The sequence below is a fragment of the Kitasatospora sp. NBC_01302 genome (genome assembly GCF_035976515.1).
Lineage (GTDB): Bacteria > Actinomycetota > Actinomycetes > Streptomycetales > Streptomycetaceae > Kitasatospora.
This window is the reverse complement of record NZ_CP108404.1, coordinates 337839-566358: the sequence shown is the minus strand read 5'-3', so window position 1 is coordinate 566358 and position 228520 is coordinate 337839. Positions and strand designations below refer to the sequence as shown.

The following is a 228520-nucleotide window of genomic DNA, read 5'->3' as shown; positions in this document are numbered from 1 at the left end:
CCCGAGCCGGAGGGGCCGATGACGCACAGTGTTTCGCCGCGCGGGACGTCGATGTCCACGCCGCGCAGGATCGCGGTGCCGCCCAGCGAGAGCCGCAGGTCGCGGGTGGCCAGGCTGACGGCGGCGAACCGCGCGTCGCCGGAACCGGTGGCGGTCGGTTCGTCAGGCATGCGACGCTCCCTCGGGCGTGGTGTCCGGCGTGGTGTCCGGTGCGGTGTCGGACACGGGTTCGGGTCGGGCGGCAGGGACCGGGGCGCCGTCGGCGACGCCGTCGGCGTCCGTCGGTTCGGCGCTGGTGCGCCCGTTGCGCAGCCGTCGGTCGATCACGTTGACCAGGTGGGTCAGCGGCACGGTCAGCAGCAGGTAGAAGAGGCCGGCCAGGAGCAGGGCCGACTCGTTGCCGGAGGTGGCCGCGGCGTCCTGGCCGATCCGGAACAGGTCGCGCTGATCGGCGGTCAGCCCGAGGAAGTAGATCAGGCTGGAGTCCTTGATCAGCCCGATGAGCTGGTTGACCCAGGCCGGCAGCACCCGCCGGATCCCCAGCGGGATGATCACCAGCCGCATCGCCGAGGCGTGCGAGAAGCCGAGTGCCCGTGCGGCTTCGAGCTGGCCGGCCTCGACGCTCTGGATCCCGGAACGGAAGATCTCGCCGAAGTAGGCGGCCGCGATCAGCGAGAGCGCGAGGATCCCGAGCGGGTAGGGGTTCGGCCCCCAGATCTGGAGTCCCTCGGGGGCCAGGCCGACACCGATCAGCAGGATGGTGACCGCGGACGGCAGCCCGCGGAACAGGTCGGTGTAGACCCGGGCCGGCCAGCGCAGCCACCTCGTCCGGGCGGTGCCCGCCACCGCCAGCGGCAGCCCGACCAGGGTGCCGATGGCGGCGGAGGTCACCGAGAGGATCAGCGTGTTGGGCACGCCGGTGGTGAGCAGGTCGGAGATCGCCGAGCGCATCGATCCCCAGTCGAAGAACGTGTCTGCCAGTGTGCCGAGTTGGTCCACAGCACTCTCCTGTTCGGTCGGGTGCGGCCGTCGTCGCGAAGCGGGTCGCGACGACGGCCGCGGAGTCGGTTCGGCGCGATCAGGAGGTCGCGGAGGCACCCGGCGACGGCGCGGTGCTCGCGGTCGTCACCTTCGGGTAGTCGACGGTGCCGCTGCCGGGCTTGAAGTCGCCCGGCACGGCACGGCCCGGGTAGTACTGCTCCTCCAGGCGGGTCCAGGTGCCGTCCTGGATCACCTCGTCGAGGCCCTTGTTGAGCGCGGCGAGCAGCTTGGGCCGGTCGTGCGCGACGGCGAAGGCGGTGGGCTCCGAGCTCAGCCTGGTCTGGGCGAGCACCACCTTGCCGCCGCTGTCCTTGGCGCTCTGCTCGCCGATCTCGGCGGGCGATATCCAGCCCTGTACCGTCCCGGCCTTGAGCTGGTTGAGCGCGCTGTTGTAGTCGGGGACGCGCACGGGGTTCAGCCCGTTCTTCGTGGCGTAGTCGTCCTGGACGGTGCCCTGCACCACCACGACGCGCTTGCCGGCCAGCTGGTCGAAGCTGGTGACCGAGGAGCCCGCGGGCACGTCGAGCCCGAAGTAGCCGAAGTCGTAGCCGTTGGTGAAGTCCACCGTCTTCCTGCGGGCGTCGGTGATCGTGATGGACGAACTGCCCGCGTCGAACTTGTGGTTGGCCACCTCGGCGAGCAGGGCGGAGAAGTCGGTCGCGGCGAACTCCACCTTGAGGCCGGCCTTGGCCGCGACGGCGGTGAACAGGTCGTTGTCGAAGCCGGTGAACTTGCCGTCCTTGAGGAACACGTTCGGTGGGGCGTCGGAGAGCGTGCCGACCCGGATCGTGCCGGGCACGGCCAGCTGGTACGGGTTGTCGGCCGCGGAGCTCTTGCCGGAGCCGCTGCCGCAGGCGGTGAGCGAGAGCAGGGCGGCGACGGTGCTGACGGTGGCGGCGAGGACGAGACGCGGACGCATGGGAACTCCTGGGCAGGTGAGGGCAGGCCGGGAACGCGCGCCGCGGCTGCCCGGGGTCGGGGGACCACGGACCGGGCGGCGGCGGACGGCCGGAGGACGGATCGGTGCGAGGGAAGGGTCGTGCGGGGCACGGCGTACAGCCGGAAACCACGGGGAACCCGCTCGGCGGCGGGAGGCCTCGGTGGGAAACGGACCGGCGCGGCGAGCGTCAGATGACGTCAGCGGGGCCGGTGGACGGCGTGGAAAAAGGAGTCAGCAGCCGACGCGACAGCTTGTCGCCGTCACGCGGCGCAGGTCGATGTGCCTGCGCGACACCAGATATCCAGCCATGCGGGCACTATGTGTGATGATCGCCAGCGGAGTCAAATCCGGACGGCCGGGACCGCAGCTGGCGCCGGTTCCCCGCTGCGGTGCTGGTCAGAGCTGTGCCGGGCTCCTCTCCCGGGCACTCGACTGCGCCAGGCGGATGAAGAACGGTGCCCGGTCGCGTGGCGCCTCGCGCGGTGATCGGGCTGGGCCGCGGCGTCAACTACCGTGTGTGCCCTGCCCGAAAGCCCACTTCGACCCGGAACGGGGAGTACGTGACCGACGCCACGGCAGCGGCCGGTGCCAGCAGCGATCTGCCCACCCACGCGCAGGTGGTCGAGCGGATCAGACGCCGGCGCGAGGAGCTGGGACTGAGCCGCGAGGAGGTCGCGCACCGCGCCGGCATGTCGCTGGAGTACACCCACCTCCTGCAGCGGCTGGATCTCGACTTCCACCCGGCGGCACTGCGTCGCATCGCGGCGGTGCTCGACCTGAGCTACGACCAACTCATGGGGGAGCGGGAGGAGTCGGGGTCGGTGCCCGCGGATGCCCGGCTGATGATCACCCGCCTGACCGAGCAGGAGTGCTGGGACGCCCTCGGGGTCCGCAACGTCGGCTACCTCGGCTACCTGGACCGCTCGGACGCGTGGGCGATCCCGATGGACTACCTGGTCGACGGGCGCCAGCTGGTCTACCGCATCACGCCGACCGGCCCGCTGGCCACCGCCCCGGGCGTCCCGGCGCTGCTGGAGAGCGAGGGGACCAGCGGTGACCTGAGGCGCTGCTGGAACGTCCTGGCGGCGGGCCTGACCACCAGCCTCGCCGACGCGGACGTGAGCGCCGACCTGCGCACCCGGGTGGCCGCGGAATCGGAGAGGGGCGAGGGCGAGGGCGAGAGGTGGATGTGCCTGGCCGTCACCCGGATCGCGGGCCGCAGGATCGGGCTGCGCCAGGTCTGAGGGGCCGGGCCTTTCGGCTGTTCGTGACGCCTGCTCAGGGCCGGTCCGGCCCGCGGTAGGGCAGCGTCCGGCTGTAGACGACGCTCGTGGTCGTGCTGCCGAAGCCGGCCAGCTCGTCCATGAGCGTCTCCAGGTGCTCCATCGAGGTCGCGGTCACCTTCAGGGTGTAGCAGTCGTCGCCCGTGGTGCGCAGGCACTCCAGGATCTCGCGGCGCTCGGCGAGCAGCCGGCGCAGCGGCTCGTGGCGGTTGCCCGGGTACTTCAGCCGGACGACGGCGAGCACGGGATAGCCGACCTTGGTCAGGTCCACCACGGCGTGGTAGCCGGTGATGACGCCCTGCGACTCCAGGTTCCGCACGCGTTCCGTGGTGGCCGACGGGCTGAGCCGCACCCGCCGGCCCAGTTCGCTGAGGGAGAGGCGGGCCTCCTGCTGCAGGTGCGCGATGATCGCCCAGTCTATGTCGTCAAGGTTCACGGTCACATCGGGAATCTACCGGAAGAACCACGGGAAACACCCGCCGGGACCAGGAACTCTCCGTTCCGTGCGCCATGATCGCCGGGATAGCCTCGAGCCATGCAACTTGGCGTCAACGTACCGAACTTCGGGCCCGGCACCGACCCCGGCGTGCTGCGCGACTGGGCCCGGATCACCGAGGGGCTCGGCTACGACCTCCTCATGGTCTCCGACCACGTGGTCGTCACCCCGGATGTGGCCGAGCGGTATCCGGAGCCGTTCTACGAGCCCTTCACCACACTGGCCTGGCTGGCCGGGGTCACCACCGCCGTGCGACTGGGCACCACCGTGCTGATCCTCCCGTACCGCAATCCGCTGGTGGTGGCGCGGATGGCCACCACGCTCGACCGGCTCAGCGGCGGCCGGTTCGTGCTCGGGGCGGGAGTCGGCTGGGCGCGGCAGGAGTTCGACGCGCTCGGGGTGCCGTTCGCCGAGCGCGGCCGGCTGACCGACGAGTACCTGGCCACCCTGCGGGAGGCCTGGCGTGCCGGGAGCGAGGACGGCCTCGCCCCGGTCCCGCTGTGGATCGGCGGCCACAGTCCGGCGGCGCTGCGGCGCGCCGCGCGGTTCGGGGACGCCTGGCACCCGCTGCGGCTGTCCGTGGCCCGGATGCGTGCGGTCCTGGCGGACCACTCGGTGGGCGGATTCGCGCCCCGCATCGCGCTTCGGCTGACCACCGCCCCGGTCGACGACCCCGAGCGGCCCGCCGGTGTGGGCACCATCGAGCAGATCCTCGACGATCTCCACCAACTCCGGCTACTCGGAGCCGAGACCGTTGTGCTCGACCCCTACCACGGGGATCCACGGGACATCCGTCGACCCCACACGGCCTGGCAGGCACTCACCGAGGTGGCCGGCCGCTGGAGGAGCGCATCATGATCACCGCCGACGACGAAGTCCTCCTGCGACGCGCCATCGCCGTCGCGGCCCGCGCCGTTGCCGTGGGCGACGCCTCGTACGGCTCGCTGCTGGCCGGCAGCGACGGCACGGTCCTGGCCGAAGCCCACAACACGGTGCGGCGCGACAACGACATCACGGCCCACCCGGAGCTGAAGCTCGCACGCTGGGCGGCCCGCGAACTCGATCCGCGCACGGCCGCGCGCACCACCCTGTACACCAGCTGCGAGCCGTGCGGCATGTGTGCCGGCGGCATCGTCCGCTCCGGCCTCGGCCGGGTCGTCCATGCGCTCTCCACCGGACAACTCGTGCAGCTCAACCCGCAGTCGGGAGAGTGGCCGACGGTGGCGCAGGACGGCCCGGCCCTGTTCGACGAGGCGCGCGTGCCCATCGACCGCTACTACCGGCCGAGTTGACGGAGTGTCCGGTCAGAGCGCCGGAACGGGCAGCAGCCGGTAGGCGTCCTGGTGCCTGACCACGCGCCCGGCGGTGGGCGGCGCGAAGTGGGTGCCGAGGACGAGGGCGTCGGTGCCGGCGAGGGAGTCGAGCAGGCCGCGGCGCGAGGCCTCGGACTGCTGGGGGTCGATGTCGACGCAGGCGCCGATGCCGGGGTGGGCGAGCTGGACCGGGTGGTGGATGCAGTCGCCGGTGATCAGCGCCCGCTCGCCCTGGCTGGTCAGTTCGACGGCGACGTGGCCGGGGGTGTGGCCGGGGGTGGGCAGCAGGCGCAGGCCCGGGACGATCTCGGCGCCCTCGGCGGGGATGTCGACGAGGTCCAGCAACCCGGCCTGCTCGACCGGTATCACGGAGTCCTCGAACATCTGCCGGCGTGCGTCCTCCATGGCGTAGCCGGCCCAGAACTCCCGCTCGGTGCGGGAGGTGAGGTAGCGGGCGTTGCGGAAGGTCGGGACCCACTCGCCGTCCATCTGCCGGGTGTTCCAGCCGACGTGGTCGGCGTGCAGGTGGGTGATGACGACCAGGTCGACGGAGTCCGGCGGGTAGCCGGCGGCGGTCAGGCGCTCCAGGTAGTCGGTGCGCAGGTCGTGCCAGGCCGGGTTGGCCCGCTCCTTGCCGTTGCCGATGCCGGTGTCGACGAGGACGCGCAGCCCGCCCACGGTGACGGCGAAGCTGTGGCTGTCGAGGTGCAGGATGCCCTCGTGGTCCGCGAAGTGGGGGTGCAGCCAGTCCTGACCGGTCACCACCTCGGGGGTGGCGTCGGGCAGCAGCCACGGTCCGGTCGCCGGCGGCAGCAGCACCTCGTCGATGCGGTGGACGGTGAGCCCGCCCACGGTCCAGGAGGGGATGGCGGCGGTGCGGGAAGTCGTCATGGTCGGTCGTTTCCTCTGTTCTCGTCTGCTGGTCTGTTCTTGTCAGTGCAGGTGATCGGGTGTGGTGCGGGGTGCCGCGTGCCGTGACCGGGCGAGCGCCGCCAGGGCTGCCACCGCGAGGAGGGCGGCGATCACGGCGTAGGCGTGGGCGGCGGTGCCGAGCCCGTAGCGCTGGGTGGCGGCACCGGCGGCGATGGCGGGCAGGCTCATCGAGAGGTAGCTGAGGACGTAGTAGGCGGCCAGCGAGGCGGCGCGGTCGCGCTCGTCGAGGGAGTCGAGGATCAGGCGCAGCGCCCCCTGGGAGACGGCGCCGAAGGCGATGCCGGCCAGCGCCGCGCCGCCGTAGACGGCGGGCAGTCCGGCGCCGTGCAGACCGCTCAGGGTCAGCAGCGCGGCGGGCAGCACGGACAGGCAGCCGCCGATCGCGGCGGCGAGCGGCGCCGCGCCCCGCAGCGTCCACACGGCGAGGGCCGCGGCGGCGCTGAGGGTGAAGAAGACCAGGCCGCGGGCGGCTTGGGGAGCGTCGGGGGCCACCAGGCGTACCAGGGCCGGCCCGAGGGAGGAGTAGAAGCCGCCCAGCGCCCAGACGGCGACGACCCCGGTGCCGACGGTCGACAGCGCGCGGCGGACGGTGGGCGGGAGGCTGAGCTGCGGGCGCAGTGACCGCAGGGCGCCGGGGTGGCGGTGGGCGGTCTCCGCGGTGGCGGTGACCGCGAGTGCCTGGGCGAGGAACAGGCCCGCCAGGACGGCGTAGACGGTGATGGTGGGGGCGGGGGCGAAGCGGACCAGCAGGGTCGCGGCGAGCACGCCCGCGGCCATGCCCGCGATCGGGGCGATGGTGTTGGCCAGGGCCGAGCGGCCCGGACGTCGGGCGTCCGCCAGGTCGAGCAGGGCCGCGCCCGCCGCGCTGGTGGCCGCGCCGGTGGCCGCGCCCTGCACGACCCGAGCGGCCGTCAGGGAGCCTGCGCCGTGCGCCGTGGCCAGCAGGACCATGGCGCCGGCCTCCGCGAGCAGGGCGCCGACCAGGACGGGGCGCCGTCCCAGGTGGTCGGAGAGGGAACCGGTGGTGAGCAGGGCCAGCAGCAGCGCCAGGGAGTAGGCGCTGAAGACCACGGTGACGGCGAGGGGTGTCAGGCCCCACCGGTCCTGGTAGACGGGATACAGCGGCGTCGGGGCGCTGGATGCCGCCAGCAGGGCCACCAGGATCGAGGAGTTGAGGGCGAAGGAGGTGGTGCGGGCACGGGCGGGCCGGAGGGGACGGTGCGCGGGTGCGTCGGACAGGACGCTGGGCATGGGGCTCCTTTGCGGGTAAACGCAATCTATTTGCTTTAAGGAACCCTAGGCTCTACTGTCGGCTAAAGCAAACCGTTAGCTTTTGGTGTGGGAGTGCTCCGTGTGCCCACCCCGATCAGGAAGAACGCCCATGTCAGCGTCCGCGTCACCATCCGTGTCCACCTCCGCACCAACACCCCTGCCGGCGTCCGTCCCTGACGCCGACCTCACGCCGTCGGAGGCGGCCCGCTGGGCCGCCCGTGGCGGGCTCGTACTGCCCGCCGAGCGTCACGCCGCGGTCGCGGCCACCGTCAACCACATCCATTCCATCGTCGCGATCCTGCGGGAGCTGGACTTCGGGGAGACCCCGCCCGCCGGTGCCTACCGCGCCGGAGAGGAGAAGCACGATGCAGCCGTATGAGCTCTCCCTCGCTGCCGCCGCGGATGCGATCCGGGACCGGCAGCTGTCCCCGGTCGAGCTGGTGGACTCCGTCCTGACCCGCATCGAGCAGGTCGAGCCGCTCCTCGGCGCCTACGTCGCCTTCGATGCGGAGCAGGCGCGCCGGGCGGCGCGCGAGGCCGAGGCTGAGGTGGCGCAGGGCCGCCACCGCGGGCCGTTGCACGGCGTCCCGATGGGGCTCAAGGACCTGATCGACGTCGCCGGCTGGGCCACCACGGCCAGCTCCCAGGTGCGCGCCGACCACCGCGCGCAGGCCGACAGCACGGTCGCCGCGCGCCTGACGGCGGCCGGCGCCGTCCTGCTCGGCAAGACGCACACCCACGAGTTCGCCTACGGCCTGACCACCCCGCAGACCAGGAACGCCTGGGACCGCGGCCGGGTCGCGGGCGGTTCGAGCGGCGGGTCCGCCGTCGCCGTCGCCGCGGGCACGGCGACCTTCGCCCTGGGCACCGACACCGGCGGATCGATCCGGGTGCCCGCCGCGCTCAACGGGGTCGTCGGCCTCAAGCCGACCTACGGCCTCGTTCCCCGGCACGGCGTCACGTCCCTGTCCTGGGCGCTGGACCACGTCGGCCCGATCACCCGGACCGTGGAGGACGCGGCCCTGGTGCTGACCGCGCTGGCCGGACACGACGCGCGTGACCCCGCTTCGCTGCACACCTCCGCCCTGGACTACCGGCCGGGGCAGGACACGGATCTGACGGGGCTGCGGGTCGGCGTGCCGCGCACCTACTACTTCGACCACGTGGACGCCGAGGTGGCGGCTGCCGTCCGGCGCGCCATCGGGCAGTTGGCGGCGCTCGGTGCGCAGCTCGTCGAGATCGACATCCCGATGACCCGCTACGTCCAACCGATCCTGTGGGGACTGCTGGTGCCGGAGGCCACCGCCTACCACGAGCGCACCCTGCGGGCGGCGCCCGAGCTGTACCAGGCGGACGTCCGCATCCTGCTGGAGGCCGGCGAGCTGATGAGCGCGGTGGACCACGTGCGCGCCCAGCGCGCGCGGACCATGATGCGGGAGCAGTGGGCGCGCCTGCTGGAGACGGTCGACGTGATCGCCGCCCCGGCGGTCCCGATGACGGCGGCAGCCTCCGACCAGGAGACGGTCACCTGGTCGGAGGGCACGGTCGAATCCGTCTCCGACGCTCTCGTGCGGCTGTCCGCCCCCGCGAACATCGTCGGGGTGCCCGCCCTGTCCGTCCCGGTCGGCCATGACACGGCGGGCCTGCCGATCGGCATGCAGCTGCTCGGCCGGCCGCTCGGCGAGCGCGCGCTCCTGCGCGTCGGCCACGCCTACGAGCAGACCCGGCCTGCCCGAGCGCTCGCGCCGGTGGCCTGAGCACGGCGCGTGGGTCGGGCCGGACCGGGCCGGGGAGCCGTCGAACGGCACTCGGGCGGTCCGGCCCGCGCACGCCCTAAACGCTAGGATTGTGCTTTAAGGTGGTTGGTATGAGTCGCAAGCAGATGGTGCGCCCGGGCGGGCGCAGCGCCCGGGTCCAGGCATCGGTGCACGCCGCTGTACGTGAACTCCTCGCGGAGGTGGGGCGCGAGGCGCTGACGGTGCCGCTGGTCGCCCAGCGCGCGGAGGTCACGCCGTCGACGATCTACCGCCGCTGGGGCGACCTGCAGGAGCTGCTCTCCGACGTCGCGGTGGAGCGTCTGCGGCCCGACACGGCGCCCGAGGACCACGGTGATCTCCGCTCCGACCTGACGGCCTGGGCCGAACAGTTCCTCGACGAGATGGCCTCGCCCGCGGGCCGCGCCTACACCCGCGACGTCCTGCTCGGCGACCCGGACGGCAGCAACGCCGGCCAGTGCTCGGTCTACGCGGCCGAACAGATCGACCTGGTGCTCGCCCGGGTCCGCGCCCGTGAGCAGGACGCACCCGACGTCGAGACGGTCATGGACCGCGTCGTGGCCCCCCTGATGTACCGCATCCTCTTCCGCCCGGCCGGCCTCGACGCAGCCTACGCACGCCGGCTCGTCACCGACTTCCTCGGCACCGACGGGGAGGCCGGCCCGGGGAGTCGGTGACGGCCGCTGCGGACACCGGGCCGTGGACGGCGTCGGGGCGGCCGGCCGCGGGCGGGTCAGCGTTCCATCATCCGCATCCCGGCCTCGTTGTGCGTGTCCCCGGCCGCCGGGGGGAGACCGGTGAGCCGGGCGAGTTGGTCGTCGGTGAGGTGGACGGCGTCGGCGGCGGTGTTCTCCTCCAGCCGGGCCACGCGCCGGGTGCCGGGGATGGGCGCGATGTCGTCGCCCTGTGCCAGCAGCCAGGCGAGTGCGACCTGGGCCGGGGAGGCGTCGATCTCGCCGGCGATGGCGGCGACCTGGTCGGCCAGGCGGAGGTTGTGCTGGAAGTTCCCCTCGGTGAAGCGGGGGTTGTCGGCGCGGAAGTCGTTGGCGTCGAACTGGTCGGTGGAGCGGATCGTGCCGGTCAGGAAGCCACGGCCCAGGGGGGAGAAGGGCACGAAGCCGATGTTCAACTCGCGCAGCACCGGCAGCACCCGGGCCTCGGGGTCGCGGGTGAACAGCGAGTACTCGGACTGCACGGCGGTGACCGGGTGGACGGCGTGGGCGCGGCGGATGGTCTCGGGCCCGGCCTCGGAGAGGCCGATGTGCCGGATCTTGCCCTGCGCGACCAGCTCGGCCAGGGCCCCGACCGTCTCCTCGATCGGCGTGCCGGGGTCGACGCGGTGCTGGTAGTACAGGTCGATGTGGTCGGTGCCCAGGCGCTTGAGGGAGCCCTCGACGGCGGCGCGGATGCTGGCGGGGCTGCTGTCGGGCCCGCTCGGGCGGCCGGTGTGGGAGATCAGGCCGAACTTCGTGGCGAGCACGACCTTGTCGCGGCGGCCCTGCAGGGCCCGGCCGACGAGCTCCTCGTTGGTGTAGGGGCCGTAGACCTCGGCGGTGTCGAGCAGGGTGACGCCCAGGTCGATGGCGCGGTGGATGGTGCGCACGGACTGTTCGTCGTCGGTTCCGGCGCCGGTGTAGCCGTGGGACATGCCCATGGCGCCGAGGCCGATCCGGGAGACGTCCAGGTCACGCAGCTTGATGTGCTTCACAGCCGTTCCGTTCGCTCGGGGTCTGTGGGGCTGGCTCCATCTCGGACCCTACCGGCCTCGCGCGGAACTCTCCCAGCGCGGCGGCGTGTTGTGTGATCGTCTTCCGATGAATATCCAGCGCCCGCCCCACCCCCTGCGTGCTCCGCGGCTCAGGAGTGGCGTGGGCGGCGTGGACGGCGGAGGGGCGAGCCCGGGAGCCGGTCGCAGGGCGGAGATCGCCGACCGGTAAGATCATCCTGCAACACGACGCGAAGGGGAGCCTCAGTGGCGCGGGTTGCGGTGGTCGGCGGGGGTATCAGCGGGCTGGGAACGGCGCTCATGCTCGGCAGGCGGGGCCACCGGGTCACGCTGTTCGAGCAGGAGGCGCGGGCGGCCGGCGCGGACCTGGACCAGGACTTCTTCCACTGGAACCGGCCCCGGACACCGCAGGCCGTCCAGCCCCACTCGCTCCTCGCGCATGTGCGCACGGTGCTGCGCACCGAGACCCCCGACGTCTACGCGGACGTACTGGCCCGTGGAGCCCGGGAGTACCACGAGTTCGACTGGTTCGGCGAGCACCCGCCGTACCGGGCCGGCGACGAGGACCTGGTGACCCTGCGCACCCGCCGCATCGTGGTGGAGGCCGCTCTGACCGCGGCCGTGCGGCGGGAGGGCACCGTTGACGTCCGGCGAGGCCGCCCGGTGCGCGGCCTCGCGATCGAGACGGGCCGAGCCGCCCGCCCCGCCCGCGTCACCGGCGTGCTGGTGGGTGCGGACACCCACCCGGCGGACCTCGTCGTCGACGCCGGCGGCCGCCGCTCGCCCGTCCCCGCCTGGCTGACCACGGCCGGCTGCCGCCCGCCCGTGGTGGAGAGTCACCGCGTCGGGATCGCCTACCTGTGCCGCTGGTTCCGCCTGCGCGCCGACGGCCCGCGGGACCCCGGGGTGAAGAACGGCTCGGCCGCGGCGTTCGCGCTCGCCGGCGTCTTCCCGTCCGACAACGACACCTTCGCGGTGAACCTGGTGCTCTCCACGGGTGATCCGACCCGCGGCGCGCTCACCGACCCTGCCGTGTTCGAGGCCGCCGCCCGTCGCTTCCCCGCCTGCGCCGCCTGGCTCGGCCTGGCCGCCGAACCGGAGTCGGCCGTCCTGGCGATGGCCGGCCTGGACAACCGCTGGACCTCCCTCGTCGACGATGAGGGGCCCGTCGTCACGGGCCTGGTCAACGCCGGGGACAGCCTCGTCCACACCAACCCCACCATGGGCCACGGCGTGGCCCTCGGCCTGCTCACCGCCCAGCACCTCGCCGCCCACGCCGACGAGATCGCCGCTGACCCCACCGTCCACCACACCTGGACGGCCCAGGCCCTGCGCCCCTGGTTCGACGCCCAGGTGGCGTCCGACCGCGCCAACGCCCAACGCCTCGCCGAGAGTTCACCCGTCCCGGAGCGACGGGCCGCCGCCGTGGCCGCCTGCGCCTTCGAGGACCCCGTCGTCATGCGGGCCCGGGCGAAGGTGCGCCACCTCCTGCAGACCGCCGAGGAGGCCTACGGCACCGACGAGGTGGACCGCCACGTCACCGCCTGGCTGGCCGCCCACCCGGACTTCGTGCCACGGTACGACGGTCCGACCCGGGAGGAGTGGGAGGCCCTCGTCCGGCGTTGAACGTCAGGCGGGCGTCAGCACCGGGTCAGGGCGAGGGTGCATCGTTGTTCTCGACAGGGAACGGGCCGCAGCGAATCGGTGGGCCGGATCCTGGGGGAGAGGTGCCCGGAGTGGTTGATCGGAGACCGGGGCGCTGGTCCCGGTCGGGCTCAGGCCCACGCAGGTTCGAATCCTGCCTTCTCCGCTCGACAGGGGCAGAGTCAGCCGCCTGCCTTGCCGCCCGCGTGCCGGCCCGCGGTGGCGGGTCGGGGGCCGACGGTGTTGGTGAGGGTGCCGATGCCCTCGACGGTCACCGTCACCTGCTGCCCGGGTTGGAGGTAGGCGCCGGTCTCATGGCCGACCCCGGCCGTGGTGCCGGTGAAGAAGAGGTCGCCGCTGTGCAGGCTGGTGCGTGCGTCGGCGTAGGCGAGGAGGTCGCCGGTGCCCCAGATCATGCTCGACGTGCGGTCGCGCTGGCGCTCTTCACCGTCCACCGTGAGGGTGATGGCGAGGTCGGGGGACAGCGGCCGGGACCGGGGCAGGCCCGCGTCGTCGGCGCCCGGGCGCGCGAAGACCCCGGGCGGTGTGGGGCCGCCCGGGGTGGGGTGTCACGGGTGGATCACTTGTCGTACAGGGACCAGATCTGGTTGGGCGCCTTGTTCGCCGGGACCAGCGTCACGGGGGTGTCGACTCCGTTGCCCTGGAGTACCTCGTCGAGGTTCTTGTAGCTGGCGATGGTGGTCTGCTCCTGGCCGAAGTCGACGACCCAGCGCTGCGAGAGCTTGTTCCTGTCGCAGGGCTGCTGCGTCACGGGGGCGCCGGTGCCGGCGTCCTGGATGCAGGTGTTGGGGAAGGTGGTGCTGCTGATGGTGTAGACGCCGGTGCCCTCGGGAGTCGTCTCGACCTGGTTGAAGAGCCACACCTGGTAGCCCAGGCTGGAGTCGCGGGTCCACACCTGATTTCCGTCGTAGGCGTCGAGGTTGGTGTCGTCCGCGAAGTTCTGGACCGACTTGGCGGCGACCAGAGGCGGCGCGGCGTGCGCCGGTACGGCGAACAGCACCAGGCCGGCCAGCGCGCTGGTCGCGGCGGCGAAGGATGCTGCTCTGTGTCCGATGGTCATGGCTGCACTCCTGTTCAACTCTCAACGAGAGTAGGCGGATTGACGACGACGGCTGGTCTCCCCCTTGCGGCAAAGACTACGGACAGTTAGGTCGTGGACGACGCGCTGTGGTCGGCGTGGCTCCGCGAAGATCAGAATCACCCTTTCGCCGTGCTGAGCGGTTATCTGATGGTCCGTCAGATCGGCCTCCTGGTCCGGGCGCTGGTGGCGCCCGGCCCCGGAGCGGGGTGCGGCCGTCAGCGCCTGGAGCCGGTGAGGGCGTACAGCACGGTGCCGGTCGCCAGCAGCACGCACGCGGTCCAGGTCGCCGGTGGCGTGCCGGCGGGTTCGAGCATCCAGTGGCACGCCTTTCCCGCGTCGCCGCTCAGCGGTGGGGTGAAGAAGGAGAGCGCGAGCCAGCCGGTCGGCAGGGTCCACGCGTGCGCCGCCCCGACCACCGCGGCCCCGAGTGCGGCCAGGCCGGCCAGGCCGGCGCTGTCCCGGAGCACGACGGCGGCAGGGGGGAGCGCCGGCCCCGTCACCTGCACCGCCAGCAGCGCCACGGCGGCGACCGCGCCGAGCAGCAGCACGTGCGCCGTGCGGCGGGGCGCCCACCGGATCGCGGCCGTCCGGTCGAGTGCGAGGTCCTGCCCACCGAGCCCGACGGAAGCGGCCGTCACGTTGGTGGTGAGGATCAGGGTCGCGATCCCCAGGTCCATCGGCTCCCTGCCGCCCTGCTCGAAGACACACGCTGCCAGCGTGGTGAGCGCCACCGCGGCGGCCCAGACCGGCACCTGCCGTGAACGCGCGTACAGCATCAGCCACTTCATCATGACGCGCCCCCTGCCAGGGCCTGGAGCTGGTCGTCCCTCGCGCAGGAGAGGGCCGAGGCGTGCACCTCGGCGATCCGCGAGCGCTGGTCGGCCGGTGACAGCGCGGTCAGCTTCTGCCAGGCGGTGTCGGCCTGCGCCCAGATGTCGAGCGAGTAGCGGTCGGTGGCCTTCTGCTCCAGCGGTTCGAGGTGCGGATCGCCGAGGGCCCAGCTCGCGACGATGCTCTGCAGGGCGACGTCCTGGAGCGGGCCGCTCTCCCGGGAGTTGTGCCCGAAGCAGCTCGGGGCCAGGCCCTGCGCGACGAGTGCGCGGGTCAGCGCCGTGCCGGTCGTACCGGCGAACAGGTGCTCGTCGAAGTCGACCAGCACCGCGTCGGCGGAGAGTTGGCGTTGGTCGCCGAGCGCGTGCAGCCTGGTGTCCTCCCGCACCGAGGCCGGCGCCTGGTCGCCCAGGGCGTCGTGCAGCACGCGCAGCGCCTCCTTGCCGCGTGGCGCGAGTGCGGGCAGGTGCGAGCGGTTCGCCTCGGTGACGCAGACCGGGCCGTCGCAGACCAGGGCCGCGGCGGCCTTGTCGACGACGTAGGTGTCGCGCGGGTCGGCCGGGAGGATCAGCAGGGCCAGGGCCGCGCCGGCCAGCACGGGAGCCACCGCGAGCAGCCGGGCGCGGCGCGTGGTGGCGGCCAGCAGGGCGAAGCCGGTGGCGAGCAGGCCGAGCAGCCAGAGCGTCTGGCCCAGGTGCTCGGCGGCGGACAGGGTCAGCAGCATCTCCCGCGGCTCCACGGTGGCGGGCGCCAGTTGGGCGAGCCGGTTCGGCGCGAGGCCCGAGGGCAGCTCCCCGTCCGTGTTCTGCCGCAGGAGCAGGCTCGTCAGCAGGAGGAAGAGCACCAGCAGGGCCGGCGGGGTGAGCGCGGACGGCAGGGCCCGTGCGACGCCCATGCCGAACACGGCCCCCGCGACCAGGGCCAGTGCCGCGACCAACGAGATCGGCAGCCAGCCGAGACTTGTGTAGCTGGTGGCACCGAAGGCCACCTGGACTCCGCCCACCAGGACGAGCAGCCCGAAGCCCGCGGCCAGGACGAGCGCCATCGCGCCGGCGGGCAGCGCGGCCCGGCGCCAGGCCGGGCGTGGTGTGGTCGCCAGCAGCTCGGTCATCCGCGCGCGGGAGTCGCGCAGCCCGTACACCGCCCCCATGCCCACCACCAGCGGCCACCAGAGGGCCAGCCAGTACCGGGTCCACATCGCCATCGAGGTCCACTGGGCCGTCCAGCCGTCCGTGCCGTGCCACCAGATCCCGTCGATCAGGAAGAAGATCGCCAGGCTGCCGGCCAGCACGACCGCGCCGGCCCAGGGGGCGATGGAGCGCCTCAGTTCGGTGCGCAGCACCCGCCCGTTCACCAGGTACCCCGCTGCGGCTCGGAGTTCTGCAGCAGCGCCGAGTAGCCGCGCTCCAGCGGGCTGTCGCCCGGGTGCTCGGCGGTGCCCGCCGCGGCCAGGTCCGCGGGGGTGCCCTGGAAGACGAGGCGGCCCTGGTCGAAGAGGACCACGTCGGTGCAGGCGGCGGCGACGTCCTCGACCAGGTGGGTGGAGACCACCACGCAGGCGTCGCGGCCCAGTTGGTGCAGCAGCTCGCGAAAGCGCAGCCGCTGCGCCGGGTCCAGGCCGACGGTCGGCTCGTCCAGCAGCAGCACGGTGGGGTCGTTGACGATGGCCTGGGCGATGCCGGCGCGGCGCACCATGCCGCCGGAGAGGGTCTTCATCCGCTGGTCGGCCTGGTCGGCCAGGCCCACCCGTTCCACCGCGCGCTGGACGGCGGCGGGGATCTCCGCCTGCGGGACCTCCTTCAGCCAGGCCATGTACTCGACGAACTCGCGCACCGTGAAGCGCGTGTAGTAGCCGAACTCCTGGGGCAGGTAGCCGATCCGGCGGCGTACGGACCGCAGGTCGACCGTCGCGTCCACCCGGGTGCCCAGCAGCTGCAGTTCGCCCTCGGCGGGGCGCAGCACGGTGGACAGGGCCCGGATCAGGGTGGTCTTGCCGGCTCCGTTGGGCCCCAGCAGGCCGTGGGTGCCGGTGCCGAGCGAGAGGTCGAGTCCGTCGACGGCCAGCTTCTTCCCGGCGCGTACCTTCAGGCCGGTGGTCTGGATCTCCCAGGCGTAGGTCTGCGGCGCGATGTCGGCCGGGGCTGTGCTTGTCGCGGGTGTCATGGGGTGCTCCCTTTCGAGGGTCGGGGATGCTTTCACAGCGCCGAGTACGCGTGCCTGCGGGCGATCACGGCGCCGCAGCCGAGCGCCAGGAGCAGTCCCCACAGGGGCAGGTGGTCCGACAGCAGGGCGAGGGGGGCTCGGCTGCTGGCGAGGGCGGGGGTGGCGACGGCGACACCCCACAGGGCCACCACCGCGGTGGCGGCGCGGGTCACGCCGATGACGCTGCCCAGCGCCAGCGCGGTGGAGGTGAAGGCCAGCGAGGGCAGCAGCCACTGGGCGGCCGTCATGGCCCCGGTCAGCCAGCCCTCCAGCAGGAGCCCGGGCAGGACCACCACGAGGACCGCGGCGGTGCGTCGCAGCAGCAGCGGCAGGCCGGCCCGGGCGGTCGAGGCGGTCAGTTCGTACGCCGGGTCCATGGCTCGCGACCACGAGGCGGCCACCGCGCACAGCGGCAGCACGGGTGCGGCCAGCGTCATCAGCGAGGAGCCGTCGAAGGCCACCGACGGCATGAGCGCGCCCAGCAGCAGCGCCAGCAGGCCGACGGCGACGGTCATGGCGAGCCACGGAGCGCCGGCCGGTGTCAGCCAGGCCGACACCCAGCGCGGGCGCCTGCGCCGTGCGGGCGCCTGGACGGCCGCGTCCAGGAGCGGCTCCAGACCGGCCCGGACGGTGTGGACCAGCGCGGCGACACCGGGCGCCTCGTCGGCCACACACGTCGCCAGCCGGCTGCGGCAGGGCGCGCACGTCTCCAGATGGGCCTCCAACGCCCACACCCGGTCCGCGTCCAACTGCATGTCACCGCGCGCGTAGTCCTCGATCAACCGCGTCGAGGCGTGTTCCCCACTCATGTCAGTGCCTTCCGCATCGCGATCCGGGCCCGGCGGGCACGGGTCTTGACCGTGCCCTCGGGCAGTCTCAGCAGGACGGCGGTCTCCCGGACGGACAGCCCGTCGAGGACCATGGCCTGCAGTACCTGCTGCAGTTCCGGCGCCAGCTGCCGCAGGGCGTCGCCCACCTCGCCGCCCACCGTCGCGGCGAGCGCCTCCTCCTCGGCCGCGGGCACGGCTGCCCGCTCGGCGGCGGCGGGCGGTGGCTCGGCGTGGTGGGCGCGCCGCCGGAACGCGTCGACCAGGCGGCGCGCCGCGATCGTCCACAGCCACCCGACGGCCGTGCCGCCGACGGCGCTCCCGGCGAACGCCCCGGCCGCGCGCCACACCGCCAGAAAGGTCTCCTGCATGACCTCGGCGACGATCTGCTCGTCCGCGCAGCGCCGGCGCAGCCGCACCGCCAGCCACGGCGAGGTGCGCCGGTACAACTCGTCGAACGCCGCGCGGTCACCGCGGGCGACCAGCCGGAGGAGGTGTTCCTCGTCCAGCTCATCCAGTGCTTTCCTGCGTGATCTCACACCAGCCAGACGGCCGCTGCGGCCTGCAGGTTCTGTCTGCGGCGTGAGCTGCGTCACAGTGCCCCCGCGTCGGCCTGCCCAGGCGTCGACCGCCGGTGTGCCCGCCGGTGTGCCCGCCGGGCCGGGCCGCCCGGAGCCGCCGCGGTCAGGAGCCGCCCACGGCCGACGCGGCGAGGGCCGCCACCCCGCTGAGCACGAGCACCGCAGCGAGGCCCAGCGCCGCGACTGTGGCCACCCGTCGCACCCGTCGCATCCACCACGCCCGGTCGAGCCGCTGCCCGAGCCGGGGCGAGGCGGCGGTGGCGCCCGAGAGCAGCACGGCCGCGCCGCCCAGGACGGCCAGCAGTGCCGCCGCGAGCCCGCACAGGCGTCCTGCCACCGGGACCACTCCGACGGAGGAGACGTCACCACCGTGGTACTGCACCGGGATGGTGCTGCCCGGCGGCCGCCTGGAGTGCTCGAAGGAGGCGGTGCCGGTGGTCCGGCCGTCGTCCGAGCGGAAGACGCCGTCGCAGGTGGTGGTGTGGCTCCGGCTGCCGCGGCTGCTCGTGGTGGTGTGGTCGAGGCAGAAGGTGACGGTGAGCAGCCCCGGGGTCCCGGCCGCCCGTGCCGCGTATCCGATGGTGTCCGCCGCGGCCAGGCCGCCCTGCACGCCCACGCCGATCATCATCAGCCCTACGAGGAAGCGGAAGGCCGCGGTGCCAGGGCGGCTGCGCTCGGCCCGCGGTCGGCCGGGCTGCGGCGGGCGGCTGCCGGGCCGCGGTGAGCGGCTCGCCGTCGCCCGGGACTTGGTCCGGTCGTGGCCGGGTCCGGCCGCTCCGCCGGCCCGGGCCGCCTTGCCCGCCCTCGCTCCGCCACCGCGCCTGGTCATCCCCACACCCCGTCGTCCCGCCCCGCGGACCTCCGCGCCGCGTCTGCGCCAGCGCATCATGCCAGGTCAGCGGGCAGGGCCCGGCAGGGGGGTGGGGTCGGCAGCGGCCGGATCGCGGTGCTCGCACGCTGCCGCCCCACCGGTGTGGCGCACCGTCACCGCCCGGCGCCGGGAGGGGAGAGGGCGGGCAGGCCCGACCCGGCCTGGCGGCAGCGCGGCGGGCCGCGCGGAACGGGCGTGAATCGGCCTGTTTTTGGTGCTGTCCGAGCGGTTCGAACGGGCTGTCTGCTCGGTATAACCCTTGGGCGAGGTTCAGCTGTTCGTCTCCCGAACTCGAGGACCTCGGGCCGGAGTCCAGGACCACCCGCGGGCTCGACGGCCGAACCACGGGCAGCGGCTGCGCGCCGCGGACCGAGAGGGACCTCAATGAAGCGCCGAAGCTCGATTCCGCATGCCTTCCCCCGTCTCGTCTCCCTCGGGGTGGCACTCTCCCTGGCCGTCGCCGGACTGACCGCGCTGACGGCGTCGCCCGCGCAGGCCGTCACCACGACCGCCACCGGCCACATCGCATCCGCGTCGGCGGGCAAGTGCCTTGAGGACGCCGGAGGTTCCACGGCCAACGGCACGGCGGTCGTGCTGGACGACTGCGCCGGATCGGCCGCGCAGAACGTGCAGATCCAGGACGACGGCACGGTCCTGGTCAACGGGGAGTGCCTGGCCGCAGCCGGCGGCGGCACCACGGACGGCACCGCGCTGGTGGTCGCGGCCTGCGACGGCAGCACGGGCCAGCAGTGGGAGCAGGACGGTGCCGAGCTGCGCAACCCGGCCTCCGGCCGGTGCCTCGACGACCCGAACGCCGCCACCGCCGACGGCACGGCCCAGGTGCTGTGGGACTGCAACGCCACCGGCACCGCAGAGAAGTGGGCGTTCCCGGAACCGGGCGGCGACCTCAGTCTCAGCGTCGGCGTGCCCGACCTCGACCCGGCCGTCCTGCAGACCTTCGTCAACGGGATCAACAGCCAGTACGGCACCGCCCCGTTGAGCACCGACATCAAGAACTACGGTGCCACGTACGAGAAGTACTTCGTCCCGGCGGGCGCCGTCGATCCCGTCGCCGGCTGGCCCGGCTTCACCGGCGGCAGCATGACGGTGGCCTCCACCGGCTCCGGCGCGACCGCCACCAGCGACCTGACGGCCGACATACCCGCCGCGGACGTGCAGGCGAACGCCGAGGTCCCCGGCTGGACCGCGGACACCGTCGCGGGGACCGTCGCGACCCTCACCGGCTTCGCCGCGGGCGCGCTCTGCACGCTGGCGTTCGCTCCGGGCTCCCCGGCCGCGCTCACCGACTGCGGCCCGGTCTTCGCCTTCGTCCAGGGCTTCAGCTGGTCGGTCCTCGACGCGGCCCTCGTCAACGGGGACCTGGGTTCCGGCGACGACTGGGCGAAGATCATCGGGGCCGGCCTGATCGCCGCGACCGGTGCGACCGGTGCGACCGCGGTCGGCGGCTTCCTCGGGTGGGCCTCGGCCGACCTCGCCGGGATCCTCACGACGTCCGGTCAGAGCGCCGGCGGCGGGCTCGCGGGCGCCGCGAAGTGGTTCGGCATGCTCCCGAGCAGAGCGCAGACGCTCAGCACCGGGATCGGCGCGTTCGTCGGCCAGACCGGCGCCGGCGCCTGGAAGTCCCTGGCCCAGGCCTTCCAGCAGGCCTACGGCCGCGCGCCGCAGGTCGGGATCCCGCTGCGGCCACTGGCCTTCGGCGACTCGATCACCTACGGCGTCCAGAGCTCGACCGGTTCGAGCTACCGGTGCGACCTCGAGAACGATCTGAGCACAGTGGGGGACTCCTACCAGTTCACCGGTGCGCTCGAAGCGGGCAGCGGGTGCGCGCAGTTCGCCAACGAGGGCCTCAGCGGCTGGACGATATCCCAGCTCGCGGGCATCGAGCACTGCACCGTCACGGCCTTCCAGCCGAACGTCGTCCTGCTGGACATCGGCACCAACGACATCAACCGCGGCGGTGCCCCGGCCACGGCCGCCGCCGCCCTGGAGAACCTGGTCGACAGCATCCTGGCCGACGATCCCACGACCACCGTCCTGGTCTCCGCGCTGATCCCCACACCCGACCCGACCGTCGCGGCCAACATGGCGGCGTTCAACACCCAGGTGTCCGCGTGGGTGACCCAGCAGCAGGGCGCCGGTGAGCGCATCGGCTGGGTCGACCAGGGCGCGGTGCGGCTGTCCGACCTCGCCGACGGCCTGCACCCCAACGACACCGGCTACGCCAAGATGGCCGTCGACTGGAACCAGGCCATCGCCGCGGCGGACATCGGCCACCACTGGTTCCAGCCCGCACCGTCCGCGAACGGCGCCGTGTGCGGCCAACCGCTCTGGGGCGACCGGGGCGAGGTCGCCGGCGCCTGGGACGCGGGCGCCACCTCCGACCAGCCCGGCGCGAAACCGCTGCCGGCCGGGGCGCACGTCCAGTTCGCCGACCTCGACGGCGACGGCCGGGCCGACTACCTGCAGATCAACGCCGACGGCAGCGTGGACGCCTGGCTGAACGAAGGCTGGAGCGCGTCGGGAAGCATCGCCTGGAAGCCCCTCGGCGAGATCGCCGGTGCCGCCGAGGGCGTCGGCCACGGCGACCCGGGCAGCCGGATCCAGTTCGCGGACCTGACCGGTGACGGCCGGGCCGACTACCTCGACGTCAACCCGGTCACCGGAGAGGTCGACATGTGGCAGAACAACGGTCCGGGCGCCTCCGGCCACTACAGCTGGACCTCGCTGCCGGGTATCGCCACAGGTGTCGGAGCGCCGAGCACCAGCCGCGTCCAGTTCGCCGACCTCAACGGCGACGGCAAGGCGGACTACCTGGTGGTCAACTCCAACGGCTCGGTGCAGGAGTGGCAGAACGGCGGCAACAGCGGCAACGGCTGGATCTGGCAGCCGCAGGGCTCCGTCGCCACCGGCGTCGGCGACCCGGGCAGCCGGATCCAGTTCGCGGACCTGACCGGTGACGGCCGGGCCGACTACCTCGACGTGAACCCCGCCAACGGCTCGGTGCAGGCCTGGCTCAACGCCGGGACCGGCCCCTCGGGCGTCACCTGGAACCAGGCCGGCACGGTCGCCTACGGAGTCGGCAGCCCCGGCACGGACATCGAGTTCGCCCCGGTGACGGCCACGGGCCGGGCCGACTACCTGGACGTCGACCCCGCCGACGGTACGGTGCAGGCCTGGAAGAACAACGGGCCGGCCAACGGCGGCTGGTGGTGGCTGCCACAGGGCGCGGCCGTCGACGGCGTCGCCTCCCAGATCCAGTTCGGCAACCTCTACGGCACCGGCCGTGCGGACTACCTCAAGGTCAACTCCGACGGCTCCGTGCAGGCCTGGGCCAACACCGGGGTGCCCTCGGGAGCCCCGTCCTGGAGCGGCCCCACCACCGTCGCCACCGGCGTCGGCGCCCCCGGCAGCGACATCGTCCTCGCGTCGGTCTTCGGCACCGGCCGGGCGGACTACCTCGCCGTCGACCCGGCCAACGGCGCGGTCACCGCGTGGATGAACGGCGGACCGGACGGCAAGGGCGGCATCGTGTGGATCCCCAAGGGCGAGATCGCCACGGGCGCCGCACCCGGCAGCGAGGTCCGCTTCGCCGACGTCTGGGGCAGCGGACGCGCGGACTACCTCATCCTCGACCCCGCCACCGGCGCGATCACCGACTACATCAACGCCGGCACCGACTCCAGCGGGAACATCGTCTGGATCCCGTACGGTCAGATCGCCACCGGCGTCGGCGCCCCCGGCAGCCAGATCCGCCTCGCGCCGCTCTACGGCAGCGCCCGGGCCGACTACCTGGTCGTCAACCCGGACACCTCGGTGCAGGCCTGGAAGAACGGCGGCGGGACGGCACAGGGCGGCTGGTCCTGGAGCCAGCAGGGCACGGTCGCCTCCGGCGTCGGCCCGGCCAACCGCGTCGAGTTCGCCGATCTCTGGGGCGGCGGCCTGGCCGCGTACCTCGTCGTCGGATCCGACGGCTCGGTCGCCGCCTGGGTCACCAGCGGATTCGCCTGACGGGTGCTGCGCCGGTCCCGGGCGCTCGGGCACCAGCGCTGCACCCACGGTCCGCAGGGAGGTAGCCGGGCGTCACCCTCGCCCGGCTACCGCAGCTCGATGCTGAGCTGCGCCCCCACCTCCTCGAAGCCGCAACCCGCCGCGACGCCGGAACCCGGGCCCGCCACTGCGGCAGCAGGCCGGCCGCGAGCGCGTGTGCGGCCGCCGCCGAGCCCGTCACCCGGGCCAGCCCGCGCCCGCGCCACGCGGGTGCCGTCAGCACGCTGATGTGCGCGGTCCGGCTCGGCCACGACCGGTAGCCGGCCGCGGCGACCACCTCGCCGGCGTCACGCACCACGAACGCGGGCGAGGTGATCTCCCACAGTCCGGCCTCGCGGCTGTCCTCCTCGCCCGCCCGCTCCTCCAGGCCGCGCAGCTCCCGGCGCTCGCCCGGGAGCTGCTCCACCGTCAGGGAGCCTGACGGGACGGAACCGGTCCTCGGGGACATGGGCCAGCGCCCTCAGCCGGACTGCGGGGCATCGAGGGTGCCGGCCAGTGTCCCGGCGTTCCGGGCGAGGAAGTGCAGCAGGTTGGCGAAGCCGCGCGCGTCGTCGATCGCCCGGTGGGTGTGCCGCACATCGCCGAGCCAGTGCGGGGGCAGCGCCGGTGCCGGGAGGTCGGCGACCGGCCGGCCGGTCACGGTGCGCGGCCCTGTGGTCATGCCTGTCGGGGCATGACCACAGGGCCGCGCTCGTGTGCTGCGTCCGTCGTGCTGGGTCAGTCGTGGCGCCGTAGACGGGGGAGGCGCAGCCGCCACCGGCTGCCGCTGCCCGGCGCGGGCCGGACCCCGTGCGGGGAGCCCGCCGCTGCCGCGTGCTGCGACCGGGCGCCGTCCCCGCTGCTGCGGGCCTGCCGCCACTGGGACACGAACGCGTCGATGTCGATCGGTGTGTAGCCGAGCGGCGGGCCGGGCGGCGGCATGCGCAGGTTGGCGGCGATCTTCTCGTTCACCGGCTCCAGGAGTTCACGCACGCGCGACTCGGCCGCGGCTCTCGCGGCCTCGGCCAGGGTGTCGTCGATCTCCTTGCGCAGCGCGAGGGTCGGCTGCAGGATCGCCCCGTGGCCCTCCTGGACCATCTTCTGTTTGAGCCACCACATCTCGTCGTAGGGCACGTTCGCACCGGGCAGCGGCTTTCCCAGGCCGGGCAGCTCGGCGAACTCGCCGCGCTCCTCCGCCTCGCGGATCTGCCGGTCGATCCAGGACTCGAAACTGAGGCCTGCGGGCTTTCGCTCAGTCATGAGGTGATTCTCCCACCCTGGTAGTCCGCCGGGCCAGTGCCTTTGTGGCTGCGCGGTTGTGCGGTTGTGCGGCGGGGGTCAGCCGACCGCACGGCCGTCCCCGAGCCCGTCCCCGTCGATGGCGACCAGGCGGTGCCCCGGAAGCCGGGCGGCATCGAACGCCTCCCAGGCCGGCGCGGCGGTCTCGAAGGTGGCATCGCCGCCGTCGATGCCCAGTTGGTAGATCGCCAGCACCTGCTCGGCGTGCTCGGTGCGCATTGCCGAGACGGTCACGGCGCCGGTGCTCACCCGGCGGCCTCGATGCCGAGCTCGGTCAGCAGGGCGCGGACGCGCTGCTCGATCCGGTCGCGGATCGGGCGGACGGCGTCCACGCCCTGGCCGGCCGGGTCCTCCAACGCCCAGTCCAGGTAGCGCTTGCCGGGGAAGTACGGGCAGGCGTCCCCGCAGCCCATGGTGACCACCACGTCGGAGGCCTGCACCACCTCGACGGTCAGCACCTTGGGCACCTCGGCCGAGAGGTCGATGCCGACCTCGCGCATCGCCTCGACCACGGCCGGGTTCACCGCGTCCGCCGGGGCGGAACCGGCCGAGCGCACCTCGACCCCGTCCCGGCCGAAGTGGGTGAGGAAGGCGGCGGCCATCTGCGAGCGGCCCGCGTTGTGCACGCAGACGAACAGCACGGACGGTACGGACGGCTCGGACACCACGGACAGCTCGGACGCCACGGACGGCTCGGCAGCACTGCTCATGAACGGGTTCCTCCGGGAGGGAAGCGAGGGATCGCGGGGCGGGCGGGGTCAGTGGCCGGAGGCGGCGGGCTGGTCCTCGGCGTGCGGCACGACGGCGTCCTGCGCAGCGGCGGGTGCGGCGGCGGGTGCGGCGCGGCCGAACAGCACGGCGACCAGGGCGACGCCCACCACCAGGCCCACCAATTGGGCGGCGACGAACGGCAGGACGGAGGCGGGGGCGATCCCGGGGGCGGTGTCGGTGAAGGCCCGGCCGATCGTGAGGGCGGGGTTGGCGAAGCTGGTCGAGGAGGTGAACCAGTACGCCGCGCCGATGTAGCAGGCGACGGCGACCGGGGCGAGGTGCGCGCGGCCGGTGCGGGTCAGGCCGAAGGCCAGCAGGACCAGTCCCGCGGTCGCCACGGCCTCACCCAGCCACAGGTGCGGGGCCGACCGGTCGTGGGTCGACCAACGCACCAGCGGCTGCGCGAACATCGCGTTCGCCAGCACCGCGCCGCCGATCGCACCGGCGACCTGCGCCGGGATGTAGGCGGCGGCCTCACGTGCACCCGGCCCCGCGCCTTCGCGGCGACCGTGCCACCAGGCGGCCAGCGTGACGACCGGGTTGAGGTGGGCGCCGGATATCGGCCCGAACAGGGCGAGCAGCACGCCCAGGCCGAAGACCGTGGCCAGGGAGCAGGCGAGCAACTGCACGCCGGCGTCCCGGGAGAGCGCGGTGGCCTGGACGCCGGCGCCGACCGCCACCGCGACCAGCGCGCCGGTCCCGACGCACTCGACGGCGGCCCGGCGCCCCAGCGATGCCGTCTGCGTCATCCGATGCTCCCCGCGGCCGCGGCGGCGGTGCCGGCCGGAGCCTGGAGCAGGGCGGACAGCTGGGCCAGCGCCGCGGGCAGCACCCAGTAGTAGACCCAGGTCCCGCGCCGCTCGGAGTCGACCAGGCCGGCCTCGCGCAGCACCTTCAGGTGGTGCGAGATGGTCGGCTGGGAGACGTCGAACGGGCCGGTCAGGTCACAGACGCACGCCTCGCCGCCCTCGTGCGAGGCGATCAGCGACAGCAGCCGCAGCCGGACCGGGTCCGACAGCGCCTTGAACATCCGGGCCAGGTCGACGGCCGCCTCCTCGCCCAGCGGCTCGCGGACCATCGGCGAGCAGCACGCCACGGCGCCGTCCCGCCGGAGAACAGTCAGCTCTGACTTCGACTTCGACATGCGTCTATGTTGACAGTCGTCAAAGCAGAGGCGCAAGGTGGCTGTATCGACAACTGTCGATACAAGACCCAGGCTCCTGGAGGCCACCATGTCCCGTGTCCAACTCGCCCTGCGCGTCGCCGACCTCGAAGGCTCGATCGCCTTCTACGCCAAGCTCTTCAACACCGAGCCGGCCAAGCGGCGCCCCGGCTACGCGAACTTCGCCATCACCGAGCCCCCGCTCAAGCTCGTCCTCATCGAGGGGGCGAGCGGCGAGGACACCCGCCTGGACCACCTCGGCGTCGAAGTCGCCTCCACCGAACAGGTCGTCGCCGCCACCACCCGCCTGGAGGGCGTCGGCCTGGCCACCGTCGCGGAGAACGACACCTCCTGCTGCTACGCGCTCCAGGACAAGGTCTGGGTCACCGGTCCCGGCCGGGAGCCCTGGGAGGTCTACGTGGTCAAGGCCGACGCCGACACCCTCGGCAAGAGCGCCGTGGCACCGGACGCCGAGTGCGACACCGTTGCCTGCTGTGCCCCGCAGGAGCGGTGCGCCGGCTGACGCGGGCCGGACCGGCGCACCTTCGGGGCGGCAGCGGTGTGTCTACTCCGCCGGCTCCCAGGCGCGGAGCAGGTCGATCAGGCCCCGGTCTCCCTCGACCCGCAGGGAGTCCAGCGGGATGCGGTCGTACATGAACAGGACCAGCTCGCTCGCCGTGCCGTGGACGCAGGCGCCGGCCGGCTCGAGGGTCTCGCCGGCGGCGGGCGTGCTGCCGGGCGCGGGGATGCGGGTGTAGCGTGCGCCGTCACCGTCGACCGTCAGGCGCCAGGAGCGGCCCTCGGCGGCGTGGAAGTCGAAGGCTGTGGGCTCGTGCGGCCAGGCGCTCGGCGTCGCGCAGCAGGTGGACAGGAAGTCCTCGGCGCCGTCGAGCGCCACCTCGGCCGGCAGCGGCTGCGGGGCGCCCACGGTGAGCTGGGCGTCGTAGGTGTGCACCGAGATCTCCTGGAGCTGGTGCCGGGCGACGGCACCACAGGTCGGCGGCGACTGCGAGCCGCCCCACCACGTCCAGCAGCCGCGCTCCGGGCCGGCCTCCCGCAGTGCGTCCACGAGTTGCTGCGTCGATGCGGCCAGCCAGGCCAGCAGCGCCTCGCGCTCCTGGGGCCCGGCCGGAGCGGCGTGCGAGGCGGACCTGACCCGGCCGGCGGCGTCGGGCCCGGCGGCGATGGTGTCGGCCCAGGAGCGACGTCCCCCGCCCAGGTGCTGCACCAGATCGAACAGCGTCCACTCGGGGCAGGTCGGCACCTGCACGTCGAGGCCGGGCGCGGCGGCGATCGCGGCGCGGAAGGCGGTCGATCGCTCGTCGATCAGTCGCAGCAGGTCGGGGAACTCGATGATCTTTTGCACGCCGGATGTCTATCACCGTGCTGCGGGAGCGCGACAGCGATTTTGCGCGCGCCCCTGCAAGCTCGGATCCGAGTAGTAGGATCCGAGTAGAGGTGACCCCGAGCCTGACGTTGGAGTGAGATGACCGTCAAACGACCGGCCAATCCGCTGGCCCTCGCCGTGATGGGCCTGCTGCTGGAGCAGCCCATGCACCCCCACGCGATGGCGACCGCACTGCGGGACCGTCAGCTGGACCGGGCCTTCAAGCTGACCACCGGGTCGCTGTACGACACGGTGCGGGCGCTGGCCCGGGACGGGTGGATCGAGGCGACCGACACCGAGCAGGTGGGCGGCCGACCGGCGCGCACCGTCTACCGGCACACCCGTGAGGGGCAGCGGTGCTTCACCGAGTGGCTGGACGAGATCGTCCGCGAGCCGTCCCGGGAGTACCCCAGGTTCCTGTCCGCCGTCAGCTACCTGGGCGCACTGGGGCGGCAGCGGGCCGCGCAGGCGCTGCGCGAGCGGGCGGCGGCCCTGCAGACCCGGATCGCGGAGGGCGAGCAGGCCTACCGGGCCGCGGTGGAGGAGCACAAGGCGCCACGGCTGTTCGTGATCGAGGCGGAGTACGCCCAGGCGATGCTGCGGGCGGAGACGGAGTGGGTGCTGCGCACCGCCGAGGAGATCGAAGAGGGCACCCTGGCGTGGCCGGAGGCATCCCCCGATGCCTGAGGCCATGGTGTCCGCGCCGGCACAGGTGGACGTCGCGGTGGTGGGAGCCGGGCCCGCCGGGCTGATGCTGGCCTGCGAGTTGGGGCTGCGCAAGGTACGCACGGTGGTGCTGGAGCGCGACCCCGCACCGCCCGGCCACTGCCGTGGCTTCAACCTCAACGCCCGCAGCCTGGAGCTGCTCGACCGCCGCGGCCTCGCCGATCGCTTCCTGGCCGAGGGCCCCACCGTGCCGAGCACCGTCTTCGTCGGGGCGGCCCAGCTCGACCTGGCCGCCATGCGCACCGGACACCCCTACGTGCTGGGGATCGCGCAGACCAGGGTGGCGGAGATCCTCGCCGAGCGGGCCGTCGAGCTGGGCGTGCGCATCCTGCGCGGTCACCGCCTGGCCGGACTGCGCCGGGACGACGGCGGGGTGTGCGCCGAGGTCGACTCCCCGGACGGGCGGACGCTGCTGCGCCCGGGCCGGCTGGTCGGCTGCGACGGAGGCCGCAGCACGGTGCGCAAGCTGGCGGGCATCGGTTTCCCCGGCACGCCCGCGGACCGCTTCACGCTGCTCGGGGACGTGGTCCTGGCGGACCCGCAGGCGATCGCGTTCGGAGTGACGGCCGGTGCGAACGGCACGGTGTTCGCCGTCCCGCGGCCCGGCTACGTGCGGCTGATCACCAACGATCCGCAGCCGCCGGCCGACCGGGACGAGCCGGTGACGCTGCCCGGCTTCCAGGACGTGCTGGACCGGGCGCTGGGGCGGCACGTGGAGATCGCCGAAGCCCGCTGGCTCACCCGGTTCGGCAACGCGGCGCGGCTGGCCGAACGACTGCGGGACGGCCGGGTGCTGCTGGCGGGCGACGCCGCGCACATCCATCCCCCGGCCGGGGCCATCGGCGTCAACGCGGCGATCGACGATGCCATGAACCTCGGCTGGAAGCTCGCCCTGGTGGCACGCGGACAGGCTCCCGAGAGCCTGCTGGACACCTACCACGCCGAGCGGCACGCGGCAGGCGCCAGGCTGCTGCGCAACACCCGGGCGCAGATGCTGGTCGCCGCGGAGGGCGAGCGGCTGGCACCGGTGCGCGAACTGCTCGCCGAGTTGGCGCGGGCTCAGGAGACGGCCGGCTACCTGGCCGAGGAGATCACCGGCGTCGGCACCCGCTACCCGGTTCAGTACGGCTCCGGCCACCCCTGGGAGGGGAGGATGGTGCCGGACGTCCCGCTGGAACGGGGCAGCCTGCTGGCGCTGCTCGCCCGCACCCCAGGCGGCGCGCTGCTGGTGGACGGGAGTACCGGAACGGACGCGCTGCGCGAGGCGGCCGAGCCGTGGGCGGACCGGGTGACGGTGGTGGCGGCGCAGCCGGCGGGCCTGCCGGACGCGGTCGCGGTGCTCGTCCGCCCGGACGGTCACGCCGCCTGGGCGGGAACGCCCTCGGCGCCGCTTGACACCAACGTCCAGCAGGTGCGCGGGGCCCTGCAGCACTGGTTCGGGCCGCCGACGGTGGTTCTGTGACGCACGGACGGCCCGGGCGCCCGGCTCGTTGGTGCCGGCCGCGCCCGGCGGGGCGTGGCCGGCACCGGCCGTTGCGTCGCTCGCAGTCGGTGCTGGGGCCTGTCCGGCAGGATCCGCCGGACAGGCCCTGGGTCAGGACTGCAGGATCCGCCGGACAGGCCCTGGGTCAGGACTGCAGCCAGTTGATGGTGTAACCGCTTCCACTGGGCTGGGAGTTGCTGGTCAGCGGGGTGTCGCCGCGGGACAGGTCGGTCGAGTTGAGGGTGCCGGCGCTCGCCAGCGGGGAGCCGTTGACGGTCACGTTGCTGAACGCGATGGACCCGAAGTCGGCGACGGGGCCGACGCCGTCGCCGAGGTCCTCGACGATCGCCTCGGCCGAGGAGAGCTGGTACGAGCCGGACTCGTGGTAGGTCTTGGTCCAGTGCTGCGTGGTGTCGCTCTCGGTGAGCGTGCACGAGGTGCCCTTCACCGTGACGGAGGCGGTGATCTGGTCCCCGGCCTGGACCGGCTTGTTGAAGTAGATCGAGTCCGCCGGGTACATCTCGACCCACGGGTAGTAGCCCGCGGCGCCGTTGCTGCAGTCCTGGTCGAAGCCGATCTGCTCGACGGTCTGCGAGGTGAAGCCGTCGATGCCGATCCAGGGCGAGACCGAACTGTCCGGGGTGTCCGCGCAGTCGAGCGTCGGGACGGTCCAGCTGCCGCTGACCGAGGTGTAGGTGCCGCCCGTGACGGCGTAGCCGCCCCAGGTCTGGTCGTCGTGCAGGTAGTGGCTGTGGTGCGGGAACGCCCGGGTGGGCGCTGCGGCTGCGGCGGGGGTGCCGGTGGACGCTGCGACCGTGAGCAGGGCAGGGGTGAGCGCGGCCAGAGCGGCGAGCGCGCGGAGCCGGTGGATCGTCACGCGGGGACCTCCGACGGGTGTGGGGGTTCGCGTTGCCATCCGGGCGTGGCGGAGCCGCCATGGGGGCAGTGGCACGGGTGGCGCGGCGAAGGCGGGGGTTGCACCTGAACTGGCGGTTGCGAGCCGCTTCTTGCGGTGACTACGGGACCGGTGGCGCTGATCAGCGACGGTTCGTGTTCCTCGGTGCGCCTCGAAAGCGTAAGGACTGGACCACCGGCCGCACAAGGGTGGCAACCGGACCTCTTTGTCCGTCACCTGTCAGAGAGTTGAACCCTGGCGCGGCGGAGAAAGCGGCCTGCAAACCTGCCTGATGCTCCGTCAGGCAGGCCTGCGGCCGTTCGCTCAGGTGCCGGGTCGGGCGGCCCGGCGCAGGAGGGCGGCGGTGACCAGTCCGCCGGCCAGGACCGCTGCCGCGCCGATGAGTTGGGTGGCCTCGACGGCCCGGCCGAAGGCGTGCAGCGTGTCGGCGCGCAGCGAGTCGGTGGGCGCCTCGGCAAGGGCGCGCGGGAGGGAGTCGGCTCCGGTGAGCGCGGTGAACCGGGTGCTGAGCACGGCGCCCAGCACGGCGACGCCGAGGCTGGAGCCGAGTTCGGCCATCGCCCCGTCCATCCCGGCGCCGACACCCGCCCGTTCCGGTGGGATCGAGCTGAGCACCGCCTCCGCGATGGCGGGGTTGGCCAGTGCGCAGCCGGCGCCCATCAGCAGCAGGCCCGGCAGCAGCGTGCCGTAGCCGTCGTCCGGTCGGCAGGCGATGACCCCGAATCCTGCCGCGAGCAGGCCCATGCCGAGCGCGATGGCCCGCGGGCGGCCGAGGCGGGCCAGCAGCCGGGCGGCGACGCCGGTGAAGTTGAGCAGGACGATGCCGAGCGCGAACGGCGCCATCCGCAGGCCGGCCTCCAGGGCGCTGTAGCCGCGGACGAACTGCAGTTGCTGGGTGAGCAGGAAGAGGCCGCCGCTGCTGCCGAAGGTCATCAGCAGGACTCCGGTGACGGCGCCGACGAACCGGCGGTCGCGGAAGAGCACGGGGTCGAGCATCGGGTGCCGGGTCCGGCGCTCCCAGCGGACGAAGCCGGTGAGGGCCGCCAGGCCCAGGGTGGTCGGCAGCAGGACGGCGGCCGAGGCCCAGGCGTGGCCGGGAGCGGTGGTGATCGCGTAGACCAGGCAGGCCGCGGCGATGGTGGACAGCGCCGCACCGGGCAGGTCGGGTCGGCCCTCGCCCCCGTTGCGTGTCCCGGGCACCAGCGAGCGGACGGCCACCAGACCGATCGCCACCACCGGCAGATTCACCAGGAAGAGCGCGCCCCACCAGAAGTGGGCCAGCAGCAGACCGCCGATCGGCGGTCCGGCCGCGAAGCCGAGCGCGCTCACCGCGGCCCACACCCCGATCGCGCGGGAGCGCTCGGTGGCGTCGAAGACCTGCATGACCACGGCCAGGGTGCTGGTGACCAGCAGTGCGCCGCCCACCCCCATGCCGGCCCGGGCGGCGATCAGCTGCCCGCTGGAGTGCGCGAGGGCGGCTGCCAGCGAACCGGCGCCGAAGAGCGCGAGGCCGGTGAGCAGCAGCCGGCGGCGCCCGTAGCGGTCGGCTGCCGCGCCGGCCGCCAGCAGCAGGCCCACCTGGGCGAGCGAGTAGGCGTTGACCATCCACTGCACGGCGGCGGTGTCGGCGTCCAGCGCGCGGCCCAGGGAGGGGATCGCCACGCCGAGCACGGTGTTGTCGAGCACCACGGCGAACTGCACCAGGCAGACGACGGCGAGGATCGGCCAACGGGCGGGGTGCGGGCCTGCGACCGCCCCCGCCGCGTCGGTGTGCTCGCGCTGAAGGGCCGTCACCGAACCGTCAGCGGTTGTGCCGGGCGCGCCGCCGGGAGTACCGAGGGGGCGAACGGGGCGATCGGGTTGGTCAGTTCGCCGACCAGTTGGAGGGCCCCCGAGGGATCGGCCAGGTCCACCATCTGCTGGTTGTCGCGCAGCTGGAGGCGGTTGAGGCAGGAGAGCGGGAACCCGGTGGCGAACAGGTCGAAGCGGGCGAACTTGTCGGCCAGCTGAGGCACTTGCCGCTGGTAGGCAGTGACGCAGTCGGCCACCGTGCGCCAGAAGTCCTCCTCGTCGAGCGTGCCCGCCCCGTCCAGGGTGGCGGACAGGTAGCGGAAGAAGCAGTCGAAGACATCGGTGAAGATGGACAGCAGCCGCATGTGTTCCGGGACTTCGGCGCGCACCCGCTGGACCTCGGGCGGCAGCTCGGCGGTCGGGTCCATCACCACGATCTCCTCGGCGATGTCCTTGAAGATCGCCCGCCGGACCGTGCCGGCCTCGTCGAGGACCAGGATGACGTTCTCGCCGTGCGGCATGAAGGCCAGGTCGTGGGCGTAGAAGCTGTGCAGCAGCGGGGTGAGGTAGGCGTCCAGGTAGCCGCGCAGCCAGACGGTGGGCGCCAGGCCCGAGCGTTCGATCAGTGCGGCGGCCAGCGAGTGGCCCGCCCGGTCGGTGTGCAGCAGGGCGGCCATGGTGGCCAGCCGTTCGCCGGGGGCGAGCGAGGGCACCGGGCTCTCCCGCCAGAGTGCGGCCAGCATCTTGCGGTAGGGGGAGTGGCGATCGGTGGCGGCCTCGTACTGGCGGTGCCGGTAGCCGATCGCGGCGTGCTCGCGGATGATCGACAGGCCGGTGCCGCGCAGCACCTCGTCACCGGCGATCAGTTCGGCCAGCCAGTCGTTGATGGCCGGGGTGGCCTCCATGTAGGCGGCCGAAAGTCCGCGCATGAAGCCCATGTTGAGCACCGAGACGGCGGTCTTGACGTAGTGCCGTTCGGGGTGGGCGGCGTTGAAGAAGGTCCGGATCGACTGCTGCGGGAGGTAGGCGTCGGTGCCCTCGCCGAGCAGGACCAGGCGCTGGGCGGCGAGTTCGCCGGCGAAGGTCACCGAGAGCCTGTTGGACCACTGCCAGGGGTGCACCGGCAGCAGGTGGTAGTCGGCCGCGTCCAGGCCGCGCGCGGTGAGGGCCGACTCCAGACGGGCGCGCTCGTCCGGTCCCAACTCCCCGGCCAGCAGCTGCTCGTAGTCGGTGTCGGTGCACGCCGTGAAGGTCGAGTGGGCGCGGTGCGCGGCCAGCCAGATCAGCCGGACGGGGTGGCCCGCCTCGGGTGCGTAGCGGTGGTACTCCTCACCGTCGAAGCCGATCCGGCCGTTGTTGGCCACGAAGCCGGGGTGCCCCTCGGTCATGCCGCTCTCGATGGCCTGGAAGTCGGCGCCGGCCAGCTCGGCAGCGGTGACCGCGGGCTTGTCGAGCTTGTAGGCGGTGCCGGCCAGGGTGGAGCTGATCTCCTCCAGGTAGACCGGCAGCACCTGGTCGGACAGGCCCAGGGTGGTGCGCAGCTCCAAGAGGAAGTCGACGGCGTCCAAGGGGAGTTCGCGGCCGTCCCGGTGCCGGGTGATCGAGTCGGCGGGGATCTGCCAGTGGTCGAGGGCCAGCAGCCGGGCGGTGAAGCGGTACTCCACCGACCGGTCGTCGCTGTGCACGGCGTAGTGACCGGTGCCCAGCGGTTCAGGGGCCAGCAGCCGCTCGTGGGCGAACTCGGCGAGGGCCTTGCGGACCAGCAGCCGGTTCGCGGTGGCCCAGGTGTCCGGCCTCAGATGGGCGACGGGGTTCACGCGCGTGCTCCTCGGGTGGCGGCGGCGAACTGCTCGCGGGTGCAGAAGCTGAGCAGTGCCTCCTTCTCGGGCTTGGTGATCGGACCGGCGGGCCGGAAGCCGACGGCGGCGTTGAGCGCGTGCACGGCGGTGTTGCGCACATCGGGTTCGACCACGACGCGTCGCACGGCGGGATCGTCCAGGACGAACGCCATGACGCTGGTGATCACCGCACGGGTGAAGCCGTGCACGGGGGTGTCGGTGGGGGCGCAGAGGAAGTGCATGCCGATGTCGCCCGGCTGCGGCGGGTAGAGGCCGACGAGTTCGACGCGGGCCGGGTCGTAGCGCTCGACCAGGAAGGCCGGCCGGCCCTCGACCGTGCCGATGCAGGCGTCGTGGTGAGGGTGTTCGGCGATCCTCCGGTACTCGGCGACCACCTCGGCCTCGGTCAGTCCCTGCATCATCCAGAAGGCGGCCTTGGGGTGGGTGACCCAGCCGTGCAGCAGCTCGGCGTCGGTGGCCAGGTCCAGCGGACGGACGGCGAACCGGCCGAGGGCCGGGTCGGTGCGGGAGAACAGGACGGTGGTGCGGTCCGGGTGGTGCTCGTTCACGGGGTGCTCTTCTGTGCGGTGGGCGGTCGTGCGGTGCTCTTCTGCGCGGTGGCCGGTCGTCGGGTGGGCGGTCATGCGACGGCGCCTTCGGGTGCGCCGAACTCCTGGAAGGCGATGGCCTTCTCGATCGGGTAGACCTCGCGGCCGGTCAGCTCGCGGATGATCCACGAGTTGCGGTAGGGGCCCATGCCGAGGTCGGGGGAGGTGACGCTGTGGGCGTGGGTGGCGCCGTTCTGCAGGAAGATCCCGCGCCCGGTGGTGTCGATGCTGTAGTTGCGCGCCACCTCGAACCGGCCGCGGCCGTCCCAGCGGATCCGGTCGCGCACGGGTGCGAGGAAGTCCGGGGTGCGGTAGCGGTAGCCGGTGGCGAGCACCAGGCCCTCGGTGGTCAGGGCGAAGTCGCGCTGCTGCTCGGCGTGGTGCAGACCGAGCCGGTAGCTGCCGGTCGTCTCCTCCCAGGAGACGCTGTGCAGTGCGGCGTTGGTGAACAGCCGGGTGTTCACCGGGCCGCTGACGCTCTTCTGGTAGAGCAGGTCGTAGATGTTGTTGATCAGGTCGGCGTCGATGCCCTTGAACAGGCCCTTCTGCTCGCCCTCCAGGCGGTAGCGGGTCTCCTCCGGCAGCGCGTGGAAGTAGTCCACGTACTCCGGCGAGGTCATCTCCAGGGTCAGCTTGGTGTACTCGAGGGGGAAGAACCGCGGGGAGCGGGTGACCCAGTTGAGCTGGTAGCCGTGCGGGTCGGCCCCGGCCAGCAGGTCGTAGTAGATCTCGGCGGCGCTCTGGCCACTGCCGACCACGGTGATGCTCCGCTTGGCCTGCAGCGCCGTCTTGGCTTGCAGGTAGCCGGAGTTGTGCACCAGGTCGCCGCCCAGGCCCCGGCAGGCCTCGGGCAGGTAGGGCGGGGTGCCGGTGCCGAGCACCAGGTGGCGGGCCCGGTGCCGCACGGTCCGCCCGCCGGCCTGGGCGGTGACGGTGTAGAGCCCGTCCGCCTCGTCGTACTCGACCAGCGTGACCTGGTGGCCGAAGCGGATGCTGGAGAGCCGGCCGGCGGCCCAGCGGCAGTAGTCGTTGTACTCGGAGCGCACCGGGTAGAACATCTCGCGGATGTAGAAGGGGTAGAGGCGTCCGCGCTCCTTGAGGTAGCTCAGAAAGGAGTGCGGCGAGGTCGGGTCGGCCAGGGTGACGAGGTCGGCCATGAAGGGGGTCTGCAGGGTGGCGAAATCCAGCAGCATGCCCGGGTGCCAGTCGAACTCCGGCCTGCTTTCGAGGAAGAGGCCGTCGAGGTCCTCGATCGGGTCGGTCAGGCAGGCCAGGCCCAGGTTGTAGGGGCCGAGCCCGATCGCGATGAAGTCATGGGTGGACATGCGGGGTCTCCGGGGTGCGGGGGAGGGGTTGGCGGGGTTCAGCGGCGGACGAGCCGGCGCTCGTCGGCGGCGAGGTGGTGCTCGGCGTGGGCGGCCAGCAGGTCGAGCACCTGGGCGATGTCGGCGAGCGTGGTCTCCGGGTTGAGGAGGGTGAACTTGAGGTAGTGCCGGCCGTCGACCTTGGTGCCGGCCACCACGGCCTCGCCGGATGCGGCCAGCGCCTCGCGGGCGTACAGGTTGGCGCCGTCGGCCCGCTCGTGGTCCTGGCCGGCGGCCGGGAGGTAGCGGAAGACCACGGTGGACAGGTGCGAGCGGGTGACCACCTCGAAGCGCGGGTCGGCGGCGAGCAGGTCGTGGGCGGCGGCGGCCCGGTCGACCACCTCGTCGAAGAGCGCGCCCACCGCGTCGGCGCCCATGATGCGCAGGGTCAGCCAGAGCTTGAGGGCGTCGAAGCGGCGGGTGGTCTGGAGCGACTTGTCCACCTGGTTGGGGATCCGCTGTTCGGCCATCCTGGCCGGGTTGAGGTAGTCGGCGTGGTAGGTCGCGTGCCGCAGCGACGCCGCGTCGGCGACGATCAGGGCACTCGAACTGACCGGCTGGAAGAAGGACTTGTGGTAATCGACGGTCACCGACCGGGCCCGCTCGATGCCCTCCAGCAGGTGCCGGCGGGTCGGCGAGACCAGGAGCCCGCAGCCATAGGCCGCGTCCACGTGGAACCAGGCACCGGCCTGCTCGCACAGGTCGGCGATGGCCGGCAGCGGGTCGATGGTGCCGAAGTCGGTGGTGCCCGCGGTGGCCACCACCGCCATCACCGGCAGGCCCTCGCGCCGGCAGCGGGCCAGCTCGCGCTCCAGGGCCTCGGGGCGCATCCGGCGGTCGGCGCCGGTCTCGACGGTGATCACGGCGTCGGGGGCGAGGCCCAGCAGCTTGGCGGACTTCTGGACGCTGAAGTGGCCGGCCGCGGAGGCGAAAATGCGCAGCTTGGGCAGCAACTCGGTTCGGTCGGAGGGCAGCTGGGAGCCGGCCGGAGCGGCGGTCAGCGCCTCCTCGCGGGCCAGCAGCAGCGCCTGGAGGTTGGACTGGCTGCCGCCGCTGGTGAAGACACCGTCGGCGTCGACGCCGAAGCCGATCCGGCCGGCGGTCCAGTCGATCAGCCGGCGCTCGATCAGCGTGCCGCCGGCGCTCTGGTCCCAGGTGTCCAGCGAGGAGTTGACGGCGCTGAGCACGGCCTCGCCGAGCAGGGCCGGGATCACCACCGGGCAGTTGAGGTGGGCCAGGTAGCGCGGGTGGTGGAAGTAGACGGCGTCGCGCAGGTAGACGGTCTCCAGCTCGTCCAGCGCGGCACTCGGATCGCCCAGCGGCTGGTCCAGGTCGATGGCGGCGATCTCGGGTGCGAGCCGCTGCGGCGACATGCCGGTGAAGGGGCGGTCGGCGCCGGATATCCGCTCGGCCACCCGGTCGACGCCCTCGCTCAGCGAGTGGCGGTAGCGCGCCACCGTCCGGTCGTTGAACAGGTGCCTGCGTGCGCCGTCGGTCATCACCGTGGGGCGGGCCGACCGGGCCGTGACAACGGGTCCTTGCATGCTCATGGGCAGTCCTCAGCTGGGACGGAAGGGGGAGGGGGGAGGAACTTAGGTTAGCCTAACCTAAGCCGCATCGAAGATCGCCACCGCTCGGCCGGCGACCTGCATGAACGCGACACCACGCGACACCACGCGACACCACCACCCGGCGGACTCCGCCGCACACCTGAGGGGCAGACATGAAGCAGCACACCGCACGACCGGTGGGCGGCGGGCGCCCGTGAGCATCGAGGTCTTCCGCGACGCCTGGGGCATCCCGCACCTGCGGGCCGGCGACCCCCTCGAACTCGCCTACGCCCAGGGCCACAACGCTGCCATCGACCGTGCCTGGCAACTGGAGGTCGAGCGTCACCGCGCGCAGGGCACCTCGGCCGCCTTCCTGGGCGCCGACAGCCTCGACTGGGACCGCTTCGCCCGGCAGGCCCGGCTCGCCGACACCGCCCGGCGCTGCTACGCCCGCCTGGACGAACCCACGGCCGCCTGGCTCGACCGGTACGTCGCCGGGGCCGCCGACGGCCTGCGCGAAGGCGCCGACCGCGCACCGCAGTTCGCCGCCACCGGGCTGGCGCCCGGCCGCTGGGAGCCGTGGACACCGATGGCCCTGTGGCTCTCCCACCACATCCTCTTCGCCGGATTCCCGAGCAAGCTGTGGCGCCGGCGCGTCATGGACCTGCTCGGCGAGCGCGCCGTCGCCCTGTTCGCCACCGACGGCATCGCCACCTCCGGCAGCAACGGCTGGCTCCTCGCCCCCGGGCGCACCGCGAACGGTGCCGCGCTGATCGCCGGCGATCCGCACCGGTTCATCGAGGACCCGGGCATCTACCAGCAGATCCACCTGGCCTGCCCCGAGTTCGACGTGGTCGGCCTCGCGGTCCCCGGCGTCCCCGGCATCGCGCACTTCGGGCACACCGGCAGCGTCGCCTGGGCGATCACCAACGCCATGGCGGACTACCAGGACCTCTACCACGAGCGGTTGCGGCGCACCGCCCGCGGCGGCGTCGAGGCGCTCGGGCCCGACGGCTGGCGCAGCGCCGCCGCGCACACCGAGACCATCGAGGTGGCCGGGAGCGAGCCGGTCACCGTCGAGATCGTCGAGACCGACCGCGGACCGGTAGTGATCGGCGGACCCGACGGCACCGACGGCGCGCTCAGCCTGCGCTACCCGCCCAGGGTCCGCGAGGAGTTGGGGTTCGCCGCGCTGCCCGCGCTGCTGCGCGCCCGGACCGTGGCCGACGTCGACCGGGCGCTCGAGAAGTGGGCCGAGCCGGTCAACGTGGTACTGGCCGCCGACACCGCGGGCGGGCTGCTGCACCGCGTGGCCGGCGCCGTGCCACGCCGGGACGCGCGCAACCTGCTGCGCCCGGTGCCCGCCTGGGACGCCGCGCACGCCTGGCGCGGCTGGCACGCCCCGCTGCCGCGCGCCGAGGTGACGGACCACGCGGTGATGGCCAATCAGCGCGGCCTCGCCGCACCGCTGGGCGTCGAGTTCTCCGCACCGCACCGGGCCGACCGGATCGCCGAACTGCTGGCCGGCTCCGGGCGGTGGACGGGCGAGTCCATGGCCGCGGTGCACACCGACACCTACCTGGGGTCCACCGCCACGCTGCTCGGCCTGCTGGCCGGCCTGCCCCGGCTGAGCCCTGCCGCCGACCGGCTGCGAACCCAATTGCTGGGCTGGGACCGGAGAATGGACCGCGACTCGGTGGCGGCCGGTCACTACGCCGCACTGCGCTCGGCAGTCGTCCGCCTGCTGGCCGCCGAGCCCGTGCTCGCCCCGTTGGCGGAACCGTCCGGCCTGCCGGAGCTCTTCGCCCCCTGGCTCTCGCTCACCGCGCGGATCGCCTTCGCCCTGGAGCGCCTGCTGGCCGCCGACCTGCCGGCCGCCGACCTGCCGGCCGCCGACCTGCCGGCCGCCGACCTGCCGGCCGCCGACCTGCCGGCGGACGACCGTGCGGCCGACGACCTTGCGGGCGATGGCCTCCTCCCCGGCCTCCTCACCGGCATCGACCGCGCCGAACTCGTCCGCACCGCCCTCGAACAGCTGGCCGCGACCCAGGCGAGGGACGGCACCGCACCGCCGACCTGGGGCGACACCCACCGGCTCGCCCCCTGGCAGGCGCTGCCGGACCCCGACCCGACCCCCGACCCGCCCCCCGGGCCCGCGCTCGGCGGCGACCATGACTGCGTGCTGGCCACCTCGTGCATCCCCGGCCTCACCGATCTGAGCGCCCGCGCCTCGGCCGCCCGCTACGTCTGGGACCTCGGCCGACGGGAGGACAGCCGCTGGGTGGTTCCGTTCGGCGCGCACGCGGTGCCCGGCCACCCGCACCACCGCGACCAGCTGCCGCTGTGGCTCAGCGGCGCGCTGGTGCCGGTGATCACCGACTGGAACAGGCTCACCAAGGAGACCGGCGATGACCACTGACCACCGCACCCCGACCGGGCGCACCCACACCCAGGACCTCCCCGGCCTCGGCACTCTGTCGATCCGACCGCTGGACCCGGTGGACGACGCCGACACCGTCCACGCCTGGGTGAACCAGGAGCGCGCGAGATTCTGGGGCATGGTCGGCCACAGCCGCGACCAGGTCCGGGAGATCTACGCCTACGTCGACTCGCTGACCACCCACCACGCCTACCTCGCCCTGCACGACGGCACACCGGTCGCGCTGTTCCAGACGTACCAGCCCGAGCACGACCCCCTCGGTGCGCACTACCCGGTCCGGCCCGGCGACCTCGGCATCCACCTGCTGGTCGCCCCCGCGCACGGCCCCGTGCAGCCCGGCCACACCGGGGTGCTCGTCGGCTTCTTCCTGGACTTCGTCCTGTCCGACCCGGCCGTCCGGCGCATCGTGGCCGAACCGGACGCCCGCAACGAGAAGTCGATCGCCCGGCTGCTGCGCAGCGGCTTCACCCTCGGCCCGCAGGTCGACCTGGCCGACAAGCGGGCCCAACTCGTCTTCCTGCACAGGGAGAAGGCCGAACTGGTCCGCCGCTCGATCACCACCGCCGGCGGCCGGGCGTAGTGAGGGGCCTCAGCTGCGCAGGCCGGCCAGCGCCTCGGCCGCGGCCACCCCGGAGGCGGTGGTCGCGCCGTGGGTGACGATGTGCACGGCGCCGGGAGCGGTGTCGCCGGGCAGGCCCATCTCCACCACGACGGCGTCGGGGCGGGCGCCGACCAGCTCGGTCAGCGCGGCGCTCATCCAGTCGTGCCGGGCGGCATCGCGGACGACCACCACCAGCGGGCGGCCCGCGGCCGGCCGCAGCGCCAGCTCGTCCAGGACCGCGGCCCGGTCGCCCAGGTGTCCGGGGTGCAGCCGGACGAAGGTCGTTCCGGGCAGCCGCTCGCGCAGCGGCGCGGCCACACCCCAGGGGGTCTCGGGGCCGATGGCGAGGTTGGTGGTCGGCACCAGCTCGACCACGTGCGGGGCGGCGGCGAGCGGCAGCAGCTCCGCGCCGCGGCCACGGATCCGCACCGCGCGGCGGGCGGCCGCGAAGCCGACGTCGCCACGGATCGGGCTGGTCGGCACGGCGCGGCCGAGCTGCGTCGACCAGGTGGCGAACTCCCGTACCCGGTCCGCGGCTTCGCGCAGTCGCTGCTCCGCCAGCCGGCCCGAGGCGACGGCCGAGACCAGCGCACCCGCGAGCAGGGCGACGGTGCCCTCGTCGGCGCTCTCCCCGCCGACGCACACGGCATCGGCGCCGGCCGCGACCGCGCCGACGGTGGCGCCGTCGATGCCGTAGCGGTCGGCGACCGCGCCCATCTCGATCCCGTCCGTCACCACCAGTCCGTCGAAGCCGAGTTCGGTGCGCAGCAGGTCGTTGATGATGGTGCGGCTCAGGGTCGCCGGGTGTTCCCGGTCGTAGGCGGGCACCAGCAGGTGCCCGGTCATCACGACCCGCACGCCGGCCTCCAGCGCCGCCCGGAACGGCGGAAGGGCGGTGGCGGCGATCTTCTCGGCGGTGGAGTCGTCCGTGGGCAGACCGTGGTGGGAATCGACGGAGGTGTCGCCGTGGCCGGGGAAGTGCTTGGCGCAGGCGGCCACGCCCGCCGCCTGCAGGCCGCGGGTCCAACCGGCGGTGTGACGGGCCACCAGCTCGGTGGTGGTACCGAAGGAGCGCAGCCCGATGACGGGGTTGCGCGGGTTGGAGTTGACGTCGGCGCTCGGCGCGTAGTCGAGGCTCACTCCGGCGGCGTGCAGCTCCCGCCCGATGTCGCGGGCGACCGCCTCGGTGAGCTCGACGTCGTCGACGGCGCCGAGCGCGAAGTTGCCGGGGCGGGTGGAGCCGGTCCAGCCCTCGAGGCGGGTGACGTCGCCCGCCTCCTCGTCGATCGCGATGATCAACTCCGGATTCTCGGCGCGCAGTTGGGCGGAGAGGCGGGTCACCTGCTCGGGCGCGCCGATGTTGCGGGAGAACAGCACCACGGATGACAGACCGTCACCGATGGCCCGCAGCAGCCAGTCCGGCGCCTCGGTGCCGACGAATCCCGGCTGGAGGACCGAGAGGGCGAGGCGCCGCAGCTCGGGGTCGCTCCGGGTGGTCCTGCTGGAGGTCATCGACGGGGCCTTCCGGGATCGGGGCGGCGGTGCCGGTCGCAACGTTCGTCATGCGTGGACGAATGGATGTTGGTATAGACCAACTGGGGTGTCAAGGGTTTCGCAGCCTCGTGGGCCACGGATCGCGAGCCACCCACCCGGGGCCGACGGTGCGGTGACGGGAAGTCAGCGGCCGGTCACCGGCGCGTCAGGGACGGGTGCTTGGGTGGTCCGGTCGGGGGCACCCGCCGCCGGAGCGGCCGGGCGGGTCAGGCATTCATACGCGATGAAGGGGGACGACCATGCCCGGTACAGACTCCGGTGTGCTCGGCTGGCCGCTGGCCCGCGGCTGTCCGATGTCGCCGCCGCCAACACTCGGTGCGGTCCGTGACGACGGCCCGCCGACACTGGTCCGGCTGCCGGCCGGCGCCGGCGAGGAGCAACTGGTCTGGCTGGTCACCCGCTACGAGGACGTGCGGTCCGCCCTCAAGGACCCCAGGCTGAGCGCCGACGAGACCCGGCCCGGCTTTCCGGTGCGCTTCCCCGTGGCCGTCGACGAGCGGCCGAGCGGGTTCCTGCGGATGGACGATCCGCAGCACGGCCGGCTGCGCAGGATGGTCGCCCCGGAGTTCACCGTCCGCCGGGTGCGCGCGCTGCGCCCCCGGGTCCAGGAACTGACCGAACGGGCGGCCGACGACCTGGCAGCCGGACCGCAACCAGCAGACCTGGCAAGGGACTTCGCCACCAAGGTGTCGGCGCTGGTGATCGCCCGGCTGCTGGGCATCCCGGACGAGCAGACCGGGTTCTTCCTGGAGCAGACCCAGACCATGCTGACGGACGGCGACCCGGCCGGCTCACTGGCGGCGCACCACCGGATCATCGCCTTCCTCGACGAGCACGCGCGCGCCAAGCAGCACGACCCGGGCGACGACCTGGTCAGCCGACTGGTGCACAACCACGTGGCCACCGGTGAACTCGACCGCGCCGATCTCCTGGGCATCCTCAAGCTGCTGCTCGTCGCCGGCCACGAGTCGACCGCCACCCAGATCGCGTTCAGCACGCTGAGCCTGCTGACCGACGAGCGGCTGCGCGCCGAGGTCCTGGCCGACGGCGGAGCGCTCCTGCCGCAGTTCGTGGAGGAGTCGATGCGGTTCTGGTCGATCGTCCAGGACGGCGTGGTGCGCCAGGCCACCGAGGACCTGCGGATCGGCGAAACCCCGGTCCGGCAGGGCGAGTCGGTGATGATCAGCCTGCTCGCCGCCAACCACGACCCCGCCGTCTTCCCCGACCCCGAGCGGCTGGACATCCACCGCGACGCCTCCGGCCACCTCCTGTGGGGGCACGGTGCCCACTTCTGCCTCGGCGCGTCGCTGGGCCGACTGGAGGTGACGCTCGCCCTCGGCTCCCTCCTGACCCGGCTGCCGACCCTCCGCCTGGCCTGCGAGCCGTCCCGGCTCCGCCTGCGCGAGCACCCCGTCTTCCACTCCCTGGCCGAGCTGCCCGTCACCTGGTGATCCGGCGCTTCCGCTCAGCCGGGGATCTGATGGCGTGCCACCCAGGCGTCGACCCGGTCCCACTGGGCCAGCAGCCAGGCCTGCCGGGCCTCGTCCCCCGTCGGCACGGCCCGGGCCGGGACTCGCCACCAGTGCGCGCGGACCGGGTGGGTCAGGGGCAGTCCCCGCCAGAGGGAGCCGGCCGAGTCCATGGTGTCGAGCCCGGTGTGGGTCACGAAGACCACGTCCGCGGTCGGTGCGGCTGCCAGCGCGGCCAGGCTGCCGGTCATCCTCGGGGGCAGCACGTGGCGGTCCTGCTCGGCGTGCGCGGCCTGGACCCGCTCACCGCGCCGGCGCAGTCGGCGGATCGCCCGCTCCCGGCGGTGCTCGGTGAAGTTCCCGCCCTCGGGGAAGACCACCAGAGCGTCCCCGTCCCGCAGCCCGGCGGCCAGTTCGGTGATCCGCTCGACGGTCGCGGCGGAGTCGCCGTGGCCCGCGGGGACGAAGCAGGAGGGCAGGCGGGTGAGCAGCACGTCCAGGCAGGGGTCCAGGCGCAGTTGCTGCTTGAGCACGACCCGCGGCCGGTAGTGGGCGACCGAGATCAGCCGCTCGACCAGGAGGAACGAGTCGCCGGGTCCGGCGTGCCGGGCCAGGACGATCAACGGGCCGCCGGGGCCCGCGGGTTCGGGGCTCACCTGCAGCCGCAGATGGAACAGGCGCGCACCCGCGCGGTGGACGAAGCGCAGCAGCCGGCCAAGGAGGCGGTGGTCCAGCTCCGCGCGCCGTGCGCCGCCCTCGCGCCGCCCGAGGCAGCGCAGCCAGTTGGCGGTAGCGGCCAGCAGGCCGCCGAGATCCGCGAGGACGTACAGCAGCAGCAAGGTCGCGAGCCGGACGGGCCGGGCGCGGCGGCGGCCGAGCAGCAGCAGCGGCAACTGGCAGACCAGCGCGAGGGCGAGCAGCAGGACGGCTGCCGGGAGGCCGACGAGCAGCAGCGGGACGGTGACGCACCGTCGCAGCAGGCACCGGAGCCGGGTCATCGCGTCGAGCCCCTCAGGCCTGCGCGGGGCGCAGGCCCGCCAGGTAGCGGGTGGTGGCCCGGTGGGCGCGGTCGATCCGTTCGGCGACCCGGCGGGCGTCGCGGTAGCGCAGCTGGCCCACCGGCCCGGGCGGGGGTTCGTCGGCGGCACCGGTGGGCAGCAGGTGGACGGTGACGCCCGGCGGCAGGTTGCTCATGTCGTGGGCGAAGCGGTGCCGTCGCGCGATCTCGAAGGCGACCAGCGGCACCTCCCACGGCCGCTGGGCCGGCCGCAGCGGCTGCTCGATCCGTCCGACCTGCAGGACGAACACCTCGCGCGCGCCGAGGGCGACGGCCCGGCCCACCGGGATGCTGTTGACCAGGCCGCCGTCCAGGTAGTGGCGCTCGCCGATCCGCGCCGCCGGCAGCAGCCCGGGGACGGCGCAGGAGGCGAGCAGCGCGTCCACCACCGGTCCCTCGGTGAACCAGTGCTCGGCGGCCGTCTCCACCTCCGCGGCCACGCACTGGAACGGCACGGCCAGGTCCTCGATCAGCCGACCGTGCAGCTCGTGCTCCAGCAGCGCCCGCAGCCGTGTGTCGGAGTGCAGGTGGGTGCGGCTGCGCACGGCGGTGCGGGTGCGCTGGAGGACCGAGCCGGAGAAGACCGCCGAGCCGGTCAGGCCCGCCCACACCTCGGCCAGCCGCTGCACGGCGGCGGGCGTGGGGTCGGCGGCCAGCACCGCGCCGTTCAGCGCGCCGACCGAGGTGCCGACGAGCAGATCCGGGCGGATGCCCGCCGCCAGCAGGGCGCGCAGCATGCCGACCTCGTGGGCGCCGAGGTAGCCGCCGCCGCCCAGCACGAAGGCGCATCGGTAGGTGCCCGCGGCAGCACGGGGCGGACCGGTGACTGGTGTCGTCATACCGGGGCGAATGCCCGGGTGAGGCGGCTTCATGCCACCGGGCTCCGGGCGAGGGCCGCCGTGCGGCGAGCCCGCTCGCCCCGGCTATTGCGCGCTGCGCGGCGGCAGCTGCCGGGTGATCCGGTCGAACAGCTCCGCGAGCGGCTCACCGACCTCCCGGCCGAACCCGGTCAGCCCGTAGCTGACCTGGGGCGGCGTGGCCGGCTCGACCTTGCGCCAGATGAGGCCGTCCTCGACCAGCGCGCGCAGGGTCTGGGCGAGCATCTTCTCGCTGATGCCGTGGATGCTCTCGCGCAGCTCGTAGAACCGCAGGTCGTTGCTCCGCAAGGAGATCAGCACCCAGACGCCCCACCGGCTGGTCACGTGGTCGAGCACGTTGCGCGCGGGGCAGTCGGTGTGAAACACGTCATACCGCTGCCCTGCGTCGGCCCTGATGATCTGCGCACCTTCCACCATGTACTGAGCTTACCTCCAGGTATGCCCTTACCAAGAGTTAGTTCCTTCTCCTAGCGTCGGAGACACCAGAGCACATCGCACAAGGAGCTGAAGATGATCGTGGTGACCGGGGCTACCGGGAACGTGGGCCGGCCGTTGACGCAGGCGCTGGCCGAGGCGGGCCGGCAGGTGACGGCGGTGTCGCGGCACGCGGCGGCGGTGCCGCAGGGTGTCCGCCACGTGGTGGCCGATCTGGCCGAGCCGGCCGGCCTGGAGCCCGCGCTGGCCGGGGCGAAGGCGCTGTTCCTGCTGCTCTCCGGCGACCTGCACGCCGCCGGGGCCGATCCGGCCGACATCATCCGCCGGGCCCGGGCCGCCGGGGTCCGCCGGGTCGTGCTGCTCTCCTCGCAGGGCGTGACGACCAGGCCCTTCGGCCCGACGCGGATCGCGATGCGCGAGCTGGAGGACGTGCTGCGGGAGTCCGGGCTGGAGTGGGCCGTCCTGCGGCCGGGCGGCTTCGCCTCCAACGCGCTGTGGTGGGCCGAGTCCGTCCGCACGCAGCGGGCCGTGGCCGCGCCCTTCGGCGACGTCGGGGTGCCGGTCGTCGACCCGGCGGACATCGCCGACGTGGCGGCGGCCTGCCTGCTGGAGGACCGGTACACCGGCGGCGTGTACGACCTGACCGGCCCGGCGGTGATCACGCCGCGCCAGCAGGCGCAGGCCATCGCCGACGCGCTGGGCTCGCCGGTGCGCTTCCACGACCTCACCCGGGACGAGGCCAGGGCCGCGATGGCCCGGAGCATGCCGGTGGAGCTCGCCGAGGACACCCTGGACATCCTCGGCTCCCCGAACGAGGCCGAGCTGCTCGTCAGCCCGGACGTGCAGCGGGTCCTCGGCCGGGCCCCGCGCCCCTTCGCCGACTGGGCCGCGCGCAACATCGCCGCGTTCCGCTGAGACCGCAGACTCTCCGGGAACGCCTGAGGGGCCCGGCGCGCGGGTCGCGTGCTGGGCCCCTCGGGGGTGACCCGCTGGGGGTCGCTGATCGGGGTGATCAGTAGTTGTGGTGGACCTGCCAGTAGGCCCAGGCCTGGTTCGGGCTGCCGTAGCGGCTGTTCATGTAGTCGTACGTCCACTTGATCTGGGTGGACGCGTTGGTCTGCCAGTCGGCGCCGGCGGAGGCCATCTTGTTGCCCGGCAGGGCCTGGCCCAGGCCGTAGGCGCCCGAGGACGGGTTGGTGGCGGTGACGTTCCAGCCGCTCTCGTGCGAGACGATCTGGTCGAAGGAGGCCAGCTGGTCGGCGGGGACGATGCTGGCGGCGATCTGCTGCGGGGTGGCGGCAGAGGCGGCGGTGGGGGCCACGGCGGCGCCGATGGCGACGATGCCGGCGGCGGAGGCGAGAAGGGCGGCGGACTTGCGCATGCGGGTGGAGATCACGGGCACGTGGAGTTCGACCTCACATCAGTTGGGCGCCTCGCCCCCAGAGGGTTCCGCAGGCACGACGAAGCGGCCTCGCGGTCAGGGGTGTCGGCACCGGGGCGGTCTCGCTGTGGAGAGACCACCGTTCGGGAGCTGCGGCGGTGGACGGGCCTCCGCCGCATCTGGCGACTTCGCCATTGTTAGCGGGGTCGGGGGCGCGATCCAAGGGGCCTTGATACGACGGTGGGTCGTAGTCGCGGGCCTCCCCGACCGACGCCCGGCCGGGCCCGGTACCCGTGCCCCAGGGGTTCAAACCACGTACCCGGCTGGGTTTTTCCGCCGAGGATCACCGCGCTGAGCTGCACGGACGCCGACCGGCGGGGTGATCGCGGCGATCGGCGGCGCGGACGGCGAGCACGGCCGCGATCCGCGCGGCGATGCTCCCGAAGCGGGCTACTAGGAAGCGTAGTGGGCTCCCCAGGCGCGTGAGTACCGTCACGGAGTAGCCTGACGTGAAATCCCTCCCCGCCGTCGAAACAGGACCACTCCACCGGGAGTTCATCCCTCCCGGACAGACCCGCAAGGAAGTCGAAAGGGGTCTCGCGCATGCTGACGAAGCGCAATCGCCTGGGTGTCACCGCAGCCGCCGCAGTCACCGTCGCCGCTGCCGTCGTTTCCACCGGACCGGCGATGGCGGCGGCGCCGCCGACCGCTGTGGCCTCCGCCGCCTCCGACCGGTTCCCCGTCGCACCGACGGACTTCGTGAACCTGCCTGCAAGCCCGCTGGCGACCGGCCACCAGACGCTCGGGTACACGGTCACCTACCGCAACACCACGTCGACCGACCAGATCGTCGCGCCGCAGCTGCTCGTGCTGTCGCCGGATGCGGGGCCGTTCCTCCAGCCCTCGGACGTCCAGGTTCAGCAGCTCACCGGCAGTGGCCAGTGGCGGACCGTGCAGCTCGGCACGCAGACCGGGACGTTGTACACGAACCTGACCCGGGCGAAGGAGCGGTTGCACAGCGGCGAGACCCTCGTCCAGCACTACCGGCTCACCGTGATCACGACGGGGGCTGTGGGCACCGTCGCGCCGCGGGTCGCGCTCTACAGCTGAGCGAGCCGAGGGGCCCCGGCGACGGGGCCCCTCGCACGGTCGAACCGACCGGCTGTCGTCAGCGCCCCGCGGTGGCCAGGTCGCCGTGGTGGGCGGGCCTGGCATCGCGCCGCAGGCGGTGCAGGGTGAAGCGGTCGAAGAGCACCGGGGCGGGGACCGGGACCGCCGCCGTGGCGGCGGGCGTGTGGTAGTAGCTGACGGTGATCGTGGTGCGCCCGCCGGCCAGCGCACCGGGGTCGACGTCGAACACCGCGACCCCGTAGGGGAAGGCCGTGTCGGGGTCGCGGACCGCCGACCAGGTGGCCTTCTCCTTCGCGTCCGGGTCCGCCTTGAAGGTCAGGCGCTGGGTGCGCACGAAGGCCTCGGGCACGCCCCCGGCGGTGGGGTCGGTGAGGTAGGTGTCGTCGCTCGACGCGGTGCCGCCGCCGCCCAGGATCAGGTGGACGGTGCCCTGGGAGGTGTCGATGTCGTGGATCTCGTCGCTGACCACGCTCGGGCGCAGCAGGCTGCCGGGGTCGGTGCCGCGCACGGCGTAGGTGCGCTCGTAGTCGTGGTCGTGCCCGCAGAGCACCAGGTCGACCTGGTAGCGGTCGAAGACGGGCAGCAGTTGTTCGCGGATGCCCATGTCGCCGCCGTGGCTGGTGGCGGAGGAGGACATCGCGAACTGGTGCATCGACGCCACGATCCAGTCGATGTCGTGGCCGGCCCGGGCGCGGGACAGGGTGCGCTCGAGCCAGCGCAGCTGGGCGCCCTCGCTGTAGCCGCTGATGTAGATGGACCGGCCGGTGGCCGGGTCGATGCTGGCATCATCCTCGACGGCGAGGTCGTTGCCGTCGAGGGAGAGGAAGAGCACGGAGCCGACCCGGAAGCTGTACCAGTTGCCGCAGTAGTCGCGGCTGTGGTTGTCGGGCAGGTCGAAGCGGGTGTGGTACGAGGCGTAGCCGAGGTCGCCGCCGCCGGCCTCCACCTCGTGGTTGCCGGGGGCGGGCATCCAGGGGCGGTTCGCGGCGGAGACGGACATGTTGTTCATGAACGCGTCCCACGCCTGCGGCTGCACGGTCGGATTGTTGTTGGCGTACGCCAGGTCGCCGTTGAGCAGGTGGAACAGCGGCGCGAACTGCTCGACGTGCCGCACGGCCGCCGCGCCGTGGATGGAGGACTTGCTGAAGGCGGCGGAGCCGGTGCCCAGGTCGCCGAAGCTGGTGAAGCGGAACGCGGTGCGGCCCGGCTCGGGGGCGGTGCGGAAGGTGCCGCGCCGGGGGGTCGCGCCGTCGTGCGACACCTCGTAGACGTACGGGGTGTCGGGCTGCAGGCCGTGCAGGCGGACCCGGTGGGTGTAGGTCTCGACCTTGTTCAGGCCGTCGACGTAGGTGCGGGTCTCCGCATCGAGGACCCGCCCGAACCCGCCCTTCGCCGTGCCCAGGCGCAGCCGGGGACGGCTCACGGAGGCGGCGGTGGCCCAGGAGACGGTCATTTCGCGCGAGGGCTCGTTGCCGAAGCCGAGGTGCACCTGTTCGGGACCGGGGGTGTCCGCGACGGCGGGCCGGCTCCACAGCAGGGTGGAGCCGGGCGCGGCCGCGAGCGACGCGGCCGCGGCCGTGGTGCGGAGAACGGTCCTGCGCGAGGGATGTGCCACTACTGCCTCCTGAGCCGGCGGGGGATCGCCCGGAGGTTCGCAGGCACAGGCCGACCCCGGCCCAGCAGTAGGGGAACAGCCGGCGACGGTGCGGGGAACGACGGCCCGGTATGGGGCAAACCGGCCGACCGCGCGACCGCGGGGCCCGCGCCGGCCCGCCCCGGGGCTACCTCCGGACGGCCTCGATGTCGTGCGGCCACCGCGGGTCGATCTCGTAGTGGTCGTCGAACCGGCTGCTGAAGCCGGTCACCCGGACGGCATCGCCCAGCGCCAGGCGCGAGACGTCGATGCCCGTCTGCACGTTGACGAAGATCAGCACCGCGCCCGAACCGTCGTCGACGGAGAGCATGTACCGTCGCGCGCCGGATCGGTTCGTCGACGCCCGGGTGACGGCGGGGGGCGGTCATGCCAACGGAATTCTCATGCGGGCGACGCAGGATGGGGCCTCGACCCGGGCTTTGCCATGGAACCTCGGACAGGACGCGCATGGTTGACCATCGAATATCCCCCGAGCCGGCCGAGCGCCGGCGCGCCGCACACGGCCGCGACGCCTCCCCGGCGGCCACGGATGCGGCGGCCGGTGGACGGGCCGGGCGGCGCAAGGCGCGCCGGAAGCGGGGACGGGCCAGGCGCGTCGTCCTGCTGTCGCTGGCGGTCGTGCTGGTCCTGCTGGTCGGTGGCGGCAGCTATGTGTACTTCCAGCTCGACGGCAACATCAAGAGCAGCGCGCTGTTCACCGGCACCGGGACCCAGGCCCCTGAGAAGAAGGACGCCGCGGGCAACAGCCCGGAGAACATCCTGGTGATCGGCTCGGACACCCGCTCCTCCGCGACGGACTGCCAGATCGGCGGCGACTGCGGCGGCGGTGGCGCCGGTGCCAATGCGGACGTCGAGATGCTCGTCCACCTGTCCGCCAACCGCACCAATGCCACCGTGCTCAGCATTCCGCGCGACACGGTGACGGACCTGCCCGACTGCAAGGACCCGACGACCGGGGCGGTCCACTCGGGGGACCGGCAGGTGCTGATCAACAGCAGCCTGCAGTACGGTCCGGGCTGCACGGTGGCGGCCGTCCACCAGCTGACCGGGATCACCGTCGACCACTTCATGATGATCGACTTCGGCGGCGTGGTGAACATGTCGGACGCGGTCGGCGGCGTGAACGTCTGCGTCGACAACAACGTCTACGACCCCTACTCGCACCTCAAGCTGACCTCCGGGAGCCACACCCTGCAGGGCCTGTCGGCGCTGGAGTTCCTGCGCACCCGGCACGGCTTCGGCAACGGCAGCGACCTCGGACGCGAGGGGGCCCAGCACCTCTTCCTCTCCGCGATGATCCAGAAGCTCAAGAGCGCCAACACGCTGACCAACCCGGCCGCGCTCTACTCGCTGGCCAACGCCGCGACCAAGGCGCTCACCGTGGACACCGCCCTGGACGGCATCACCAATCTCACCTCGCTGGCCGGCCAGTTGAACGACGTGCCGACCAACAAGATCACCTTCCTGACCACCCCCAACCTGCCGTACCAGGGGCCCGTGGTGGGCCTCAAGGACGACGTGGTGCTGGGCCCCGACGCCCAGCAGGTCTTCACCGCGATCCAGAACGACCAGTCCTTCTCCGGCGGCACCCCCTCCGCCTCGCCCTCGGCGCCCTCGGCCGCCGGCCGGACGGCGCCGGCCCCCGCCACCAGCGCGGCGCCGGCGGCGCCCGCCATTGACACCGCCGCCGTGCACCTGGACGTCTCCAACGCCAGCGCCACCTCCGGGCGCGCGCTCGCGGTGGCCACCGTGTTGCAGCAGAAGGGCTATACGGACGCGGTGGAGAGCGGCAACGCGGCCCCGGTCGAGGCGACCGAACTGGTCTACGCGCCGAGCCACGCCGCCGACGCCCAGGCCGTCGCCAGCACCCTCGGACTGCCGTCCTCGGCGCTGCGCGCGACCGGTACGTCGGCAACCCTGCACCTGTACATCGGTTCTGACTGGCCGAGCGGCACCAGCTTCGGCGGCACCACGACGGCCGCGTCCGGCAGCGCCGCCGGCGCCCAGGCACCCGCGCCCACCGCACCGGTCGCCGCACCGAGCGACGCGAGCGCGGACAACGCCGGCGGATCGCAGAGCTGCGCCCACGTCAGCACCGAGGACACCACGCCGTTCGGCTCCCCGACCAAGGCCTTCGCGGAGAACCCGAAGGTGCCCAACTCGGCGCCGTAGCAGCCGGCCCGAGCCGACGTCAGCAGGTGACCTGCCGCCTCCGCGAGGGAGACGCAGGTCACCTGCCTGGCTGTCACAGACCACCGGAGTGTGCTGTCTCACAGGGGCAGCAGGGACAACGGAGCCCTGCGCATGGACAACCCTGAGAGGAACGGGACCGTGAACCTCGCTCTGTGGACCGTCGCCGGAACCCTGGCCGCCGCCTACCTGCTCGGTGGCGCCTTCAAGGTGATCACGCCGAAGGAGAGGATCGCCGCCGTCGGGCACAGCGGACGCTGGGTCGAGGACTTCAGCGCCGGTGTCGTCAAGGCCATCGGCGCCCTTGAGGTGCTGGCCGCGGCGGGTCTGGTGCTGCCGGCCGTGCTCGGCATCGCGCCGGTCCTGGTGCCGCTGGCCGCCCTCGGCCTGGTGGTGATCATGGCCGGAGCGGCGATCACCCGCATTCGGCGGCACGAGTGGAAGCTCGTGCTGGTGGACCTGACCTACCTCGCCCTGGCCGCCTTCGTGGTGTGGGGCCGCCTCGGCCCCGCATCCTTCGCCGGCTGAACCGCACGGGGCGCCCGGGCCCGCGCGCGGTCGGCGCGGTCAGCACGTGGGAGTCGATCACCGGACGGGTTCCTCGTTCTCGTGCACCGACTTCTCCCGCGCCGACTTCTCCCGCGCCGAGGGGTTCCGCCGGCCGGGGATGCCGGTGCGGTCGTGCTGGAGGTCCCACAACTCCCGAAACCGGCCGCCCTGTTCGGCCACCAGCTCGGGGAAGGTGCCGTGCTGGATCACCCGGCCGCGTTCCATGACGACGATCCGGTCCGCCACCTCCACGTTGGTGAGCCGGTGGGTCACCAGGATCACCGCCTTGTCGCGGGCGAGGCTGCGCAGGTTGGCGAAGATCCGGTGCTCGGCGCGCGGATCGAGGGCGGCGGTGGGCTCGTCCAGGATCAGCAGCCCGGCCGGACGGTGGAAGGCACGGGCGATCGCGAGGCGCTGCCACTGCCCGCCCGAGAGTTCCTCGCCGCCCATCCACTCCACGGCGAGCAGGGTGCCCAGGCCGTTGCGCAGTTGGCCGATCACCTCGTCCGCGCCGGAGGCCTCGGCCGCGCGCCACACCGCGGCCTCGCCTTCGGCCGTGGGCTGGCCCAGGGTGATGTTCTCGCGGGCGGTGAGCATCCAGTGCGCGTAGTCCTGCGGGACGACGGCGACCTGCTGCCACAGGGCGTGCGGGTCCATGGCGCGGGTGTCGGTGCCGTCCCACTCCACCGTGCCCTGGCCGGGTGCGGGCACGTACAGCCCGGCGAGCACCTTGGCCAGGGTGGTCTTGCCGGAGCCGTTCTCGCCGACCAGGGCCACGATCTCCCCGCGCCGCACGGTCAGGCTCACCGAGTCCAGCGCGGTGCGCTCGGAGCTGGGGTAGGCGTAGCTGAGCTCCTGCACCGTGATCCGCTCGGGGGCGGTGGGGGCGATGGCGCCGCGCTGCAGGGCGTAGCCGCCGGCTGTGTCGAGGAAGCCCGCCCAGTCGTCCAGGTACATGCCGGTGCGGAAGAGGTCGGCCCCGTACCCGACGATCCCGGTCATGGCGCTGGAGACCGCGGTGAGGGCGACGACCGCGGCAGAGCCGTGCGACAGGCTCATCCGCCCGCTGACGACCAGCCACAGCATCACCAGCCACACCGTCCCGGACCCGAGACCGGAGGCGAGCGCCCCGAGGACCGACACCCGGGCGGCCTGGGAGGCGGCGCGACGGGCGTTGGCGTCCAGCCGGCGGCCCACCGCGTCGTACTTGTCCATCAGGAAGTCGCCCATGGTGTCGGAGCGCACCTGGTCCGCGTGCCGCTTGAGGTGGATGTACCAGCGCAGGTTGGCCATGATCCGCCGGTCGCCCACCGCGTCCCGGCCGGCCAGGTAGTGCACCCGGGCCGCGCGGACCGAAGCGATGCCCTGCGGCAGCGCGGCGACCACCAGCAGCGGCAGCAGCAGCGGGTGCAGGACGGTCAGCACGCCGGCCGCACCGACCAGCGAGCCGGCCGAGGAGAGGAGGTTCTGCGCCTCGCCGAGGATGTCGGCACAGGTGTCCGCGCCGCGGTCGGCGGCCTCCAGGTCGTCGCTGTAGCCGGCGGTGTCGTAGGCGGCCAGTTCGGTGGCGATCGTGGCGCGCAGCACGGTCGCCTCGGCCTCGCGCCCGATGCGGGGGGACAGGCGCACGGTGATCGTCTGGATGGTGATCCCCAGCAGCCTGCGGACCCCGAGCGCGCAGGCGATCACCGCGATCGACGGCAGCGCCGCGACGACGCGCTGCGACACCTGTCCGGAGGCGAACAGCGAGCCGATCGTGCCGGTCGTGGCGGCCAGTCCGGCCGCGCCGAGGACGGCGGAGGCGACCTGACAGGCCAGCAGCACCGCAACCGAGCGCGGCTCGACGCTCCAGGCCAGCCGGAACGCCCGTACCACCAGCTGGGGCAGGCGCCTGGCCATCGCGCCGACGCTGATCGCGGCGGCGGCCTCGACCTTGCGGGCGTCGGCCTTCCACACGAGTTCCTCGTCCTGGCCCGCGGCGGGCCTCGTGTCGGTACTCATGCCGGGGTGCCTCCGTCCGCCGACCGGAGGAAGTAGGAAGAAAGAACTCTGGCAAGGGAGTTGATCGTCTCCCGGGTCTCGTCCATGGCCGGGGATCCTGCCGGTGTTCGAACGCGTCGATCAAGCGGACACGGTCCGGGCGAGCCCGGGTCGAACGGGGTGTTTTCGAGCAGCCTCCCGGCCTCGGTGAGCGTCCCTCCAGGGGTTCGAGACCGGCGGTCCGGTGGGATTCGCGGTGGCTGCGGACGCCGGTACGGGCGAGGAAGCCGGGCAGTGCGCAGCCGTCGCCGGATTCACTCGTTCGACTGGTCGGCCGAAAGTGAAGGAGTAGGCGCTCAAGCCCGGGGAGAGGGTCACCTGGAGTGAACCCCGTTCGGCTGTCGCGCGGTTGAGCAGGGTGTAGATGTCCGGTGCGCCGGAGACGGGGTGGGTCGTGGTCCGCCCGTCGGCCGTCGCGGTGATGGTGCCGGTGCCGCCGACGTCGAGGTAGATCTCGGCGGCCTTTCCCCTTCGGTCCGGCCACGGTCAGCGGCGCGCGCCCTGCGGGGTGTTCAGCCGCTGGCCGATCCCCGAGATCGCCGGCGCGGCACCGCAGTTCTGCAGCACCCCCGAGCCCGCGCTCTGGGTGCACGCGGCGAGGGCGGCGCTCTGCGCGGGCGGTGCCAGGGCCTTGCCGACGCTGCCCGAGTGGTCCACCACCTGGTCCAGCGCCGCGGTGCAGTCCGGGATGTCGCGTTGGCCCTACTCCTCGCCCGGGCCTCCGGACGGCGTGCCGGTGTCCCGGCCGTCGTGCCGGGCGGTGCGCTGGAGTTCGGCCACGCGGTGGAGGGCGGTCTTGAAGGCGGCGTACTCCTGGGCGCCCAGCGCCTTGGCGTGGCGGTCCTCGATCGCGCGCATGATGGCGGTGGCGGCTGCCATCTGGAGCAGCCCGCGGTCGGTGGGGCAGACCAGCTTGGCGCGGCGGTCCGCCGGGTCGGGCCTGCGCTCGACGTAGCCCAGGCGTTCGAGGTCGTCGACGAGGGTGCCGATGACCTGCTTGTGCTGTCCGGAGACGCGGGCCAGTTCGCTGGCCCGGATGCCGTCGGCCCGCAGGTAGGCGAGGACGGCGCCGGCCCGGGGCTGGATGTCGTCGAAGCCCTGCTCGGCGAGTGCGCCGAACAGTTCGCGCTGCACGGAGAAGAGCACCTGGGCCGCGAGCACGCCGAGGTCCGGTTCCGCGCTCTGGTGCCCGGTCAACGCCGCTCCCGTTCTGGTGGTCGTCGTACTGGTCGTCGTGCTGGTCGTCCGCCGCTCTGCCATCTGACCAGCGAGTTTAGTCGGTGCTTGCGCACCGGGGGGCCGGGGTATAGCGTCAAAAGTAGTCACTGAACTTGACTATCAAGATTGGTGACTAATACGCCCATGGCTCGACCGAAGGAGCGGACGATGACCGAGCGCAGCAAGTTCCTGGAATCGATCACGCGGGAGAACGCCGCCGTGGTGCTCGTCGACCACCAGGTCGGCCTGCTGTCCGGCGTCCGGGACATCCCGCTCGGCGAGCTCAAGCACAACGCGGTGGCGCTGGCCCGGGCGGCGACGGTGCTGGGCATCCCCTTGGTCGTCACCACCACCGCGGCCGACAGCATGTGGGGGCCGACCGCTCCCGAACTGGTCGCGGCCCTGCCGGCCGGCCAGAAGATCATCGACCGCAGCACGGTCAACGCCTGGCACGACGACCGGGTCCGTGAGGCCATCGAGGCGACCGGCCGCCAGAAGCTGATCATCGCCGGCGTGTCGCTGGAGGTGTGCGCGGCGCTGCCCGCGCTCGCCGCGACGGCCGCCGGGTACGACGCGTACGTCGCCGTGGACGCCTCCGGCACCTTCAGCCAGGCCAAGCGGGAGGCCGGACTGCTGCGCATGCAGCAGGCGGGCGTCATCGTCTCCGACTACGCGACCCTCATGGTCGAGGCGCTGGCCGACAACGCCGCCCCCGAGGCCGGCGACCTCTACGCCGCGCTCGACATGCCGTTCGCCGTCCTGGTCGGCCAGATCTCCGCGGCCTACCAGGCCTGACGGGCCACCAGCCGCACGCGGTCATGGCGGCGGGCCGCGCGACCCTGGCAGGATCGCGCGGCCCGACGTGGTGGTGCTGTTCAGCTGTCGCGGCCCCGGCGACGGCTCCTAGTGGTGCGGGCGAGGACGGTCACCTCGGCCAGATAGCGGGCCAGGTCCTCCGTTCGGGGCGGGGCCTGGACGTAGGTCCAGCGGTGGAAGAACTTCTCGGTCTCCTCCTGGAGCCGGCCGGGGTCGGCGGGGCCGTCGACCTGCGGGACGATCCGTCCGTCGTGGACGGTGAGCCGCAGGGGGCGGGCCAGGGCGTCGAAGGCGCCGGCGACGTCCTCGTCGAGGAAGTCCGGTTCGACGAGGCGCTGGAGCTCCTCGTCGGACCGGCAGGAGTCGAGCCACTGGTCGTCGTCGAGGACGATGATCGGATACTGCGGATCGGTCATGGCGCTACCACTTTCCCTGCCACGGACGGTGGTTCTTGATGCCGCCGCTGCCGCGGTGGTGGTAGTGCACGGCCTTCCAGCGGGACATGCCCTTGATCTGGTGGCTGTGGATCCGGAAGTTGTTGCCATACTTCTTGGCGCCGTTGATCGTGGTGTTCCAGTGGAAGTTCGACCCGCGCGCCGAGCTGTTCTTGGTGAAGCTTACGCCGAAGCGCCGCACACCCTTGAAGGCCACGTGCACGCCCTCCTTGCCGGCCCAGCGGGCTGCACCGCCGAAGGCCAGACCGGAGGCGGCGCCGAAGGCCGTGTTGGTCGCCAGCCCCTTCCAGCTCCAGTTGCTGGTACCGGCGTTGCCGACCGTGTAGCTGACGGCTGCCGCGGTGGCCGCGACCGCGACACCGCAGACGATGGAGGCACCGCAGGCCAGCGCCCCGGCGACGGCTCCCACCGTCACGGCGGCCTTGAGCAGCCCGCGCCAGCCCCAGCGTCCGGTCAGGTCGTAGCAGGTGAGCGGATCGCCGCTGCAGTAGTCGTACGGGTTGGCGTTGCCGCCGTAGACCGGGTCGGTGGACAGGAACCGGCCGCTGGCCGGGTTGTAGAGCCGGGCGCCCATCAGGGCCAGCGAGGTCAGGGTCTCGCTGGAGCGCTGCTTGCTGCCGATCCACCCGTAGCGGGTGTTCGGCTGCCCGGCGCGGGCCTGGCCGTACTCGTCGAAGTCGAGCACGGTGGGTGCCACCGCGCCGTCCAGCGGCAGCTGGAGGGTGATGTCGCCGTGCAGGTTGGCGAGTTGGAGCACGGTGTTGCCGGTCCTGGAGGTGGTGGCGGCCAGGCCTCCGTTCAGACCGTCCACGTTGCGGGTGAGGTTGCCGGCGGCGTCCTCGGTGATCCAGCGCGGGTTGTCGCCGTCACCGTCGTAGTGGTTGGTCTTGGCCGCGGTCACGGCCCAGGCCGCGCCCTGGTTGGCCTCCACGGTCCAGGAGCGGAAGCGCATCGCGGAGTCCAGCGCCCAGGTCTGCCGGTTGCCGCCGCTGACCTGCTGCTGCACCAGGTCGGTGCTGTAGTGGCCCAGCGTGCTGCCGGGCAGTGCGGTGGTGCGGCCGAACGCGTCGTAGGCGTAGCCGGCGTTGGTGATCCGGTCCGCGCTGTCGTAGCTGCTGGTCTGGGTGGTGGCCCCGTCGGTGCCGCACTCCTGGCCGCGCGGCGCGGTGGCGGTGGCCAGCGCGGTGCGGTTGCTGTTGCGGTCGAAGGCGTACGAGCGGGTGGTGCAGACGGCGTCCACCGAGGTGTCCTGCACCCGGGTGAGCCGGCCGGCCTGGTCGTAGCCGAACACCTGGGAGGCCGTGATCCCGGGGGTGCCGGTGTGGGTGGCCCACTGGCCCTGGACGGTCTCGGTGATGTGGTCGGCGACCACCACCGCGCCGTCGCTGCCGCGGGTGTAGCTGCGCGAGGTGGGGGTGCCGTTGGGGTCCTGCTGGTCGGTCATGGTGTAACCGCCGGGCAGGGTCTGGGTGACGAGGTCCCCGTCGGCGTCGTAGCGGGCGCCGAAGGTGCCGGCCACCGAGTCGGTCGCCGAGGTCAGCAGGCCGCGCGGGTCCACCGAGGTGTCGTAGCCGAAGGTGGTCGTCGAGGGGCTGCTGTCGGTGACCTTGGTCGGGCGGTCGAGCGCGTCGTACTCGGTGGTGGTGGTGCCGCCGTCCGCGTCGGTGTAGGAGATCAGCCGGCCGAGGCTGTCGTAGCCCTTGGTGATGGTCCCGCCGGTGGCGGACTCCTGACGGGTCACCGTGCCGGTGGCGGGGTGGTAGGTGTTGGTGGTGGTGGGGACGGCGGCGCCGACGCCGCCCGAGACGGTGGTGGTCAGCGGCCGGCCGGCGGCGTCGCTGGTGATGGTGGTGGTGCGGGTGACGCCGTTCGCGCTCTCCTCGCTCTTCGCCAGCTGGCCGAACAGGCCGTACTCGACGGTCTTGGTGGTCTGCTGGGCGGGGTTGGCGCCGCCGCCGGTGATGTCGCCGGCCGGTGCGCTGCGGCACACCAGGTCGGCCCACTCGGGCCGGCCCGCGCAGGGACCGGTGCCGGTGGCGGTGTAGAAGGTGGTGTTGACCGTGCCGGCGTCCGAGCCGTTGGACGCGGGCAGCGAGGTGGAGACGGACCGGCCCTGGCTGTCGTGGCCGACCTTGGTGGTCAGCGCGAGGCCGCCGGCGTCCTTGATCTGCTCGGTCGCCACGCCGAGCGTCCAGTCGAAGACGCTCCGGTCGGTGCGGGTCTCGACGAACAGCTCCGGCCAGGACCGCAGCCAGCCGCCGGAGACGGTGGTGGTGACCTGGTCCTTCACCTTGGCGGAGCCGTCGGTGGGCCGGCCCTCGTCGTAGCTGCGGGCGACGTGCGTGCGGGAGACCACCTGGGTGCCGGCCTTGGCCACCGCGGTGCCGCCCACGACGGCGTCGGCCGTCAGGGTCACCCGGTGCAGCGGGCCGTAGGAGTCGGTCTCGCGCTGCCCGTCGGCGCTGTAGACGGTGCTCTGCGAGAGCAGCTGGGCCCGCTCGCCCGGGGCGAGGCCGTTCAGCCCGAGGTCGGCGAGCTGGGCCTTGGCGGCATCGCTCGCACCGAGCGCGAGCTCGCGGTTGGCGGCGCCGAGCGAACGCGTCTGGTGGCCGTAGCGGTCGTACTCGGAGGTGGTGATCCGGTGGCCGGGGGAGGCCTCGTTGACCAGCAGGCCCGAGGCGTTGAGGTAGCTGACGGTGGCGCGGGCGTAGTCGGCCGCGGTCAGGTCCGCGCCGTTGTTGGAGGCGGGGATCCGGTCGGCGGGGAAGACCGCGGTCGCGTCGGTCGGCAGGTCGCTCTGGCCCCAGGCACCGGCCGCGGCGGCCGACAGGTCCTCAGGTGCCTTGTCCCCGCTGGTGGGGACGTTGTAGACCACGGTGCTGGTGGCCGTGCCGTCGACCTTGTCGGCGCTGCCGGGGGCCAGCGTGTCGTGCCAGACCTTGGTCAGCATGCCGGGCCCGGCCGCCGCGGTGCCGGTGACGGTGCCGTAGGCGAGGTTGCTCGCGATCTGCCCGTTCTTCTGCACGGAGGTGAGCAGGCCCTCCTCGCCGGCCTGCTGGGAGTAGGTGTACTGGGTCTGCGCGGCCTGTCCCAGGCGCGGGTCCCAGGTCTGGCGCAGCCAGCCGTTGGCGTCGTAGCGGTAGGTGGCGACGTCGGTGGCGGTCGCGGCGCCCGCGCCCGGGGCGGTGGCCCAGAGCTTGATGGTGCTCAACTGGCCCGCGTAGTCGCCGAACTGGTCGCCGGTGGCGGTGCCGGTGGCCGTGGTGGCGCCGGCGTAGCCGAACTGCAGGACGCGGCAGCCCTTGGTGCCCGGGTCCGCCGCGCAGGCGGCGGCCGAGACCGCCGAGGTGGGGGCGATCACCAGCTTCGGCCGGGCCAGCGTCCTGCCGCCGGTCGTGACCTTCTCCGAGACCACCGTGGTCGTGGTGTTCGCCAGGCCGTGCAGCAGGCTGGAGGAGACGGTCCAGGTGGCCGCGCTCGGGTCCACCTTGGCGAAGGTGGTCACGGTGCCGTTGGTGTCGGAGAGGGTGAACTCCCCGGCGGCGAAGGCACCGCGCAGGGTGAGTTGCTCGTTGCCGGGCTCGGGGGTCCAGCTGTCGGGCGCGGCGCCGGCGGTGAACGAGACGGCCTCGCCGTCGGAGGAGACCACGTCGAGCGAGCTGGCGGAGGTCTGCCGGACCTCGGTGTAGTCCGACTCGGCGGCGTCGGCGGAGATCCCGGAGACCCAGTGCGGGCCGAAGATCGGTGCCTGGCCCTCCCGGTTCCTGGCCGCGTTCGGATCGCGCGAGGAGTGGGTGCGGCCCACGCTCATCTCGAACATCGAGACGTCGGTGGCGGAGACCGTCAGGTCACCGGTGAGCAGGTTGAGCGTGCCGGGGCCGATGTCCCGGGTGGCCGCACCCTGCGCCTTGCGGTCGACGATCACCTTGACGGCCTCGGAGGAGGTGGCCGCGCCGCCCGGGCCGGTGAAGTCCGCCCGGAGCTGCACCGTGCCGTCGGGGCTGACGGTGGCCGCGGCGTTCCAGCTCAGCGCGGGACTCTTGCCGTTCGTCAGCGGGAGGGGCCAACTGCTCACCGGTGAACCGTTGTTGCTGACGTCAGCGACGGGCAGCGGCGTCCAGGGGTCGGCGTCCGAGCGGCGCCAGGAGTAGCCGACCGCGTTGTACGCGCCCGGGTCGGTCTCGGCGGCGAGCGGGACGCGGGCGGCGGTGCGGGTGCCGTCGTTCGGCACGGTCACCGCGCCGGCGCCGACCTGGAAGGCGTAGCTGATCGGCTCCGACTTGTTCTCCGCCCGGTCGGTGGCCCGCACCCGCAGGGTGTTGCCGCCGCCCTTGGCGGGGGTGACGGTGAGGTTGACCGGCGCGGTCGAGCCGCCGGTCGCGACCTTGGTCCAGGTGGTGCCGTCCAGCGACCACTCCAGGGCGTTCTGGTCGCCCGCCGGAGGTACGACGGTGAAGACCCCGCTCTGACCGGCGCCCTTCACCCAGCGGCTCGACGGGTAGTCGGTGGAGGTGATCGAGGCGGGTGCGGAGGGGGCGGAGGCGTCGACGGTGAACGTCGCCCAGGGGGACCAGGCGTTGTTGTAGTTGGTGCCGTCGTACGGCGAGGTGCGGAACCGGTAGGTCCTGCCGTTGGCCAGCACCCCGGCCGGCACGGTCACCGAGGCCGGCTGGCCGCTGGGCACGTACGGCGAGACCAGCACGTTGCCGACCTGCGTGTCGCTCGCGGCGTCGAAGATCTGGAAGGTGCCGTCGACCTTGTCGTTGTTCGGGTCGATGAAGGTGTCGCGCAGCGTGGGCGTGGTCGAGTTGACCCACCAGGTGCCCTGCTGGTCCTTGTAGAACGGGGAGCCGGCCTGCTGGTCGGTGCCGGTGCGCGGCCGGTAGTTGTAGGTGACCGTCAGCTTGGGCACGTTCGTCGCGGCGTTGGCGGAGTTCACCTCCTTCCAGTACTTCGTGCTGCTCTCGTCCGGGGCCCGCAGGCCCATGCCGGAGGTCGCGTTCTTGGCCGAGGCCCAGGTCTGCACCAGGTTGGTGACGTCGGCGTTGATCCAGCCGTCGCCCCCGCAGGCGTCACGGCCCTTGGTCTCGGTGGAGGTGGCCTTCTTGGCGTTCCAACTCGGCTGCGCCGTCCACCGGGAGGCGGTGGAGGCAAGGCCGGTGTCGTAGATGTCCCAGGGGTAGGCGAGGCAGTCGCTGTTGCCGGAGTGGAAGTTGTAGAGCGACAGGGTCGCCTTGGAGACCAGCGCGTCCGAGATCGGCGCGGTGTTCCAGTTGATGAACGAGCGGGCCTGGCGGGTGGAGCCGTCGGCGTTCTTGGTGCCGGAGTTGCCCCAGTAGAGCTCGGTGTCGGCGGACCAGTCCACCTTCTCGCCCTGCTGCACGCGGGTGTCGAAGACGTTGCCCAGCGCCGCGGTCGAGGGGTCGACGGTCACCGGGTACTGGGTCGCGGGGTCGGCGAGGAAGGCGGTGTCGGGGGTGAAGCGCAGGTCGATCAGGTCGCCGTGCTGGACGACCTTCAGGTCCACCTTCGCCTGGTGCGGGTGCTCGCTGGAGCCCGCCACCGTGCTCGCGTCCCACATCACCGGCGCGGGCAGCACGGCCCGCCCGGCACCGGTGACCGCGTCGGTGAAGAGCACCGAACCGTCCGGCTGGGCCTCGGCCTTGAGCCCCTTGGCCCGCAGCGGCATGGTGTACGCGTAGCCGGTGGCCGCGGGGCGCTGCTTGAGCGTCACGAACTGCTCGAAGCCGGTCCGGGTGGCCTCCACCACCAGGTCGGCCGAGCCGTCACCGATCGCGTCCGGGTAGGTCGCCCTGGTCCCGTCGAGCACGGGCTTGGGCAGGCCGCCCTGCCACTGGAGCTCGACCCGCTGCTCGCCCGAGCCGAGCGTGACCAGCGTGTGCGGCTCGGCCCCGCCCGCCTGCGACTGGGCGAGCGAGCCGGCCAGCACGCCGCCGGGGCCGGCGAGTTTGAGGTCACCGGGGTGCGCCTGCGGTGCCACCGTGCCGTCGGCGGCGGTCTTCAGGTCGAGGTCGACGTCGACCCAGGCGCCGTCGCGCTGGAAGCGGACGGGACCGGCGGCGAAGTCCGTGGTCAGCGAGCCGTCCGGATTCGCCCAGGTGGTGGACGACTCGGTGCGCTCGGACAGGGCCTCGACCCGCTGCTTTCCCAGCCGTGCGGCGATCCTGGCGGACGGCAGGTCGGCGGCGGTGCCGGCCGTCGGCCGGGCCGCGCGGTCGGCGCCCGGCGCGGTCGGTGCGGCGAAGGCGTCCCCGGCCCCCGCGAGCAGCGAGGTCGTCACTGCGAAGGCCAGTACCGCGCCCAGTGGTCGCGCGCCGGTGACCCGGCCCCGGCGGCGGGGCACGGGTATCTGCTCGTGCATTCATACTCCTTGACACATCGCCTGATTGGCGACTGAACGGTTGGAGCCTAAGCAGCACGGGCATGCGACGTAACCTGACAAATGCGGACAAGTGACAGTAAAGAGCTGGTAAAGAGAAGCACTTGGTTACGTTATTGTTATCCCTGGCAATGGTCATGGATCGGGTACGTACACTCCGTTCGGGCGAGGCGAGAACGAGCCCTGCCGCAGGCGGCTGAATACCCGTCCGGACGGTCGGTCAGGGCCCGACGCACCGTCACCGTGGCCGTGGCCGTCGCCGTCACCGGCGTGCGGCACCTACCGCGACGACTCCCGGGGGAGTTCGGCGATGAAGCGGGCGCCGGGGGAGGCGGTGCCGTCGAGACGCAGGGTGCCGCCGTGGCGGTGGGCGATCTCGCGGGCGATGGCCAGGCCGAGACCGGTGCCGCCGTCGTCGCGGGTGCGGGAGGAGTCGAGGCGGGCGAACCGCTCGAAGATCCGCTCGTGCTCTTCGGGCGGCACGCCCATGCCGTCGTCGCGGACCTCCAGCAGGACAGCGGACCCGCGCGCGCCGACGGTCAGGGTGACGCTGCTGCGGGCGTGGCGCACGGCGTTGTCGAGGAGGTTGCGCAGCAGGCGTTCCAACTGCCGCGCATCGCCGTGGACGGCGATGTCCTCGCCCGTGCGGCTGTCGACCCGGACCGCGGCGGGAGCGTGCCGGCGTGCCCGGGTGGCCGCGTTGTGGGCCAGGGCGTTCAGCTCCACGCGTTGAGCGGGCGGTGCGCCGTGGTTGTCGAGCCCGGCGAGCAGCAGCAGGTCCTCGGTGAGCTGCTGGAGGCGTTCGGCGTCGGCGAGGGTGTCGCGGACGACGCTGGGCCAGTCGGTGTGGTCGGGGTAGTGCAGGGCCACTTCGAGATCGGCGCGCAGGGCGGCGAGGGGCGTGCGCAGTTCGTGGGACGCGTCGGCGGTGAACCGCCGTTGCTGTTCGACGGCCTGCTCCAGCCGGTCCAGGGTGTCGTTGGTGGTGGCGGCCAGCCGGGCTATCTCGTCGCGGCGGGGCGGGACGGGCACCCGCAGGCTCAAGTCGCGGGCGGTGATGGCGCGAAGGCGCTGCTGGATGCCCTCCACCGGGCGCAGGGCCCGGGCGGTGGTGGCCCAGACGATCAGGGCGACCAGCAGGACGGCTGCGGGGATGCCGCCGTACAGCACGCGGTCGACGTCCGCGACGGCCTGTTCGGCCTCCCAGGGGGTGACCAGGAGGTGCAGGGTCAGGGTCACGGTGGGGGCGGGGCCGCCGTCGTCCGCCTGGCCGGGGCCCTCGAAGGAGCCGGTGAACAGGGTGAAGTCGTGGCCCGCCAGGCGCCGGCTGCCGGGCGGGGCGCTGTCGGCGACGGGGCCCAGGTGCACGGTCGTCCGTGCGACCGGCGGAGTGTTCGGCAGGGACGGGCACAGGGGATCGGGCACGAAGGGGGTCAGCTCCGGTGCGCCTGCGACGAGGCGTCCCTCGGGGTCGACGATCACCCAGGTCTCGTGGTCCTGGAAGTAGCTGGGGACGCCGCGGCCGCTGTAGCGGGACTCGATCGTGTTCAGGTCCGCCTCCGCCTGGTTGAGGGCAGCGGCCAGCTTCGAGGCGTACAGCTCGTGGCGCAGCCACCACGCGCCGGCGCTGAAGGCCAGCGCGGCGGCGAGGGCTGCGGCCAGGGCGGCGCGCAGCCGGATCGGCAGGCGGCTACTGGTCATCGTCGGCCAGTCGGTACCCGGCGCCGCGTACGGTCTGGATGGTGGACCGGCCGAACGGTGTGTCGATCTTGCGGCGCAGGGCGCTGATGTGGACGTCGACCACGTTGCTGCCGCCCTGCTGATTGGCGTCCCAGACCTGCTCCAGCAACTCGGTGCGGCTCACCACGTCGCCCGCCCGCAGCCCGAGGTGGGCGAGGAGGGCGAACTCCTTGGCCGTCAGCTCGATGTCGCTGCCGCCTCGGCGGCAGCGACGGGTGGCCGGGTCGAGGTGGAGGTCGCCGATCCGGACGGCGGCCTGGCGCACCGGGCCGCCGCGGCGGATCAGGGCCCGCAGCCGGGCCAGCAGGACGACGTACGAGAACGGCTTGGCCAGGAAGTCGTCCGCGCCCGTGTCCAGTGCCTCGGCCTCGTCGTACTCCCCGCTCTTGGCGGTGAGCATCAGGATCGGGGTGCGGTTGTCCTCCCGGCGCAGTTGGTCGCAGACCCGGTAGCCGTCCAGGCCGGGGAGCATGATGTCCAGAATGATCGCCTGATAGGGCTGCTGCCGGGCCATCCACAGACCGTCCCGGCCGTCGTGGCACACGTCGACCGCGTAGCCCTCGGCCTCCAGCCCGCGGCGGAGCACCGCGGAGATCCGCTTGTCGTCCTCGACCACCAGTACGCGCATGCCGGTCATCCTGCCTTGTGGCCGTGGTTCGGCGGATGAAGATCACTTCATCCGGATTCATCATCGCTTAATCCTTCGCGCCCGATGGTGGGCACTCCCTTCGTCCCCGCCCGGCTGGAGTGCCCGTGTCCCTCGTCCTGTCCCGTCCGCGTCCGCACCGGCAGCGGGAACCCGCGCCGTCGAACGCCCCGACGAGTCGCAGGTACCGCAGCGGGGCCCCGTACCTGCTGGCCGCGCTCTTCTTCGCGGCCTACGCCGCGCTGTCCGTCACCAAGCACCTCCAGCTCCGCTCCACCGGCTACGACCTGGGCATCTTCGAGCAGGCCGTGCGGGCCTACAGCGAACTGCGCGCCCCCGTCTCGGAACTGAAGGGTGCGGGCGACAACCTGCTGGGCGACCACTTCCACCCGATCCTGGTCACCCTCGCCCCGTTCTACCGGCTCTTCCCGTCCCCGCTGACCCTGCTCATCGCCCAGGCCGCGCTCTTCGCGGTCTCCGTCGTGCCGGTGACCCGGCTGGCGATCCGCACCACCACACCCCTGCTCGGCGCCGGGATCGGCCTCGCCTACGGGCTGTCCTGGGGACTGCAGAAGGCTGTTGCCTTCGACTTCCACGAAATCGCCTTCGCGGTCCCGCTGCTGGCCTTCTGCCTGGAACGCCTGGCACGACGGCAGTGGCGCGCCGCCACCGCGTACGCGCTCCCGCTGGTCCTGGTCAAGGAGGATCTGCCGCTGACCGTGGTCGCGATCGGCCTGTACATCCTGCTGAACGGCCGCCGCAGGCTGGGGGCGGGGGTGGTGTGCTTCGGGATCCTGTCGGGGCTGCTGATCGTGCTGGTCCTCATCCCGGCCCTCAACCCCCATGGCCGGTACGACTACTTCGGCTCCGCCTCCCCGGACGCGGACGGCCCGCTCGCGCGGCTGCTGCTTCCGCAGGTGAAGGGCGAGACGCTGATCGCCCTGTTCGCCCCGACCGCGTTCCTGGCGCTGCGCTCGCCGCTGGTCCTGCTCGTGCTCCCCACGCTGGCCTGGCGGTTCTGGTCGACCAACCCGGCCTTCTGGGGGCAGGAGTTCCACTACAGCGCGGTCCTGATGCCGATCGTCTTCCTGGCCTTCGCGGACGCGCTGGGCAGGCTGCGCGAGCGCCGGCTGGTGCAGCCGCGGTTGATCGGGAACGCGGTCGCGGTGAGTGTGGCCGTGAGCCTCCTGACGGCCCCGGGCCTGCCGTTGAGCGATCTGACCGGCCCCGCCTGGAAGCCCAGCCCGTGGGCCGCCCCGGCCCGGGAGGTGATGGCCGCCGTCCCCGACGGCGCGCGGATCGCCGTCATCAACTTCCTGGCACCCCAGCTCACCGACCGTGCCACCGTCTACCGGTTCCCGACGGCCCTGGACAGCGGGACCAGGCCCGAGTGGCTGCTGGTCAGCGACCCTGCGCACGGCGGCATCCCCGTCTTCGCCTGGGAGATCTCCCGCCTGCCCCAACTGCCGTCGCTGGGCTACCGCCTGGTCAAGGAGTGCAGCGGCATCCAGCTCTACCGGCTCGCCGACGCCGCCGGACCGGGCCGGTCGGGGCTGGGCACGTGACCGTTGGTCAGGGGCGGGTGTGCACGCCGATGCCGCCGGAGACGGTGAGGTTGTCGCCGGTGATGTAGCCGGCGGCAGTGCGGACGCGAAGGTCCGCGCAGTGATCGCGACGGCCTTCGCCTGCCTGGACGCCGCGTCGATGACCTGGGTCGACCAGGACGGCCAGGGCGACATCATGGACCTGTACGACGAGTGCCTCGCTGCCGTGCGCGGCTGCTGAGGCGTCGAGCCGGTCGGCGGGAGTGGCCGGCGGCGGGTTCGTCCTGGTCGACGAACCCGCCGCCGATGAGCATCGGAGCGGTCGGAGCGGTCGGAGCGGTCGGAGCAGTCGGCGCGGGTTGAGCGGTCAGAGCGGGTTGAGGCGGGCCCTGAGCAGGCAGAACTCATTGCCCTCGGGGTCGACCAGGACGTGCCACTGCTCGTCCCCGGTCTGGCCGATCTCGGCCGGGCGCGCACCGAGCGCCAGGAGGCGTTCGAGCTCGGCGTCCTGGTCGCGGTCGGTGGGGTTGACGTCGATGTGCAGCCGGGACTTCCCCTTCTCCGGCTCGTCCCTGCGGCTGAGGAAGATCGTCGGCTGCGGACCGCCGAACCCTTCGCGCGGGCCGATCTCCATGGAGCCGTCGTCCTCGCGACCGAGGACGACGAAGTCCAGGACCTCGCACCAGAACCGCGCCAGCACCTCGGGTTCGCGGCAACCGAGGACGAGCTCACCGATACGACACGCCATGGAGAAACCTGCTCTCAGCCTGGGAACTGCCGGGCGCACCAACGCGAACTCGCAGGCTCCCCGACACTGAAGACAATCCCTCGACCGTACCGAACGAGGCGAGCACGGGTGAAGCGATTTTCCGGACCGCCCGCCGGAGCGGTGACTCCGCCCGCCGTCGGAGCGGCCGGCCCGCACCTGCGATGGCACGGCGGCCCGGTCGGCAGACGCTATAAGGGTTCCGTGATCTTCCACATCGCTGCTCCGGCCGACTGGGCCGCCATGCCGCCACCGCCCGTGCTGGACGTCGTGCGTGACGACGACGGGCGGCCCCTGCACCTGGTGCCGCGCGCCTGATGCCCTGAAGGAGTGACAGGAGGCCGACGGGCGCCATCGCTCGTCCGAGTGATCACGCGAGTCGGCGTCGTCCGGTCGCGATCGCCGTTCCCTCGAAGAGACCCGAAGAGAGAAGACCCCGCAATGACCGTCGAGGACACGGTCCTCACGTGCCCGGTCCGGCACGACGAGGCCTTGGAGCCCGATCCCTTCCTGGCCCGGATGCGGGAGGAAGCACCTGTCGCGCGAGTCCGGATGCCGTACGGCGAAGGTGTGTGCTGGCTGGTCACCCGCTACGCGGACGTGCAGTTCGTGACCTCCGACCGGCGCTTCAGCCGTGCGGCACTGGTGGGCAGGGACTTCCCGCGGATCACCCCGGCTCCCATCGCCCAGCCCGAGGCCATCAACCTCATGGACCCGCCGCAGCTCAACCGGGTGCGCAAGCTCGCCATCAAGGCGTTCACCACCCGGCAGGTGGAGGCGTTGCGGCCCTGGACCCAGCAGGCGGTGGACGGGCTGCTGGACGCGATGACCGATGCCGCCGCGCCCGATGTCGTCGCGCACCTCGCCGAGCGGATCCCGCTGATGACGATCTGCCAGCTCATGGACGTGCCGGAAGCGGACCGTCCCCAACTGCGGCAGTGGGCGACGGCGATGATGTCGATGCGTCCGGCCGACCGGGTCGGCGCCGTCGACGCGAAGGCGAGCCTGCGGGCCTACTTCAGCGAGCTGACGCAGGAACGGCGACGCGCCCCGGGCAGTGACCTGATCAGCGCCCTGGCCACGGCGCGGGTGGGCGAGGACATGCTCGCGGACGGCGAACTCGCCGTCCTCGCCATGCTGCTGGTCGTCACCGGGCACGACACCACGACGTACGACATCGGCAACGTCGTCTACACCCTGCTGACCCACCCGGCCCAGTTGGACCAGTTGCGTGCCGGTCCGGACCTCCTGCCGCAGGCGCTGGAGGAGCTGCTGCGGTTCATTCCGTTCCGCCAGAGTGTCGGCATCCCCCGGGTGGCGCTGGAGGACGTCGAAGTCGGCGGAACGCTCATCAAGGCCGGCGACACCGTGCACGTCTCCTACCTGACGGCCAACCGTGACGGGCTGGTCTACGACCGCGCCGACGAGCTGGACTTCGACCGGCGTGAGCCGGTGGCCCACATGGCCTTCGGGTACGGCAGCCACCACTGCCTGGGCTCCCACCTCGCCCGCATGGTGCTCCAGCTCTCCGTCGGAACGCTCCTGCGCCGCCTCCCGGGACTGCGGCTGGCCGTCCCCGCCGACCAGGTGCGGTGGAACACCGTGTCGATCTGGCGCCACCCCCTCGCACTGCCTGTCACCTGGTAAGGAACCCGAACGACATGGCCACTCTCTGCCGGCCCGCCATCAGCCTCCCCGAGCACGTGATCACCTTAGAAGAGACCCTGGAGCTGGCACGCAGCCTGCATGCCGGTCACCCCCAACTCGACCTCGCACTCCGGCTCATCTCCCGCACCGGTGTCGCGACCCGGCACCTGGTGCAGCCGATCGACGCCACCCTGAAGCACCCCGGCTTCACCGCTCGCAACGCGGTCTACGAGTCCGAGGCGAAGGCCCGGGTCCCCTCGACGGTGCGCCGGGCCCTGGCTCACGCCGAACTCGGGCCCGAGGACATCGACATGATCATCTATGTGTCGTGCACCGGCTTCATGATGCCCTCCCTCACCGCCTGGCTCATCAACACCATGGGGTTCAGGCCGCAGACCCGGCAGCTTCCGATCGCGCAGCTGGGCTGCGCCGCCGGCGGCGCAGCCGTCAACCGCGCCCACGACTTCTGCACCGCCTACCCGGAGTCGAACGTCCTCATCGTGGCCTGCGAGTTCTGCTCGCTGTGCTACCAGCCCGACGACCTCGCCGTGGGCAACCTGCTCTCGAACGGCCTCTTCGGCGACGCCGTCGCCGCGGTGGTGGTCCGCGCGGACGGAGGCACCGGGGTACGGCTGGAACACAACGGCTCCCACCTCGTCCCGCACACCGAGGAATGGATCTCCTACGCGGTCCGCGACACCGGCTTCCACTTCATGCTCGACAAGCGCGTTCCCCACTCGATGGAACACCTCGCGCCGGCCATGAACGCGATCGGCGCCTCCCACGGATGGGACGTCTCCGCACTGGACTTCTACCTCGTCCATGCAGGCGGCCCCCGCATTCTCGACGACCTGTCCACCCACCTCCGGCTGCCCGCCACGGTGTTCCGCTACAGCAGGGCCACCCTCACCGAACGGGGGAACATCGCCAGCGCGGTCATCTTCGACGCCCTGGACCGGCTCTTCGACGACGGCGGAGCCACGCCCGCCGCGCGCGGCGTCATCGCGGGCTTCGGCCCCGGCATCACGGCCGAGGTCACCCTCGGCAGCTGGACCGGCACCCAGCCCACCGGGCACGACCGGACACCCCGCCGCGAGCCCGCACTCCTGTCGGCGGGCCTCTTCTGAGGGTGCACGGTCTGCGCCGATCGGTGCGGCAGGAGCTCGCGCGGACGGCCCGTCAGGTCAGGTGAAGCGCGAGCTGCGCACCGGGCCCGAGGAGCGGATCCGGTCGCGCGGGCCGCTCGCCCACGACCCGGCGGCGCGGGCGGCGAAGGCGGCCAGGACGTCGTCCGGGTCGGCCGGGGTCTGCCCGTCACCGTCGCCTGGGACCGGCTCGGCCGTCAGGATCGCCTCGGCCAGCTCCTCGGCCGAGCGTTCGTCGGGCTCCGAGCGCTGCGCCTCGCCGTCCCCGGTGATCTGCAGGCCCGGCTCCCAGGGCGCGCTGACGCTCTGCACCAGCAGGGTGGAGACATCGGCGGTCACGCCGGGGGTCTCGGTCCAGCAGGTGGCGTGCTCGTAGAGGAGTTCGTCCGCCGCCCGCTCGCGCAGGTCGGCCACCACGACGGGGTCGCACGCGTTCAGGTCGTAGGCGACCACCAGCGCGCCGCGGCTGCCCGGCTGGTGCGGGGCGGCCGGGATGTCGAACAGGCGGGCCGCAGCCAGGCCGAGGGCCTGGCTGCCCCGGTCCGGCAGCAGGCCGATGGACGCGGGCTTGCGACCGGTGGCCTCCAGCACGGTCCGCAGCCGCTCCAGGCCGTACCGGCAGGAGTCGAAGTCGTCCTGCAGATAGGCCCAGCGACCCGTCATGCCCTGGCTGAAACCGTACGGCGAGAGCGTGGTGAGCAGCCCGCCGGTCAGCACGTAGTGCCAGCCGCGCAGGTCGTGCTCGTCGGCCGGCGGGAGGGCGGCGGCCCGTTCGAGCATCCGCTCGACACGCTGGCCGGGCTCCACCCAGACTCCCTCGGGCGCACAGAGAGCGTCGAACACCTCGCGGGCGAGGGCGATCCGGCCGCTCATCAGGGCGTTGTAGACCGTCAGGTAGCGGTCCGGCCAGTCGCCCAGCAGGGCATCGTGCTCGCGCAGCACGGCCAGGGCCTCGGCGTGCCGTTCGCCGCGCTCCAGCGACGTCACCAGCTCCAGCACCACCTGGCGAGGGGGGACCGTCGGGTCGGGCTGCTGCTTGGACTTGCGACGGAACAGCCCGGTGCGCTGTGGTGCAGGCGCTGCGGGCGGCGCCAGGGTCAGCCGCAGCGCCTCCCGCATGGCGGGCACGGCCAGGGCGGGGACGCCGCGCTCGATGCAGGCGTAGCCGAACCGGTAGAGCCGGTCGGCCTCCCCGGGCCGGGCGACCAGTGCTGTCGAGGCCTCGGCGAGGTCCGTGAAACCGGCGCCCGCGGCCAACCTGGCCACCAGTGGAGCGATTTCGGCGGACGTGTGCTCGTCGGCGGCGAGCCGCAGCGTCCGCATCGACCCTTGCGGGTCGCCGGACTCGAAGAGCGCCAGGGCCTTGGACAGTTCGGTGGTCATGTGTCTCCGGTGATCGGGGGAGGTCGGTTCCTGAGCATGATCGCCGGTGCCCCGGCGACGGGGCAAACCGGTTTTGCCGGGAGCGCCGGTTGATCGGGGACCGGGGCGCCGCCCAGGAGGCAGATCCTGTCGTAACTGTTATGGTTACTTCAAGGAGGTGATGCAGCGCATGGGCGCCAACAGCAGACTGACGATCGCCGTACACGCTCTGACCTGGATCGGGCTCTACCAGCGCCGTGGCCACGAGGTCGCGACCTCGGAGCAGATCGCCACGAGCGTCAACACGAATCCCGTGGTGATCCGTCGTCTGCTGGCCGAACTGCGCAAGGCCGGTCTGGCCGATTCGCGCAGGGGTGCCGGTGCCGGCTGGACGCTGTCGCGGGACCTTTCGGCGATCACTCTGCTCGATGTCTACGAGGCGGTGGAGTCGGGGCCGATCTTCGCCCTGCACCGGTCCGTGCCGGACCCCGAGTGCGTCGTGGGCCACGGCATCGCACCCGCGATGACCGCCGTCTACGACGGGATCGAAGCCACGCTCCGCAGCGAACTGGCCCGAACCACCCTCGAAGACGTGCTGCGGGACGTACTGAGAACCGCCTAGCCCGACCGCTGCACTCCCCGGCCGCGGGGTCCTTCCTGCGGTCATAAATGTAACCAACATGGTTACGTCAAGGATCGGAGAATCCCATGGGACAGCTGGACAGCAAGACCGCCCTGGTGACCGGAGCCTCCACCGGCATCGGTCTGGCCATCGCCCGCCGGTTCGCCGCCGAAGGAGCGACCGTCTACCTGACCGGCCGCCGCAAGGCCGAACTGGACGCAGCCGTCGAGCAGATCGGCGACCGCGCCATCGGCATCCAGAGCGACGCGTCGAAGCTCGACGACCTCGACCGGCTCTTCGCCGAGATCGCCGAGCGCAGCGGCCGTCTCGACATCGTCGTCGCCAACGCCGGCCTCGGGGGCTTCGCCCCGCTCGGCGCGATCACCGAAGAGGAGTACGACCGGACCGCCTCCACCAACTTCAAGGGCACCGTCTTCACCGTCCAGAAGGCGCTCCCGCTGCTGTCGCCCGGAGCCTCGGTGATCCTGCTCTCCTCCAGCGCGGCCCTGCGCGGCGTCCCGGGCCTGGGCGTCTACGCCGCCACCAAGGCCGCGATCCGCAGCCTCGCCCGCACCTGGGCCGCTGAACTCGCCGGCCGCGGCATCCGCGTCAACGCCCTCACGCCTGGCCCTGTCGCCACCCCCGGCGGCGACGAGGTGCGGGCCGCGTTCCCGCAGAGCGATCAGGCCGCAGCACCCGGGGAGTCCACCGGACCGACCCCGCTCGGCCGCATCGGCCACCCCGACGAGGTCGCCGCCACCGCCCTCTACCTGGCCGGGGACCAGAGTTCCTTCACCACCGGCGCGGAACTGCTCGTCGACGGCGGCGCCACCCAGCTGTAGGCGGAGGGAGTGGGCGTCGCGGCGCCCTACGAGCACGTCGCCGACCTCTGAGCGGACCCGGAAGATCACGCGCCAGCCGTTCTTGTCGAAGGTCACCGTCCAGAGGTCGGCGAACGTGCCCAGTTCCTTGTAGCGGCCGGCGGCTGAGCCCCTCTCGGGAACCGTTCCAGCCCGTAGGGCGTTATCGCCGACGCAGACCGATGCACGCGCGAGGGCGCTGGAGGAGGAATTCATGGGCGTGGTCCTGACAAGGGGCGGCAACGTGTCCCTGGGCGAGGTGGCGCCCGGTCTGGGCACCGTGTTCGTGGGGTTGGGGTGGACCGCCCTCGACGGGTGCGAGCTCGATGCCAGCGCGCTGCTCTGCGACCAGGCGGGCAGGGCCAGCGACCAGAACTTCGTCTTCTTCAACAACCGGCGCAGCCCGGACGGTTCGGTGCGCCACCTCGGTGCTGCCCCGGCCGGGTCGGTGGACCGGGAGCAGATCGAGGTCGAGCTGGGTGCCGTCTCCGGCGAGGTGGAGAAGATCGCCTTCGCGGTCGCCATCTATGAGGCGGCGCAGCGTCGGCAGACCTTCGGTCAGGTCCGCAGCGCCCACATCCGGCTGACCGACCCTGCCACCGGCGCGGAGCTCGCCCGCTACGAGCTGCCGCAGGCGGGCTCCGGTGAGAGCGCGATGGTCTTCGGCGAGCTCTACCGCCACCGCGGCGGGTGGAAGTTCCGCGCGGTCGGCCAGGGCTACGCCTCGGGGCTGGCCGGGATCGCGGCCGACTTCGGCGTGCGGGTCCTCCAGCCGGCCGCCGCGCCGAGCACCCCTGCCCCGGCGCCCGCCGCGCCCGCGCCTGCCCCGGCGCCCGCGTACGTGCCTGCGCCCGCGCCCGCTCCGGTCCACGCGTCCGCCGCGGTGGCCTGCTTCTTCGATCCCGTGCACGGCGCCGGCAGCACGCGCGTCGTCTGGTCGCCGCAGTGGGGCGCCGCGCGCGAGGTCCACGCGTGCGGAGCCTGCGCGCAGCGGGTGCTGACCACGGCGCCGCCCTTCTACACCCCGCCCCAGCCGGTCGCAGCCGTCCACCCCCAGCCCGTCTACTCCCAGCCGGTCCAGCCCGCCTACCCGCAGCCCGTGCAGCCCGCCTACCCGCAGTCGGTCCAGCCCGGGTATCCGCCCGCCGGCGGCCACCCCCACCAGACCGGCCCGGACCAGGGCCGCCGGTTCGGCACCGGCGCACTGATCGGCGCGGGCGCGGCCGGCATCCTCGGCGGCATCCTGCTGGACGAGGCGCTGAGCGATGACGAGCCCGACGTGGTGGTCAACAACTACTACGAGGACGACGGCTTCTTCTAAGCGGAGCCGGCACAAGGCTCCGACGCGGCTTGAGGGTGCGCAGGAAGCGCTTGCTGTCGGGCAAGGCGGCCTCCGCCCAACTCGACTACTGTGGCTCGACATGATCGAATCCGAGATCGAGATCAGCGAGGATCTGGTCCGCGACCTGCTTCGGGAACAGCATCCGGACCTGGCCGGGCTGCCCATCCGCGAAGTGGCGGGCGGCTGGGGCAACCAGATGTGGCGCCTCGGGAACGAGTTGGCCGTCCGGATGCAGCGGATGGACAAGACCCCCGATCTGCAACTCAAGGAGCGCCGGTGGCTGCCGACGCTGGCGCCGCACCTGCCGCTGCCGATTCCTGTCCCGCTACGGGACGGTGCGCCGTCCGAGCGCTTTCCCAAGATCTGGACCGTGATGACATGGGTTGACGGCACGCCGCTGGACCACGGCTCGATCACGTGCGGCGACCACGCGGCCGAGACGCTGGCGGGCTTCCTCAGGGCGCTGCACGTGGAGGCGCCCGCCGATGCACCGACCGCTTCGGACTTCGGCGCTCACCCCGAGCACTGCACGGACGGCTTCGAGCACTTCTTCCAGGCCGCTGCCCCTGCCGACCTCGCCGCCGAGATCCGTGCGGTCTGGGGAGAAGCGGTGGCGGCCCCGGGGTGGGAGGGCCCACCGGTGTGGGTGCACGGCGACCTGCATCCCGCGAACGTCGTCGTCGCGGACGGGACACTGGCAGGTGTCGTCGACTTCGGCGCACTCTTCGCCGGTGACCCCGCGTGGGACCTCGCGGCCGCCTGGCTGCTGCTCCCTGCGGGCGGCGCCGCACGGTTCTTCGACAGCTACGCGCAGGCGGACGAGGCGGCGGTGCGACGGGCGCGCGGGCTGGCCGCGATGAAGAGCCTGTTCCTGATGTCGATGGGCTGGGCCGGGGACCGTGGCCTGCCCGGCGGCAAGTCGAACTGGGGACCCGCAGGCCGGTCCGCACTTGATCGTGTCCTGGCGGGCCCTTGACGTCGGCCTGGATCGACCGGGCCTGCTCACCCGTCAGGTGACGACCAAGCGCTGCCTGCCGTCGATGAGTTCGCGCACGGCGTCCAGATGGCCGGCGTGGGTGGCGGTCTCGGTGATCACGTGCAGGACGACCTCGCGCAGGTTGTCGTACCGCCAGTCGCCGAAGAACTCCGGCCACCAGCCCGGGGCCGCGTCCAGGTCGGCGCCGGTCAGGAAGGCGTCCGCGAGCTCGCATTCCCGGCGATAGAGGGCGAAGACCTCCTTGGCCGTCTTCTCCGGGGCGGGCTGCCACGCGTTCTCCTCGGACCCGAGGATCTCCTCGATCGCCGGCTTCTCCCCAGCCGCGACCGCGCGGAACCAGAACTTCTCGTCGTCCAGGGCAAGATGGTGCACCAGTCCGAGGCACGTCCAGCCGGACGGCAGCACCGGGCGCCGCAGCGCCTCCTCGTCCAGTCCCTCCAGGATGCTCAGGACATGCGTGCGCTTGCTGTTCAGGACGCCGAGCAGCGTGGTCAGTTCCGTGTCAGCCATGGGCCGGAACGTATCCTGCCGCACTGACACTGAGGACAGACGCAGCCCTCGGTCCGGTCCCGCGCCCCCGGACCGGCTCGGCTCAGGCCGGTGCGTCCATCAGGGCGGTGACATAGGCGTCCAGCCGCTCCTCCACGACTCGCGTCGTCAGCTCGGTCCTCCCTGCCTCCCGCCATGGCTGCGCCACCAACCGCACCTCCTCGGAGAACACCAGCCCGCTCCGCACCCGCCAGTACCGCCGCTCGTCCGCGGTCGCGGCCAGCACGCCGCCGGCCTCCTCGTACGCCGCGGCGAACCGCAGGCCCCACGCCGGGCCGTGCAGCAGTGCGAGGTTGGTGGAGCAGTGCGCCACATCGAGATCGGCCGGGCCCCAGGAGGTCTGTGCCCAGTCGACGACGCCGGTGATCCGGGCGGCTGCCGGGCTTGGCGGCGCCACGTCGAACAGCACGTTGCCGGGCTGGAAGTCCCGGTGCAGGAACCGTCCTGCACAGGGCGGTGCGGGCTCGCGGATCACCTCGATCGCCCCGGCCCATGCCACCGCATCGGCGCCGCTCGGCGTCACGACGGTGTCGGCGGTCGTCCGCGCCACGTACCGCCGGGGCCGCACGGCGGGTCGCAACGCGTGGATCGCCACGAGTTGACGGGCCAGCAACGGGACGCGCGTCTCCACTCCCTGATCGTCGAGGACGGTCCGGCCCGTCAGGTGGGTCATCAGGAGCGACGGGTACTCGCAGTGCGCGGCGGTCGGATCGGCCGCGACCAGCCCGGGTGCCGGCACGCCGGTGTCCGTGAGCAGGGTCAGGGCGCCGGCCTCCCTGGTCAGCCAGTCCTCGGCGTGCTCCACGGAGAACGGGTCGACGAAGGTCCGCAGCACCAGGTCACGGGTGCCTCCGTCCCGCGTGCCGATGGTCAGCCGCCGCATTTCGGCAGTGATGCCGCCGTGCAGCGCTTCGGTTCTGACGACCCGTTCGCCGGCCTCCAGGTGCCGGTTCACCCAAGCCAGCGTCAACGGTCGGACAGCCGCCGCCTCATCGTGGTTGGTCACCGTGCCACCTCATCATCCGGACGGCAGTACGCGCGACCGCTTTGCCGGGGGAGCGGTGCGCGACCCTACGGTGACCGCGGCGCCCCCCGGCTGGTGGATCAGCAGCGCGCAGGCCGGGCAGGTGGCGGCGTCGGTGACGACGATCCACCGTCAGGTCGGACCGGCGCGGTCGGTGAAGTGCGGCAGCACCATCGCGACCAGGGCGTCGACGTCGGCATCGACCATCGGTGCGCCGGTCATGCCCATCCGGTGGAGCAGGGTGCCGACGACGACGTCGATGAAGAACAGGACCCTGTCCGTCGGCTCGTCGAGCGCGTCCTGGAGGGCGAGGCGGTAGGGGTCCTGCAACCGTGTCGAGAGGATCTCGCGCAGGGCCGGGTCGCTGACGGCGTCGCTGAACACGCCCGCGAACGCGTCACCCACCCCGGGCTCGCCGATCGTCGCTGCGATCCAGCGGATGGTCGACTCCATGAGCTCGGCCTGGTCGGCGCCCTCCTTCAGCGGCACCGGGCCGAACGCGTCGAGGAGGCAGTCCACGATCAGTGCGCCCTTCGACGGCCAGCGGCGGTAGACCGTCGTCTTCGCGATGCCGGCCGCGGCGGCGATCCGCTCGACCGTGGCGCGCGCGTAGCCGAGTTCGCGGACCGTGCTCAGCGTGGCGCTGAAGACCTCGGCGTCGACGCCGGTGCGCGGGCGTCCCGGCGGCCGGGCGGAAGAAGCAGGCGTTCGGGTCATTCCCTCAGCATAGCTAGTTCCGCTACCTTAGGTATCGATACCTGAGGTAGCGAAACCATGCGGGTGAAAACCATGAGGGTGAAATCCGCGCGGGTGAAGGGGAAGACATGAACGGGGACAGCACCACACGGCAGCCGTCGGCGGGCAGCAGCGGGTTGCGGCAGCAGGCGTTGGGGGGCGAGCCGGACTGGCCGGCGATGACCGCCGAGGAACTGGCCGCCTACAGCGCGAGGGAGAACCACCGGCGGGCCTCGCCCGCGATGCGGGCGATCACCGGGATGCCGGATCCCGGCGCCGCGATCGACTGGCAGGTGCTGGCGCTGCCCGGCCGCCGTCTGCCGGTCCGGGTCCACCGGCCGGTGCGCGCACCCGGCGCCGGTGGCGACGGCCGGGCGACGGCCCTGCCCCTCGTGCTCCACGTCCACGGCGGCGGGTTCGTGGGGACGGCGGTGCAGAGCGACTGGGTCAACAGCCGTCTCGCCGCCAGGCTGCCGGCTCTCGTCGTCTCGGTCGAGCACCGCCTGCTCGCCCCGGGCACTGCGTTGTCGGCCGCCGCCGACGACGGCTGGGACGCGCTCGACCACCTGGTGCGACACGCCGCCGACTGGGGCATCGACCCGGCGCGCATCGCCGTCTTCGGCGAGAGCTGCGGCGGGTTGATCACCGCCCTGGCCGCCATCCGCGCCGAACGGGCCGGCCTGCGGCTGCGCGCGCAGGTGCTGGTCAACCCCCTCACCGACGTGACCGGGACGATGTTCGACCACCCCTCGGTCACCCGGCATGCCGACAGCCCGACCTTGACCCTGCCCCAACTGCGGCTGCTCGAACGGCTCGCCGTCCCCGCTGGAACCGATCCGCGTGCGCTGTCGCCGCTGTACGCCGGCGATCTCAGCGGGCTCGCCCCGGCGCTGGTGGTGGTGCCGACCCACGACCCGTTGGCCGATCACGGCCGCCGCTACGCCGAGCGCCTGCGCGGCGCCGGGACGCCCGCGCGGCTGACCGAGTACCCCGAGGCCACGCACGCCTTCCTCAGCATGCCGGCGGTGGTGCCGCAGGCCGAGGTGGCCCGGGCGGAGATCACCGGGTTCCTCCGCGACGCCCTCGCGCTCCCCGGTGGCCACTGACCACGTGCGTGCGACAGGCGGGCCGCGGCGCCCGCGGGCGAGCCGTGGCCCGGACCGGGCTCCCGCTCGTGCCGCCCTCGCGGCACGACCGACCCCGACGGACTACCGGAGCCGACCGCTCAGCCCTTGGGCGAAGGCCTGAGCGGTCGCCAGGTCGCCGGTGTCGGGCCGCGTCCTGTTGATGCCGCCGACGAGCTTGAACGGAAGCCAGGTGTCGAAGCCGCGGCACGAGAAGACGTCACCCACCTCGAAGCCCTTCTGCTCGAGAAGCCGGACGAGGGGGCGGGAGAAGGGCCGCCACCGCGGTTCGGGCAGTCCGCTGGTGGCGAAGACGAACGCCCTGCGTCGTTCCCCCTCCGGGAGTGAGCGGACGAACTGGAGCAGCCGCGGGTGGAACTTCCCCGAGAAGATGCCCGAGCCGAATCCCACCAGGTCACAGGCGGAGAGCTCGGCCGGATCGAGCTGCTCGGGCTCCACGACCGGGGCCGACAGGACCCGGCCCATGACATCGGCGATCCGCTTCGTGTTCCCGTGCGACACGGAGGCGCACACGATGACGGCCTTCATGATGATTCCCCTTCCACCGCAGAACTCCTTCAAGGCGCCGGTGGGATCGGGCCACGCCCCGGACCACTCACCGGAACGCGCCACGCTCACCGGCTGCGGCGCGGCATCGCGCCGCGGTCGCACCTGAGGAGTGGACCGGACACCGCCGACGGATGTGACATCGCCGCCTGTGACACCGGTCACCCCGCCCGGGGTCGGTGCTGATGGACCGTCAGGGGTGCTTCTCCCACGGGGCCGCCCGCGATCGGGTCCGGAAACCGGGCCCGGGTACGTCGCGGACGGGGGCGGGGCGGGGCGGCGGCAGTGGCCGGTGGCGTACCACGCCGTGTCAGGTGCCGTCCGGCAGCTCGTGGTCGGCCCGGACCCGGCGGTCCAGCAGGAGTGCGGCGACCGCCTCCGGGGCCTCGTGCATGGCGTCGTGGCCGGTGGGGAGGTCGTGGACCTGCCACTCGGGATCGGCTTGGAGCCGGGTGCGGAGGTCGGCGAACGGTGTCCGGTCCTCCCAGCCCGAGCAGTAGACGAACTCCCGGCGGGGGACCTGGTCGAACGCGCCGCTGAGCCGGACCGTCTGCAGGAACGCGGCGAGCGGATGGGGACGGCGGCGCGGATCGCCGACGCCCGGCGGTCGCACGGCGTAGCCGGTGGCCGCGGCGCCGGTCGCGAACACCTCCCGGAAGTGCTCGTTCGTCGACGACCAGCACGACTCGCCATCGCGCGGGACGTAGGCGTCGAGGTGCACCAGTCGTGAGATCCGGCCGCCGGCGCGGTCGGCGGCGGCGGTGATCACCATCCCGGCGTAGCTGTGGCCGACCAGTGTCACGTTGTCGAGGTGGTGGCGATCGAGGTGCCGCAGGACGTCCTCGGCGTGTGTGTCGAGATTGGCGGCCGCCACCGCCGCGTTGTCGTCGTCCGGCCGCAGACCGGTCAGGGTCAGGGCGTGAACGGTGTGACCGGCACGCTCCAGCAGCGGGACCACCGCCTCGAACGACCAGGACCCCTTCCAAGCACCGGGCACGAGGACGAACGTCGCCATGGGCCTCTCCTTCTCTCTCGAGCCGCGGCATCGAGGCACGCTGCCTCGATGCCCGGTGGCCCGGTCGGGCGCTCTGCGCGACCGGGAACCACTTCGTATGCAGGTAGTGTCACCGGACCACGGTGTGGCTCGTTACCGATAGGACGCCAACTGATGCCCGTTCACGGCCAACCTCGCCGGACCACTGATGCGACGTCACAGGTGTGGCCGTCCGCCGGGCGCCACCTCTGGCCGTCCGGCGGAACGAGCGCGGTGCAGTCGCACGCACAGGGGCACCTGGTGTACGCGGCCAGCGGCGTCCTGGCGGTCCACACCGAGCGCGGCACGTCGGTCGTTCCCGCCAACCGGGTCGCCTGGACCCCCGCCGCGTTCACGCACCACCACCGCGCCCACGGCGACACCGACATGCGGATCGTCTTCCTCGCGCCGTCCCTCGCCCGGCTCATACCGGCCCATCCCGCCGTGTTCCTGGCCTCCGGCCTCGCCCGCGAGGTCCTGCTCGCCCTGACCAGCCCCGGCAACCACGAGGACGCCGCGCCCGGCCACAGCCGCGCCGCGCGCGCCCGCCTGCTGCGCGTCCTCGTCGATGAACTCCGCGAAGCACCCGAACAGCCGCTGCACCTGCCGGAGCCACAGGACGACCGACTGCGAGCCCTTGCCCGGATCCTGCACGAGACGCCGGCGGAGGGTGCCACGCTGGCCGAGCTCGGGAAGACGATCGGAGCCAGCACCCGCACCCTCAGCCGACTGTTCCGCAGCGAACTCGGCATGACGTTCTACGAGTGGCGCACGCAGCTGCGCATCTGCCACGCGCTCGTGCTCCTCGCCGACGGCCACGACACCACCCGGACCGCCTACGCCTGCGGCTGGGCCAACCCCAGCAGCTTCATCGCAGCGTTCACCGACGTCATCGGAACGACCCCCGGCCGGTACCGCATCGACTCGCGCGGCTACCAGGGAACGGTCCGGCCCTGGTAGTCGAGGAACTGCACGCCGGGCGTGCCGCACTGGGCGAGCATGACGTTCACCAGGCGGGGGATGCTGTCCTCGATGCCGAGCGGGGCCTCGGCGCCTCCCAGGTCCGTGCGGACCCAGCCGGGCGCCATGACCAGCAGCGTGCGGGCCCGTTCGGGCTGGCGGACGGCGAAGCTCCGCATGAACTGGTTCAAGGCCGCCTTGCTGCCGCGGTAGACCTCCCGCAGCCCCGTCGCGTTGTTGGCGATGCTGCCCTGCCCGGACGACATCGCACCGATCAGGCCGGTCGGGGTCACGAGGTCCTGCAGCGCTTCGATGACGCGCATCGGGCTCAGCGCGTTGGTGAGCATGACGTCGTTGAACTCCTCGGTCGTCACCTCGCCGATGGGGATGTGCTCGTCCCGTGTGGTGATTCCCGCGTTGACGAACAGGACGTCCAGCGCACGGCCGTCCAGGCGCCTGCGCAGCGCCGCGACCTGCTCCGGCTCGTTGATGTCCGCCGTCTCGATCTCCACCCTGCCGCCGGCGGTCTCGGCGAGATCGTGGAGCCTGGTTCGCGGGCTGCCCGGTCGGACGGTGCCGATCACCTGCCATCCCTTGGCGAGGAACTGCTCGGCGATGGCATGGCCCAAGCCGCGTCCGGCGGCAACGATCAGGACGGTGGGGGGCGTTTGGTTCGGGGTGGGAGCAGACACAGGCCGGAGTCCTTCACTGGTTCGTCGGTTCGCCGCCGCTCAGCGGGCGGGGGCACCGGAGCCGAGCCTGCTCGGCCCGCGACTCCGGGCTGCTTTCGTCGTACTCCTGCAAGCCTCGGCCACGCGCCGTGCAGAACGGCCTGGAAGCGGTCCTCTCTGTAGCATTGCCACCATGTCGCGTCCCGAAATCGTTGATTCCGACGTTCTGGAACCAGATGACGTGCGAATCCTCCGCAGTCTGCAGATCGATCCACGGGTCGCCTTCGCGACCGTGGCGACGGTCCTCGGGATCTCCGAGCCGACCGTCGCCCGCCGGTACCGCCGCCTGCGGCGCGCGGGGATGATCCGGGTGATCGGCGTCGTCGATCCGGGAGCGCTCGGGCAGAGCCGCTGGATGGTGCGCCTGCGCTGCCGGCCCGGCAGCGCTTCGATGACGCGCATCGGGCTCAGCGCGTTGGTGAGCATGACGTCGTTGAACTCCTCGGTCGTCACCTCGCCGATGGGGATGTGCTCGTCCCGTGTGGTGATTCCCGCGTTGACGAACAGGACGTCCAGCGCACGGCCGTCCAGGCGCCTGCGCAGCGCCGCGACCTGCTCCGGCTCGTTGATGTCCGCCGTCTCGATCTCCACCCTGCCGCCGGCGGTCCCGGCGAGATCGTGGAGCCTGGTTCGCGGGCTGCCCGGTCGGACGGTGCCGATCACCTGCCATCCCTTGGCGAGGAACTGCTCGGCGATGGCATGGCCCAAGCCGCGTCCGGCGGCAACGATCAGGACGGTGGGGGGCGTTTGGTTCGGGGTGGGAGCAGACACAGGCCGGAGTCCTTCACTGGTTCGTCGGTTCGCCGCCGCTCAGCGGGCGGGGGCACCGGAGCCGAGCCTGCTCGGCCCGCGACTCCGGGCTGCTTTCGTCGTACTCCTGCAAGCCTCGGCCACGCGCCGTGCAGAACGGCCTGGAAGCGGTCCTCTCTGTAGCATTGCCACCATGTCGCGTCCCGAAATCGTTGATTCCGACGTTCTGGAACCAGATGACGTGCGAATCCTCCGCAGTCTGCAGATCGATCCACGGGTCGCCTTCGCGACCGTGGCGACGGTCCTCGGGATCTCCGAGCCGACCGTCGCCCGCCGGTACCGCCGCCTGCGGCGCGCGGGGATGATCCGGGTGATCGGCGTCGTCGATCCGGGAGCGCTCGGGCAGAGCCGCTGGATGGTGCGCCTGCGCTGCCGGCCCGGCAGCGCCGCGGCCATCGCCGAGGCACTCGCCCAACGCGACGACGTCAGCTGGGTCGCCCTGAACGCCGCCGGCTCCGAGGTCACCTTCGCCGTGCGCTCGCGATCCCAGGAACAACGCGACGACCTGCTCGGCCGCCGGCTTCCCCGCACCGCCGCGGTGCTCGACCTGCAGGCATCGGTGATCCTCCGTCAGTTCGTCGGCGGACGCGGGCACTACTGGGCCGCACTCGCCGGAGCCCTGACCCCCGAGCAGGAGCGCGCCCTGGGCGCCGGCGGCAACCCGTTCACCGAACGGCCGGTCGTACGCAGTCAGCCGTCGCAGCTCAGCGCCCAGGACGAGAAGCTGCTCACGGCCCTCGCCGCGGACGGCCGGGCCAGCCTCGTCGACCTCGCCGCTGCGGCCGAGCTCACCCCGGGCCGGGTGTCACGACGGCTGCAGGCGCTGGTCGCCGGCGGGGTGGTCCACATCGACGTGGAGATCGCACCGGTCGCGCTGGGATACCGGGCCCGGGCGAACCTGTGGCTGCGAGCCCACCCGGGCAGGATCAAGGAGGTCGGGCGGACGATGGCGCAGATGCCCGAGGTGGGCTTCGCCGCCGCGGTGTCCGGACCGTACAACCTCCACGCCGTCGTCCAGTGCCGCGATCTGGACGAGCTGTTCGAGTTCACCACCGACCGCGTCGGCACGCTGCCCGGTGTCGAAGGCATGGAGATCAGCCCCGTCTTCCGCCAGGTCAAGCAGGCCGGAACCCGCGTCGACGGCGACCGCCTGTCCGACCCGCCGAGCGAGCACGGCCCCCGCTGACCCGCCGGCTCGGCGACTGCGCGTCGACGTCACCCCGAGCGGGCGGCGCCGATACGGTGGCGACGCATCACCACCGCGAGCAGCGAGGAGCGTTACATGCCTGTCGACCCGAGCGACCCGGACGTCTTCCAGGAGGACGACGACGCGGCGGAGCTCCCCCAGGAGACGCCCGAGGCGGATGCCGCCGAGCAGCACACCGACCTCCGCCAGGACAGCGACGACCCACTCACGCGCATCGATCCGGACGCGGCCAACGAGGCCGACGCCGCCGAGCAGGCCCGGGTCGTCGAGCTGGACGAGGACGACTACAGGTAGCCGTCGCCCGGCCCACGGGCGCGACCCGTGGGCCTCGCGCCCGTGCCCGGCGGTTCAAGGCCCGGGGGAGGCCGCGACGGTGCGAGACGCGGTGGCCGCCGAGACGGGGAAGACCAGGCCGTTGGTGCTGCGCGGAGTGTCAACTGCGATGAAGCCCAGGAGCTTTCCGGCGGTGCTGGTGACCCGCCAGGACGTCATCTGCGAGCCCGAGGCCCCGCACGCGGCATGGACCGGATACCGCTCGCCGTGACCTCGGGGACGCCCTTTCGGGGTGCCGTGGTTGCGTTGTTCTCGGGTTCTTCCCCGCGCTCGTGGAAATCGCACTCCGGGGCTCGACAACCAAGCAGAGACCGGCGGTCCTGCGTGCGCCGGCGGTGCCCTTTCGGCCCCTGTTTGCGACGCCGAGGGTACCGGCGGGCAGGGGAATCCATGCCTCGGGCGGCGCTGGTGGCCCAGCCGTCGTCACGCGTGTGACCTGCATGGTTGGCGGCGACCATCGCGAAGTGCCCTGGGATGACCGGCCGTCCGGGCGGTGCGTCAGCGTGACCGTCGGGGTGAGCCGAGCCGCGATCGGTCGTTCAAGGGTCGGTTATCGTGAACGGACCCAGACGCCGATGACGGAAACGATCTGGCCTATCTCAACGGGGTGTCATCGCGGTGCGTGAGTTCGTTCCGAAACGGTGGGCACGGCAGGCAGTTGTGGACGAACGTATCGACACCTCCAGGCCCGCACCCGCCGGATCGGCACCGTGGACCGTGGCAGCGGCCTGCATCGCGGTGGTGTTGCTCGCGGCGTTCGCCGTCGTGCGTCACCTCCACGGCTCGACCATGATCGACATGCTCGTCTACCGGGCCGAGGGCGCCGCAGTCGTGCACGGTGAGGACCTGTACGCCATGCGCGAGTGGGACCTGCCGGCCACCTACCCGCCCTTCGCCGCGATGCTCTTCGTGCCGAGCTTCTGGTTCGACGTGAGCACGCTGCGGGTTCTGGTGGTGCTCCTCAACATCGGCCTGCTCGCCCTGGCCGTCCACCTCTCCCTCCGCCTGATCGGGTGGCCCCGGGCGCGTCACCGTCCGGCCGCCGTCCTTCTCGCGACGGGCCTCGGTGTCTGGCTGGAACCGGTGTACACCACCTTCCAGTACGGCCAGGTCAACCTCGCCATCCTCTGCCTGGTCCTGTGGGACCTGACCCGGCCGGACCGGAACCGGTTCAAGGGTGTGGGCATCGGTCTGGCCACCGCTATCAAGATCACCCCGGGCCTGTTCGCCGTCTACCTCCTCCTCACCGGCCGCACCCGAGCCGCGCTGGTCTCCGCAGGAACGTTCCTGGCGGCCGGTCTGATCGGCTGGCTCGTGCTGCCCGACGCCTCCTTCGGCTTCTGGACCAGGTACCTGTGGGACCCGAGCCGGGTGGGCGTCACGGTCCTGATGGACAACCAGTCCCTCCGGGGCGCCGTCTGCCGCCTCCTCGACGTCAACGACCCGGGCCTGATCGGGCTCGCCACCTGCGCGCTCGTCGGGGCACTCGGCCTCACGGTGGCCGTCCTGGCCGGCCGCTCCACCCGGTTCCTGCGCCGGGCCGACGCATGGGGCGCCGTCTGTACCGCGTTCACCGCGCTGCTGGTCTCGCCGATCAGCTGGACCCACCACTGGGTCTGGTGCATCCCTCTCATCGCGCTGCTGGCCGTGGAGGCCAGGACCACGGCGCGCCGGTTGCTGCTCGGTACCACGCTGGTGGTGTTCTTCTGCCACGCCATGTGGACAGCCCCCCACCGCTGGGGGCGCGGCGTCGCCTGGTACTGGCAGCTGCCCGGCTCGATCTACCCGCCCCTGGGCATCGCCGTCCTCGCCGTCGTGGGGCTGCGCCTGTACCGCGCACAGCGCCCGGGCGACAACGGCGCAGGGGGAGACCGCGGCCTCCTGGCCAGGACCGATCACGATGCCGCCCTGACACACCAGCGCTGATACGACCACCCGAACGGGCCTGCCGAAAAAGTACGTTGAGCCCGTGCTGCCCGGCGGACAGACCTCCTCTTCCGCAGTCCCGCCGACCTGCTCACCGCCCCGCAGCCGACCGACTCGGCTCACTCGATTGGGTGAACCGCTTGCGCGAGGCCTGTTGTACGTGGACGAATCCTGCTCTTCTGATGCTGCTCCCGAAGCAAGGGAGTTCACAGGGAAGGGGAAGTCATGCGTCGGAGCGTGCGGGCGGCAGGGCGTAGGTCGATCGTCGTGGCGGTTCTGAGTGCTGCTGTGCTGACGGTCTCCCAAGGGGCGGCGTCTGCAGACAACATCGGCTGGTCGTTCAGTACTGATTCCCCGGTTGCAGCGGGGAGCAAATTCCTCTTCAAGCCGCAGGCCTTCTGCGATGTGCCGAGTTGCGATTACAGCAGCTCCTGGGGCCTCACCTTCCAGGCGGTGAACGGCAGCCAGTTCCTCAACGATGTCGGGTCGTCCTTCGCGTTGGTGCAGGGCAGCACGGGTGGCGAGGTGGGGACGTGTACGGTGGCCGACGCCACCGACGTCATGTGCCAGCCCAGCGCCGACGGCTCGATCGCCTACAACGACGATCTGACCCTCGACCAAGGCATCGCTGTCCTGGCGGCCGCTGAGTCGTGCACGCCGGTCGTCCAGGGTTCCTGGTACGGCGAGGACAGTCCCGATGCCACTTTGGAGGTCACCACCCTTGGTAACTGCGACAGTTGATGCAGGCTCCTGATGCGCACTCAGCCCCGGCGCAGACCTCTCGGAGCCCGTGCCGGGGCGAAGTGGCTCCGGCTACGAAGAAGGTGCTGACCGGGGGCCTTCTCTCGTTTCAGGACCCGTCCACCCCGGGCTGCTCGTGCCTCTCCTCCTTCGGTCCGGACCGATGGGAGCGATGCAGGCCTCGGGGCGTTGATGGCTGATAATCCTGGGGTGACCCGACCCAGAATCTGTTGAAACAACCGCTGGCCGATGATCAGGATGCCTGGCTGGGCCGTATCGACCCGCGCTGGGCCACCGTCAGGGGTCGGCCGTCGGTCGGGCATGCGAGGGCGTGGGCATGGTGATCGCGATGGCGGGGCTGCCCGGTGCGGGGAAGAGCTCGGTCGCCGAGGCGTTGGGGTGCCTGGCCACCGCGTAGCGGCGGTGAGCACACGCCGTCAGGCGGGAGTCAGCGCCGGGTCAGGGCGGCGGTGCATCGTTGGTGTCACAGGGAACGGGCCGCGGCGAGCGAGGCAGCCGGAGCGGGTCGGTCCCGGGGAGAGGTGCCCGGAGCGGTTGATCGGGGGCCGGGGCTCTGGTCCCGGTCGGGCGCAAGCCCACGCAGGTTCGAATCCTGCCTTCTCCGCCCCCCGCTCGGACCTGCCCGGCGGCGTGCAGGGCGCAAGGACGGGCCGGGCGGACGGCCGCCACCCGCACGGCCCCGTCCGGCTGGTCGCGGTGCTCGGAGCGCCCGACTCCCTCCCCGACGCCGTGGTCGACGAGCAGACCACGGTGGCGGGCGCCTATGCGATGGCGCAGTTCACCGAGGACGGCCGGATCGGCGGCAACCCGATCGGGGTGCGCGACGCCGCCGCCGTCTCGCACAACCTGGCCGACGTCCGCACCGGCGGGGTGGCGCCCCTGCTGGCGGCTGCACCCAACGGGGACCAGACGTCGACCCTGCCGACGTTCAATGCGCTGGCGAATGCCCTGGCCGGCTGCGTCGGCGGCCCGACCTGCGACGAGCTGTTGGCTGCGGCGGCGCGGCCGGGCCGTCCGGCGCCCACCGACACCTTCCAGGCGCTGGTGGAGATCGCCAGGGCACCGGGGGTGAACGTGCCGCAGCTGTTCGCGCTCGCCGGCGTCCGGCCGCTCTTCGCGCCCGCGCTGGGCGCCGCGCCGACGGCCTGGACCCTGGCGCTGCGCTACCAGGGCAACGGCCGTGAGCTGGACGGCCCGGGCAACATCGCCTTCGACGCGCAGGGCGACGCCTGGGTGGTCAACAACTACCGCTTCGACCCGGACCCCCACCAGGCGGTCTGCGGCGGACGTGCGCTGCTGCGCTTCACCCCCGACGGCCGTACGGTGCCCGGCTCCCCGTACCGGGGCGGCGGTGTGTACGGCGCGGGCTTCGGTGTGGCGATCGACCCGACCGGCGACGTGTGGGCCGGCAACTTCGGCTTCCAGGGCCGTGGTTGCCCGCTGGACCCGTCCCCGCTCTACCGCAGCGTCTCGCAGTTCACCCCGGACGGTGCGCCGCTCTCGCCGCGCACCGGTTGGCAGGTGGGCGGGATCGTCCAGCCGCAGGGCATGGCCACCGACCACGACGGCACGGTCTGGGTCGCCAACTGCGGCGGGCGCAGCGTGACCCGCATCCCGTACGGCGACCCGGCCCGCGCGCAGCAGCTCACGGCGGGTGGTGCGCTGGTCAAGCCGTTCGGCATCACGGTGGACGCCGGCGGGCGGGTCTGGGCGAGCGGCAACGGCAGCGACTCCGTGGTCGCGCTGAACCCCGACGGCAGCCCGGACCGGGTGGTCACCGGCGGCGGCCTGGACAAGCCGATGGGCGAGGCCGCCTGCCCGCCGGGCGTGCACACCGGCGAGCCGATCTCACCCGCGGACACCGGCTACACCAGCGACGCCCTGGTGCGGAACACCGGCGTGCAGGTCGACCCCTCCGGCAACGTCTGGCTCACCAACAACTGGCAGACGGTGCCGCTCCAGACCAACCCCGGCGGCCATGAACTCGTGGTCTTCGTCGGCCTCGCCGCCCCAGTGCGCACCCCGCTGATCGGCGCGCCCCAGCGGCCGTGACCCTGGCAACCCGCGGCTCCCGTGGCACCCCGAGGCACTCCGCCATAGGGGACGCCTATACCCGCTGCTGACATTTCGTCTTTGCCGCGCGTTCTCCTCCGGACCTACCGTGGAATCCGTTCGACGAGGTGCTCTCTTTCCGTCGAGCGGACCAATACATCATCGAGGGGAATCAGTGGCATGACCACAAGGGCGAATGCATCGGGAACGCAGGAACTCGCGGGAAAGCGGGCCCTGGTCACGGGCGGTACCCGCGGAATCGGCGCGGCCGTCGTGCGCCAGCTCCTGGCAGCGGGCGCCGAGGTGCTCACCACCGCCAGGTCGGCGACGGGAGCGGTGCCGCAGGGGGCCTCCTTCGTGGCGGCCGACGTGCGGACCCGGGCCGGGGCGCAGGCGCTCGCCACGGCTGCGCAGCAGGTGCTCGGCGGGGTGGACGTGCTGGTCCACAACGCGGGCGGGGCGCGCCCGCACAAGGACGCCTCGGCCATTCCCGACGAGGAGTGGCAGGACGCGCTGGACCTGAACTACCTGGCGTCGGTGCGGCTGGACGCGCTGCTGGCACCGGGGATGCGGGAGCGGCGGTCGGGGGTGATCGTGCACGTCTCCACGGCCGCGGTCGCCACGCCCATCGGACAGTTCCTGCACTACACGGCCGCGAAGGCGGCGCTGGAGAACTACAGCCGGGGACTGGCCCTGGAGCTGGCCCCGTTCGGGGTCCGGGTCAACACCGTGACCCCCGGCAGGGTCGCCACTCCCGGCGGCGAGGCCACCCGGGAGCAGTGGGCGAGCCTGGACGCGGCGCCGAGCCGGACCAACGCCGGTGACACCGCACCGCTGGGGCGCGACGGTCAGCCCGACGACATCGCCAACGCGGTGCTGTTCCTCGCCTCCGACCGGGCGAACTGGCTGACCGGGAGCAAGCTCGTCGTGGACGGCGGTGAATTCCCCAGGGGCTGACGCCGGCGGAATTCCCGAAGCGCCGGTTTCGGCACAAGGAATGCCGGTTTCGGCACAGGGAATTCAGGGGCGCCCGTTCCAGCTCTCCTGCCGCAGGAGTTCGAGCAGGGCCGTCTCCGCCGGGCCCGCGCCCTGCCGGAGCACGGCGATGACGGGCTGGGACACGGCCGGGGAGACCGGGCGCGCCAGGTGCTCGTGATCGTGGGGCACCGCGGAGGCCGGGACGAGCGTCACGCCCAGCCCGTGGGCGGCCCAGCGCACGGCCGTCGCCGTCTGGGAGGCGCGGGCGGCCGTGGCCGGGGCCGGCTCGTCCTCCTGCAGCACGTTCTCCCGCAGCACGTTCAGCAGTACGCCGTCGAGCGCGCTGCCGCGGTCGAACCGCACCCATGGCTCGCCCGCCAACGCGCGCAGCTCGACCCGGTCCGCGGCGAGCCGCCGGTGCCCCTCGCCCAGCACCACGACGAACTCCTCGTCGCCCAGGTGGTGGGCGTCCTCGGGGCTCTCGTCGCACGCCGCCATCAGGGCGAGGTCCAGCAGGCCGCGGCGGCAGAGCCGGTCCAGCTCGGCGGAGCTGGGCTCCTCGAAGACGGTGACCTCCAGCCGCGGGAAGCGGCGCCGCAGCGCACCGAGCGCGCCCGGCAGCTGCCGCGTGCCGAAGCCCAGCTGCACCGCGACCACCAGCTCGCCCGCCACCTCGTCCGCACCGGCCCGCGCCGTTGCCCTCGCCCGCCGTGCCGCGCTCACCGCGACCTCCGCCTCCCGCAGGAACGCGCGGCCGACCGCGGTGGGCACCAGCCCGCTCGGCGTGCGGTCGAACAGCTCCACACCGAGCTCCCGCTCCAGGCCGCGGATCTGCTGGGACACCGACGGTTGAGCCACCCGCAGCAGCTCCGCCGCCGCCGTCACCGAGCCCTCCTCGGCAACGGCCAGGGCGTACTCGAACTGACGCAGACTCATCGGACCCCGTCCCTCCCCGCGGCGGACCGCGGCCCACCCGATGCCATCGTCGTCATGATAGTTGGAAGGAGCAGAGCCGACGGTCGGCCCGATCCCCCCGTCACGTGCGCGCGACCACGAGGAACTCCCCATCTCCCGCACCGACGGCTTCGCGGTTCCAGCCCCCGTAGACGTGCTCGACCGCGTAGCCCGCGTCCCGGAGGGAGGAGCGGAGGGCTGCCTCGGTCCGAAACCGGAGGGTCGCGGTGCTGACCAGTTCCTCGCCGTCGGAGAACTCGTAGTGGTGGGTGAAGCTGACCGCGCCGCCCTGGACGGCGGTCACCTCGGTCCACGCCGTGACGGGACGGCCGTCCGGCAGCACGATCCGGCGTCGCGAGTCGACCGGATTCCACCGCTCCCACCGGCGGGCCCGCGGATCGCGCGCATCGAACACCAGCCGACCACCCGGCACCAGAGAGTGCCTGAGGTCGGCAAGGGCGCCTGCCCAGTGGTCGTCCGCCACGAAGAACTGGGCGACGTGGCTGGTCATGACCGCCACCTCGAACGCTGCCGCAGGAAGGGCCGACGAGGTGCCCTCGATCCAGGTCACCTGCTCGGAGCCGGGCTTGGCGCGAGCCGCGTCCAGTGAGGCCGATGCCGGATCGACCCCGGTCACCATGTGGCCGGCCGCCGCCATGCCGAGGGCGAGTCGGCCCGTGCCACAGCCAAGGTCGAGCACCCGGGCGGCCGGGGTCTCCCGGACGACGGAGAGAAAGAAGTCGTCTTCTCGCGACCACGGGCACTCGGCGTCGTAGACCGCCACGAGGCGGGAGTCGCGGAACTCGGCGTGTCGCACGGGCGGATCGTAGCCCTTGCTCAGCTCGGGTCGCCGGCGGTCAGCTCGGCGCGGAGCATCGAGAAGATCACCTGGTCGTGCCACTGCCCGCCGCGCCACTGCGCGGAGCGCAGCACGCCCTCGTGCACGAAGCCGGCCTTCTCCAGGGCACGCTGCTCGGCGAGGTTGGCGCAGTCGGTCCAGGCCTGGATGCGTTCGGCCCTGGTGTGGTCGAAGAGGTACTCGGCCAGCAGCCGCTGGGCCCGGGTTCCGATGCCACGGCCGTGTGCGGCGGGTATCAGGCCGATCGCCAGGGTCCAGCAGGCGGAGGTGTCGGGCCGCCCCCAGCTGCCGGGGAACCACTCGACCCGGCCCACCGTCACCTCCTTCTCGGCGACGCTGAGCACCCCGCCCTCGGGGCCGAGCAGGCCGGTCTCGGCGAAGCGGCGGCGCAGGCCGGCCGGCGAGTGGAAGCCGAACCACTGGTAGGGGCCGGCACCCTGCGGTCCGCTGAACTCCTGCTCGAACAGATCGAGATCGTCGGCGGTGACGGGGCGCAGCGTGATCTCATCGGGCATGCAACGGCTCCTGATCCTCTGGCCACACGGTTCGATGCCGCATGACCGGTGTGGGCAACGGGCTCTGACCCTCCCACACCTCGAACCGCACCCGGGTGGCCGGGGTGTCGCTGCCCGCTTCCACGGGCGAGCGCTCCGCCCGGCGCCCCCGCACGGAGCGAGGTCGAGGGGCCCGGCCGTACCCGGACCCGGGCCGGGTGCGCGCGCTCGCAGGCTGAGCCTGCGAGCGGCGGCGACCGGGGCCCGGGCGGTGTTCAGTCGGCGAGGGCGCCCATCGGGTCCCACGCGGGCAGCACGATCGGCGGCTGGTCGAGGGCGGCGACCAGCTCCGGGGGCAGCGCGGAGCGGCGCACGGCGATCTCGAAGACGTGCTCGCCGAACCACGAATCGTTCATGGTCCAGAAGCCCTTGTCGGCCTTCTCCTCGCCCCAGCTGTTCTCCACCCGCCAGCGGCGCGGGCTGCCGTCCAGCACGTCGACGCCGGTGAGCAGCATCGCGTGGGTCATGCTCGTCTCGTGGTGGAGCAGCCGGGCGGCCTTGTCCATGGTGAAGGCGGTGTCGTAGACGGCCGCGTAGTCGAAGAGGGCGGCGTCCCAGACGCCGGCGTCCGCGCGCATCATCTTCGTCACGTCGCAGCCGAACCAGACCGGTTCGCCGCCGACGATCGACTCCATGGCCAGCCGCTTCAGCAGCTCCATCCGCACGTTGAGGTAGACCACCGGCGGGGCGTCGACGACGTTGCCCAGGTACTCGACGGTGAAGGTGCGGCCCACCGGGCTCGACTCGCGCGGGTCGTGCACCAGGCAGACGTACTCCTCCAGCGGGAGCTGCACGTACGAGGCGGCGAACTCCGCCGGGGTGAGCCAGCCGTCGCGGTGGAACTCCTTGTCCTTGTCCTCCCACTGCCACAGGAAGCGCTGCGGCGGCGTGCCGAGGTGGATGCTGATCACCCGGTGGACGGCGGCCAGGATCTCCCGCTTGGTCTTGCGCTGCGCCTCGACCCCTTCGCCGGCCTGCCCGCGCAGGTCACGGGCGCCCTGGCGGAGCAGGGTGCGCAGCGCGCGGTTCATCGCCCGGGTCGAGGAGGAGCTGATGCTCTCCGGCATCGCCGACTTGGGCACCAGGCCGTGCTTGGCGACCAGCGCCACGAACATGTTCCACTGGCCCCCGTCGCTGATCGGCTCCTCCAGCAGGTGCGCCACGGTGCGGTCGTCCACGTCGCGGTCCGTGGTCTCGATGACCGCCTCGAGGAAGTGGTTCGCCCGCTCGAACTTGTCCCACCAGAGCAGGTGGTTCTGGGAGAACTCGAAGTCCTTCACGCCCAGCTTCTGCGCGGCCCCGACGCGCAGCAGGTTGAGCCCGGCGAACATCCAGCAGCGCCCGCTCTGCTTCTGGTTGGTGGCCTTCCAGTCGTCCAGGTGGTGGGAGACCGAGTGGTCGATGGCGGTGAGGATCCGCCGGTCCAGCGCCACGTCGTCCACCGGTGTCTGCGTGACGGCGTTCTGCATCAGCCGGTTCGCCGGGCGGCCGGCGAACTCCTCCTCGAACGCGTGGAGCTGAGCGGGCGTCAAACTGCGGTCCATCGCCTCGTGAGAGCGATCGTTTCCTATGGTCACAGCGGTCTTCCTCCGGTTCCCGGTGGTTCGTTCGAGGAGCGCTCCCTCACCGTTGCACGACCGTTCGGCCGTAGTCAACGGAGTTGGACGGGGGCAGTGGGGCTGCCCGTCGACCATGCGGCCGGTGCCTGTCCCCGGCAGCGCACGGAGGTGGTCGCGTCCGCTGCGGACCGTGACGGCGAGCGTCCCGGTCCCCGCGGGGATGGCGGGGCCGGGACGGGGGCGGAGTGTGCCGGCGGGCTCAGCTGTTGCGCAGCACCTCCGCCAGGTACATCCCGCAGCCGGCGTTCTGGATGCCGGTGGCAGCGACCCAGTAGCCGGGCGGGGTGGGCGAGTCGGCGCAGGCGGTGATGCCGTTGTAGACGGTGCTCAGCCGGCCGCCCAGGTACATGCCGCAGGAGCTGATCTGGTAGTTCGCGGTGATCACGTAGCCGGCGGGAACGGGCGAGTTGCCGCAGAACTGCATGCCGTTGGAGGCGGCGTTGATGTTGGCGGCCAGGTAGATGCCGCAGGCCGCGTTCTGGTAGTTCGCGGTGATCGCGTAACCGGCCGGGATGGGCGAGTTGCCGCAGATCTGCATGCCGTTGGAGATGGTGTGCAGCACCTCGGCGTAGTCCTGGGCGCAGGCGCTGTTCGGCCCCTCGCTGGTGATCGCGAAGCCCGTCGGGATGGGCGAGTTGCCGCAGATCTGGATGCCGTTGGTGGCGGTGGTGATCCGTCCGGCCTGGTAGGGGCCGCAGCTGCTGGTGGTGAAGTTGGAGGTGATCACGTAGGGGCTGGGGACCGGGCCGTTCTCGCAGATCTGCAGCCCGTTGGACGGGGGCTGGATGGTCTCGGTCAGGTAGCCGCCGGTACAGCTGCTGGTCAGGGTCTCCGAGACGATCACGTAGCCGGGCGGCACCGGGACGCTGCCGCACACCGAGGCGGCCTGGGCGGCGCCGGCGAAGAAGACCACCCCGCCGGCCAGCAGGGTGAGAGCGGACAGCAGTCGGCCCAGCCACATGCCGATGGATTTCAGGGACTTCACGGACCTTATGGATTGCATGGGAACCCTCGTTCTCGCGTTCGCTTGGCTGTGCGCGACGCTAGCGACGGTGCCCGGGGGCGCGCCGCCACCTGTTCGGGGGGCTTGAGCCGGGCCGGCGCGCCACCGGGCGTTTCGCAGGGCAGAGGCTCAGCGGTGCAGCGCGTCCAGCCCGTCCTCGCGGACCCGGTGGGCCAGGTCGGTCTTGGTGTACGTGGGTCGCCCCGCCTGCTGGTACTTGGCCTTGACCCGGTCCAGGTAGTCCTTGGCGGTGTTGGGGGTGATGCCGGCCCGGCGGGCGGCGGACTTGAGGGTGAGTCCGGAGGCGTAGTCGAGCAGCACCTGGAGTTCGCGCGGGGCGAGCCGGGGGCGGTCGGGGTGGTCGTCGTGGGCGCAGGCGAAGGCGAGCTCGGGGGAGTGGGCGCTGCCGCCGGCGGCGATCTGCTCGATCGCGGCGACCAGGGCGGGCAGGTCGTTGTCCTTGGTCAGGTAGCCGTCGGCGCCGGCGGTGAGGGCGGCCAGGATCCGGTGGCGGTCCGGCACCGTGCTGATCACCAGGACCCGGCTGCCCGCCGCGCGCAGCCGGCGGATGTTCTGAGCCGGCAGCGAGCCGTCCCGCAGCACGAGGTCGAGCAGCACCACGTCGGCGGGAGGCGCCGGCGGCGCCGGTCGCGCCGGGGCCTGGTCCAGCAGCCCGGAGACCGTGGCGGCGACCGCGGCCACCCGCAGGCCCGGCACCTGGCGCAGCCAGCAGCGCATGCCGTCCAGCAGCATCCGGTCGTCGTCCACCACCGCGACCGTGATCACGCGGGCCACCGCAGCTCCACGCAGGTGCCCTCGCCCGGTGCGCTGTCGACGGCGGCCAGGCCGCCGGCCTCGCGCAGCCGGGCGTGCACCGAGCGGCGCAGTCCGAAGCCGGCGCCGGTGCGCGACGGGTCGAAGCCGCTGCCCTGGTCGGCCACGGTGATCCGGACCCCGCCGCCCGTTGCTCCGGTGGCGGTGAGGTAGGCGCGGCGGGTCCCGGCGTGGCGGATCACGTTGGTGAGTGCCTCGCCGGTCGCGGCGGCCAGTGCGGTGGCCACCTCGCCGGGCAGTTCGGGCAGCGCCCGGTACTGGGTGGTGACGGTCAGTCCCAGGTCCTCGGCGGAGCGGACCGTCCGTTCGAGGGCGGCGCCGATCCCGGGGTCCTCCCGGAGGCCGGGCAGCGGGCCCTCGGGCTCCTCGCCGCGCTGGATCAGCCGGCGCAGGTAGGCGGCGTCCCGGGCGCAGCGCTCCCGGACCCCGGTGGCGTTGGCGTCCACCCCGCCGGTGGCGATCACGGTGAGGGTGGCGAGCACGGTGTCGTGCAGGGCGCGGTGGTGGTCCAGGCGCTCGGCGTACCGGGCGCGTTCGGCCTCGGCGGCCAGCGCCCGCCGGGTGGCGGCGTCGAGCAGCCGGCCCTCGCGGCGCAGGTACCACCAGAAGACCAGGGCGAGTGCGGCGGAGGAGGCGAGCGCGTTGAGGTCGCCGCCGAGGATCGCCGGTGTGGAGTGGGCCAGGTGATGCCAGCTCAGGTGAACGAAGCTCAGCAACAGCAGCGCGCCGACCAGTCGGCGCCCCGAACAGGCGACGGCCGCGGTGGCGCCCGCGGAGCCGCCGAGCAGCAGCACCCAGGCGGCCCGGTCGCGTGCGCCGCCCGTGCCGCCCAGCGCGAGCGCCGCGAGCGGGAGCAGGCAGCCGCTGACCACGACGTCCAGCCAGACGAGCCGCTGGTCCAGGGCGCCGGTGCGCAGCGCCCCGCCGTGCACCATAACGGTGCAGGTCACGGCGGTGGCGAGGATGGCCCAGGCGGCGGGCTGGGTCCGCTGGTGCTGGGCCACGAACGAGGAAGCCGCCGGTCAGATGGCTGACCCGGTAGAGGCCGGTGGCCAGGATCATGAACGACCGGGCCCGGTGGAGCCCTGATTCGGAGTAAGGCAACCGCTGCACGTTCATACCTTACGGCGAGCATCAGCCAGAATGAATCGTCTGCGTGCGATCGCCGGCCGGCAGCGATGCCGCCGCGCGCGACCGACCCCGGACCGGTGTGCCGTGGTGCGGATCGGTCCGGGGCCAGTGGTGCGCGGGTCTGTCCGAGGCGGGGGCCGAGGCGGTGCCTCGGACGGTGGCTCAGGCGGTGGCGAGCTGCTGGAGCTTGCTGATGTCGATCACGTTGTCGGCCGGCGGTGCCTGGACGTTGACGGGGACGCCGAAGTTGCTGAAGACCATGTGGTCACCGGAGTCGGAGATCGCCTGGAGCGGGTAGGGCTGGCCCTGGGCGGCGACCCAGACGTCGGTCTTGCTGCCGTCGCTGCTGTCGGTGACGTGCAGGACGAGGGTGGGCTGCCCGTTCAGGGTGTCGGAGCTGCCCTTGGTGACCGAGGAGTTGCCCGTCGTCATCTCACTGGTGAGCTGGGTGAGATCGCAGAAGTCCGCCATGTCCTTGAGGTCGGAGTCGCTCGTCACACCGGTGAGCCAGCGGCCCTTGAAGAGCTCGGCCGCCTGGGCGCCGTGGGCTCCGCCGATGGTGGTCCAGAACTTCGTGTCCGGCTTCATCCAGACCGTCTGCCCGGCACGGACGATGTCGCTGGAGCCCTTGGAGCCCAGGCTGATGTTGCCGGTGCAGTTTCCCTGGGTGTCGAGCGACAGGCTCATGGCGAGGGCCTCGCCGGCGTCGGTGCCCTTCATGTCGATCTTGACCGCCTTGGCCGCCTTCAGGGCCGTGGTGGCCTGCTGGAGGACCTGGGTGCCGGACAACGCCGACAGGTCGGCGGGCCCGGACGGCGACGGCGAAGCGGAAGCGGACGGTGCAGCCGAACTGGCGATCGCAGGTGTCGAGGCCGGTGCCGGCGCGGCGGACTTGGCGGCGCCCTTGTCGGAACCGCAGGCCGTGAGGCCGAGTGTGAGCGCCGTGCAGGCGAGAGCGATCTTGAAGGAGGGGCTGGTACGCACGAGTCTACTTTCAAGCAGGTGGTGGCCGAGGGAGCCACACAAACTGGCTGGAAAGCTACCAGGGCGGGCCGAGGAAATTCTCATCGGACCATCCGTCACGTCGCCGGTAGGCCGACATCACCGGGCCCGGACTCAGCCCCCGGCCAGTGAGCCGGCCGCTGCCTGGGCCACCGACTGCACCAGGGAGATCCCGTCCGACTCGCTCTGATTGCCGTCCGAGAGCGCCGCGATCAGCAGTTCGTGCCCGTTCCGCTGGACCGTCCCGATGCTGTTGATCACCCACAGGCCGGTGTCCGACCGCGGCAGCCAGCCGTTCTTCACCGCGTAGTCGCTGCCGCTCGCCGCCGCGCTCACGCCCCACCGCTGGTCGCTCTCCACCTGGTCGAGCAGCCCCTGGAGGTAGCTGCGCGAGGCGGCCGAGAGGAGGGAGTCGCCGGTGAAGACCTGGCGCAGCAGCCGCACCTGGTCGTCGGCGGTGGTCGAGGTGAGGCCCCAGTAGCCGTCCGTGCCGCCCGAGGTGGCGGTCAGCCCGAACCGGGCGTTCGCCGCGTTCAGGCCGCTGTCCTGGCCGATCTCGTTCCACAGGGCGGTCGCGGAGTCGTTGTCGCTGTTCTCGATCATCGCGGTGGCGAGGCTCTGCTGCGCGGCGGTCAGCGTGGCGCCCTGGTCCTGGGCCTGGAGCAGCAGCGTGGCCAGGATGTCCACCTTGACGATGCTGGCGGTGGCGAAGCCGTGCCCGGGTGCGCCGTAGCTGAGCGACTGTCCGGTGCTCAGGTCGGTGACCGAGACCGAGACGGCGCCGCCGGCCTGGGCGACGGCGCTGCTCAGCGCGGCGTCAGCGACCGGGGCGACCGGGGCGACCGGGGCGGCGGGTGTGGTGGGTGCGGTGGGCGAGGCGGGGGTGGTCGCGCTGACCGGAGCGGTGGGGGCGGTCGGGCCGGCCGGGGCGCTCGTCGAGGGCTGTGCCGACGGTGGCGTCGAGGGCTGCGTCGAGGGCTGCGCCGACGGTGGCGTCGAAGGCCCGGCGGAGGGCTTCGCAGGCACGGACGCGGGCACCGACGGGCGCGCGGAGGCGGGGGAGGAGGTCGAGTCGGCCACGGCGGACATTCTCGGGCGACTCTCGGCAGAACGGAAATGCCCTTGCAACGGCGCGGAGATGAGCGCCGCGGCGGCGAGGACGCTGACCGGGCTCAGCCACCTCGGCAGGGAGACACTTCGCATCGACATGCCCACGACGCTAGGCAGCGCCGCTTTGAGCAGTCTGAGGGCAGCATGGGCATTTCCTCACACTTGGACCTGACCGGCCGCCAGAAGGATCAGGTTCCGGGCCTCCTCGCAACTCCTGGGCGGTATCGCCATAATCGGCTGACCGGATCCTGACGGGACCCGTCGAGCTCCACGACCGCCCGAGGAGGACGGATGACGTTACGCGACGAGCTCGTGGCCCGCGCGGTCGCGCTGCAGCCGCTGCTGCGCGAGCACGCCGCCAGGACCGAGGCCGACCGGCGGGTGCCGCAGGAGGTGGTCGAGGCGATCACCCGGGGGGGCCTGTTCCGGCTCGGCACCCCCCGTCGCTACGGCGGCCACGAGGCCGGGATGCGCACCCTGCTGGAGGTCTCCGCGGCCCTGGCGGAGGGCGACGGGTCCATCTCCTGGGTGGTCAGCCTGGTCAACGCCTGCACCTGGGTGGCCGGCCTGTTCCCGGTCCAGGCCCAGGACGACGTCTTCGGGGCGGATCCGGACGCCCGGGTGACCGGGGTGCTCGCCCCCACCGCCACCGCGCTCGCGGTCGACGGCGGCGGTTGGCGGGTCAGCGGCCGCTGGTACTACAACTCCGGCTCCTGGCAGGCGACCTGGGCCGTGCTCGGGGTCCCGCTTACCGACGCCGCCGGCGAGGTCGTCGACCAGGCCGTGGTCCTGGTGCCGCGCGAGGACCTCCAGGTGGAGGACACCTGGTTCGTCGCGGGCATGAAGGGGACGGCGAGCAACTGCCTGGTGGCGTCCGAGGTCTTCGTTCCGGCGCACCGGGTGCTGTCGGTGCCCGCGGCGGTCGCGGGCGAGTTCGCCACCGAGCAGAAGGACGAGCCGTTCTACCGCTCCGGCTTCGTGCCGGTCCTCGCGCTCACCCTGGTCGGCCCCCAACTGGGCCTGGGCAAGGCGGCACTGGACCACGTGCTGGCGAACGCCGCCCGCAAGCCCGTCGCGAACACGGTCTACGGGACGCAGGCCGAGTCGGTCGCCCTCCAGCTGAAGCTCGCCGAGGCGGCGCTGAAGGTCGAGACCGCGCGGCTGCACGCGGAGCGGACCGCCGACGCGATCGACCGGGCCGCCGCGCAGGGCGGCTACCCGGACCCGGCCGAGCGCGCCCACTTCCGCGCGGCCACCGCCTGGGCGGTGCAGAACACCCTGGAGGCCATCACCATCCTGCTCGACGTCCACGGCGCCGGCGCCTTCGCCGAGACCAGCCCCCTGCAGCGGATCTGGCGCGACGCCAACACCGCGGGCCGCCACGCGCTCGCCGTCCCCACCGTCGGCTACGAGGTCTACGGCAAGTCCCTGCTCGGCATCGACGACACCATCACCCCCCTCGTGTGACCCCACTCTCCTCAGGAGCCCCCGCCATGCGCATCGCCAACCTCGACAACCGCCTGGTCCTGCTGACCGACGACGCCTCGGCCGTCGACGTCGAACGGGCCAGCGAAGGCCGCTTCTCCAGCGACCCGCAGCAGGTCTACGCCCAGTGGGCCGCGTTCCGCGCCTGGGCCGCGCAGGCCCGGTTGCCCGAGGGCACCCCGTTCGACGCCGCCGCGCTGGGCTCCCCGGCCCCGCGTCCCGGACAGCTCCTCGGCATCGGCCTCAACTACCGCGCCCACGCCGACGAGACGGGCTTCACCGTTCCGGACACGCTGCCGCCGGTGTTCACCAAGTTCGTCTCCAGCATCACCGGACCGGTCACCCGGGTCCGGCTGCCCGAGGGCGGCCACACGGACTGGGAGGTCGAACTCGTCGTCGTCATCGGCGCCCAGGCCCGCCAGGTCGGCGCCGAGTCCGCCTGGCAGCACGTCGCGGGCCTGACCGCCGGTCAGGACCTGTCCGAGCGCATTACCCAGATGGCCGGCCCCGTACCGCAGTTCAGCCTCGGGAAGTCCTTCCCCGGCTTCACCCCGATGGGTCCGTGCCTGGTCACCCCGGACGAGTTCGCCGACCCCGACGACCTGGAGCTCGGCTGCGCCGTCAACGGGGAGAGCGTCCAGAAGGGCCGCACCCGGGACCTGATCTTCTCCGTGCCCGCGCTCGTCGCCAAGCTCTCCGCCATCCTCACGCTCCAGCCCGGCGACGTCATCTTCACCGGCACCCCGGCCGGTGTCGGCCTCGGCCGCACCCCGCAGCGGTTCCTGGCCGACGGCGACGAACTCGTCAGCCGGATCAAGGGCATCGGCGAGCTGCGGCAGACCTTCCACCACTGAACGCGGCACCGCACCACCACCGTTACAGGAAGCACCGTTCAGTGAGTACTACGCCGACCTGGACTGCATCCGCGAGGACCAGCTGTGGACGCCGGAGGTCTTCGAGGGGGCCCGGAGCATGTACAGCTGGGGTCCGCCGCCCCCGCCCTCCTTTCTCGCCCCCGAGGACCTGGCCGACCTGATGACCGGCTCGCACACCTGACCCCCGGCCCCGTCCCCGCCCGCAGTCGGCCCCCGACCGGCCTGCGGCGTGCGCGAGTACGCCGAGGAGCATCCCGAGCTGTTCACCGCGTGACGCCTTCCGCACGAGGGGCTCAGCCCGGGAGTTCGCCGCTGGTCCGCCTCGGCCAGATGCTGCCCCACGCGCCGGCCCCGCCCGTGTCCCGGCCCAGGCGCCGGTAGCCGGCGCCCACCGCCAGGGCGGCGGCGACCGACACCAGCCCGCCGACGGCGAGTCCGGCGCGGGCGCCGGAGTGCTGGGAGAGCCAGCCGATGAACGGCGCCACCAGCGGGGTCGTGCCGAGCGAGGCGAGTGCGTAGCCGCTCATCACGCGCCCGCGCATCGCGTCGGCGCTGCCGAGCTGGAGACGGGTCCTGGCGGCGTTCATCAGCAGGAGCATGGTCGCCCCGGTCGGCACGAGCAGGAGCAGGAAGGACGGGTAGGAGGGCATCAGGGCGGTCGCCGTCTCCAGCAGACCGAAGGCGATCCCGAAGGCCACCAGATCGTGCCGGGTGGCCGGCCGTCGCGAGGCCGCGGCCAGCGAACCGGCGACCGCGCCCAGGGCCAGTGCGGTGGGGCCCAGGCCGAAGGTTCCGGCCCGGGCGTGGAACGCCTTGGTCGCCATCAGCGCGGTGGTGATCTGGAAGTTCATGCCGAAGCCGGCGGCGAAGGCGACGAGGAGCAGCGGCAGGCCGAGGTCCGGGCGGTCGCGGACGTAGCGCAGCCCCTCCCGCAGCCCGCCGCCGCCGGCTCCGGGGGCGGTGCGGGTGTGCAGGGTGCCGGCCTTCGTGCGCAGCAGGACGGCGAGGACGACGGCGTAGGACAGGGCGTTGAGGAGGAAGGCGGGGCCGATGCCGAAGAGCCCGATGACCGGCCCGGCCAGCGCCGGGCCGGTCATCCGGGCGAGGTTGAAGGCGGTGCTGTTCAGCGCCAGCGCGTTGGGCAGGTCGTCCGCGCCGACGGCTTCGGCGATGAACACCTGCTGGGTCGGCTGGTCGACGGCCAGGGTCAGGCCCACGGCCAGGGCCAGGGCGTAGACGCTGCCCAGCGTCACGGTGCCGCTGACGGTGAGCAGTCCCAGGGTCAGCGCCAGCGAGCCCAGGGTGGCCTGGGTGATGAGCAGGATCCGGCGTCTGGGGTAGCGGTCGGCGAGGACCCCGCCGTAGGCGCCGAGCAGCAGCAGCGGCAGGAACTGCAGGGCCGTGGTGATGCCGAGGACCGTCCCGTCGCCGTGGGTCAGCTTGAGGACGAGCCAGTCCTGGGCGACCCGCTGTATCCACGTACCGGTGTTCGACACCGCCTGGCCGGTCGCGTAGCGCCGGAAGTTCGGATTGCGCAGGGCTCCGTGCAGCAGTCCGGGCCGTCGCGTGCCGGAGTGCGGTCGTGCTGGTGCGTTGCGGCCGATGGGCCGTCCCCATGTGGGCAAGTCCCCGTCCTCCACTGAGGGCCATGGCGAACACGAGTCTCCCGGCCGGGGCGTGCCTGACCTGGGCAGTGACGTGACGATGGCAGTGGCGGGTGTCCTTCGTCGTCCCGTCGACACCCGGGTCCTCCGTGTTGTATCAGGCCCTCCGGTAGCACCATGGGATCTTCATACTTACGCGGCGTGCCGCTGCGGCACTCGCGACGTCCGACGCCGCGTCGGACGCCGAGCGGCGTGTCGCCCACTGGTGCCGCGCCGGCCCCCGGCTGACACTGGGTCGGCCCGGCGCCGATCGCGCCCCGGGCCCGACCGGCGGATCGACGGACGGCGACGGACAAGCGACGGACAGGTGGTGCACAGTGGCGAGCAGTGTGGCCGAGCAGATGGTCGAGGTGCTCCGGCAGGCGGGCGTGGAACGCGTCTACGGCGTGGTGGGCGACAGCCTGAACCCCGTGGTGGACGCGATCCGCCGCACCGAGGGGATCTCCTGGGTGCACGTGCGCAACGAGGAGGCGGGCGCCTTCGCAGCCGCGGCGGAGGCCGAACTGACCGGGCGGCTCGCCGTCTGCGCCGGATCCTGCGGCCCCGGGAACACGCACCTGATCCAGGGCCTCTACGACGCCCAGCGCAGCGGCCTGCCCGTGCTCGCGCTCGCTTCGCACATCCCGTCCGCGCAGATCGGCACCGGGTTCTTCCAGGAGACCCACCCCGAACGGGTCTTCGTCGACTGCAGCGGGTTCTGCGAGATGGTCTCCAGCCCGGCGCAGCTGCCCCGGATCCTGCGGGTGGCGGTGCAGCACGCGCTCGGCGCGCGCGGCGTCTCCGTCCTGGTCTTCCCCGGCGACGTGGCCGCGCTGCCCGCGGCCCGCCCCACCGGCAGCGGCGCGTTCCTGACCGAGCGCGGCGTGCTGACCCCGCCACCGGCGCAAGTGGCCGAGCTGGCCGGCCTGCTGAACGGCGCCGACAAGGTCGCGCTCTTCGCCGGCGCGGGCGTGCGCGGGGCGCACCCCGAGGTGATGGAGCTGGCCGGCGCCCTGCTCGCCCCGGTGGGGCACTCGCTGCGCGGCAAGGAGTGGATCCAGTTCGACAACCCCTACGACGTCGGGATGAGCGGGCTGCTCGGCTACGGCGCCTGCCACGAGGCGCTGCACGAAGCGGACCTGGTGCTGCTGCTCGGCACCGACTTCCCGTACGACTCCTTCCTGCCGCAGGCCCGCACCGTGCAGATCGACCACGACGCGACCAGGCTCGGACGCCGCACGCCGCTGGAGCTCGCGGTGCACGGCGACGTGGCCGCCACGCTGCGGGCGGTGCTGCCCGCGCTGCGGCCCAGGTCCGACCGGAGCTTCCTGGACGGGCTGCTGGCCAAGCACCTCAAGGCGCTGGAGTCGGTGGTCGGCGCGTACACCAAGGACATCGCCGAACACCTGCCGATCCACCCGGAGTACGTGGCCTCGGTCCTGGACGAAGTGGCTGCCGCGGACGCGGTCTTCACCGTCGACACCGGCATGAACAACGTCTGGGCGGCCCGCTACCTGACCCCGAACGGGCGCCGCCGGGTGATCGGCTCCTTCCTGCACGGCTCGATGGCCAACGCGCTGCCGCACGCCATCGGCGCCCAACTCGCCGAGCCCGGGCGTCAGGTGGTCTCGATGTCCGGCGACGGCGGGATCGGGATGCTGCTGGGCGAGCTGCTGACGCTGAGCAAGTACCAGCTGCCGGTGAAGACCGTGGTCTTCAACAACGGCGCGCTCGGCATGATCAAGCTGGAGATGCTGGTGAGCGGCTACCCCGAGGCGGAGATCGACAACGGCGCGGTCGACTACGCGGCCATCGCCCAGGCGGCCGGGGTGCGCGGCTGGCGGGTCACCGAGCCGCGGCGGGTGCGCGAGGTACTGGCGCAGGCCCTGGCACACCCCGGGCCGGCCCTGGTGGACGTGGTGACCGACCCGAACGCGCTCTCCATCCCGCCGCACATCACAGCCGCCCAGCTGAAGGGATTCGCGCTCGCGGCGGGGCGCACCGTACTGGCGGGCGGGGTGGGCCGGATGGTCGACCTGGCGCGCAGCAACCTGCGCAACATCCCGCGCCCCTGAGCGGGGGTGCCGGGCCGCCTGCCGGGCGGGGGAGGGGCGGTCAACCGCCACGGGGGCCGAACGGTGGACGCCGCCGGGCGGGCGGAGCGCCAGGCTGGGAGTCGACGGAGCTGGTCGTGGTCGCGGACCGCGAACCGGATCCGCCTTCCTCCACCGACTCCGCGCGGTGCTGCCCGCCGCCCCGGGCCCGGCCGTGCCGTGACACGGCCGTCCGGGACGCGGCGCAGCACCGCTCCCCGAGAGGAGTTCACCCATGCGCAACACGCACAGGACGACGCGGTTCGCCGCCGCGGGCGTGGCCGGCGTTGCGGCGGCAGCCACCCTGGGCCTGGCCGGCACCGCGTCCGCGACGACCAGCGCCCGGACCAGGTACGTGCAGACCGCCAACGGGCAGGACCAACCCGCGGGCCAGGCCGGCAGCACCTCCGGGCCCACCAACGCCCAGACCAGGTACGTGCAGCTGCCCGACGGGCGCTACGTGGCCGTGGGCCAGGGCGGCAACCAGGCCCCGGCCACCAACGGGGTGCACTGCGCACCGCGCCCGCACCCCGGCCCGCATGGGCACCCCTGCCCGGGCCCGCACGGCCTGCCGCGGTGGATGCACGGCGCCCCGGCGGTGCCGAAGAGCTCCGCCGCCAAGCCGGCCCCGAAGCCCGCTGCGCACGCCGCCGCCGTCACGCACGCCGCGGTCACGCACGCTGCCATCACGGCCAAGCCGTCCGTGAAGTCGGTCCAGGCCTGGCACCAGTTCCACGTCACCGGGACCACCAGCGGCATCGCACCGGGCAGCACGATCACCCTGCAGCAGAAGCAGCACGGCAGGTTCGTGCCCCTGCCCGCCTCGATGCACACCAACCACCACGGCGCCTACCAGCTGAGGGTGGAGCTGGGCATCAAGGGGCTCAACGACCTGCGCATCGTCAGCGGCCACGTCGCCTCCCCGGTCTTCACCGTGTTCGTGCGCTGACCCCCCCCACCCGACACCCCCGCACGCGGTGTCCGGCCCGCACGGGCCGGACACCGCACGTCGACGGAGGCCTGCGTCCGGGACCCCGACCTTCGCATCGGCGCCGCCGAGTCCCGACGCCCACCGCCCGCCTCTGCCCGACCACCGAGGCAGCCACCTGAGGCCGCCCGTCAGCCCGATGCTGTCAGGTAGCCGCGGGAGAACCCGGCGGCGACGGCGGCCGCCCGGTCGCTGACGCCGAGTTTCGCGTACACGTGCAGCAGGTGCGTCTTGACCGTCGCCTCGCTGATGAACAGCTTCTGCGCCGCCTCGCGGTTCGTCGAGCCCCTGGCGACCAGCCCGAGGACCTCCAGCTCACGCTGCGACAGCGGCGCGGAGGCGGGCCTGCGCAGCTGCCCCATGAGGCGGGTCGCGACAGTGGGGGAGAGCACCGCCCGCCCCTGCGAGGCCGCCTCCACCGCGCGGAACAGCTCCTCCCTCGGCGCGTCCTTCAGCAGGTAGCCGGTGGCGCCCGCCTCGATGGCCGGCACCACATCGCTGTCGGTGTCGTACGTGGTGAGGACCAGCACCCGCGCCGGTACATCGCGTTCTGCCAGTTCCTTGATGGCGGCGACCCCGTCGGTCCTCGGCATCCGCAGATCCATCAGGATCACGTCGGGCCGCAGGCGCTCCCCGGCGGCGACGGCCTCCGCGCCGTCAGCGGCCTCGCCGAGCACCTCGAAGCGGGGGTCGGCACTGAACATGCCCCGCAGCCCGTCCCGTACCACCGGGTGATCATCGACGATCAACAGCCTGATCAATTCCCACCTCCCGCGGGGATGGCCGGTACGGTCGCTGAGATCGCCGTGCCGCCCCCTGGTTCCGACTCGACGGCCAACCGCCCCGCGAGGCGCTGCACCCGCTGCCGCATACCGGCGAGTCCGAAGCCCCCGTTCGTGGAACCGTTGGCCCGCTTGGTGTTCGGCTCGAAGCCCACCCCGTCGTCCCGCACGTCGAGGGTGACCAGGTCCTCCATGTAGGACAGGGTCAGGCCGACCCGGCCGGCTCGCGCGTGCTTGGCCACGTTGGCGAGTGCCTCCTGCGCGGTCCGCAGCAGCGCCACCTCGATGTCGGGGTGCATCGGCCGGGCGTCGCCGGTGGTGGTCAGCACGGCGTCGATCCGGTGGAGCGCCGACCAGCGCCTGGTCACCTCGCCGATCGCGTCCGGGAGCCGGGCCTCGGCGAGCACCGTCGGCTCGACCGCGTGGACCGTCCGGCGGGCCTCGGCGAGGCTCTCGCGGGCCAGGTTCGTCGCGTTCGTCATGTGCCGGTGCAACCTTGACGGCTCGTCCAGCGCCTGCTCGCCGGCCTGCAGCTGGGTGAGGATGCCGGCCAGGCCCTGGGCGAGCGTGTCGTGGATCTCCCGTGCCATCCGCTGCCGCTCGTCCAGCACCCCGGCCTCGCGGGCCCGGACCATCAGCTGGGCGTGCAGGCCGGCGTTCTCCGCCAGTGCGGCCTCCAGCTTGAGGTTGGCCTCGCGCAACTCGACGAGCGCCTGCTTCTGCTTGCCGTTGCGGTGGTCGGCCATCTCGACGAAGTAGGAGAGCACCCCGGCCAGCAGCGAGGAGATCAGGCCGACGGCCAACCACGCCCACCACAGGTGGGCGTGGTCGATCCCGGCCACCCCGCCCATGAAGGCCACCGCCGAGATCATCGCCGTGACGGCGACGCCGACGTAGCGCCGGCGGCCCGTCAGACGCTGGAACGCCTGGGGGTAGCCGACGAAGGCGAACAGGCCGTACCAGGGCGCGATCGCCACCAGGCCTGCGGCCAGCGCCATCAGTCCGGCGTAGTACAGACCCGTCGGTGAACTCACCGAGCCCGGTGAGCGGTTCCGGCGCCACTCCGGGCGGAGCGGGTGGAACCAGAGCATCCAGAGCGCGGCCGCAATCGACAGCCCCAGCACCGTCGAGAAGTGCTCCGGCGTCCTCCGGATCAGCTGCAGCAGCGTGATCGTGACGCTGATCGCCAGCAGGACGTACGGCAGGACCTTGAAGGTCGCCGCCTCCTTGCGCTCCCAGCGGTCGAACTCCTCACGCAGCTCGGCCTCGATGCTCACCAGCTACTCCCAGCGGAAGTATCGTGCAGCCAGCCCGCCGGCCACGATCGTCCACCCCAGCAGGACGGCCAGGTACGGCAGTTGCGGCCAGTGACCAGCGGTGGTGTCCTGCAATGATTGCACGCCGGCGCCGAGCGGCGTCAAGTCGCTGATCGTCCGCAGGGCGTCGTTCATCCTGGCGCGCGGCAGCCAGAGGCCGGCGAAGAACACGAGAGGGAAGAACACGAGGGAACCGATCGCGCCGGCGCTCCTGCCGGTCGGCGCGAGCGAGGCGACGAGCAGACCGATCGCGAACATCGCCAGCGCCACCAGCAGGAAGGTGACCAGGAAGCCCGGCAGTTGCCGGGGCAGGCCCACGTCGAACGCCAGCCGGCCGATGACGAGCATGACGACCGTCGTCACCGTGGACAGGACGGTGGCCATCAGCAGCTGCGCGCCGATCATGACCCCCGGCCTGACCGGAGTGGTCCGCATGCGCCGTAGCACGCCCTTCTCCCGGTAGGTGGCGAACAGCTGGGACAGACCGCTCAGCGCGAACAGCGAGATGCCCATCGCGACGATGACCGGCAGGTACACGTCGATCGGTCGCATGGTGCCGAAGGCCGCGCTGGGTTGCCGCATCGACGGGACGCAACCGAGGACGACGAGCAGGATCGGGGCGAACGCGAGCGCGAAGAACACCACGATCGGCTCGCGGAGGAACAGTCGGGTCTCGGTCGCGGTGAGCCGGAGCAGGGGGGACATGGCGGACTCCTCAGGACTCGATGGGGCGGCCGGTGAGCGCGACGAACGCGTCGTCCAGCGAGGTCTGCTCGACCCGCAGGTCGGCCGCGGTGATCTGGTGGCGGGCTAGCACGCTGGTCACGGCGAGCAGCAGGTCTCCCGTGCCCGTCACGACGAGCTGGCTGCCGGCCCGCTCGACGCAGGTGACCTCGGGCAGCACGGTCAGCAGGGCCTGGTCCAGCGGCCCGGACGGCCGGAACCGGACCCGCTGCCGGTCGTCGACCCTGGAGACCAGCCCGGCCGGGGTGTCGATCGCGACGACGCGGCCGGAGTCGATCACGGCCAGCCGGTCGCAGAGCCGTTCCGCCTCCTCCATGAAGTGTGTGACCAGCAGGATCGTCACGCCCCGGTCGCGGATGTGCTCGATGAGACCCCACACGTCGCGGCGCGCCTGCGGATCGAGGCCGGTGGTGAGCTCGTCGAGCACCGCCACCTTCGGGTTGCCGACCAGCGCGAGCGCGATCGACAGCCGCTGCTTCTGCCCGCCGGACAGCCGCCGGAACTGCGTGCCGAGCTTGCTGGTGAGGTCCAGGACCTCGACCAGCTCCCGCCAGTTCGCCGGGCGCCGGTAGAAGGAGCTGTACAGCTCCAGCGCCTCCCCGACCCTGAGCTTGTCGGGCAGCTCGCTCTCCTGGAGCTGCGCGCCGAGCACCTGCCGCAGCTCGCCGTTGTCGCGCTGCGGGTCGATGCCGCAGACCCGGACGATTCCGCCGTCCGGGCTGCGCAACCCTTCGATGCACTCGACGGTCGTGGTCTTGCCGGCCCCGTTGGGGCCCAGGATGCCGAAGATCTCGCCCGGCTCGACGGCGAAGCCGACCCCGTTCAGCACGGTGCTGTCGCCGTAGCGCTTGACGAGGTTCTCCACCTCGATGATTGCCATACGAGGAGCGTGTCAGTGGGCACGGGTGTGCCGAATCGACTGTACGGCTGGGGTTGGGGCGCAGCCCGGTGGATGCCTGCATCAACCGATCGGTGGATGGGGGGAGTCAGTAGCCGGTCATCGGTCGGTCCCCGCCGTCAGCGGTTGAGGAAGGAGTGGCTGTGGCCGAGCCGGGTGAAGCCGCGGCGGGCGTACCACGCGCGCGGCCAGTCGTTCGCGTCCGCGAGGAGGAAGAGCTGCGGGATCCCGGCAGCGGCGGCCAGCGCCAGGCCGGTGGCGAGCAGGGTGTCACCGTGGCCCTGTCCACGGTGCGGCGTGGCCGTGACCAGGTCCTCCAGCTGGGCCAGCCCGGTGGTCCGGTCGAGGTAGAGGTCGGCCCAGGCCGCGATCTGGCCGTCCGGTGCCCGGGCGGCCAGGAAGAGCACCGTGTCGGCGCCGCGCAGCCGGGCGGTGCGGCGCTCGGTGAGCTGCTGGGCGAGGTCCTCGTCCGGGGTCCACTCCTGCTGCTGGCGGAACACCGCCGCTCGCAGCTCGGCCAGCTCGACCGGGTGCGCGGCGCGTGCGGGCAGCGCGTAGCCGGCCGTCTCCCGGGCCATGACCAGCTCGGTGTCCCGCTCGTAGCCGGCCGCCGCCAGCACCGGGGTGGCTCGCGTGCCGAACACCTCGTCGAGCACGGTGATCCGGTACTGCCGACGCGGCCCGAGGCCCTGCACGGCCAGCCCCGGCAGCGCCGCCGGGTCGGCGTCCGAGGCCTCGACGATCAGTTGGTTGTGCTCCTGAGAGCGGGAGAAGCCAGGGTCGCGAACCGCGAAGGCCCCGGACAGCTCGACGAGTTCAGCGGCCTGACGGCGGGCGAAGGCGGCGCGGAAGGCGGTCACGCGCTCAGGCAGATCCGACACCCCGTCATGGTTCACCCGCCCGCTGCCGCAGGCAACAGCTTTTCGCGGCTGCCGCCGGCCGTCTCCCTGACCGGCGGGAACCCGGTGTGCAGGCCACTCGACCGAGCACGGCCCGGCACCGCCCCGGCGGCGCCGCCGGGGCCTGGCGGCACCCCCCACCGCCGGCCGGGGAATCCCGGCGCCGCCCCGGCCGTGGGGACATGCTCGCGCCCCGAGCGCCCCGAGCGCCCCGAGCGCCCCGAGCGCCCCGAGCGCCCCGAGGGCTGCGGGCGGACCGCGGCCGTCGGGGGTTCCGTCACGTCACCCGGTGGTCGGTAGGCCGATCGGGTTGACCGAGGGGAGTTCGGCCCGGCAGCGGGTGGCGATCGGGCGCAGCGCGGCGGCGAGTTGGTCCAGTTCCCGTCGCTGGAAGCCGGCCCAGATGCGGGAGGCGCAGAGGTCGGTGGCGGCCTCCAGGGTGGCGTGCCGGGCCCGGCCCTGGGCACTGATCGTGCCGTCGGGGTTCAGCCACCCGCGCTCGACCAGCCGTGCCGTGGCGGCCTCCCACTCCTCGTCGCTCCAGCCCCTGATCGGCTGGAGCGTCTCGCGCGGGATGTCGAGCGAACAGCGCACGACCAGGGCCTCGCAGCCGTCGAGGCCCTCGGCCACCAGCGCCGCCACGTGGCCGTCGCCCCGGTGCTCGCGCAGCACCGTGGTGGCGTGCCACAGCCGGGCGAGGTGGCCGTCCGGGCGTGGCAGGGCCGCGTTGGCGGCGGCCAGTACCCGCCCGCCGCAGTCGAGTTGGTCGAGCGCGCGCTCCAGCAGGTCGACCGAGCGCTCGATGGACTCCGGGTCGACCGTCTCCAGGAGCCGCTCCAGCGCCGCCGTCGAGCCCGACAGCCTGGCCTTGAGGGCGGTGTCCGGGTCCGCCGACTCCCAGATCGCGGGCAGTGCCCGTTCGACCATGACCGGGGCGAAGTTGAAGAACGCGGCGATCACCGGTGGCGCGTCCACCGGGCCCAGGGGAGCGGAGCGTCCTGCGAAGTAGCCGCGCCAGAAGCCGCGCAGACCGGCGGACTCGAAGGCCTCGCGGCCCTCGGGCGTGAAGTAGGTCACGGCGTGGATCGGCTCGAACAGCCACCACAGGGCGCGGGCGGGGTGCACAACCTCGGACATCGGAAGCCTTCCGTCGGAGCGGGCCGCGACGGTCACGGCCCCGTGGCGCGGGTGGCCGACGACCGCGCCGCTCGCGCCAAGGGGGTTGATTACCCCGGCCGGCGGCGGACAATCGGCCGCGCCGGCGGTGGCGTGGGCGATGCACCGCCGGCGCGCGCCGGGGCTCGGGCCGGAGCTGGGGCCGGGGCCCGGGCCGGGGTGGCTGGTGCCAGGCCCCGCCACCGTCAAGGAAAGGGGAATTGACGGGTGGTCGGCGCCGGGGAATCCCGGGTCGGAACGCGTTGTCAGTGCCCCACCATAGTGTGGAACCAACGTCGGAGGGGGCGCCGGAAAGGCGTCGAAAAGTGCGTTGGGAAAAGGGGTACAACCATGTCTGCGAAGAGGATCAAGCACAAGGTCAACCACGTTTCGCTCGTGGTCGACAATTCCGGCTCGATGCACCGTCACGAATCGCAGCTCATTCGCGTGGTGGACGAGTTCGTGAAGGGCCTTCAGGAGGAGTCCGACCGGCTCGGCCACGAGACCCGCATCAGCCTCTACGCATTCGACCACGAGGTCAGGAATCTGGTCTGGGACATGGACGTCAAGCACCTGCCGTCGCTGCGCGGCCTTTACGAGGTCAACAATGGTGCGACGGCGCTGATCGAGGCCGCCGTGAAATCCATCGACGACCTGAAGAACATCTGGGAGGAGTACGGGGAGCACTCCTTCCTCCAGGTCGTCGTCACCGACGGCGAGGAGAACGCGTCCGGCTTCTCGGAGAGCGGCCAGATGCACATCCGGATGGCCGGCAACCGGGGCACCAGCGTCCTGCGCACGTGGATAGGCCGCATCAAGGGCGCCATGGACAGTCTCCCCGACCACTGGACCTCGGCGATCCTGGTCCCGAACTCCCTGGCCAAGCGCACCGCTCAGGAGTACGGATTCCCGGCGGGCAACATCGCGATCTGGGACGCGGACTCCAGCAAGGGCGTCGAGGAGGCCATCGGCACCGTCAAGGCGGCGGCCACGAGTTTCCTGCGCGGCCGGGAGAAGGGCGTGCGCGGCACCAAGAACCTGTTCGCCATGGGGCAGGACCTGAGCACGGCCGAGGTGAAGGCCAATCTCGATGCCCTGGACACCGGCACGTACATCCTGATCCCGGTCGACCAGCAGTCGCCGATCCGCGATTTCGTCACCCGCGCCGGGCACACGTACCGGACCGGCTGCGCCTTCTACGAGCTGTCCAAGCGCGAGAAGATCCAGGGCAGCAAGCAACTCGCCGTCGCGGAGAAGGACCTGACCACCGGTCGGATGACCGGCAGGGTGTTCTCGGGCCCGGCCGCCCGCCGGCTCCTCGGCCTGCCGGAGTCGGAGGCCACGGTGAAGCCGGGCGACAATCCGGCGTACACGGTGTTCGTCCAGTCGACCTCCGTCAACCGCAAGCTGGTGCCGGACACCAAGCTGCTCGTCCTCCTGTAGCCGAGAGCTGGTGCTGCCCGCGCGGCCGCCCCCGGAGCTTCCCAAGGGGGCGGTCTTCAGGCGGCGCAGCCTGTGCCGACGCCGGATGCGTTGCTGAAGCGCCGGATCACGCGTCGGGACACGCCAGGCGCGGGCCTACAGCCAGCGGTCGAACCAGGCGCGGATTCGCCGGAGGGCGTCGAGCTGATGGGCGCGCTCGTCGAGCCCATGGCCCTCGCGGGGATAGACGACGAACTCGTGCTCGACCCCGAAGTGGCGCAGGGCGCGATGGAAGTGGATCGCCTGGCCGAGCGGAACAATGGTGTCCTCTTCGCCGTGCAGGATCAGCACCGGGGTGCGGATCCTGGAGGCGTAGGAGATTGGACTGTGCCGGTCGTGGACGTGTGGACCCGGGCCCTCCCACCCGGTGCTGCCGCCGAGGGCCGCGTCGAGGATCCCCCAGTCGCCGGTCCCGGCCTGCATGCCCCAGTCGCTGATGCCCGCACCCATGATGGCGGCCTTGAACCTGTCCGTACGCGCCGTCGCCCAGGCCGCGACAAAGCCCCCGTGGCTCCATCCGGAGATTCCCAGGCGCTCGGGGTCGGCGACTCCCTCTGCCACCAGCAGGTCGATTCCGCTGAGAATGTCGGTCCACTCGTCGCCGCCGACCGCGCCCGCGACCATGGCGGCGAACGCGTGGCCGTGCCCCGAGCCGCCTCGGGGGTTGGGCAGGAAGACCGCGTACCCGGCGGTCGCCAGCCACTGGCCGCAATCGACCGGATTGAGGGTGAATTCGTCGGCATGGCGGAAGTAGGGGCCGCCATGGACCAGGGTGACGAGCGGAAAGGGACCGTTGTCCCTGGTACGGCCGGCCGGCAGGATCAGCAGGCCGTCCAACGGGATTCCGTCGGCGGCCTGGTAGCCGAGGCGCTGCTGGACGCCCCAGCGGATCCTGCGCAGTTCCGGCGCGGTGTCGCTGAGCCGGACCAATGGTCCGCCGGTGGGTCCCGCATGGACGTTCTTGGGCTCGTACGCCGTGCTCGCGAGCAGGGCGACGGTTTCCCCGGAGCGACTCGCGGTGAGCCCGGCGAGCATGCCGGGGGCGGCGGACACCTGGTGGAACCGCAGGGACTCCGGGTCGAGCCGGTACAGCGCGGTGTCCAGCCCGTCGGCGCACAGCGCGAGCGGGGGCCCGTCCGCGACCTGCACCAGCTCGGTCGGGCAGACGGACATGCCGACGGTGAGGTTGCGGTGTTCGACGGCCGGGCCGGTCGGCGGCGGCACGGTGTCGATCACGGCGAGCCCGCCGATCAGGTGCGCAGGAGGCTCTGCCAGGGGCGCAGGAGTCACTGCCAAGTAGGCCAGATGCCAGAGACCGTTCTGGTTCCACCAGGCCGGGGACTGAGCCTCGGCCCCGACCGGACCCAGGTCGCGGACGCCTGCCGAGCCCGGGTCGACCAGGTGCAGTTCCGCCGTCCTGGCGCCCGGGTCGAGCTCAGGGCTGGACCAGCTCAGCACCGCCAGCGGGCCGCCGTCCGGCCGCTGGGCCAGCTCGACCACGTGCCGGTCGCCGAGGCCGTCCACGGTGCGGAGTGCGCCGGTCTCCAGGTCGAGCAGGCGCAGCCGGGTGGCGGGAAGGTGCCGGCCCCAGACCTTGGCGTCGTCGCGCTCGGCCTCCCGGCGTTCGTCCTCGGCGGTGGGTTCGTCCTCGGCGAGCAGGGCGACGGTGCGGCCGTCGAGGAGCGGGCAGTGGTCGGAGATGCCGCCGCGCCAACTGGTCAGGGCCTCGGCCTTGGTGGTGTCCTCGCTGCCATGAAGGCGGATCCGCTGGAGTTGGGCGGTGCCCTGCTCCTCGCGGTCGGAGGTGAAGAAGAGGGCGGCCGAGTCCGGCGCCCACTTCGGGGCGAGGTCGCGGGCCGTGCCGTCGGTCAGCCTGCGCGGGGATGTGCTGCCGTCGGCGGCGGTGACCCGGACGGACCCGTGCGGACGCCCGTCCCGTCCGCCGTTCGCGACCACTGCGTGGGCGACCAGGCGGCCGTCCGGCGAGATGGCCGGTGCCACGGCGGCGGCAACGTCCACCACCAGGTCGGCGGTGAGCGGATCGGTCGGTTCGGGAGTCGGCTGCGGTGCGAGGTGCGGCATGCGGGCTGCCTTTCGCTCGTGAGGACGACAGGCGGACATCGTGTCGCACGACCGGGTCGGCGTCAGTCGGAATGCGGAGAACGGTCCGCCTGAGTTCGGCATCGACCGCTCGGCGGGCGATCACCGTCGCCGTGCGCGCGGGGAGCCGGACTACGTGCGCCGCCGCTGCTGCGCCTGGGCGTGAACGCCGACCCGACGACCGAGCCGGTCAGGCTCCGCCAGGCAGGGCCCAGCACCGCGGCATCGCTGCTGACCACGTGGACCACCGAACGGACGACTCGGTTTTGCGGCAGGGCCACGTCGTTTCCTCGACGTGTCTCGACAGGTACAACAGCTGGGCGGTGGTGGATCGTTCCCGATGCGGATGTGACATTTTGCCCAGCCTGTCGACCTGTCACAGCACCCCGCGAACGCTCCATACTCCAGAGCCTGACGAACCGACGAGTGAAGGAGCAGCAATGAGCGCAGCGGCAGCAGCAGGGACCTGGAAGCTCGGGGACCTGGAGGTGAACCGCGTCGGATACGGCGCGATGCGGCTGACCGGCAACGGCGTGAAGGGGAACTCCGACGGCACACCGATCGACCGCGACGTCGCCGTCCGCCTGCTGCACAGCGCGTTCGAGCAGGGCGTCAACCACATCGACACGGCCGCCTTCTACTTCTCGCCCCTGCGGTCCGCGAACGAGCTCGTCAACCGCGCCCTGGCCTCCTGGCGCGGGGACGTGGTCGTGGTGACCAAGGTCGGCCCGGGGCGCGACCCCTCCGGCGAGTGGCTCACCATGGCCCGTCCCGACCAACTGCGCGGCCAGGTCGAGGAGAACCTGCGCCAGCTCGGCCGGGACCACCTGGACGTGCTGAACCTGCGCCGCAACGGCCCCGGGACGGCCTCGATCGCCGAGCACTTCGGCGCCCTCGCCGAGCTGCGCGAAGCGGGCCTGGTCCGGCACCTCGGGCTCTCCAACGTCAAGCCGGAGCACGTGGCCGAGGCGCAGGCGATCGCGCCGGTGGTCTGCGTGCAGAACTCCTACGGCCTGGACTGGCGTCGCGCCGACGAGAGCGGAATGGTGGACCTGTGCCGGGAGCAGGGCATCGCCTTCGTCCCGTTCTTCGCCATCTCGGGGCTGCGACGCGAGGCGGTCCCGGCGCAGGAGCAGGACGCGCGTGTTCACACCGTCGCCCGCGCCCACGGTGCGACGCCCGCCCAGGTCCGGCTTGCCTGGACCCTCCACCGCGGTCCGCACGTGCTGGCCATTCCCGGCACCGCGAACCCGGCGCATCTCAGCGAGAACATCGCCGCCGGCGCCCTGCGCCTGACGGAGGAGGAGCTGACCCTCCTCGACAAGCCGGCCGGGACCGACGCCTGAGGCGGCGATGTGACGGACCGTTGTACCGCGCGGGATTTCAGCCGGACGGCGTGACCGGGGACCACCTGCCGAGCCACTGCTCGGCGCCCCAGGCCTCGAACCGCTCCACCTCGGTGAACCCCAGCTTCGCCGCGAGACGCATCGAGCCGAGGTTGGCGCTCTGGGTGGCGAGCACCACCGGTTCGCCGGGAAGCGCGTCGGCGAGCCAGCCGAGTGCCGCCGCGCACGCCTCGGTGGCGTACCCGGATCCCCACGCCCGCGGCAGGAACAGGTAGCCGAGACTGGCCTTCCCCGCGGCAGCCGGGCGATGGGCCTCCACTGCTCGCCTGAGCAGGATCTGGCCGATCATCGACCCGTCGAGCTCGACGACGAAGCTCCCGGGCCACGGCTCGGGCACCGCGGGCATCTCGCGCTCCAGCTCCTCCCGCGGCCGGGGGCCGCCGAGAAAGGTGTGCACCTCCGGCGAGGCGAGCAGCTCGATGAATGCCGCCCGGTCCCGGGCCTCGGGCGCACGGAGCACGAGCCGCTCGGTCGTGATCGGCTCGGGCGGCCACGTTATGGATCCCAGATCTCCCATCCGCGCACGCTAACACGTGGTCGAACCGACCGGACGCGACAGCTACTGGGCGACCGGCGGGCTCATCCGGACCTCGTCGCCGCAGATGGTGATCTGGGCCGGCTTGCCGTTCCGGTCCACCACCGGGACCCGGACCACGGTGGCGTCACCCGGGGCGGCGACATCGGCGGATTCGGCGGTGACCAGGCAGTTGCCGCTGTCTGGGCCCTTGCCGTTCAGCTCGGAGTAGCGCAGGGCGATCACCGCCTTCCGGCCCGCGCCCAGCGTCACCGCAGCAGGGGTGCCCTTGCCGACTCCGAGGGCCTGCGGCCCCTTGCCCACGTGGAATTCGAGCTTCGGGTAGCCGGCCAGGGTGCAGCTGTCGGAGCCGGAGTTGAGGGCGACGAGTTCGGCGTTCGCCGGGTCCTTGGCGTCGGTGCTCGCATCGGCGAGGTTGGTGAGGGTCCACTTCAGGTTCTGCGCGGAGCACTTGGCGGCCTGCGGGCCGCCCGAGCGCGTCGGAGCCGTGGCACCGGCCGGTGTGGCGGAGCCCGGAGCCGTGGCCCGGGCGGGCGTGGCCGACTGGCCCGCGACCGGCGTGACGGCCGCCGGTGCAGGGGCCGCCGGTGCCGCGGACTGGCCCGCGATCGGTGCGGCGGACACGGGTGCGGCGGATGCCGGCGCGGCCCCGGCGGCCTTCGCCGGGCCGGCCGTCGAGCTGGAACCGCAGGCCGTCAGGCCGAGACCGGCCAGCAGCGCGGAGGCGGAAACCGTCAACAGGAAACGCGAGCGCATGGGGATCCCCCCGGATCATCGGAACAGCCGAGGGGCCACCTCTGCCCGGGGCCCGGCTGTGCGTACTCGGAGGAGAGGACACAGCGCAGGACCCGTCCGGTTCCGCCTGGATGAGAATTTCCTGAGAGGGATTCAGAAGTCTTTCGGCCCACCGTCATCGGCCGATCCCCGACCCACCGGTGTGTACGGGCATCCACCGCGGAACCTGGGGGCGCAGCACCCATGTGATCTTCGCCCCCGGCTGAGATCGTTGCGGGGGCCGCACGTTGGCCGGCCGCCATGACCGGTTCGCGGGGACGCGTGAAGAAGGGCCGCAGATGAGCAGTGACATCGGTTCCACCGTCGGGGCCGTGGGCTCCCTGGCGGCGGTCGCCGAGCTGTTGGTGGGACTCTCCGGCCAGTTGGAGCGGTGGCAGGCCGAGTTGGCGCTGGCACAGGCGCAGGTGAGGTCCCTGACCGAGCAGAACGAGCGTCGCCGCCGGGAGGAGGGCCGCCCGGCGGTGCTGACGTGCGAGGAGGCTGTCCGCCTGGTGGTGGCCGTGCTCGCCGAGGGTGCGCAGTGCGTCTGCCATGTCCGCACGTCCGACACGACGTTCCTGGACCGTCTGAGAACGCGGGGTGCGGTCTGGCCGTCGCCCCGGCTGGCCGTGCGGGAGTTGCTCAGCTGCCCGGCGAGCCTGGCGGGGACGATGGTGCCGGGGGAGGACGGTTGCCTGGTCAGGACGGTCTGGACCGAACTGGACGAGGTCCTCATCATCGACGAGGCCATCGCGCTGATCCCCGCACCGGGCGCGGTCCAGGTCACCGTGGTCCAGCAGCCGCCCTTGGTACGGCAGTTGGCGCTGTTCTTCGAGGCCACCTGGGCGCAGGCGGTGCACCCGCAGGAGTCGGCGCCGATCCCGGGCACCGAGGTGGAGCTCAAACAGCGGATCGTCCGGATGCTCGCGGAGGGGGCCAAGGACGAAGCGGTGGCCCGGCGGCTGGGGATCTCCCTGCGGACGTGCCGACGCCATATCGCGGAGATCCTGCACCAACTGGGCGCCTCGAGCCGGTTCCAGGCCGGAGTCCGAGCGGCCACGCTCGGCGCCGTCCCGGCCCTGGGCCGACGCTAGTGCCGCGTTAGGCAGCCTTCGCCCTCGGCCCACAACGCGCTCGAAGGGCGAAATCCCCTGTACGTGTTCCGCGCCGTACGAGATGCTGCCGGGCATGATCGAGCGTGACTTCGCGATCCGGGTGGCTCAGGAGGATCTCGACCGCAGGTACTCGGGGCGGTTGCTGGTGGCCGGGGTCGAGGAGCACGAACTCGTCTGGATCATCTCCTACCAATCCGCGGATCACCTCCGCACGGGCGACCCGGGCCAGCTCCTGGGCGGCAACGGCCCGTACCTGGTGGATCGCCTCGACGGGAGTCTCCACCAGATCGGACCGGTCGCCGCGGTGAGTGGCGCCTGGGAGCTGGACTACCGGACCCGTATCCGGAAGATGACCACCCGCACCGCAGTGGACGACCTGCACGAGGCGATCCGCCAGGCGGCCGCGGCCAACGGAAGAATCAGCGCCATGCACCAGCTGCGACAGCGAGTCCGGACACTCACCCACGCACAGGCCGTCGAATACGTCACCGCCCTGCAGGCCGGCACCGCACCAGCGCACCTGGTGGACCTCGCTACCAGCACCCTCGTTCCGCCCCTCGATCCGGTCCTCAGCATCCGCACCATCCGCAGCACGGGCTTCACCCAGGAGAAGGCCGACCGCTAATCAGAAGATCAAGACCTGGCGTGGCGTGGCCGCCCGCCACGACCAGGCTCACGAGAGCCGGGAAGGGTGGATCATGGCGGACCCGGAGTTCAGTGTGCTGCTGACCGGGGTCAGCGACAGGAGGGTGGACGTCGTCCGGGGCGTCCGTAACTGGGCCGGTGGATCCAGGGCCCTGTGAAGCACAGTACTGGCCGGCGGAGAACTGCCGCGCGAGCTCGCCGAACCACTGAACCCGACGACGTGAAGAGACTGGTCAGCACCGCCGGACGGCCCGGCCTGCTCGGCTATCGCCGTTCGCGCCACCGAACCCAGTAGTCGACCCCGTCGACCCGGTACCGGTCCCCGTCGTCGTAGCGCCACTCGGCGACCAGCAACCGTGCGCCTGCGGGCGCTTGCCGGTGCGGGGTGAGCAAGGCCGTCAGCTCGTCGTACCGGGCGTCGACGCCGCCGTGGCCGGGGTGCCGCTCAAAGCCAGCGGTGCCGTCCTCGTACCGCTGGTTCCACTCGACGAAGAGTGCCCACTGCTCCCGCTCCAGCCCGGCCAGCGCCGCGTCCGCCGGCCACACGAAGTACTCGTCCGGTGCAACGGCGAGGTCGACGTCATGGCACCGGAAGTAGTGGGGCACTCCGCCCACGCCGACGAGCCCGCCGCGGGGACCGTCGTACCAGTCCAACTCGCTGGACACATGCTCGAACCCGTCGGCGGCCAACTGCCGCTCGTCCCAAACCTCAGCCACCGGGGCAGGCTACCGGCAGCCGCATGTCACCGCGTCGGCGGGCTCGGCCCAGGTGCACACCGCCGTCGCCCACGCCGGTGTCCCGCTCGGGGCCGGAGTGTCGCCCAGCCCGCCGGTGAACAGGTAGCGGTGGCTGACCGTGGTGAGATGCCCCAGGACGCCGAGGCAGTCGTCGACGAAGTGCGTGAGGCCCGACCGCGTGCAGATCGGGGCCTTGTCGGCACGCTCGCGAACGAACTGCAGGTTCGCGGTGGGGATGCCGGTGCGACGGAAGAACTCGTGGTGGTGCAGCCACGCCCGGGTGTTCGCGGCCACCTTCGGGCCGGCCTTCGAGATCAGTGCACCCGTCCCTCGAAGGGCTCCGCCGTCAGCCGGGCCAGGACTTCGAACACGCCCTCCACCGCCGGAGTCAGCAAGGGCTGCGAGCCGAAGAACGAGGTGTCCTCGCCGGCGGCGACGCGGTCGACGATCACCCCGCCCACGTCCACCCCGAGCATCGACAGCACGTACGCGCCGGGCGCCACGGCCGGCGACCCTGGCCTTCGGCGGAGCAGCACCTCATCCCCAGGTCGCACACGGACGCCCGCCGCTGCCCCCGACAATGGGCCGATGGCCACCATCTCCCGAACTCCGTTCACGGCCCCTGGCAGACAGGGCCGGGGACCGTGGCGCGCGCTCGCAGAAGTGAGCGGCGGCGCGCTGCTGATGGTCCTGACCGATCAGATCGTGCGGAGATCGGGCTCGTTGGGCGGCATCCAGCTGCTCCTCGCCGTCGCCGCCCTTGCCCTGCTCGCCGGCCGCCGTCGCTTTCCCACGACGAGCCTGCTGGGCATCTCCGTCGTCGTGGGCCTGCTGCCCACCGCCGCCGGGCTGCCGGCCGCCGTGGTCGCGTACACCACGGCCAGGCACCTGGTGACTCCTCGGCGCCGCATCGTCGTGCTGCCCGCCTCGGCCGTGCTGGCGATGCTGGCGTGTGCGGCGTTCGCCCCGGTCATCGGGATCGGGCGCCATGCGTTCGGGCTCGCGCTCGGTGCCGTACTCGCCGCAACCACCCTGGTGGTGCCGGGACTTCTCGGCATCTCGAGCGGACAGGAGGAGCGGCTGCTGCGGGCGCTTCGGGAGAGGGCCGCCGCCGCGGAGGGGGCCCGCCTGCTCGCGGAGAGCGAGTCCCGGATCCAGGAACGGTCCCGGATCGCCGCCGAGATGCACGACCTGATCGGCCACCGGCTCAGCGTGATCTCGCTGCACACGGGTGGCCTGGAGATGGCCCTGCAGAAGGAGTCGCCCGAACTGCGCGACGAGGCGGTCCTGGTGCGCCGGGCCGTCGCGGAGGCGATGCGGGAGCTGCGTGAAGTGCTCGGTGTCCTGGGCCCGTTGGGACGGGACACCGGGACCGACGCGCTGACCGACACGACGGGGACCAGGTCAGACGTCGAGGCGCTGGCCGAGGAGTCGCGCAGCGGCGGCATACCCGTCGAGCTCACCTGGGACGGCCCGGACCTGAACGACCGCGCGGCCCAGGTGCGGCGTGCGGTGCACCGTGTGGTGCGCGAGTCGCTGACCAACGTGCACCGGTACGCGGCCGGGGCCCAGGTCACCGTGGCGGTCACCCACACCGACCGCCGGGTGGACGTGCGGGTGCGCAACGAGCCGCCGCCCGTGGCCCCGCAGGCGGGGACCGGCCTGGGCTCGGGGCGCGGCCATGTCGGGCTGCGGGAACGGGTCGCACTGCTCGGCGGCACCCTGGAGGCGGGCCCGACGCCGTCCGGCGGCTTCGCGGTGACGGCACGGATCCCGGCGCGGCCGGACCCGGGAGCGCGCCGGGCCGTCACGGGCGCTCCGTCGCCCGAACCGATGCGTGAACCGTCGCCCGAACCGATGCCCGAATCGTCGCCCGGACTGCCGTCCGCGCCGCGCCCCGGCCTCTCGCCCACCGCTGTCCAACGCCGTGCCGTCAACGCCCTCAGCGGGCTCCTCGGCCTCATGGGCGTGGGTGTGATGATGCTGTGCGGCCTCCTGCTGGTCGCTCACGCGTTCCCGGCACCCGATCCCGTTCCCGGCGCTCGCGATCAGCAGCCGCCCCGGATCGGGATGCCGCGCACGACGGTGCAGCAGGCCGTGTACGACAGCTCGGAGGCGCGCGCGGCGGCGACGGGTCACGAGCCGGCCCACGCGCAGTCCGTGACGAGCTGCATGTACTCGACGGCGTCGTTCGGCGACTCCACGCCGCCGGCCGGGGACAGCGGCCGTGCGGACTCCGCCGCCGCGGGCACCGGGCAGGATCCCGACCGCCTCGGCATCACCCGCTACTGCTTCCGTGGCGATACGTTGGCCACGATCGACCGCTTCACCGTGCCCATGGTGTCGCGCACAGCACCCTGGGAGTCCCCGTGACCGACCTGCCCGCTCGCGACCACCGCCCGATCCGGGTCCTGCTCGCCGACGACGAGGAGCTGATCCGGCACGGCGTGCGGCTGATCCTGCGTCATGCCGAGGGCATCGAGGTGGTCGGCGAGGCGGTGAACGGCGAGGAGGCCGTGCGGGTCGCCGCTGAGACCCGTCCCGACGTGGTCCTGATCGACATCCGGATGCCCGTGCTCGACGGGCTCGCCACGATCGAGCGCCTGCTGGCCCTGCGCTCCCGGCCGCAGGTCGTCATGCTCACCACCTTCGGCGACGAGAAGAACGTGACGCGGGCGCTGCGGTCCGGCGCCACCGGCTTCCTCCTCAAGGACGAGGGCCCGCAGGAGCTGATCAGCGCGGTCCGGGCCGCCGCCGCGGGCGACGCCGTCCTCTCGCCCAAGGTCACCCGCGCCGTCATCGGGCGCATGCTCGACGCGGATCCCACCCGGCCGGGACCTGAGGGGGCGTCAGCACCGCTCTCCGCCTCGGTGCCCGAGCAGCGGCTGGCGGCGCTCACCGGCCGGGAGCGCGACGTCCTGACGCTGCTGGGCCAGGGCCTCGCCAACGCGGAGATCGGGCGTCACCTGGGCATCGGCGTGGGCACGGTGAAGACCCACGTCAGCGCCGTCCTGGTGAAGACGGGCACCGACAGCCGGGTCCAGGCGGCGGTCCTCGCCTACCGGACGGGGCTGCTGGACTGAGCGGGGCGGCTGCCGGACCGAGCAGCCGTCCCCGCACGCCGTCTCTGCCGGAGGACAGAGACGGCCGTCCGCCCTGAGGACTACGCACGCCCCCGGCCCCGACCTTCGACAGACGCCTCATCCACACCCTGAGGCCGACGGTTCGACAGCACGGCGCTCCGAGGATGAGAGGAAGCCACCGAACCTCCTCCCCCCTCCTCCCCGCGACTCCGGAGCCGACATGTCACCCGAGGCCACCCGCGCCCGCTCGCTCCTGCGCCCACGAGGTGTGCGTGCGACGGCCATCGCTCCCGCCGCGCCGGGACCGCGGGCCGCCGCACCAGGGCGGGAGCGCATGGTCGTGCTGCCCCCGATCCTGCTCACCCTCGCCCTGGGACTGTGGGGGATACGCCGCCGGAACAGCATGTGGGGCGACGAGGCCGTCACCTGTGAAGTGGCCCACCGGAGTGCCGCTCAGATCTGGCGCACCATCCAGCACGTGGACCTGGTGCACGGCGTCTATTACCTGCTCATGCACGGGCTCTTCGCCGTCTGGGACGGCGGCCTGCTCACCCTGCGACTGCCCTCGGTGGTCGCCATGTCGCTGGCGGCGGGCGGCGTCGCGCTCCTGGGCCGGCGCCTGGCCGGCCCCCGCGCCGGCCTGCTGGCCGGCCTGGCCCTCCCAGCGATCCCGCTGGTGCAGCAGTACACGCAGGAAGGGCGCTCCTATGCGATCGTCTGCGCCCTGGTCACCTGGTCCACCTGCCTGCTGCTCGATGCCGCCGACCGGTCGTCATGGCGGCGGTGGGCCGGCTACGCGGTGCTGCTCTGGGGCGCGGTCATGGTCCACGAACTCGCCGCCCTGGTGATACCCGCCCACGGGACGGCCCTCGTGCTCGCCGAGCGTCCACGGGCGCTGATCCGCGCCTGGGCCACGGCCGCGGGGTGCGTGGTGGCCGGTGCGCTGCCGCTCATCGTCCTGAGCGAGCGCCAGGCCGGACAGGTGGCGTGGATCGGCTGGCCGGACGCCCTGCAGCTGCTGGGCCTGACGGCCATGGCGCTGGCGGGCCTGTGGTGCGCCCGCCACCAGGTCCGGGCCGGGGAGCTGTCGCGCCTGTCCGCCCTCGCACTGCCGCTGCTGCTCCTGCCGGGCCTGCTCCTGCTCGCGGCGGCCGTCGTCAAGCCGCTCTTCGTCGACCGCTACGTCCTCTACTGCGCCGTCGGGTTCGCGCTGCTGCTCGGCGCCGAACTCGACCGCCTCTGGGGCTCGCGACCACTGCCCCGCTGGACCGGGTGGGTCGCGCTGGCGGCGGTGCTGGCGGCGCTGGCACCGGTCAGCCTCTACCTGCGCACTCCCCAGAGCCGGCACGACGACGCCACCGCCGTGGGCCGCGCCGTTCGGCAGGCCGCCCGCCCGGGCGACGGCCTGCTGTTCATCCCGACGGGGCACCGCGTGTGGGTCTCGGCCCACCTCCAGGACACCCGGGGCCTGACCGACCTCGCCCTCGCCCGGGACCCGGTCTCCTCCGACACCCTGGACGGCGTCGAACTCCCCGCCCAGGACATCCCCGCCCGGATGCGCGCCTTCCCTCGCATCGTCGTCGTCCACGACCCCGCCGACGAGCCCCCCGACGACGACCCGAGGGAGACGGCCAAGAGCTCGTCGCTGCGCGACGACTTCCACGCCTGCGACCGCACCGCCGAGGTCACCGGGGCACGCATCACCGCCTACTGCCGCAACAGTTGACGACGGGCCGGGTCAACTCGACGGAGTGCTCGGGCGGGTCTCGGTCCAGTCGACCATCAGCCGTCGTTCGGCGAAGAACCACGCGCCCTCGCGCCTGACGAACCGGTCCAGGTAGCGGATGGACGCGATCATGACCGTCCGCTCGGCATCCGTGCCGTACGAGAGGTGGTGGGCCAGGCAGTAGCTCTCGCCGCTCGCGCGGTCGCCCTCCAGCGTCACGGTGCTCTGGCCGTTGAAGTGGGTGGTGGCCCGGTAGGTGTTCAGGTTGTCGAAGACCGGCGCGAGGGCCTCGCGCCCGTGCAGTTCCTGGGTCGGCTCGGAGGCGGTGGCGTCCATGAAGACCAGGAAGCGACAGTCCTCGGTGAACAGGGCCAGCTGTCCCTCGGCATCGCGGCGGTCGGCGCAGTGGGCGTAGGCGTCGATGAGCTCCCTGATGGCCAGCCGGTCGGCGGCCTCCTGCGGCGGGACCGATTCGTGAGCGGACACGGCGACTCCCTCGTGATGTGAGTGACACCTGTATCAGAGCACCGCCGGCGGAGCCGCTCAACCGGTCGACGCCCGCCGCAACCGCTCCGGCGCGAGCGGACCACCGCCCGGTCCTGCCGTCGGCGTGGGCGGCGGGCAGGACCGGGACAGCGTGCGGGCCGGTCGGCCGGGGGAGCGGTGAGGGCGGGTCAGATGGTCCTGGTGCGCTGGTCGCGCTGCTGGCGCCAGGCGGCCATGCCGCCGTAGATGTGCATCCGGGCGCGCGCGACCGCGCCGATCGGGCGGTGGTCCTTCAGGGCGTGGGCGATGCTGAAGGTGAGTTCCTCGGCGAGCCGGTTGCGCTCGGCGGTACGGAAGTCCTGCTGGGCGATGGTCACGGTGGCGACCTTCACGAGCGGCGCCTTCTCCTCGTCCCACCGGACGGCGATGTCCTCGACGGGCATGGTGTCGGGGTCGGTGCGGACCTGGACCATGAAGTCGAAGGTGGCCTCGGTCTGGGAGAGGTGCTCCTGGAGGTGGTCGCTCAGGTAGTAGTCGTCGTGCTTCTCGCGCTTGGGGCTGGTGTAGGTCGACGTGGGCAGCAGGACGTACTTGACGACCTGGTCGGGGCCCAGCAGGGAGGCGGTGTTGCTCCAGTAGGGGATGTCGGCGGGGGAGGTGGGGGTGATGACCGCCTTGGCCAGTCCGGCCACGACGTGCGGGTGGGTGGGGAGCATCTTGGCGGCGAACTTGGCCTGGCCGAGCGTGATGACGCCGTGGAAGAGCTTGACCGTGCCGAGCGGGATGGCCGGGGTGTTGAGCAGGATGAAGTCCTGGGTGGTCGGCTCGTCGCTCTCGGGGATGCGCTCGCCGGGCACGTCGTGCAGCTTGATCGCCGCCCCGCGCAGGTCCTTCACGCCATCGGACTGCGGCTTGCCGTTGCCGCTGGAGAAGCGCAGCCAGCCCTCGTAGGTCCTGGGCTCGGCGAAGACGCCGATGCGCAGGTGGTCGGGCAGGCTGGGCTCCACGGCGAAGGCGATCTTCACCAGGCCGGTGTGCTTGGCGTGGGCGGCGCGGCCCGTGGCGCCGGGCGGGAAGTCCTGCTCCTGCTGGTGGTGCATCGCCTCGATCATCTCGGCCACGAGTCTGTCCTCGTCCGGCTCGAGCGTCTCGTACTGGGTGAGCGTGCTCATGGGCGTCCTCGCAGGGGAGAGGGGTGGGGGTCGCGCGGGCGGCCGGGCAGGCCGCTGGGTGCCGCCCGCCTAGCGATACCAGGCTGCGGGCCGTGGAGTTGGGGGCGCCACGCGAAGGGGCCCGCCAGGCGGCCAGGTGGCCCACAAGCGGCGGTGGTGGCGCGGAGCCGGTCGGAATGGCGCCGCTATCTGATCACATTAGCTACTTATAGTGCTTTTACAATCACTCACTGTAGTGCTGTGGTGGCGTGGGGCTCCGGCTGTGATCACGCCCGACTGGAACGGAGACGGTATGGCACGCAGCAGACGCTGCCGGTCGCGCGGCGGGTTCGCCGCGGCGATCGGGCTGGCGCTCGTCGGAATGGCGGCAGGCTGGGGAGGGGGCACGGCCCAGGCCTCCCCGATGCGGGACGCGGCGTCCCTCGGGCCCACCGCCGTGCTGTCGGCGGACCACGCGGGCAAGAAGTCCGCTTCGGGCGATGACGCGGACAAGAGGTCCGAGAAGTCCGGGACCCGAGCGCTGACCTGTCAGCCGGTGCCGCTGTGGGCGAACAGCGGCGGCGGCAACGACCACCTCTTCGAGTACAGCCCGACCGGCACCCAGCTGGCCAGTGTGCCGTTGGTGCGCGACTACGGCGACATCGCCTGGAGTGCGGACGGCACCACGCTGTATGCGGTGAGCTGGAACACCCTGCCGCCGGTGCTGTACACGATCAACCCGGCGACCGGCGCGGAGACGAGTTCGGTGACGATCACCGGCCCGGCTGCTGGTTTCGCGGGGTACGCGACGAACGCGCTGAGCGCCCGGCCGGACGGCAGCCTGCTCGTCGGGTCGTTCTACTCGAACGAGATCTGGACACTCGACCCGACCACCGGGGTGAGCACACTGTTCCCCGCCTCGTTCCCGGCCGGGCTCGTCTCTGCGGGCGACTTCATCACCCTGCCCGACGGTGACGTCCTGGCAGCCGCGTTCGATCCGGGCACGCTTCACCCGACCGACTTCTTCCGCATCCACCCGGACGACACGATCACTGAGATCGGCAACGTGCCGGGCTCCGTCTACGGTCTGGCCCAGTCCGGCGGCAGCATCTACGCCTTCCGAGCGAACGGCACCATCGAGACGCTGAACTCGGTCCCGACCGGCTCCTCGACCGCGGAGATCCCCACCACCGTCGTCGTCAACACGGGGGTCCCCTTCTTCGGCGCCTCCGCCACCCAGGACAGCGGGAACTGCAACCTGCCGGCCGGCACCTCCTACACCGTGGCGAAGTCCGTCTCCCCGGCCGGCCCGGTGAACCAGGGCGCCACCTTGACCTACACCGAGACCGTCACCAACACCGGCACCAACCCGGCCACGGCGGCCGGGTTCAGTGACGACCTGTCGGCCGTGCTCACCGACGGCACGATCGTGCCCGGCTCCGTGACCGCCAGCTCGGGAACCGCGAGCGTCACCGGCACCACCTTGACCTGGTCGGGCACGCTCACCGCGCCGCCCGCTACCGGCTCCACCGTCACGGTGACCTACCAGGTGAAGGTCAACGACCCCGACACCGGCACCTTCGCGCTGACCAACACCGTCGCCCCGACCATCGCGGGCGGGACCTGCGCGAGCGCCACCGGCTGCACCACCACCGTGCTGGTCACCGTCCCCGCCCCCACGGTCACCAAGAAGGCGGCCGAGGCCTCGTTCGTCGCCGGGCAGACGATCCACTACACCTACACCGTGACGAACAACGCCCCGGTGGCGCTGACGAACATCGCGCTCACCGACACCGGCCCCGGTGCCCCGAGCGTCATGTGCCCCGGGAGCACCCTCGCGGCCGGCGCCTCGGAGAACTGCACCGCCAGCTACACCGCGACCGCCGCCGACGCCACGGCCGGCAAGATCGTCGACGCCGCAAACCTGACCGCCACCGTCGGCACCCAGAACGTGACGGCCACCAGCAACACGGTCACCGTCCCGCTGCGCGCGCTGACCATCACCAAGTCGGCCGTCCAGCCGGACTTCACGGCCCCGGGCGAGACGATCAACTACACCTACACCGTCACCAACACCGGCCAGGCCCCGCTGACCAACGTCACGGTGACGGACCTGACGCCCGGCGTCACCGTCTCGGGCTGCGGGACCAACCAGCTCGCGCCCGGCCAGTCCACCACCTGCCAGGCCACCTACGTCACCACCGCGGCCGACGTCGCCGCCAAGAGCATCCCCGACCAGGGCCAGGCCACCGGCACCGACACCGGCGGCCAGACGGTCACGACCACCAGCAACCAGGTCGTCACGCCGCTGGACGCCGTCTCGGTGACCAAGAAGGCCGCTCAGGACCAGTTCACCGCCGCCGGACAGACCATCACCTACACCTACACGGTGACCAACAACGGCGCCCAGCCGCTGACCGGCATCACCGTGGTGGACAACGGCCCCGGCACCCCGACCGTCAGCTGCCCGCAGACCACCCTGGCCGCCGGCGCCTCGGAGAACTGCACCGCCGGCTACGCCACCACCGACGCCGACGTCGCCGCCGGCAAGGTCGTGGACACCGCGCAGGTCACCGGCACCACCCCCAGCGGACAGAACCTCACCTCCGCCAGCAACACCGTGACCGTCCCGTACGCGGGCCTGAAGATCGTCAAGGCCGTTCAGGAGACCGCCTACTCCGCCGCCGGACAGGCCCTGCACTACACCTTCACCGTCACCAACACCGGCAACGTGGCACTGAGTTCGCTCGCTGTCACGGACTCCGGCCCGGGCACGCCGGTCGTCTCCTGCCCGGTGGCCACCCTGGCGCCGGGCGCCTCCACCACCTGCACCGCGACCTACAGCACCACCGAGGCCGATGTGAAGGCGGGGAAGATCACCGACACCGCCACCGTCACCGGTACCACCCCTGACGGCACCTCCGTCACCGCCACCAGCAACACCCTGACCGCCATCGCCTGCACCCCGTGCAAGGACGACGACCACGGCGGCTGCGACGGCCACAACTCCGGCGGCACGGGCGGCTGGGGCGACCACAAGCCCGGCCGTCCCGGCCAGTGGGACGTCCACCCCGACGGCGCCACCGCGGGCACCGCTCCCGCCACCGGCCACGACGGCGGGAACCGTCCGGTGCCCCCGCAGGCCCACACCCAGGACCACGGGGGCTCCCTCGCCCACTCCGGTGCGCAGGTGGCGTCGGCCGGCATCGCCGGAGTCGGGCTCCTGGGTCTGGGAACCGTCCTGACCCGTATCGCCAAGGCCCGCAGGCGCCTGGACGGCGGGACCAGGTAGTCGAGGCACCGCCGGCTGAACACCGAGAGCCGGCGGGAACCGAGCGGCCCGGGAACCACCTGGTTCCCGGGCCGCTCCAGTTGCTGCGGCGGGCACCTGGACCGCGCGGACGTACCCTCCCCGCACCCGGTCAGGGCGTGCCGGCTCCCGGACCGGCCTCATCCAGCACGGTGGCCACCGCCCCGGTCAGCGCGCTGCGGACGCGCCGGGGCGGGGCGAAGCGGCTCTGGTTCATCGCGCCGTGGCGCAGGATCAGCAGCGTGTCGGCCGCGCCCTGCGGGTCCGGATGGCCGGCGGCGGTGAGAAGTTCGAGCAACCGGGCGCGGAACCAGTCCATGTGCTCCTGGATCGCCCGGCTGACCGGATGGTCGGGGTCGGGGTAGTCGGCGGCGGCGTTGATGAACGGGCAGCCGCGAAAGCCCGGCTCGCAGAACTGCGCCGCGATCCCCTCGAAGACGGCCTTGACGGCTTCCTGCGGGGAACGCCCGGTCACCGCCGCTGCGGCGGCCTCGCGGAACACCCGGTCGTGCTCCCGGACGTAGGCGAGCACCACCTCGTCCTTGGACGGGAAGTGCCGGTAGAAGGTCGCGTTCGCGACCGCCGACTCGCGGATCAGCTGGTCGATGCCCACACCCCGCACGCCCTGGGCATAGAAGAGCCTCATCGCCGCGGCCAGGATGCGCTCGCGCGGTGGGCTGGAGTCATTCGTCGTCATGACTTGACGCTAGCAGAAGGAGCGTTCTACCTTGGAGAGAGAGAACGGTCCTTCTGCTTCGTTGGTACCGCTTTCCACGACTGCCGCCCGCAGGCGGCCCCAGCATGCCCGAACCCACCAAGGAGTCACCCCGCATGCCCGCCAACCGCACCCCCGTCATGTTCATCCACGGCCTCTGGCTCCACTCCACGAGCTGGCAGCCGTGGGCCGACCGGTTCCGCGAGGCCGGCTACGAGCCGGTCCTCCCCGAGTGGCCCGGGGTGCCCGCCACCGTCGCCCAGGCCCGCAGGAACCCCGACCCGCAGGCCGGCATCGGCCTCGCCGAGATCTCCGCCCACCACGCACGCATCATCCGCGAGCTGGACACCCCGCCCATCCTGATCGGCCACTCGGTGGGCGGCTTCATCGCCCAGCACCTCCTGGGCCAGAACCTCGCACGCGCGGCCGTCGCCGTCTGCCCCGGCCAGATCAAGGGCGTCAAAGCCGTCGGACCCGCCCAGGCGAAGTCCGCCTTCGCCTTCCTGCGCAACCCGGCCAACACCAAGCGCGCCGTCTCGCTCAGCCCCGCGCAGTTCCGCTACGCCTTCGCCAACGCCGTCGAACAGGCGGAATCCGACCAGCTCTTCAACGACTGGACCATCCCCAGCCCCGCCCGCCCCCTCTTCCAGCTCGCCCTGAGCAACTTCGCCCCCGGCTCACCCGCCAAGGTCGACACCGCCAACCGCACCCGCGGCCCCCTGCTGCTCCTGTCCGGCAAGCTCGACCACACCGTCCCCGACGTCCTGACCCGTTCCACCCACAAGCAGTACCGCAAGTCCCCGGCCGTCACCGAGTACCACCGCTTCGAGGACCGCGGCCACTCCCTCGTCGTCGACCACGGCTGGCGCGAACTCGCCGACCACTCCCTGACCTGGCTCGACCGGCACCCGCACTGAGCACCTTGCCGGTCGCCCCTCCCCGGACCTTCGCTGTCCGCCGCTGGTCGGCCGGCCTGTCCGGCGGCGGACCACAATCGGGAAGCCGTGGACCCGGTGGCCCTGCGCAGCACGATGGGGCGGCGGTCGGCTACTTGAGGGCGGCGGTGGCGAGGCGCAGTTCGCGGAAGGCCTGGTCGAGCTGGTCGTGGACGGTGGCCGCGCCGCTCAGGAACCCCTCCTGTGCGCCGGCCGCGCCACCGACGTGGCCTGCCTGCCGGACACCTCCACGGGTAGCGCACCCCGGCGAGCGGGCGTGAGCGGCCGGCGCATGGGTTTCGTCAAATCGGCTGTCGGGGGATGCGGGTCACTCGCCCTTCTCCCGTAGTGTCCGAGCGCGGTCAGATGTTTCGTCCGTGTGAACCGGGTGCCTTCCGCTCGTCGTTGACAAGGGGCTCATCATGAAGACCTCGCACCTGTGCGCAGGACCGCCCGTGCCATCCGCCCAGCCCAGCGCTCCGGTGGCGGCCGAGGCCGCCGACCTGGTGCGACAGCTCGGCGCGGAGGGGCTCCGGCCGGCCGAGGAGGTGGAGTGCCGGGTCGGGGAGATCGTGGCGGAGCTTGCTGCCACGGGGAGTTACCGACAGAGCGTGCGGGAGCTGTTGGCGGGGACCAGGATCGCCTGGCGCAACAACCCGCAGTGCGTCGGCAAGTTCTACTGGAAGGCACTGGAGGTCCGGGACTGCCGCGAGGTCGGTGTCGGCGGCGGTGTCGGCGGCGATGAGGGCGACGTGTTCGAGGCGTTGGTCGAGCACCTCCGACTGGCCTGGAACGGTGGGAGGATCCGCCTGCTGCTCAGCGCGTTCGCCCCGGCCGAGCCCGGCAGGCCCGGGCCCAGGGTGTGGAACGGCCAGCTCATCCGCTACGCCGGCTACCGGCGGCACGACGGGTCGGTGCTGGGTGACCCGGGGACGGTCGAACTCACCGAAGCCGCAATGAGGTTGGGGTGGCGCGGGCGGGGGACCGAGTACGACGTGCTGCCGCTGGTGGTCCAGTGGCCCGGGCGCGAGCCGAGGTGGTTCGAGCTGCCGCCGGACGCGGTGCCCGAGGTGCGGATCAGCCACCCCGAGTACCCGTGGTTCGAGGATCTCGGCCTGCGCTGGCACGCGTTCCCGACGATCTCCGACCAGGTCCTGCAACTGGGCGGCCTGCGCTACACGCTGGCGCCGTTCAGCGCCTGGTACACGTGCACCGAGATCGGTGCCCGCAACCTGTCCGACACCAACCGCTACGACAAGCTCCCCGCGGTCGCCCGCGGCATGGGCCTGGACACCAGCCGCGACCGCACGCTGTGGCGCGACCGCGCACTGCTGGAGCTCACCGCGGCCGTGCTGCACTCCTACGACCGGGCGGGGGTGTCCATCATCGACCACCACTTCGCCACCAAGCAGTTCGTGCGGCACGAGGAGCGCGAGCTCAAGCACGGCCGCCGCTGCCCCGCCGACTGGTCGGCCATCGTGCCGGCCACCAGCGGCTCGGCCACCCCGGTCTGGCAGCGCCGCTACGAGCCGACCAGGGAGCGGCCCAACTTCTTTCCGCACCAGCTGCCGTGGGCGGCCGACAGCTCAGCCCAGGTCGCGGGCGCCGACCAGGAGGTGTGAGGAGCCCTCGACCCGCGCGAGCCGCCACTGGCGCTCGCGGGCCCTGCCGTGCGGATCCGCGTCGAGGATGCGCAGCGCGTCCCCGGAGGCGGTCGGTTCGGGCCGCAGTTCGGCCCCGACGCGGTGCGGCAGGGTGGAGCGCACGATCTCCCAGCGGCCGTCACGGATCCGGCCGAGCGACACCTCGCAGTCCAGGAGCGCGGCGGCCTCGGCCCGCCCGGCGCAGCCGAGCACCTGTTCGGCGAGTGGTGCCGAACGCGGTCCGGAGGTGTGCAGTGGAGCGGTCCGGCCGCGGGCGTAGCCGAACCAGGCGCCCACCCGCACGAGTTGACCCGCGCAGCCCTCCGCCGGATCCTCCAGCACCGCGCCCGCCAGGTCATCCGACGGCTGGTCGTCGCGTTCCCAGTGCTCCAGGTAGTCCTCGTGCACGCCGTGCTCGATCAGCACGCCGTCCTCGAAGCGCAGGGTGCCCGCGTCGGCCAGCGGGGCCGGCGGATGCAGGTCGATCAGCCGGGCCCAACCGAACACCTCGCCCTCCTGCTCGAGGACGCCGGCGAACGCCTTCTGGGCGCTCAGCGCCAGGAGTTGCGGGCGGTCCAGCTCGGCCGGCGGCCTGCCGCGGACCGTTTCGGCGAGGCCGGCCGGCTGGCGGAGATCCGTGAACAGCGCCAGGCCCTGCAGCCAGGTCGTGCGGGTGGTGGTGTCCGTCGAGCCGTCCGCCTCGCGCACCAGGGTGCGCCGCCACACGCCGTGCAGGTCCGCGAGGGCGGGGTGGTGAACGCGCATCGGGGCTCCGATCCTTGAGTTTCCGACGATGGGGGCGGGACACGCCGCAGCGTGGCCCACCCTCTCACGTGCCGCCCCGCACCCGCGGGCCGGAGACCGTGTTCGGGCCAGCGGGAGGTCCGACACGGGGTTCTGTCAAGGATTCATCAGGGCGAGTGACGCCGACTTGCCCCGGGGTGCGTGGCGGGCTTGAATCATCGTCATGACCCGTCCGGCACGCCACCACGACCGTCCGCCTCATCCGCGGACGCCGGCTGCCGCCATGGTCGCCCGCGCCGTCGGTTAGCGCCGGTACCCTCCCGCGGCAGGCCGTGCGTCGATCGCGCACCGCGGGCGGGCGGTAGCAGCAGCCCGCCCGCACATCTCAACACCCTCCGGGAGCAAGGCCGACGGCCCTCCCGGACGTTCTCCCACCTCAATCGCACCCCGGCACCCGGTCGGCGCGCGTCCGCGCGCCGGCCGGTACCCCGGGTGTGCCCGTACACCCATGGATGGACCATGTCCGCTGTCCTGTCCGCTCGCGTTGCCCTCGTCACCGGAGCCTCCTCCGGGATCGGCTGGGAGACCGCCCGACTGCTCGCCGAGCTCGGCGCCACCGTCATCGTCCACGCCCGGACGGCGGAGGAGGGGGAGGGCGCCGTCGAGCGCCTGGTGAAGCTGGGCGCCAGTCGCGATCAACTCCACATGTTCGCAGCGGATTTCGCCCGCCTCGCCGAGGTCGCCGAGCTGGCGGAGACGGTCGCGCGAGCGTTTCCGAAGCTGGACCTGCTGGTCAACAACGCCGCCGTGATGGCCCCCGAGCGGTGCACGCTCACCGAGGACGGGGTGGAGATCTCCTTCCAGGTCAACTTCCTTGCCGCGCACCGGCTCGCCAAGCTGCTGCAGGCGCCGCTGACCGCCGCCGGCAGCGCGCGGATCGTCAACGTCTCCTCCTCGCTGCACCGCACGGCCTCGATGAACTGGGCCGACCCCAACCGCGTCAAGAAGTACTCCCGGGTCGCGGCGTACGCGCAGTCGCAGTTGGCGCTCTCCATGGCGGCCGGCGACATGGCGCCCGAGGACAGCGGGATCACCTCGGTGAGCGTGAACCCGGGGCTGTGCGACACCGCGCTGCTGCCGTTGTACGGCCGGGTCGGCGCGCCGGCGGCCGAGGGGGCGGCGGCGGTCGTGCGGCTCTGCCTGCCCGAGATCCGCCTCGCCAACGGCGAGTACTACGACGGCGGCGACATCGCACCGAGCGCCGCCACGGTGCACGAGGCGCGCTCCCAGCGCCGCCTGGGCAAGCTCGCCGACTCGCTCGCGACCAAGGCCTGACACGACCAAGGCCTGACACGACCAGGGCCTGAGAGCACCGCTACCAGCACAGACACCACGGAGAACGATGTCCAAGCGCGCCCGCAAGAAGAGGTCCCGTCGCAAGAAGAAGGCGAACCACGGCAGGAAGGCCTGCCTGTAGCCGCCGCCCGACCCGCCCGGCGCCGAGTGCCACCGGCGCCGGGCGTCCGCCTGCCGAAGCCCTGGGAGTCCGCCGACCCCCAGGGCTTCGGCCTGTGCGCGGTCAGCTGCGTGTGCGCGCCCGCTCCGCCGCGCTGCGTTCCACGCAGAACTCATTGCCCTCGGGGTCGTGCATCGTCACCCAACCGGTTCCGTCGGGCCTCCGGTGGTCGCCCTGAACCGTGGCGCCGAGCGAGAGCAGGCGCTCGACCTCCTCGTCCCGGGAGCGGTCCTGGGGCTGGAGGTCAAGGTGCACACGGTTCTTGGCCAGTTTGCGGTCGGCGACCGTGACGAACAGCAGGGTGGTGCCGGCAGCCGTGACCACGGCCTCCGGATCCCCCGGCAGGTCGTCGTCGGCGAGCGAGGCGTCCAGAGCCCGGGCCCAGAAGCCCGCAAGCGCATAGGGATCGGTCGAGTCGATGGTGACATGGCGGATCAGAGAGCTCATGCCCGCGATCCGATCATGAACGCCTGCTGCCGTCCAGAGGCGGACTGCTGTGGGAGCTGCGGGATCTTCGGGAGGAGGGTCTCGCGTGGTTGCCCGACGTAGTAGCAGACCTCGGTGCGGACCGGCCGGAAGCCGGCGGTGCGGGCGAGCGCCAGGCTCGCCTCGTTGCTGCGCGGGGCCGACCAGGTGGGCACGCGGCCCCGGGCGCGGATGGCCAGGGTGAGGCCGTTGACGCAGGCCAGCGCCAGGCCCGAGCGTCGGAAGGCGGGCAGCGTCAGCACGGCGACGTCCTCGTGGGCCCGGCCCTGCCAGTAGGTGCAGGCGACGGCGGCGAGCCGGTGGCCGTCCGTGAAGGCGCCCCAGGCCCGGCCGCTCGCCGCGAGGCCGTGCGCGCCGCCCCAGGTCTCGGTGATCCAGCGGAGCGACGGTGGCAGCGTCGCCACCTGCGAGGCATCGCCGGGCGTGAGCGCCCGGACCTGGACGCCCTGCGGAGCGCGCGGCCGGTGCGGGCGGTACTGCTGGACGCTGAGCGTCCGCTCCCAGGGGCTCACCAGGGCGAAGGTGCGTCCGAGCAGCGGCAGGAAGCGCTCGGGCGCGGTGAACTGACCGTGCGCCAGCGACGCGAGCCGTTCCGGGGCGAGCCGTCGCGGGTCCCCGCGCAGCAGGCGGTGGCCTGCGCAGTGGATCGCCTCGACGCGCGGACACCTCGGCCGGTCGGTCAGCCGACCGCCGAGGCCGGTGGTGCGGACGTGGGCATCCATCGCGTCGAATCCGGGTCGTTCCGGCAGGGACCAGTGCACGGTTCCCAGCTCAGCAGAGGCGGTCGGTGAACCGGGTGGCCTTGACGCCGGGCTGATGCCCGCGGCGGGATTACTGACGGATCCTTCGCACCTCACGGTGCGGACCGGCTGCCCCGCCGGGAGCCGCAGTGCCTGCTCCCAATGGACCACACATGGTGAGCGGGCCGTCGCACCCCGGCACAGAATCGTGGGGACCGACGACACGTTGGGCGGAGCCCCCATGACCGACCTTGCCTTCATCGGCGTCACGATCCTCGTGTTCGCCGTCCTCGCCCTGATCGCCAAGGGGGTGGAGCGGCTGTGACCACGCATGCGCAGTGCTGCGCCGCTTGGGGGGCGCGATGACGGCCGACAACATCGTGGGCCTGGTCGTGGCCGCCACGATCGTCGTCTACCTCGTCCTCGCACTGGTCCGCCCCGAGAGGTTCTGAGGTGACCCCGACCCTCGCGGGCTTTCTGCAGGCGCTGGCACTGGTGGCGGCGCTCGCTCTCTCGCACCGCCCGCTGGGCGACTACCTGGCGCACGTGCTGAGCAGCGCCAAGCACCTGCGTGCCGAACGCGGTGTCCACCGGCTGATCGGCGTCAACGGGGACTTCGACCAGACCTGGATGGCGTACCTGCGCAGTGTGCTCGCCTTCTCCGCCGTCTCGGTGCTGTTCCTCTACGCCTTCCAGCGGTTGCAGAACCACCTCTGGCTCTCGCTCGGGTTCCCCGCGGTCCACCCGGCGACGGCCTGGAACACCGCGGCCTCGTTCGTCACCAACACCAACTGGCAGTCGTACTCCGGCGAGTCGACGATGGGTCACCTGGTGCAGATGGCGGGGCTCGCCGTCCAGAACTTCCTGTCGGCCGCGGTCGGCATCGCCGTGGTGGCCGCACTGATCCGCGGTTTCCGGCGCACCGGCACGGACCGGGTCGGCAACTTCTGGGTGGACCTGGTGCGGGTGACGGTGCGGCTGCTGCTGCCGGTCTCGGTGGTCCTGGCGATCGTCTTCGTGGCGTCGGGCATGGTCGAGAACCTGCACGCGGCAGCCCAGGTCAGCACGGTGGGCGGGGGCAGCCAGAGCATCACCGGCGGTCCGGTGGCCTCGCAGGAGGTCATCAAGCTGCTGGGCACCAACGGCGGCGGCTTCTACAACGCCAACTCGGCGCACCCGTTCGAGAACCCGAATCCGTTCACCAACTGGCTGGAGATCTACCTGCTGCTGGTGATCTCCTTCTCGCTGCCGCGCACCTTCGGCACGATGGTGGGCGACCGGCGCCAGGGCTACGCGATCGTGACCGTGATGGCGCTGTTCTGGGTGGCCTCGGCCGCCCTCCTGACGTTCTTCGAGTGGCAGCACACCGGCACCGCGCTGCAGGCGGCCGGAGCCGCGATGGAGGGCAAGGAGGTGCGCTTCGGCATCGCCTCCTCCGCGCTCTTCGCCTCCTCCACCACCCTGACCTCCACCGGCGCGGTCAACTCCTTCCACGACTCCTTCTCGCCGCTGGGCGGCGGGGTGACGATCTTCGACATGATGCTGGGTGAGATCGCGCCCGGCGGGACCGGCTCCGGGCTCTACGGGATCCTGGTGCTGGCCGTGGTCGCGGTCTTCGTGGCGGGCCTGATGGTCGGGCGCACGCCCGAGTACCTGGGCAAGAAGCTCGGCGGCCGGGAGATGAAGTTCGCCTCCCTCTACATCCTGACCACGCCGGCGATCGTGCTGATCGGCACCGGCACGGCGATGACCTTCAAGGCCGAGCGGGCCGCCATCTTGAACAGCGGTCCGCACGGATTCTCCGAGGTGCTGTACGCCTTCACCTCGGCGGCCAACAACAACGGCTCCGCGTTCGCCGGCCTGACCGCCACCAGCACCTGGTGGAACACCGCGCTCGGCCTGGTGATGCTCTTCGGCCGCCTGCTGCCGATGGTCTTCGTGCTGGGGCTGGCCGGCTCGCTGGCCCGCCAGCAGCCCGTCCCGGTCACCGCGGGCACGCTGCCGACCCACCGGCCGCTCTTCGTGGGGATGCTCTGCGGCGTGGTGCTGATCGTGGTCGGCCTCACCTACTTCCCCGCCCTGGCTCTGGGGCCGCTCGCGGAAGGCCTGCACAGATGACCGTTCCCAGCGCCCGGACCGGCGGCGAAGCGCCGGGCGAGCCGCACGACGCGCACCGGGTCTCCGGCGGACTGATGGATCCGGCGCAGCTGCTGCGCTCGCTTCCCGACGCCGCCCGCAAGCTCGACCCCCGGGTGATGTGGCGCAACCCGGTGATGTTCGTGGTCGAGGTCGGCTCGCTGCTCACCACCTACGCGGCGATCCGCCACACCAGCGCCTTCGCCTGGGTGATCACCGTCTGGCTCTGGCTGACCGTCGTCTTCGCCAACCTGGCCGAGGCGGTGGCCGAGGGGCGCGGCAAGGCACAGGCCGCCACGCTGCGCCGGGCCAAGTCCGAGACGACGGCCCGTCGCCTGGCCGACTGGCCCGCCTCGCAGACCGAGGAGGAGGTCCCCGGCACCGCGCTGAAGCTCGGCGACCACGTCGTCGTCGAGGCCGGTCAGGTCATCCCGGGCGATGGCGACGTGGTCGAAGGGGTGGCCAGTGTCGACGAGTCGGCGATCACCGGCGAGTCCGCGCCGGTGATCCGCGAGTCGGGTGGTGACCGCAGTGCGGTGACCGGTGGCACCAAGGTGCTCTCCGACCGGATCGTCGTGAAGATCACCTCCAAGCCCGGCGAGACGTTCATCGACCGGATGATCGCGTTGGTCGAGGGCGCGGCCCGGCAGAAGACGCCCAACGAGATCGCGCTCAACATCCTGCTGGCCGCGCTGACCATCGTCTTCCTGCTCGCGGTCGTGACGCTGCAGCCGATGGCGGCCTATGCCGGAGCCGAGCAGACGATCGTCGTGCTGGTCGCCCTGCTGGTGGCGCTGATCCCGACCACCATCGGTGCGCTGCTCTCGGCGATCGGCATCGCGGGCATGGACCGCCTGGTGCAGCGCAACGTGCTCGCCATGTCCGGCCGTGCGGTCGAGGCGGCCGGCGACGTCTCGACGCTGCTGCTGGACAAGACCGGCACGATCACCTTCGGCAACCGCCAGGCGGCCGGGTTCACCCCGGTCACCGGCGTCGAGGTGGGCCAACTGGCGGACGCCGCGCAGCTGTCCAGCCTCGCGGACGAGACGCCCGAGGGCCGCTCCATCGTGGTGCTGGCCAAGGAGAAGTACGGGCTGCGGGCCCGCACCCAGGCCGAGATCGGCCAGGCCGAGTGGATCGAGTTCACGGCCCAGACCCGGATGAGCGGCGCCGACCTGCACGAGGACGAGGGCGTGCGGCGGATCCGCAAGGGTGCGGCCGGCTCCGTCGTCGCCTGGGTGCAGGAGAACGGTGGCCGTTCCGGCGAGGAGATCGGCACGCTGGTCGAGGCGATCTCCTCGGCCGGCGGCACTCCTCTGGTGGTCGCGGACCACCACGCCGGTGGGGCCGCCCGGGTCCTCGGGGTCATCGAGCTCAAGGACGTGGTCAAGCACGGCATCCGGGAACGCTTCGAGGATCTGCGCCTGATGGGCATCAGGACCGTCATGATCACCGGCGACAACCCGCTGACCGCCCAGGCCATCGCGGGTGAGTCCGGCGTGGACGACTTCCTCGCCGAGGCCACCCCCGAGGACAAGATGGCCCTGATCCGCCAGGAGCAGGGCGGCGGGAAGCTGGTCGCCATGACCGGTGACGGCACCAACGACGCCCCCGCCCTCGCCCAGGCGGATGTCGGGGTGGCGATGAACACCGGCACCTCGGCCGCCAAGGAGGCCGGGAACATGGTGGACCTGGACTCCGACCCCACCAAGCTGATCGAGATCGTCGAGATCGGCAAGCAGCTGCTGATCACCCGCGGCGCACTGACCACCTTCTCGATCGCCAACGACGTCGCGAAGTACTTCGCGATCATCCCGGCGATGTTCGCCAGCGTCTACCCGGGCCTGCGGCACCTCAACATCATGCACCTGCACAGCCCGACCTCGGCGATCACCTCGGCGATCGTCTTCAACGCGCTGGTCATCATCGGCCTGATCCCGCTCGCGCTGCGCGGGGTGCGCTACCGGCCCTCCTCGGCCTCCGCCCTGCTGCGCCGCAACCTCGGCGTCTACGGCGTCGGCGGGCTGATCATGCCGTTCGTCGGGATCAAACTCATCGACCTGGTCGTCCAGTTCATCCCCGGTCTGCACTGAGCGAAGGAGCCCGCGCGTGGCACGTCCCCTGCCGGCCCTGGTCCGGCTGCACCTCACCGGCCTGCGCCTGCTGTTGGTCTTCACCGTGGTCTGCGGCCTGGCGTACCCCCTGCTGATCACCGGCATCGCCGAGCTCGCCTTCTCGCACCAGGCCAACGGCTCGCAGCTGAAGCAGAACGGCCAGGTGGTCGGCTCCAGCCTGCTGGGGCAGAACTTCGACCTGCCGAAGCAGAACCCCGCGGATCCGAACGAGGCGGCCCGGCCCGACCCGAAGTGGTTCCAGCCGCGTCCTTCGGCGGCCGGCCCGACCGGCTACGACCCGCTGGCCTCGGGCGCCTCCAACCTCGGCCCCAACGACGCGGGCCTGACCCGGACCGTGCGCGAACGCCGCGCCGCGGCCGCCGCGTTCGACGGCGTTCCGCCCGGCCAGGTGCCCCCGGACGCGCTCACCGCGAGCGGCTCCGGGCTCGACCCGGACATCTCGCCCGCCTACGCTGATGAACAGGTCGACCGAGTGGCGAAGGCGCGCGGCCTCGACCCCGCCAGGGTCCGTCAGCTGGTGAAGGACCACACCCAGGGCCGCGACCTGGGCTTCCTCGGCGAACGGCGGGTGGACGTCGTCACGCTCAACCTCGCGCTCGCGCGGCTCGGCTGACCCCGGCCGGCAAGGAGGCGCGCGGTGGTCGAGCAGAAGGCGACCCGGGCCGGGCCCGGTCGGCTGAAGGTGTACCTCGGCGCCGCGCCGGGCGTCGGAAAGACCTACCGCATGCTCGACGAAGCGCTGCGCCGCCGGGCCCGCGGTACCGACGTCGTCGTCGCCTTCGTCGAATGCCACGGCCGGGAGCGCACCGAGTCCCTGCTCGACGGCCTGGAGAGACTGCCGCGCGCACACCGCACCTACCGGGGAGCCGAGTTCACCGAGTTCGACGTCGACGCGGCGCTCGCCCGCCGCCCCCAGGTGGCGCTCGTCGACGAACTCGCCCACACCAACGTCCCCGGCGGGCGCCATCCCAAGCGCTGGCAGGACGTCGAGGAACTGCTGGCCGCCGGCATCGAGGTCATCACCACGCTCAACATCCAGCACCTCGAATCCCTCGCCGACGTCGTCCTCAAGGTCACCGGAGTCCCGCAGCACGAGACCGTCCCCGACGAGCTGGTGCGCCGCGCCTGGCAGATCGAGCTGGTCGACATGGCACCGGAGGCGCTGCGCCGCCGGATGGTGCACGGCAACGTCTACGCCACGGAGAAGGTCGACACCGCGCTCGGCAACTACTTCCGGATCGGCAACCTCACCGCGCTGCGCCAGCTCGCCCTGCTCTGGCTGGCCGGCCGGGTGGACGAGCGGCTGCAGGACTATCGCGTGGAGCAGGGCATCAGCGGAATATGGGAGACCAGCGAGCGGGTCGTGGTCGCCCTCACCGGCGGGCCCGAGGACGACACGCTGATCCGCCGCGCCGCTCGGATCGCCGCCCGCACCGGCGGTGGCGACCTGCTCGCCGTCCATGTCGCGCACGGCGACGGGCTCGCCGATGCCCGCCCCGAGGCCCTCAGCGCCCAGCGCGGCCTGGTCGAGAGCCTGGGCGGAAGCTTCCACTGGGTGGTCGGCGAGGACATCCCCACCACCCTGCTGGCCTTCGCCCGCTCGCAGAACGCCACCCAGCTGGTGCTCGGCACCAGTCGCCACGGCCGGCTCGCCCGCGCACTGGGCGGCCGCGGCATCGGGGAGACCACCATCGCGCTCTCCGGCGACATCGACGTCCACATGGTCACCCACGAGGCCGCCGCAGGGCGGGGGCACGGACGCTTCGGCGGGACCAGGCAGCACGGACCGGGCGGTCACGAGGCCACCGCCGAACCGGCACCTCGCGGCACCGCCCCGGAGCTGTGACCACTGCCCCTGACCGGGCCGACGTCAGGGGTTCGTCAGGAAGCGGCGACGGCGCGTCTCGGACGCGTCAAGAGCCGGCGATGGCGCGCATCGCCAGGGTTCCATGGATCAGCGGGACGGCAGACCACGAGTCGACTGTTTCGAAGGTCCAGTTCGTATCGCGGCTGGAAAGCGAAGGCCCTCTGCGGGGTCTGAGGATCGAGGAAGTGCAGCACCATGGCCGAGACCAGCCGGGTCGTCGTCGGAGTCAGCGGATCGAAGCGGAGCGCGGCGGTCCTGCGGCGCGCGGTGGACGAGGCGACCAGGCGCGGTGCCGTCCTCGTCCCGGTGATCGCCTGGACCCCGGTCGGCGGGGAGCGGGCCCACCCCTGCCCGTCGCTGGCGGCGCTCTGGGAGCAGGCGGCCCGTACCCGACTGGACGACGCGTTCGCGGACGCCCTCGGTGGCTACCCGACGAACCTGCGGATCGACCCCGTGGTGATCCGCGGCGAGGCCGGCCGCGCCCTCGTCCGGATCGCCGACCGCCCGGGCGACGTGCTCGTGGTGGGCACCGGCCGCCGCGGCCCGCTGCAGCGGCTGGTGCACGGGACGGTCAGCCGCCACTGCGTGGCCCGGGCCCTGTGCACCGTGATCGCCGTGCCCTCCGGAGCGGTCGTCGCGAGCACGGCCCGTGCGGCGGACGACGCGCCGCGGCTGATCGCGGCGTAGTGCGGTTGGTGGCGGGCACCTGCCGGCGCGGGCCGGTGAGCGCCGAGCAGTGTCGCTGCCGGTCCGCACCCCACGCTGACGCCGACCAGGATCGCGGCAGGACCGGTCGGCGAGGTCCGCGACGCGTGGTTCCGGGTGGGCCGCCTGCCCGGGTGCTGCCCGGTCAGCGGGCGGTGGAGGTGCCGCGCGCGGGCCGGACAGGGGTGGTGCGCGCTGTTCGGGACGCGGCCAGCAGGACGGTGGCGGCCGTGATCAGGAGGGTGCCCTCCACGGCGACGCTGATGAGGGCCAGGGGTTCGGTCCAGTTGCCCCTGTCGTCGCTGTAGTCGGGCAGGCCGGGTCCCCGGGAGAGGACGAAGCCGACGAGCGGGCCGAGCGCCACGGCGGCGGCGAGCAGCCAGTCGAGCGGGTAGGCGCTGGCGCGGGCGGCGCGTGGTCGGGTGCCGGCCAGCAGCAGGACAGCACAGAGCACGCCGGTCGCCTCCAGCAGGTAGTAGCCGACGCCGACGTAGTGCGGCGTCTTGTCGCCGGGAAAGCCGCCCTGGTCCTGGACGTGGATCCAGGACACCGCCAGGCAGAGCAGTGCTGCCGCCGTGCGGGCGAGCGCGCGGGCAGGGGGGACAGCGGTCAGGGGCATCGGAGCCTTCGGGGCAGGGGAGAGGAACGGGGCGCGGGCGGGGAACGGCGGGCCGGGGGCGGTGCTGGACCCGGAGAGCCGGACGGGCAGGCCGAAGTGTCGCCGAGGGAAAGCGACTTGACGTTGCCCGGTCAATGCTGGCGTCCGGCCGGCACGATCGCCATGTTCCTGCCTGCTGAGATTCCTCTGAATCGTGGCCCGCTCAGCGCTCCCCGGGCGCATGGCCCGCGACGTCACCCGGGCCACCGAACGCGCCGAGCACCTCATCGAGGCGTTGCTCGTTGCCTGCTCGGCCTGCTGCCCGGATCACCCTGACGGCCGAGGGCCACCTCGCTCCGCTCCCGCTGACCCAGGCCGAGGCCGTCCCCGCGCCCGCGCGGAAGCCGCGCCGCCCGGGCCGGCTGCTCGCGGTGGAGCGCGCTGCGCGACGGCGGACCGAGTGCACCGCTTACCCCCTCAGCGTAGGAAGCCGTGCCCGGACCGTGCGCCGGACCGGAAGGTGATGGAGGCTGGAGAGGCAGGCCGAGCAGATCCTGGACGGGAGCGGCCGACGAAGGAGGGCCGCGTTCCTGTCCGGACCTGAAACGCCACGACGTGCGGCGGCCACCAGCGCACACGAGGAGGCATCGTGCACCCGGACCCCGCTCCCACGTCCGCCGCGCTCGCCCGTCGGATCGCCGACCGGTCCGCCGAACTCGGTCTGACCGAGGCCAGGTTGGCCGCCAAGGCCGGGATGTCCCCGCAGTACCTGACGCTGCTGATCGAGGCCGGTACCGCATTCGACCCGTCCGGGTTCCTGCGCCTTGCCGCCGCCCTCGAACTCACCTACCAGGAGCTGCTGGAGGGACGCCGGGACGCCGCTCCCGGCAGCGGTGGGCCGGCCCCGCATCCGGTGCTGTCCCGCCTGACCGGGACGGAGTGCTGGGAGCGCCTCGGCACCCACGGTGTCGGTCGCGTGGTGGTGCCGGCCGAGCCCGCGCCGCAGGTGTTCCCGGTCAACTACACCGTCGACGCGCACACGGTCGTCTACCGCACCGCACCGCACAGCGCGCCGGCCGCCGCGCCCGGCAGCACCCTCTCCTTCCAGGTCGACCGGATCAACGACCACCTGAGCCAGGGCTGGAGCGTCCTGATCGCCGGTACCGCCCAGCCCATCGAGGACGCCGCCACCATCGGGCGACTGGCCCTCCTGCCCGGGACCGAGCCCTGGGCGGGTGGCAACCGCCCGCTGTGGATCCGCATCACTCCGGACCGGATCAGCGGGCGCCGGGTGGGGCCGGGGTGAGCCGTCGGCGGGGCGGCGGCAGTGGACCTCCGGCGGGGTTTCGCGAGAACCGGCCATGCACTGGACAGGCCCGCTCGGCCCAGCCGTGGGCTCGCTGCCCCGGGCGGGCCGGGGATCGGCACGGTAGCGCTGGACGGTGGGGGCGAGGAGGTCGGCGCCGTTCGCCTCGTCGCACGGCCCGGGCGCCGTTTGCGGGCCGACGACCGCGACGGCCCTGCTCCGGGCCGGCTGTGCAGGCGTAAGCGCCCGGTCACCGCGCCATCAGCACGGCGACGCCGGTGACGCGCCCCGCCGCGAGGTCGGCCAGCGCGGTGTCGGCGTGGCTCATCGGGTAGCGCTGCACATGGACCGTGGGGCGGTGCCGGGCGGCCTCTGCGAGGTAGGCCCGGCCGTCCTCGCGGGTGTTGGCGGTGACGCTGCGCAGCGAGCGCTCCCGGAACAGGTGCTGCTGGTAATCGAGTGGGGGGATGTCGGAGAGGTGGATCCCGGCCACCGCGAGGGTGCCGCCGCGGTCCAGCGCGGCGAGCGCGACCGGCACCAGATCGCCCACCGGGGCGAAGAGGAGGGCCGCGTCCAGCGGTTCGGGCGGCGTCTCGTAGGCGTCGCGCGCGGAGGCCGCGCCCAGCTCCAGGGCCAGGCGCCTGGCCTCCGCCGCCCGGGTGAGGACGTGCACGCTCGCGCCCCGGGAGAGCGCGAGCTGGGCGGTGAGGTGTCCGGAGGCGCCGTACCCGTAGATGCCCAGCCGGCCGCCCGGCGGCAGCTGGGCGCGTTCCAGGGCGCGGTAGCCGATGATGCCCGCGCACAGCAGGGGAGCGATCTCCTCGTCGGGGCGCTCGTCGGGGAGCGGGTAGGCGTAGCGGGCGTCGACCAGGGCCTGTCCGGCGTAACCGCCGTGGGTGTCCCACCCGGTGTACCGGGAGCGGGGGCAGAGGTTCTCGTGGCCCGCCCGGCAGTACCGGCAGGTGCCGCAGGTGCCCGCGAGCCAGGCCGCGCCCACCCGGTCACCGGGCCCGAACTCCCGTACCTGGGAGCCCGTGTGCAGGACGCGGCCCACGATCTCGTGCCCGGGCGTGCAGGCCGGCAGATGCGGTGCGAGGTCGCCCTCGGCCAGGTGCAGATCCGTGCGGCAGACCCCGCAGGCGCCGACGTCGATCAGCAGCTCCCACGGCCCGGGCTCCTCCAGCACCCGCTCCACCCGGCGCAGCGGGGCGGAGCCGATCGGGCCGGGGCGTTCCACCACCCAGGCCGTCGTGCGCTGGTGCGGATATCCGGACGCGGTCATGGCCGACTCCTCCGGTAGAGGTGCGCTGCTGCGCCGTCGTTCCATTCTGGGGCGCGGCCGGCCGCGACGCGGGTGGGGCGACGGTCGACCACCCACCGTCACTGCCGACTACGGAACGGCGCCGTCGGCCGGCTCGGCGCGGTGCAGCGGGTTCGGCTGGGGGAGGTAGATGTCGCCGCGGCCGGGAAACAGCCGCATCGTGAGCAGCGCCTTCTGCGGCAGGCCAGGGCCCAGCAGCGCCGCGGTGTCCTGGGCCACTCGCCCGGCCAGCCGGGGCGTCGCGCTGCGCAACACGTCCGCGCGGGTCTCCTCGACGGCGGCCCGGACCACGTCCCACAGGGCCTGTGCGGGCAGCCCGTGGTCCAGCCGCAGCCGGTCGATCAGGATGCCCAGATTGGCGTGGAACACCGCGTGGCAGAGCTTGGCGCGGACCTCCCCGATGTCCTCGGTGGCCGTCAACGAGTGCGGATACGGGGTGAAGTCGGACCCGGTCGCGCGGAAGCGGCCCAGGTGCAGGCGCAGCCCGGCGCTGTCGCGCAGCACGAGCCGGGTCGGACGCGGGTGGCGCAGCACCAGCAGGGTGTTCTGCAGATGCGCCTCGATCGCGATCCCGTGGCGCCACAGCAGGGGCAACGCGGCCGAGCAGAGCAGGTCGCTGTACTCGCGCAGGAAGACCAGCGCGGCGGCGCGAGGTGCGATGCCCTCCGCGATGGCCCGGGCGTTGACCACCTCGGTCAGCAGGGGGCGTCCGGTCACCGGTGAGCGGGCCAGCAGGGCGACGCAGCTGACCATGGTCTCGCCCGGGCGGAGCCCTTCCGCCGGGTCCGGGCGCAGCAGGGCGGACAGTCCCCGGTGGCGGGCGTCCGGAGCCGACGCGCCTTCCGGTGGGCTGAAGGCGACGCCGGCCAGCTCCGGGACGAAGTCCACCCGTCCGGTGGCCCGGGGCTCGGCGGCCAGCAGTTGCTGCAGGAGCGGGCCAAGGCGTGGGCTGTTGCGGGTCGTTGCGGGCGAGATGGTTCGGCGTCCCCCGGTGAGTCGTATGTCCAGGGCGAGTTTGAGGGTGACTCGCTTCCCGTCCTGGCCCGGCTCGGTGGTGACCACGGTGCGGATGCTGGACGTCGGGCGGCACTCCAGGGCGGCCTCGGGCAGTCGCACGATCCGACCGGCGTCGAGGTCGGCGCCGTAGACGGACGGGAGCGCGTTCCGTGCCTGCCAGGGGTGCACCGGGACCAGCACGTAGGCGTCCGGGTCGTGCCCGCGTTCCTTCAGACCGCGCACGGCCCGGGCGGCCGTGGCGGGGTAGGCCGCTGCGAGCAGGTCGCCCACGGTGCGCCCGTCCTCGTCCGGTGTCTGCAGAACGGAGTCGCGGTGGACGGCGGCCAGTTCCACGGTCACCGTCGCGCCGGATTCCGGGGTGTGGGCGAGCACGTCGGCGGTGGAGAACCCGAGCCGGGTGCGGCGGCACGGGTGCAGGGCGTGGCCCTCGGTCTCCAGGCCGTCCAGCAGAAGGGTGACGTCGGAGGGTGAAAGTCCGGCGGGAACCGACGTGAGCAGGCCGGCAGCCCCCGTGGCCTGGAGTGCTTCTCTCCGGCGCCCGGCCATGGCCCGGCTCAGGGCCAGGTTGGCGGCGGAGTCGACCAGTTCCTCCCGTACGGCCTCCCAGTTGCCGCTCGCGGTCCGCAGCTTGTCGACCACCTGCTCGGGCCGGTCCGCGTCGCACGGTCGGCCGGTGGCGACGCCATTCACAACGCCACTGACAGGGCCACCGACAGCGCCACTGACAGGGCCACCGACAGCGCCGTCGACGATTCCTTCGCGTTGCAGTGCCGCGAGGAGGTCCTGCGCTGTGTCCCGTCGCGCGCCGTCGAGTTCGGTCAGCCATCGGATGGCCAACTCCGGTTCGCGGGAGCGAAGTTCGGCCAGGACACCGGCCGCCGCCTCGCCGTCTGCTCGGCGCAGCGGGTTCGGGCCGCTGAAGTGGGGCTGCTGCGCCACCTGCCCGGCCAGGCGCAGCCGCAGCAGGGCCTTGAGCGGCCAGGGATCTTCGAGCAGGGCCAGGGCGTCGGCACAGGCGTCCGCTGCCTCGGCCGTGTTGGGCGCCCGGGCGATCAGGTGGCGGAAGGCCTGCAGACAGACATCCCGGACGACCGGCCACAGCTCCTGCTCCCGGCAGTCGGCTGCCTCGGCCAGGGCAGGCACCAGCTCGCCGAGTTGGTGCGTGAAGAGCGCGAAGTACAGCTTGGACCGCAGCGGGTCGGTGCCCGAGGCGTGCAGCGCTGAGCCGGGCGCCAGCGTGACCGTGTGCCCCCGAGCGGCCAGGCGCGAGGACAGGATGCGGATGCTGCCGAGATCCCGGACCAGGACCCGGCTGGGCAGCCCGCCGCGCAGGGCGAGCAGGGTGTTCTGCGCATGGGCCTCCAGCGCGATCCCGTACTGGGTCAGCAGGGTCAGCGTGGGCGGCACGATCAGCTCCAGGTACCGGCGGAGCCAGCTGTGCACCGCGTCGGCGCGGGACGTCTCCCGGCCCGCCAGTTCGGTGACCACATCGTGAACCACCGTCCGGCCGGTGAGCGGTGACCGGGCGAGCAGCGCCGCGACCGGCAACGCCACCTCGTCCGGCGCAAGGAGGGTTTCCGGGTCCTCGCGCAGGATCGCTCCCAGGGACCGGCGGCGGGCGCTGTGGTCGGCCCCGGCCTGCTCGACGGGCACGAAGCAGACCCCGGCCAGCTCCCGGCAGATGGTGAGGGTCCGCAGGCCCGGTTCTTGCGCGGCGATGTCCGCCAGAAGCGCCGAGAGCCGCGGGCCGTTGTGCGCGGCCTGGAAGGAGACACCGCGGACCGCGTTGGTGATCTGCACCTCCAGGGCCGTCTTGATGTGCAGGCCGGCCGCAGCGCCCGGCTCGCGGACGGCCAGGGTGCGGGTGGACAGCAGCGGACACGCCGGGAGCGTGGCGGACAGCGGCACGACGAGTCCAGCCGTCAGGGCGTCACCGTGCAGTCGCGGGAGGGCGTGGTCGCGCTGGTGCGGGTGGACCGGCAGGAGCACGTACCGATCGGGGTCGTGCCCGGCCTGCGCCAGTTCGGCCCGGGCCGCCGAGACCGCGGCGGGAAAGGCCTGTGCCAGCACCGCCTCGGCCGCCGCCAGGCCGGCACCGCGGTCGCCGGACTTTGTCCTGCCCCGGCCGTCCGCCCCGGAGGCCCCGCCCCGGCCGTCCGCCCCCGAGGCTGCCTCGCGTGCCACCGCGACCAGGGCGAGCGGGAAGGCGGCGCCGGATTCGGGAGCGTAGCGCAGCGCGTCGGCGGCGGACATCCCGAGCCGTCCCTTGGCCGCCGGGTGCAGGGGATGACCGTCCACGACCAGCTGCTCGAACCCCACCAGCGGCGAGTCGGCGGGCAGCCGCTCCAGCAGAGCGGTGAAGGGGCGCAGCGGATCCCACGGACCGTCGGCTCGCGCCTTGCCCGCCTGCCGAGCCGCCCCGTCCAGCGCGAGCGCATGTCCCTCGACGCTGGCCGCGACCTCGCTGCGGACCCGTGCCCACTCCAGTCCGCTCGCCGGCACCAGCCCGCGGCGGAGCAACACGTCGATGAGGCGGACCGGTTCGGTGATCGGCTCCCGCGCGTCGGCGCCGGTCCGCAGGGCGACGACACCGTCGACCACCAGCCGCCCGGCCGAGGTGACGTGCCGCACCGGAATGGTCAAGCCCTGCTGCTCGGCCTCGTCGAGGTCCAGCAACTCCTCCCGGACCAGGGCCGAGACCAGCCGGTCGAGGCCTCGCGCACAGGCGGCCTGCCTGGATTCGTCGGAGACGGCATGCGCCTGCGTCTGCTGCGGCGCCGAGCGCGGGACCTCAGCCATCCGTTGTCCCCCCAAGGTTCGTTTCCCTGCGACGGTGCAACGGGCTGCTGCGAGGCGGACAGATCAGCGCGGTGCGGTGAGTTCGTCCGTCAGCTCTCGCTGAGAGGCCGCCCGGCGACCGCTGTCGACGGGGTGCCGTCCACCCCGACCGGGACATCGCCGGCGACCATGACCCGGTGCAGGACGCGCGGGGAGCCGAGCTGCTCACGGTCCTGGGCGCCCAGGTGGATGGTGGCCCGGTTGTCCCAGAACGCGACGCTCCCGGGCTCCCACCGGAACCGGACGGTGTACTCGGGCCGGGTGGCCTGGTCCACGAACATGTCGAGCACGGCGCGGCTCTCGGCCCGGGAGAGCTCGACGAACCGCTCGACGTAGTACGGGTTGACGAGCAGCAGCCGCTCCCGGGTCTCCGGATGGACCCGCACGAGCGGGTGGATCGAGACCACCGGCTGCTCCTGCAGATCCTTCAGGTAGGAGTCGGGGCCCGGCTTCGGCAGATACCCGACACCTCGCCGGTGCTCGGCCCGCAGGCTCTCGGCGAGGCGCTGCAGCGGTTCGGACAGGCCGGCGTAGGCGGTGGCCAGGTTGGCCCAGGTCGTGTCGCCACCGTAGGGCGGGGTGGCCTCCGCCCGCAGGATGGTGGCAGCCGGGGGATCGATCCAGGGAGTCAGGTCACTGTGCCAGTCGTGGAGCAGTGAGTTCCGCCGCCGGTCCCGCCATTGCGCGCGGTCCTGCCCGTAGCGTCCGGCCAGTTCGAGCCGGTCGACCATCGTCTGCACCTGCGGGAACTCCGCCGGGGAGGCGTCGCCGCGCGAGGGCGAGACGATGGGTTCGCCGAACCGGCGGGCGAAGGCGAGATGCCCGGCGTGGTCGAGGTGCTGCTCACGGAAGAAGACCACCTTCCACCGCAGCACCGCGGACCGGATCGCGTCGACGACCTCGTCCTCCAGCGGGCCGGAGAGATCCACACCGGAGATCTCGGCTCCGATGTGGGTGGCCATCGGTCGCACGTCCAACCCAGCGATGGCTGGATCCGTCACCGCATGCCTCCTCGGACGCAGTGCCACCTGCTTCGTGGCTCCGATCTTCGCCGCACCGGGTGGCAGCATGCCCCGGTGAAAGTCGGGTGAAACGCTGCCCGCATACGCACCGGAGCGGAACGCGGTCGAGGACCTGGGGGCTCGCACACATGACGCCGCGTCAGGCAGCACCCGATCCCACAAGGCAGCGCGGGCAACCGGGACTTGCCGGTGCGGGGTGGGGCTGCCCCCATCGCGGGCGCGGGTGGTAGCTCCATCGTGGGTCGCCCGGCTCCTCCCTAGCGTGGCTGTCGCACCGCTGTCGTGGTGCGTTCGTCATTCCGCGAGGAGGCAACTCATGCGTAACAGACACCCGCGTCGCATCGGTGCCGCGGTGCTCGTCGCCGCGCTGGCCGCGCTGGCGTGCGCGCCGGCGGCCGGCGCGGCCGCCGCCCGACCAAGCTCGCTGCAGGGCGAGGTGAACGCGATCAAGGCCACCGGCAACGAGGGCGTCGTGGCCGAGGCGACCGGCGCGCGCGGCCACCGTTTCGCCACCGCGGGACAGGCCGACACCAGCACCGGCGCGCCCGCCGTGCGCAACGACGCCTTCCGGATCGCCAGCCTCACCAAGACCTTCACGGCCACCGTGCTGCTCCAACTGGCCGGCGAGGGACGGCTGTCGCTGGACGACAGCGTCGATCACTGGCTGCCGGGCGTGGTCTCCGGCAACGGCAACGACGGCAGCAGGATCACCGTGCGCCAGCTGCTGCAGCACACCAGCGGGATCTACGACTACACCCACGACCTGCCGGCGCTCGCCTCGACGTCGGGCTTCCTGGCCAACCGGTTCACCAGCTACACCCCGGCGCAACTGGTCGCCATCGCCATGCGGCACGCCCCGTCCTTCGTCCCCGGCACCGACTGGCAGTACTCGAACACCAACTACATCCTGGCCGGCATGATCATCAACCGGGTCACCGGGCACACCTGGCAGGACGAGGTCACCGCGCGCATCATCCGGCCCCTGGGGCTGCGGCACACCAGCGCACCGGTCGCCGACCCCTTCATCCCCGGCCCGCACCTGCACGGCTACTCCACCTTCGGGTCCGGCCCGACGATCGACGTCACCGCGCTCAACCCGACCCTGGGCGACGCCGCCGCGGAGATCATCAGCACCACCGCGGACCTCACCACGTTCTACACCGCGCTGATGCGCGGTCAGCTGCTCGCTCCGGCCCAACTGGCCCAGATGGAGTCCACCGTGCCGGCCCCCCTCTGGCCCGGCGCGCGCTACGGCCTCGGCCTCTGGTGGGTACCGCTCTCCTGCGGCGGCGGCTACTACGGCCACTCCGGCGGCGCCCCCGGCTACAACACCCTCGTCGGTGCGACCCCCGACGGCCAGCGGGCAGCCGTGGTCGCGAGCACCGGCGACGGCGACGCGGACAGCCAGGCCGCCCTGGACACCCTGGTCGACCAGCAACTGTGCCAGGCGGGCCCCGTGTAGCCACCGGACGGGGCACGTGCCGCTGGACTGCATCCAGGGGGCGACACCCCGATGGGCGAGGGAGGTACGGGTTTCCGTACCAAGCACTCGGGGGTGAGCACGATCGATTCCCTGACCTCGTCCGCCGAGGATGACGTCATGGATGACGTCATGGTCGACAGGACAGAGAACACCTGCTCGTCGAGCCCCCACGCCGCTGTGCGGGCCGAGGAGCTGAGCCGGCAGTACGGCCGGGGCGCCGGGAGCGTACGCGCGTTGCACGCGGTGACGCTGGAGCTGTGGCCGGGCACCTTCACCGCGGTGATGGGGCCGTCGGGTTCGGGCAAGACCACGCTGATGCACTGCCTGGCCGGCATGGACCGACCGACCGGCGGGGCGGTCTGGTGGGGGGACACGGAGGTGTCGCGGCTGGCGGAGCGGCGGCTCGCCGTGCTGCGGCGGAGCCGGGTCGGCTTCGTGTTCCAGGCGTTCAACCTGATGCCGGCCATGACGGTGGCGCAGAACGTCGAGCTGCCCGGGCGGCTGGCCGGCGAGCGGGTCGACCGGGCAGCGGTGCGGGCGGCCCTGGAACAGGTGGGCCTGGCCGGCCGCGAGCGGCATCGGCCCGGCCGGCTCTCCGGAGGCCAGCAGCAGCGGGTGGCCATCGCCCGGGCGCTGGTCTGCCGGCCCTCGGTGCTGTTCGCGGACGAGCCCACCGGGGCGCTGGACCGCCGTACCGGGCACGAGATTCTTGCGCTGCTGCGCGACGGGGTGGACCGGCGGGGGCAGACCTGCGTCATGGTGACCCATGACCCGGTCGCGGCGGGCTACGCGGACCGGGTGGTGGTGCTGGCCGACGGTCGGGTGGTCGACGACCTCGACCGGCCGTCGGTGCCGGCGGTCGCCGACCGGCTGAGCCGGCTGGGTGGTTGACCGTGCTGAGCTTCGCCTTCGGGCAGATCAGGCTGCGGCCCGCAGCGTTCGCCGGTCTCGCGGCGGCGCTGTTCCTCGCGGTCGCCACCCTCACGCTGTTCGGCTCCCTGCTGGCCGCCGGTATCGCCGCTCCCGCCACGCCGGGACGGGCGGTGGCCGGGCCCGGCCTGACCGTGATCGCCGCCGGGTTCGGGGAGATCGCCGTGCTGGTGTCGTTCTTCGTGGTGGTCAACACCCTCGGCTTCGCGATCCGCCAGCAGCACCGGGAACTGGCCCTGTTGCGCACCGTGGCGGCCACGCCCGGCCAGGTCCGGCGGCTGGTTCGATGGCAGGTGCTGGTGACGGTGCTGCTGGTCGCCCCGGCGGCCCTGGCCACGGGGGCGGCGGGAGCCCGCTGGTTCCTGCACGCGCTGGTGGCACGCACCATGGCCGCCCCCACGGTTCACGTCCCCGCTTCACCCGTGCCGCTGCTGGTGGCGGTCGTGGCCGCGCTGGCCGTGGGCCTGCTGTCGGCCTCGGTCGCCGCCCGTCGGATCACCCGGATCGCGCCGGCCGAGGCCACGGCGGCGAGCACGACCGAGCACCACCGGACGGGCTGGTTCCGGGTGGTCGCAGGGCTGGGCTGGCTGGGCGGCGGGGGTCTGCTGCTCCGTCTCGTCGCCACGCAGCCGGCCGACAAGGCGGGCCAGGCGGCGCTGTTGGCGGCGCTGGTCCTGCTGGTGGCGGTCGCGCTGCTGGGGCCCTTGCTCGCCAGGGCCGTCGTGACGGTGCTGGGCGCCCCGGTCCGGGCCTCGGCCAGGTGCTGCGGCTGGTTGGCCGACGCCAATCTGCGGGGCTACGCCCACCGGCTGTCGGCCGCGGTGGTGCCGGTGTCCCTCCTGGTGGGGCTGTCCTGCACCATGGTGTTCATGACCACCACCGTCGAACACGCGACCGGGCGGCCTGCGGACGCGAGCCTGTCGACGGTGAACTCGGCCAGTGACGTCTGGTTGCGGCAGGCCGAGCTGGCGATGCTGGTCTGCTTCGCCGCCGTCTCGACGGTCAACACCCTGGCCGCCCTGACCGCCGACCGCCGCCGCGAGTTCGCCCTGCTCACCCTGCTCGGGGCGACACGTCGTCAGCTGGCGCGCACGCTCTGCGTCGAGATGCTCCTGACCGCGGCGGTGGGCGTGCTGCTGGGCACCGCGGTCGCGGGCACCACCGCGGCGGCGTTCAGCCTGTCCGTGACGGGCTCCGCGCTGCCGTCCGTGCCGTGGCGGGCGTACGCCTGGATCGTGGTCGGTGCCCTCGCGCTGACCGCACCGGGCATCCTCGGCGCCGGTCTGCGCGCCACCTCGGGCCGCGCGACGGAGCTGGTCGGAGGGCAGCGTGGCTGACCGCGGGCGCGGCCTGCTCCGGCGCTCGCGGCCTGCCGTACGCGCCGGGGACATCGCCTTCGCCGTGGTCGGGCTGCCGCCGGCGATCATCGGCTTCGGCTATGTGCTCGCGGTCCTCTACGCGGGCACGCTGCTGTCCCTCACCGTGCTCGGGCTGCCCCTGGTGGCGGCCGCGGTCCGCGGGGCCCGCGCCCTGGGCACACTGCACCGGCACCTGGTGGGCCGGTTGCTCGGGGAGGCCGTCGAGCCGCCGGCGCCCCTGCCCGCGGCCCACGGCGTGATCGCCCGGGTCCGGATACTGCTGACCGACCCGGTGGGCTGGCGGGCTCTGCTCTACCTGGGCCTGCGCCTGCCGGTCGGCGTGCTGACGTTCGCCGCCGCCGTCGTCCTGCCGCTCGCCGCCGGATGGTTGATCGGCTTTCCCCTCTGGGTGCGCCTGCTGGCCCCACCGGACCGGCCCGCGTGGTGGCTCGACCCGGCCGGCCTGCTGCTCGGCGCTGCGCTGCTCGTCGCCGTGCCCGCCGCGGTCCGCGCCATGAGTGGGCTCAACCGCCGCGTCGCCCGGCAGTTGCTCGGTCCCGCCCGTGCGCACCGGCGCCTGCGGGCACTCGAACAGGCCCGCAGCACGCTGGCCGCGGAGAACACCGAGAACCTGCGTCGGCTGGAGCGCGATCTGCACGACGGCACCCAGGCGCAGCTGGTCGCCATCGCCATCACCCTGTCGCTGGCCGACGACGCGCTCACCCCCGAGGACGGCGCCGACCTCGCGCGCCTGCGCACGCTGCTCACCCGCGCACGTGAGCAGACCGATGGCACCATCGCGGGCCTGCGCAGGCTCACCCGGGGCATCCACCCGGTGGCCCTGGACGCAGGCCTCGGCGAGGCGTTGCCCACGCTGACCGACGCCGGCCCCGTCCCCGTCACCACGCGTCTGGACCTGCGGGAGCGCCCGGACCCGGCGATCGAGCGGGCCCTCTACTTCTGCATCGCCGAACTCCTGACGAACATGGCCAAGCACAGCGGAGCGCAGGCGGCCACCGTCGAGGTCCGCTCCGCGCAGGGACGGGTCCGCGCGGTGGTGAGCGACAACGGCCGGGGCGGGGCTCTCCCGGGTGCCGGAAGCGGCCTGACCGGCCTGCGCGAACGGCTGGCCGCGGTGGACGGCACGCTGCGGATCGCCAGCCCGGTCGGCGGGCCGACCGTCATCACCGCCGAACTCCCCACCCGCATCTGATCAGCCAGCATCTGATCAGCCCGCGGGGGATCAGCCCGCATCCGATCAGCCTGCATCCGAAAAGCCCGCGGGGGATCAGTGCGCGGGTGGTGCCGAGCCCGCCTCGGCCAGATACGCCAGCACCACCTTCACCCGGCGGTTCTCGGCCTCACGGGCCGGCAGGTCGAACTTGACGAAGATCGCGGCCACGTGCTTCTCCACCGCCCGCTCCGACACCACCAGCCGCGCGGCAATGGAACGGTTGGAATGGCCCTGTGCCATCAGCTCCAAGGTCTCCCGCTCCCGTGGCGTGAGCGACTCGATCCGACTGCGGCGCCGCCCGCCGCGGATCAGCCGGGTGACGATCTCCGGGTCGAGCGCGGTACCACCCGCGGCCACCCGATGCAGCGCCTCGACCAGTTCCGAGGTGCGGGCGATGCGCTCCTTCAGCAGATAGCCGACCCCGGCCGCACTTCCCTCCAACAGCCGCTGGGCCCAGACGGTCTCCACATGCTGGGAGAAGACCAGGACACCGAGCCCCGGCCGGGCGGCCCGTAGCTCGACGGCGGCACGGATGCCCTCGTCGGTGTACGTGGGCGGCATCCGTACGTCCACCACCGCCACGTCGGGGCGGCGGTCGGCCGCCGCCGCCAGCAGCTCTTCCGCAGTCCCGGCCGTGGCGACGACCTGGCACCCTCTCGCGTTGAGCAGCTCCACCATGCCGTCGCGCAGGATGACGGAGTCCTCGGCCAGTACCACGCGTAGGAGACGGTCAGTCATGATCCCATTGTCGACCGGCCGGGCAGGGCCGGTGACATCGCCCCCGTCGTCCGACCTCCAGGTCATGGCGGGTCCGTGGCAGAGCCTGATCGCGCCACTGCGTCCGGACGGGTGGCAGGTGGCGCGGCCACGCCCCGTCGGTTCGTGTACCGGGCTATGTTGCTGTGCCCATCAAGGACCACCACCTGCGCAACTACCTGGCGGCGTTCGAGAAGAACCTCGCCACGTCCGGCGCGCGGGGCTGAGCCCGACCGCCGCGGGCACGGACCGGCCTACGGTCGGCTCTCACCCGCCCCCTCAGCCGGGCGCGCCCATGCGCTGCGTGCCGACGACGGACAGCAGGCGCAGTGCCTCCGCCGACGGCGAGCCGGGAGCGGCGGTGTAGATGATGAGGTGCTGGTCCCGGTCGGTGATGTCCAGGACGTCGCAGCTGACGCTCACGGGGCCGACGAGCGGGTGCTCGAAGGTCTTGCAGAGAGTGGGGCGGGCGGTCACATCGTGGGTGGCCCAGAGGCGGGTGAACTCCTCGCTGCCGGCGAGGAGTTCCTCGACCAGACCGGCCACCTCCGGGTCGTCGGGGTAGCGGGCCGCGGCCGCTCGCAGGTGCTGGGCCGACGTCCGGGCGAACTCGTCGGCGTCCGAGACGCCGTACAGCCGTCGGCCGTGCCGGTGCGGGCCGAGGAAGGCGCGTCGCAGGAGGTTGCGGTCCCGACGGGACAGCGCGGAGAAGTCCTCCATCAGGGCGGTGGCCAGTCCGTTCCAGGCAATGACCTCGTACGTCGCGGAGATCACGATCGCCGCGGTCTCCGGCATCCGCGGCAGCAGATCGGTGATGCTCTGCCGCACCTCCCGCGACGGCCCCGGCGGCGGTCCGGGCGGGGCACCGCCGAGGTGGTGGAGGTGATCGCGCTCGGCGTCCGACAGACGCAGCGCGCGGGCAAGTTGGGCCAGAACCGCGCGCGAGGGGTGCGGGGCGCGGGCCTGCTCCAGACGCGCGTAGTACTCGGTCGAGATGAACGCCAGTTGTGCCACCTCCTCACGGCGCAGTCCCGGGGTGCGGCGGCGCGCCCCTGCGGGCAGCCCCACGTCGGCGGGGGTGATGCGCTCGCGCCTGCTGCGCAGGAAGTCACCAAGCTCTCGTCGTACTCGTCGATCCACCTCTCCAGTGTGCCCGGGCGCCGAGGCACCCAGCCAGGTACTGCCGGTGCCTGGATGAGCGCGTCGGCCGGGCACAGGCTCGTCGGCATGAACAACACACCGACCACCTCGCCCATCACGACCTCGGGCCTGCTCACCGACAAGGTCGCCTTCATCACGGGTGCCGGTCGCGGCATCGGCGCCGCGGCAGCGCGGCTGTTCGCCCGGGAGGGTGCCCGGGTGCTCCTCGCGGCACGCACGGAGGCCCAACTCAAGGCGGTGACCGAGGAGATCCGGACGGCCGGCGGCACCGCGGACTACGCGGTGTGCGACCTGGCCGACCCGGCAGCCGTCCGTGCCGCCGTCGACCGGGCCGTGGAGCTGTACGGCCGGCTCGACGTGGCCTTCAACAACGGTGCGACGGGTCAGCCGCCCGGCCCGATGGACCAGCTGTCCGAGGCCGACTTCGACCACGTCTACGCCGTCGATCTCAAGGGCCCGTGGCTGGCCATGACCGCCGAGGTCGCGGCGATCCGCGCCACCGCGAAGCGCGGAGCCATCGTCAACACCTCCAGCGTCGGCAGCCTGATGGCCAATCCCGAGCTGCCCGCGTACGGCGCGGCGAAGCGGGCGGTCAACAGCCTCACCGCATCGGCAGCCGTCACGTACGGACCGGAGGGCATCCGCGTCAACGCCGTCGCGCCCGGCACCACGCTCACCGAGCTGCTGCACGAGTGGGAGGAGAGGCAACCCGGCACCGTCGAACAGCTCAACGCCCGCACCCCGCTGCGCCGTTCCGCCGATCCGGACGAGGTCGCCCAGGCCGCCGCCTGGCTCCTCAGCGACCGCTCCTCCTACGTGACCGGTGCGATCCTGCAGGTCGACGGCGGAATGTGCGCCTGAGCGAGGTCCTGGGGCGGCCGGGATGTGAGTCTGCGGTTGTCGATGGCGGCCCGTGACCAGCGGAAGTCGAGTTGGGGCGGAGCGGCTGTCCAGGACGGCTCCGTGCACCGGGATCACACCAGCCGCGGGCAAGAGCATCTCACTCGCGACCAGCAGGTACGGGACAGCCCCTGGCCGGGCAGGGCTGGTGCAGACCCTGCCCAGCGGTGGTGGTCATGGGCAGATCCGGCGGTACGTCACCCCGGTGGGTACGTACTGTTGCCATTCTCCCGGGGTCATGGACCGGCCCGCGATCGCGCAGACCCTGTCGATGAGGGTGTGGAGATCGCTGAACATGTCGGTGTCCCACAGCCGTACCGTGCCGTCGTCGCTGCTGGTGGCCAGGGTGTTTCCGTCGGGGCTGAAGGCCACCGACGAGACGATGCCGGTGTGGCCGGTGAGGATGGCCAGTTCACGGTGGGTCCGCACGTCCCAGAGGCGGGCCGTGCGGTCGTCGCTGCTGGTGGCCAGGGTGTTTCCGTCGGGGCTGAAGGCCACCGACCAGACGATGCCGGTGTGGCCGGTGAGGACAGCCAGTTGACGGTGGGTCCGGACGTCCCACAGCCGCGCGGTATCGTCCCTGCCGCTGCTTGCGAGGGTGGTGCCGTCCGGGCTGAAGGCCACCGATTGCACCATGTCGGTGTGGCCGGTGAGGGTGGCCAGGGCCTGGTGGGTCTGCACGTCCCACAGCCGGACCGTACCGTCCCAGCCACCGGTGGCCAGGGTCTTTCCGTCCGGACTGAAGACCATCGAGCTCACCCAGCCACCCTGGTCGGCGAGGGGGGCCAGCGCACGGTGGGTCCGTACGTCCCACAGCTGCACCGTCTGGTCGGCGTAGCCTCCGCCGGTGGTGGCCAGGGTTGCTCCATCAGGGCTGAAGACCACGTGCTCCGGTGAGCTGGTGAGGGTGGCCAGCGCGCGGTGGGTCTGCACATCCCACAGCCGCACCGTCTGGTCGACGTAACTTCCGGTGGCCAGGGTCCTACCGTCCGGGCTGAAAGCCATCGAGCTCACCTCGCCCCGGTGGCCGGTGAGGGTGGCCAGGGTGTGGTGGGTCCGGGCGTCCCACAACTCGACCTGCCCGTCGTCGCTTCCGGTGGCCAGGGTCTGCCCGTCGGGGCTGAAGGCCATCACGTCCATCGAGCCGCCCTGTCCGGTGAGGGTGGCCAGCGCGCGGTGGGTCCGGGCGTCCCACAACTCGACCTGCCCGTCGTCGCTTCCGGTGGCCAGGGTCTGCCCGTCGGGGCTGAAGGCCATCACGTCCATCGAGCCGCCCTGTTCGGTGAGGGTGGCCAGTGGACGGCTGGCCCGCATGTCCCACAGCCGCGCCGTGGCATCTTCAGCGCCGGTGGCCAGGGTGTTTCCGTCCGGGCTGAAGGCCACCGAGTGCACCGAGCCGGTGTGGCCGGTGAAGCTTGCCAGCGCACGTCGGGCCTTCACGTCCCACAGCCATACCGTGTGATCGTCGCTGCCGGTGGCCAGGATCTGCCCGTTCGGGCTGAAGGCCACCGAAAACACCGTACCGCCCTGTCCCGTGAGGGCGGCCAGCTGACGGTGGGTCCGAACATCCCACAGCCGCGCGGTGCTGTCATTGCTGCCGGTGGCGAGGGTGCTTCCGTCGGGGCTGAAGGCCACCGACTGCACCAAGGCACCGTTGTCGGCGGTGAGGGTGGCCAGCAGGCGCTGGGTCGGTACGTCCCACAGCTGCACGAGTGCGTCGGTACTGCCGCCGGTGGCGAGGGTCTTTCCGTCCGGGCTGAAGGCCACGGACAGCGCCGAGGAGTCGTTGTGGCCCGTGAGAGTGGTCAGCAGATGCTGGGTCCGCACGTCCCACAACCGCACCGTCCCCTGCTTGCCGCCGGTGGCCAGGGTCTGCCCGTCGGGGCTGAAGACCACCGGGCTCGCCGTGTCGTCGAGGGTGCTGAGAAGGTGTCGGGTCTTCACGTCCCACAGCCGCACCGTCCCGTCCTCACTGCTGGTGGCCAGGGTCCTTCCGTCCGGGCTGAACGTCACCGAATCCACCGAGCCGCTCTGTCCGGTGAGGGTGGCCAGTTGACGGCGGGTCTGCACGTCCCACAGTCGCACCGTCCGATCTCGACTGCCGGTGGCGAGGGTGTTTCCGTCCGGGCTGAAGGCCACCGAGGCCACCGGCCCGGTGGAGCCGGTGAGGGTGGCGCGTGCGGGTGAGGCGAGGGTGGTCAGGAGTCGGGTTCGGGTGTCGGCGGTGGGGTGGATGCGCTGAGCGGCCAGAGCGAGGCGGGCGGCGAGGGCGGGGTCGGCTGCGGCCTGGAGCTGGCTCTGGGAGGTCAGTTGCTGGGTGGCGGCCAGGTCGCGGTGGTCGTCGCTGCTCCGGGCGTTGATGGACGCGAGGCCGGAGGCGACGAGGACGAGGGCGGTCAGCAGGACGAAGCCGGCCAGAACGAGGCGCCGCCGGCGGGTGCGCCGGCGCTGGGCCTGGACGCTGGCATCGACGAACCCGGCTTCCTCGGCGGATATTTCGGCGGCTCTGAGGCCGAGCCACCGCTGTGCCTCGGCGATTCGTCTGCGGTCGAGGGCGAGTTCGGGCGGTTGGTCCTGTTCCTGCCAGGCCCGCAGGGCGCGCCGAAGCTCCTCCTGCCAGCTGCGGAACCCACGGTTGCGCTCGACCCAGCGCTGAAGTCGCGGCCAGCTCTCCACCAGTGCCTGGTGCGCGAGTTCGGCCGTGTCCAGCTGCGAGGGTCGGCGGGTCACGACCACCAACCGGGTGCTGGCGAGGCGGTGGATCAACGACCAGTCGTGCTCGGAGAACTGTGTGCGGTCGGCGACCCTTCGTGTGTCGGGGCCGCGTTCGCCGGCGTCCAACTGTTCGGCGGGGCGGACCAGCTGGATGAAGATCCGCTCCAGTGCCGCCTGCTCGGAGTCGTCCGCCCACTCCCACAGGGTGCGTTCCGCGTTGCCGACCAGGGCTCCTTCGACCCCGCCGAGCGCCTGGTAGGCGGAGCTGGTGAGGAAGCCGCGTTCCTGCCGTGCCCACAGCTGGCTCAGGGTGTACTCCAGCATGGGCAGTGCGGCGGCACCGCGCGGGGTGTCGTGCAGCAGCTGCTCGACCAGACCGTCGGCGAAGCGGATGCCCGCGTGCCCCTCCAACGGGCGGGTGATGGCCAGGAGCAGCTGATCCCGCGTCATCGGCGGTACCACGATGTTGGTCGCTTCCCACGCCGCACGAAGGACGGGCAGCTTCTCGATCTGCGGCAGGAAGTCGATCCGGGCGACGACCACCGCCTGAGCCGGCCGGCTGCCATCGGTTCGACGCGCGGTCAGGACGCCGATCATCGTGTCCAGCTTGCGCGCGGTCTCCGGCGCGTCCGCGAGCAGGGTCTCGAACTGGTCGACGACGAGCAGGAGTCTGGACCGCCTGCCCTGTCGGGCCAGTGTCTGCTCGAGCGCGGCGCGCAGTCCGTGCTCGTCGCCCAGCCGGCGGGTCAGGTCGGTCCAGCGTTCGTGCCAGTCGGCCGTGGTCGTGTCCGGGTCGCCCGCAGCCGCCAGCGCCCAGGCGAGCAGTTCCTCGGCGGTCAGCCGTAGGCCGTGGGGGAGTTGAGCGATCAGGTAGCTGCCGTCGTCGACCCGTGCCAGCAGGCCGGCGCCGGTCAGCGAGGACTTGCCGACGCCGGAGGCGCCGAGGACCGGCAGGACCGGGACCTGCTGTTCCACGAGGAGGTCGAGCAGTTGACGCGTCTCGTGGTCGCGCCCGTGGAACACCGCGCTGTCCTGCTCGGTGAAGGGCAGGAGCTCGCGAAAGGGACTGTCGGCGAGCAACCGCTGGCGCAACTGCGGCCATTCGCGGGCGAGCGACTCCACCGTCAGCGCGTAGCCGGTCCGGCGCCGCTGGTCGCCTTCGACGGCGACGACGACACCGACCACCCCTTGGTACTCCTCGTCCCACACGGGCGCCCCGCTGAAGCCGCCGGCCAGTGGAAAGCCCGCGTCCTCGTCGCAGGTCAGCTGCCACCAGCCGGTGCCCTCCCGGCCCTCGATGGTGCCGCGGGTCCAGATCCCGGCGTCCTTGCCGCCGTTCGGGCCCGGGTATCGCGGGAACCCGAACGCCCGCCAGCGGTGCCCGGCCAGGTCGTCCGCCTCCAGGATCCGCAGCGGGACGGCTCCGGCCGGTGGCTGATCGGTCAACTCCAGCACGGCGACGTCACCGCTGTTGTCCGCGGCCACCGGCACGCTGAAGTGCACCGTGGCTGCTACCACCGGGTGGCCGGGCAACAGCGGGAAGTCGACGGTCACGGGGAGGTTCGCGGGCAACGGCTGGTCGTCCCGAAGACCGGCGATCGCGGAGATGACATGGGAGCAGGTGAGCAGGAGCCCACCGGGGATCAGGAAGGCGCCCCCGACCGGGCGTCCGCCGTCCAGGACACGTGCCGTACCCCGCTCCCAGGCCATGCTGCCCGGTCTATCCGGCGACCGGCTCACTCCTCGCCCTCTTGGCGGCTCCACTCCAGTTCCAGGGTGATGTGCGCATCGCCCGACGCCTTGGCCACGACGAGCCCCGCCTCGGCCGTGACCTTGATCCCGAACTCGGCCCGTATGTGATCGGGGCTCCTGGGCAGGTCCTTCAGCCGCTCCAGCAGTGCCGTGGCGAGGTGTCGCACCCGGACCAGGCCCGCCTCGAAGGTCTCGGTGGAGGACTCGACCAGCCCCTCGCCGCGGCTCGCCCGGATGACTCCGGAGCCCTCTCCCTCGGAGAGTTCCACGACAAACGTCTCACCGTTGTCGAAGGGCACACTCAGGTACATACGACTGCCTCTCCTCGATTCCGGCAAGTCGCCGAATTCGCCCACACGTTGAACGGCACTCCGCTGCTGTGCGGCCATGCTAGTGTCATGAGTCTCAGAACGGCTGCATATCTAGGGGTTGGGGTTCGGCAGGCGGTTCAGATAGCCGGCGAGACGTTCGAAGATCTCGTCGGCGGACTTGGTCCAGGTGAACGGCTTGGGGTCTTCGTTCCAGTGGGCAATCCAGTCGCGGATGTCCTTCTCCAGCGCCTGGACGTTCTTGTGGACTCCGCGCCGTATCTGCTTGTCCGTCAGTAGGCCGAACCAGCGCTCGACTTGGTTGAGCCAGGACGAGCTGGTGGGAGTGAAGTGCATGTGGAAGCGCGGGTGCGCGAGTAGCCACTTCTTGATGGCGGGGGTCTTGTGGGTGGCGTAGTTGTCGCAGATCAGGTGGACGTCGAGTTCGGCGGGGACCTCCTTGTCGAGCTTGGCGAGGAACTTCTTGAACTCGACGGCGCGGTGGCGGCGGTGCAGGGAGCCGATGACCTCGCCGGTGGCGGTATTGAGCGCCGCGAACAGGGTGGTGACACCTCCTCGCAGGTAGTCGTGGGTGCGGCGCTCGGGCATGCCGGGCATCATCGGCAGCACCGGCGCGGAGCGGTCCAGTGCCTGTATCTGCGATTTCTCGTCGACGCAGAGCACGATGGCGCGCTCGGGCGGATCGAGGTAGAGGCCCACCACGTCGCGGACCTTCTCGATGAACTGCGGATCCTTGCTCAGCTTGAAGGTGTCGACCTGGTGCGGCTTGAGGCCGAAGGTGCGCCAGATCCGCGAGACCGTCGACTGGCTCAGCCCGCTCTGCTTCGACATCTCGCGGGTGGACCAGTGTGTGGCGCCCTTCGGCGTCGTCTCCAGAGTCCGCACGATCACGTCCTCGACCTGCTCGTCCGTCACCGTGCGGGCAGGGCCCGGCCGCTTTTCATCGGCCAGGCCCTCCAGTCGCTGGGCCGCGAACCGCTTGCGCCAGGTGGCCACGGTGGTCGGATGAATCCCGAGGTTCGCGCCGACCTGGGTGTTCGACAGTCCGTCGGCACACGCGAGGACGATCCTGCAGCGCAGCGCCAGCGCCTGCGCGGACGTCGCCCGCCGCGACCAACGCAGCAACGTCTCACGCTCGTCATCCGTCAGAACCACTTCGACCGTCGGCCGACCCATCCGCGCCATGAACCCAGCATACTTCTATAGCTTTCCTAAGACTCATGACACTAGGCCGTGTCTCACAATTCCCGCCAGGCGCGCGACGCCGGCCCGCAGCTTCAGCTGCTGATGTCGCTGCCCGCCTGGACGCACCGGCGAATCATCCACGTACGACCCAGTACGAGGACGCTTCGCCGGCACGCCCAGCCGGGCGCCACCCAGCCGCCAGGCTGGGTGGCGGAGGTACCTCCCGGCCGAAGGCTGGGGGAGCCGCGCGCTGATCCGACGCGAATTGTGAGACACGGCCCAGGGGAGCGGGCGCCACCGGACGAGGGAACGGCGAGGACGGTCTGCCTTTTCGCAGTCCGGGGCGGACGGCGGAAGCGCCCGGCCGGCGCGTCCGGAGGCCGCCCCGGCGGCACTCCGCCGGCCGCGGGTGCGGGAACCGCTCAGCCGTGGGCCTCCACCAGGCGGGCGAGGACGGCACGGCCGCGGTCGATGAGCATGGCGTTGTCCACGGTGAGGCCGGTGGTCAGGTAGGAGACGGCCAGTCGCGTGGTGAGGAGGGGAAGCGCCCGCTGTTCGGCGTCGGTGAGGTCGCGGGCGAAGCCGGTGAAGAAGGCGTCCTTGAGGTCGGGGCGGATCGGCCACAGCGCTCCGTGCAGCCAGATCAGGTCGCCCACCGCGCTGCCGTGGGCGGACAGCTGGAAGTCGATCAGGCCCAGGGACTCGGCCGACTCGTCCCAGAGCCAGTTGCGCGGCGAGAAGTCGCCGTGCTGGTAGACGATCGGAAGCTGCTCGGCCAGAGCGGGAAGCTCGTGGACCACCTGCTCGACCAAGGCGTACTGGTCGTCGGTGAGTTGTCCGGCCGTGCGCTCCAAGCACCGGGAGGCTTCGTCCGCCTGGGCGGTGGCCGACGCGACGATCCGGCCGCGGACCTGGTCGGGGTCGGTGACAGGGTGGTCGTGCCAGCGGCGGAGCAGCCGGCCGGCGAGCTCGTGCGCCCGCTGCTCGGCCCGCGGCTCCAGGGGCAGATCACGCACGACGCGGCCCGGCAGCGGGGTGGTCAGCAGCGCGCGCAGGTGCGGGTCCGCCGAGAGCAGGCGCGGCGCCTCGTGGTCGGCGAGAACGCCGGCCACGTGCTCGTAGGCGTACACCTCGCGCTGGTAGTCCTCCACGGACGGGCTGATCTTCGCGAACGCCGCACCCGCAGGCGTGGAGAGCCGCCAGACCCGGGAGCTGTCGCGGGGCCAGGACACGTCCGTGACGGCCTCCAGCTCCGGCAGGCGGTCGGCGAGCCAGCGCTGGAGCGGGGGCGGCAGCAGCGGCGTGTCGGCGGTGGCGTCGATCATGGTGTGGGCGTCTCGCAATCGCGGTTGTAGGCAGCCTAGGCCGTGTCTCACAATTCGCGTCGGATCAGCGCGCGGCTCCCCCAGCCTTCGGCCGGGAGGTACCCCCGCCACCCAGCCTGGCGGCTGGGTGGCGCCCGGCTGGGCGTGCCGGCGAAGCGTCCTCGTACTGGGTCGTACTTGGATGATTCGCCGGTGCGTCCAGGCGGGCAGCGACATCAGCAGCTGACGCTGCGGGCCGGCGTCGCGCGCCTGGCGGGAATTGTGAGACACGGCCTGAGCCGCTCGACCGGATAGCACCGCATCGCGGCCGACCTCGCCCCGCCTCAACACCCGCTCGGGTGCACGGAATGTGCCCGCAGAGTGCGCCTGCGGCGCGTGCCGGCTCGTACGTGCGCCGGGCGCAACTTTGTTCATCATATGAGTATTCGTCTTCCGTTTTTCAAATAGGCCGAATTGTGGAAATCCGAGGAGTGAAGCGGAAAACACGAGGAAGGCGAGGTGACGTGGTGAAGGTCGAACGTCTGCTGGCCGACTGTCTCGGGGACGTGCGCGACAATCCTCTGGGCGTGGTGCCGGTTGATTCCACCGGCCCCGGATACGACGCCGCGCGCCACACATTTCTGACGGCCGGTCTGGCCGCCCTGCGCGACGACGTGCCGGAGAGCGGCTGGGTCCAGATCAACCTCGCACCGGGGCCCGCGGCCTGGCACCGGACGTACCAGGTCGTCGCGGACACGGCCCGCAAGCTGATCGCCGCCGGGGAGGCGCGTTCCTTCTTCTTCATGCACAAGCCACCGGGCCTGCGCGTCCGCTTCGATGCCGGCCGACCGGAGGTCGAACCGCTGCGCCGTGAACTGACGCACTGCTTGCAGGATTTGGACGGACAACAGCGCCCGCCGATCTGCGGACGGTACGAGCCGGAGACGTATCTCTTCGGCGGCCCGCCGTCCATGAAATACGTGCACGATCTGTTCACGGCGGACTCCTTCGCCTGGCTCGATCACCACGACGCCATCGCCGCGGCAGCAGAGGAGGGCGGGCCGAAGCCGATTGCGGACTGGCGGTTCTCGCTCCACCTCCTCGGTGAACTCCTGCACGGCCTCGGCGTCGTCGGCTGGGAGCACCGCGGGGTCTGGCAGGTGGTCCGGGACGACACCGGGCGCAGGCTGGGCACCGAGCTGGACGACGACGCCCGGCGTGCCGCCGCCGGCATCCTCGCGGCCTGGCAGGCCGGCGGGCCGGCCCTGCTCGCTTCGGCGCCGCCGGAGCGGCGAGCGGCGATCCAGGCGCACGGGGAGGCCGTGCGCCTGGCCGCCGAGCAGTGGCGCACCGGGTACTTCGAGTCCGGTGAGGCGCTGATCGGCCCGCGCCGCGCCGCCGCCTACCACGTCATCTTCCACTGGAACCGGGGACGGCTCTCCGGGGCCCGGCAGAGCCTGCTGACCCACGCGCTCCTCGGTGACGGGAGGTCATGACGTGCATGAGGAACGGAAGCCGGGCCCAGCGGCACTGCTCCGGGTGGCCGGCGTGCCCTTGGCGGCATGGGCATCGGCAGGCAACCCGGAGCTGTTCGCCCTGGTCGCCGAGCACGCCCGGCAGGACGACGAGCGAGGCGGGCAAGCCCGCGCGCTGGCCGAGCGGTTGGGCGCCACCGTCGTGCCGCACGACGGCCTCATGCCCGCCGACCGCCGCGCCGTGCTGGCCCTGCGCCGTCGGCTGCACGCCGGCGCCGTGCCGGGACCGGCCGACTGCCGGCTGCTGGACCGGTTGCCCGTCGCCGGTGGCCTCGCCGCGGACGCCGCGCGGCTTTCCCGCCAGGGGGAGTCCGCGACAGCGGCCCTGCGGCGACTGGAGTGCGCGGTGGCGGCCGAGCGCGAGCGCGTGGGCGCTCTGGGCTGGTCCCTGGTGTGCGGGTCTCCCGTCATGCGGGCCTTCCTGGACGAGGCCGACCCGGGAGCCGCCGCGGACGTGGCCGCGCGGCTGGCGGCGGGCGAGCCCTGGGGCGGGAAGCGGCTGCGCAAACGCGGGGCGTACCTGTGGCGGGCGCTCGGCCGGGCCGCGGCGAAGACCACCCCGCGCGGCTGGGTCGGTCAAGTCGGCCTCCTGCCGGTCACGGTCACGGTGACGGACGACGCAGGCGACGAGGTCGACGCTGCCGCCCCGCGCCTCCTCCCACCCGGCTCGGCCCTCGGCGAGTTGGCAGCCGACGCCGTCGAGAACGTCCACGCGATGCGCGCCCGGCTCGGCGCCCTGGACCTGCGGGTGGCGGACCCGGCCACCCTGCTGGCCCCGGCACCGCTGCACTTCCTCCAGCCGGCGGGCACCGGATCCGACACCGGCGTGCTGCGCTGCTGGGTGATCGACCCGCACGAACGCGCCCGGATGCGGCAGGTCGTCCTGCGCCGCGTCCGCCCGCTGGAGGCCGTGCTGGCTCTTCTGGCCGACGGCCCACGCCCGTTGGGCGACCTCGAAGCGGCCCTGCTGGGCCCGGCGGCGACCGGCACCGCGGCGAGCGGCGCGGCGCCCCCTGACCCCGCGGTGCTCCGCGGCCTCCTCGCGCACCTGCACGGGCTCGGCGTGCTCCAGGCCTGCGCGGCCCCGCGCCGCAGCGCCACCGGCTGGCACGCCGCCGAGGCCGTCCGCACACTCGGCACCCTTCCGCAACGGATACCGACACCGACACCGACACGGATACCGGGCGACGATCCCGCCGCACCCGCACCCGCACCCGCACCCGCGCCCGCACCCGCACCCGCGCCCGCATCCGCGTCCGCACTGGAGTCGGCACCCCACGCCACCGACGCCGACGCCCCCGCCGACCGCTCCCACCCCTGGTTCACCGACTCCTACCGCACCACCGTCTCCGCCGTACCCGCAGCCGCCGCCCGCCAGGTGCAACGGGGCCTCGCCATCGCGGCGCGCGTGGCCTGGCTGCGCGAAGCCGATCGGATCACGCCGCCAGGCACGCCCCGGCTGCCCGCGGAGCTGGCGCAGCTCACCGAAGAACCGTGTCCGCTCGGCGAGATCCTCGCGCGCCACCTGCCCGACGGCTCCACCCCGCCATCGCAGACAGCGCAGACCCTGCGCCGCTCCACCGGCTGGCACCCCGCCGAGACCCCCGGCTCCGGTTACGCCAGGCTGCTGACCCACCTGTCCGCCCGGACCGGCAGCGCCCAGGCCGACGGCAGCGCCCGGACCGGCAGTTCCCAGGCCGGCAGCGCCCAGGCCGGCACCGCGCAGGTCGACCTGGACGACGACCTGCTCGACGCCCTCGGCGCGCCACCGGCTCGAACGGCACTGCCGCCCTGGCCCCTGGACTGCCTGCTGCGTCCACTGGCAGGCCCCGGACCGGTCGCCGTCCTGGAGAGCGCCTCGGCGGCAGGCATGCTGGACGCGCGCTTCGCCGACGCACTCCACACCCTGTACGGCGGATACGACAACCTCCGGCGCTACCAGGACTTCCTCACCGCCGTGGAGCGCCTGTCCGGGGCCCGCTTCGTCGAGGTACTGGTCCCGCCGCTGGCCGAGCGCGCCGCCAACGCCGTCCGACGCCCCGTCATCACCGGCTGGTGGACAGGCGACCCGGACCCGACGCCGTACCAGGGCCCGGCCGGCCTGACGGCCCGCTACCTGCCGCTGGACCGCATCACCCTGCGACGGGACGGCGCGCAGATCATCGCCGAGGCCGACGGGTGCCGGATCCTGCCCGTCCACCACGCCACCCGCACGCCGCTGCCCCCGTACGACCTCCTGCTCCGGCTGCTGTTCTCCGCCGGCCACCCGGCGGTCGCGAAGGTCATCTGCCTGGACGGTCTCGCCGAAGCGTTCCCCGACACGGACCACCTGCCCCGGGTGACCGTCGGCGGCACCCTGGTCGTCAGCCCCGCGGCCTGGCGGGTGCCCCGGTCCCGGCTGTGGCAGCCGGGGGAGAGCGACCTGGCCAAGGTGCGCGCCCTCGCCGACCTCGGGCGCTCCGCCGCACTGCCGCGCTTCGCCTTCGTCCGGGCCGTGCCCCACGCGAAGCCGGTGCCCGTGGACTTCAAGGCACTGACCGCCGTACCCCTGCTGGAGCGCATCTGCGCCCAGCAACCCGGCGAGGACCTGTTGGTCGAGGAGATGCTGCCCGCCCCCGGCGACCTGCTGCTCCAGGACCCCCTGCACGGCGGCGCCGCCGTCGCCGCCCAACTGCTGCTGCGACTTCCGCACGACCAGAGCGCCGAGCACCTCGCGGCGCTCGCCGCCGCCGCACTGCGCGGCGAACCCGACGTCCCCGGGGCACTCGCTCCCAGTGGGCGGGCCACCGGGGCGGCCCACACCGATCACCAGTCCTGAAGGAGGACAACCATGCCCGACACCATGGCGCTCACCGACCTCGACGCCCTGATCAGCGACCTGGACGAGCGCATCACCGAGACCACCCTGCCGACCCCCGAGGCCTCCTCCGGGGAGTGCAGCGGCCTCTGCACGGTGGCCTGCGCCACGGTCCTCATCTGCAGCGGGATCATCGGCGTCTGTTGATGTTCCCTCAGGTACTCCGAGGGCTCCTCGGAGTACCTGACCGCACCACCCGCACCACCCGGCAGCGGCCTCTGACGGCCGCACCACCGGCGTCCCGCCCGGCCTGTTCGGCCGCAAGGGCGGGGCGCCGGCCCGTCACGCCCGAGGAGGTACCGTGCCGCAGCACACCCAGAAGGCCGAAAGAGCCGAGCAGACCGAGCACACCACCGCCGGCACCGCCGTCACCGAACTCGCGGCCCGGCTCCTCGACGCCTGGTCCGCCCGGCCCCGCGACGGCCGGCCAGGAGCCGAGCCCCCCTCCGACCCGGGCGTTCCCGTCCTGGCGTCCCTGCTGCACGCCGCAGGGACGCCGGAGGCCGCAGCCACCGCGGCGCGTGCCGTGGCGGTCTGGGCCCGCACCGCCGGTCGGGGGCCGGGCCACTGCGGGCTGTACAACGGCGGCCTGGCCGGAACGCTGGTGGGCCTGCGCCTGGGCGCCCGGGCCCAACCCGGGCTGCAGCCCGTCGGCGACCGGCTCCGCGACCACCTGGTCCGCACCGCGCCGGCCCTCGGCTGGCGACGCGAGCAACTCGCCTTCGAGGACTACGACCTGATCACCGGACCGTCCGGCATGCTGCTCGCCCTGAGCGCGGGCACCCGCCCGACGCCGGCCGAACTCGGCCCCTTCGCCGACCAGCTGACGCAGCTGTGCGACGCCGACGAGCTGCCACGGCTGCGGACGGCGGGCTACGCCGGCCATCCCCACCTCGCCTGGATCGACGGACGGATCAACACCGGCATGGGCCACGGCACCGCCGGCGTCGTCGCCGCGCTCACCGCCGCGGTCCGCCGCCTCGGCCCGCACCCCGACCTGACAGCCGCCCTGCACCGCGCGACCCGCTGGCTGATGCGGCAGTCCTTCGACGACGCCCGCTCCATCCGCACCTGGGACGGCGCCGGACTCGACGCCCCGCCGCCCGCCGGGCCGCGCGCCCGCCAGGCCTGGTGCTACGGCACCCCCGCAGTGTCCTGGGCGCTGTGGGACGCGGCGGACGCGCTGGGTGACCAGGAGACCGCCGCCTGGGCCGCGGCAGCCTTCAGCACGCTCGCCGAACACTACGACGAGGACTTCCACCTCTTCGGCGACCAGCCGGCCGATCCGCTGGCCCTGTGCCACGGCGCCGCGGGCGTCCTGGCGGTGGCCGACGCCTTCGCCCGCCACGCCCGCCTGCCCGCCGCGGACACCCTGAAGGCCCGCCTGTTCGCGCACCTGATGGACCGCCTGCCCGCGGTGCAGACCCTCGGCGGGAGCGGCATGGGACTGCTCGGGGGAGCAGCAGGCCCGCTGTGCGCCCTGCTCACCGCGGGCCACGGCGCCTCCCGAGCCTGGCTGCCCTGCCTCGGCCTGCGCTGAGTCGGCCGCACAGCGCGATCGCCCAGCTGCCGACCGGCCCCGTCGAACCGGTGGAGTACCGCGCCCCAACGCGGTACTAGGCCGTGTCTCACAATTCGCGTCGGATCGGCGCGCGGTTCCCCCAGCCTTCGGCCGGGAGGTACCCCCGCCACCCAGCCTGGCGGCTGGGTGGCGCCCGGCTGGGCGTGCCGGCGAAGCGTCCTCGTACTGGGTCGTACGTGGATGATTCGCCGGTGCGTCCAGGCGGGCAGCGACATCAGCAGCTGACGCTGCGGGCCGGCGTCGCGCGCCCGGCGGGAATGGTGAGACACGGCCTAGCCGCCCCGGGTGCTCCGCACCAGGTCGGCGGCGGCCTCGGGCCAGCGGGTGTACGCGAAGTCGAAGCCGGCCTCCAGCAGCCGGCCGGGGACCACCCGACGGCTCTTCAGCAGCAGTTCGGTGTCCGATCGCAGCGCGAACGCGCCGAGCTCGGCCATCCACCTGGTCGCCGGCAGGCCCAGCGGGACGCCCCATGCCGCCCGGACGCCCTGCATGAAGTCGCGGTACGGCAAGGGGGTGGGAGCCGCAAGGTTCACCGGTCCGCTGAGGTCCTCCCGGCCGACCAGGAAGTCGAGGGACCGGACGAGGTCACGGCCGTGGATCCAGGACATGTACTGGGCGCCGCCCGCGACCGGACCGCCGAGCCCCAGCCGTGCCAGCCACAGCAGTTGGTCGAAGGCGCCGCCTCGCCCGGGGCTCATCACCATGGCGGTGCGCAGCGCCACCCTGCGCGTCCGCGGGGTGTCCGCCTGCGCCTGCGCCTGCTCCCAGGCCTTGGCGATCTCGACGCTGTAGGCCCAGTACGGCGGGACGCCCGGTTCGGCGCCGCCGAGCAGGCCGGTGGTCTCGTCGTTGGCCGCGTCGAAGCGGTGGGCGTAGATGGTGGCGGTGCTCATCTGGAGCCAGACCTTGGGAGGCCGGGCGGCCGCCGCGATCGCCTCGCCCACGACCCGGGCGGAGTGCACGCGCGAGTCCATCATGGCCCGGAGATTGGCCGGCGTGTAGCGGCAGCTGACACTCCGTCCGGCGAGATTGACCACGAGGTCGCTGCCATCGATCTCCGCGGCCCAGGGGCCAATGCTCCGGCCGTCCCAGTGGACCTCCCGGCCACCGCCCGACTGCCTGGTCAATATGACGACCTCGTGGCCGGCAGCGGTCCACGCGCGTTCCAGCAGCCTGCCCACGTGCCCGGAGCCCCCGGGCAGCACGATCTTCATCGGATCCCCCTTGGATGGTGCCTGGGGGAACTCTAGCCAGAATCTGAACGCGTTCAAAACATGGCCGCTCCGCGCGGTCGGCCGGCAGTCGGGCCGGAAGACCCCGGCTGCCCCTCCGCCCGGAGGGCGTGTCAGATCACGGCGAGCCGGTCCACCAGCAGGTCCACCCGCCGCTCGGCTTCCGCCGGTGGCAGCCGTCCCGCCCGGGTCAGGGTGGCCAGTCCGTGCAGGGATGCCCAGAACACCTCGGTGAACAGTCCCGGGTGGACGCCGTCCCCGGCGACGTCGCCGAGGCTCTCCAGCAGGGCGGCGAAGGCGTCCTTCAGCGGCTCCGGGGTGTCCTCGACCGCGAAGGCCAGGCCGCCGTCGAGCTGGAACATGGCGTCGTAGACCGCCGGGTTGCGTTCGGCGTAGTCGAGGTAGGCGAGGGCGAGGGCGGTGACCCGGGTGCGCGGGCCGTTCGCGCCGCAGGCCGCGGCACGCACCGCCGCGGCCATCTCGGCGGCGCCTTCGAGGGCGACGGCGCCGATGATCTCGCGCTTGCCGCGGAAGTGGCTGTAGAGGACGGGCTGGCTGTATTCGATGCGCTCGGCGAGCCGGCGGGTGGTGACCGCGTCCCAGCCCTGCTGCTCGGCGAGTTCGCGGGCCGTCGCCACGATGAGGCGCTCGCGGGCCGCCCGATCGCGTTCCTTGCGTTCCTGTACCGACATGATTCGATCCTAGCATCGCTAGACAAGTGAGCGGCAGCAGTACTAGCGTTATCTCATTACCTAGCAGCGCTAGATCCCAGGAGGGGTCGTCATGCTCGACGTACTCGAGGTCGTCACCATCGTGGTCTTCGGCGTGATGGTGGGGGTGGAGTTCGCCGTCGCCTTCGTCATCAACCCGATCCTCGACGCACTTCCCGGTGACAGCGGCCAACTCGGCCGCGCCCACGGGGGCCGGATGCTCGGCGCCGTGATGCCGGTCTGGTACATCGGCTCGCTCGTCCTCGTCGCGGCCCGGGCCGTCGCTGGATGGCACCAGCACGGCACCGGCCTTGTCGTCACCGCCGGAGCACTGCTGATCACCAGCGTGATCATGTCGCTCCTGCTGCTCGTCCCGATCAACAACCAGAGCAAGACGTGGACCCCTGAGAACCGGCCCGAGGACTGGAAGGAACAGGCGAAGCGCTGGGACCGCTTCCACTACGTCCGCGTCGCCGTCCTCATCGCCGCCTTCGCCCTGCTGGCCGCCGCCCTCGCCTGAGCCCGCGGGTACCCGATGGGCGCCGGACAGGTCCTGGCGTTCGCAGACGCCGGCGGTGCGGCCGCGTGCGAGGACCGGGGAGTCGATGGCGGCGAGGAGGGCGCGGGGCCGGGACTTGATGAGCGCCGCACGGTCCGGACGGTCCAGGAGACGGGTGCCGAGTGCGTAGATCTGGAAGACGTAGCGGTGCGGCCCGTGGCCCTTGAGGGATTCCGGTCCGTAGTATCCGCGGCCGATGAGGGATCGCAGGAGGGTGACGCCCGGGGCGGGACTCATCTTGGCGAGTGCGCCGGGGAGCAGTTCGTGTGGCGTCCGGAGGCCGGAGGCTTGCGGCGGGCGTTCTCGGGGTGCGCCCGTCGCTGAGGCCGCGCGCGGCAGGATTGTTGCACATCAACTGTTGTCGTCCCAGCCTCGTGCCCGAACAGCACGGCGCGGCCGGCTGACGGAGCCTCTGCCGGGGGCGCAGAGGCTTCTCGTCATGGTCGGCCGAGAGGAACGCTGCCGAGAGGAACGCTGGCGAAGGTCTCCCACTCGTACATCCGGCGGTCGCGGTGCAGGACGATCAGCTCGGCGCCGGCCACGCGGACGACGGCGCGGCGGTCGGCCAGGGGCTCGAGGGCCCGCAGGGCCGGGGCGGCCGGGCCGACGGCGTTGGAGTAGGCGACCGAGACGTGGGGGTGGAAGCCGTCCGCGGACTCGGGGACCTCGGGGCGCACGTGGGCGATGGCCGCGCGGATGGCACCTCGGACCTGGCGAACGGCGTCGGCCGGCTCGGCCGGCAGGAGCAGGGCCTCGGGGACGACGATCGCCGGGCCCAGGGTCATCGTGAACGGGGGGACGGTCGCGAGGGTGCGGGCGGCGGCCCGTACGACGGCACGCGCGTCGTCCTCGCCCACCTCGGTCGTGAAGCCGAGCCCCTGCATGGTCAGGTGCAGCCACGGGTCGGGGATGAGGTCCAGGCCGGGCACCTCGGCGAGCGCGGCCCGGTGCTCCGCGGCGAACCGGAGCACCTCGGGGCTGCTCTGAAAGGTGAGGTGCCAGGCGTAGCAGCGCGTGCCCGGCTGCCACCCGGGGCGCCACCACCAGTGGTCGGTCATCTCGGGCAGCTCGGCCGTCTTGCTGTTGTCATCGGTCATGGTTGTGGAATCCCCTCAGCAGGCGGCTTGGTCGGGGGTGAAGGCGCAGCCCAGCACCGATAGAACTCCCGGACCTGGGACGACCCGGGCCGCAGGCCCCCATACCCGCCGAAGCCCTCGGGAACCGTGCCGCTGAAGGTCGGAGGGTAGGGCGCGGAGCATGAGCGAGGGTGGGGAACCGCGCGTCTTTCAAGTACCACCCGCACCTCCCGCCGCCCGCACCTCCCGCCGCCCGCACTTCCCGCCGCTCGCACCGGCGCCGACCGCGACGACCGGGCCCGACCCCGACCAGCCGGATCCCGGGTGGTGACATCGGTATGTGCGGTGTCATACCGGTGACGGCACCTGGTGGAGTGCGGCGGGGGTGAAGTTGCCGGTGCGGGCGACGCTCTGGGCGATGGTGCGGACGGCGCCCACGAAGCGGGCGATGTTGGTGGCGGCGAGGGCGGTGTCGGGGTAGCGGGCGAACAGGTAGAGGCCGTCGGGGGAGCACATGGCCCACAGGCACGCCTTGCCGCTGTCGGAGATCCGGGTCAGCAGCCGGGCGTTCCACCGGTTCCAGTCCTGGGCGCCGGGGAGGTTGCGCAGATCCATGTACGAGAGCAGCGAGAACGGATCGGGCGCGGCCTTCCTGAAGTCCACCCCCAGGAGCTCGGAGACCCGGAAGAACGGGACCCGGGCCGCCTGCCTCGCCTCGCGGGCCGACCCCTGGGCCAGGGGGAGGGCGGCGCGGAAGTCGCACTCGGGCGGCAGGTCGACCTCCACCGGGCCGACACCCACGAACCAGCCGACCGAGGAGGTCCACTCCGGTCGCGAACGGGTGTGGAAGGGCATCACCGTGCGGTAGGGCCCTGGCGCGCCGAGCTCCCGTGCTGCCAGGGCTGCTGCCGCGAGCACCCCGGAGGGCAGGGTGGTGTGTTCGGACTGGCAGACCTGCGCGAAGGCATCGGTCTCGGCGGGATCCAGCAGCCACTCGAACAGCGATTTCTGGGGCAGGAGTTCGCCCTCCTCCTGGGTGCCCAGCGGCAGCGGGAAGCGCGGTGGCCGGCCGCCGCTGTCCGCGATGAACTGCTCCCACTTCAGGACGGTCGGATGCTCGCGGCTGATCAGCAGCGCCTCCCGGCGTTCCACATCGCAGTAGCTGACGTGGCTGCCGGCCGCCGCCACCGCGGGAGTCCGCCCTTCGAGGGCGGCCAGGTAGAACTCGCGGACCTCCTGCACCATCCCGAACAGCGTGTAGCCGTCGAAGTGCATGTGGTCGAAGGCCAGCACCACCGTCACCGAGTCGGCCCGCTGAACCGTTTCCCCCACGAAGCTCGGCCAGCGCAGCGTGTGGGTGCCGGCGTCGAGCCGGTCGCGCAGAAAGCGGCTCAGCGTCGCGGGATCACGAAAGGTCCCGAGGACTTCGCTGCTCACGTCGATCGCCTCTGCGGGCAGCGTGAAGCGGTGCAGCTGCCCACCCGACCTGCGGAATCCGCTGCGCAGCGTCTCGTGCCAGCCCATCCAGTCCACCAGGGCCCTGCCGAACGCCGCCACGTCGAGCTCGCCCGGCAGCTCGAACGCCACACCCGCCCAGTCGGCGGTCCGCGCCCCGCGCTCCTCCAACCGGGCCATGGTGAGGATGTGGGACTCCTGGTTGTACGAGGGTGGCGTCGAAGCCCGCTGCGCCTGATGGGCGGCCGAGATCACGGACGGGTGCAGCGTCCACTCCCGTACCTGCCCAGGCCGCACCGGATAGTCGTCCAGCTCGGTCATCTTCATGCACGAGACAACGAACCAGCACCGCAACGGGCACTGGCCCACGGACAGGGATCGGCGTGCGCGCCGCTCGAGGCTGCCGGGGCGGCTGTACGGCACTGATCCGCCACCCGGCCCGGCCCGCACGCATCCGCCCGAGGCGCGGGGCACCATGGGAAGAGCACCCCAACGCCGCGCAGGAGCCGGCACGTCTGCAAGCCCCAGCGCGCGGCGCACCCGATCGGCCCACCCTCTGGGAGGACGTGCAATGTCTGCCCGACCCCTGGCGGAGCCACTGAGCGTCTACCTGAACGACCACCTGACCGGTGCGTTCGGCGGCGCCGCGCTCGCCCACCGCATGGCCGACACCCACCCGGACAGCCGGCGCGCAGCCGAACTGCGCCGCCTGGCCCGCGACGTGGAGCAGGACCGCGACGACCTCGTACGGATCATGAACAGCCTCGCCGTACCCGTGCGCCACTACCGCACCTGGCTGGGTCTCGCGGGTGAACGGATCGCACGCCTCAAGCCCAACGGGACGCTGGTGCGCCGCTCCCCGCTGAGCGACCTGATCGAACTGGAGGCGATGCGCGTGGGCGTCGAAGGCAAGACCGCGCTGTGGCAGGCGCTGCGTGCCATCGCCGACGACGACCCGCGACTGAATCCGGACGAGCTGGATCGGCTCATCCAGCGTGCAGCCGAACAGACACGCACACTGAACGGCTGGCACCAGGTGGTCAGCGCCGAGGTCCTCACCGGAGAGGGCGGCACAGCGGGCGGCACAGCGGGCGCGGACAGCGGCACGCTGCCTCGCTGAACCCCGGTGTCGGCCGGGCCGCTTCCTCCGTCCGAGCCCGCCGGCGCCTGGCCGTGGGAGCAGGACACGGTCCTGCTCCCACGGCCAGGCGCCGGGTTGTGCCGCGGTCGCGCGGTGGCCGGAGCCGAGCAGGATCGGGCCACCGCGGCCGGGCGGTCAGTGTTTGAACGCGTCCTTGATCTTGGCGCCGGCCTGCTTGGTGTTGCCCTTGACCTGGTCGCCGCGGCCCTCGGCCTCGAGGGTGCGGTCGCCGGTGGCGCGTCCGACGGTCTTCTTCACGCCGCCCTTGACTGCTTCGGCCTTGTGGGCGGCCTTCTTACCGATACCCATGACGGGTTCCTTTCGTGAGTGCATCAGACGGGGCGGGTACGGCGGCCGGCCTACTGGAGGCCGGAGCGGTGCCCGAGCAGATGCGGCCTGCGGTGCCCGGTGTCGGGCGCAGGCTCGTCCTCGGCCTGCGGTGTGCTGCTCTCGGCCGGCGCCATCGGCGTGGCGCGCGTGCCGGCCGTCTGCTCGCGGGATGCCTCGCTCTGTCGAGTGATCGCGTCGTCGCGCTGGCCGGCCAGGTCGTTCCGCTGCCGGGCGAGGTCGTCGCGCTGCGCGGCCAGCGCATCACGCTCCTGGGCGAGGCTGTCGCGGTCGTCGGCGACCGAGGCCGCCTCCGCGCGGGCGTCGTCGCGCTGTTCCACCACGTCGTCGCGGCGCTTGCGGGCGGCGGCCGTCTCACGGCGCGAGTGCCGCAGCCCGTGGCGGGCTTCGGTGGCGCGGCGCGAGGTCCGACGCGCGCCGGTCAGCAGGAGGCCGAGCCCCAGCATGGCCACGGCTCCGACGATGATCCCGTAGAGGAACAGCGTGCCGGTGGAGCCGGTCATGTGGTGCCCGAACACCGAGAACGCGTTGGTGAGCGCGTGGGCGCTACCGGTATTGCCGAAGATTCCGGCTATCGCGACGACGGCCGCGACGACCAGGAGGATGAGTCCTAGGATAATGATCATGACGCGCTCCTCAGGGATCTGCGTCGTATGCCTGAAGCCGACTCGCGCCCTCGGTCGGCGCCTTTCACCTCTGATGGTCGGCGGGCGGCCGTGGACGGCGAGCCGGGCTTCCTGGGATGCGCATGTCCGGTTCCGGGTGGACCAAACGCGGTTCACCGAACGGGCGGGCTGCTGCGCGGTTCGTGCGCGCGCGGGTTCGGGTGCGGGTGCGGGCGCGGTGCTACTTCGCCGATGCGGGGCGGCCGATGTGTGCGGGCTCGCCTCCCAGTGCCTGGTAGAGGTCCATCCAGCGCACGTCCGTCGGGGTGGGCGGATGTCCGTCACAGAAGGTCTTGGTGCCGTTGGCCGTGTAGTAGCGCATCATCATCAGGATCGACTCGGTGTCGGCGCCGGGGCCGGCGGTGTAGCGGTGGCCGGGTTGCTGGGTCTGATGGGCCTGGCAGGTGCGGGAGGCGGTGGTGGCCCGGGCGTCGAAGACACCGTCGCTGGACGGCGAGCATCCGCTGGCCAGGCCGCAGGCGAGCAGGAGGGCCAGGGCGGCTGGGGTGTGGCGCTTCACGGTGATTCGGCTCCCTCGGGGGGTGTTCGGGAGGGCGGTTCAGATGAGGGGGTAGAGGCTGCGCAGCGTCAGGCCCAGTCCCACCAGGACGACCAGTGCTGCGGTGAGGGCGGCCGCGTGCGGGGCGATGCGGCGGACGGTGGCGAGCAGGCGCGGGTTGGTCATGGCGGAGAGCCGGTCGCCGAAGCGGACGAGGGCAAGGCCGACGGCGGTGAGGGTGGCCGCCATGCCCAGGCCGTAGGCGAGGACCAGGGTCGCGCCGAAGACGGTGCGGCCGAGCGCGATGGCGCCCAGCAGGACGACCAGTGCCGAGGGGCTGGGGACGAGGCCGCCGGCGATGCCGAGGCCGATCAGCCCCCGAGTGGTGAACGGCTGACCTGCTTCGACGGCGCTGTGGTCGTGGTGGTGGGTGTGGCGGTGACCGAACAGGCCGTGGCGGTGGGGCCGGTCGTGGGGGTGGAGGTGGAGGTGGAGGTCGGTCCGGTGTTCGTGCTGGTGCGGAACCCCTTCGTGGTCGTGATCATCGGCGTGGTCGTGGTCGTGGGTCAGCGTGTCGGCGTGCTGGTGCTCGCGCCGGCCTGCCGTGGTCTCGTGCTGGTCCGCAGCGTGGTCCCCGGCGTGGCCGGAGGCGGGTGCCGCCACGGCAGCGAGCAACTGGTGGGGGTGTTCGCCCGTCGGAGCGCCCGCTCGGGGCGTGCGTGACCGACGGGCCTGCCGGACCGCGTCGATCAGCAGGCCGGCGCCGACCAGGGCGACCAGGGTGCCGCTGGCCACGCCGAGCCAGCCGAGCAGTGTGTCGCCGGCCAGGCCGGTGAACACCGTCAGGAGCATGCCGATGACCAGGACGCCGGCCGTGTGCGTGAGCGTCACGGTCGCGCCCACGGTCAGCGCGTCACGGGGCCGGCCCCGACGCCCGGCGAGGTAGGCGGCCATCACGGTCTTGCCGTGACCGGGCAGCAGCGCGTGGCCCGCGCCCAGGGCGATGGAGAGCAGGACGGCCAGCAGACCCAGCGGCACGGTCAGGTGCCGGGCCGCGGTGAGAGCGCTCAGGTGCTTGGCGATCTGCTCCACGCGGGCGGTGGGCCCGTCCGCGCTGCCGAGTGCGGGCAGCATCCCGAGCGGGGCGGAGGCGCCGCCGCCTGCTTGCGCGGTGAGCTCGGCGCTGGTGTCGCCACGGGGGGAGTCGAGCAGGTCGCGGGGGTAGTCCCGCAGCTCTCGGGAGGGCGAGGTGCCGGGCACCGTGCTGTGGGTGAGGCGGACCTGCTCGCCACGGGCGGTGATCTCGTTCCAGCCGACCCGGCCGCGGTCGACGCCGGTGTCCACCCGCAGGGTCAGCGGGGCCGCGGTCAGGTCGGCGGGGGCCTCCAGTCGGCATTCGAGGCGGCTGGTGCGAAGCCCCGCCTGCCCGTTCTGGTAGTCGAAGGTGGCGGAACGCACGGTCAGGTGCAGTGGCGCGGGGGTGGTGATCCGGAGGCGGTCGGCGCTCTGGGCGCACCGTGCCCGTGCCCAGGCGGCTCGTTCGGCGTCGCTGGCCGTCCCGGCGCCGGGGTGGACTTCGGGGGCTTCCTGCAGGGTGGGGATCTCGGCGCTGTCGGTCACGGCCAGGACCTCGACGCGGTCCGGGCGCAGGGTCAGCCCCGTGTAGTGGTTGACCGAGAAGTTGCCCAGCGGGTGGGCGACGGCGCTGGGAGCGAGGGCGAGCAGGGCCGCCGCGCCGCCAGCCGCCGCGGCTGCTCGCCACAGGTGATGACGGTAGGTCATGGGGACTCCGGATGGGCAGGGCAGCCGCGCGCCCGGGGAAGGCTGCCGGGACCCGTCCGGCGGGCTGATGGTCTATCTGGCACGATGACCGCGCCGGTTGCCGCGCGGACGCATTGGACGCGGCGCGACGGGCCTGCTCACCTGCTTGGCGTACCCGGCTCACTCGTGCGGCGGGCCGGGCCCGCGCGGGCAGGCGGCGGCCCCTTCCAGGACGGCGCCTTGCGCGGCCGGGGGAGTGAGCGGCGGGCGCCGATCGGCTCAGTGGGGTGGCAGCGCTGTGCCGGTTGGTGCTGACTGGGGAGCAGCTCAGGTGTCTGGCAGAGGTGCCCGCTGAATCCCGTGGACGCGCAGCGACGCGGAGACGGCGCTGTCCGTCTGGGCCGGGAGCGTTCACCGCTCTCCCCGATTCCACCGTCGGCAGGGCTGTCGGCGGTGTTCCCCCCATCGGAAACGGATGGCTCATGCAGCACCCTCGTTTGCTCCGCCGCAGCGGTGGATCCGCAGGCCCCGCCGAACGCTCGATCGCCTCCCTCGGCGTCCTCGCACTGGCGGCCGCCGCCTCGATGGCCGGGCTGGCGCCCGGAGTCAGCTCCGCCTCCAGCCACCGCGAGGCACCGCTGATCTCCGGCGACCCCAAGGCGGACAACACCGACGTCTACGCCTTCACCAGCCCGGACAAGCCGGACACGGTCACCCTGGTGGCGAACTGGATCCCGTTCGAGGAACCCAACGGCGGGCCGAACTTCTACCCCTTCGCCAACGACGCCCGGTACAACATCAAGATCGACAGTCAGGGCACCGGCAAGCCCGACACCACCTACACGTGGACGTTCAGCGACCACATCCGCGACGACGCCAACCAGTTCCTCTACAACACCGGTGTGGTCAAGGCGCTGGACGACCCCAACCTGAACTTCCGCCAGACCTACACGCTGACGGTGACCGGCCCGGACGGGACCACCAAGACCCTGGTCAAGGACGCGCCGGCGGCGCCGTCCAACGTCGGCAAGGCCTCGATGCCCGACTACGCCTCGCTGCGCCAGCAGGCGATGGTGTCGCTGCCGGGCGGCGGGCAGAGCTTCGCCGGGCAGGCCGCCGACCCGTTCTTCCTGGACCTGCGGGTCTTCGACCTGCTCTACGGCGGCAACCTGTCCGAGACCGGCCACAACACGCTCGCCGGCTACAACGTCAACACCATCGCGCTCCAGGTGCCGAAGAAGGACCTGGCACTCAAGGGCGATGCGACCCGCAACCCGGTCATCGGCGTGTGGGCCACCACCGACCGCAAGGGCGCCGTCGTCACCGCCGACAAGGGTGGCGAGAGCAAGGGCGGCGAGGGGACGAACGCCGGGGACGGCGGCTGGCACCAGGTCTCCCGCCTCGGCAACCCGCTGGTCAACGAGGTCGTGGTGCCGCTGAAGTACAAGGACGCGTTCAACGCCCTGGCCCCGGAGAACGACCACACCGTCACCCCGGTCGTCGACAAGGTCAAGGACCCGATCGTCCCCAAGCTCATCCAGAGCATCTACGGCATCCCCGCCCCCGCGACGCCGCGCAACGACCTGACCGAGATCTTCCTCACCGGCATCTCGAAGAACTCCGGCGGCCCGATCCAGGCCGACCTCAACTCCCAGCTGCTCAACGCCGACGTGAGCAAGGACAAGTTCACCCCGGCCGAGGAGCTGCGCCTGAACATGGCAGTCCCGCCGAGCGCCAAGCCGAACACCTTCGGTGTCCTCGGCCAGGACCTGGCCGGCTTCCCCAACGGCCGCCGGCTGACCGACGACGTCGTCAACATCGAGCTGCAGGCCCTGGAAGGTGCCGCGCAGACCGGCAAGATCGTGCCTGCCCTGGCCAACGGGGACGGTGTCCACACCCCCTACCGCCAGCCCGGCACCACGTTCCCCTACGTCGCGCTGCCCAACACCGCCGCGGTCGACCAGGCCGACACCGCCAAGCCCGACGGCGGCGTGCACGCGGGCCTCGGCGGCGCATTGACGAACAGCGGCTTCCCGGTCATTCCGGCGACCGCGTTCGGCGGTGGCGTGCTGCTGGCCGGCGCCGGATTCATCGCCCTGCGCCGCCGGCGCGCGAACCAGGCGTGAGCACCGCCTCCCCATTGGGCCGCCCGCCCCGCACCAGCGTGGGCGGGCGGCTGCGCCGCCGGATGCGCACGGCGCGGCTCGCCCGCCCGGCCGCGGCCCTGATCACGGCCGTCGGGGTGGCCCTGGCCGGATCCGGCGCCACCGCCTACTTCCTGGCCGCGCCGCCCGGGGCCGTGCGCAGCGCGGCCCGCACGGACGTCGGGGCACTGCCGGTGTCACCGGACGCATCCGCCCCAGCTGCCGCTGCCGCAACGTCCGCGGCCCCGCCGGTGCGGCTGCGAATACCCGTGATCGGCGTGGACAGCTCACTGGCCGACCTGCACGTGCAGCAGGACGGCCACCTCGCCGCGCCGGACGATCCCGACCAGGTCGGCTGGTGGAGCGAAGGGCCCCGCCCCGGCGACCAGGGCGCCACCGTCCTGGTCGGGCACGTCGACTCCCGCACCGGGCCCGCCGTCTTCTCCAACCTCTCGGCCCTGCACCCGGGCGACTCCATCACGGTCGAGCGCGCCGACCGCAGCAGGCTCGGCTTCACCGTCAAAGCGCTGCGCCAGTACGCCAAGGACGACTTCCCCGACGACCAGGTCTACCCGACCACCGGACCCCCGCAGCTGCACCTGATCACCTGCGGCGGCGACTACGACCGCACCCACCACGACTACACCGACAACCTCGTCGTCTACGCGACCCTCAGCGACAAGGCCTGACACCGTCGAGGCCGCCCCGCGTCGGCACCCTGAACTCCGGAGCACCCGTGACCCCTCGCCCCGCACCGCGCTCGAGGTGGCGGCGCGCCACGCTGGCCGCCGCCGCAAGCACCGTCCTGGGGGCGGGCCTCTTCCTCGCGGGCGGGCTCGGCCTCGCACCCGCCGACACCTCCGGAGCCCCCGTGGACGCGGGCACCGGTCGGGCGGGCAGCAGGTCCGGTGACACGCTCACCGGTGAGATCGGGGCCATGCAGGAGCGCCTGCGCGCCGCCCCGGACGACGCCCAGGCACTGGCCACCCTCGGCATGGACTACGTCCAGCAGGCGAAGGCCACCGCCGATCCCGCCTACTACCCCAAGGCCGAGGACGCGCTGCACCGCTCGCTGACGGTCCAGGGCGAGGACAACTTCACCGCGATGGGCGGCATGGCCGCCCTCGAGGCCGGCCGCCACCACTTCCGCGAGGCTCTCGACTGGTCCCGCAAGGCGATCGACGTCAACCCGTACAACGCCACGCTGTACGGAACCCTCGCCGACGCGTACACCCAGCTCGGCCAGTACCCCGAAGCCGCACAGGCCGTCCAGCACATGGTGGACCTGCGCCCCGGCACCCCCTCGCTCTCGCGGGCCTCGTACGTCGCCGAACTGCGTGGCGACACCGCCACCGCGCGCGAGGACATGCGGCGCGCACTGCAGGACGCCGGTGCCCCGGCCGACCAGGCCTTCGCCCGCTACTACCTGGGCGAAATCGAATCCAACAGCGGTGACCCGGCCGCCGCCCTCGCCCAGGCCAGGGCAGGCCTGACGACGGCGCCCGGCCAGGCCGCCCTGCTCCAGGCCAAGGCGAGGGCGGAGGCGGCCCTCGGCGACACCGAGGCGGCCGTCAACGACTACCGCCAGGCCGTCCAGCGCGTCCCGCAGCCCGACTACGTGCTCCAACTCGGCGAGCTCTACCAGTCCCTGGGCCGCAGTCAGGAGGCCGAGGAGCAGTACCGGGTCTTCCGTGCCGAGGAGAAGCTCCTCACCGACAACGGGGTCACCCTGGATTCGGACGCCGCGCTGTTCGAAGCCGACCACGGGAACCCCGAACAGGCCCTCACCCTCGCCCGCCAAGCGCTGCTCTCCCGCCCCTTCCTGGAGACCCACGACGCCCTGGCCTGGGCCCTGCACGCCTGCGGTCGCGACCGCGAGGCACTCGCCGAGGCCGACCAGGCCCTGACCCTGGGCACCCGCAACGCCCTCTTCCACTACCACCGCGGCGTGATCGAGAAGGCGCTCGGGGCCTCCGCCGAGGCCCGCACCGACCTCGGCCGGGCCCTGGCGATCAACCCCCACTTCAGCCCGCTGCACGCACCGAAGGCCACCGCTGCCCTGGCCGAGCCGGCGCCCGCCGACGGCAGGGCGCACTGAGGTCAGCGGGCGGTGCCGGTCCCGGCGGTGCCTGGGGTGCTTGCGGTGCCGGCGCTGCTTGCGGCGAAGATCTCCTGGGGAAAGGCGCCGTTCGCCGCGGAAGTCGCGCTCAACCGCGCGGCGATCTCGCTGAGCCGGCCGAGCGCCTCCTCGCCCAGCTGGCGGTAGGGGGCGCCGGCCAGGCGGTCGGTGCGGTCCTCGATGTCCTGGCGCAGCTGGCGGCCCGCCGCGGTGAGGGCGTCGTCCGCGTCCAGCAGACCGCGCTCGCGCAGCCGCTCCTGCGCTGCGCTCCACTCGTCGTCGCTCCAGCCGCGGGTGTGCTTGGCCATGGCGGGGACGAAGCCCTTGCCCGTGGTGGTGTGGGTCACCAGCGCTTCGAGGCCGTCGAGTTCGGCGTCGAGCAGCGCGGCGATGTGCCCGTCGCCGCGGTGCTCGCGCAGCAGGGTGGCGGCGTGCCAGAGCGCGAGGTGCGGCTCCTGCGGCACCGGCAGGTCGGCGTGCGCCGCGAAGAGCGGCCGGCCGGCGGGGGAGCAGGCCTCGACGGCGCGCAGCGCCAGCTCGGCCGCCTCGCGGACCTCGGCACCGGCCACGGTCTCCGCCCCGAGCGTGCGCAGCTGCGCGGCCTCGACCGCCCGCAGCCGGGCGGCCAGCACCGCCTGGGGCGAGGCGATCTCCCACGCGCGCGGCAGGTGGCGGGCGACCAGCGCCGGGTTGAAGTTGTAGAACGTGGCGGCCACCGCGCCGGCGCCCACCGCGCCCATGGCCGCCGAGCGGCCCGCGAAGTAGCTCATGGAGCCTCGCGAGAGACCGAGGGCATGGAACTGCTCCTCGGCCTCGGGCGCGAAATAGACCATCGAGTGCAGGGAGTTGAGCGCTTGGTAGCAGCGCCTACCGGCGAGTAGCGTCATGACGGCACCGTACGCGATCACCCGTGGCGGCGGCCAGCCTCACGGTGGCGATCGGCCAGCGCCTCGGGCAGGCTCTCGGCCCGCTCGGCGCCAGGGCCTGCCCGGCGGATCCTGCCGGGCGCACGCCCACCCGGGTCCCACGCCTCGGTGCGCCCGAAATCCGCCCGGCAGGCCCGTACCTCGTCGGCCTCACGGTCCGGGCGCGAGCGCCACGTCCATCCCCCGGGCGGCGACGATCCGCGCCGTGCCGTCGGAGAGCCGGTAGCAGAGGCCGACGACCGCGGTACGCCCAGCGGCGACCTGCTCGGCGAGCACCCGGGACCGGTCCAGCATCAGGTCCACGGTGTGCTGTATGTGCGCCTCGATGAGCTCCTCGGGCGCCTCCAGCCCGGCCGCGCGCGCAGCGAGGACGCTCGGGGTGACCCGCTCCACGACGTCGCGCACGTACCCCGCCGGCGGCAGCCCGTTCTCCAGCGCGGCGCTGGCCGCTGCCACGGCGCCGCAGGAGTCGTGGCCGAGCACCACGACCAGCCGGCAGTCCAGCACGCTCACGCCGTACTCGATGCTGCCCAGGACCTCCGAGCCGATGACATGACCGGCGGTCCGCACGACGAACAGGTCACCGAGCCCGCGGTCGAAGATGATCTCGGCGGCCAGGCGGGAGTCCGAGCACCCGAAGAGGACCGCGAAGGGGTTCTGCACGGGGGCGAGCGCGGCGCGGCGCGCGGCATCCTGGTTCGGATGCTCCGGTGCGCCCGACACGAATCGCTGGTTGCCGCTGAGCAGCATTTCGAGCGCGTCACCGGGGGTGAGTGGAACAGAGCTGGACATGATCACAGCCTAGACGAGAAGGTTCGCCGTCACAGCGGGCGATCAATGGCGGGGTCCGGGCCGTGAAGTGGAGTACGGCTGGGGGCCGCCCCCGCAGGGTGGCCTCCAGCCGTACCTCCGCCAATCGGTCAGGCGGCAGACCGATCAGAAGATCTTCATAGCGTCGAGTTCCACCCCGCCGGGGTGGTTCGGGAAGGTGAAGTAGGTGTACTTCCCGACCGGGTTGTCGGGTTGCCACCTGTTGTCCGACTCGTACTGCACGACGTTGTTGCCCGTCGAGAATGCGTCGAGCCAGCAGGGGCCGCCGGTGCACTGCTGATTGTCCGGGAACGAGTAGGTCCCGGCGTTGGCGAAGCAGATCTCCTCGGCGCGCGGGCTCTGGTTCTCCTGATGGAACCAGACCTGCAGGTAGTCGTTGCTGTTGCAGAGGACGGCGTCGATAGCCGGTTTGGCGGTTTCCGCCGACGCGATTCCGGTGGGGGTGATGGCCAGCCCGGCCGTGGCCAGGACGGCGACGAGAGCGGCCACGGTCTTGTTCTTCAGGTGCGCCACGGGGGTCTCCCTACAGTCGAGTACGAATGCGATGTCGGAGTTGGCGGAGTTGGCGGGGGTACGGCTGGCCGGACGAGCGCCGGACAGCCGGACAGCCGTACCCCCGCCGAACGGTCGGGCGGCAGACCGGATCAGAAGATCTTCATGGCGTCGAGGTCCACCCCACCGGGATGGTTCGGGAAGCCGAAGTAGGTGTACTTCCCGACCGGGTTGTCGGGTTGCCACCTGTTGTCCGACTCGTACTGCACGACGTTGTTGCCCGTCGAGAATGCGTCGAGCCAGCAGGGGCCGCCGCTGCACTGCGGGAACTGGAACGTGTACGTCCCGGCGTTGGCGAAGCAGATCTCCTCGGCGCGCGGGTTTTCGTACTCCTGATGGAACCAGACCTGCAGGTAGTCGTTGCTGTTGCAGGGGACGGTGCTGATTGCCGGTCTGGCGGTTTCCGCCGACGCGAATCCGGTGGGGGTGATGGCCAGCCCGACGGTCGCCAAGCCGGCGGCGAGAGCGGCCACGATCTTGTTCTTCAGGTGTGCCACGGAAGTCTCCCTCTGGTCCAGCACGAACGCGATGCCGTTGCCTCGGACATGGGCGGCCGGACGAGCGCCGGCCGCCGGTCGCGCGAGGATCGGCCTGCCGACGGGCCCGGGTGCCGCCCCGCCGACGGTCCTACTGTGCGACCACGGAGCATCTCATGTCTATTGACCATTCCGTATGGGCCAATACGCTGCGTGTATCGCCCTGCTCACAGGGGTATTTGAGGCACTGTCAGAGCGCCAGCAAGGGACCCGTCCGAAATAATGTCCGAATTCCCGTCGCCTCAGGTGCTCTTCGACCTGCGCCTGGTGTGGTATTTCACCGTCGTGGCCGAGTACCGGCATTTCCGCCGCGCCGCCGAGGCGCTGCACACCACCCAGCCGTCCCTGAGCCGGCAGATCCGCCGCCTTGAACAGCAGCTCGGCACCCGCCTGTTCGAGCGCACGCCGCACGGCAACCACCTCACCCAGGCGGGCGAGGTCTTCCTGCCTCTCGCCACCGCGCTGCTGCACCGCGCCGACCAGGCCGCGGCACACACCCGCGCCGCCGCACGGCCGGACCGCATCACCGTCGGCTACACGCCGGGCTTCATCATCACCGCGGCCGTGCGCGCCCTGCGCCGGCAGCACCCCGGCGCCGAGGTGGCGACCCGGCACCTGGCCGTGCCCGACCGGCCCCGGGCGCTGCTGGACCACCGCGTGGACGCCTTGGTCACCCGGCTGCCGTTCGCGACCGACGGCCTGGAGGTGACCCCCCTCTACGACGAACCCCGCGTCCTGCTGGTGCCGTTGGAGCACCGGCTGGCCGGCCGGGAATCGGTCACCCTGGACGACATCGCCGACGAACCCCTGCCCAAGGTGCGCGGTTGCGACCCGATGGTGAGCGCCTTCTGGCGCATCGACCCCAGACCCGACGGACGCCCGGCCCCGGACGGCCCCCTCGCCGAAACCACCGAGGACCTGATCGAACTCGCCGCCACCGGGCAGGCCGTGTTCATCACCGTCGCCGCCGGCCCCGTGCGCCCGGACCTCACCGCCATCCCACTGGAGGGCGTCGAGCCCAGCCGCGTCGTGCTCGCCACCCGGGCCCGCGACCGCAACCCCCTGGTGGCGGCCTTCCGCGCCCACGCCCGCGCCCATCTCACCGGCCGGGACCCGACCGGGCCTCCCCGGAGTCTCCAGCGAAGGACCGACGGATGATCGAGGTCGAGGTCGAGGACGGTGCCACCCTGGCCACGTCACTGAACCTGGACCCGCGCGAGAGCCTGCAGCCCGCCGACGCCGACAAGAAGGATGACCACCACCACCGACTACTCCGCCGCTCGTGCAGCCACCCTCCAGGCGGCCGCCGATCTCTTCGGCCCGGGCAGCGACACGATCGCCACCGTCGCCGCGACCTGGAACGCCGTCAACGTCACCAGCTGACCACCACCCGCCGGGCGCACCGCGCGCCCGGTACCACCCCGCCGGAGGCGACGTCCGTGCACGGCGCGATCAGCCGGTGCCGCTGGAACGGGTCGTCCGCTGACGGAAGGCGCCGGCCTGCTGCTGGCAGTGGTCGCGCTGGACCGGGGGCCGACCGCGCGGGTATCCAGGCCGGCCCCGGGAGCACCGGGAACCGGCCGCGTCGCTCCACTGCTGCCGCGCGATCGGCAGCGCCGAGGGCTACAGGTGGACACGCCCGCCTCACGGCGAGGGCAGCGGGACGGCGTGCGGGGCCTCGTGACGTTGCGGGGTCAGGGTGCGGGCGGAGGCGGGGAAGGCCTGCTCGGCCCAGATGACCTTGCCGTGCGGCGTGTAGCGGGTGCCCCAGTGCTCGGTGAGCTGGGCCACCAGGAACAGCCCGCGGCCGCCCTCGTCGGTGCTCGCCGCGTAGGTCAGGTGCGGCGAGGTGTTGCTGCCGTCGGAGACCTCCAGGATCAGGCTGCGGTCGCGCAGCAGCCTGACCCGCACCGGGGCCGAGCCGTAGCGGATGGCGTTGGTGACCAGTTCGCTCAGGGCGAGCTCGGTGGCGAACGACAGCTCGCCCAGGCCCCATGCGTCCAGCGTCGCCGCGCTCCACGCCCGGATGTCGGCGACGGCGGCCGGGTCGCCCGGCACGTCGCGCTCGGCGACCCGGTCGGGGCCGAGCACCCTGGTCCTGGCGATCAGCAGTGCCACGTCGTCCTGCGGGCGCTCCGGCAGCAACGCCTCCAGCACTGCCCGGCAGTGCTCCTCCGGCTCCCGGCCGCGCTGCGACAGCGCCGCGCGGAGCAGGTCCATGCCGACGTCGAAGTCCCGGGTGCGCTCCTCGATCAGGCCGTCGGTGTAGAGCACGATCTGGGTGCCCTCGGCCAGCTGCACCTGGGTCGTCTCGTACGGCATCCCGCCCGCGCCGAGCGGCGGGCCGGTCGGCAGGTCCGGGAAGACGACCCTGCCGTCGGGATCGACCAGCGCGGGCGGCGGGTGGCCGGCGGTCGCGATGGTGCAGAGCCGGGAGGTCGGGTCGTAGATCGCGTACAGGCAGGTGGCGCCGGTGACGCCGATGCCGGTACCGCTGTCGCTCTCCTCCTGGTCGATCCGGTTGACCAGCTCGTCGAGGTGGCCGAGCACCTCGTCGGGCGGCACGTCGAGCGCGGAGAAGTTGTGGACGGCGGTGCGCAGCCGGCCCATGGTGGCGGCGGCGTGCAGCCCGTGGCCGACCACGTCGCCCACCACCAGGGCGACCCGGCTGCCGGGCAGCGGGATCACGTCGAACCAGTCGCCGCTGACGCCGGACTGCGCCGGCAGGTAGCGGTGGGCGACCTCCAGCGCGCTCTGGTCGGGCAGGGCGCGCGGCAGCAGGCTGCGCTGCAGGGTCACGGCCATGGCGTGCTCGCGGGTGTAGCGGCGGGCGTTGTCGATGCTGACGGCGGCCCGCGCGACCAGCTCCTCGGCCAGCGAGCGGTCGTCCTCGTCGAACGGCTCGGGCTTCTGCGACCGCCAGAAGTTGACGACGCCCAGGATGATGCCGCGGGCCTTCAGCGGGATGGTGACCAGCGTGTGGACGCCGTAGTCGAGGATGTGCCCGGTCCACTCGGGGTCCTGGGCCTGCCAGCCGGGCGCGACCCGCAGATCGGGGACGACCTGCGAGCGGCCGCTGTCGAAGCCGCGGGCCATCGGGGTGGACGGGATGAAGGCGGTCAGTCGGCCGCAGGGGTAGAACGGGTGGTCGTCGCGGATGCCGTGGACAGCGGTGCGGCGCAGGTTGACGGCGCCGCCGGTGGGCTCCTCGCCCTGCAGCACCGGGTCGGCGAGGTCGACGGTGACGAAGTCCGCGAAGCCGGGCACCGCGACCCGGGCCAGCTCCTCGGCGGTGCGCTCGACGTCGAGCGTGGTCCCGATGCCGACACCCGCCTCGTACAGCAGGGCGAGGCGCTGGCCGGCCACCTCGGCCTTGCCGGAGAGCGCGAGCAGCTCGGTGGAGTCGCGAAGAGTGGCGACCGTGCCCATGGCGCGGCTGTGCGGGGCGGTCGGCCGCTGGTTGACCGCGACGAGCCGGCTGCCGACGTGGAGCAGTTCGTCGGTGACCGTCCGGCCCGACAGCAGCAGGTCGGTGGTCTCGGGGGTGAGGCCCTCGATGTCGCCCAGGTGCCGGCCCTCGGCCCGGGCGGGCAGACCCAGCAGCTCGCGCGCCTCGTCGTTGGCGAGCAGCAGTTGCCCGTCCTGTCCGACGATGACCACGCCCTCGCGGACCGCGTGCAGGACGGCGTTGTGGTGCTCGTACATCCGGGCCAGCTCGCCCGGGTCCATGCCGTGGGTCTGGCGCTTGAGCCTGCGGGCGATCAGCGCGGTGCCGGTGGTGGCGATCACGACGGCGACGGCGCCGGTGCCGAGGATCAGTGGCAGCTGCCGGTTGTCGGCGGCGGTGACGTTGTTGACCTTGAGCCCGGCCGACACCAGGGCGGGTATCGATCCGTCCGGGGCGGTCACCGGGACGGTCGCCTGGACTTCGTGGCCCAGCGGGCCGTGCACGCTCTCGGTGTAGATCTGCCCGTGCAGGGAGGGGCCGATGGTGCCGACGAACCGGTGGCCGATCTCGCTCGGCATCGGGTGCGTGTAGCGGATTCCCTGGTCGTTCATGACGACGATGAAGTCGACGCCGGCGACTTTGCGGGTGGCCTCGGTGATCGGCTGGAGAATCGCCGACGGATCGGGCGACTTGAGTGCGGCGAGCAGGCCGGGAGAATGCGCGAAGGTCTCCGCGACCGCGACCGACCTGTTCTTCGCCTCGGTATCGCTGCTCCGCCGCGACTGCAGGACCTGCGCCAGGATCGCCCCGAGCACGAGGAGGACCACGACCACGAGTTCCAGCGCGAATACCTGAGTGGCTACGCTGCGTCGGTTTCTCGCTGTCGGTGGCTTTCTGAATACGACCCGCGATCGGTCGGTATGTTCGACCATGTTGTCATGTTTAGCACCATGCCCGGATTTTCCTGCCAGGTTCTTCTCGTTGTCTCGTTCCTCGGATTTCTGCCAATCGCATTCTCGACCCCGGACAGTCACTCCCGGTGACTGCGTTTGGCCCGCCCGGCGGGCCGTCGTGCTGCGGTTGCACCACCGTGCGCGGGTGCCGCGCCGGGATCCGGGGACACCCCGAAGCCTCCGCGAACCACCAGTAGGCTGATGTGCCGGCCCAGGTGATGTCAGCAGGCCTTGGCCGCACCGCCCCGAGGAGACACGTCATGGCCGATCACCCCCACGCCCACCTGCTCACGGCCATCGAGCTGGCAGCCTCCGCGCGAGCGCACGGCAACCATCCCTTCGGCGCCCTGCTCGCCGACTCCGGCGGGGGCGTCCTGCTCACGGCCGAGAACACCGTGCTGACCGACCACGACGTCACCGCCCACGCGGAGACCAACCTGGTCCGGCAGGCCTCCCGCGCCCTGGCCCCGGCCCAGCTCACCGAGGCCACCCTGTACACGAGCACCGAGCCGTGCGCGATGTGTGCCGGCGCGATCTACTGGAGCGGCATCCGGCGGGTCGTGTACGCGCTCGCCGCGACCGAGCTGAACGCCATCGCGGGAGTGGACCCGGACGAGCCGGTGCTCGACCTGCCGTGCCGCCAGGTCTTCGCAGCCGGCGGGAACAGCGTGGAGGTCTCCGGGCCGCACCTCTTCGAGGAGGCCGCAGCGGTGCACACGGGGTACTGGGGGTAGCCGCCCGGCCTGGACGCGGTCCGTCGGGTGGCGGGGCGGCCCGGGCTGCTGGTGGTCCCGCGCGGGCGCGGCCGAACCCGCCTTCCGATCCCCGACGGGCTCTCTCCCGATCGGGCCGCCGTCGCCGGTGGTCCGATTCGGCTCGTCCGGCCGCAGCCGGTTCCGGCCTGGTCGGCGCAGCGAAAGCCGGGTGCCTGCCGATTGCGCCGCCGGACGTGCGAGGGCCTGGCGGTGCGGCACACGATGGCGGGTGTGGGCGGTGTCCGCCGTCCACCGGGGACGTGCCGCAGTGCACAGTCCATCGCCCAGCGGGTGGGCCGACGGAAAGGGATGACGCGTGGACGGGCCTGGAACTGGTGTGGTGGTGACCGGCTTGGGCGCGACGACTCCGCTGGGAGGCTCGGTCGCGGACACCTGGGAGTCGCTGCTGGCGGGCCGCTGCGGGGTGCAGGCGCTGGAGGAGGAGTGGGCGGCGGCGCTGCCGGTGCGGATCGCGGCGCGGGCGAGGGTCGAGCCGCGGGAGGTGCTGGGGCGGGTGGAGGCCCGCCGACTGGACCGCTCCGGGCAGTTCGCACTGGTCGCCGCCCGGGAGGCGTGGGCGGATGCGGGGACGCCGGTGGTGGAGGGGGCGCGGCTGGGCGTGGCGGTGGCCACCGGCATGGGCGGGGTGACGACGCTGCTCGCCGCGCACGACCTGATGCGTGAGCGGGGGCCGCGTCAGGTGTCGCCGCTGTCCGTGCCGATGCTGATGCCCAACGGGCCCGCGGTGGCCCTGGGGGTCGAGTTCGGCGCGCGGGCCGGGGTGCATGCGCCGACGTCGGCGTGCGCGTCCGGGGCGGAGGCGATCGCCCAGGGCTTCGAGATGATCCGCGCCGGTCGCGCGGACGTGGTCATCGCCGGCGGCGCGGAGGCCGCGGTGCATCCGCTGCCGATCGCGGCGTTCGGCAACATGATGGCGCTCTCCAGGCGCAACGACGATCCCGCGCGGGCCTCACGTCCCTACGACCGCGACCGGGACGGTTTCGTGCTGGGCGAGGGCGCGGGCATCCTGGTCCTGGAGTCGGCCCGGCACGCCGCCGCCCGTGGCGCGCGGCACTACGGCCGGCTGGCGGGGGCGGGTCTGACCAGCGACGGCTACCACGTGGCCGAGCCGGCCCCGGGCGGCGGGTCGCTCGCCGAAGCCGTCACGCAGGCCCTGGCCGCCGGTGGCATCGATCCCTCGCAGGTCGCGCACGTGAACGCGCACGCCACCGCCACCCCGAAGGGCGACCTCGCCGAACTCGCCGCCCTCAAGGCCGCGTTCGGCCCGCTCGCCACCGGGCTCGCGATCTGCGCCACCAAGTCCATGACGGGCCACCTGCTGGGCGCGGCGGGCGCGGTGGAGGCCATCGCCACCGTGCTGGCCCTGCACCACCGCACGGTGCCCGCCACCGTCAACATCGAGGAACTCGACCAGGCCGTGGACCTCGACATCGTCCGGGACAAGCCGCGCGACCTGCCGCTCGGTCCGGTCGCCGCGCTCAGCAACTCCATCGGCTTCGGCGGGCACAACGTCGTCCTGGCCTTCCGCGTCGACTGAGCCGTCCCGGGCGCCCGCCCTCCGGAACACCGCACGCACCAGCACCAGAAGGGACCCGCGTGCCCACCAGCACCAGCCTCGGACCTGACAGCCTGCTGCGCCGGATGTTCTCGCCCACCGGCCGCACGGACCCCTACCCCTGGTACGCGCAGCTGCGCGAGTGCGCCCCCGTGCACCGCACCGCGACCGGGACGTACGTGTTCAGCCGCTACGCCGACGCGGCCTCGATCGCCCGCGACCCCGCCTTCGCCGTGAAGGACGCGGCCTGGTTCGACGCGCACACTCCCCACTGGCGCTCCAGCGCCGGGATGCGCCTGTTCGGTGCCGCCATGCTGTTCTGCAACGGGTCGGACCACCTGCGCGTCCGCAAGGTCATGTCGGCCGCCTTCACCCCCCAGCGCCTCCATGAGTTGGAGCACCTGGTGCGCGGTATCACCGGGCAGCGGCTCGAGGCCCTGGGCCGGCTCGCTGCCGACGGCCGCTGCGTCGACCTGCACGCGCTGCTCACCCTGCCGCTGCCCCTGGCGGTCGCCTGCACTCTCACCGGCGTGCCCGCCCAGGACAGTGGCTGGGTCTACGAGTTGGTCCAACCGCTGCTCGCGCTGCTCGACCCGTACGTCGACACCCGCGCCCTGGAACGCTGCGACACGGCCGCCGCGGCTCTTCGCCCCTACCTCTCCGCGCTGCTGGCCGAGCGCCGCCGACGCCCCGGGGACGACCTCGCCTCCCAGCTGGCCCGGGCCCAGGCAGCCGGCCGGCTGACGCAGGACGAGTCCGAAGCAGCACTGACCCTCGCGATGGCCGCGGGCTTCGAGACCACGACCGTCCTGCTCGACCATGCGATCAGCGCCCTGATGGCCGACCCCGGACAGTCCGCCGCCGTCGCCGAGGATCCGCGCGCCGCCGCTGCCGCGGTGGAGGAGACCCTGCGCCACGACCCGCCGGTGCAGTTGTTCACCCGGATCGCCCGCCGGGACACCGCCGTCGGCGACCTGCCGGTGAAGGCCGGTCAGGAGGTCCTGGTACTGCTCGCGGCCGCTCACCGCGACCCGGAGCGCTTCCCCGAACCCGACGCCTTCGACCTGCGGCGCGACACCGGCCAACTGCTCTCCTTCGGCGGCGGCGCCCACTACTGTCTGGGCGCCGTGCTGGCCAGGATGGAGGCACGGGTCATCCTGCCGGCCCTGTTCCGCTGCTTCCCGGGGCTGCGGGCGGCCGGCCCGCCCCAGAGCAACCACCGCATCACCATGCGCGGTTGGACCACCCTGCCCGTCACGCTCGGCCCCTGACCGGGACTGCTCGGGCCGGCGGCACCCGCACAGGGTCCGTTCGGGCCTTCACGGTTGCCGAGGGCGGGAGTGCACCGATCTACTGAGGACAGAACGGTGCGTAGTCGAATCAATGCGTACCGGCAACGGCGCTGTCCCCAGCGCGACCTCCCGAAACGGACGGACCCCATGCTCCTGCTCGCCCCCAAGTCCGCGGCCCGCGTGTCCCGGCTGCTCGCCGCTGCCAGCGCGGCCGGTCTGCTCACCGGTGGACTGGCGCTCGCGGCCCCCACCACCGCCTCCGCCGCGACCCTCGTCGCCACCTGCAGCTCCACCTCCACCGACTCCTTCGCCCAGCCCCTTGACCCGGGCAGTACCGACAACCCGCAGTCCGAGACGTACCGCGGCACCGGGACCATCACCTGCCTCGACGTCGGCGGCAAGCTCCTCGCCCGCGGCACGACCAAGTTCAGCGGCTCGATCGCCGCAGCCGAGTGCACGGGCGACGAGACATCGGGCAGCTACACCGTCGAGGTCGACTGGTCCGACGGCACCAGGACCACGGGCACCTACACCAAGTTCGACGAACTCGACGCCGACGGCACCGGCGCCGTGACGATCAGCGGCACCACGGACGTCGGCAGCACCAAGTTCGCCGGCTACGCCTCGACCATCACCGGGACCTCCAGCGGCACCGGCTGCGGAACCCAGGCCGGCGAGAGCAGCAAGTCGCAGACCTCGGTCGTCACCTTCTCCAAGCTCTGACCCTGACCGGAAATCTGGCAGCACCGCGAAGGCGCGGGCCGGTGCGGGCGGACACGACCCGAGGGCCGTCTCCGCCCGCACCGGCCCGCGCCAGTAGTCACCCCACCCGGCCACGGGCCCGGACGACGACTCGAACCAGGGGACACACCCGCCCATGACCCAGACCATCCAGAGCCTCCCCACCGGCCGGGAGCGGTACTTCGACCCCTTCGACCCCGCCCTGCACGCCGACCCCTACAGCCGCTACGCCCTGGCCAGGGAGTCGGCGCCACTGTGCCAGGGCCCGCACGGCCTGACCGTGGTCACCCGCCACCGCGACGTCTCCGCCGCACTGCGCGACACCCGCCTGGGCCACGGGCCGACCACCGCACCCAACCGGATCTTCTCCTTCCTGGGCCTCGATCCGCCCGAGCACGGTCCGCTGCGCCGGGTGGCCGCCCAGTTCTTCGGCCCCCGGACGATCAGCGCGCTCGCACCCCGCATCAGCGGATTCGTCGACGACCTGCTCGACACCGCGCTGCAGAAGCGACACGTCGACCTGCTCGGCGAGTTCGCCTACCCGCTGTCGCTGCGCGTCATCTGCAGCCTCTTCGACCTGCCCGAGCAGGACCAGCCCTGGATCCGGGCCCAGACGCCGCCGATCGGCCGGCTGCTCGATCCGCCCTACTCCATCAGCGGGCCCGACCTCGCCGCCGCCCGACAGGCCGCCGCCGTCTTCGTCGCCTACCTGCGTGAGCAGATCACCCACCGGCGCCGACACCCCGGCCCCGACCTGCTCAGCCAGTTGATCTCCCATGCCGACTCGGGCCCGACCCTCACCCCGCGCGGCCTGATCCCCATGTGCGCGCTGCTGCTGATGGCCGGTTACGAGACCACCGCCAACATCATCGCCAACGGCGCCCTCGCCCTGCTGCGGCACCCCGCCCAACTCGAAGCAGCCCGCGCCCGTACCACCGACGGCCTGCTCGACCCCGCCGCCATGGACGAACTCCTGCGCTACGACTCGCCGATCCAGATCACCTTCCGCACCGTCCAGCAGGAGACCGCCGTGGCCGGCACCGCCCTGTCGCCGGGCACCCCCGTCGCGCTGCTCATCGGATCCGCCAACCGCGATCCGCGCGCCTTCGCCCGGCCCGAGCGACTCGACCTGCGACGCGCGCCCAACCCGCACCTGTCGTTCGGAGCGGGCATCCACTTCTGCCTCGGCGCACCACTGGCCCGCCTGGAGGCCGGCCTCGCCCTGGGACACCTGCTGGCCCGCACCCGCCACCTGGAGCTGGCCGGGGACCCGTCCCACAAGGACATCACCGCCGCCGTCCGCGGCCTGAACGACCTCCCCGTCGCGCTCACCCCTCGCTGAGGGGGCGCTCCCGTCGGTCCCACCGCTCCTGCACGTCCGGGTAGATCAGCTCCAGGTCGTTCGGCAGGGCAGCCTTGATCCGCCGGGTGCGCTCATCGGCCAGGACCTCCTCCCGGCCCTCCTCCACGGCATCCAGCGCGCGGGCGGCCACCGTCTCGGGACCGATCTTGAATCCGCCCACCGCGGCGGCCATCTCCGTGTCGATGAACCCGGAATGAACCGCGACCACCAGCGTGCCCTGAGCGCGCAGCTCGACGCGGGCGCCGTTGGTCAGCGCCCAGGCGGCTGCCTTGGACGCGCAGTACGAGCCCATGCTCGGCAAGGTGATCCAGCTGGCCGCGGACAGCACGTTGACCAGCGCTCCTCCGCCGTTGCGCCCGAGAACGGGGGCGAAGGCCCGGCACATGGACAGCGTGCCGAAGTAGTTCACCCCCATCTCCGTCTCGGCGGCTCCGGTACGGTCGACCGCCAGGAACGGACTGCTCATCAGCACACCGGCGTTGTTGATCAACAACGTCACGTCGGAGCACGTGGCCGCTGCCGCCGCCACGTGCTCGGGCACGGTGATGTCGAGCCGGACCGGAACGCCACCGGATTCACCGACCCCGCGAGGATCACGCGCAGCGCAGTAGACGGTCCGCGCGCCACGCTCCAACAGTGCACGGACGAACGCCCGCCCGAGCCCCCGATTCGCACCGGTGACCAGCGCGACCGAGCCTCTCACCCGCACGCTCGCCTCCCGAACGCCTCGTCACCGAAAAGCCACCGACCAGTGATCATCCGGGGTCGGCGCCCGGTGATCCCCGGGCGGCACGCCGCCTCACCCGTTCGAGTGACCCGTCTGGGCCGCGGGGGCTACCGCACGGCGTCGCCCGACACCGCGGGGGACAGGGTGGGAACACGAAACGACCGCTCTCCCTGCCACCGCGATGGAGCCCTCGTGTCCCAACAACAGCCGCCGGGAGGCGCCTTCGCCACCTCGGCCTGCCCCTACGCCCAGCTGGTCACCGGCGAACCCGAACGCTGGGACGCACACCGCGACTACCGGGTGCTGCGTGAGCAGGCCCGGGTCCAACAAGTCGTCGTTCCCGGCGGACTCGTGGCATGGCTGGTCACCGGCCACGCCGAGGCGCAGCAGGCCCTGACGGAACCACGGTTGGCCCATGACATGCGCCGACTGCCCACGGCCGACCAGGGCTTCGGCGGCAGGCGCTACCCCGACGACATCTTCGCCGTCGAGGGCCGCCACCTGCTCAACAGCGACGGCCCTGACCACGCACGACTGCGCGCCGTCCTGGGGCCGCTGCTCTCACGCAGCGCCACGCTGCGCTGGCGGCCACTCGTCGACCGGGTCTGCGCGGAACTGCTGGACGAGCTGGCCGAGGCGGACACCGCCGATCTGGTGGCCGACTACGCCCGGCCGCTGCCCGCCCGCGTGACGGCGCAGATCCTCGGCGTCGGAGCCGGGCACGTCCCCCGGCTGACCGAGCTGACGATCTCCATGGTCACCGCCCGTGACCCCGACCTGCCGGCCGTGCACCGGGACCGCGAGGAGCTGTTCCGGCTCTGGGCACGCATCATCGGGGCCAAACGGCGGGAACCGGGCGATGACCTGCTCACCCGGCTGCTGCGGAGCTGTGACCGCGGCGACCTGTCCCCGCAGGAGCTGGCGTCCGTCGCCTGGGGCGTCTTCTCGGGCGGCATCGCCTCGACCACCACCGCGATCACCGCCGGGGCGATCGAGCTGATGCGCACCACCGATCCGCTCGGCGCTTTGGCGCACGAGCCGGACGCGAGCCGTCTCGTCGAGGAGATCCTGCGCCTCACCAGCCCGTTCGCCTTCGCCGCCTGGCGCTTCGCCACCGAGTCCGTCACGATCGGCGCGACCACGATCCCGCAGGGCTCGGTCGTCCTGGTCGGCCTGGCCGCCGCCAACCGCGACCCCCGGGTCTTTCCCGTCCCGGACGCCCTCGCCGCCCGCGGACACGGCCGACGTGCCCACCTCGCGTTCGGCCGCGGTGCCCACTACTGCCCCGGAGCGCAGCTGGCCCGGATGGAAGTGGCCACTGCCCTGACCTCGCTGTTCGAACGCCTCCCCACGCTGCGGCTCGCCGTCCCGGAAAGCGCACTGCGCTGGCGAGGCGTCCTGCTGGAACGCTGCTACGAAGCCGTCCCGGTCCGGACCGGCGCGATCCGCGTCGCATGCTCCGCCCGGTAGCCGGCACTCCACCGAACCGTGCGGGGGCGGGGCGACCGGCCCAGGACGCGGCCCGCTGGACCCTCGGGGCGCCAGCGCGCGGCGCGGCGGACCGGGATCCGTCAGCTCCCCGGGCCGCGGACCACCACCACCGGGCAGCTGGCGTGCTGGACGCACTGCTGGCTCACCGACCCGAGCAGGGCCTCGGCGAAGCCGCCGTGCCCGCGGTTGCCGACGACCAGGAGCGTCGCCCCGTCGGCGGCGTCCAGCAGTGCGGCCGCGGCGTGGCCGCGCACCACCAGCGGGCGGATCTCAACCGGATGACCGGTACCCACCGCTGTGCGGATGGTCTCGGCGAGGGCTTGGCCCGCGTCCTTCTCGTAGTCGGGGACCTCGGCCGAGGGGGAGGGCCAGCCGTAGGTCTTGGGCAGCTCCCAGGAGGTCAGCGCCTCGACCGCGCTGCCGGTCAGCTCCGCCTGCCGCACGGCCCACCGCAGTGCGGCCTTGGACGAGTCCGAACCGTCGACACCGACCACGATCCGAGGCGCTTCGATCGCTTCCTCGGTCATCGTCGCTCACCTCCGTCCGCCCCTGGGTGCCCTTTCCACCATCCCCGGAAACGGCTCGACCGGCCACCGTACGCCGGTGGCGCGTCAGGAGCCTTGGAGCCCTCACGAGGGGATCGCCACCGGTCACTGCGCTCGTTCCGGTCACTCCGGGACGGTGAACGCCTGCGAGATGCCGCCGTCGAGCGGCAGTGCGGCTCCGGTGATGAAGCCCGAATCATCCCCGGCGAGGAAGGCGATCGCCCCGGCAGCCTCCTCCAGCGTGCCGAACCGCCCCATCGGCGTCCGCATCGTGCGGTCAGGGTGCGGATGCCGCTACCGGAGGCGGGCGGGTGAGCAGTGGCTTCCCGTGCCCGCGCGGGTGGGCAGGTGGTCAGGGGCGCAGGATCAGGCGGATCGGGTCGCCTTCCTTGGTGTGCAGGCGCCGGACGGCCTCGGCGGCGTCGGCCAGCGGCAGCACGTCGGTGATGGAGCGTGAGAAGTCCAGCCGGCCGCCTTCGGCCAGGGCGATCAGCTGCGGGACGGCGTTGTCCTCGGAGCCGTAGTGGCCGAGGATCTGGTGCTGCAGGTAGCTGAAGCGGGTGCCGTCGGTGACGGTCAGTGGCTTGTCGGTCAGTCCGACCAGGACCAGGCGCCCCTTGGGGGCGAGGACGGTCAGGGCCTGTTCGCGGACGGCCGCGACGCCGGCGAAGTCGAACGCGGCCTCCAGCGCCCGGTTGCCGGTGGCGGCCAGGACCTGCTCGCGCAGCCGGGGGTCGGCGGGGTCCAGGGCCAGGTCGGCGCCGAACTCCAGGGCCCGCCGACGGGCGGCCGGTGCCGGGTCGACGGCGACGATCGGGCAGGCCCCGACGGCGCGCAGCAGCTGGACGGCGTGGGCGCCGAGCCCGCCGACGCCCCACACGCCCACGGCCTGCGCCGGGCGGACCCCGGCGGTGGTGGTGATGGCTCCCCAGGGGGTGGAGACCGCGTCCGGGATGATCGCGGCCTGCTCGAACGGGATCGCGTCGGGCAGCGCGAACAGTGTCCCAATGCCGGCCAGCGTGTACTCGGCCCAGCCGCCGTCGTAGTCGACACCTCGCGTCAGGAGACGGCCGTCGCGCGCCTCGCCCGCCTGCAGCACGACCCGCTGCCCGGCCGTCCAGCCGGTCACGTCCGGTCCGAGTTCGGCGATGGTCCCGGCGACCTCGTGTCCGAGGGTGACGGAGTCGCCCGGCGGGTAGGTCGGCGTGAGGGTGCCGTCGATCAGGTGGACGTCGGACAGGCACACGCCCGCTGCCTCGACCTTCACCAGCACCTGCCCGGCGCCGGGCACGGGCCTGGGCACGTCCTCGATCGCCAGGGTGTGGGAGGGGAGGTGCAGCCGCGCGGCGCGCATGAGGTCCATGGCGGGTCCGTCCGTTCGTCTCGGCGGCCTGCGTCCTATCGCAAGTCGTCTTGCTTTCCAACGTACGTCCGTGGGTTTCGTATCGCAAGAGAGCTTGCGTTAGGCTCGATGGTGTGACGGACGACAGAGAGGCACCGCCGCTGCGGCGCCGCGGTGAACGGATGCGGCAGGCCGTCCTGGCCGCCACTGTCGACCTGCTCACCACGCAGGGCCTGGCCGCGACCACGGTGGCCGCCGTCGCCCGCGCGGCCGGCGTCCACGAGACCTCCGTCTACCGGCGCTGGAGGACCCGCGAGAACCTCATCTTCGACGCGCTGGCCACCCACTCGGACACCGCGCTCCCGGCACCGGACACGGGCGACGTGCGCACCGACCTGTCGCTGCTGTTCGCAGCGCTGGCCCGGTACCTGGCGACGCCGGCCGGCAGCGCACTGCTGCACCTCGGCACGGTGCGCGGCGAGAGCGACCTGGAGGAGGGGCGGCGCTCCTACTGGCAGGCCCGCCTGGAACGCGCCGAAACCCTCGTCCGGCGCGGCATCGACCGAGCAGAGCTGCCGGCCGACACCGACCCCCACCTCCTGGTGGAAGCCATCGCGGGCCCCCTGCTCGCCCGGGTCCTGCTCACCGGTGAACCGCTGGAGGCGACCCTGGTGCCGCGCCTGGTCGACCTGGTCCTTGACGGCGCGCGCACCTGACCCGGCAGCCGCGGCGCGCCTGCCGCAGCGTGCGTGCCGCTTGCGCCGCTTCCGCCGCGGCAACCGCGAATCTGGTGTCGTGGCTGGTGTCGATTTCGCCGAGGGCTGTTCGTCCAGAGGGTGAGTCGAGCCGCACAGGAGCGGTCCGCGGATGGAAGGAGCAGGTCATGCGGTCTGTCACGGCCACGATGTCGGTCACCCTCGATGGGGTGGTCCAAGGCCTCGGACGCGCGGATGAGGACACCCGCGGCGGATTCGCCCACGGGGGCTGGGGCGGGCCGTACAACGACCAGGTCATGGGCCGGGAGATGAGCCAGAGCATGGCCAGGCCCGGCGACATGCTCTTCGGCCACCGGACCTGGCAGGACTTCATCACCGTGTGGGCGGGCGCGACCGACGGCAACCCGTTCACCGCGCACATGAACGCCGCCACGAAGTACGTCGTGTCCCGGACCCTCGAGGACGCCGACGCCTGGCAGAACTCGATCCTGCTGAGCGGGGAGGCCGCCGAGACGGTGGCCGACCTCAAAACCCGGCCCGGCAACGACCTGTCGATCATCGGCAGCGCCTCGCTGGTCCACGCCCTGCACGCCGCCGGCCTGATCGACCACTACCAGCTGCTGATCCACCCGCTGACCCTGGGCGGCGGCACGCGCCTGTTCGAGGGCCCCGCGCCGCTGACCGAGTTCGAGCTCACCGACTCCGTCCCCACCACCACGGGCGTGATCATCGCCCGCTACACCCGCCGATAAGGGAGGGACCATGCCGCAGTACCTGCTCTCGATCTACCAGCCGGACGGCCCGGCGCCCGACGCCGAGACCATGGCCCGGATCACCGCCGACCTGCACCGGCTGAACGAGGAGCTGCGCGAGAGCGGCTCGTGGGTGTTCACCGGCGGCCTGCACGCGCCCGGCACCGCCACGGTGGTGCGGGCCGACGGCATGATGACCGATGGTCCGTACGTCGAGGGCAAGGAGTGCATCGGCGGCATCTGGGTGATCACCGCGCCCGATCTGGACGCGGCGCTCTCCTGGGGCCGCAAGGCGGCAGCCGCCACGACGCTGCCGATCGAGGTCCGCCCGTTCCAGGACGTCGAACCGTTTTGAGCCGCAGTCCGATGACGCCCCAACAGATCGCGGCCGTCTTCCGCGCCGAGTACGGCAGAGCCGTCTCCGTCCTCGTGCGCGGGCTCGGCGACATCGACCTGGCCGAGGACGCGGTGGCCGACGCCTTCGCGACCGCGCTGCTCAAGTGGCCGGTCGACGGCGCCCCGCCCAGCCCGGCCGGCTGGATCATCACCACCGCCCGCAACCGGGCCATCGACCACCTGCGCCGCGAAGCCGTTCGCGCGCACAAGTACGCCGAGGCCGCACGCATCGGCACCCCGGCGGCCGAACCCGTCGAAGGGGGCGCCGTGCCCGACGACCGGCTGCGGCTCGTGTTCACCTGCTGCCACCCCGCGCTGGCCCGCCCCGCCCAGGTGGCGCTCACCCTGCGGCTGCTCGGCGGGCTCACCACGGCCGAGACCGCCCGCGCCTTCTTCGTGTCCGAAGCCACGATGGCGCAGCGGCTCGTGCGGGCGAAGGCGAAGATCCGCGACGCGCACATCCCCTACCGGGTGCCGTACGAGGCCGACCTGCCCGAACGGCTCGACGCGGTGCTCGCGGTGCTCTACCTGATCTTCAACGAGGGCTACGTCGCCACCTCCGGCGCAGAGCTCGCCCGCGGCGACCTGTGCATCGAAGCGATCCGGCTCGCCCGGCTGCTGGTCGAGCTGATGCCGGACGAGCCGGAGGCCGCGGGACTGCTCGGGCTGATGCTGCTGACCGAGGCGCGTCGCCCCGCGCGCACCGACGCCGACGGCGCTCTGGTGCGGCTCGCCGACCAGGACCGCTCGTGGTGGGACGCCGGCCTGATCGCCGAGGGCAGGGCGATCGTCCGCGCCTGCCTGCGCCGAAACCGGCCCGGCCGCTACCAGTTGCTCGCCGCGATCAACGCCGTGCACACCGACCCGGTCACCGACTGGACGCAGATCCTCGCGCTCTACGACCACCTCGCGCGGCTCGACCCCGGTCCGATGGTCGCCCTCAACCGCGCGGTCGCCCTCGCCGAGGTCGAGGGTCCCGCGGCGGCACTGCGGCTGGTGGACGACCTGGACCACGGCACCTCCCACCTGTTCCACGCGATCCGCGGCGACCTCCTCGCCCGCCTCGGGCGGGGAGGCGAGGCCCGGCAGGCCTTCGAGGCCGCAGCCCGGCTCACCGACAACCAGGCGGAACACGCCTACCTGATCGCCCGGCGCGACCGGCTCGGCGAAGCACCCGGGTGACCGCCCCGGTGCAGCACGGCAGGCACATCTCCGGCAGGATCCGCCGGGCAGGCGTGCTGGGCCGTGTCTCACAATTCGCGCGCCTGGCGGGAATTGTGAGACACGGCCTAGCGTGGGCGCACGGCGTAGGTCAGGTGTGTCACCCGCGGCGACGGCTCCGAACGGATCGGCTCCAGCGCGATCCTGGACGCGTCCACGCCGTCGAACAGGCGGGTTCCGGACCCGAACAGCACGGGTGACAGGGTGATCGAGAACTCGTCGACCAGGCCGGCGTTCAGGTGCTCCAGGATCGTCGCGCCGCCGCCGGCGATGCGCACGTCGCGCTCGCCGGCGGCCTCGCGGGCCTGCTCCAGGGCGCGCTCGATGCCGTCGTTGACGAAGTGGAAGGTGGTGCCGCCGGGCCGCACCCACGGGTCGCGCTCGGTGTGCGTCACGACGAACACCGGGGTGTGGAAGGGCGCCTCCTCCGGCCACGACTGCTCGCCGAGGTCGAACATGCGCTTGCCCATGACGCTCGCGCCGGTGCGCTCGTACGTCTGCCGCGCGATGTCGTTGTCGAGTCCTTCCTCGCCGCCCTCGCCGAGCCGCAGGTTCTCCCGGAAGAACCGCTGCGGGAAGATCCACTGCTGCAGTTCCGTCCACTGCGCCATCCAGCGCCGGACCTGCGGGTCGTCCTGCTTCTCGGGCGCGAAGAAGTTCGCGACGGACGGGGACTCGGGGGCGATGAACCCGTCCAGCGACATCGACACGCTGAAGAACACCTTGCCGGCCATCAGCGCTCAGCTCCCTTCCGGAGGGTCTCGGTGACGTAGGCAGCCAGGTTGCCCAGGGTCTGCCGGCCGCCCTCGACGGCGTGGTACTTCTCGACCGCCTCGTCGCGCAGTTCCTTGGTGGGGAACAGCGTGCGCATCTCGATCCGGGTCGCCGCGCCGTCCGGTGCGAAGGTCAGGACCGACTCGAAGGCGTTCGGGTCGTCGCGGGACTCACCGTGCAGCAGCACGATCCGCTCCGGCGGGGCGATCCGCTGCCAGCGGATCCACTCGGAGTAGTCGGTTCCGTCCGGCCCGTGCAGCACGAAGACCCACTCCCCGCCCTCGCGGAACTCGAAGGACCGCGTGGTGGTGGTGAACCCCTGCGGACCCCACCACTGCGAGAGGTGCCGGACCTCGGTGAACGCCTCGAACACCAGCTCCCGTGGGGCGTCGACGACCCGGGAGACCACGATCTCCCGGTCCGCCGTCGCCGGCTCCGCCCGCGTTTCCTGGCTTGCCCCTGCCATCGGTCATTCCTCCTGCCGTGTCTGCTTGAGGTCCTGCACGTAGCTGTCCAGCCGGTCGAAGCTCTCGTTCCAGAACCGCTCGAACCCGCCGGCCCAGTCGTGGACCGGTCGCAGCCCACGGGCGTCCAGGCCGTAGAGGCGCTGCTTGCCCGCCTTGCGGTCCCGCACCAGCCCGACCTCCCGGAGCACCCGCAGGTGTTTGGACGCCCGCGGCTGGGTCATCCCCAGCTCCTGAGCCAGCTCGGTCACCGGCCGCTCGCCCGCCCGCAGCAGCGCCAGGATCTCCCGGCGCTGCGGCTCGGCGATCGCGTTGAAGACGTCCGATGTCGTCGCTGCTCGTGCCATAACAGCGATCATATGCCCATATCGGCATGCGTCAAGCGGAGAGGAATCCAGTGGGTCCGGTCGGGTGACGGTGGCGGCACGATCAGGCCGTCACCGGTTCTTGAACTCCTCGATGGCCGTCCGGGACGCCTGGTGCATCGCCTGGCTTCCGGCGTGCCCGCAGTCCTCGATGATGTGCAGTCGCGAATCCGGCCACGCCTTCGCCAGCTCCCACGGCGCCTGGACCGGGCAGCTCATGTCATGTCGGCCGTGGACCATCACCCCGGGGATCCCGGCCAGCTTGTGGGCGTTGCGCAGCAGTTGACCGTCCTCCAGCCATGCGTTGTTGCCGAGGATGTTGGCGCAGATCCGGACGAACGCGATCTGCGCGTCGACCTCGCGATCGCTGTACAGGCCGGACACGCCGTTGGGCTCGGTCGAGATGACCGCGTCCTCCCAGGCGAGCCAGGTGGCTGCGGCCTTCTCCCGGACGGCCCGGTCAGGGTTCTCCATCAGCCGCGCGTACGCCGCCGGCAGGTCGCCGTCCCGCTCATCCTCGGGAACGCCGTCGCGGAAGCGGTCCCACGCCTCGGGATGGAACCGCCCGGCGCCCCGGTAGAGCCAGTCGACCCCGGAGCGGTCGGCGATCATCACCGCTGAGACGACGATCTCGCTGACTCGCTCGGGGTGCTGCTGTGCATAGGCCAGCACGAGTGTCGAGCCCCAGGAGCCGCCGCAGAGCAGCCACTTCTCGATGCCGAGGTGCTCGCGCAGCCGCTCCATGTCGTCGATCAGGTGCTGCCAGTGTCGTAGGGACTCCTCGGAGGGTAGAGATCAACCATGACCGTCGACCCTAGGGGAGTGGTCGTCACCGCGCTGCGAAACCGGGACTCCTGGTGATCAACTGACCCTCACCGCACGGCCTCTACAGCGGCAGCCCCAGTTGCTCCGCGAAGAAGGCGAGCAGGTCCGCGTAGAGGTCGGCCAGGCGGGAGGTGGAGCGGGCGCCGTGGCCGGTGCCGCGTTCGAGGCGGAGCAGGACGGGGCGGGCGCTGGTGGTGGCGTGTTGCAGGGCCGCGCACATCTTGCGGGCGTGCAGGGGGTCGACCCGGCTGTCGCCGTCGAAGACGGCGAGCAGGACGGCGGGGTAGGCGGTGTCGGGGCGGACGTGGTGGTAGGGGGAGTAGGAGAGCAGGGTGGCGAGTTGCCCAGGGTCGGCCGCGCTGCCGTACTCGCCGACCCAGCTGGGCCCGAGTCCGGAGAGCTCGTAGCGGGCCATGTCCAGCAGCGGCGCCACGCAGGCCGCCGCCGCGCAGCCCGCCGGGCGCTGGGTGAGCGCGGCGCCCACCAGCAGGCCGCCGTTGGAGGAGCCCCAGAGGCCGAGGCGCTCGGGGGTGGTCCAGCCGGCGTCGACCAGGTGGTCGGCGGCGGCGTGGAAGTCGTCGAAGGTGTTCTGCTTGCGGTCGAGGGTTCCGGCGCGGTGCCACTCCTCGCCCTCCTCGCCGCCGCCGCGCAGGTTGGCCACCGCGTAGACACCGCCGGCCTGGACCCAGGCGAGGGCCTCGGGGGAGTAGACGGGGGTGAGCGACTGGCCGAAGCCGCCGTAGCCGGTGAGCAGGGTGGGGCGGGGGCGGTCGGGGGCGCCGGTGGGGGAGAGGACGAACATCCGCACCGGGGTGCCGTCGCGGGAGGTGAAGGTGGTCTGGACGGTGTTGGTGCCGGTGCCCGCGGTGCCCGCGGTGCCGGCGGAAGGAGCGGCGGCGCCGGAGGGCTCCTGCCACGGCGTCAACTCGCCCGTCCGTGCGTCGTAGCGCAGCACCGTGGTCGGGGTGGCGAAGCCGGTGCAGGTGAACCAGGCCTCGTGCGCGTCCTGGGCGGCGACGCGCAGGCGGCCGACCGTGCTGCAGGGCGGGAGCGGCAGGCGGGTGAGCTCGCGCCCGTCGGCGAGGTCGTGGACGGTGGCCTCGGAGACGGCGTGCCGGGTCCGGACGACCAGCAGCAGCGGGCGGTCCAGGTCGGCGCCCTCGAGGACGGCGAAGTCCTCCAGCACGGCGTGCGGGTCCTGCGGGATCAGGTCCCGCCAGGTGTCGGGGGTGGGCCGGTCGGCGGTGGTGGTGACCAGCCGGCCGCGCGGGGCGTCGAGGTCGGTGACGAGGTGGCACAGGGGGCCGCGGCGCGGGCGCAGCACCGTGCGGGCGTCCAGGTCCTGCTGCACCGGGCGCCAGCGCGGCGCCTCGGGCGGTGCGCCGGTCAGGTCGGCGAGCCAGAGGTCGCGCCGGCGCGCGGTGCCCGCACCGGCGCTGACGGCGAGCAGGCGTCCGTCGGGGCTGATCCGCACGGTGTAGTGCTGGGTGCCCTCCCGGCCCGCACCGAACACCACCGGGTCGGTGTCGGGATCGGTGCCGAGAAGGTGCAGCCGGACCCGCCGGTGGTACTGGTCCTCGGCGCGCAGCCGGCGCACGTAGTAGAAGCCGCTGCTGTCGGGCAGCCAGGCGACCGTGCTGCGGCGGACCCGGTCGATCGGCGGGTCGAGCAGTCGGCCCGAGTCGACGTCCAGCACCAGGAGCACGGCGTTCTCGGTGCCGCCGGGGGCCAGTTGGTAGCTGAGCAGCCGCCCGTCCCAGGAGGGTTCGAACTCCTCCAGGGTGGTGCTGCCGCTCGGGTCGACCAGGGCCGGATCGACCAGGACCCGCTCGGTGCCGTCGGGTTCGACCACCACCAGCTCCGGCAGCTCGCCGCCGGGGCGGCAGCGGGCCAGGAAGAGCCGGTCGCCGGCCGGCCGCGGCGCCGAGGGCGTGCCGACCCGGTCGAGGAGGACGCGCAGCCGCTCCCGCGCGCCCGCCCGCGAACGCCAGCCGTCGGCCGCGGCGCGATAGGCGGCCTCCTGCTTCTCGGTCCACTCCCGCACCGCGGGATCGTCGGCGTTCTCCAGCCAGCGGTACGGATCCGCGGGTTGGCCCGGCTGGCCCGGTTGGCCCGGCCGGCCCGGCTGCTGGGCGGGTGGGTCGGCGGCGCGGGTGTCGCTCACGGGCGGTCTCCCTCGGCGTGGGCGAGAACGGCGCTGTCGGCGACGGCTCGCGCCCTGGTGGCCGTCAGGGCCAGCCAGCCGCCGAAGGTGGCCGCGCCGGTCAGCAGGGCGAGCACCAGCCAGGTCCGGGTGCCGCCGATCGCCTGGTACGCCGCGCCGGCCGCCACCGGGCCGAGCGCGGCCAGGCCGTTCAGCAACAGGCTGGTGGCCGCGCTGACCCGGCCGACCAGGTGCCGCGGCGTCTTGCCGAGCAGGGCCTGGAAGACCGCCACCCCGGCTGCCGGGGAGAGCAGCATCATCACGGCGAGCAGCGCCCCGACCAGCACCGGCTGGAACGCCACCGTGAACACCGCCAGCTCGGCGGTCCAGATCACGCCGATGGCCAGCACCATGGCCGGGATGCTCAGCCGCCGCACCAGCCACGGCGCGAACAGTGCGCCGACGATCCCGCCGGCCCCGATGCAGGCGATGACCGCCCCGATCACGGTGCCGGAGGCGCCGCGTTCGCGCAGCTCCAGGATGACCACCACGTCGACGGCGGCTGCGACCAGGTTGACCACGGCCGCGTAGAACAGGACCACCAGCAGCTCGCGGTGGGCCGCGAGCCAGCGCAGGCCCGCGGTCGCGCCGCGCTCCGCCGGCTCCGTGGGCTCCGCGGCGCCGGGCGCGGCCGCGGGGCGGACGGTGATGCGCAGGATCAGCAGCGCGGAGGCGGCGTAGCTGACGGCGTCGACGGCGAACGGCAGCATCCGGTCCACGGCGAACAGCACGCCGCCGAGCGCGGGCCCGGCCAGCGAGACCGTGTTCAGCATCGCCTGGTCCGCGCCGAGTGCCTGGGAGAGCTGCTCCTCGCTGACGACGTCGCGGGTGAGCACCGAGTTGGCGGGTCCGAACAGCGCGGAGGCCAGCCCCTCCACCACGGCGACCAGCAGCAGCTGCCAGTACTGCGGGGTGGACCAGAGCGCGGCCAGCGGGATGCTCGCCAGCGTGGCGCAGCGCACCAGGTCGGTGGCCATCATCACCACCCGCCGGTTCCAGCGGTCGACCAGGGCGCCGGCGGGCAGCCGGAAGCCGAGCCGGGTGACCAGCGAGACGGTGGCCACCAGGCCCGCCTGGACCGCGCTGCCGCCCAGGCTCAGCACCAGCAGCGGGAAGGCCAGGCCGGAGATCGCGGAGCCGAGGTTGGAGGTGAGGTTGCCGAGGAAGGACCGGCGCAGGTCCGGGTTGCTCCAGAGCACGTGATCACGCAGCGCCGCCACGGCCGTCCTCCCCTTCACAGCCGGCCGCTGGCGAGCAGGTAGTCCAGGACCCGGCCGTCGACCTCGTCCTGGAAGCGGTCCATCACCCCGGTGTCGGCCTGGGCGTACTCGTAGCCGCAGCTGACCCAGCGTTCGGGCACGCTCGTCGGGTCCAGGTAGCCGTGGTCGATGTGGCCGACCTCCATGCCGGGCTTGCCCGCCGACTGCCAGCTGCTGAACAGGGTCCCGTCGGCGTTGACCACCGCGCCCTGGGCGCCGCCGGGCGTCGAGCAGATCTGGCAGGTGGTGTGCATCGAGGGGCGCACCACCCGGTAGCCGCGCTCCAGGCTCTCGATGCTCCACTCGACGAAGCGGTCCGCGACGGAGGCGGTGCGGCCCAGGTCGTTCTGGTAGCCGATGCCGGAGTCGCCGACCCAGGCGAAGGTGACGGTGCAGCGGCTGGGGTCGGTGCGGCCCTCCAGCTGGGCGAAGAGCTCCCCGACCCGGTCGGCGTTGTGGTGCGAGACGTTGACCCGGAAGTTCCAGCGCAGGCCGGTCCGTTCGGTGGCGCTCGCCACGTTGGCCACGATCCGGTCGAAGGTGCCGCCGCCGGTGTGGGTGACCCGGGTGGCGTCGTGGTCCGTCCGGCTGCCGTCGAAGGTGATCTGCACCGCCTGCAGCCCGGCGTCGTGGAGCTGGACCGCCCGGCGCGGGTGCAGCAGCACGCCGTTGCTGGTCATCGCCGCCCGGTGCAGGCCGATCGACCGGCAGCGCCGCAGCAGCTCCAGGCACCCGGCCGGGTTGAGCAGCGGCTCGCCGCCGAACAGCAGCAGGAAGAGGCGTTCGAGGCCGGCGTCCGCCATCCGCGGGGCGGTGAAGCCGACGATCCGGTCGATCGTGCGGGTGTCCAGCAGTTGCCGCTCGATCCGCGGTGGCCGGTGGCCGCCTTCAGGGTCCTGGCCGGTGTTCTGGAAGCAGTAGCCGCAGCCGAGGTTGCAGGCGGTGCTGGTGAGCACGGTGAGCGAGAAGGACTTGGTGGTGCGTTCGCGGAAGGCGCCCTCGTCGCGCAGGAATGTGTCGATGTCCGCACGCAACGAACCGTCGGGAAGGACGTGTTCGGGTTTCAGCAGGGTCCAGGTGCCGTTGCCGATGAACCACCAGCCGCGCTCGGTCCTGATCATCCGCGGCGCGTCGACGTCGTCCAGCCGGGTGCCGATCACTGATACCTCCGGAGGTCACGGGCGGTCGCCGTCCTGGCGTGCGCGGTACGGCGGGGAGGCTAGGAGCGCGCGGTTTGGCCTCGGTATGCGCAGAGTTGACCGCTGGGCGGACGCCGGCGGCATACCGGACGCAAACCGGGGGCCAGGCGCTCCGCCCTAGCCTCGAACCCTACCGGGAGCCCGCCCGGCGTCAGCGAAGGGGCCTGATCGAGGTGACCGAACCGACACCCGCGGGGCCGACACCTGCTGGGCCGACGCCTGCTGGACCGACACCCGCCGGGCCGACGCCTGCCGGGCCGATGCCTGCTGGGTCCACACCCGCAGGTCCGCCGCTCGACGATCGTGCTGCTCCCGCGCGGAGCGCGCCGGCTGCGGGGGCCGCCGGGGTCGCGGGGGTCGCGGGGGCTGCCGAGGCCGCCGACGAGCCGACCGAACCCGACGTCGTACTGCACGCACTGGACGAAGAGTCCGGCGAAATGCCGTGGTGCATCGGCGATCTGACGGTCTGACAGATGACCATCCAGCCGGGCGGCTGCGCGTCCTGCGGTGTGGACCTGCCCGCGGGGGCGAGGTTCTGCGCCCACTGCGGCCTCCCGGTCGACGGCGCGCAGGCGGCCGAGGAGCGCCGGGTGGTCACCGTGCTCTTCTGCGATCTGGTCGACTCCACCCAGCTGTCCGGACTGCTCGACGTCGAGCTGCTGCGCACCATTCTGCTGCGCTACTACGCGCTGATGCGCGAGCGGATCGAGGCGCACGGCGGGATCGTGGAGAAGTTCATCGGGGACGCCGTGATGGCCGTCTTCGGCCTCACCGCGACCCGGGAGGACGACGCCCACCGGGCGCTGGCCGCCGCACTGGAGCTGCCCGCCGCGCTGGAGGGGCTCAACACGGAGCTGGAACGCGAGCACCGTGTCCGGCTGCGGATCCGGATCGGGGTGCACACCGGCGAAGCGGTCACCACCGTCGACCCGGCCCGCCGGCAGGCGCTGGTCTCCGGCGAAGTCGTCAACATCGCCGCCCGGTTGCAGGCGGCGGCCGAACCGGGCGCGGTGCTGCTCAGCGACCGGACCTGGCGCGCGGCCGGGCCCGGACCCGCCGTCGAGCGGGTCGGCGCGCTGCACCTCAAAGGCGTGGCCCACCAGGTCGAGGCCGGGCGACTGCTGGGGTTGAGTGCCCCCGACCCGGAGCGGGCGCGCCGCTTCGACGTGCCGTTCCTGGGGCGCGACCGGTACCTGAACGAACTCGACCTGGCCTGGCGCAGGGTGGCGGAGGGCTGCGACGTGCACGTGCTGACGCTGCTCGGCGAGGCCGGCATCGGCAAGTCCCGGCTGGTGGAGGAGTGGCTGCGCCGCACCGCCCCGGACACCGGTCCGGTCGGCACCGGGCGCTGCCGGGCGGGCGGGACCGAGGGTCCGCTGCAGGCGCTGGCCGGCTGCCTGGAACCGCTGGTCGCCGAGCCGGCCGCGGACGAGCGGACCACCGCGGCGGTCGCCCTGCTGCGCGGCGGGCTGCTGCTGGACGGCGCCCCGGCCCCGTCGGTCGACGCCACCTGCGCGGCGATCGCCCAGGTGCTGACCGAGCGCAGCCGCGCCCACCCGGTCGTGCTGGTCCTGGACGACCTGCAGCACGCCGAGCCGCCGCTGATCGACCTGCTGGAGCGCCTGGTCGACGAGGTGCGCGGGCTGCCGATCCTGCTGCTCTGCCTGGCCCGTCCCGAGCTGGTCGACACCTGTCCCGGCTGGGGCAGCGGCCTGGCCAACACCAGCACCGTGACCCTCACCGGCCTGTCCGCGGCCGATTCGGCGGTGCTGGCCGCCCACCTGGTCGACCTCGCGCTGCACGACGGCGCCGCCACCGAGCAGATCGTCGCCCAGGCCGACGGCAACCCGCTCTACCTGGAGCAACTGGCGGCCACCGTCGAGGAGACCGGCTCGGTGCAGCAGCTGCCGCCCACCCTGCAGGCGCTGCTGGCGGCCCGGATCGACCGGCTGGCCGAGGCCGAGCGGCGCACGCTGCGCCACGCGGCCGTGGTGGGGCGCGAGTTCGACGCCGCGGACCTGGCCGAGCTGACCGAGGGCGACGAGGCCGAACGCACCGCCGTGCTGCGCACCCTCACCCGGCGCGGGCTGGTCCAGCCGGTCCGCCGTACCGCGGGGTCGGTCCACTGCTTCGTCAACGGCATCACCCAACGGGTCGCCTACGAGGGGCTGACCAAGCTGCGGCGCGGCGAACTGCACCAGTGCTACGCCGAGTTCCTGCTGGCCACCGGACGGCCCGATGCCCTGGTCGGCACCCACCTGGAGCAGGCGCACCGCTACCTGAGCGCGGTCGGGCGACTCGACCAGGCGACCGCGACGCTGCGCCGCCGGGCGGTGCGGCACCTGGTCCGGGCCGGCACCGGCGCGCTGGGCCGGGTCGACCTGCCCCGGGCGCTGGCGCTGCTCCAGCGGGCCTCGGAGCTGACCGAGCCCGGCGACGCGGGCCGCCCCGAACTGCTGCAGCGCCTGGGCGAGGTGCACCTGACCATGGGCAGCGCGGCCGAGGCCCGTGCGGCGCTCACCCGGGCGGTGGCCGAGGCGGAGGCCGTCGGCGCGCCGGGCGTGGCCGCCCACGCCCGGCTGCACCTGGCCGCCGCCGCCCGCGACCAGCGCGAGCTGGAGCGGGCCGCGGCCGAAGCCCTGCCGGTCTTCGTGGGCACCGGCGACCGGCTGGGGCTGGCCCGGGGCGCGCTGGTGCTGGCCGGCGGCCACCGGCAGCGCGGCCGCCACGCGCGGGCGCTGCACGAGCTGGACCGGGCGCTGAGCCACGCGCTGGCCGCCGCGGCCGACCGGGAGGTGGCCAACACCCTGGGGACCATGGGCCTCTCGCTCTGGCGCGGCCCCGAGCCGGCCGACACCGCCGTGGCCCGCTGCCGGGACCTGCTGGCGGCGCACGGCGCCGATCGGCCGGCGGTGCGCAGCACGCTCGGCTTCCCGCTCGCCGTGCTGCACGCGGTGCGCGGCCACGCCGACCTGGCGGCCCAGAGCCTGGCCGCCACCCGGCAGGCGATGGACACCCTCGCGCACGCCGAGGGCCGCGCCTTCGGGCCGCTGCTGGAGGGAATGCTGGCCCAACTGGCCGACGAGCCCGCCCGGGCCGCGCGGGCGCTGACCGAGGCACTGGCAGCGGCCCGCGCCATGCAGGCCCAGCCGCTGGCGCGCAGCTGCGCGCTGGAGCTGGCCCGGCTGCGACTGGCGGACGGCGACTGCGCGGCTGCCACGGCGCTCCTCGGCGGCCTGACGGTGCCGCAGGACCAGCCGAGCACGGCGGCCGACTGGTGCGGGGTGCGGGCGCGGATCCACGCACTGCGCGGCGAGCACGCCCAGGCGCTGGCGCTGGCCCGCCGTGCGGTCCGCCTCGCGCACCGCACCGACTCGCCCGCCGACCGCGGCACCGCGGCGCTGGACCTGGCTCACGCCCGGCGGGCCGCCGGCCTGCCCGAGCAGGCCCGCGCCGCCCTGCTGGCGGCCCGCCGCCAGTTCGCCGCCAAGGGGCACCTGGTGGCCCTGGCGCGCACCGACCGCCTGCTGGCCGAGTGGGCCGCCCCGTGACGACCCCCGCTGCCGCCCTCACCTGGAACCTGCTGGACCGCCGCCCGCAGGACATCGCGATCGCCGCCGCGGGAGCCGAACGGATCACCCCCGCATGGGCGTTCAGCGGGGCGGACGGCGCCGGGGTGCGGGTCTGCCTGGTGGACAGCGGCGTCGAGGCCGGCCACCCGCTGATCGGTGACCTGGCCGGCAGCCACGCGGTGGTGCTGCGCGGCGGCGAGGCCACGGTGGTGCCGGTGCCCGCCGAGGACATCTGCGGCCACGGCACGGCCTGCGCCGGGATCGTGCGCCAGGTCGCGCCGGCCTGCGAGCTGCACAGCGTGCGGATCCTGGGCGGGAACGGCAGCGGCAGCGGCGAGGCCCTGCTGGCCGGGCTCGGCTGGGCGATCGACCAGGGCTTCGACGTGATCAACCTCAGCCTGTCCACCTCCCGCCCGCAGTTCAGCCAGGGGCTGAGGGAGCTGGCCGACCGGGCCTACTTCCGCCGCTCGGTGATCGTCGCCTCCGCGCACAACGCCCGGGTCGAGAGCTTTCCGTGGCGGTTCTCCTCGGTGGTCTCGGTCGGCAGCCACGCCGAGGACGACTCCAGCCTGGTGCTCTACAACCCCACCCCGCCGGTGGAGTTCTTCGCCCGCGGGCAGGCCGTGCCGGTCGCCGCGCTGAACGGCGGCAGCACCCGCAACACCGGCAACAGCTTCGCCGCCCCGCACGTGGCCGGGCTCAGCGCGCTGATCCTCTCCAAACACCGGGACCTGACCACCTTCGAGCTGAAGACCATCCTCTACCTGACGGCAGCCAACGTGCGAGGAGCCCGATGATGACCGAGCAGCCTGCGGGCGACCCGTTGGACCCCGCGGCGCTGGCCGCGGTGATCTCCGGCGTGCTGGCCGACCCCGGCCCCGACGACCGCGAACTGCTGTCCTCCGTCGTACAGGTGGCGCGCTCCATCTTCGGTGCGGCGGCCAGCTCGATCTTCCTGTTCGACCGCGAGGGCGACGAGCTGGTCTTCGAGGCGGTCTCCGGCGAGGGCGAGGAGTTCCTGGTCGGCACCCGCTTCCCGGCCCACCGCGGCATCGCCGGCTGGGTGGTGGACACCGGGGAGCCGATGACGGTCAACGGCCTGTCCGGCAACCGGCTCTTCGCCCAGGACCTGGCGGAGCGCACCGGCTACGTGCCCGACGCGATCATGGCGGCCCCCGTGCTGCACCGCGAGGAGGTGCTCGGCGTTCTCCAGGTTCTCGACCCGCACCCGCAGTCCCGCTCCACCCTGGCCGACCTGGACCTGCTGTGTGCCTTCGCCGGCCAGGCCGGCCTGGCGCTGGCCGGGCTGCTGCGCGCCCGCGCCGCGCGCGGTGCACTGGCCAGGGGCGGCGGGGAGTTCGAGCAGCTGGCCGGGATCGTCAAGCTGCTCGCCGAGCTGCCGGCGGACCGGCGGGCCAGCGGACTGCGGCTGGTGGAGTCGTTGCACGAGGTGCTGGCGGGGATGGCGCGGTAGCGCTCACCACCGGTGGGAACCTGGCGTTCGATCGATCTGACTCACCGTCAATATCCTGTCAGTGCGCGGGTGGTGTGGCGGCCCGGTGCAGCGCGGCGGCGTAGCGGTGGGCGAGTGGCGCGATCCGGTAGCGGACGGTGTGCGCCACCACCTCTGCCTCGTCGCCGGCGTCCGCGATGCTCACCAGGTGCGCCTCCAGCAGCTCCTCGGCCACCCGCTGGGCCGGACCGCTCAGACCGTCCACCCCGTCGATCACCGCCTGCAGGCGCGCCAGGTCGAAGGGGGCCGCAGGCAGCGCGCCCAGCGCCCCGAAGGCCGCCCGCTGCGCCGGGGCCAGCCCCTGGTGGAAGCGGCGGTAGCCGTCGTGCAGGCAGGCCTCGCCGACCCGCAGTTCGTCCAGCGCGGCCGGCAGGCGCACCAGCTGGTCGGCGTACTCGCGCAGGGACAGGTGGCCGAGCACGGTCAGCTTCGCGGCCAGCGCCCGGACCACCGCGGGCGACAGCCCGTAGAGCTCCCGGACCCGGTCCAGCGACTGCTCGTGGCCCGCCACCCGCGGCCCGCCCAGCACCCGGGCCAGCAGCTCCCCGGCCTCGGCGGAGCTGAACTCGTCCAGCTCCACGCGGTGCACGCACTCCAGCGCGCCGAACCGGCGGGCGGTGGTCACCAGGGTCCGGCTGCGGCTGCGCCCGGGCAGCAGCCGGCGCACGTCCGCCTCACTGGTCGCGCCGTCCAGCACCAGCAGGAACTGCCGCTCGGCGAGCCAGGAGCGCCACAGCGCCAGCGCGGCGGCCTCCCCGGCCGGCGGGTCGATCTCCAGCCCGGTACTGCGCAGCAGTTCGGCGAGCACCTCGGGCCAGGGCCGGGGAGTCCCGTCCGGGTGGCTGAGCGAGCAGACCACCTGGCCGTCCGCGAAGTGGTCCGCCACCAGGTGGCCGGCGTGCACCGCCAGCGCCGTCTTGCCGGACCCGGCCGGCCCGCTGACCAGCACCACGCCCGGACACGGCCCCGCGCCGGTCAGTGCCGCCCGCAACTCCGCCACCACCTTGTCCCGGCCGACGAAGTCGGACAGGTCGCAGGGGAGTTGGGCTGGTCTTATCCGCACCCCGACCGGCGCCGCAGCGGTCGGCGCCGAGGCCGGCCGGGAAGCGGGCGACTCGCCGAGCAGGATCTCCCGGTAGAGGCGGCGCAGGTACGGACTCGGGTCCAGGCCCAGCTCCCGGGCGATGAACTGGCGGTGCGCCTCGAAGCAGGCCAGCGCCTTGCGCCGGCCGCCGACCTGGTCCAGCGCCGTCATGTGCAGCGCCACCAGCCGCTCCCGGAAGGGGTGGTGGCCCGCCAGCTCGCCCAGCTGGTCGAGCAGCCCGTGCGCCCGTCCGGTCTCCACCTCCAGCTCCGCCCAGTCCTCGTAGGCGGCCAGGAAGCGCTCGGTCAGCCGCTGGGACTCCTCGGCCGCGAACGGGCTGTCGAGCAGGTCGACCAGGGGCCGGTCCCGCCAGAGCCGCACCGCCCGGCCGAGCAGCTCCGCGGCACCCGCCCGGTCGCCCTGGTGCTGCGCGTGCCGGCCGGCGGCGGTCAGCTCCTCGAAGCGCAGCAGGTCGGACTCCTCCGCATCCGCCACGAGGGTGTAGCCGTAGGGGAGGTGGTCGATGTGGTCGGGCATGATCTTGCGCAGCGCGGAGACGTACACCTGGAGGTTCTTGCGTGCGGTGCGCGGTTGGCCGTCGGGCCAGAGTGCCTCGATCAACTGGTCCACCGAGAGTACCGTGTTGGCCCGACAGAGGAGTGCGGCCAACAGCAACCGCTGCTTGTAGGGCCCGAGTTCGAGCGGGCGCGAATCGCGGCTGACCCGCAGCGGACCGAGCAGCGTACAGCACAGCCGACCGGGCGGAACGACGTCACCGCGCATGCGGTCCCCCTCGCAGTCGGTTCGGGCCGTTCCGTCAGCTTCGGCGAAGCGGCCCTGACCCGCAAGAGTGCGGGCAGGAAGTGATGGACCGGCAAAGGTCCCGTGCGTCGTGCCCAAGCCCCCAGGCAGCCGCGCGCATACCGCGGCCCAACCGGGCGCCCCTAGCGTCGCCGGTGGTGTCGGACGCGGGTTCGACCCGGACGGAGGAGGTCCCCATGAGCAACCCCGACGTGCAGGCGCACTTCAGCGACGATGACGAGGACGGCGCCGCAAACGGCTGCGTCATCCAGTTCAACGCCGTCCCGGACGACGTGGAGGCGCACAGCGCCGGTGGGGATGACGAGGACGCGGCGCCGTGTGGTGTTCAGTTCGGCGTGGCGGCTGTGCCGGGTGATGTGGTGGCGCACAGCGCTGGTGGGGATGACGAGGACGCGGCGCCGTGTGGTGTTCAGTTCGGCGTGGCGGCTGTGCCGGGTGATGTGGTGGCGCACAGCGCTGGTGGGGATGACGAGGACGCGGCGCCCTGCGGCATCCAGTCCGGCGCGTCCTGACCACCCCGTCACCGCGTCCCACCCCGATCGCCAGTCCGGGCCGGCAGCTCTCGCCGACCCGGACCGCCTCGTACCCGGAGGTACCATGGACAGCCTGCGCAGGCTCACCGAGGATCCCGTCGGGCTCGAACGCGCTTGGGACCGCGAGCCGTTCGTCAGCTCGGGGCTGGATGATCTCGGCGACGTGTTCTCGCTCGCCGCCGCCGAGCGGATGATCCACACCGGCCTCCCGCTGACCGCCGTGCGGCTCTTCCGCGACGGGAAGCTGCTGCCCGACGAGCACTACCGGCGCTACCGCGGCACCAACCCGCGCAGCCGCGAGCAACTGGCCGACGGCGGCCGGATCGCCGAACTGGTCGGACAGGGCGCCACCCTGGTGCTGGAGGAACTGCAGACGCACGCCCCGGAGGTGGCCGCGTTCGCCGCCGAACTCGCCCGCGAGACCGACTACGAGGTGGACTGCGCCGCGTTCCTCACCCCGCCCCGGGGCCGCGGCGCCGCGCCCCACTACGACCTCGTCGGCGTCTTCCTGCGCCAGCTGCACGGCTCGAAGCGCTGGCGGGTCGGCCGCCCGGTGCGGCCTCTGCCCAGCCGCGTGCTGACGGTCGACCCGAAGGCGGTCGAGCCGGTGCTGGACGCGGTGCTCAAGGAGGGCCAGAGCCTCTACATCCCGCGCGGCTTCGTGCATGCGGGCGAGACCGGCGACGAACCCTCCCTGCACATCACCATCGGCTTCAAGGGCGTCAGTTGGGAGAGCGTCCTGCGCACGGTGGTCGCCGGGGCCGCCGAGCGGATCGAGAAACTGCGCGAGTTCCTGCCACCGGCCTTCGCCGCCCTGGACCGCGAGGCACTGCTGCGCGAACGCGTCACCCAGCTGACCGCGCACCTCGCGGACCTCACCTGGGCCGCCCTGCCGCCCGCCGCCCTGCACCCGCGCCAGCCCTCGGCCGACCCCGTGGCCGGCTCCCTCACCGCCGCCCTGCGCCGGGCCGGCGAGCAACCGCGTCGGTCCGGCTGACCGTTCCCTCGGCCACTGGCGTCGAAAGCGCATCGCCGGAGGAAACCGGTCACCGATCTGACGCGTCCTTACTTCACAGTGCTGAACGGGCACTTGATGCGGCGTAAGGTGCTGTGCAGGCGCGTACCGGAAGGGGCACGGGGATGTTGGCTCAGGAACTGGCGGTGTTGGCCGCAGCAGGCGGGACCGCGGTGGTGCAGGCGGCGGGGACGGACGTGTGGGCCGGATTGCGGCAGGCGGTGGCTCGTTGGTTCGGCCGCGGTGACGAGCTGCGCGAGCGGGCGGAGCTGGAGCGCCTGGACCAGGCCGCCGGCGAGCTGGAGTCCGCCGGGGTAGCCGGGGCCGAGCGGGTGCGGATCCGCCAGGAGGCCGCATGGCAGACCCGGATCGAAGCCGTGTTGGAGAGCCTGGACGGGGCCGAGCAGGCCCGGGCCGCCGAGGAGCTGCGCGCCCTGCTGGCCCAGCACGCCCCCTTCGCGGTATCGGTCGGTGACGGCGGTCAAGCGGTGGTCGGGGATGTGCGGATCCGCGCCGACCACGGCTCCGCAGCGGCGTGGACCATGGGGAACGTGACCTTGGGAAACCCTTCGCAGCCGGGTCCGCAGCAGGGCTGAGCGTACCCGGAGACATCTCGGCCACTCCTGCTCGGCTCTTTGACGTCTTCGCCGATCACGGCAGCGTTGCCGTCGGCTACGCCGAGCAGGTCCACCACCACGCCCCACCTCGAACTCCGGCCGCCTGGCCGCATCAGGTCGGGGTGATCCCCCCTCGGGCCGGATCCTTCCAGCACCGGGCCGAAGTCCACCAGTTGCGGGACGCGGCCGACGGCGGAGGCACCACGGTGGTCAGCCAGGTGCTGACCGGCAGCGGCGGGGTGGGCAAGACGCAGCTGGCCGCCGACTACACCCGCACCGCCTGGGAGCAGGACGGGGTGGACGTGCTGGTGTGGATCAGCGCGAGCAGCCGCCAGGCGATCAAGGACGGGTACGCGCAGGCCGGCATCGAGGTGCTGGCGGCGGACCCCAGGAAGCCGGAGCAGGCCGAGCGGGCGTTCCTGGCCTGGCTGGAGCCCAAGGCCGGTCAGCAGCCGTGCCGGTGGCTGGTGGTCCTCGACGACCTCGCCGAGCTGTCCGATGTGCGCGGGCTGTGGCCGCCGGACAGTCCGCACGGGCGGACGCTGGTCACCACCCGCCGTCGCGATGCCGCCCTGGCCGGCCCGGGCCGGCGTTTCGTACAGGTGGGGGTGTTCGCACCCTGCGACGCCGCGGCCTACCTCACCACCGCACTCCGGACCCACGGCCGCCACGAGCCCGCCGAGGAGATCGACGGCCTGGGCGCCGATCTGGGCCACCTGCCGCTCGCCCTCGCCCAAGCCGTCGCCTACATCGTCGACGCCGCCATCACCTGCGCCGACTACCGACGGCTGCTGGCCGACCGGAAGCGGAACCTGGCCGACCTGGTGCCCGAGGCCGACAGCCTGCCCGACGACCAGGCGGCCACCGTGGCCGCCACCTGGTCACTGTCCATCGAACGGGCCGACCAGCTCCGCCCCGGCGGCCTCGCCCGGCCCATGCTCCGATTAGCCGCGATGCTCGACCCCAACGGCATCCCCGGCCACGTCCTGGCCGGCGCGCCCGCCCTGGCCCACCTCGGCGAAGACCGTGCCACCGGCGAACAGGAACCCGCCCCGGTGGCGGCCGAGGAAGCGAGAGGCGCATTGCGTGCTCTGCACCGCCTCAACCTGATCGACCACACCCCCGACACCCCCCACCACGCCGTTCGCGTCCACCGGCTCGTCCAGCGCGCCACCCGCGACACGTTCACCACCACCCAGCACGACCGGGTCGCCCGTACCGCCGCCGACGCGCTCGTCGCCGGATGGCCCGACGTCGAGCGCGACACCGCCCTCGTGCAGGCCCTGCGCGCCAATTCCGGCGCCCTGACCGGCCACGCCGAAGACGCCTTGTACGATCCCCGCGCCCACCCGGTGCTGCAACGCGCGGGCCGGAGCCTCGGCGACGGCGGCCGGGCCGGTGCCGCCCGCGAGTACTTCGAGCGCTACGTCGTGGAAACAAGGCGTCGCCTCGGCCCCGACCATTCCGACACCCTCTCCGCCCTCAACAGCCTCGCCTACGCTCGGGGGCTCTCGGGAGACGCAGCCGGAGCCGCCGCCGCGTTCACGGAACTGCTGGCGCTCGTCACGCAGTTGTTCGGCCGCGACCACCGCCACACCCACATGGTCCGCCAGAACCTCGCCCACGTCCGGGGGGAATCGGGGGATGCGGCCGGCGCCGTCGTCGCCTACCGCGCCCTGCTGGCCGACCGTGAGCGGGTGCTGGGCCCCGACCACCTCCACACGCTCGTCACCCGCCACTACCTCGCCTCCGCCCGGGTTCAGTCGGGGGATACGGCTGGGGGCGCGGCCGCGCTCGGGGAGCTGCTGCCGGACCTGGTGCGGGTGTTCGGCCCCGACCACCCCACGACCCTCGCCACCCGCCACGGCCTCGCCCACGCCCGGGGAGAGTCGGGGGACACGGCCGGAGGCAGGGCCGCGTTCGCGGAGCTGTTGGCGGACCAGGAGCGAGGGCTCGGCCCCGACCACCCTCACACGCTCACCACCCGCCACAATCTCATCGCCCTGCAGGGGAAGTCGGGTGATGCGGCCGGCGCCGTCGTCGCCTACCGCGCCCTGCTGGCCGACCGTGAGCGGGTGCTGGGTCCCGACCACCCCGACACCCTCGCCACCCGCCACGGCCTCGCCAACTCCCGCGGGGAGTCGGGGGATCCGGCCGGCGCCGCGGCCGCGTTCGCGGAACTGCTGGGCGACCGTGAGCGGGTGCACGGCCCCGACCACCCCCACACCTTGACCACCCGTTCCGCGCTGGCCCACTGGCGCGGGACGGCGGGGGATCCGGCCGCAGCCGCGACCGCCTACGCGGAGCTGCTGCCGGACCTGGCGCGGGTGTTCGGCCCCGACCACCCGACAACCCTCAGCACCCGCCACGGCCTCGCCCACGCGCGGTGGAAGGCGGGGGACCCGCGCGAAGCCGGCGCCGCGTTCGCGGAGCTGCTGCCGGACCTGGCGCGGGTGTTCGGCCCTGACCACCCCATAACCCTCAGCACCCGCCGCGGCCTTGCCCATGCTCAGGGGGAGGCGGGGCATGCGGCCGCGGCCGTGGCCGCGTACACGGAACTGCTGGAGCACCTGCTGCCGGTGCTGGGCCCGGACCACCCGGACACCCTCACTGTCCGCGCCAGTCTCGCCCACTTTCAGGGCGAGTCCGGGGACACAGCCGGTGCTGCCGCCGCGTTCGCGGAGCTGCTGCCGGACCTGGTGCGGGTGCTCGGCCCCGACCACCCCGAGACGCTCACCGTCCGCTCCCATCAAGCTCGTTGGCGCAGCGAGGCAGGAGATGCGCGGGCCGGTGCCACCGACTACGCCGCACTGCTGGCCGACCGTGAGCGGGTGCTGGGCTCCGACCACCGCGACACCCTCTCCGCCCGGCTCCACCTCGCTCGGCTCCGTGGACGAGAGGGTGATGCGGCCGGAGCAGTGGCCGCGTTCGCCGAACTGCTGCCGGACACCGTGCGCCATTTCGGTCCCGACCACCCCCAGACCCTCGCCGTCCGCGCCAACCTCGCGGACTTCCGGTCCATGGCGGGGGACGTGGCCGGAGCTGCCGCCGACTACGCCGACCTGCTGCCGCAAGCGGTGCGGACACTGGGCCTCGACCACCCCCACACCCTCATGATCCGCAACAACCACGCCCATCTTCGCGGGCGAGGAGGTGACGCGGCCGGAGCCGCCGCGGAGTTCGCGGAACTGGTGTCGGCCATGGAGCGGGTGCTCGGCCCGGGCCACCCCCAAACCCTCAACGCCCGTCACTCCCTCGGGCACTGGAGTCGGGCCGCGGCGGGGCACGGCAGGGGACCGGGACGTTGGTGGCGGCGCTGAGAGCGCTCAGTCGATACAGAACTCGTTGCCCTCGACGTCCTGCATCACGATGCACGAATCATGGCCGTCGTACAGCAGTTGAACCCGGACCGCACCGAGCGCGAGCAGTCGTGTGCACTCGGCCTCGAGCACGGCGAGGCGCTCCTCACCCACGAGCCCGGTGCCGACCCTCACATCGAGGTGCAGCCGATTCTTGGCGGCCTTGCCTTCGGGAACGCGCTGGAAGTACAGTCGCGGGCCCACACCTGAGGGATCACTGCAGGCGAACCACGAA

General features: G+C 72.8%; 205 protein-coding genes, 2 tRNA genes and 6 pseudogenes (2 of these 213 only partly in view). 95 read left to right on the top strand and 118 right to left on the bottom strand.

The window, feature by feature from the left end; genetic code table 11:
• The 3 genes from OG294_RS02715 to OG294_RS02705 all read right to left on the bottom strand — a co-directional run.
• Window positions 1–170: the beginning of an amino acid ABC transporter ATP-binding protein gene (locus OG294_RS02715; protein ID WP_327064741.1), read on the bottom strand. Its footprint begins 601 nt before the window's first position; 170 of the gene's 771 nt are visible here — the first part of the coding sequence; it begins with the start codon at window positions 168–170; its stop codon lies off the left edge, out of view.
• On the bottom strand, window positions 163–999 hold the full coding sequence (locus OG294_RS02710; protein ID WP_327064740.1) for an amino acid ABC transporter permease: 837 nt from the start codon (window positions 997–999) through the stop codon (window positions 163–165). Before OG294_RS02710 ends, OG294_RS02715 begins: the two co-directional genes overlap by 8 nt.
• 79 nt (window positions 1000–1078) lie before the next feature.
• Window positions 1079–1960: an ABC transporter substrate-binding protein gene (locus tag OG294_RS02705; RefSeq protein ID WP_327064739.1), complete on the bottom strand. Its 882-nt coding sequence runs from the start codon at window positions 1958–1960 to the stop codon at window positions 1079–1081.
• Between the two features lie 581 nt (window positions 1961–2541).
• Between OG294_RS02705 and OG294_RS02700 the strand changes: the two genes are divergently transcribed.
• Window positions 2542–3225 carry a pyridoxamine 5'-phosphate oxidase family protein gene (locus OG294_RS02700; RefSeq protein WP_327064738.1) on the top strand — a complete coding sequence of 228 codons (684 nt, stop codon included), beginning with the start codon at window positions 2542–2544 and terminating at the stop codon, window positions 3223–3225.
• Between the two features lie 34 nt (window positions 3226–3259).
• On the opposite strand, the gene OG294_RS02695 is transcribed toward OG294_RS02700, so the two are convergent.
• Window positions 3260–3706 (bottom strand): Lrp/AsnC family transcriptional regulator, encoded by a 447-nt coding sequence (locus tag OG294_RS02695; RefSeq protein ID WP_327064737.1) that lies wholly within the window; start codon window positions 3704–3706, stop codon window positions 3260–3262.
• Between the two features lie 93 nt (window positions 3707–3799).
• Between OG294_RS02695 and OG294_RS02690 the strand changes: the two genes are divergently transcribed.
• Together OG294_RS02690 and OG294_RS02685 are read left to right on the top strand one after the other, a co-directional pair.
• Window positions 3800–4618: an LLM class flavin-dependent oxidoreductase gene (locus tag OG294_RS02690; RefSeq protein WP_327064736.1), complete on the top strand. Its 819-nt coding sequence runs from the start codon at window positions 3800–3802 to the stop codon at window positions 4616–4618.
• Window positions 4615–5052: a nucleoside deaminase gene (locus tag OG294_RS02685; RefSeq protein WP_327064735.1), complete on the top strand. Its 438-nt coding sequence runs from the start codon at window positions 4615–4617 to the stop codon at window positions 5050–5052. The genes OG294_RS02690 and OG294_RS02685 overlap by 4 nt, the downstream gene beginning before the upstream one ends.
• A gap of 12 nt (window positions 5053–5064) precedes the next feature.
• On the opposite strand, the gene OG294_RS02680 is transcribed toward OG294_RS02685, so the two are convergent.
• Window positions 5065–5964 (bottom strand): MBL fold metallo-hydrolase, encoded by a 900-nt coding sequence (locus tag OG294_RS02680; protein WP_327064734.1) that lies wholly within the window; start codon window positions 5962–5964, stop codon window positions 5065–5067.
• A gap of 42 nt (window positions 5965–6006) precedes the next feature.
• The gene (locus tag OG294_RS02675) at window positions 6007–7257 is read right to left on the bottom strand and encodes an MFS transporter (protein WP_327064733.1); all 1251 of its coding nucleotides are present in this window, start codon (window positions 7255–7257) and stop codon (window positions 6007–6009) included.
• 154 nt (window positions 7258–7411) lie between these two features.
• On the opposite strand from OG294_RS02675, the gene OG294_RS02670 reads away from it, so the two are divergent.
• The 3 genes from OG294_RS02670 (at window position 7412) to OG294_RS02660 (ending at window position 9730) form a co-directional block, all read left to right on the top strand.
• On the top strand, window positions 7412–7657 hold the full coding sequence (locus tag OG294_RS02670) for a hypothetical protein (RefSeq protein ID WP_327064732.1): 246 nt from the start codon (window positions 7412–7414) through the stop codon (window positions 7655–7657).
• Window positions 7644–9035, top strand: coding sequence for an amidase (locus tag OG294_RS02665; protein ID WP_327064731.1), 1392 nt, complete (start codon window positions 7644–7646; stop codon window positions 9033–9035). Before OG294_RS02670 ends, OG294_RS02665 begins: the two co-directional genes overlap by 14 nt.
• 110 nt (window positions 9036–9145) lie before the next feature.
• A complete protein-coding gene (locus OG294_RS02660) occupies window positions 9146–9730 on the top strand; it encodes a TetR/AcrR family transcriptional regulator (RefSeq protein ID WP_327064730.1) in 585 nt (194 codons plus the stop codon).
• A gap of 56 nt (window positions 9731–9786) precedes the next feature.
• On the opposite strand, the gene OG294_RS02655 is transcribed toward OG294_RS02660, so the two are convergent.
• Complete coding sequence (locus tag OG294_RS02655) at window positions 9787–10761, bottom strand: aldo/keto reductase (protein ID WP_327064729.1); 975 nt, start codon at window positions 10759–10761, stop codon at window positions 9787–9789.
• Window positions 10762–11025: 264 nt separating this feature from the next.
• Between OG294_RS02655 and OG294_RS02650 the strand changes: the two genes are divergently transcribed.
• Both OG294_RS02650 and OG294_RS02645 read left to right on the top strand, forming a co-directional pair.
• Window positions 11026–12405, top strand: coding sequence for an FAD-dependent oxidoreductase (locus OG294_RS02650; RefSeq protein WP_327064728.1), 1380 nt, complete (start codon window positions 11026–11028; stop codon window positions 12403–12405).
• Window positions 12406–12500: 95 nt separating this feature from the next.
• A tRNA-Gln gene (locus OG294_RS02645) sits at window positions 12501–12589 on the top strand.
• Window positions 12590–12605: 16 nt separating this feature from the next.
• Here OG294_RS02645 and OG294_RS02640 read toward each other — a convergent pair.
• From OG294_RS02640 to OG294_RS02605, 8 genes are all read right to left on the bottom strand, one after another.
• The gene (locus OG294_RS02640; RefSeq protein WP_327071426.1) at window positions 12606–12890 is read right to left on the bottom strand and encodes a fumarylacetoacetate hydrolase family protein; all 285 of its coding nucleotides are present in this window, start codon (window positions 12888–12890) and stop codon (window positions 12606–12608) included.
• A gap of 113 nt (window positions 12891–13003) precedes the next feature.
• Window positions 13004–13504, bottom strand: coding sequence for an RICIN domain-containing protein (locus OG294_RS02635; RefSeq protein ID WP_327064727.1), 501 nt, complete (start codon window positions 13502–13504; stop codon window positions 13004–13006).
• Between the two features lie 236 nt (window positions 13505–13740).
• Window positions 13741–14313 carry a hypothetical protein gene (locus OG294_RS02630; protein ID WP_327071425.1) on the bottom strand — a complete coding sequence of 191 codons (573 nt, stop codon included), beginning with the start codon at window positions 14311–14313 and terminating at the stop codon, window positions 13741–13743.
• A complete protein-coding gene (locus OG294_RS02625; RefSeq protein WP_327064726.1) occupies window positions 14313–15710 on the bottom strand; it encodes a hypothetical protein in 1398 nt (465 codons plus the stop codon). The genes OG294_RS02630 and OG294_RS02625 overlap by 1 nt, the downstream gene beginning before the upstream one ends.
• A complete protein-coding gene (locus tag OG294_RS02620) occupies window positions 15707–16519 on the bottom strand; it encodes an ABC transporter ATP-binding protein (RefSeq protein ID WP_327064725.1) in 813 nt (270 codons plus the stop codon). The genes OG294_RS02625 and OG294_RS02620 overlap by 4 nt, the downstream gene beginning before the upstream one ends.
• Window positions 16520–16551: 32 nt before the next feature.
• Window positions 16552–17367 carry a zf-HC2 domain-containing protein gene (locus tag OG294_RS02615; protein WP_327064724.1) on the bottom strand — a complete coding sequence of 272 codons (816 nt, stop codon included), beginning with the start codon at window positions 17365–17367 and terminating at the stop codon, window positions 16552–16554.
• Window positions 17364–17924, bottom strand: coding sequence for an RNA polymerase sigma factor (locus OG294_RS02610; protein WP_327064723.1), 561 nt, complete (start codon window positions 17922–17924; stop codon window positions 17364–17366). The genes OG294_RS02615 and OG294_RS02610 overlap by 4 nt, the downstream gene beginning before the upstream one ends.
• A 145-nt stretch (window positions 17925–18069) precedes the next feature.
• On the bottom strand, window positions 18070–18795 hold the full coding sequence (locus tag OG294_RS02605; RefSeq protein WP_327064722.1) for a hypothetical protein: 726 nt from the start codon (window positions 18793–18795) through the stop codon (window positions 18070–18072).
• A gap of 480 nt (window positions 18796–19275) precedes the next feature.
• Here OG294_RS02605 and OG294_RS02600 point away from each other — a divergent pair, with 480 nt between their 5' ends.
• Window positions 19276–22866 (top strand): GDSL-type esterase/lipase family protein, encoded by a 3591-nt coding sequence (locus OG294_RS02600; protein ID WP_327064721.1) that lies wholly within the window; start codon window positions 19276–19278, stop codon window positions 22864–22866.
• Here OG294_RS02600 and OG294_RS02595 read toward each other — a convergent pair.
• The 7 genes from OG294_RS02595 to OG294_RS02565 form a co-directional block, all read right to left on the bottom strand.
• Window positions 22847–23311, bottom strand: a complete 465-nt coding sequence (locus OG294_RS02595; RefSeq protein ID WP_442789096.1) for a GNAT family N-acetyltransferase — start codon at window positions 23309–23311, stop codon at window positions 22847–22849. The genes OG294_RS02600 and OG294_RS02595 overlap by 20 nt on opposite strands.
• A 54-nt stretch (window positions 23312–23365) precedes the next feature.
• Entirely contained in the window at window positions 23366–23566 is a 201-nt protein-coding gene (locus OG294_RS02590) for a hypothetical protein (RefSeq protein WP_327064720.1), read from the bottom strand.
• Window positions 23567–23622: 56 nt separating this feature from the next.
• A complete protein-coding gene (locus OG294_RS02585) occupies window positions 23623–24144 on the bottom strand; it encodes a J-domain-containing protein (protein ID WP_327064719.1) in 522 nt (173 codons plus the stop codon).
• Window positions 24145–24222: 78 nt separating this feature from the next.
• Window positions 24223–24402: a hypothetical protein gene (locus OG294_RS02580; protein WP_327064718.1), complete on the bottom strand. Its 180-nt coding sequence runs from the start codon at window positions 24400–24402 to the stop codon at window positions 24223–24225.
• A gap of 26 nt (window positions 24403–24428) precedes the next feature.
• A complete protein-coding gene (locus OG294_RS02575; protein ID WP_327071424.1) occupies window positions 24429–24848 on the bottom strand; it encodes an arsenate reductase ArsC in 420 nt (139 codons plus the stop codon).
• Window positions 24849–24941: 93 nt separating this feature from the next.
• Window positions 24942–25703 (bottom strand): aquaporin, encoded by a 762-nt coding sequence (locus tag OG294_RS02570; protein ID WP_327064717.1) that lies wholly within the window; start codon window positions 25701–25703, stop codon window positions 24942–24944.
• Window positions 25700–26032, bottom strand: coding sequence for an ArsR/SmtB family transcription factor (locus OG294_RS02565; RefSeq protein WP_327071423.1), 333 nt, complete (start codon window positions 26030–26032; stop codon window positions 25700–25702). The genes OG294_RS02570 and OG294_RS02565 overlap by 4 nt, the downstream gene beginning before the upstream one ends.
• A gap of 154 nt (window positions 26033–26186) precedes the next feature.
• On the opposite strand from OG294_RS02565, the gene OG294_RS02560 reads away from it, so the two are divergent.
• Entirely contained in the window at window positions 26187–26639 is a 453-nt protein-coding gene (locus OG294_RS02560; RefSeq protein WP_327064716.1) for an ArsI/CadI family heavy metal resistance metalloenzyme, read from the top strand.
• Between the two features lie 42 nt (window positions 26640–26681).
• On the opposite strand, the gene OG294_RS02555 is transcribed toward OG294_RS02560, so the two are convergent.
• The gene (locus OG294_RS02555; RefSeq protein WP_327064715.1) at window positions 26682–27482 is read right to left on the bottom strand and encodes a maleylpyruvate isomerase family mycothiol-dependent enzyme; all 801 of its coding nucleotides are present in this window, start codon (window positions 27480–27482) and stop codon (window positions 26682–26684) included.
• A 120-nt stretch (window positions 27483–27602) separates the two neighbouring features.
• On the opposite strand from OG294_RS02555, the gene OG294_RS02550 reads away from it, so the two are divergent.
• Window positions 27603–28190 (top strand): PadR family transcriptional regulator, encoded by a 588-nt coding sequence (locus tag OG294_RS02550; RefSeq protein WP_327064714.1) that lies wholly within the window; start codon window positions 27603–27605, stop codon window positions 28188–28190.
• On the top strand, window positions 28183–29691 hold the full coding sequence (locus OG294_RS02545; RefSeq protein WP_327064713.1) for an FAD-dependent monooxygenase: 1509 nt from the start codon (window positions 28183–28185) through the stop codon (window positions 29689–29691). Before OG294_RS02550 ends, OG294_RS02545 begins: the two co-directional genes overlap by 8 nt.
• A gap of 166 nt (window positions 29692–29857) precedes the next feature.
• Here OG294_RS02545 and OG294_RS02540 read toward each other — a convergent pair whose 3' ends face one another.
• The 6 genes from OG294_RS02540 to OG294_RS02515 form a co-directional block, all read right to left on the bottom strand.
• Entirely contained in the window at window positions 29858–30589 is a 732-nt protein-coding gene (locus OG294_RS02540) for a G1 family glutamic endopeptidase (protein ID WP_327064712.1), read from the bottom strand.
• A gap of 342 nt (window positions 30590–30931) precedes the next feature.
• The gene (locus tag OG294_RS02535) at window positions 30932–32422 is read right to left on the bottom strand and encodes an MFS transporter (protein ID WP_327064711.1); all 1491 of its coding nucleotides are present in this window, start codon (window positions 32420–32422) and stop codon (window positions 30932–30934) included.
• Entirely contained in the window at window positions 32419–34236 is a 1818-nt protein-coding gene (locus tag OG294_RS02530) for an IucA/IucC family protein (RefSeq protein ID WP_327064710.1), read from the bottom strand. Before OG294_RS02530 ends, OG294_RS02535 begins: the two co-directional genes overlap by 4 nt.
• Window positions 34233–34826 (bottom strand): GNAT family N-acetyltransferase, encoded by a 594-nt coding sequence (locus OG294_RS02525; RefSeq protein ID WP_327064709.1) that lies wholly within the window; start codon window positions 34824–34826, stop codon window positions 34233–34235. Before OG294_RS02525 ends, OG294_RS02530 begins: the two co-directional genes overlap by 4 nt.
• 71 nt (window positions 34827–34897) lie before the next feature.
• Window positions 34898–36190 carry a lysine N(6)-hydroxylase/L-ornithine N(5)-oxygenase family protein gene (locus OG294_RS02520; RefSeq protein WP_327064708.1) on the bottom strand — a complete coding sequence of 431 codons (1293 nt, stop codon included), beginning with the start codon at window positions 36188–36190 and terminating at the stop codon, window positions 34898–34900.
• A gap of 38 nt (window positions 36191–36228) precedes the next feature.
• Window positions 36229–37773, bottom strand: coding sequence for a pyridoxal phosphate-dependent decarboxylase family protein (locus OG294_RS02515; protein ID WP_442789305.1), 1545 nt, complete (start codon window positions 37771–37773; stop codon window positions 36229–36231).
• A gap of 220 nt (window positions 37774–37993) precedes the next feature.
• Here OG294_RS02515 and OG294_RS02510 point away from each other — a divergent pair, with 220 nt between their 5' ends.
• Both OG294_RS02510 and OG294_RS02505 read left to right on the top strand, forming a co-directional pair.
• Window positions 37994–40198 (top strand): penicillin acylase family protein, encoded by a 2205-nt coding sequence (locus OG294_RS02510; RefSeq protein WP_327064707.1) that lies wholly within the window; start codon window positions 37994–37996, stop codon window positions 40196–40198.
• Window positions 40188–40799 carry a GNAT family N-acetyltransferase gene (locus tag OG294_RS02505; protein WP_327064706.1) on the top strand — a complete coding sequence of 204 codons (612 nt, stop codon included), beginning with the start codon at window positions 40188–40190 and terminating at the stop codon, window positions 40797–40799. Before OG294_RS02510 ends, OG294_RS02505 begins: the two co-directional genes overlap by 11 nt.
• A gap of 9 nt (window positions 40800–40808) precedes the next feature.
• Here the strand turns inward: OG294_RS02505 and OG294_RS02500 are convergent, their stop codons facing one another.
• On the bottom strand, window positions 40809–42332 hold the full coding sequence (locus tag OG294_RS02500; protein WP_327064705.1) for a glycoside hydrolase family 3 protein: 1524 nt from the start codon (window positions 42330–42332) through the stop codon (window positions 40809–40811).
• A 281-nt stretch (window positions 42333–42613) separates the two neighbouring features.
• Here OG294_RS02500 and OG294_RS02495 point away from each other — a divergent pair, with 281 nt between their 5' ends.
• Window positions 42614–43825: a cytochrome P450 gene (locus OG294_RS02495; protein WP_327064704.1), complete on the top strand. Its 1212-nt coding sequence runs from the start codon at window positions 42614–42616 to the stop codon at window positions 43823–43825.
• Between the two features lie 14 nt (window positions 43826–43839).
• Here the strand turns inward: OG294_RS02495 and OG294_RS02490 are convergent, their stop codons facing one another.
• The 3 genes from OG294_RS02490 to OG294_RS02480 all read right to left on the bottom strand — a co-directional run bounded on the left by OG294_RS02490 (window position 43840) and on the right by OG294_RS02480 (window position 46195).
• A complete protein-coding gene (locus tag OG294_RS02490) occupies window positions 43840–44841 on the bottom strand; it encodes a 1-acyl-sn-glycerol-3-phosphate acyltransferase (RefSeq protein ID WP_327064703.1) in 1002 nt (333 codons plus the stop codon).
• A 13-nt stretch (window positions 44842–44854) separates the two neighbouring features.
• Window positions 44855–45739 carry a patatin-like phospholipase family protein gene (locus OG294_RS02485; RefSeq protein WP_327064702.1) on the bottom strand — a complete coding sequence of 295 codons (885 nt, stop codon included), beginning with the start codon at window positions 45737–45739 and terminating at the stop codon, window positions 44855–44857.
• A gap of 84 nt (window positions 45740–45823) precedes the next feature.
• Window positions 45824–46195, bottom strand: a complete 372-nt coding sequence (locus tag OG294_RS02480; protein ID WP_327064701.1) for a winged helix-turn-helix transcriptional regulator — start codon at window positions 46193–46195, stop codon at window positions 45824–45826.
• 93 nt (window positions 46196–46288) lie between these two features.
• On the opposite strand from OG294_RS02480, the gene OG294_RS02475 reads away from it, so the two are divergent.
• Entirely contained in the window at window positions 46289–47128 is an 840-nt protein-coding gene (locus OG294_RS02475; protein WP_327064700.1) for an SDR family oxidoreductase, read from the top strand.
• Window positions 47129–47225: 97 nt separating this feature from the next.
• On the opposite strand, the gene OG294_RS02470 is transcribed toward OG294_RS02475, so the two are convergent.
• Complete coding sequence (locus tag OG294_RS02470; protein WP_442789304.1) at window positions 47226–47594, bottom strand: lytic transglycosylase domain-containing protein; 369 nt, start codon at window positions 47592–47594, stop codon at window positions 47226–47228.
• Window positions 47595–48197: 603 nt separating this feature from the next.
• On the opposite strand from OG294_RS02470, the gene OG294_RS02465 reads away from it, so the two are divergent.
• Entirely contained in the window at window positions 48198–48704 is a 507-nt protein-coding gene (locus tag OG294_RS02465) for a signal peptide protein (RefSeq protein WP_327064699.1), read from the top strand.
• Between the two features lie 58 nt (window positions 48705–48762).
• On the opposite strand, the gene OG294_RS02460 is transcribed toward OG294_RS02465, so the two are convergent.
• Both OG294_RS02460 and OG294_RS02455 read right to left on the bottom strand, forming a co-directional pair.
• Complete coding sequence (locus OG294_RS02460; protein WP_327064698.1) at window positions 48763–50340, bottom strand: purple acid phosphatase family protein; 1578 nt, start codon at window positions 50338–50340, stop codon at window positions 48763–48765.
• Between the two features lie 166 nt (window positions 50341–50506).
• Window positions 50507–50689: a hypothetical protein gene (locus tag OG294_RS02455; protein ID WP_327064697.1), complete on the bottom strand. Its 183-nt coding sequence runs from the start codon at window positions 50687–50689 to the stop codon at window positions 50507–50509.
• Window positions 50690–50826: 137 nt separating this feature from the next.
• Between OG294_RS02455 and OG294_RS02450 the strand changes: the two genes are divergently transcribed.
• Both OG294_RS02450 and OG294_RS02445 read left to right on the top strand, forming a co-directional pair.
• The gene (locus tag OG294_RS02450; protein ID WP_327064696.1) at window positions 50827–52551 is read left to right on the top strand and encodes an LCP family protein; all 1725 of its coding nucleotides are present in this window, start codon (window positions 50827–50829) and stop codon (window positions 52549–52551) included.
• 159 nt (window positions 52552–52710) lie between these two features.
• Complete coding sequence (locus OG294_RS02445) at window positions 52711–53097, top strand: DoxX family protein (RefSeq protein WP_327064695.1); 387 nt, start codon at window positions 52711–52713, stop codon at window positions 53095–53097.
• Window positions 53098–53154: 57 nt separating this feature from the next.
• Here the strand turns inward: OG294_RS02445 and OG294_RS02440 are convergent, their stop codons facing one another.
• The 4 genes from OG294_RS02440 to OG294_RS02425 form a co-directional block, all read right to left on the bottom strand.
• Window positions 53155–55119 carry an ABC transporter ATP-binding protein gene (locus OG294_RS02440; protein ID WP_327064694.1) on the bottom strand — a complete coding sequence of 655 codons (1965 nt, stop codon included), beginning with the start codon at window positions 55117–55119 and terminating at the stop codon, window positions 53155–53157.
• 120 nt (window positions 55120–55239) lie between these two features.
• Window positions 55240–55611, bottom strand: coding sequence for a hypothetical protein (locus OG294_RS02435; RefSeq protein ID WP_327071421.1), 372 nt, complete (start codon window positions 55609–55611; stop codon window positions 55240–55242).
• A 33-nt stretch (window positions 55612–55644) separates the two neighbouring features.
• Window positions 55645–55818: a hypothetical protein gene (locus OG294_RS02430; protein WP_327064693.1), complete on the bottom strand. Its 174-nt coding sequence runs from the start codon at window positions 55816–55818 to the stop codon at window positions 55645–55647.
• 42 nt (window positions 55819–55860) lie between these two features.
• Window positions 55861–56418: a MarR family winged helix-turn-helix transcriptional regulator gene (locus OG294_RS02425; RefSeq protein WP_327064692.1), complete on the bottom strand. Its 558-nt coding sequence runs from the start codon at window positions 56416–56418 to the stop codon at window positions 55861–55863.
• A 126-nt stretch (window positions 56419–56544) separates the two neighbouring features.
• Here OG294_RS02425 and OG294_RS02420 point away from each other — a divergent pair, with 126 nt between their 5' ends.
• Window positions 56545–57171 carry an isochorismatase family protein gene (locus OG294_RS02420; protein ID WP_327064691.1) on the top strand — a complete coding sequence of 209 codons (627 nt, stop codon included), beginning with the start codon at window positions 56545–56547 and terminating at the stop codon, window positions 57169–57171.
• 80 nt (window positions 57172–57251) lie between these two features.
• On the opposite strand, the gene OG294_RS02415 is transcribed toward OG294_RS02420, so the two are convergent.
• The 4 genes from OG294_RS02415 to OG294_RS02400 form a co-directional block, all read right to left on the bottom strand.
• Complete coding sequence (locus OG294_RS02415; RefSeq protein WP_327064690.1) at window positions 57252–57608, bottom strand: hypothetical protein; 357 nt, start codon at window positions 57606–57608, stop codon at window positions 57252–57254.
• Between the two features lie 4 nt (window positions 57609–57612).
• Window positions 57613–64029, bottom strand: coding sequence for a DNRLRE domain-containing protein (locus tag OG294_RS02410; RefSeq protein ID WP_327064689.1), 6417 nt, complete (start codon window positions 64027–64029; stop codon window positions 57613–57615).
• Between the two features lie 297 nt (window positions 64030–64326).
• Window positions 64327–65748, bottom strand: coding sequence for a sensor histidine kinase (locus OG294_RS02405; RefSeq protein ID WP_327064688.1), 1422 nt, complete (start codon window positions 65746–65748; stop codon window positions 64327–64329).
• Window positions 65738–66415 (bottom strand): response regulator transcription factor, encoded by a 678-nt coding sequence (locus tag OG294_RS02400; RefSeq protein WP_327064687.1) that lies wholly within the window; start codon window positions 66413–66415, stop codon window positions 65738–65740. Before OG294_RS02400 ends, OG294_RS02405 begins: the two co-directional genes overlap by 11 nt.
• 125 nt (window positions 66416–66540) lie before the next feature.
• On the opposite strand from OG294_RS02400, the gene OG294_RS02395 reads away from it, so the two are divergent.
• A complete protein-coding gene (locus OG294_RS02395) occupies window positions 66541–67998 on the top strand; it encodes a DUF2079 domain-containing protein (RefSeq protein ID WP_327064686.1) in 1458 nt (485 codons plus the stop codon).
• Between the two features lie 346 nt (window positions 67999–68344).
• Here OG294_RS02395 and OG294_RS02390 read toward each other — a convergent pair whose 3' ends face one another.
• Entirely contained in the window at window positions 68345–68725 is a 381-nt protein-coding gene (locus OG294_RS02390; RefSeq protein WP_327064685.1) for a VOC family protein, read from the bottom strand.
• A 459-nt stretch (window positions 68726–69184) separates the two neighbouring features.
• Between OG294_RS02390 and OG294_RS02385 the strand changes: the two genes are divergently transcribed.
• Complete coding sequence (locus OG294_RS02385; RefSeq protein WP_327064684.1) at window positions 69185–70390, top strand: cytochrome P450; 1206 nt, start codon at window positions 69185–69187, stop codon at window positions 70388–70390.
• Window positions 70391–70404: 14 nt separating this feature from the next.
• The gene (locus tag OG294_RS02380; RefSeq protein WP_327064683.1) at window positions 70405–71517 is read left to right on the top strand and encodes a type III polyketide synthase; all 1113 of its coding nucleotides are present in this window, start codon (window positions 70405–70407) and stop codon (window positions 71515–71517) included.
• Between the two features lie 57 nt (window positions 71518–71574).
• Here OG294_RS02380 and OG294_RS02375 read toward each other — a convergent pair whose 3' ends face one another.
• Complete coding sequence (locus tag OG294_RS02375) at window positions 71575–72918, bottom strand: hypothetical protein (protein WP_327064682.1); 1344 nt, start codon at window positions 72916–72918, stop codon at window positions 71575–71577.
• Between the two features lie 169 nt (window positions 72919–73087).
• On the opposite strand from OG294_RS02375, the gene OG294_RS02370 reads away from it, so the two are divergent.
• From OG294_RS02370 to OG294_RS02355, 4 genes are all read left to right on the top strand, one after another.
• A complete protein-coding gene (locus tag OG294_RS02370; RefSeq protein ID WP_327064681.1) occupies window positions 73088–73519 on the top strand; it encodes an Rrf2 family transcriptional regulator in 432 nt (143 codons plus the stop codon).
• An 86-nt stretch (window positions 73520–73605) separates the two neighbouring features.
• A complete protein-coding gene (locus OG294_RS02365; protein WP_327064680.1) occupies window positions 73606–74361 on the top strand; it encodes an SDR family NAD(P)-dependent oxidoreductase in 756 nt (251 codons plus the stop codon).
• Between the two features lie 232 nt (window positions 74362–74593).
• Window positions 74594–75700, top strand: coding sequence for a TerD family protein (locus OG294_RS02360; RefSeq protein ID WP_327064679.1), 1107 nt, complete (start codon window positions 74594–74596; stop codon window positions 75698–75700).
• 100 nt (window positions 75701–75800) lie between these two features.
• Window positions 75801–76697 (top strand): aminoglycoside phosphotransferase family protein, encoded by an 897-nt coding sequence (locus OG294_RS02355; protein ID WP_327064678.1) that lies wholly within the window; start codon window positions 75801–75803, stop codon window positions 76695–76697.
• Between the two features lie 33 nt (window positions 76698–76730).
• On the opposite strand, the gene OG294_RS02350 is transcribed toward OG294_RS02355, so the two are convergent.
• From OG294_RS02350 to OG294_RS02340, 3 genes are all read right to left on the bottom strand, one after another.
• Window positions 76731–77228, bottom strand: coding sequence for a DinB family protein (locus OG294_RS02350; protein WP_327064677.1), 498 nt, complete (start codon window positions 77226–77228; stop codon window positions 76731–76733).
• 82 nt (window positions 77229–77310) lie between these two features.
• The gene (locus OG294_RS02345) at window positions 77311–78273 is read right to left on the bottom strand and encodes a phosphotransferase family protein (protein ID WP_327064676.1); all 963 of its coding nucleotides are present in this window, start codon (window positions 78271–78273) and stop codon (window positions 77311–77313) included.
• A 150-nt stretch (window positions 78274–78423) separates the two neighbouring features.
• Window positions 78424–79008 carry a TetR/AcrR family transcriptional regulator gene (locus OG294_RS02340; protein ID WP_327064675.1) on the bottom strand — a complete coding sequence of 195 codons (585 nt, stop codon included), beginning with the start codon at window positions 79006–79008 and terminating at the stop codon, window positions 78424–78426.
• Window positions 79009–79205: 197 nt separating this feature from the next.
• Between OG294_RS02340 and OG294_RS02335 the strand changes: the two genes are divergently transcribed.
• Window positions 79206–80132 carry an alpha/beta hydrolase gene (locus OG294_RS02335; RefSeq protein ID WP_327071420.1) on the top strand — a complete coding sequence of 309 codons (927 nt, stop codon included), beginning with the start codon at window positions 79206–79208 and terminating at the stop codon, window positions 80130–80132.
• 102 nt (window positions 80133–80234) lie between these two features.
• Here OG294_RS02335 and OG294_RS02330 read toward each other — a convergent pair whose 3' ends face one another.
• Window positions 80235–80699 carry a flavodoxin family protein gene (locus OG294_RS02330; protein WP_327064674.1) on the bottom strand — a complete coding sequence of 155 codons (465 nt, stop codon included), beginning with the start codon at window positions 80697–80699 and terminating at the stop codon, window positions 80235–80237.
• A 328-nt stretch (window positions 80700–81027) separates the two neighbouring features.
• Window positions 81028–81732 (bottom strand): alpha/beta fold hydrolase, encoded by a 705-nt coding sequence (locus OG294_RS02325; protein WP_327064673.1) that lies wholly within the window; start codon window positions 81730–81732, stop codon window positions 81028–81030.
• Window positions 81733–81984: 252 nt separating this feature from the next.
• Between OG294_RS02325 and OG294_RS02320 the strand changes: the two genes are divergently transcribed.
• Window positions 81985–82710, top strand: coding sequence for a helix-turn-helix transcriptional regulator (locus OG294_RS02320; RefSeq protein WP_327064672.1), 726 nt, complete (start codon window positions 81985–81987; stop codon window positions 82708–82710).
• Here the strand turns inward: OG294_RS02320 and OG294_RS02315 are convergent.
• Complete coding sequence (locus OG294_RS02315) at window positions 82683–83402, bottom strand: SDR family oxidoreductase (RefSeq protein WP_327064671.1); 720 nt, start codon at window positions 83400–83402, stop codon at window positions 82683–82685. The two genes, OG294_RS02320 and OG294_RS02315, sit on opposite strands and share 28 nt — an antisense overlap.
• On the opposite strand from OG294_RS02315, the pseudogene OG294_RS02310 reads away from it, so the two are divergent.
• Window positions 83326–83691, top strand: a pseudogene (locus OG294_RS02310) (hypothetical protein); the annotation flags it as partial. The gene OG294_RS02315 and the pseudogene OG294_RS02310 sit on opposite strands and share 77 nt — an antisense overlap.
• A 194-nt stretch (window positions 83692–83885) precedes the next feature.
• On the opposite strand, the pseudogene OG294_RS02305 reads toward OG294_RS02310, so the two are convergent.
• A pseudogene (locus OG294_RS02305) lies at window positions 83886–84212 on the bottom strand (SDR family NAD(P)-dependent oxidoreductase); the annotation flags it as partial.
• Window positions 84213–84432: 220 nt separating this feature from the next.
• Here OG294_RS02305 and OG294_RS02300 point away from each other — a divergent pair.
• From OG294_RS02300 to OG294_RS02265, 8 genes are all read left to right on the top strand, one after another.
• On the top strand, window positions 84433–85437 hold the full coding sequence (locus OG294_RS02300) for an Lrp/AsnC family transcriptional regulator (protein WP_327071419.1): 1005 nt from the start codon (window positions 84433–84435) through the stop codon (window positions 85435–85437).
• 96 nt (window positions 85438–85533) lie between these two features.
• Window positions 85534–85752, top strand: coding sequence for a hypothetical protein (locus tag OG294_RS02295; protein ID WP_327064670.1), 219 nt, complete (start codon window positions 85534–85536; stop codon window positions 85750–85752).
• A gap of 79 nt (window positions 85753–85831) precedes the next feature.
• Window positions 85832–86002: a hypothetical protein gene (locus OG294_RS02290; RefSeq protein ID WP_327064669.1), complete on the top strand. Its 171-nt coding sequence runs from the start codon at window positions 85832–85834 to the stop codon at window positions 86000–86002.
• Between the two features lie 449 nt (window positions 86003–86451).
• Window positions 86452–87717: a glycosyltransferase 87 family protein gene (locus OG294_RS02285; protein WP_327064668.1), complete on the top strand. Its 1266-nt coding sequence runs from the start codon at window positions 86452–86454 to the stop codon at window positions 87715–87717.
• 225 nt (window positions 87718–87942) lie between these two features.
• Window positions 87943–88458 (top strand): hypothetical protein, encoded by a 516-nt coding sequence (locus tag OG294_RS02280; protein WP_327064667.1) that lies wholly within the window; start codon window positions 87943–87945, stop codon window positions 88456–88458.
• A 536-nt stretch (window positions 88459–88994) separates the two neighbouring features.
• Window positions 88995–89083: transfer RNA gene (locus tag OG294_RS02275), tRNA-Gln, on the top strand.
• A gap of 26 nt (window positions 89084–89109) precedes the next feature.
• Window positions 89110–90531: a hypothetical protein gene (locus tag OG294_RS02270; protein ID WP_327064666.1), complete on the top strand. Its 1422-nt coding sequence runs from the start codon at window positions 89110–89112 to the stop codon at window positions 90529–90531.
• Between the two features lie 180 nt (window positions 90532–90711).
• Window positions 90712–91488, top strand: a complete 777-nt coding sequence (locus OG294_RS02265) for an oxidoreductase (RefSeq protein ID WP_327064665.1) — start codon at window positions 90712–90714, stop codon at window positions 91486–91488.
• 63 nt (window positions 91489–91551) lie between these two features.
• Here OG294_RS02265 and OG294_RS02260 read toward each other — a convergent pair whose 3' ends face one another.
• From OG294_RS02260 to OG294_RS02220, 9 genes are all read right to left on the bottom strand, one after another.
• Window positions 91552–92445 carry a LysR family transcriptional regulator gene (locus tag OG294_RS02260; RefSeq protein ID WP_327064664.1) on the bottom strand — a complete coding sequence of 298 codons (894 nt, stop codon included), beginning with the start codon at window positions 92443–92445 and terminating at the stop codon, window positions 91552–91554.
• A gap of 100 nt (window positions 92446–92545) precedes the next feature.
• Entirely contained in the window at window positions 92546–93280 is a 735-nt protein-coding gene (locus OG294_RS02255) for a class I SAM-dependent methyltransferase (protein ID WP_327064663.1), read from the bottom strand.
• Window positions 93281–93300: 20 nt separating this feature from the next.
• Complete coding sequence (locus tag OG294_RS02250) at window positions 93301–93837, bottom strand: GNAT family N-acetyltransferase (RefSeq protein WP_327064662.1); 537 nt, start codon at window positions 93835–93837, stop codon at window positions 93301–93303.
• A gap of 254 nt (window positions 93838–94091) precedes the next feature.
• A complete protein-coding gene (locus OG294_RS02245) occupies window positions 94092–95420 on the bottom strand; it encodes an aminopeptidase C (protein ID WP_327064661.1) in 1329 nt (442 codons plus the stop codon).
• Between the two features lie 274 nt (window positions 95421–95694).
• The gene (locus OG294_RS02240; RefSeq protein ID WP_327064660.1) at window positions 95695–96480 is read right to left on the bottom strand and encodes a hypothetical protein; all 786 of its coding nucleotides are present in this window, start codon (window positions 96478–96480) and stop codon (window positions 95695–95697) included.
• A 147-nt stretch (window positions 96481–96627) separates the two neighbouring features.
• Window positions 96628–97293, bottom strand: coding sequence for a response regulator transcription factor (locus OG294_RS02235; RefSeq protein ID WP_327064659.1), 666 nt, complete (start codon window positions 97291–97293; stop codon window positions 96628–96630).
• Window positions 97281–98282: a sensor histidine kinase gene (locus tag OG294_RS02230; RefSeq protein ID WP_327064658.1), complete on the bottom strand. Its 1002-nt coding sequence runs from the start codon at window positions 98280–98282 to the stop codon at window positions 97281–97283. Before OG294_RS02230 ends, OG294_RS02235 begins: the two co-directional genes overlap by 13 nt.
• A 343-nt stretch (window positions 98283–98625) precedes the next feature.
• Window positions 98626–99447 carry a hypothetical protein gene (locus OG294_RS02225; RefSeq protein WP_327064657.1) on the bottom strand — a complete coding sequence of 274 codons (822 nt, stop codon included), beginning with the start codon at window positions 99445–99447 and terminating at the stop codon, window positions 98626–98628.
• Window positions 99448–99579: 132 nt separating this feature from the next.
• Window positions 99580–100545 carry a serine hydrolase gene (locus OG294_RS02220; RefSeq protein ID WP_327064656.1) on the bottom strand — a complete coding sequence of 322 codons (966 nt, stop codon included), beginning with the start codon at window positions 100543–100545 and terminating at the stop codon, window positions 99580–99582.
• Between the two features lie 321 nt (window positions 100546–100866).
• Here OG294_RS02220 and OG294_RS02215 point away from each other — a divergent pair, with 321 nt between their 5' ends.
• From OG294_RS02215 to OG294_RS02205, 3 genes and pseudogenes are all read left to right on the top strand, one after another.
• Window positions 100867–102042, top strand: coding sequence for an acyl-CoA dehydrogenase family protein (locus OG294_RS02215; protein WP_327064655.1), 1176 nt, complete (start codon window positions 100867–100869; stop codon window positions 102040–102042).
• Between the two features lie 26 nt (window positions 102043–102068).
• Window positions 102069–102914 carry a fumarylacetoacetate hydrolase family protein gene (locus OG294_RS02210; RefSeq protein ID WP_327064654.1) on the top strand — a complete coding sequence of 282 codons (846 nt, stop codon included), beginning with the start codon at window positions 102069–102071 and terminating at the stop codon, window positions 102912–102914.
• Window positions 102915–102951: 37 nt separating this feature from the next.
• Window positions 102952–103116: pseudogene (locus OG294_RS02205) on the top strand (VOC family protein); the annotation flags it as partial.
• 112 nt (window positions 103117–103228) lie between these two features.
• Here the strand turns inward: OG294_RS02205 and OG294_RS02200 are convergent.
• A complete protein-coding gene (locus OG294_RS02200; RefSeq protein ID WP_327064653.1) occupies window positions 103229–104560 on the bottom strand; it encodes an MFS transporter in 1332 nt (443 codons plus the stop codon).
• Between the two features lie 380 nt (window positions 104561–104940).
• Here OG294_RS02200 and OG294_RS02195 point away from each other — a divergent pair, with 380 nt between their 5' ends.
• A complete protein-coding gene (locus OG294_RS02195) occupies window positions 104941–106653 on the top strand; it encodes a pyruvate dehydrogenase (protein WP_442789303.1) in 1713 nt (570 codons plus the stop codon).
• A gap of 253 nt (window positions 106654–106906) precedes the next feature.
• Window positions 106907–107620: a hypothetical protein gene (locus tag OG294_RS02190; RefSeq protein WP_327064651.1), complete on the top strand. Its 714-nt coding sequence runs from the start codon at window positions 106907–106909 to the stop codon at window positions 107618–107620.
• A 170-nt stretch (window positions 107621–107790) separates the two neighbouring features.
• On the opposite strand, the gene OG294_RS02185 is transcribed toward OG294_RS02190, so the two are convergent.
• From OG294_RS02185 to OG294_RS02160, 6 genes are all read right to left on the bottom strand, one after another.
• Window positions 107791–108420: a response regulator transcription factor gene (locus OG294_RS02185; RefSeq protein WP_327064650.1), complete on the bottom strand. Its 630-nt coding sequence runs from the start codon at window positions 108418–108420 to the stop codon at window positions 107791–107793.
• Window positions 108417–109718, bottom strand: coding sequence for a sensor histidine kinase (locus OG294_RS02180; RefSeq protein WP_327064649.1), 1302 nt, complete (start codon window positions 109716–109718; stop codon window positions 108417–108419). Before OG294_RS02180 ends, OG294_RS02185 begins: the two co-directional genes overlap by 4 nt.
• 3 nt (window positions 109719–109721) lie before the next feature.
• Window positions 109722–110462, bottom strand: coding sequence for an ABC transporter permease (locus OG294_RS02175; protein WP_327064648.1), 741 nt, complete (start codon window positions 110460–110462; stop codon window positions 109722–109724).
• Between the two features lie 10 nt (window positions 110463–110472).
• Window positions 110473–111381: an ABC transporter ATP-binding protein gene (locus tag OG294_RS02170; protein ID WP_327064647.1), complete on the bottom strand. Its 909-nt coding sequence runs from the start codon at window positions 111379–111381 to the stop codon at window positions 110473–110475.
• Between the two features lie 137 nt (window positions 111382–111518).
• The gene (locus OG294_RS02165; protein ID WP_327064646.1) at window positions 111519–112280 is read right to left on the bottom strand and encodes a GNAT family N-acetyltransferase; all 762 of its coding nucleotides are present in this window, start codon (window positions 112278–112280) and stop codon (window positions 111519–111521) included.
• A gap of 300 nt (window positions 112281–112580) precedes the next feature.
• Complete coding sequence (locus OG294_RS02160) at window positions 112581–113435, bottom strand: SCO6745 family protein (protein WP_327064645.1); 855 nt, start codon at window positions 113433–113435, stop codon at window positions 112581–112583.
• Between the two features lie 369 nt (window positions 113436–113804).
• Between OG294_RS02160 and OG294_RS02155 the strand changes: the two genes are divergently transcribed.
• The gene (locus OG294_RS02155; protein WP_327064644.1) at window positions 113805–114896 is read left to right on the top strand and encodes a vWA domain-containing protein; all 1092 of its coding nucleotides are present in this window, start codon (window positions 113805–113807) and stop codon (window positions 114894–114896) included.
• A gap of 135 nt (window positions 114897–115031) precedes the next feature.
• Here the strand turns inward: OG294_RS02155 and OG294_RS02150 are convergent, their stop codons facing one another.
• A complete protein-coding gene (locus OG294_RS02150) occupies window positions 115032–117017 on the bottom strand; it encodes a S9 family peptidase (RefSeq protein ID WP_327064643.1) in 1986 nt (661 codons plus the stop codon).
• A 458-nt stretch (window positions 117018–117475) separates the two neighbouring features.
• On the opposite strand from OG294_RS02150, the gene OG294_RS02145 reads away from it, so the two are divergent.
• Window positions 117476–118381, top strand: coding sequence for an oxidoreductase (locus OG294_RS02145; protein ID WP_327064642.1), 906 nt, complete (start codon window positions 117476–117478; stop codon window positions 118379–118381).
• A 37-nt stretch (window positions 118382–118418) separates the two neighbouring features.
• Here the strand turns inward: OG294_RS02145 and OG294_RS02140 are convergent, their stop codons facing one another.
• Together OG294_RS02140 and OG294_RS02135 are read right to left on the bottom strand one after the other, a co-directional pair.
• Window positions 118419–118958, bottom strand: a complete 540-nt coding sequence (locus tag OG294_RS02140) for a GNAT family N-acetyltransferase (protein ID WP_327064641.1) — start codon at window positions 118956–118958, stop codon at window positions 118419–118421.
• A 42-nt stretch (window positions 118959–119000) separates the two neighbouring features.
• The gene (locus OG294_RS02135; RefSeq protein ID WP_327064640.1) at window positions 119001–119714 is read right to left on the bottom strand and encodes a DUF4232 domain-containing protein; all 714 of its coding nucleotides are present in this window, start codon (window positions 119712–119714) and stop codon (window positions 119001–119003) included.
• A 335-nt stretch (window positions 119715–120049) separates the two neighbouring features.
• On the opposite strand from OG294_RS02135, the gene OG294_RS02130 reads away from it, so the two are divergent.
• The gene (locus OG294_RS02130) at window positions 120050–120844 is read left to right on the top strand and encodes a helix-turn-helix transcriptional regulator (protein ID WP_327064639.1); all 795 of its coding nucleotides are present in this window, start codon (window positions 120050–120052) and stop codon (window positions 120842–120844) included.
• A 94-nt stretch (window positions 120845–120938) separates the two neighbouring features.
• Window positions 120939–121490, top strand: coding sequence for a YrhB domain-containing protein (locus tag OG294_RS02125; RefSeq protein ID WP_327064638.1), 552 nt, complete (start codon window positions 120939–120941; stop codon window positions 121488–121490).
• 284 nt (window positions 121491–121774) lie between these two features.
• Here the strand turns inward: OG294_RS02125 and OG294_RS02120 are convergent, their stop codons facing one another.
• From OG294_RS02120 to OG294_RS02110, 3 genes are read right to left on the bottom strand one after another with little or no spacing between them, the layout of a single operon-like run.
• Complete coding sequence (locus tag OG294_RS02120; protein WP_327064637.1) at window positions 121775–122227, bottom strand: hypothetical protein; 453 nt, start codon at window positions 122225–122227, stop codon at window positions 121775–121777.
• Between the two features lie 9 nt (window positions 122228–122236).
• Complete coding sequence (locus tag OG294_RS02115; RefSeq protein ID WP_327064636.1) at window positions 122237–122542, bottom strand: hypothetical protein; 306 nt, start codon at window positions 122540–122542, stop codon at window positions 122237–122239.
• Between the two features lie 20 nt (window positions 122543–122562).
• A complete protein-coding gene (locus OG294_RS02110) occupies window positions 122563–122751 on the bottom strand; it encodes a hypothetical protein (RefSeq protein WP_327064635.1) in 189 nt (62 codons plus the stop codon).
• Window positions 122752–122836: 85 nt separating this feature from the next.
• Here OG294_RS02110 and OG294_RS02105 point away from each other — a divergent pair, with 85 nt between their 5' ends.
• From OG294_RS02105 to OG294_RS02095, 3 genes are all read left to right on the top strand, one after another.
• A complete protein-coding gene (locus OG294_RS02105; protein WP_327064634.1) occupies window positions 122837–124621 on the top strand; it encodes a histidine kinase in 1785 nt (594 codons plus the stop codon).
• Window positions 124618–125331, top strand: coding sequence for a response regulator transcription factor (locus OG294_RS02100; protein WP_327064633.1), 714 nt, complete (start codon window positions 124618–124620; stop codon window positions 125329–125331). The genes OG294_RS02105 and OG294_RS02100 overlap by 4 nt, the downstream gene beginning before the upstream one ends.
• Before the next feature lie 334 nt (window positions 125332–125665).
• Complete coding sequence (locus OG294_RS02095) at window positions 125666–127057, top strand: glycosyltransferase family 39 protein (RefSeq protein ID WP_327064632.1); 1392 nt, start codon at window positions 125666–125668, stop codon at window positions 127055–127057.
• 12 nt (window positions 127058–127069) lie between these two features.
• Here OG294_RS02095 and OG294_RS02090 read toward each other — a convergent pair whose 3' ends face one another.
• Complete coding sequence (locus OG294_RS02090; RefSeq protein WP_327064631.1) at window positions 127070–127543, bottom strand: nuclear transport factor 2 family protein; 474 nt, start codon at window positions 127541–127543, stop codon at window positions 127070–127072.
• Between the two features lie 188 nt (window positions 127544–127731).
• Window positions 127732–128715 (bottom strand): hypothetical protein, encoded by a 984-nt coding sequence (locus OG294_RS02085; protein ID WP_327064630.1) that lies wholly within the window; start codon window positions 128713–128715, stop codon window positions 127732–127734.
• Window positions 128716–129007: 292 nt separating this feature from the next.
• Here OG294_RS02085 and OG294_RS02080 point away from each other — a divergent pair, with 292 nt between their 5' ends.
• Window positions 129008–131986: a DUF7507 domain-containing protein gene (locus OG294_RS02080; protein ID WP_327064629.1), complete on the top strand. Its 2979-nt coding sequence runs from the start codon at window positions 129008–129010 to the stop codon at window positions 131984–131986.
• 130 nt (window positions 131987–132116) lie between these two features.
• Here the strand turns inward: OG294_RS02080 and OG294_RS02075 are convergent, their stop codons facing one another.
• Window positions 132117–132701 (bottom strand): TetR/AcrR family transcriptional regulator, encoded by a 585-nt coding sequence (locus OG294_RS02075; RefSeq protein WP_327064628.1) that lies wholly within the window; start codon window positions 132699–132701, stop codon window positions 132117–132119.
• A gap of 134 nt (window positions 132702–132835) precedes the next feature.
• Between OG294_RS02075 and OG294_RS02070 the strand changes: the two genes are divergently transcribed.
• Together OG294_RS02070 and OG294_RS02065 are read left to right on the top strand one after the other, a co-directional pair.
• A complete protein-coding gene (locus OG294_RS02070) occupies window positions 132836–133636 on the top strand; it encodes an alpha/beta hydrolase (protein WP_327064627.1) in 801 nt (266 codons plus the stop codon).
• Window positions 133637–134109: 473 nt separating this feature from the next.
• Window positions 134110–135276: a nitric oxide synthase oxygenase gene (locus OG294_RS02065; RefSeq protein WP_327064626.1), complete on the top strand. Its 1167-nt coding sequence runs from the start codon at window positions 134110–134112 to the stop codon at window positions 135274–135276.
• Here OG294_RS02065 and OG294_RS02060 read toward each other — a convergent pair.
• On the bottom strand, window positions 135241–136062 hold the full coding sequence (locus tag OG294_RS02060) for a hypothetical protein (protein WP_327064625.1): 822 nt from the start codon (window positions 136060–136062) through the stop codon (window positions 135241–135243). The two genes, OG294_RS02065 and OG294_RS02060, sit on opposite strands and share 36 nt — an antisense overlap.
• Window positions 136063–136560: 498 nt before the next feature.
• On the opposite strand from OG294_RS02060, the gene OG294_RS02055 reads away from it, so the two are divergent.
• A complete protein-coding gene (locus OG294_RS02055; protein ID WP_327064624.1) occupies window positions 136561–137376 on the top strand; it encodes an SDR family NAD(P)-dependent oxidoreductase in 816 nt (271 codons plus the stop codon).
• A 67-nt stretch (window positions 137377–137443) separates the two neighbouring features.
• Window positions 137444–137518, top strand: a complete 75-nt coding sequence (locus OG294_RS40995) for a 50S ribosomal protein bL37 (protein ID WP_442789302.1) — start codon at window positions 137444–137446, stop codon at window positions 137516–137518.
• A gap of 102 nt (window positions 137519–137620) precedes the next feature.
• On the opposite strand, the gene OG294_RS02050 is transcribed toward OG294_RS40995, so the two are convergent.
• Together OG294_RS02050 and OG294_RS02045 are read right to left on the bottom strand one after the other, a co-directional pair.
• Window positions 137621–138004, bottom strand: a complete 384-nt coding sequence (locus tag OG294_RS02050) for a VOC family protein (RefSeq protein WP_327064623.1) — start codon at window positions 138002–138004, stop codon at window positions 137621–137623.
• The gene (locus OG294_RS02045; protein WP_327064622.1) at window positions 138001–138765 is read right to left on the bottom strand and encodes a GNAT family N-acetyltransferase; all 765 of its coding nucleotides are present in this window, start codon (window positions 138763–138765) and stop codon (window positions 138001–138003) included. The genes OG294_RS02050 and OG294_RS02045 overlap by 4 nt, the downstream gene beginning before the upstream one ends.
• A 380-nt stretch (window positions 138766–139145) precedes the next feature.
• Here OG294_RS02045 and kdpF point away from each other — a divergent pair, with 380 nt between their 5' ends.
• The 6 genes and pseudogenes from kdpF to OG294_RS02015 all read left to right on the top strand — a co-directional run bounded on the left by kdpF (window position 139146) and on the right by OG294_RS02015 (window position 145608).
• Complete coding sequence (gene kdpF / locus OG294_RS02040; protein WP_327064621.1) at window positions 139146–139235, top strand: K(+)-transporting ATPase subunit F; 90 nt, start codon at window positions 139146–139148, stop codon at window positions 139233–139235.
• Window position 139236: 1 nt separating this feature from the next.
• Complete coding sequence (kdpA, locus tag OG294_RS02035; RefSeq protein ID WP_327064620.1) at window positions 139237–140901, top strand: potassium-transporting ATPase subunit KdpA; 1665 nt, start codon at window positions 139237–139239, stop codon at window positions 140899–140901.
• A complete protein-coding gene (kdpB, locus tag OG294_RS02030) occupies window positions 140898–143012 on the top strand; it encodes a potassium-transporting ATPase subunit KdpB (protein ID WP_327064619.1) in 2115 nt (704 codons plus the stop codon). The genes kdpA and kdpB overlap by 4 nt, the downstream gene beginning before the upstream one ends.
• A gap of 16 nt (window positions 143013–143028) precedes the next feature.
• Window positions 143029–143667 carry a potassium-transporting ATPase subunit KdpC gene (kdpC, locus tag OG294_RS02025; protein ID WP_327064618.1) on the top strand — a complete coding sequence of 213 codons (639 nt, stop codon included), beginning with the start codon at window positions 143029–143031 and terminating at the stop codon, window positions 143665–143667.
• 24 nt (window positions 143668–143691) lie between these two features.
• Window positions 143692–144807, top strand: a pseudogene (locus OG294_RS02020) (universal stress protein); the annotation flags it as partial.
• A gap of 309 nt (window positions 144808–145116) precedes the next feature.
• Window positions 145117–145608, top strand: a complete 492-nt coding sequence (locus tag OG294_RS02015) for a universal stress protein (protein ID WP_327064617.1) — start codon at window positions 145117–145119, stop codon at window positions 145606–145608.
• Between the two features lie 163 nt (window positions 145609–145771).
• On the opposite strand, the gene OG294_RS02010 is transcribed toward OG294_RS02015, so the two are convergent.
• Window positions 145772–146245: a hypothetical protein gene (locus tag OG294_RS02010; RefSeq protein WP_327064616.1), complete on the bottom strand. Its 474-nt coding sequence runs from the start codon at window positions 146243–146245 to the stop codon at window positions 145772–145774.
• Between the two features lie 628 nt (window positions 146246–146873).
• On the opposite strand from OG294_RS02010, the gene OG294_RS02005 reads away from it, so the two are divergent.
• Complete coding sequence (locus OG294_RS02005; protein ID WP_327064615.1) at window positions 146874–147530, top strand: helix-turn-helix domain-containing protein; 657 nt, start codon at window positions 146874–146876, stop codon at window positions 147528–147530.
• A 250-nt stretch (window positions 147531–147780) separates the two neighbouring features.
• Here OG294_RS02005 and OG294_RS02000 read toward each other — a convergent pair whose 3' ends face one another.
• From OG294_RS02000 to OG294_RS01990, 3 genes are all read right to left on the bottom strand, one after another.
• A complete protein-coding gene (locus OG294_RS02000; protein ID WP_327064614.1) occupies window positions 147781–148812 on the bottom strand; it encodes a zinc-binding alcohol dehydrogenase family protein in 1032 nt (343 codons plus the stop codon).
• A gap of 108 nt (window positions 148813–148920) precedes the next feature.
• The gene (locus tag OG294_RS01995; protein ID WP_327064613.1) at window positions 148921–152667 is read right to left on the bottom strand and encodes an IucA/IucC family protein; all 3747 of its coding nucleotides are present in this window, start codon (window positions 152665–152667) and stop codon (window positions 148921–148923) included.
• 89 nt (window positions 152668–152756) lie between these two features.
• Window positions 152757–153668: a TauD/TfdA dioxygenase family protein gene (locus OG294_RS01990; protein WP_327071418.1), complete on the bottom strand. Its 912-nt coding sequence runs from the start codon at window positions 153666–153668 to the stop codon at window positions 152757–152759.
• A gap of 376 nt (window positions 153669–154044) precedes the next feature.
• On the opposite strand from OG294_RS01990, the gene OG294_RS01985 reads away from it, so the two are divergent.
• From OG294_RS01985 to OG294_RS01970, 4 genes are all read left to right on the top strand, one after another.
• The gene (locus tag OG294_RS01985; protein ID WP_327064612.1) at window positions 154045–155190 is read left to right on the top strand and encodes a serine hydrolase domain-containing protein; all 1146 of its coding nucleotides are present in this window, start codon (window positions 154045–154047) and stop codon (window positions 155188–155190) included.
• A 138-nt stretch (window positions 155191–155328) separates the two neighbouring features.
• Window positions 155329–156102 carry an ABC transporter ATP-binding protein gene (locus tag OG294_RS01980; RefSeq protein WP_327064611.1) on the top strand — a complete coding sequence of 258 codons (774 nt, stop codon included), beginning with the start codon at window positions 155329–155331 and terminating at the stop codon, window positions 156100–156102.
• 2 nt (window positions 156103–156104) lie between these two features.
• Window positions 156105–157478, top strand: coding sequence for an FtsX-like permease family protein (locus tag OG294_RS01975; RefSeq protein WP_327071417.1), 1374 nt, complete (start codon window positions 156105–156107; stop codon window positions 157476–157478).
• Window positions 157471–158712, top strand: a complete 1242-nt coding sequence (locus OG294_RS01970) for a sensor histidine kinase (RefSeq protein WP_327064610.1) — start codon at window positions 157471–157473, stop codon at window positions 158710–158712. The genes OG294_RS01975 and OG294_RS01970 overlap by 8 nt, the downstream gene beginning before the upstream one ends.
• 75 nt (window positions 158713–158787) lie before the next feature.
• On the opposite strand, the gene OG294_RS01965 is transcribed toward OG294_RS01970, so the two are convergent.
• Together OG294_RS01965 and OG294_RS01960 are read right to left on the bottom strand one after the other, a co-directional pair.
• Window positions 158788–159471 carry a response regulator transcription factor gene (locus OG294_RS01965; protein ID WP_327064609.1) on the bottom strand — a complete coding sequence of 228 codons (684 nt, stop codon included), beginning with the start codon at window positions 159469–159471 and terminating at the stop codon, window positions 158788–158790.
• 297 nt (window positions 159472–159768) lie between these two features.
• On the bottom strand, window positions 159769–160629 hold the full coding sequence (locus OG294_RS01960) for a helix-turn-helix transcriptional regulator (protein WP_327064608.1): 861 nt from the start codon (window positions 160627–160629) through the stop codon (window positions 159769–159771).
• Window positions 160630–160716: 87 nt separating this feature from the next.
• Here OG294_RS01960 and OG294_RS01955 point away from each other — a divergent pair, with 87 nt between their 5' ends.
• Window positions 160717–161511, top strand: coding sequence for an SDR family NAD(P)-dependent oxidoreductase (locus tag OG294_RS01955; protein WP_327064607.1), 795 nt, complete (start codon window positions 160717–160719; stop codon window positions 161509–161511).
• Between the two features lie 213 nt (window positions 161512–161724).
• Here OG294_RS01955 and OG294_RS01950 read toward each other — a convergent pair whose 3' ends face one another.
• From OG294_RS01950 to OG294_RS01935, 4 genes are all read right to left on the bottom strand, one after another.
• Window positions 161725–165975: an nSTAND1 domain-containing NTPase gene (locus OG294_RS01950; RefSeq protein WP_327064606.1), complete on the bottom strand. Its 4251-nt coding sequence runs from the start codon at window positions 165973–165975 to the stop codon at window positions 161725–161727.
• 26 nt (window positions 165976–166001) lie between these two features.
• Window positions 166002–166328 (bottom strand): CU044_2847 family protein, encoded by a 327-nt coding sequence (locus tag OG294_RS01945; protein WP_327064605.1) that lies wholly within the window; start codon window positions 166326–166328, stop codon window positions 166002–166004.
• 111 nt (window positions 166329–166439) lie between these two features.
• Window positions 166440–167531 (bottom strand): IS630 family transposase, encoded by a 1092-nt coding sequence (locus OG294_RS01940; protein ID WP_327064604.1) that lies wholly within the window; start codon window positions 167529–167531, stop codon window positions 166440–166442.
• A gap of 422 nt (window positions 167532–167953) precedes the next feature.
• On the bottom strand, window positions 167954–168856 hold the full coding sequence (locus OG294_RS01935; RefSeq protein WP_327064603.1) for an aminoglycoside phosphotransferase family protein: 903 nt from the start codon (window positions 168854–168856) through the stop codon (window positions 167954–167956).
• A gap of 506 nt (window positions 168857–169362) precedes the next feature.
• On the opposite strand from OG294_RS01935, the gene OG294_RS01930 reads away from it, so the two are divergent.
• The 4 genes from OG294_RS01930 (at window position 169363) to OG294_RS01915 (ending at window position 174767) form a co-directional block, all read left to right on the top strand.
• Window positions 169363–170331 (top strand): thiopeptide-type bacteriocin biosynthesis protein, encoded by a 969-nt coding sequence (locus OG294_RS01930; RefSeq protein WP_327064602.1) that lies wholly within the window; start codon window positions 169363–169365, stop codon window positions 170329–170331.
• Between the two features lies 1 nt (window position 170332).
• Entirely contained in the window at window positions 170333–173188 is a 2856-nt protein-coding gene (locus OG294_RS01925; protein ID WP_327064601.1) for a lantibiotic dehydratase, read from the top strand.
• Between the two features lie 12 nt (window positions 173189–173200).
• A complete protein-coding gene (locus OG294_RS01920) occupies window positions 173201–173374 on the top strand; it encodes a hypothetical protein (protein WP_327064600.1) in 174 nt (57 codons plus the stop codon).
• Window positions 173375–173528: 154 nt separating this feature from the next.
• Complete coding sequence (locus OG294_RS01915; RefSeq protein WP_327064599.1) at window positions 173529–174767, top strand: lanthionine synthetase LanC family protein; 1239 nt, start codon at window positions 173529–173531, stop codon at window positions 174765–174767.
• 314 nt (window positions 174768–175081) lie between these two features.
• Here OG294_RS01915 and OG294_RS01910 read toward each other — a convergent pair whose 3' ends face one another.
• Together OG294_RS01910 and OG294_RS01905 are read right to left on the bottom strand one after the other, a co-directional pair.
• Window positions 175082–176023 (bottom strand): TIGR01777 family oxidoreductase, encoded by a 942-nt coding sequence (locus tag OG294_RS01910; protein ID WP_327071416.1) that lies wholly within the window; start codon window positions 176021–176023, stop codon window positions 175082–175084.
• 131 nt (window positions 176024–176154) lie between these two features.
• Complete coding sequence (locus OG294_RS01905) at window positions 176155–176733, bottom strand: TetR/AcrR family transcriptional regulator (protein ID WP_327064598.1); 579 nt, start codon at window positions 176731–176733, stop codon at window positions 176155–176157.
• Window positions 176734–176824: 91 nt separating this feature from the next.
• Here OG294_RS01905 and OG294_RS01900 point away from each other — a divergent pair, with 91 nt between their 5' ends.
• Window positions 176825–177271, top strand: coding sequence for a DUF1772 domain-containing protein (locus OG294_RS01900; RefSeq protein WP_327064597.1), 447 nt, complete (start codon window positions 176825–176827; stop codon window positions 177269–177271).
• A 72-nt stretch (window positions 177272–177343) separates the two neighbouring features.
• Here the strand turns inward: OG294_RS01900 and OG294_RS01895 are convergent.
• From OG294_RS01895 to OG294_RS01885, 3 genes and pseudogenes are all read right to left on the bottom strand, one after another.
• Window positions 177344–177547 (bottom strand): annotated as a pseudogene (locus tag OG294_RS01895) (YbhB/YbcL family Raf kinase inhibitor-like protein); the annotation flags it as partial.
• A 200-nt stretch (window positions 177548–177747) separates the two neighbouring features.
• Window positions 177748–178407, bottom strand: a complete 660-nt coding sequence (locus OG294_RS01890; RefSeq protein ID WP_327064596.1) for a 2'-5' RNA ligase family protein — start codon at window positions 178405–178407, stop codon at window positions 177748–177750.
• Between the two features lie 327 nt (window positions 178408–178734).
• Entirely contained in the window at window positions 178735–180168 is a 1434-nt protein-coding gene (locus OG294_RS01885; protein ID WP_327064595.1) for a condensation domain-containing protein, read from the bottom strand.
• A gap of 244 nt (window positions 180169–180412) precedes the next feature.
• Here OG294_RS01885 and OG294_RS01880 point away from each other — a divergent pair, with 244 nt between their 5' ends.
• Window positions 180413–180961 carry a hypothetical protein gene (locus OG294_RS01880; protein ID WP_327064594.1) on the top strand — a complete coding sequence of 183 codons (549 nt, stop codon included), beginning with the start codon at window positions 180413–180415 and terminating at the stop codon, window positions 180959–180961.
• Window positions 180962–181117: 156 nt separating this feature from the next.
• On the opposite strand, the gene OG294_RS01875 is transcribed toward OG294_RS01880, so the two are convergent.
• The 4 genes from OG294_RS01875 to OG294_RS01860 all read right to left on the bottom strand — a co-directional run bounded on the left by OG294_RS01875 (window position 181118) and on the right by OG294_RS01860 (window position 184276).
• Window positions 181118–181291 (bottom strand): CsbD family protein, encoded by a 174-nt coding sequence (locus tag OG294_RS01875; RefSeq protein WP_327064593.1) that lies wholly within the window; start codon window positions 181289–181291, stop codon window positions 181118–181120.
• Window positions 181292–181341: 50 nt separating this feature from the next.
• Window positions 181342–181956, bottom strand: a complete 615-nt coding sequence (locus OG294_RS01870) for a hypothetical protein (protein WP_327064592.1) — start codon at window positions 181954–181956, stop codon at window positions 181342–181344.
• A 220-nt stretch (window positions 181957–182176) separates the two neighbouring features.
• Window positions 182177–182515 carry a hypothetical protein gene (locus OG294_RS01865; RefSeq protein ID WP_327064591.1) on the bottom strand — a complete coding sequence of 113 codons (339 nt, stop codon included), beginning with the start codon at window positions 182513–182515 and terminating at the stop codon, window positions 182177–182179.
• 39 nt (window positions 182516–182554) lie between these two features.
• Window positions 182555–184276, bottom strand: a complete 1722-nt coding sequence (locus OG294_RS01860) for a nickel/cobalt transporter (RefSeq protein ID WP_327064590.1) — start codon at window positions 184274–184276, stop codon at window positions 182555–182557.
• Between the two features lie 461 nt (window positions 184277–184737).
• Between OG294_RS01860 and OG294_RS01855 the strand changes: the two genes are divergently transcribed.
• The 3 genes from OG294_RS01855 to OG294_RS01845 are packed head-to-tail and all read left to right on the top strand — an operon-like array spanning window position 184738 to window position 188497.
• On the top strand, window positions 184738–186381 hold the full coding sequence (locus OG294_RS01855) for a DUF4331 domain-containing protein (protein WP_327064589.1): 1644 nt from the start codon (window positions 184738–184740) through the stop codon (window positions 186379–186381).
• A complete protein-coding gene (locus OG294_RS01850) occupies window positions 186378–187088 on the top strand; it encodes a class F sortase (RefSeq protein WP_327064588.1) in 711 nt (236 codons plus the stop codon). Before OG294_RS01855 ends, OG294_RS01850 begins: the two co-directional genes overlap by 4 nt.
• A 47-nt stretch (window positions 187089–187135) precedes the next feature.
• A complete protein-coding gene (locus OG294_RS01845) occupies window positions 187136–188497 on the top strand; it encodes a tetratricopeptide repeat protein (RefSeq protein WP_327064587.1) in 1362 nt (453 codons plus the stop codon).
• Between the two features lie 2 nt (window positions 188498–188499).
• Here OG294_RS01845 and OG294_RS01840 read toward each other — a convergent pair whose 3' ends face one another.
• From OG294_RS01840 to OG294_RS01825, 4 genes are all read right to left on the bottom strand, one after another.
• Window positions 188500–189405 carry an SCO6745 family protein gene (locus OG294_RS01840; RefSeq protein WP_327064586.1) on the bottom strand — a complete coding sequence of 302 codons (906 nt, stop codon included), beginning with the start codon at window positions 189403–189405 and terminating at the stop codon, window positions 188500–188502.
• Window positions 189406–189594: 189 nt separating this feature from the next.
• Window positions 189595–190236, bottom strand: coding sequence for a carbonic anhydrase (locus tag OG294_RS01835; protein WP_327064585.1), 642 nt, complete (start codon window positions 190234–190236; stop codon window positions 189595–189597).
• Window positions 190237–190380: 144 nt separating this feature from the next.
• A complete protein-coding gene (locus tag OG294_RS01830) occupies window positions 190381–190788 on the bottom strand; it encodes a beta/gamma crystallin domain-containing protein (protein WP_327064584.1) in 408 nt (135 codons plus the stop codon).
• Window positions 190789–190919: 131 nt separating this feature from the next.
• Window positions 190920–191324: a beta/gamma crystallin domain-containing protein gene (locus OG294_RS01825; RefSeq protein ID WP_327064583.1), complete on the bottom strand. Its 405-nt coding sequence runs from the start codon at window positions 191322–191324 to the stop codon at window positions 190920–190922.
• A gap of 261 nt (window positions 191325–191585) precedes the next feature.
• Here OG294_RS01825 and OG294_RS01820 point away from each other — a divergent pair, with 261 nt between their 5' ends.
• Window positions 191586–192521 carry a LysR substrate-binding domain-containing protein gene (locus OG294_RS01820; RefSeq protein WP_327064582.1) on the top strand — a complete coding sequence of 312 codons (936 nt, stop codon included), beginning with the start codon at window positions 191586–191588 and terminating at the stop codon, window positions 192519–192521.
• Window positions 192522–192614: 93 nt separating this feature from the next.
• Window positions 192615–192746 carry a M4 family metallopeptidase gene (locus OG294_RS01815; protein ID WP_327064581.1) on the top strand — a complete coding sequence of 44 codons (132 nt, stop codon included), beginning with the start codon at window positions 192615–192617 and terminating at the stop codon, window positions 192744–192746.
• Between the two features lie 261 nt (window positions 192747–193007).
• Here OG294_RS01815 and OG294_RS01810 read toward each other — a convergent pair whose 3' ends face one another.
• Window positions 193008–195743: a SpoIIE family protein phosphatase gene (locus OG294_RS01810; protein ID WP_327064580.1), complete on the bottom strand. Its 2736-nt coding sequence runs from the start codon at window positions 195741–195743 to the stop codon at window positions 193008–193010.
• A gap of 281 nt (window positions 195744–196024) precedes the next feature.
• On the opposite strand from OG294_RS01810, the gene OG294_RS01805 reads away from it, so the two are divergent.
• The 5 genes from OG294_RS01805 to OG294_RS01785 all read left to right on the top strand — a co-directional run bounded on the left by OG294_RS01805 (window position 196025) and on the right by OG294_RS01785 (window position 201470).
• The gene (locus OG294_RS01805; protein WP_327064579.1) at window positions 196025–196498 is read left to right on the top strand and encodes a nucleoside deaminase; all 474 of its coding nucleotides are present in this window, start codon (window positions 196025–196027) and stop codon (window positions 196496–196498) included.
• A 337-nt stretch (window positions 196499–196835) separates the two neighbouring features.
• Entirely contained in the window at window positions 196836–198077 is a 1242-nt protein-coding gene (locus OG294_RS01800; protein ID WP_327064578.1) for a beta-ketoacyl-[acyl-carrier-protein] synthase family protein, read from the top strand.
• Between the two features lie 59 nt (window positions 198078–198136).
• Window positions 198137–199366 carry a cytochrome P450 gene (locus OG294_RS01795; RefSeq protein ID WP_327064577.1) on the top strand — a complete coding sequence of 410 codons (1230 nt, stop codon included), beginning with the start codon at window positions 198137–198139 and terminating at the stop codon, window positions 199364–199366.
• 168 nt (window positions 199367–199534) lie between these two features.
• Window positions 199535–200110 (top strand): hypothetical protein, encoded by a 576-nt coding sequence (locus OG294_RS01790; protein ID WP_327064576.1) that lies wholly within the window; start codon window positions 199535–199537, stop codon window positions 200108–200110.
• 154 nt (window positions 200111–200264) lie between these two features.
• Window positions 200265–201470, top strand: a complete 1206-nt coding sequence (locus OG294_RS01785) for a cytochrome P450 (RefSeq protein WP_327064575.1) — start codon at window positions 200265–200267, stop codon at window positions 201468–201470.
• Here the strand turns inward: OG294_RS01785 and OG294_RS01780 are convergent.
• Entirely contained in the window at window positions 201457–202194 is a 738-nt protein-coding gene (locus tag OG294_RS01780) for an SDR family oxidoreductase (protein ID WP_327071415.1), read from the bottom strand. The two genes, OG294_RS01785 and OG294_RS01780, sit on opposite strands and share 14 nt — an antisense overlap.
• 216 nt (window positions 202195–202410) lie before the next feature.
• On the opposite strand from OG294_RS01780, the gene OG294_RS01775 reads away from it, so the two are divergent.
• Entirely contained in the window at window positions 202411–203688 is a 1278-nt protein-coding gene (locus tag OG294_RS01775) for a cytochrome P450 (RefSeq protein ID WP_327064574.1), read from the top strand.
• A 101-nt stretch (window positions 203689–203789) separates the two neighbouring features.
• On the opposite strand, the gene OG294_RS01770 is transcribed toward OG294_RS01775, so the two are convergent.
• From OG294_RS01770 to OG294_RS01760, 3 genes are all read right to left on the bottom strand, one after another.
• Complete coding sequence (locus tag OG294_RS01770) at window positions 203790–204236, bottom strand: universal stress protein (protein WP_327064573.1); 447 nt, start codon at window positions 204234–204236, stop codon at window positions 203790–203792.
• Window positions 204237–204377: 141 nt separating this feature from the next.
• Window positions 204378–204524 carry an SDR family oxidoreductase gene (locus OG294_RS01765; RefSeq protein WP_327064572.1) on the bottom strand — a complete coding sequence of 49 codons (147 nt, stop codon included), beginning with the start codon at window positions 204522–204524 and terminating at the stop codon, window positions 204378–204380.
• Between the two features lie 82 nt (window positions 204525–204606).
• Window positions 204607–205617, bottom strand: a complete 1011-nt coding sequence (locus OG294_RS01760) for a zinc-binding dehydrogenase (protein ID WP_327064571.1) — start codon at window positions 205615–205617, stop codon at window positions 204607–204609.
• A 161-nt stretch (window positions 205618–205778) separates the two neighbouring features.
• Here OG294_RS01760 and OG294_RS01755 point away from each other — a divergent pair, with 161 nt between their 5' ends.
• From OG294_RS01755 to OG294_RS01740, 4 genes are all read left to right on the top strand, one after another.
• Entirely contained in the window at window positions 205779–206312 is a 534-nt protein-coding gene (locus tag OG294_RS01755) for a TetR-like C-terminal domain-containing protein (RefSeq protein WP_327071414.1), read from the top strand.
• Window positions 206313–206479: 167 nt separating this feature from the next.
• On the top strand, window positions 206480–207064 hold the full coding sequence (locus OG294_RS01750; protein WP_327064570.1) for a dihydrofolate reductase family protein: 585 nt from the start codon (window positions 206480–206482) through the stop codon (window positions 207062–207064).
• Window positions 207065–207074: 10 nt separating this feature from the next.
• Complete coding sequence (locus tag OG294_RS01745) at window positions 207075–207419, top strand: YciI family protein (protein WP_327064569.1); 345 nt, start codon at window positions 207075–207077, stop codon at window positions 207417–207419.
• Window positions 207420–207430: 11 nt separating this feature from the next.
• Window positions 207431–208642 carry an RNA polymerase sigma factor gene (locus OG294_RS01740; protein WP_327064568.1) on the top strand — a complete coding sequence of 404 codons (1212 nt, stop codon included), beginning with the start codon at window positions 207431–207433 and terminating at the stop codon, window positions 208640–208642.
• Window positions 208643–208749: 107 nt separating this feature from the next.
• Here OG294_RS01740 and OG294_RS01735 read toward each other — a convergent pair whose 3' ends face one another.
• From OG294_RS01735 to OG294_RS01705, 7 genes and pseudogenes are all read right to left on the bottom strand, one after another.
• Window positions 208750–209415 carry a dihydrofolate reductase family protein gene (locus OG294_RS01735; protein ID WP_327064567.1) on the bottom strand — a complete coding sequence of 222 codons (666 nt, stop codon included), beginning with the start codon at window positions 209413–209415 and terminating at the stop codon, window positions 208750–208752.
• Window positions 209415–209921 carry an SRPBCC family protein gene (locus OG294_RS01730; RefSeq protein ID WP_327064566.1) on the bottom strand — a complete coding sequence of 169 codons (507 nt, stop codon included), beginning with the start codon at window positions 209919–209921 and terminating at the stop codon, window positions 209415–209417. Before OG294_RS01730 ends, OG294_RS01735 begins: the two co-directional genes overlap by 1 nt.
• Window positions 209922–209924: 3 nt before the next feature.
• A complete protein-coding gene (locus tag OG294_RS01725; protein ID WP_327064565.1) occupies window positions 209925–210266 on the bottom strand; it encodes an ArsR/SmtB family transcription factor in 342 nt (113 codons plus the stop codon).
• A 90-nt stretch (window positions 210267–210356) separates the two neighbouring features.
• Window positions 210357–211046 (bottom strand): annotated as a pseudogene (locus OG294_RS01720) (alpha/beta fold hydrolase); the annotation flags it as partial.
• 124 nt (window positions 211047–211170) lie between these two features.
• A complete protein-coding gene (locus OG294_RS01715; RefSeq protein ID WP_327064564.1) occupies window positions 211171–213273 on the bottom strand; it encodes a prolyl oligopeptidase family serine peptidase in 2103 nt (700 codons plus the stop codon).
• Window positions 213270–214532 (bottom strand): MFS transporter, encoded by a 1263-nt coding sequence (locus OG294_RS01710; RefSeq protein ID WP_327064563.1) that lies wholly within the window; start codon window positions 214530–214532, stop codon window positions 213270–213272. The genes OG294_RS01715 and OG294_RS01710 overlap by 4 nt, the downstream gene beginning before the upstream one ends.
• Before the next feature lie 14 nt (window positions 214533–214546).
• On the bottom strand, window positions 214547–215731 hold the full coding sequence (locus OG294_RS01705) for a radical SAM protein (protein WP_327064562.1): 1185 nt from the start codon (window positions 215729–215731) through the stop codon (window positions 214547–214549).
• 512 nt (window positions 215732–216243) lie between these two features.
• Between OG294_RS01705 and OG294_RS01700 the strand changes: the two genes are divergently transcribed.
• Genes OG294_RS01700 through OG294_RS01690 form a run of 3 tightly spaced genes read left to right on the top strand, consistent with a single transcriptional unit; the run spans window position 216244 to window position 220816 of the window.
• Window positions 216244–219321 carry an adenylate/guanylate cyclase domain-containing protein gene (locus tag OG294_RS01700; RefSeq protein ID WP_327064561.1) on the top strand — a complete coding sequence of 1026 codons (3078 nt, stop codon included), beginning with the start codon at window positions 216244–216246 and terminating at the stop codon, window positions 219319–219321.
• Window positions 219318–220139 carry a S8 family peptidase gene (locus OG294_RS01695; protein ID WP_327064560.1) on the top strand — a complete coding sequence of 274 codons (822 nt, stop codon included), beginning with the start codon at window positions 219318–219320 and terminating at the stop codon, window positions 220137–220139. The genes OG294_RS01700 and OG294_RS01695 overlap by 4 nt, the downstream gene beginning before the upstream one ends.
• Window positions 220139–220816 carry a GAF domain-containing protein gene (locus tag OG294_RS01690; RefSeq protein WP_327064559.1) on the top strand — a complete coding sequence of 226 codons (678 nt, stop codon included), beginning with the start codon at window positions 220139–220141 and terminating at the stop codon, window positions 220814–220816. Before OG294_RS01695 ends, OG294_RS01690 begins: the two co-directional genes overlap by 1 nt.
• Before the next feature lie 58 nt (window positions 220817–220874).
• On the opposite strand, the gene OG294_RS01685 is transcribed toward OG294_RS01690, so the two are convergent.
• Complete coding sequence (locus tag OG294_RS01685; protein WP_327064558.1) at window positions 220875–222722, bottom strand: AfsR/SARP family transcriptional regulator; 1848 nt, start codon at window positions 222720–222722, stop codon at window positions 220875–220877.
• Between the two features lie 215 nt (window positions 222723–222937).
• On the opposite strand from OG294_RS01685, the gene OG294_RS01680 reads away from it, so the two are divergent.
• From OG294_RS01680 to OG294_RS01665, 4 genes are all read left to right on the top strand, one after another.
• Window positions 222938–223273, top strand: coding sequence for a hypothetical protein (locus OG294_RS01680; protein WP_327064557.1), 336 nt, complete (start codon window positions 222938–222940; stop codon window positions 223271–223273).
• A gap of 85 nt (window positions 223274–223358) precedes the next feature.
• Window positions 223359–224291: a JmjC domain-containing protein gene (locus tag OG294_RS01675; RefSeq protein ID WP_327064556.1), complete on the top strand. Its 933-nt coding sequence runs from the start codon at window positions 223359–223361 to the stop codon at window positions 224289–224291.
• A gap of 143 nt (window positions 224292–224434) precedes the next feature.
• Window positions 224435–224905 carry a hypothetical protein gene (locus OG294_RS01670; protein WP_327064555.1) on the top strand — a complete coding sequence of 157 codons (471 nt, stop codon included), beginning with the start codon at window positions 224435–224437 and terminating at the stop codon, window positions 224903–224905.
• A 143-nt stretch (window positions 224906–225048) separates the two neighbouring features.
• Window positions 225049–228246: a tetratricopeptide repeat protein gene (locus OG294_RS01665; protein ID WP_327064554.1), complete on the top strand. Its 3198-nt coding sequence runs from the start codon at window positions 225049–225051 to the stop codon at window positions 228244–228246.
• Window positions 228247–228252: 6 nt separating this feature from the next.
• On the opposite strand, the gene OG294_RS01660 is transcribed toward OG294_RS01665, so the two are convergent.
• Window positions 228253–228520: the 3' portion of a VOC family protein gene (locus tag OG294_RS01660; protein WP_327064553.1), read on the bottom strand. 161 nt of this gene lie beyond the right edge of the window; only the last 268 of its 429 coding nucleotides appear in the window; its start codon lies beyond the right edge, outside the window — the gene reads right to left on this strand; the stop codon is at window positions 228253–228255.

Bases quoted from the DNA above. Each gene is read 5' to 3' on its own strand.
- OG294_RS02615 (WP_327064724.1), bottom strand. From the start codon at position 17,367: ATGAGTGGGGAACACGCCTCGACGCGGTTGATCGAGGACTACGCGCGC.
- OG294_RS01770 (WP_327064573.1), bottom strand. From the start codon at position 204,236: ATGACCGAGGAAGCGATCGAAGCGCCTCGGATCGTGGTCGGTGTCGAC.
- OG294_RS02565 (WP_327071423.1), bottom strand. From the start codon at position 26,032: ATGGTCCGCGAGCCGCTGGGCGAGGAGGCGGCCGTCGACCTGGCCCGG.
- OG294_RS02605 (WP_327064722.1), bottom strand. From the start codon at position 18,795: ATGACCAGGCGCGGTGGCGGAGCGAGGGCGGGCAAGGCGGCCCGGGCC.
- OG294_RS02250 (WP_327064662.1), bottom strand. From the start codon at position 93,837: ATGCCCGATGAGATCACGCTGCGCCCCGTCACCGCCGACGATCTCGAT.
- OG294_RS02160 (WP_327064645.1), bottom strand. From the start codon at position 113,435: ATGTCCGAGGTTGTGCACCCCGCCCGCGCCCTGTGGTGGCTGTTCGAG.
- OG294_RS02545 (WP_327064713.1), top strand. From the start codon at position 28,183: ATGCCTGAGGCCATGGTGTCCGCGCCGGCACAGGTGGACGTCGCGGTG.
- OG294_RS01900 (WP_327064597.1), top strand. From the start codon at position 176,825: ATGCTCGACGTACTCGAGGTCGTCACCATCGTGGTCTTCGGCGTGATG.
- OG294_RS01955 (WP_327064607.1), top strand. From the start codon at position 160,717: ATGAACAACACACCGACCACCTCGCCCATCACGACCTCGGGCCTGCTC.
- OG294_RS02410 (WP_327064689.1), bottom strand. From the start codon at position 64,029: ATGCACGAGCAGATACCCGTGCCCCGCCGCCGGGGCCGGGTCACCGGC.
- OG294_RS01875 (WP_327064593.1), bottom strand. From the start codon at position 181,291: ATGGGTATCGGTAAGAAGGCCGCCCACAAGGCCGAAGCAGTCAAGGGC.
- OG294_RS02075 (WP_327064628.1), bottom strand. From the start codon at position 132,701: ATGACGACGAATGACTCCAGCCCACCGCGCGAGCGCATCCTGGCCGCG.
- OG294_RS01995 (WP_327064613.1), bottom strand. From the start codon at position 152,667: ATGGCTGAGGTCCCGCGCTCGGCGCCGCAGCAGACGCAGGCGCATGCC.
- OG294_RS01860 (WP_327064590.1), bottom strand. From the start codon at position 184,276: ATGACCTACCGTCATCACCTGTGGCGAGCAGCCGCGGCGGCTGGCGGC.
- OG294_RS01890 (WP_327064596.1), bottom strand. From the start codon at position 178,407: ATGACCGATGACAACAGCAAGACGGCCGAGCTGCCCGAGATGACCGAC.
- OG294_RS01935 (WP_327064603.1), bottom strand. From the start codon at position 168,856: ATGATCGACGCCACCGCCGACACGCCGCTGCTGCCGCCCCCGCTCCAG.
- OG294_RS01940 (WP_327064604.1), bottom strand. From the start codon at position 167,531: ATGGCGCGGATGGGTCGGCCGACGGTCGAAGTGGTTCTGACGGATGAC.
- OG294_RS01670 (WP_327064555.1), top strand. From the start codon at position 224,435: ATGTTGGCTCAGGAACTGGCGGTGTTGGCCGCAGCAGGCGGGACCGCG.
- OG294_RS02280 (WP_327064667.1), top strand. From the start codon at position 87,943: ATGCGTCGGAGCGTGCGGGCGGCAGGGCGTAGGTCGATCGTCGTGGCG.
- OG294_RS02170 (WP_327064647.1), bottom strand. From the start codon at position 111,381: ATGGCAATCATCGAGGTGGAGAACCTCGTCAAGCGCTACGGCGACAGC.
- OG294_RS02335 (WP_327071420.1), top strand. From the start codon at position 79,206: ATGACCGCCGAGGAACTGGCCGCCTACAGCGCGAGGGAGAACCACCGG.
- OG294_RS02520 (WP_327064708.1), bottom strand. From the start codon at position 36,190: ATGTCCACCCATGACTTCATCGCGATCGGGCTCGGCCCCTACAACCTG.
- OG294_RS01815 (WP_327064581.1), top strand. From the start codon at position 192,615: ATGACCACCACCACCGACTACTCCGCCGCTCGTGCAGCCACCCTCCAG.
- OG294_RS02245 (WP_327064661.1), bottom strand. From the start codon at position 95,420: ATGGACCGCAGTTTGACGCCCGCTCAGCTCCACGCGTTCGAGGAGGAG.
- OG294_RS01945 (WP_327064605.1), bottom strand. From the start codon at position 166,328: ATGTACCTGAGTGTGCCCTTCGACAACGGTGAGACGTTTGTCGTGGAA.
- OG294_RS02690 (WP_327064736.1), top strand. From the start codon at position 3,800: ATGCAACTTGGCGTCAACGTACCGAACTTCGGGCCCGGCACCGACCCC.
- OG294_RS02630 (WP_327071425.1), bottom strand. From the start codon at position 14,313: ATGAAGTGGCTGATGCTGTACGCGCGTTCACGGCAGGTGCCGGTCTGG.
- OG294_RS01870 (WP_327064592.1), bottom strand. From the start codon at position 181,956: ATGATCATTATCCTAGGACTCATCCTCCTGGTCGTCGCGGCCGTCGTC.
- OG294_RS01835 (WP_327064585.1), bottom strand. From the start codon at position 190,236: ATGTCCAGCTCTGTTCCACTCACCCCCGGTGACGCGCTCGAAATGCTG.
- kdpF (WP_327064621.1), top strand. From the start codon at position 139,146: ATGACGGCCGACAACATCGTGGGCCTGGTCGTGGCCGCCACGATCGTC.
- OG294_RS02425 (WP_327064692.1), bottom strand. From the start codon at position 56,418: ATGGCAGAGCGGCGGACGACCAGCACGACGACCAGTACGACGACCACC.
- OG294_RS02480 (WP_327064701.1), bottom strand. From the start codon at position 46,195: ATGGTGGAAGGTGCGCAGATCATCAGGGCCGACGCAGGGCAGCGGTAT.
- OG294_RS02095 (WP_327064632.1), top strand. From the start codon at position 125,666: ATGGTCGTGCTGCCCCCGATCCTGCTCACCCTCGCCCTGGGACTGTGG.
- OG294_RS02130 (WP_327064639.1), top strand. From the start codon at position 120,050: ATGAGCAGTGACATCGGTTCCACCGTCGGGGCCGTGGGCTCCCTGGCG.
- OG294_RS02375 (WP_327064682.1), bottom strand. From the start codon at position 72,918: ATGACCACCGAACTGTCCAAGGCCCTGGCGCTCTTCGAGTCCGGCGAC.
- OG294_RS02360 (WP_327064679.1), top strand. From the start codon at position 74,594: ATGGGCGTGGTCCTGACAAGGGGCGGCAACGTGTCCCTGGGCGAGGTG.
- OG294_RS02440 (WP_327064694.1), bottom strand. From the start codon at position 55,119: ATGAGTACCGACACGAGGCCCGCCGCGGGCCAGGACGAGGAACTCGTG.
- OG294_RS01840 (WP_327064586.1), bottom strand. From the start codon at position 189,405: ATGACGCTACTCGCCGGTAGGCGCTGCTACCAAGCGCTCAACTCCCTG.
- OG294_RS02580 (WP_327064718.1), bottom strand. From the start codon at position 24,402: ATGCGCACCGAGCACGCCGAGCAGGTGCTGGCGATCTACCAACTGGGC.
- OG294_RS02145 (WP_327064642.1), top strand. From the start codon at position 117,476: ATGAGCGCAGCGGCAGCAGCAGGGACCTGGAAGCTCGGGGACCTGGAG.
- OG294_RS02570 (WP_327064717.1), bottom strand. From the start codon at position 25,703: ATGACGCAGACGGCATCGCTGGGGCGCCGGGCCGCCGTCGAGTGCGTC.
- OG294_RS01690 (WP_327064559.1), top strand. From the start codon at position 220,139: ATGACCGAGCAGCCTGCGGGCGACCCGTTGGACCCCGCGGCGCTGGCC.
- OG294_RS02050 (WP_327064623.1), bottom strand. From the start codon at position 138,004: ATGAGCTCTCTGATCCGCCATGTCACCATCGACTCGACCGATCCCTAT.
- OG294_RS02405 (WP_327064688.1), bottom strand. From the start codon at position 65,748: ATGACCAGTAGCCGCCTGCCGATCCGGCTGCGCGCCGCCCTGGCCGCA.
- OG294_RS02085 (WP_327064630.1), bottom strand. From the start codon at position 128,715: ATGAGCACGCTCACCCAGTACGAGACGCTCGAGCCGGACGAGGACAGA.
- OG294_RS01680 (WP_327064557.1), top strand. From the start codon at position 222,938: ATGAGCAACCCCGACGTGCAGGCGCACTTCAGCGACGATGACGAGGAC.
- OG294_RS02330 (WP_327064674.1), bottom strand. From the start codon at position 80,699: ATGAAGGCCGTCATCGTGTGCGCCTCCGTGTCGCACGGGAACACGAAG.
- OG294_RS02190 (WP_327064651.1), top strand. From the start codon at position 106,907: ATGCGCAACACGCACAGGACGACGCGGTTCGCCGCCGCGGGCGTGGCC.
- OG294_RS01730 (WP_327064566.1), bottom strand. From the start codon at position 209,921: ATGGCAGGGGCAAGCCAGGAAACGCGGGCGGAGCCGGCGACGGCGGAC.
- OG294_RS02500 (WP_327064705.1), bottom strand. From the start codon at position 42,332: ATGACCTCCAGCAGGACCACCCGGAGCGACCCCGAGCTGCGGCGCCTC.
- OG294_RS02505 (WP_327064706.1), top strand. From the start codon at position 40,188: ATGACCACTGACCACCGCACCCCGACCGGGCGCACCCACACCCAGGAC.
- OG294_RS01785 (WP_327064575.1), top strand. From the start codon at position 200,265: ATGACCCAGACCATCCAGAGCCTCCCCACCGGCCGGGAGCGGTACTTC.
- OG294_RS02665 (WP_327064731.1), top strand. From the start codon at position 7,644: ATGCAGCCGTATGAGCTCTCCCTCGCTGCCGCCGCGGATGCGATCCGG.
- OG294_RS02485 (WP_327064702.1), bottom strand. From the start codon at position 45,739: ATGACGACACCAGTCACCGGTCCGCCCCGTGCTGCCGCGGGCACCTAC.
- OG294_RS02470 (WP_442789304.1), bottom strand. From the start codon at position 47,594: ATGCGCAAGTCCGCCGCCCTTCTCGCCTCCGCCGCCGGCATCGTCGCC.
- OG294_RS01805 (WP_327064579.1), top strand. From the start codon at position 196,025: ATGGCCGATCACCCCCACGCCCACCTGCTCACGGCCATCGAGCTGGCA.
- OG294_RS02010 (WP_327064616.1), bottom strand. From the start codon at position 146,245: ATGCCCCTGACCGCTGTCCCCCCTGCCCGCGCGCTCGCCCGCACGGCG.
- OG294_RS01790 (WP_327064576.1), top strand. From the start codon at position 199,535: ATGCTCCTGCTCGCCCCCAAGTCCGCGGCCCGCGTGTCCCGGCTGCTC.
- OG294_RS02355 (WP_327064678.1), top strand. From the start codon at position 75,801: ATGATCGAATCCGAGATCGAGATCAGCGAGGATCTGGTCCGCGACCTG.
- OG294_RS02465 (WP_327064699.1), top strand. From the start codon at position 48,198: ATGCTGACGAAGCGCAATCGCCTGGGTGTCACCGCAGCCGCCGCAGTC.
- OG294_RS02585 (WP_327064719.1), bottom strand. From the start codon at position 24,144: ATGACTGAGCGAAAGCCCGCAGGCCTCAGTTTCGAGTCCTGGATCGAC.
- OG294_RS02265 (WP_327064665.1), top strand. From the start codon at position 90,712: ATGACCACAAGGGCGAATGCATCGGGAACGCAGGAACTCGCGGGAAAG.
- OG294_RS02295 (WP_327064670.1), top strand. From the start codon at position 85,534: ATGCCTGTCGACCCGAGCGACCCGGACGTCTTCCAGGAGGACGACGAC.
- OG294_RS01740 (WP_327064568.1), top strand. From the start codon at position 207,431: ATGACGCCCCAACAGATCGCGGCCGTCTTCCGCGCCGAGTACGGCAGA.
- OG294_RS01980 (WP_327064611.1), top strand. From the start codon at position 155,329: ATGGATGACGTCATGGTCGACAGGACAGAGAACACCTGCTCGTCGAGC.
- OG294_RS02455 (WP_327064697.1), bottom strand. From the start codon at position 50,689: ATGCTCTCCGTCGACGACGGTTCGGGCGCGGTGCTGATCTTCGTCAAC.
- OG294_RS02150 (WP_327064643.1), bottom strand. From the start codon at position 117,017: ATGCCGCACCTCGCACCGCAGCCGACTCCCGAACCGACCGATCCGCTC.
- OG294_RS02055 (WP_327064624.1), top strand. From the start codon at position 136,561: ATGTCCGCTGTCCTGTCCGCTCGCGTTGCCCTCGTCACCGGAGCCTCC.
- kdpB (WP_327064619.1), top strand. From the start codon at position 140,898: ATGACCGTTCCCAGCGCCCGGACCGGCGGCGAAGCGCCGGGCGAGCCG.
- OG294_RS01735 (WP_327064567.1), bottom strand. From the start codon at position 209,415: ATGGCCGGCAAGGTGTTCTTCAGCGTGTCGATGTCGCTGGACGGGTTC.
- OG294_RS01965 (WP_327064609.1), bottom strand. From the start codon at position 159,471: ATGACTGACCGTCTCCTACGCGTGGTACTGGCCGAGGACTCCGTCATC.
- OG294_RS02340 (WP_327064675.1), bottom strand. From the start codon at position 79,008: ATGACCCGAACGCCTGCTTCTTCCGCCCGGCCGCCGGGACGCCCGCGC.
- OG294_RS02705 (WP_327064739.1), bottom strand. From the start codon at position 1,960: ATGCGTCCGCGTCTCGTCCTCGCCGCCACCGTCAGCACCGTCGCCGCC.
- OG294_RS02380 (WP_327064683.1), top strand. From the start codon at position 70,405: ATGGCCACTCTCTGCCGGCCCGCCATCAGCCTCCCCGAGCACGTGATC.
- OG294_RS01700 (WP_327064561.1), top strand. From the start codon at position 216,244: ATGACCATCCAGCCGGGCGGCTGCGCGTCCTGCGGTGTGGACCTGCCC.
- OG294_RS02370 (WP_327064681.1), top strand. From the start codon at position 73,088: ATGGGCGCCAACAGCAGACTGACGATCGCCGTACACGCTCTGACCTGG.
- OG294_RS02210 (WP_327064654.1), top strand. From the start codon at position 102,069: ATGCGCATCGCCAACCTCGACAACCGCCTGGTCCTGCTGACCGACGAC.
- OG294_RS02365 (WP_327064680.1), top strand. From the start codon at position 73,606: ATGGGACAGCTGGACAGCAAGACCGCCCTGGTGACCGGAGCCTCCACC.
- OG294_RS02325 (WP_327064673.1), bottom strand. From the start codon at position 81,732: ATGGCGACGTTCGTCCTCGTGCCCGGTGCTTGGAAGGGGTCCTGGTCG.
- OG294_RS01855 (WP_327064589.1), top strand. From the start codon at position 184,738: ATGCAGCACCCTCGTTTGCTCCGCCGCAGCGGTGGATCCGCAGGCCCC.
- OG294_RS02390 (WP_327064685.1), bottom strand. From the start codon at position 68,725: ATGGCGTGTCGTATCGGTGAGCTCGTCCTCGGTTGCCGCGAACCCGAG.
- OG294_RS01755 (WP_327071414.1), top strand. From the start codon at position 205,779: ATGCGGCAGGCCGTCCTGGCCGCCACTGTCGACCTGCTCACCACGCAG.
- OG294_RS02195 (WP_442789303.1), top strand. From the start codon at position 104,941: ATGGTCGAGGTGCTCCGGCAGGCGGGCGTGGAACGCGTCTACGGCGTG.
- OG294_RS02155 (WP_327064644.1), top strand. From the start codon at position 113,805: ATGTCTGCGAAGAGGATCAAGCACAAGGTCAACCACGTTTCGCTCGTG.
- OG294_RS02045 (WP_327064622.1), bottom strand. From the start codon at position 138,765: ATGGATGCCCACGTCCGCACCACCGGCCTCGGCGGTCGGCTGACCGAC.
- OG294_RS01950 (WP_327064606.1), bottom strand. From the start codon at position 165,975: ATGGCCTGGGAGCGGGGTACGGCACGTGTCCTGGACGGCGGACGCCCG.
- OG294_RS02590 (WP_327064720.1), bottom strand. From the start codon at position 23,566: ATGACCACAGGGCCGCGCACCGTGACCGGCCGGCCGGTCGCCGACCTC.
- OG294_RS01685 (WP_327064558.1), bottom strand. From the start codon at position 222,722: ATGCGCGGTGACGTCGTTCCGCCCGGTCGGCTGTGCTGTACGCTGCTC.
- OG294_RS01745 (WP_327064569.1), top strand. From the start codon at position 207,075: ATGCCGCAGTACCTGCTCTCGATCTACCAGCCGGACGGCCCGGCGCCC.
- OG294_RS02475 (WP_327064700.1), top strand. From the start codon at position 46,289: ATGATCGTGGTGACCGGGGCTACCGGGAACGTGGGCCGGCCGTTGACG.
- OG294_RS01760 (WP_327064571.1), bottom strand. From the start codon at position 205,617: ATGGACCTCATGCGCGCCGCGCGGCTGCACCTCCCCTCCCACACCCTG.
- OG294_RS02215 (WP_327064655.1), top strand. From the start codon at position 100,867: ATGACGTTACGCGACGAGCTCGTGGCCCGCGCGGTCGCGCTGCAGCCG.
- OG294_RS01820 (WP_327064582.1), top strand. From the start codon at position 191,586: ATGTCCGAATTCCCGTCGCCTCAGGTGCTCTTCGACCTGCGCCTGGTG.
- OG294_RS01985 (WP_327064612.1), top strand. From the start codon at position 154,045: ATGCGTAACAGACACCCGCGTCGCATCGGTGCCGCGGTGCTCGTCGCC.
- OG294_RS02385 (WP_327064684.1), top strand. From the start codon at position 69,185: ATGACCGTCGAGGACACGGTCCTCACGTGCCCGGTCCGGCACGACGAG.
- OG294_RS02680 (WP_327064734.1), bottom strand. From the start codon at position 5,964: ATGACGACTTCCCGCACCGCCGCCATCCCCTCCTGGACCGTGGGCGGG.
- OG294_RS02495 (WP_327064704.1), top strand. From the start codon at position 42,614: ATGCCCGGTACAGACTCCGGTGTGCTCGGCTGGCCGCTGGCCCGCGGC.
- OG294_RS01990 (WP_327071418.1), bottom strand. From the start codon at position 153,668: ATGGCCACCCACATCGGAGCCGAGATCTCCGGTGTGGATCTCTCCGGC.
- OG294_RS01920 (WP_327064600.1), top strand. From the start codon at position 173,201: ATGCCCGACACCATGGCGCTCACCGACCTCGACGCCCTGATCAGCGAC.
- OG294_RS02015 (WP_327064617.1), top strand. From the start codon at position 145,117: ATGGCCGAGACCAGCCGGGTCGTCGTCGGAGTCAGCGGATCGAAGCGG.
- OG294_RS02415 (WP_327064690.1), bottom strand. From the start codon at position 57,608: ATGACCGATCCGCAGTATCCGATCATCGTCCTCGACGACGACCAGTGG.
- OG294_RS02660 (WP_327064730.1), top strand. From the start codon at position 9,146: ATGAGTCGCAAGCAGATGGTGCGCCCGGGCGGGCGCAGCGCCCGGGTC.
- OG294_RS02125 (WP_327064638.1), top strand. From the start codon at position 120,939: ATGATCGAGCGTGACTTCGCGATCCGGGTGGCTCAGGAGGATCTCGAC.
- OG294_RS02490 (WP_327064703.1), bottom strand. From the start codon at position 44,841: ATGACCCGGCTCCGGTGCCTGCTGCGACGGTGCGTCACCGTCCCGCTG.
- OG294_RS02260 (WP_327064664.1), bottom strand. From the start codon at position 92,445: ATGAGTCTGCGTCAGTTCGAGTACGCCCTGGCCGTTGCCGAGGAGGGC.
- OG294_RS02560 (WP_327064716.1), top strand. From the start codon at position 26,187: ATGTCCCGTGTCCAACTCGCCCTGCGCGTCGCCGACCTCGAAGGCTCG.
- OG294_RS02635 (WP_327064727.1), bottom strand. From the start codon at position 13,504: ATGACCATCGGACACAGAGCAGCATCCTTCGCCGCCGCGACCAGCGCG.
- OG294_RS01885 (WP_327064595.1), bottom strand. From the start codon at position 180,168: ATGAAGATGACCGAGCTGGACGACTATCCGGTGCGGCCTGGGCAGGTA.
- OG294_RS01880 (WP_327064594.1), top strand. From the start codon at position 180,413: ATGTCTGCCCGACCCCTGGCGGAGCCACTGAGCGTCTACCTGAACGAC.
- OG294_RS02450 (WP_327064696.1), top strand. From the start codon at position 50,827: ATGGTTGACCATCGAATATCCCCCGAGCCGGCCGAGCGCCGGCGCGCC.
- OG294_RS02175 (WP_327064648.1), bottom strand. From the start codon at position 110,462: ATGTCCCCCCTGCTCCGGCTCACCGCGACCGAGACCCGACTGTTCCTC.
- OG294_RS02675 (WP_327064733.1), bottom strand. From the start codon at position 7,257: ATGCCCAGCGTCCTGTCCGACGCACCCGCGCACCGTCCCCTCCGGCCC.
- OG294_RS02105 (WP_327064634.1), top strand. From the start codon at position 122,837: ATGGCCACCATCTCCCGAACTCCGTTCACGGCCCCTGGCAGACAGGGC.
- OG294_RS01725 (WP_327064565.1), bottom strand. From the start codon at position 210,266: ATGGCACGAGCAGCGACGACATCGGACGTCTTCAACGCGATCGCCGAG.
- OG294_RS02620 (WP_327064725.1), bottom strand. From the start codon at position 16,519: ATGACACCCGCGACAAGCACAGCCCCGGCCGACATCGCGCCGCAGACC.
- OG294_RS02060 (WP_327064625.1), bottom strand. From the start codon at position 136,062: ATGCGCGTTCACCACCCCGCCCTCGCGGACCTGCACGGCGTGTGGCGG.
- OG294_RS02140 (WP_327064641.1), bottom strand. From the start codon at position 118,958: ATGGGAGATCTGGGATCCATAACGTGGCCGCCCGAGCCGATCACGACC.
- OG294_RS01810 (WP_327064580.1), bottom strand. From the start codon at position 195,743: ATGGTCGAACATACCGACCGATCGCGGGTCGTATTCAGAAAGCCACCG.
- OG294_RS01765 (WP_327064572.1), bottom strand. From the start codon at position 204,524: ATGCGGACGCCGATGGGGCGGTTCGGCACGCTGGAGGAGGCTGCCGGG.
- OG294_RS02515 (WP_442789305.1), bottom strand. From the start codon at position 37,773: ATGCAAGGACCCGTTGTCACGGCCCGGTCGGCCCGCCCCACGGTGATG.
- OG294_RS02685 (WP_327064735.1), top strand. From the start codon at position 4,615: ATGATCACCGCCGACGACGAAGTCCTCCTGCGACGCGCCATCGCCGTC.
- OG294_RS02080 (WP_327064629.1), top strand. From the start codon at position 129,008: ATGGCACGCAGCAGACGCTGCCGGTCGCGCGGCGGGTTCGCCGCGGCG.
- OG294_RS02420 (WP_327064691.1), top strand. From the start codon at position 56,545: ATGACCGAGCGCAGCAAGTTCCTGGAATCGATCACGCGGGAGAACGCC.
- OG294_RS01750 (WP_327064570.1), top strand. From the start codon at position 206,480: ATGCGGTCTGTCACGGCCACGATGTCGGTCACCCTCGATGGGGTGGTC.
- OG294_RS02350 (WP_327064677.1), bottom strand. From the start codon at position 77,228: ATGGCTGACACGGAACTGACCACGCTGCTCGGCGTCCTGAACAGCAAG.
- OG294_RS02070 (WP_327064627.1), top strand. From the start codon at position 132,836: ATGCCCGCCAACCGCACCCCCGTCATGTTCATCCACGGCCTCTGGCTC.
- OG294_RS01905 (WP_327064598.1), bottom strand. From the start codon at position 176,733: ATGTCGGTACAGGAACGCAAGGAACGCGATCGGGCGGCCCGCGAGCGC.
- OG294_RS01675 (WP_327064556.1), top strand. From the start codon at position 223,359: ATGGACAGCCTGCGCAGGCTCACCGAGGATCCCGTCGGGCTCGAACGC.
- OG294_RS02550 (WP_327064714.1), top strand. From the start codon at position 27,603: ATGACCGTCAAACGACCGGCCAATCCGCTGGCCCTCGCCGTGATGGGC.
- OG294_RS01910 (WP_327071416.1), bottom strand. From the start codon at position 176,023: ATGAAGATCGTGCTGCCCGGGGGCTCCGGGCACGTGGGCAGGCTGCTG.
- OG294_RS02400 (WP_327064687.1), bottom strand. From the start codon at position 66,415: ATGCGCGTACTGGTGGTCGAGGACGACAAGCGGATCTCCGCGGTGCTC.
- OG294_RS02000 (WP_327064614.1), bottom strand. From the start codon at position 148,812: ATGACCGCGTCCGGATATCCGCACCAGCGCACGACGGCCTGGGTGGTG.